Source organism: Corynebacterium sp. HMSC074C01, assembly GCF_001814605.1.
GTDB lineage: Bacteria > Actinomycetota > Actinomycetes > Mycobacteriales > Mycobacteriaceae > Corynebacterium.
This window is the reverse complement of the sequence record NZ_KV817301.1, coordinates 1-228080: the sequence shown is the minus strand read 5'-3', so window position 1 is coordinate 228080 and position 228080 is coordinate 1. Positions and strand designations below refer to the sequence as shown.

General features: G+C 60.4%; 206 protein-coding genes, 2 tRNA genes, 2 pseudogenes and 1 CRISPR repeat array (1 of these 211 running past the window's edge). Of the genes and pseudogenes, 119 read left to right on the top strand and 91 right to left on the bottom strand.

Annotated elements, in window-relative coordinates; translation table 11 throughout:
* Both HMPREF2978_RS12550 and HMPREF2978_RS12545 read right to left on the bottom strand, forming a co-directional pair.
* Positions 1–542, bottom strand: partial view of a trypsin-like serine protease gene (locus HMPREF2978_RS12550; RefSeq protein ID WP_070745828.1) — the 5' portion only. 352 nt of this gene lie to the left of the window's left edge; the window shows 542 of its 894 coding nt (coding positions 1–542); its start codon is at positions 540–542; its stop codon lies off the left edge, out of view.
* Positions 543–625: 83 nt separating this feature from the next.
* On the bottom strand, positions 626–988 hold the full coding sequence (locus tag HMPREF2978_RS12545; RefSeq protein WP_070745806.1) for a chorismate mutase: 363 nt from the start codon (positions 986–988) through the stop codon (positions 626–628).
* A 122-nt stretch (positions 989–1110) separates the two neighbouring features.
* Between HMPREF2978_RS12545 and pcrA the strand changes: the two genes are divergently transcribed.
* Positions 1111–3636, top strand: a complete 2526-nt coding sequence (gene pcrA / locus HMPREF2978_RS12540; protein ID WP_070745804.1) for a DNA helicase PcrA — start codon at positions 1111–1113, stop codon at positions 3634–3636.
* Between the two features lie 4 nt (positions 3637–3640).
* Here the strand turns inward: pcrA and HMPREF2978_RS12535 are convergent, their stop codons facing one another.
* The 5 genes from HMPREF2978_RS12535 to HMPREF2978_RS12515 form a co-directional block, all read right to left on the bottom strand.
* Positions 3641–4396, bottom strand: coding sequence for a M23 family metallopeptidase (locus HMPREF2978_RS12535; protein ID WP_070447274.1), 756 nt, complete (start codon positions 4394–4396; stop codon positions 3641–3643).
* 418 nt (positions 4397–4814) lie between these two features.
* Positions 4815–7505 (bottom strand): FtsX-like permease family protein, encoded by a 2691-nt coding sequence (locus HMPREF2978_RS12530; protein ID WP_070745802.1) that lies wholly within the window; start codon positions 7503–7505, stop codon positions 4815–4817.
* 1 nt (position 7506) lies between these two features.
* Positions 7507–8223, bottom strand: coding sequence for an ABC transporter ATP-binding protein (locus HMPREF2978_RS12525; RefSeq protein ID WP_070745800.1), 717 nt, complete (start codon positions 8221–8223; stop codon positions 7507–7509).
* The gene (locus HMPREF2978_RS12520; RefSeq protein ID WP_070745798.1) at positions 8220–8768 is read right to left on the bottom strand and encodes a helix-turn-helix transcriptional regulator; all 549 of its coding nucleotides are present in this window, start codon (positions 8766–8768) and stop codon (positions 8220–8222) included. The genes HMPREF2978_RS12525 and HMPREF2978_RS12520 overlap by 4 nt, the downstream gene beginning before the upstream one ends.
* Positions 8769–9012: 244 nt before the next feature.
* Entirely contained in the window at positions 9013–9765 is a 753-nt protein-coding gene (locus tag HMPREF2978_RS12515; protein WP_070529531.1) for a M23 family metallopeptidase, read from the bottom strand.
* Positions 9766–10213: 448 nt separating this feature from the next.
* On the opposite strand from HMPREF2978_RS12515, the gene HMPREF2978_RS12510 reads away from it, so the two are divergent.
* Genes HMPREF2978_RS12510 through purH form a run of 3 tightly spaced genes read left to right on the top strand, consistent with a single transcriptional unit; the run spans position 10214 to position 14133 of the window.
* Positions 10214–11914 (top strand): cell division protein PerM, encoded by a 1701-nt coding sequence (locus tag HMPREF2978_RS12510; protein ID WP_246818787.1) that lies wholly within the window; start codon positions 10214–10216, stop codon positions 11912–11914.
* Positions 11915–11955: 41 nt separating this feature from the next.
* Entirely contained in the window at positions 11956–12561 is a 606-nt protein-coding gene (purN, locus tag HMPREF2978_RS12505; RefSeq protein WP_070745794.1) for a phosphoribosylglycinamide formyltransferase, read from the top strand.
* Between the two features lie 39 nt (positions 12562–12600).
* Positions 12601–14133: a bifunctional phosphoribosylaminoimidazolecarboxamide formyltransferase/IMP cyclohydrolase gene (gene purH, locus HMPREF2978_RS12500; RefSeq protein ID WP_070745792.1), complete on the top strand. Its 1533-nt coding sequence runs from the start codon at positions 12601–12603 to the stop codon at positions 14131–14133.
* Between the two features lie 228 nt (positions 14134–14361).
* Here purH and HMPREF2978_RS12495 read toward each other — a convergent pair whose 3' ends face one another.
* Positions 14362–15243: a flagellar basal body-associated FliL family protein gene (locus HMPREF2978_RS12495; RefSeq protein WP_070529370.1), complete on the bottom strand. Its 882-nt coding sequence runs from the start codon at positions 15241–15243 to the stop codon at positions 14362–14364.
* Between the two features lie 269 nt (positions 15244–15512).
* Between HMPREF2978_RS12495 and HMPREF2978_RS12490 the strand changes: the two genes are divergently transcribed.
* Positions 15513–16427, top strand: coding sequence for a hypothetical protein (locus HMPREF2978_RS12490; protein WP_070745790.1), 915 nt, complete (start codon positions 15513–15515; stop codon positions 16425–16427).
* A gap of 17 nt (positions 16428–16444) precedes the next feature.
* Complete coding sequence (locus tag HMPREF2978_RS12485; RefSeq protein ID WP_246818786.1) at positions 16445–17386, top strand: serine hydrolase; 942 nt, start codon at positions 16445–16447, stop codon at positions 17384–17386.
* Between the two features lie 23 nt (positions 17387–17409).
* On the opposite strand, the gene HMPREF2978_RS12480 is transcribed toward HMPREF2978_RS12485, so the two are convergent.
* On the bottom strand, positions 17410–18078 hold the full coding sequence (locus tag HMPREF2978_RS12480; RefSeq protein ID WP_070529364.1) for a hypothetical protein: 669 nt from the start codon (positions 18076–18078) through the stop codon (positions 17410–17412).
* A gap of 144 nt (positions 18079–18222) precedes the next feature.
* Between HMPREF2978_RS12480 and HMPREF2978_RS12475 the strand changes: the two genes are divergently transcribed.
* Positions 18223–19545 carry a serine/threonine protein kinase gene (locus HMPREF2978_RS12475; RefSeq protein WP_070745787.1) on the top strand — a complete coding sequence of 441 codons (1323 nt, stop codon included), beginning with the start codon at positions 18223–18225 and terminating at the stop codon, positions 19543–19545.
* Positions 19546–19679: 134 nt separating this feature from the next.
* Positions 19680–20360 (top strand): DNA-binding response regulator, encoded by a 681-nt coding sequence (locus HMPREF2978_RS12470; protein ID WP_246818785.1) that lies wholly within the window; start codon positions 19680–19682, stop codon positions 20358–20360.
* A gap of 17 nt (positions 20361–20377) precedes the next feature.
* Here HMPREF2978_RS12470 and HMPREF2978_RS12465 read toward each other — a convergent pair whose 3' ends face one another.
* The 6 genes from HMPREF2978_RS12465 to rpmB all read right to left on the bottom strand — a co-directional run bounded on the left by HMPREF2978_RS12465 (position 20378) and on the right by rpmB (position 23201).
* The gene (locus tag HMPREF2978_RS12465; RefSeq protein WP_070529358.1) at positions 20378–21094 is read right to left on the bottom strand and encodes a TetR/AcrR family transcriptional regulator; all 717 of its coding nucleotides are present in this window, start codon (positions 21092–21094) and stop codon (positions 20378–20380) included.
* Positions 21095–21182: 88 nt separating this feature from the next.
* Positions 21183–21977, bottom strand: a complete 795-nt coding sequence (locus tag HMPREF2978_RS12460; protein ID WP_070745786.1) for a hypothetical protein — start codon at positions 21975–21977, stop codon at positions 21183–21185.
* Between the two features lie 241 nt (positions 21978–22218).
* On the bottom strand, positions 22219–22473 hold the full coding sequence (gene rpsR / locus HMPREF2978_RS12455) for a 30S ribosomal protein S18 (protein ID WP_010187626.1): 255 nt from the start codon (positions 22471–22473) through the stop codon (positions 22219–22221).
* A gap of 15 nt (positions 22474–22488) precedes the next feature.
* Positions 22489–22794, bottom strand: a complete 306-nt coding sequence (rpsN, locus tag HMPREF2978_RS12450) for a 30S ribosomal protein S14 (protein WP_010187625.1) — start codon at positions 22792–22794, stop codon at positions 22489–22491.
* 3 nt (positions 22795–22797) lie between these two features.
* The gene (gene rpmG / locus HMPREF2978_RS12445) at positions 22798–22962 is read right to left on the bottom strand and encodes a 50S ribosomal protein L33 (protein ID WP_010187624.1); all 165 of its coding nucleotides are present in this window, start codon (positions 22960–22962) and stop codon (positions 22798–22800) included.
* Between the two features lie 2 nt (positions 22963–22964).
* Positions 22965–23201: a 50S ribosomal protein L28 gene (gene rpmB / locus HMPREF2978_RS12440; RefSeq protein WP_005279911.1), complete on the bottom strand. Its 237-nt coding sequence runs from the start codon at positions 23199–23201 to the stop codon at positions 22965–22967.
* 538 nt (positions 23202–23739) lie between these two features.
* Between rpmB and HMPREF2978_RS12435 the strand changes: the two genes are divergently transcribed.
* The 7 genes from HMPREF2978_RS12435 to HMPREF2978_RS12930 all read left to right on the top strand — a co-directional run bounded on the left by HMPREF2978_RS12435 (position 23740) and on the right by HMPREF2978_RS12930 (position 29306).
* Positions 23740–24009 (top strand): type B 50S ribosomal protein L31, encoded by a 270-nt coding sequence (locus tag HMPREF2978_RS12435; RefSeq protein WP_070520710.1) that lies wholly within the window; start codon positions 23740–23742, stop codon positions 24007–24009.
* 15 nt (positions 24010–24024) lie between these two features.
* Entirely contained in the window at positions 24025–24198 is a 174-nt protein-coding gene (gene rpmF / locus HMPREF2978_RS12430; protein ID WP_010187615.1) for a 50S ribosomal protein L32, read from the top strand.
* A gap of 258 nt (positions 24199–24456) precedes the next feature.
* A complete protein-coding gene (locus HMPREF2978_RS12425; protein ID WP_070529354.1) occupies positions 24457–25155 on the top strand; it encodes a response regulator transcription factor in 699 nt (232 codons plus the stop codon).
* A 158-nt stretch (positions 25156–25313) separates the two neighbouring features.
* Positions 25314–26762, top strand: coding sequence for a sensor histidine kinase (locus tag HMPREF2978_RS12420; protein WP_246818784.1), 1449 nt, complete (start codon positions 25314–25316; stop codon positions 26760–26762).
* A 132-nt stretch (positions 26763–26894) separates the two neighbouring features.
* On the top strand, positions 26895–28340 hold the full coding sequence (locus HMPREF2978_RS12415; RefSeq protein WP_246818783.1) for a trypsin-like peptidase domain-containing protein: 1446 nt from the start codon (positions 26895–26897) through the stop codon (positions 28338–28340).
* 109 nt (positions 28341–28449) lie between these two features.
* Entirely contained in the window at positions 28450–29043 is a 594-nt protein-coding gene (locus tag HMPREF2978_RS12410; protein ID WP_010187605.1) for a MogA/MoaB family molybdenum cofactor biosynthesis protein, read from the top strand.
* Entirely contained in the window at positions 29043–29306 is a 264-nt protein-coding gene (locus HMPREF2978_RS12930; protein WP_070529347.1) for a hypothetical protein, read from the top strand. Before HMPREF2978_RS12410 ends, HMPREF2978_RS12930 begins: the two co-directional genes overlap by 1 nt.
* An 87-nt stretch (positions 29307–29393) precedes the next feature.
* Here the strand turns inward: HMPREF2978_RS12930 and mscL are convergent, their stop codons facing one another.
* The 3 genes from mscL to HMPREF2978_RS12395 form a co-directional block, all read right to left on the bottom strand.
* Positions 29394–29822, bottom strand: coding sequence for a large conductance mechanosensitive channel protein MscL (mscL, locus tag HMPREF2978_RS12405; protein ID WP_070529345.1), 429 nt, complete (start codon positions 29820–29822; stop codon positions 29394–29396).
* 377 nt (positions 29823–30199) lie between these two features.
* The gene (locus tag HMPREF2978_RS12400; protein ID WP_070529343.1) at positions 30200–30844 is read right to left on the bottom strand and encodes an SAF domain-containing protein; all 645 of its coding nucleotides are present in this window, start codon (positions 30842–30844) and stop codon (positions 30200–30202) included.
* A 55-nt stretch (positions 30845–30899) separates the two neighbouring features.
* Complete coding sequence (locus HMPREF2978_RS12395) at positions 30900–31466, bottom strand: 5-formyltetrahydrofolate cyclo-ligase (protein WP_070745782.1); 567 nt, start codon at positions 31464–31466, stop codon at positions 30900–30902.
* 70 nt (positions 31467–31536) lie between these two features.
* Here HMPREF2978_RS12395 and HMPREF2978_RS12390 point away from each other — a divergent pair, with 70 nt between their 5' ends.
* From HMPREF2978_RS12390 to glpR, 4 genes are all read left to right on the top strand, one after another.
* Entirely contained in the window at positions 31537–32466 is a 930-nt protein-coding gene (locus tag HMPREF2978_RS12390; RefSeq protein ID WP_070745780.1) for a UTP--glucose-1-phosphate uridylyltransferase, read from the top strand.
* Positions 32467–32554: 88 nt separating this feature from the next.
* Positions 32555–33847, top strand: coding sequence for a molybdotransferase-like divisome protein Glp (glp, locus tag HMPREF2978_RS12385; protein WP_070745778.1), 1293 nt, complete (start codon positions 32555–32557; stop codon positions 33845–33847).
* A gap of 18 nt (positions 33848–33865) precedes the next feature.
* Positions 33866–34582, top strand: coding sequence for a GNAT family N-acetyltransferase (locus HMPREF2978_RS12380; protein ID WP_070745776.1), 717 nt, complete (start codon positions 33866–33868; stop codon positions 34580–34582).
* A gap of 182 nt (positions 34583–34764) precedes the next feature.
* Entirely contained in the window at positions 34765–35994 is a 1230-nt protein-coding gene (gene glpR / locus HMPREF2978_RS12375) for a divisome protein SepX/GlpR (RefSeq protein ID WP_070745774.1), read from the top strand.
* Between the two features lie 40 nt (positions 35995–36034).
* Here glpR and HMPREF2978_RS12370 read toward each other — a convergent pair whose 3' ends face one another.
* Positions 36035–36652 (bottom strand): DNA-3-methyladenine glycosylase I, encoded by a 618-nt coding sequence (locus HMPREF2978_RS12370; RefSeq protein WP_083299026.1) that lies wholly within the window; start codon positions 36650–36652, stop codon positions 36035–36037.
* Between the two features lie 24 nt (positions 36653–36676).
* The gene (locus HMPREF2978_RS12365) at positions 36677–37180 is read right to left on the bottom strand and encodes a methylated-DNA--[protein]-cysteine S-methyltransferase (RefSeq protein ID WP_070745772.1); all 504 of its coding nucleotides are present in this window, start codon (positions 37178–37180) and stop codon (positions 36677–36679) included.
* Positions 37181–37234: 54 nt separating this feature from the next.
* Here HMPREF2978_RS12365 and HMPREF2978_RS12360 point away from each other — a divergent pair, with 54 nt between their 5' ends.
* Positions 37235–37648: a DoxX family protein gene (locus HMPREF2978_RS12360; protein WP_010187578.1), complete on the top strand. Its 414-nt coding sequence runs from the start codon at positions 37235–37237 to the stop codon at positions 37646–37648.
* Positions 37635–38324: a zf-HC2 domain-containing protein gene (locus HMPREF2978_RS12355; RefSeq protein WP_070745770.1), complete on the top strand. Its 690-nt coding sequence runs from the start codon at positions 37635–37637 to the stop codon at positions 38322–38324. Before HMPREF2978_RS12360 ends, HMPREF2978_RS12355 begins: the two co-directional genes overlap by 14 nt.
* On the opposite strand, the gene HMPREF2978_RS12350 is transcribed toward HMPREF2978_RS12355, so the two are convergent.
* Complete coding sequence (locus HMPREF2978_RS12350) at positions 38321–39934, bottom strand: dolichyl-phosphate-mannose--protein mannosyltransferase (protein ID WP_070745768.1); 1614 nt, start codon at positions 39932–39934, stop codon at positions 38321–38323. The two genes, HMPREF2978_RS12355 and HMPREF2978_RS12350, sit on opposite strands and share 4 nt — an antisense overlap.
* 38 nt (positions 39935–39972) lie before the next feature.
* On the opposite strand from HMPREF2978_RS12350, the gene rsmI reads away from it, so the two are divergent.
* From rsmI to HMPREF2978_RS12320, 6 genes are all read left to right on the top strand, one after another.
* Complete coding sequence (gene rsmI / locus HMPREF2978_RS12345) at positions 39973–40821, top strand: 16S rRNA (cytidine(1402)-2'-O)-methyltransferase (RefSeq protein ID WP_070529321.1); 849 nt, start codon at positions 39973–39975, stop codon at positions 40819–40821.
* 295 nt (positions 40822–41116) lie between these two features.
* Positions 41117–42958, top strand: a complete 1842-nt coding sequence (locus HMPREF2978_RS12340; protein WP_070529319.1) for a BCCT family transporter — start codon at positions 41117–41119, stop codon at positions 42956–42958.
* Positions 42959–43046: 88 nt separating this feature from the next.
* The gene (gene metG / locus HMPREF2978_RS12335; protein ID WP_070529317.1) at positions 43047–44879 is read left to right on the top strand and encodes a methionine--tRNA ligase; all 1833 of its coding nucleotides are present in this window, start codon (positions 43047–43049) and stop codon (positions 44877–44879) included.
* A 4-nt stretch (positions 44880–44883) separates the two neighbouring features.
* Positions 44884–46077 carry an MFS transporter gene (locus HMPREF2978_RS12330; RefSeq protein WP_070745766.1) on the top strand — a complete coding sequence of 398 codons (1194 nt, stop codon included), beginning with the start codon at positions 44884–44886 and terminating at the stop codon, positions 46075–46077.
* Positions 46078–46176: 99 nt separating this feature from the next.
* A complete protein-coding gene (locus tag HMPREF2978_RS12325; RefSeq protein WP_070529312.1) occupies positions 46177–46458 on the top strand; it encodes a type II toxin-antitoxin system RelE/ParE family toxin in 282 nt (93 codons plus the stop codon).
* Between the two features lie 34 nt (positions 46459–46492).
* Positions 46493–46753: a HigA family addiction module antitoxin gene (locus HMPREF2978_RS12320; protein ID WP_070520778.1), complete on the top strand. Its 261-nt coding sequence runs from the start codon at positions 46493–46495 to the stop codon at positions 46751–46753.
* 20 nt (positions 46754–46773) lie between these two features.
* On the opposite strand, the gene HMPREF2978_RS12315 is transcribed toward HMPREF2978_RS12320, so the two are convergent.
* Entirely contained in the window at positions 46774–47277 is a 504-nt protein-coding gene (locus tag HMPREF2978_RS12315) for a GNAT family N-acetyltransferase (RefSeq protein ID WP_070745765.1), read from the bottom strand.
* An 8-nt stretch (positions 47278–47285) separates the two neighbouring features.
* A complete protein-coding gene (locus HMPREF2978_RS12310) occupies positions 47286–47780 on the bottom strand; it encodes a GNAT family N-acetyltransferase (RefSeq protein ID WP_083299024.1) in 495 nt (164 codons plus the stop codon).
* Positions 47781–47804: 24 nt separating this feature from the next.
* Between HMPREF2978_RS12310 and HMPREF2978_RS12305 the strand changes: the two genes are divergently transcribed.
* The 4 genes from HMPREF2978_RS12305 to HMPREF2978_RS12290 all read left to right on the top strand — a co-directional run bounded on the left by HMPREF2978_RS12305 (position 47805) and on the right by HMPREF2978_RS12290 (position 51833).
* Complete coding sequence (locus tag HMPREF2978_RS12305) at positions 47805–48629, top strand: TatD family hydrolase (protein ID WP_070745763.1); 825 nt, start codon at positions 47805–47807, stop codon at positions 48627–48629.
* 244 nt (positions 48630–48873) lie between these two features.
* Positions 48874–50022, top strand: a complete 1149-nt coding sequence (locus HMPREF2978_RS12300) for a resuscitation-promoting factor (protein WP_070745760.1) — start codon at positions 48874–48876, stop codon at positions 50020–50022.
* Positions 50023–50055: 33 nt separating this feature from the next.
* Positions 50056–50898, top strand: coding sequence for a 16S rRNA (adenine(1518)-N(6)/adenine(1519)-N(6))-dimethyltransferase RsmA (gene rsmA, locus HMPREF2978_RS12295; RefSeq protein ID WP_070745758.1), 843 nt, complete (start codon positions 50056–50058; stop codon positions 50896–50898).
* The gene (locus HMPREF2978_RS12290) at positions 50895–51833 is read left to right on the top strand and encodes a 4-(cytidine 5'-diphospho)-2-C-methyl-D-erythritol kinase (protein ID WP_070745757.1); all 939 of its coding nucleotides are present in this window, start codon (positions 50895–50897) and stop codon (positions 51831–51833) included. Before rsmA ends, HMPREF2978_RS12290 begins: the two co-directional genes overlap by 4 nt.
* 46 nt (positions 51834–51879) lie before the next feature.
* Here the strand turns inward: HMPREF2978_RS12290 and HMPREF2978_RS12285 are convergent, their stop codons facing one another.
* The gene (locus HMPREF2978_RS12285) at positions 51880–53178 is read right to left on the bottom strand and encodes an NHL repeat-containing protein (protein WP_070745755.1); all 1299 of its coding nucleotides are present in this window, start codon (positions 53176–53178) and stop codon (positions 51880–51882) included.
* A 91-nt stretch (positions 53179–53269) separates the two neighbouring features.
* On the opposite strand from HMPREF2978_RS12285, the gene HMPREF2978_RS12280 reads away from it, so the two are divergent.
* The gene (locus tag HMPREF2978_RS12280) at positions 53270–55105 is read left to right on the top strand and encodes an ABC-F family ATP-binding cassette domain-containing protein (protein WP_070529297.1); all 1836 of its coding nucleotides are present in this window, start codon (positions 53270–53272) and stop codon (positions 55103–55105) included.
* Between the two features lie 22 nt (positions 55106–55127).
* On the opposite strand, the gene HMPREF2978_RS12275 is transcribed toward HMPREF2978_RS12280, so the two are convergent.
* Entirely contained in the window at positions 55128–56042 is a 915-nt protein-coding gene (locus HMPREF2978_RS12275) for an AEC family transporter (RefSeq protein ID WP_070745753.1), read from the bottom strand.
* 158 nt (positions 56043–56200) lie between these two features.
* Between HMPREF2978_RS12275 and HMPREF2978_RS12270 the strand changes: the two genes are divergently transcribed.
* Both HMPREF2978_RS12270 and HMPREF2978_RS12265 read left to right on the top strand, forming a co-directional pair.
* A complete protein-coding gene (locus HMPREF2978_RS12270; protein WP_246818782.1) occupies positions 56201–56791 on the top strand; it encodes a hypothetical protein in 591 nt (196 codons plus the stop codon).
* Between the two features lie 99 nt (positions 56792–56890).
* Positions 56891–57211, top strand: coding sequence for a putative quinol monooxygenase (locus HMPREF2978_RS12265; RefSeq protein WP_070529295.1), 321 nt, complete (start codon positions 56891–56893; stop codon positions 57209–57211).
* A gap of 76 nt (positions 57212–57287) precedes the next feature.
* Here HMPREF2978_RS12265 and HMPREF2978_RS13380 read toward each other — a convergent pair whose 3' ends face one another.
* Positions 57288–59129: an acyltransferase family protein gene (locus tag HMPREF2978_RS13380; protein ID WP_210398352.1), complete on the bottom strand. Its 1842-nt coding sequence runs from the start codon at positions 59127–59129 to the stop codon at positions 57288–57290.
* A gap of 898 nt (positions 59130–60027) precedes the next feature.
* On the opposite strand from HMPREF2978_RS13380, the gene HMPREF2978_RS13375 reads away from it, so the two are divergent.
* Positions 60028–60309, top strand: coding sequence for a hypothetical protein (locus tag HMPREF2978_RS13375; protein ID WP_210398350.1), 282 nt, complete (start codon positions 60028–60030; stop codon positions 60307–60309).
* A 60-nt stretch (positions 60310–60369) separates the two neighbouring features.
* Here the strand turns inward: HMPREF2978_RS13375 and HMPREF2978_RS12255 are convergent, their stop codons facing one another.
* Entirely contained in the window at positions 60370–61131 is a 762-nt protein-coding gene (locus HMPREF2978_RS12255) for an HAD-IIB family hydrolase (RefSeq protein WP_210398351.1), read from the bottom strand.
* A gap of 133 nt (positions 61132–61264) precedes the next feature.
* Between HMPREF2978_RS12255 and HMPREF2978_RS12250 the strand changes: the two genes are divergently transcribed.
* Positions 61265–62299: an enoyl-CoA hydratase/isomerase family protein gene (locus HMPREF2978_RS12250; RefSeq protein ID WP_070745746.1), complete on the top strand. Its 1035-nt coding sequence runs from the start codon at positions 61265–61267 to the stop codon at positions 62297–62299.
* 7 nt (positions 62300–62306) lie between these two features.
* Here HMPREF2978_RS12250 and HMPREF2978_RS12245 read toward each other — a convergent pair whose 3' ends face one another.
* The 3 genes from HMPREF2978_RS12245 to HMPREF2978_RS12235 are packed head-to-tail and all read right to left on the bottom strand — an operon-like array spanning position 62307 to position 65835.
* Complete coding sequence (locus HMPREF2978_RS12245) at positions 62307–63467, bottom strand: DUF6882 domain-containing protein (protein WP_070529288.1); 1161 nt, start codon at positions 63465–63467, stop codon at positions 62307–62309.
* Complete coding sequence (locus HMPREF2978_RS12240) at positions 63467–64630, bottom strand: glycosyltransferase family 4 protein (RefSeq protein WP_070529285.1); 1164 nt, start codon at positions 64628–64630, stop codon at positions 63467–63469. Before HMPREF2978_RS12240 ends, HMPREF2978_RS12245 begins: the two co-directional genes overlap by 1 nt.
* Before the next feature lie 8 nt (positions 64631–64638).
* Positions 64639–65835 carry an NAD-dependent epimerase/dehydratase family protein gene (locus HMPREF2978_RS12235; protein WP_070745744.1) on the bottom strand — a complete coding sequence of 399 codons (1197 nt, stop codon included), beginning with the start codon at positions 65833–65835 and terminating at the stop codon, positions 64639–64641.
* Positions 65836–66082: 247 nt separating this feature from the next.
* On the opposite strand from HMPREF2978_RS12235, the gene HMPREF2978_RS12230 reads away from it, so the two are divergent.
* Complete coding sequence (locus tag HMPREF2978_RS12230; RefSeq protein ID WP_070529280.1) at positions 66083–66739, top strand: hypothetical protein; 657 nt, start codon at positions 66083–66085, stop codon at positions 66737–66739.
* A 137-nt stretch (positions 66740–66876) separates the two neighbouring features.
* On the opposite strand, the gene HMPREF2978_RS12225 is transcribed toward HMPREF2978_RS12230, so the two are convergent.
* Positions 66877–67422 carry a gamma carbonic anhydrase family protein gene (locus HMPREF2978_RS12225; RefSeq protein WP_070529278.1) on the bottom strand — a complete coding sequence of 182 codons (546 nt, stop codon included), beginning with the start codon at positions 67420–67422 and terminating at the stop codon, positions 66877–66879.
* Positions 67423–67428: 6 nt separating this feature from the next.
* On the bottom strand, positions 67429–67836 hold the full coding sequence (locus HMPREF2978_RS12220) for a hypothetical protein (protein WP_083299023.1): 408 nt from the start codon (positions 67834–67836) through the stop codon (positions 67429–67431).
* A 35-nt stretch (positions 67837–67871) separates the two neighbouring features.
* On the opposite strand from HMPREF2978_RS12220, the gene HMPREF2978_RS12215 reads away from it, so the two are divergent.
* From HMPREF2978_RS12215 to HMPREF2978_RS12195, 5 genes are all read left to right on the top strand, one after another.
* Entirely contained in the window at positions 67872–68741 is an 870-nt protein-coding gene (locus HMPREF2978_RS12215; protein ID WP_070529276.1) for a patatin-like phospholipase family protein, read from the top strand.
* A gap of 126 nt (positions 68742–68867) precedes the next feature.
* Entirely contained in the window at positions 68868–70433 is a 1566-nt protein-coding gene (locus HMPREF2978_RS12210) for an aspartate-alanine antiporter-like transporter (protein WP_070529274.1), read from the top strand.
* Between the two features lie 197 nt (positions 70434–70630).
* Positions 70631–71809 carry an acetyl-CoA C-acyltransferase gene (locus HMPREF2978_RS12205; RefSeq protein WP_070529272.1) on the top strand — a complete coding sequence of 393 codons (1179 nt, stop codon included), beginning with the start codon at positions 70631–70633 and terminating at the stop codon, positions 71807–71809.
* 37 nt (positions 71810–71846) lie between these two features.
* The gene (locus HMPREF2978_RS12200; RefSeq protein WP_070529270.1) at positions 71847–72905 is read left to right on the top strand and encodes an enoyl-CoA hydratase/isomerase family protein; all 1059 of its coding nucleotides are present in this window, start codon (positions 71847–71849) and stop codon (positions 72903–72905) included.
* 40 nt (positions 72906–72945) lie between these two features.
* Positions 72946–73710 carry an enoyl-CoA hydratase gene (locus tag HMPREF2978_RS12195; protein WP_070529268.1) on the top strand — a complete coding sequence of 255 codons (765 nt, stop codon included), beginning with the start codon at positions 72946–72948 and terminating at the stop codon, positions 73708–73710.
* A 191-nt stretch (positions 73711–73901) separates the two neighbouring features.
* On the opposite strand, the gene HMPREF2978_RS12190 is transcribed toward HMPREF2978_RS12195, so the two are convergent.
* From HMPREF2978_RS12190 to HMPREF2978_RS12180, 3 genes are all read right to left on the bottom strand, one after another.
* Positions 73902–74402, bottom strand: coding sequence for a MarR family winged helix-turn-helix transcriptional regulator (locus HMPREF2978_RS12190; protein ID WP_070529265.1), 501 nt, complete (start codon positions 74400–74402; stop codon positions 73902–73904).
* Between the two features lie 185 nt (positions 74403–74587).
* Entirely contained in the window at positions 74588–76318 is a 1731-nt protein-coding gene (locus tag HMPREF2978_RS12185) for an AMP-binding protein (protein ID WP_070529262.1), read from the bottom strand.
* Positions 76319–76477: 159 nt separating this feature from the next.
* The gene (locus HMPREF2978_RS12180; RefSeq protein WP_070529258.1) at positions 76478–77038 is read right to left on the bottom strand and encodes a TetR/AcrR family transcriptional regulator; all 561 of its coding nucleotides are present in this window, start codon (positions 77036–77038) and stop codon (positions 76478–76480) included.
* Positions 77039–77267: 229 nt separating this feature from the next.
* Between HMPREF2978_RS12180 and HMPREF2978_RS12175 the strand changes: the two genes are divergently transcribed.
* Both HMPREF2978_RS12175 and HMPREF2978_RS12170 read left to right on the top strand, forming a co-directional pair.
* Positions 77268–78476, top strand: a complete 1209-nt coding sequence (locus tag HMPREF2978_RS12175; protein WP_070529255.1) for an acyl-CoA dehydrogenase family protein — start codon at positions 77268–77270, stop codon at positions 78474–78476.
* A 39-nt stretch (positions 78477–78515) separates the two neighbouring features.
* Positions 78516–79265 carry an SDR family NAD(P)-dependent oxidoreductase gene (locus HMPREF2978_RS12170; protein ID WP_070745743.1) on the top strand — a complete coding sequence of 250 codons (750 nt, stop codon included), beginning with the start codon at positions 78516–78518 and terminating at the stop codon, positions 79263–79265.
* Between the two features lie 72 nt (positions 79266–79337).
* Here HMPREF2978_RS12170 and HMPREF2978_RS12165 read toward each other — a convergent pair whose 3' ends face one another.
* Together HMPREF2978_RS12165 and HMPREF2978_RS12160 are read right to left on the bottom strand one after the other, a co-directional pair.
* Entirely contained in the window at positions 79338–80471 is a 1134-nt protein-coding gene (locus HMPREF2978_RS12165; RefSeq protein ID WP_070529249.1) for an acetoin utilization protein AcuC, read from the bottom strand.
* Positions 80468–83107: a GNAT family N-acetyltransferase gene (locus tag HMPREF2978_RS12160; RefSeq protein WP_070745741.1), complete on the bottom strand. Its 2640-nt coding sequence runs from the start codon at positions 83105–83107 to the stop codon at positions 80468–80470. The genes HMPREF2978_RS12165 and HMPREF2978_RS12160 overlap by 4 nt, the downstream gene beginning before the upstream one ends.
* 232 nt (positions 83108–83339) lie before the next feature.
* Here HMPREF2978_RS12160 and HMPREF2978_RS12155 point away from each other — a divergent pair, with 232 nt between their 5' ends.
* Complete coding sequence (locus HMPREF2978_RS12155; protein WP_070745738.1) at positions 83340–84854, top strand: CoA-acylating methylmalonate-semialdehyde dehydrogenase; 1515 nt, start codon at positions 83340–83342, stop codon at positions 84852–84854.
* Positions 84855–84866: 12 nt separating this feature from the next.
* Positions 84867–85754 carry a 3-hydroxyisobutyrate dehydrogenase gene (gene mmsB, locus HMPREF2978_RS12150; protein WP_070745737.1) on the top strand — a complete coding sequence of 296 codons (888 nt, stop codon included), beginning with the start codon at positions 84867–84869 and terminating at the stop codon, positions 85752–85754.
* Between the two features lie 19 nt (positions 85755–85773).
* Here mmsB and HMPREF2978_RS12145 read toward each other — a convergent pair whose 3' ends face one another.
* Entirely contained in the window at positions 85774–86355 is a 582-nt protein-coding gene (locus HMPREF2978_RS12145) for a TetR/AcrR family transcriptional regulator (protein ID WP_070745734.1), read from the bottom strand.
* Between the two features lie 75 nt (positions 86356–86430).
* Between HMPREF2978_RS12145 and HMPREF2978_RS12140 the strand changes: the two genes are divergently transcribed.
* Entirely contained in the window at positions 86431–87930 is a 1500-nt protein-coding gene (locus HMPREF2978_RS12140; protein ID WP_070745731.1) for a GntP family permease, read from the top strand.
* Here the strand turns inward: HMPREF2978_RS12140 and HMPREF2978_RS12135 are convergent.
* The 4 genes from HMPREF2978_RS12135 to pth (HMPREF2978_RS12120) form a co-directional block, all read right to left on the bottom strand.
* Complete coding sequence (locus HMPREF2978_RS12135; protein WP_070745728.1) at positions 87927–88937, bottom strand: CaiB/BaiF CoA transferase family protein; 1011 nt, start codon at positions 88935–88937, stop codon at positions 87927–87929. The two genes, HMPREF2978_RS12140 and HMPREF2978_RS12135, sit on opposite strands and share 4 nt — an antisense overlap.
* Before the next feature lie 75 nt (positions 88938–89012).
* Positions 89013–90644: a peptide chain release factor 3 gene (locus HMPREF2978_RS12130; protein ID WP_070745726.1), complete on the bottom strand. Its 1632-nt coding sequence runs from the start codon at positions 90642–90644 to the stop codon at positions 89013–89015.
* A gap of 24 nt (positions 90645–90668) precedes the next feature.
* Complete coding sequence (locus HMPREF2978_RS12125) at positions 90669–91526, bottom strand: SDR family NAD(P)-dependent oxidoreductase (protein ID WP_070529235.1); 858 nt, start codon at positions 91524–91526, stop codon at positions 90669–90671.
* 41 nt (positions 91527–91567) lie between these two features.
* Complete coding sequence (pth, locus tag HMPREF2978_RS12120) at positions 91568–92245, bottom strand: aminoacyl-tRNA hydrolase (protein WP_070529233.1); 678 nt, start codon at positions 92243–92245, stop codon at positions 91568–91570.
* A gap of 39 nt (positions 92246–92284) precedes the next feature.
* On the opposite strand from pth (HMPREF2978_RS12120), the gene HMPREF2978_RS12115 reads away from it, so the two are divergent.
* Both HMPREF2978_RS12115 and HMPREF2978_RS12110 read left to right on the top strand, forming a co-directional pair.
* Complete coding sequence (locus HMPREF2978_RS12115) at positions 92285–93268, top strand: nitronate monooxygenase (RefSeq protein WP_070745724.1); 984 nt, start codon at positions 92285–92287, stop codon at positions 93266–93268.
* A 64-nt stretch (positions 93269–93332) separates the two neighbouring features.
* Entirely contained in the window at positions 93333–94787 is a 1455-nt protein-coding gene (locus HMPREF2978_RS12110; protein WP_070529231.1) for a glyceraldehyde-3-phosphate dehydrogenase, read from the top strand.
* A gap of 177 nt (positions 94788–94964) precedes the next feature.
* On the opposite strand, the gene HMPREF2978_RS12105 is transcribed toward HMPREF2978_RS12110, so the two are convergent.
* From HMPREF2978_RS12105 to HMPREF2978_RS12050, 12 genes are all read right to left on the bottom strand, one after another.
* The gene (locus tag HMPREF2978_RS12105) at positions 94965–96497 is read right to left on the bottom strand and encodes an ABC-2 family transporter permease (RefSeq protein ID WP_070515894.1); all 1533 of its coding nucleotides are present in this window, start codon (positions 96495–96497) and stop codon (positions 94965–94967) included.
* Positions 96490–97233, bottom strand: a complete 744-nt coding sequence (locus HMPREF2978_RS12100; RefSeq protein WP_070515892.1) for an ATP-binding cassette domain-containing protein — start codon at positions 97231–97233, stop codon at positions 96490–96492. Before HMPREF2978_RS12100 ends, HMPREF2978_RS12105 begins: the two co-directional genes overlap by 8 nt.
* Positions 97234–97319: 86 nt before the next feature.
* Entirely contained in the window at positions 97320–97991 is a 672-nt protein-coding gene (locus HMPREF2978_RS12095) for a response regulator (protein WP_070515891.1), read from the bottom strand.
* Positions 97972–99177 carry a sensor histidine kinase gene (locus HMPREF2978_RS12090; RefSeq protein ID WP_070529228.1) on the bottom strand — a complete coding sequence of 402 codons (1206 nt, stop codon included), beginning with the start codon at positions 99175–99177 and terminating at the stop codon, positions 97972–97974. The genes HMPREF2978_RS12095 and HMPREF2978_RS12090 overlap by 20 nt, the downstream gene beginning before the upstream one ends.
* Positions 99178–99207: 30 nt before the next feature.
* Positions 99208–100107, bottom strand: coding sequence for a polyphosphate kinase 2 (gene ppk2, locus HMPREF2978_RS12085; RefSeq protein WP_070745722.1), 900 nt, complete (start codon positions 100105–100107; stop codon positions 99208–99210).
* Between the two features lie 75 nt (positions 100108–100182).
* Positions 100183–100647, bottom strand: a complete 465-nt coding sequence (locus HMPREF2978_RS12080; protein ID WP_246818779.1) for a PepSY domain-containing protein — start codon at positions 100645–100647, stop codon at positions 100183–100185.
* Between the two features lie 95 nt (positions 100648–100742).
* Entirely contained in the window at positions 100743–101621 is an 879-nt protein-coding gene (locus HMPREF2978_RS12075; RefSeq protein WP_070529224.1) for a fumarylacetoacetate hydrolase family protein, read from the bottom strand.
* Between the two features lie 5 nt (positions 101622–101626).
* Complete coding sequence (gene pth / locus HMPREF2978_RS12070) at positions 101627–102166, bottom strand: aminoacyl-tRNA hydrolase (protein ID WP_143342291.1); 540 nt, start codon at positions 102164–102166, stop codon at positions 101627–101629.
* Positions 102167–102266: 100 nt separating this feature from the next.
* A complete protein-coding gene (locus tag HMPREF2978_RS12065; protein WP_070529222.1) occupies positions 102267–102923 on the bottom strand; it encodes a 50S ribosomal protein L25/general stress protein Ctc in 657 nt (218 codons plus the stop codon).
* A 209-nt stretch (positions 102924–103132) separates the two neighbouring features.
* On the bottom strand, positions 103133–104107 hold the full coding sequence (locus HMPREF2978_RS12060) for a ribose-phosphate diphosphokinase (RefSeq protein WP_070529220.1): 975 nt from the start codon (positions 104105–104107) through the stop codon (positions 103133–103135).
* A 24-nt stretch (positions 104108–104131) separates the two neighbouring features.
* On the bottom strand, positions 104132–105595 hold the full coding sequence (gene glmU / locus HMPREF2978_RS12055) for a bifunctional UDP-N-acetylglucosamine diphosphorylase/glucosamine-1-phosphate N-acetyltransferase GlmU (protein ID WP_070529218.1): 1464 nt from the start codon (positions 105593–105595) through the stop codon (positions 104132–104134).
* 64 nt (positions 105596–105659) lie between these two features.
* A complete protein-coding gene (locus tag HMPREF2978_RS12050; protein ID WP_070745719.1) occupies positions 105660–106919 on the bottom strand; it encodes an MFS transporter in 1260 nt (419 codons plus the stop codon).
* 70 nt (positions 106920–106989) lie between these two features.
* Between HMPREF2978_RS12050 and HMPREF2978_RS12045 the strand changes: the two genes are divergently transcribed.
* The gene (locus HMPREF2978_RS12045) at positions 106990–108624 is read left to right on the top strand and encodes a multicopper oxidase family protein (protein WP_070745717.1); all 1635 of its coding nucleotides are present in this window, start codon (positions 106990–106992) and stop codon (positions 108622–108624) included.
* Here the strand turns inward: HMPREF2978_RS12045 and HMPREF2978_RS13495 are convergent.
* Positions 108621–109784, bottom strand: a complete 1164-nt coding sequence (locus tag HMPREF2978_RS13495) for a GIY-YIG nuclease family protein (protein ID WP_246818778.1) — start codon at positions 109782–109784, stop codon at positions 108621–108623. The genes HMPREF2978_RS12045 and HMPREF2978_RS13495 overlap by 4 nt on opposite strands.
* 105 nt (positions 109785–109889) lie before the next feature.
* Between HMPREF2978_RS13495 and HMPREF2978_RS12030 the strand changes: the two genes are divergently transcribed.
* The 12 genes from HMPREF2978_RS12030 to HMPREF2978_RS11975 all read left to right on the top strand — a co-directional run bounded on the left by HMPREF2978_RS12030 (position 109890) and on the right by HMPREF2978_RS11975 (position 127849).
* Entirely contained in the window at positions 109890–112700 is a 2811-nt protein-coding gene (locus HMPREF2978_RS12030; protein ID WP_070529513.1) for a CRISPR-associated helicase/endonuclease Cas3, read from the top strand.
* Between the two features lie 100 nt (positions 112701–112800).
* Positions 112801–114546 carry a type I-E CRISPR-associated protein Cse1/CasA gene (casA, locus tag HMPREF2978_RS12025; RefSeq protein ID WP_070529212.1) on the top strand — a complete coding sequence of 582 codons (1746 nt, stop codon included), beginning with the start codon at positions 112801–112803 and terminating at the stop codon, positions 114544–114546.
* A complete protein-coding gene (gene casB, locus HMPREF2978_RS12020) occupies positions 114539–115207 on the top strand; it encodes a type I-E CRISPR-associated protein Cse2/CasB (protein ID WP_070529210.1) in 669 nt (222 codons plus the stop codon). The genes casA and casB overlap by 8 nt, the downstream gene beginning before the upstream one ends.
* A gap of 32 nt (positions 115208–115239) precedes the next feature.
* Positions 115240–116394: a type I-E CRISPR-associated protein Cas7/Cse4/CasC gene (gene cas7e, locus HMPREF2978_RS12015; RefSeq protein ID WP_070745714.1), complete on the top strand. Its 1155-nt coding sequence runs from the start codon at positions 115240–115242 to the stop codon at positions 116392–116394.
* A 16-nt stretch (positions 116395–116410) separates the two neighbouring features.
* Positions 116411–117127, top strand: a complete 717-nt coding sequence (gene cas5e / locus HMPREF2978_RS12010) for a type I-E CRISPR-associated protein Cas5/CasD (protein WP_070529204.1) — start codon at positions 116411–116413, stop codon at positions 117125–117127.
* Complete coding sequence (cas6e, locus tag HMPREF2978_RS12005; protein WP_070529201.1) at positions 117124–117816, top strand: type I-E CRISPR-associated protein Cas6/Cse3/CasE; 693 nt, start codon at positions 117124–117126, stop codon at positions 117814–117816. Before cas5e ends, cas6e begins: the two co-directional genes overlap by 4 nt.
* A complete protein-coding gene (gene cas1e, locus HMPREF2978_RS12000) occupies positions 117816–118754 on the top strand; it encodes a type I-E CRISPR-associated endonuclease Cas1e (RefSeq protein WP_070529197.1) in 939 nt (312 codons plus the stop codon). The genes cas6e and cas1e overlap by 1 nt, the downstream gene beginning before the upstream one ends.
* The gene (gene cas2e, locus HMPREF2978_RS12925) at positions 118751–119107 is read left to right on the top strand and encodes a type I-E CRISPR-associated endoribonuclease Cas2e (RefSeq protein ID WP_083299022.1); all 357 of its coding nucleotides are present in this window, start codon (positions 118751–118753) and stop codon (positions 119105–119107) included. The genes cas1e and cas2e overlap by 4 nt, the downstream gene beginning before the upstream one ends.
* A gap of 86 nt (positions 119108–119193) precedes the next feature.
* A CRISPR array of direct repeats spans positions 119194–121909; the repeat unit is 28 nt; unit sequence GTGCTCCCCGCGTAAGCGGGGATGAGCC.
* 208 nt (positions 121910–122117) lie between these two features.
* Positions 122118–122858, top strand: coding sequence for a trimeric intracellular cation channel family protein (locus HMPREF2978_RS11995; RefSeq protein ID WP_210383662.1), 741 nt, complete (start codon positions 122118–122120; stop codon positions 122856–122858).
* 249 nt (positions 122859–123107) lie between these two features.
* Positions 123108–123716, top strand: a complete 609-nt coding sequence (locus HMPREF2978_RS11985) for a TetR/AcrR family transcriptional regulator (RefSeq protein ID WP_070529191.1) — start codon at positions 123108–123110, stop codon at positions 123714–123716.
* 12 nt (positions 123717–123728) lie between these two features.
* Complete coding sequence (gene mfd, locus HMPREF2978_RS11980) at positions 123729–127367, top strand: transcription-repair coupling factor (protein ID WP_070529189.1); 3639 nt, start codon at positions 123729–123731, stop codon at positions 127365–127367.
* Complete coding sequence (locus tag HMPREF2978_RS11975; RefSeq protein WP_070529180.1) at positions 127367–127849, top strand: hypothetical protein; 483 nt, start codon at positions 127367–127369, stop codon at positions 127847–127849. Before mfd ends, HMPREF2978_RS11975 begins: the two co-directional genes overlap by 1 nt.
* Here HMPREF2978_RS11975 and HMPREF2978_RS11970 read toward each other — a convergent pair.
* Positions 127846–129333, bottom strand: coding sequence for an amino acid permease (locus HMPREF2978_RS11970; RefSeq protein WP_070745712.1), 1488 nt, complete (start codon positions 129331–129333; stop codon positions 127846–127848). The two genes, HMPREF2978_RS11975 and HMPREF2978_RS11970, sit on opposite strands and share 4 nt — an antisense overlap.
* Positions 129334–129414: 81 nt before the next feature.
* Here HMPREF2978_RS11970 and HMPREF2978_RS11965 point away from each other — a divergent pair, with 81 nt between their 5' ends.
* Positions 129415–130032 carry a MazG nucleotide pyrophosphohydrolase domain-containing protein gene (locus tag HMPREF2978_RS11965; protein WP_070745709.1) on the top strand — a complete coding sequence of 206 codons (618 nt, stop codon included), beginning with the start codon at positions 129415–129417 and terminating at the stop codon, positions 130030–130032.
* Here HMPREF2978_RS11965 and HMPREF2978_RS11960 read toward each other — a convergent pair.
* Entirely contained in the window at positions 130029–130451 is a 423-nt protein-coding gene (locus tag HMPREF2978_RS11960; protein WP_070745707.1) for a hypothetical protein, read from the bottom strand. The two genes, HMPREF2978_RS11965 and HMPREF2978_RS11960, sit on opposite strands and share 4 nt — an antisense overlap.
* A 237-nt stretch (positions 130452–130688) precedes the next feature.
* Between HMPREF2978_RS11960 and HMPREF2978_RS11955 the strand changes: the two genes are divergently transcribed.
* The 9 genes from HMPREF2978_RS11955 (at position 130689) to HMPREF2978_RS11915 (ending at position 139741) form a co-directional block, all read left to right on the top strand.
* Positions 130689–131480, top strand: coding sequence for a lysozyme family protein (locus HMPREF2978_RS11955; protein WP_070745705.1), 792 nt, complete (start codon positions 130689–130691; stop codon positions 131478–131480).
* A 142-nt stretch (positions 131481–131622) separates the two neighbouring features.
* Positions 131623–132900 (top strand): phosphopyruvate hydratase, encoded by a 1278-nt coding sequence (gene eno, locus HMPREF2978_RS11950; protein ID WP_070529165.1) that lies wholly within the window; start codon positions 131623–131625, stop codon positions 132898–132900.
* A gap of 236 nt (positions 132901–133136) precedes the next feature.
* Positions 133137–133640, top strand: a complete 504-nt coding sequence (locus tag HMPREF2978_RS11945) for a septum formation initiator family protein (RefSeq protein ID WP_070745703.1) — start codon at positions 133137–133139, stop codon at positions 133638–133640.
* Positions 133641–133674: 34 nt separating this feature from the next.
* Positions 133675–134223 carry a DUF501 domain-containing protein gene (locus tag HMPREF2978_RS11940; protein WP_070745701.1) on the top strand — a complete coding sequence of 183 codons (549 nt, stop codon included), beginning with the start codon at positions 133675–133677 and terminating at the stop codon, positions 134221–134223.
* A 16-nt stretch (positions 134224–134239) separates the two neighbouring features.
* Positions 134240–135202: a Ppx/GppA phosphatase family protein gene (locus HMPREF2978_RS11935; protein WP_070745699.1), complete on the top strand. Its 963-nt coding sequence runs from the start codon at positions 134240–134242 to the stop codon at positions 135200–135202.
* Between the two features lie 78 nt (positions 135203–135280).
* A tRNA-Leu gene (locus HMPREF2978_RS11930) sits at positions 135281–135357 on the top strand.
* Positions 135358–135582: 225 nt separating this feature from the next.
* Positions 135583–136383, top strand: coding sequence for a Bax inhibitor-1/YccA family protein (locus HMPREF2978_RS11925; RefSeq protein WP_070745697.1), 801 nt, complete (start codon positions 135583–135585; stop codon positions 136381–136383).
* Between the two features lie 839 nt (positions 136384–137222).
* Positions 137223–137894 (top strand): DUF3558 family protein, encoded by a 672-nt coding sequence (locus HMPREF2978_RS12920; protein ID WP_083316545.1) that lies wholly within the window; start codon positions 137223–137225, stop codon positions 137892–137894.
* A 407-nt stretch (positions 137895–138301) separates the two neighbouring features.
* Complete coding sequence (locus HMPREF2978_RS11915) at positions 138302–139741, top strand: hypothetical protein (protein WP_246818777.1); 1440 nt, start codon at positions 138302–138304, stop codon at positions 139739–139741.
* Between the two features lie 90 nt (positions 139742–139831).
* On the opposite strand, the gene HMPREF2978_RS11910 is transcribed toward HMPREF2978_RS11915, so the two are convergent.
* The 3 genes from HMPREF2978_RS11910 to HMPREF2978_RS11900 all read right to left on the bottom strand — a co-directional run bounded on the left by HMPREF2978_RS11910 (position 139832) and on the right by HMPREF2978_RS11900 (position 141266).
* Complete coding sequence (locus HMPREF2978_RS11910; protein ID WP_070745693.1) at positions 139832–140086, bottom strand: hypothetical protein; 255 nt, start codon at positions 140084–140086, stop codon at positions 139832–139834.
* 49 nt (positions 140087–140135) lie between these two features.
* Complete coding sequence (greA, locus tag HMPREF2978_RS11905) at positions 140136–140657, bottom strand: transcription elongation factor GreA (protein ID WP_010187368.1); 522 nt, start codon at positions 140655–140657, stop codon at positions 140136–140138.
* A 117-nt stretch (positions 140658–140774) separates the two neighbouring features.
* Positions 140775–141266, bottom strand: coding sequence for a DUF4307 domain-containing protein (locus tag HMPREF2978_RS11900; RefSeq protein ID WP_070529142.1), 492 nt, complete (start codon positions 141264–141266; stop codon positions 140775–140777).
* Between the two features lie 92 nt (positions 141267–141358).
* Between HMPREF2978_RS11900 and mca the strand changes: the two genes are divergently transcribed.
* The 3 genes from mca to HMPREF2978_RS11885 are packed head-to-tail and all read left to right on the top strand — an operon-like array spanning position 141359 to position 143338.
* Positions 141359–142249 carry a mycothiol conjugate amidase Mca gene (gene mca / locus HMPREF2978_RS11895; RefSeq protein WP_070529140.1) on the top strand — a complete coding sequence of 297 codons (891 nt, stop codon included), beginning with the start codon at positions 141359–141361 and terminating at the stop codon, positions 142247–142249.
* A gap of 3 nt (positions 142250–142252) precedes the next feature.
* Positions 142253–142546, top strand: coding sequence for a hypothetical protein (locus HMPREF2978_RS11890; RefSeq protein WP_010187365.1), 294 nt, complete (start codon positions 142253–142255; stop codon positions 142544–142546).
* Positions 142547–142567: 21 nt separating this feature from the next.
* A complete protein-coding gene (locus tag HMPREF2978_RS11885) occupies positions 142568–143338 on the top strand; it encodes an isoprenyl transferase (protein WP_070745691.1) in 771 nt (256 codons plus the stop codon).
* Between the two features lie 14 nt (positions 143339–143352).
* Here HMPREF2978_RS11885 and coaA read toward each other — a convergent pair whose 3' ends face one another.
* Complete coding sequence (coaA, locus tag HMPREF2978_RS11880) at positions 143353–144279, bottom strand: type I pantothenate kinase (RefSeq protein WP_010187363.1); 927 nt, start codon at positions 144277–144279, stop codon at positions 143353–143355.
* A gap of 196 nt (positions 144280–144475) precedes the next feature.
* On the opposite strand from coaA, the gene glyA reads away from it, so the two are divergent.
* The gene (gene glyA, locus HMPREF2978_RS11875; protein WP_070745689.1) at positions 144476–145777 is read left to right on the top strand and encodes a serine hydroxymethyltransferase; all 1302 of its coding nucleotides are present in this window, start codon (positions 144476–144478) and stop codon (positions 145775–145777) included.
* Here the strand turns inward: glyA and HMPREF2978_RS11870 are convergent.
* Positions 145774–146094, bottom strand: coding sequence for a DUF5997 family protein (locus tag HMPREF2978_RS11870; protein ID WP_210383661.1), 321 nt, complete (start codon positions 146092–146094; stop codon positions 145774–145776). The genes glyA and HMPREF2978_RS11870 overlap by 4 nt on opposite strands.
* A gap of 98 nt (positions 146095–146192) precedes the next feature.
* Here HMPREF2978_RS11870 and HMPREF2978_RS11865 point away from each other — a divergent pair, with 98 nt between their 5' ends.
* From HMPREF2978_RS11865 to HMPREF2978_RS11850, 4 genes are all read left to right on the top strand, one after another.
* Positions 146193–146894 carry a LysR family transcriptional regulator substrate-binding protein gene (locus HMPREF2978_RS11865; protein ID WP_070529121.1) on the top strand — a complete coding sequence of 234 codons (702 nt, stop codon included), beginning with the start codon at positions 146193–146195 and terminating at the stop codon, positions 146892–146894.
* A 135-nt stretch (positions 146895–147029) separates the two neighbouring features.
* Positions 147030–147650 (top strand): LGFP repeat-containing protein, encoded by a 621-nt coding sequence (locus HMPREF2978_RS11860; protein WP_246818776.1) that lies wholly within the window; start codon positions 147030–147032, stop codon positions 147648–147650.
* 328 nt (positions 147651–147978) lie between these two features.
* Positions 147979–149337: a PhoH family protein gene (locus HMPREF2978_RS11855; protein ID WP_070529116.1), complete on the top strand. Its 1359-nt coding sequence runs from the start codon at positions 147979–147981 to the stop codon at positions 149335–149337.
* 71 nt (positions 149338–149408) lie between these two features.
* Complete coding sequence (locus HMPREF2978_RS11850) at positions 149409–149984, top strand: GNAT family N-acetyltransferase (protein ID WP_010187346.1); 576 nt, start codon at positions 149409–149411, stop codon at positions 149982–149984.
* A 200-nt stretch (positions 149985–150184) separates the two neighbouring features.
* On the opposite strand, the gene HMPREF2978_RS11845 is transcribed toward HMPREF2978_RS11850, so the two are convergent.
* From HMPREF2978_RS11845 to glpX, 4 genes are all read right to left on the bottom strand, one after another.
* Complete coding sequence (locus HMPREF2978_RS11845; RefSeq protein ID WP_070529113.1) at positions 150185–151759, bottom strand: MDR family MFS transporter; 1575 nt, start codon at positions 151757–151759, stop codon at positions 150185–150187.
* The gene (locus HMPREF2978_RS11840; protein WP_070745686.1) at positions 151753–152376 is read right to left on the bottom strand and encodes a TetR/AcrR family transcriptional regulator; all 624 of its coding nucleotides are present in this window, start codon (positions 152374–152376) and stop codon (positions 151753–151755) included. Before HMPREF2978_RS11840 ends, HMPREF2978_RS11845 begins: the two co-directional genes overlap by 7 nt.
* A 378-nt stretch (positions 152377–152754) precedes the next feature.
* Entirely contained in the window at positions 152755–154155 is a 1401-nt protein-coding gene (locus tag HMPREF2978_RS11835; RefSeq protein WP_070529108.1) for a class II fumarate hydratase, read from the bottom strand.
* Between the two features lie 98 nt (positions 154156–154253).
* Entirely contained in the window at positions 154254–155273 is a 1020-nt protein-coding gene (gene glpX, locus HMPREF2978_RS11830) for a class II fructose-bisphosphatase (protein WP_010187336.1), read from the bottom strand.
* A gap of 200 nt (positions 155274–155473) precedes the next feature.
* Between glpX and HMPREF2978_RS11825 the strand changes: the two genes are divergently transcribed.
* Positions 155474–156064, top strand: a complete 591-nt coding sequence (locus tag HMPREF2978_RS11825) for a DUF4245 domain-containing protein (protein ID WP_070529106.1) — start codon at positions 155474–155476, stop codon at positions 156062–156064.
* Between the two features lie 10 nt (positions 156065–156074).
* Here the strand turns inward: HMPREF2978_RS11825 and HMPREF2978_RS11820 are convergent, their stop codons facing one another.
* The 3 genes from HMPREF2978_RS11820 to xseA are packed head-to-tail and all read right to left on the bottom strand — an operon-like array spanning position 156075 to position 158017.
* On the bottom strand, positions 156075–156431 hold the full coding sequence (locus HMPREF2978_RS11820; protein WP_070529104.1) for a hypothetical protein: 357 nt from the start codon (positions 156429–156431) through the stop codon (positions 156075–156077).
* Positions 156432–156719, bottom strand: coding sequence for an exodeoxyribonuclease VII small subunit (locus HMPREF2978_RS11815; protein WP_010187330.1), 288 nt, complete (start codon positions 156717–156719; stop codon positions 156432–156434). It abuts the gene before it with no gap.
* Between the two features lie 56 nt (positions 156720–156775).
* Entirely contained in the window at positions 156776–158017 is a 1242-nt protein-coding gene (gene xseA, locus HMPREF2978_RS11810) for an exodeoxyribonuclease VII large subunit (RefSeq protein WP_070529101.1), read from the bottom strand.
* Positions 158018–158170: 153 nt separating this feature from the next.
* On the opposite strand from xseA, the gene HMPREF2978_RS11805 reads away from it, so the two are divergent.
* Complete coding sequence (locus HMPREF2978_RS11805; RefSeq protein ID WP_201828430.1) at positions 158171–159130, top strand: 4-hydroxy-3-methylbut-2-enyl diphosphate reductase; 960 nt, start codon at positions 158171–158173, stop codon at positions 159128–159130.
* On the opposite strand, the gene HMPREF2978_RS11800 is transcribed toward HMPREF2978_RS11805, so the two are convergent.
* The 3 genes from HMPREF2978_RS11800 to HMPREF2978_RS11790 are packed head-to-tail and all read right to left on the bottom strand — an operon-like array spanning position 159127 to position 162506.
* On the bottom strand, positions 159127–159870 hold the full coding sequence (locus HMPREF2978_RS11800; protein ID WP_246818775.1) for a DUF6542 domain-containing protein: 744 nt from the start codon (positions 159868–159870) through the stop codon (positions 159127–159129). The genes HMPREF2978_RS11805 and HMPREF2978_RS11800 overlap by 4 nt on opposite strands.
* A 35-nt stretch (positions 159871–159905) precedes the next feature.
* Positions 159906–160976: a DNA recombination protein RmuC gene (locus HMPREF2978_RS11795; RefSeq protein ID WP_070529507.1), complete on the bottom strand. Its 1071-nt coding sequence runs from the start codon at positions 160974–160976 to the stop codon at positions 159906–159908.
* A gap of 36 nt (positions 160977–161012) precedes the next feature.
* Positions 161013–162506 (bottom strand): AI-2E family transporter, encoded by a 1494-nt coding sequence (locus HMPREF2978_RS11790; RefSeq protein WP_070529092.1) that lies wholly within the window; start codon positions 162504–162506, stop codon positions 161013–161015.
* A gap of 47 nt (positions 162507–162553) precedes the next feature.
* Between HMPREF2978_RS11790 and ychF the strand changes: the two genes are divergently transcribed.
* The 4 genes and pseudogenes from ychF to HMPREF2978_RS11775 all read left to right on the top strand — a co-directional run bounded on the left by ychF (position 162554) and on the right by HMPREF2978_RS11775 (position 166226).
* Positions 162554–163639 (top strand): redox-regulated ATPase YchF, encoded by a 1086-nt coding sequence (ychF, locus tag HMPREF2978_RS11785; protein ID WP_010187319.1) that lies wholly within the window; start codon positions 162554–162556, stop codon positions 163637–163639.
* A 30-nt stretch (positions 163640–163669) separates the two neighbouring features.
* Positions 163670–164884 (top strand): amidohydrolase, encoded by a 1215-nt coding sequence (locus tag HMPREF2978_RS11780; RefSeq protein WP_070529088.1) that lies wholly within the window; start codon positions 163670–163672, stop codon positions 164882–164884.
* A gap of 119 nt (positions 164885–165003) precedes the next feature.
* Positions 165004–165087, top strand: a pseudogene (locus tag HMPREF2978_RS13490) (peptidase C56); the annotation flags it as partial.
* Between the two features lie 227 nt (positions 165088–165314).
* Complete coding sequence (locus HMPREF2978_RS11775; protein WP_070529085.1) at positions 165315–166226, top strand: cation diffusion facilitator family transporter; 912 nt, start codon at positions 165315–165317, stop codon at positions 166224–166226.
* Here HMPREF2978_RS11775 and HMPREF2978_RS11770 read toward each other — a convergent pair.
* Positions 166212–167174, bottom strand: coding sequence for a winged helix DNA-binding domain-containing protein (locus tag HMPREF2978_RS11770; protein WP_070745684.1), 963 nt, complete (start codon positions 167172–167174; stop codon positions 166212–166214). The two genes, HMPREF2978_RS11775 and HMPREF2978_RS11770, sit on opposite strands and share 15 nt — an antisense overlap.
* Before the next feature lie 11 nt (positions 167175–167185).
* A complete protein-coding gene (locus tag HMPREF2978_RS11765) occupies positions 167186–168733 on the bottom strand; it encodes a succinic semialdehyde dehydrogenase (RefSeq protein ID WP_070745682.1) in 1548 nt (515 codons plus the stop codon).
* A 90-nt stretch (positions 168734–168823) separates the two neighbouring features.
* Here HMPREF2978_RS11765 and HMPREF2978_RS11760 point away from each other — a divergent pair, with 90 nt between their 5' ends.
* From HMPREF2978_RS11760 to HMPREF2978_RS11745, 4 genes are all read left to right on the top strand, one after another.
* On the top strand, positions 168824–169996 hold the full coding sequence (locus HMPREF2978_RS11760; protein WP_070745679.1) for an alanine racemase: 1173 nt from the start codon (positions 168824–168826) through the stop codon (positions 169994–169996).
* Positions 169993–171276, top strand: a complete 1284-nt coding sequence (locus HMPREF2978_RS11755; protein ID WP_070530501.1) for a D-arabinono-1,4-lactone oxidase — start codon at positions 169993–169995, stop codon at positions 171274–171276. Before HMPREF2978_RS11760 ends, HMPREF2978_RS11755 begins: the two co-directional genes overlap by 4 nt.
* Positions 171277–171377: 101 nt before the next feature.
* Complete coding sequence (locus tag HMPREF2978_RS11750; RefSeq protein ID WP_070745676.1) at positions 171378–172568, top strand: MFS transporter; 1191 nt, start codon at positions 171378–171380, stop codon at positions 172566–172568.
* Positions 172569–172835: 267 nt separating this feature from the next.
* A complete protein-coding gene (locus tag HMPREF2978_RS11745; protein WP_070745674.1) occupies positions 172836–174116 on the top strand; it encodes an HNH endonuclease signature motif containing protein in 1281 nt (426 codons plus the stop codon).
* 220 nt (positions 174117–174336) lie between these two features.
* Here HMPREF2978_RS11745 and HMPREF2978_RS11740 read toward each other — a convergent pair whose 3' ends face one another.
* Both HMPREF2978_RS11740 and HMPREF2978_RS11735 read right to left on the bottom strand, forming a co-directional pair.
* Complete coding sequence (locus HMPREF2978_RS11740) at positions 174337–175707, bottom strand: dicarboxylate/amino acid:cation symporter (protein ID WP_070597044.1); 1371 nt, start codon at positions 175705–175707, stop codon at positions 174337–174339.
* Positions 175708–175824: 117 nt separating this feature from the next.
* On the bottom strand, positions 175825–176895 hold the full coding sequence (locus tag HMPREF2978_RS11735) for a lipoate--protein ligase family protein (protein WP_070529063.1): 1071 nt from the start codon (positions 176893–176895) through the stop codon (positions 175825–175827).
* Between the two features lie 86 nt (positions 176896–176981).
* Here HMPREF2978_RS11735 and fdnG point away from each other — a divergent pair, with 86 nt between their 5' ends.
* From fdnG to nrfD, 3 genes are read left to right on the top strand one after another with little or no spacing between them, the layout of a single operon-like run.
* Positions 176982–180254, top strand: a complete 3273-nt coding sequence (gene fdnG, locus HMPREF2978_RS11725) for a formate dehydrogenase-N subunit alpha (protein WP_232770869.1) — start codon at positions 176982–176984, stop codon at positions 180252–180254.
* 9 nt (positions 180255–180263) lie between these two features.
* On the top strand, positions 180264–181307 hold the full coding sequence (locus tag HMPREF2978_RS11720; protein WP_070524873.1) for a 4Fe-4S dicluster domain-containing protein: 1044 nt from the start codon (positions 180264–180266) through the stop codon (positions 181305–181307).
* A complete protein-coding gene (gene nrfD / locus HMPREF2978_RS11715; protein ID WP_070524875.1) occupies positions 181304–182398 on the top strand; it encodes an NrfD/PsrC family molybdoenzyme membrane anchor subunit in 1095 nt (364 codons plus the stop codon). Before HMPREF2978_RS11720 ends, nrfD begins: the two co-directional genes overlap by 4 nt.
* Here nrfD and selD read toward each other — a convergent pair.
* Complete coding sequence (gene selD / locus HMPREF2978_RS11710) at positions 182388–183365, bottom strand: selenide, water dikinase SelD (protein ID WP_070524877.1); 978 nt, start codon at positions 183363–183365, stop codon at positions 182388–182390. The two genes, nrfD and selD, sit on opposite strands and share 11 nt — an antisense overlap.
* Positions 183366–183400: 35 nt before the next feature.
* Here selD and HMPREF2978_RS11705 point away from each other — a divergent pair.
* The 3 genes from HMPREF2978_RS11705 to selB all read left to right on the top strand — a co-directional run bounded on the left by HMPREF2978_RS11705 (position 183401) and on the right by selB (position 186594).
* Positions 183401–183495, top strand: a tRNA-Sec gene (locus HMPREF2978_RS11705).
* Between the two features lie 24 nt (positions 183496–183519).
* Complete coding sequence (gene selA / locus HMPREF2978_RS11700; protein WP_198531058.1) at positions 183520–184803, top strand: L-seryl-tRNA(Sec) selenium transferase; 1284 nt, start codon at positions 183520–183522, stop codon at positions 184801–184803.
* On the top strand, positions 184804–186594 hold the full coding sequence (selB, locus tag HMPREF2978_RS11695) for a selenocysteine-specific translation elongation factor (protein WP_070529050.1): 1791 nt from the start codon (positions 184804–184806) through the stop codon (positions 186592–186594).
* Between the two features lie 46 nt (positions 186595–186640).
* On the opposite strand, the gene HMPREF2978_RS11690 is transcribed toward selB, so the two are convergent.
* Positions 186641–187489: a hypothetical protein gene (locus tag HMPREF2978_RS11690; protein WP_070745672.1), complete on the bottom strand. Its 849-nt coding sequence runs from the start codon at positions 187487–187489 to the stop codon at positions 186641–186643.
* Positions 187490–187643: 154 nt separating this feature from the next.
* Here HMPREF2978_RS11690 and HMPREF2978_RS11685 point away from each other — a divergent pair, with 154 nt between their 5' ends.
* Both HMPREF2978_RS11685 and zupT read left to right on the top strand, forming a co-directional pair.
* Complete coding sequence (locus HMPREF2978_RS11685; protein WP_070745670.1) at positions 187644–189581, top strand: BCCT family transporter; 1938 nt, start codon at positions 187644–187646, stop codon at positions 189579–189581.
* A gap of 9 nt (positions 189582–189590) precedes the next feature.
* Positions 189591–190387, top strand: a pseudogene (gene zupT, locus HMPREF2978_RS11680) (zinc transporter ZupT).
* Here zupT and HMPREF2978_RS11675 read toward each other — a convergent pair.
* The 3 genes from HMPREF2978_RS11675 to HMPREF2978_RS11665 are packed head-to-tail and all read right to left on the bottom strand — an operon-like array spanning position 190380 to position 192598.
* Entirely contained in the window at positions 190380–191300 is a 921-nt protein-coding gene (locus HMPREF2978_RS11675) for a DUF808 domain-containing protein (RefSeq protein WP_070745668.1), read from the bottom strand. The pseudogene zupT and the gene HMPREF2978_RS11675 sit on opposite strands and share 8 nt — an antisense overlap.
* A gap of 42 nt (positions 191301–191342) precedes the next feature.
* The gene (locus tag HMPREF2978_RS11670; protein ID WP_070529033.1) at positions 191343–191879 is read right to left on the bottom strand and encodes a ribonuclease FAU-1 family protein; all 537 of its coding nucleotides are present in this window, start codon (positions 191877–191879) and stop codon (positions 191343–191345) included.
* Complete coding sequence (locus HMPREF2978_RS11665) at positions 191879–192598, bottom strand: Rv1157c family protein (protein WP_070745667.1); 720 nt, start codon at positions 192596–192598, stop codon at positions 191879–191881. The genes HMPREF2978_RS11670 and HMPREF2978_RS11665 overlap by 1 nt, the downstream gene beginning before the upstream one ends.
* A 272-nt stretch (positions 192599–192870) precedes the next feature.
* Between HMPREF2978_RS11665 and typA the strand changes: the two genes are divergently transcribed.
* The 8 genes from typA (at position 192871) to HMPREF2978_RS11625 (ending at position 200643) form a co-directional block, all read left to right on the top strand.
* Positions 192871–194781 (top strand): translational GTPase TypA, encoded by a 1911-nt coding sequence (gene typA / locus HMPREF2978_RS11660; protein ID WP_070529025.1) that lies wholly within the window; start codon positions 192871–192873, stop codon positions 194779–194781.
* A gap of 71 nt (positions 194782–194852) precedes the next feature.
* On the top strand, positions 194853–196454 hold the full coding sequence (locus tag HMPREF2978_RS11655; RefSeq protein WP_070745665.1) for an ABC transporter family substrate-binding protein: 1602 nt from the start codon (positions 194853–194855) through the stop codon (positions 196452–196454).
* Positions 196447–197313 carry a PIG-L family deacetylase gene (locus HMPREF2978_RS11650; RefSeq protein WP_070745663.1) on the top strand — a complete coding sequence of 289 codons (867 nt, stop codon included), beginning with the start codon at positions 196447–196449 and terminating at the stop codon, positions 197311–197313. The genes HMPREF2978_RS11655 and HMPREF2978_RS11650 overlap by 8 nt, the downstream gene beginning before the upstream one ends.
* On the top strand, positions 197310–197702 hold the full coding sequence (locus HMPREF2978_RS11645; protein WP_070745661.1) for a hypothetical protein: 393 nt from the start codon (positions 197310–197312) through the stop codon (positions 197700–197702). Before HMPREF2978_RS11650 ends, HMPREF2978_RS11645 begins: the two co-directional genes overlap by 4 nt.
* 50 nt (positions 197703–197752) lie before the next feature.
* Entirely contained in the window at positions 197753–198076 is a 324-nt protein-coding gene (fdxA, locus tag HMPREF2978_RS11640; RefSeq protein WP_005327491.1) for a ferredoxin, read from the top strand.
* 3 nt (positions 198077–198079) lie between these two features.
* Complete coding sequence (gene dapC, locus HMPREF2978_RS11635; protein WP_070529002.1) at positions 198080–199165, top strand: succinyldiaminopimelate transaminase; 1086 nt, start codon at positions 198080–198082, stop codon at positions 199163–199165.
* Between the two features lie 48 nt (positions 199166–199213).
* Positions 199214–199972: a pseudouridine synthase gene (locus HMPREF2978_RS11630; protein ID WP_210398349.1), complete on the top strand. Its 759-nt coding sequence runs from the start codon at positions 199214–199216 to the stop codon at positions 199970–199972.
* 107 nt (positions 199973–200079) lie between these two features.
* On the top strand, positions 200080–200643 hold the full coding sequence (locus HMPREF2978_RS11625) for a GtrA family protein (protein ID WP_070528995.1): 564 nt from the start codon (positions 200080–200082) through the stop codon (positions 200641–200643).
* Between the two features lie 197 nt (positions 200644–200840).
* Here the strand turns inward: HMPREF2978_RS11625 and HMPREF2978_RS11620 are convergent, their stop codons facing one another.
* The 6 genes from HMPREF2978_RS11620 to HMPREF2978_RS11595 all read right to left on the bottom strand — a co-directional run bounded on the left by HMPREF2978_RS11620 (position 200841) and on the right by HMPREF2978_RS11595 (position 207161).
* Positions 200841–201323, bottom strand: a complete 483-nt coding sequence (locus HMPREF2978_RS11620; protein ID WP_070745657.1) for a hypothetical protein — start codon at positions 201321–201323, stop codon at positions 200841–200843.
* Positions 201316–201525: a helix-turn-helix transcriptional regulator gene (locus HMPREF2978_RS13370; RefSeq protein ID WP_070528987.1), complete on the bottom strand. Its 210-nt coding sequence runs from the start codon at positions 201523–201525 to the stop codon at positions 201316–201318. Before HMPREF2978_RS13370 ends, HMPREF2978_RS11620 begins: the two co-directional genes overlap by 8 nt.
* Positions 201526–201594: 69 nt before the next feature.
* Complete coding sequence (locus HMPREF2978_RS11610) at positions 201595–202440, bottom strand: type IV toxin-antitoxin system AbiEi family antitoxin domain-containing protein (RefSeq protein WP_070745821.1); 846 nt, start codon at positions 202438–202440, stop codon at positions 201595–201597.
* A 779-nt stretch (positions 202441–203219) separates the two neighbouring features.
* On the bottom strand, positions 203220–204650 hold the full coding sequence (locus HMPREF2978_RS11605) for an amino acid permease (RefSeq protein WP_070528984.1): 1431 nt from the start codon (positions 204648–204650) through the stop codon (positions 203220–203222).
* A 162-nt stretch (positions 204651–204812) separates the two neighbouring features.
* Positions 204813–205784 carry a 2,3,4,5-tetrahydropyridine-2,6-dicarboxylate N-succinyltransferase gene (gene dapD, locus HMPREF2978_RS11600; RefSeq protein ID WP_070528981.1) on the bottom strand — a complete coding sequence of 324 codons (972 nt, stop codon included), beginning with the start codon at positions 205782–205784 and terminating at the stop codon, positions 204813–204815.
* Between the two features lie 18 nt (positions 205785–205802).
* Positions 205803–207161 carry an amino acid permease gene (locus tag HMPREF2978_RS11595; protein WP_070745655.1) on the bottom strand — a complete coding sequence of 453 codons (1359 nt, stop codon included), beginning with the start codon at positions 207159–207161 and terminating at the stop codon, positions 205803–205805.
* Positions 207162–207252: 91 nt separating this feature from the next.
* Between HMPREF2978_RS11595 and dapE the strand changes: the two genes are divergently transcribed.
* The 7 genes from dapE (at position 207253) to HMPREF2978_RS11560 (ending at position 212179) form a co-directional block, all read left to right on the top strand.
* Positions 207253–208341 carry a succinyl-diaminopimelate desuccinylase gene (gene dapE / locus HMPREF2978_RS11590; RefSeq protein ID WP_070528975.1) on the top strand — a complete coding sequence of 363 codons (1089 nt, stop codon included), beginning with the start codon at positions 207253–207255 and terminating at the stop codon, positions 208339–208341.
* 7 nt (positions 208342–208348) lie between these two features.
* The gene (locus HMPREF2978_RS11585; protein ID WP_070528970.1) at positions 208349–209119 is read left to right on the top strand and encodes an LOG family protein; all 771 of its coding nucleotides are present in this window, start codon (positions 208349–208351) and stop codon (positions 209117–209119) included.
* 26 nt (positions 209120–209145) lie between these two features.
* Complete coding sequence (folP, locus tag HMPREF2978_RS11580; protein WP_210383659.1) at positions 209146–209958, top strand: dihydropteroate synthase; 813 nt, start codon at positions 209146–209148, stop codon at positions 209956–209958.
* A gap of 3 nt (positions 209959–209961) precedes the next feature.
* Positions 209962–210699, top strand: a complete 738-nt coding sequence (locus HMPREF2978_RS11575) for a glucosyl-3-phosphoglycerate synthase (RefSeq protein WP_070528964.1) — start codon at positions 209962–209964, stop codon at positions 210697–210699.
* 3 nt (positions 210700–210702) lie between these two features.
* Positions 210703–210987, top strand: a complete 285-nt coding sequence (locus tag HMPREF2978_RS11570) for a DivIVA domain-containing protein (protein WP_070745654.1) — start codon at positions 210703–210705, stop codon at positions 210985–210987.
* Positions 210988–211117: 130 nt separating this feature from the next.
* On the top strand, positions 211118–211285 hold the full coding sequence (locus HMPREF2978_RS11565; protein ID WP_010187237.1) for a DUF3117 domain-containing protein: 168 nt from the start codon (positions 211118–211120) through the stop codon (positions 211283–211285).
* A gap of 9 nt (positions 211286–211294) precedes the next feature.
* A complete protein-coding gene (locus HMPREF2978_RS11560; RefSeq protein ID WP_070528954.1) occupies positions 211295–212179 on the top strand; it encodes a methyltransferase domain-containing protein in 885 nt (294 codons plus the stop codon).
* 564 nt (positions 212180–212743) lie between these two features.
* Here the strand turns inward: HMPREF2978_RS11560 and HMPREF2978_RS11555 are convergent.
* Positions 212744–214201 (bottom strand): GH32 C-terminal domain-containing protein, encoded by a 1458-nt coding sequence (locus HMPREF2978_RS11555; RefSeq protein WP_070745653.1) that lies wholly within the window; start codon positions 214199–214201, stop codon positions 212744–212746.
* An 11-nt stretch (positions 214202–214212) separates the two neighbouring features.
* Positions 214213–215367, bottom strand: a complete 1155-nt coding sequence (gene glgA / locus HMPREF2978_RS11550; protein WP_070528948.1) for a glycogen synthase — start codon at positions 215365–215367, stop codon at positions 214213–214215.
* A 165-nt stretch (positions 215368–215532) separates the two neighbouring features.
* On the opposite strand from glgA, the gene glgC reads away from it, so the two are divergent.
* The gene (glgC, locus tag HMPREF2978_RS11545; protein ID WP_070745651.1) at positions 215533–216750 is read left to right on the top strand and encodes a glucose-1-phosphate adenylyltransferase; all 1218 of its coding nucleotides are present in this window, start codon (positions 215533–215535) and stop codon (positions 216748–216750) included.
* Between the two features lie 81 nt (positions 216751–216831).
* Here the strand turns inward: glgC and HMPREF2978_RS11540 are convergent, their stop codons facing one another.
* The gene (locus tag HMPREF2978_RS11540; RefSeq protein WP_070745649.1) at positions 216832–217479 is read right to left on the bottom strand and encodes an O-methyltransferase; all 648 of its coding nucleotides are present in this window, start codon (positions 217477–217479) and stop codon (positions 216832–216834) included.
* Between the two features lie 163 nt (positions 217480–217642).
* Between HMPREF2978_RS11540 and sigE the strand changes: the two genes are divergently transcribed.
* The 3 genes from sigE to HMPREF2978_RS11525 all read left to right on the top strand — a co-directional run bounded on the left by sigE (position 217643) and on the right by HMPREF2978_RS11525 (position 219506).
* The gene (gene sigE / locus HMPREF2978_RS11535) at positions 217643–218308 is read left to right on the top strand and encodes an RNA polymerase sigma factor SigE (protein WP_070528939.1); all 666 of its coding nucleotides are present in this window, start codon (positions 217643–217645) and stop codon (positions 218306–218308) included.
* A gap of 95 nt (positions 218309–218403) precedes the next feature.
* Positions 218404–218850 carry an anti-sigma factor family protein gene (locus HMPREF2978_RS11530; protein ID WP_070528935.1) on the top strand — a complete coding sequence of 149 codons (447 nt, stop codon included), beginning with the start codon at positions 218404–218406 and terminating at the stop codon, positions 218848–218850.
* 68 nt (positions 218851–218918) lie between these two features.
* A complete protein-coding gene (locus HMPREF2978_RS11525) occupies positions 218919–219506 on the top strand; it encodes a twin-arginine translocase TatA/TatE family subunit (RefSeq protein WP_070528931.1) in 588 nt (195 codons plus the stop codon).
* A gap of 6 nt (positions 219507–219512) precedes the next feature.
* Here the strand turns inward: HMPREF2978_RS11525 and HMPREF2978_RS11520 are convergent, their stop codons facing one another.
* Positions 219513–220652, bottom strand: a complete 1140-nt coding sequence (locus HMPREF2978_RS11520) for an Mrp/NBP35 family ATP-binding protein (RefSeq protein WP_210383652.1) — start codon at positions 220650–220652, stop codon at positions 219513–219515.
* Positions 220653–220811: 159 nt separating this feature from the next.
* Between HMPREF2978_RS11520 and HMPREF2978_RS11515 the strand changes: the two genes are divergently transcribed.
* Together HMPREF2978_RS11515 and HMPREF2978_RS11510 are read left to right on the top strand one after the other, a co-directional pair.
* The gene (locus HMPREF2978_RS11515; protein ID WP_070528927.1) at positions 220812–221588 is read left to right on the top strand and encodes a hypothetical protein; all 777 of its coding nucleotides are present in this window, start codon (positions 220812–220814) and stop codon (positions 221586–221588) included.
* A gap of 389 nt (positions 221589–221977) precedes the next feature.
* Positions 221978–228080 (top strand): G5 domain-containing protein (locus tag HMPREF2978_RS11510; protein ID WP_083316543.1); only part of this gene is annotated, 6103 nt, incomplete at its 3' end.

Sequence of the window (228080 nt, the reverse complement as noted above, 5' to 3'; positions counted from 1 at the left end):
GAGACTTCGATAAGCGCGATGTCGGCCGAGTTAATCCTGTCCGTATTGGTATTACGGGCCTCTAGCACCATTTCGCCGATCTTCACGTTGTCTCCAGCGCGATCCTTGTAGAAAAAGGTGTCGCCCTTGTCCCCGCAGTGGCCGGCGGTGAGGATAAAGAGGCGCTCGCCGTCGCCCACGAAATGACCAGCGGAGCATCGTCCGCTGCTATCTGCGTTGTAAATTGCGACCCCCGGAGTGAGAACACCAGCTGTCATGAAGTACTCAGCTGCTTCCGGCTGGGCCAGATCCACGCGGGGATCGGGGCGTTCAGCTTGAGGGATTTCGGTGGTGTTATCCCAAAGAGAGTTACTATCGAGGACCTCTTCCGAGCCTTGATCCGTTCCGGAATCCTGCCTGGGGTCAGTATCGCCGACGGCTGGAAGATTCAGCGTCGTGGTGGAAATGGAGGCCACAGTAGAAGAGGAACCGCTGCAGGCGGTCAACACGAAGGCGGAGGTAGCTGCGGCGAGAGTTGCAGCGAGACGAGAGAAAAAGCGCATGAAGAGAGAGTAGCTCACTGCATGCCTGGGCGCGTGTGCGTTGGGGACTAGTCCGTGAGGTGCTCCCTGGGCCGAGTTGGCACTCAGCCGAGCTTTCCGCGTCCCAAACGCAGCAGGGCAGAAGCGATGGCGGGGCCTTCCTCACCGAGCTCGTCACGGAATTCATTGAGGATGGCGATTTCGCGGGTGTGCACCAAACGGGTGCCGCCCGAGCTCATGCGTGTCTTGCCAATCGTGCGGGAAATATCGGTGCGGCGCTTAATAGCGTCGAGGATAACGCGGTCGAGGCGGTTGATTTCTTCGCGGTAGCGCTGAATCTCGGCGTCACTCAGCGGATCATCGGTGCCCGAAGGCATGCGAATGTCGAGCCCATTGTCCACGACATTGGGGTCTTGGTGCTCAGGGCTCAAGCCTGAATCTGCGGTGCCAGAGTGTGAAGCGCTCATGCCTTCAGATTGTGCCACCCTGCTAAGACAAACGGGAATCATGAGCTTAAGACGTTGGGATTCGCCGATAAGAAGTGGTGTAGGAGGCAATGTCCGGTGGTGCTAGTAGGTTGGAGAGCATTATGAATAACACATCTCCGTTTAGGCCTCGTTCTTCTTCTGATCCTTCCGCTGACGCCACCGCTGGTGGCTTATTTCCCACGCCCGGGCATCACGCGGATGCCCCTTCCGGTCAGGGCTCTGATCCGTTGTTGGAAGGATTAAATCCACAACAAGAAGAGGCCGTGGCACATTCGGGCTCGCCGCTGCTCATCGTGGCCGGCGCGGGCTCGGGAAAGACCGCGGTGTTGACCCGTCGCATTGCGTACCTTATGCGCGAGCGCGGGGTCGCCCCGTGGCAGATCCTCGCCATCACCTTTACTAACAAGGCAGCCGCGGAGATGAAGGAGCGCGTCGGCCAGCTTGTCGGCCCCGTGGCTGAGCGGATGTGGGTGTCAACCTTCCACTCCATCTGCGTGCGCATCTTGCGCAACAACGCCCAGCTGGTGCCCGGGTTGAACACGAACTTCACCATTTATGACGGCGATGATGCGCGCCGGCTGCTCACCATGATTGCCAAAGACATGCAGCTGGATCTGAAGAAGTATTCGGCGCGTGTTTTGGCTAACCAGATCTCGAACCGGAAGAACGAGCTCATCTCTCCGGATCAGGCCCGGGCGGAGGCGGAGCGGACGAAGAATCCTTTCGAACTCACCGTGGCGAGCGTGTACGAGGAGTATCAGCGCCGCCTGCGCGCGGCAAATGCGGTGGACTTCGATGACCTCATCGGGGAAGTGGTGCGCATCTTTAACCAGCACCCGCAGGTGGTGGAGTTTTATCGCCGCCGCTTTAAGCACGTGCTTATCGACGAATACCAGGACACCAACCACGCGCAGTACGCGCTTGTTTCGGCCTTGGTAGGCAGGGGCGAGCTGCCACCGGATGCTCCGGAGCTTTGTGTGGTGGGTGATTCTGATCAGTCGATTTATGCCTTCCGCGGCGCCACCATCAGGAATATTCAGGAGTTCGAGCGGGACTACCCGCAGGCGCACACGATTCTGCTTGAGCAAAACTACCGTTCGACGCAGACCATTCTGAACGCGGCGAATGCGGTGATTGCGAAGAATGAGGGTCGCCGCGAGAAGAATCTGTGGACTGCCCACGGCCAAGGCGAAAAGATCGTTGGATACGTGGCGGATAACGAGCACGACGAGGCGCGGTATATCGCCTCAGAAATTGATTCCCTGGCGGATAAAGGCACGGCCTATTCCGATATTGCGGTGATGTACCGCACCAATAACGCTTCCCGCGCGTTGGAGGATATTTTCGTGCGCTCGGGAATCCCCTACAAGGTGGTTGGAGGCACGCGCTTTTACGAGCGACGCGAGATCCGGGACATGGTGGCCTACCTGCGCATCATGGATAATCCGGATGACACGGTGAGCCTGCGCCGCATCATCAACGTGCCTAAGCGCGCTATAGGTGACAAGGCACAGGCACAGATCGCCTTGCACGCGGAGAACCTTGGTGTGAGCTTTGGGGCTGCTCTCCGCGATGCGGCAGCGGGCAAGGTCGCCGGGCTTGGCACACGAGCAGTGAATGCCGTAAGCAAATTCAACGAGATGATGGAGGGCGTGCGCGCGCAGATTCCGGGCATGGTCAATGAGGTGACGAGCCAACCGGATTTGGGGGAGTTGCTCAACGCGCTTCTTGACGCCACCGGTTACCGCGCGGAGCTTGAAAACTCCAATGACCCGCAGGATGGGGCACGCCTCGACAACCTCAACGAGTTGGTGTCGGTGGCGCGCGAGTTCAGCTCTGAGGCGGCCAATGAGATGGCCTTCTTGGGTGCAGACGCAGAGGAGGCCCCGGAGCTCTCGGAAGGTGAAGCTGCGCCGGGCTCGCTTCAAGCCTTCCTTGAAAAGGTCTCGCTGGTGGCAGATGCGGACCAGATTCCGGATCATGAGTCCGGAGTAGTCACGCTGATGACCCTGCACACCGCGAAGGGCCTGGAGTTCCCAGTTGTCTTCCTCACCGGCTGGGAGGATGGCCAATTCCCGCACATGCGCTCCCTGGGGGACCCGAAGGAGCTCAGTGAGGAGCGCCGCCTTGCCTACGTGGGTATTACGCGCGCTAGGGAACAGCTCTACCTCACGCGCGCGATTCTCCGCTCGTCCTGGGGTAACCCGGTGACGAACCCGGCCAGCCGCTTCCTCGCCGAGGTCCCGGAAGACCTCATCGACTGGCGCCGTGAAGAACCAGACAGCTCGCTGTCCGGCGCGTGGGGCGGAGATGATTCCTACCAATACGGACGAACCTTCGGCTCAGATAGCGGGTTCTTCCGTTCCCGTGGCGGCGGCTATGGATCGCGGAGCGCTGCGTCTTCCCCTTCGCAGCGCTCGCGCAAACCAGCTTCGGCGACATCAATGCCGAAGAATAACCATCTCAATTTAGTTGTGGGGGACCGTGTCAACCACGCAAAATACGGGCTAGGCACGGTCATCGAAGCCTCCGGTACCGGCGCGCGGGCGACAGTCACCGTGGACTTCGGCTCAGCGGGCAAGGTCCGCCTCATGCTCATCGGTGGTGTGCCGATGGAAAAGCTTTAAAGCTTTAGATGAGGATGCCGCGCTCGCTGAACCAATCCACCGGATCAACGGCCGCGCCGCCGCCCGGGTGCACTTCGAAGTGCAGGTGTGGGCCGGTGGAGTGGCCCTCGTTGCCAATGACGGAGATCTGGTCGCCGGCCGTGACTCGGTCACCGACGTTGACCAAGAGCTGATCACTGGGCATGTGGCCGTAGACTGTGATAGTGCCGTCGTCGTGCTGGATGCGGATCCAGTTGCCGAAGCCCTGGGCTGCGCCGGAGGAGATGACCTCTCCATCCATGACGGCGTAGATGGGCGTGCCAACTGGGTTCGCTACATCGATGCCGTTGTGGAAGGAACCCCACCGCGGGCCAAAGCCAGAGGTGAAAGTACCGGAGGTCGGAAAGACCACGGTATTACCGTTGGCATCCTGGCCGCGCGTAGGGGTGAGACCGGAGTGATCGCCCTGTGGGGCGAAGGCCTCGGCGAGACCAGGAATGCTGGAGGGATCGAGGACGATATCGAATCCGTCCTGTGTGGAGTTGATTTCCGGGGTGGAGGCCCCGTTGAGGGCTCCGGCCGTGGAAACGATTAGCCCGGAAAATGCTTTGAAGAGGTCGGCCTTGGAGTCTTCCTTGACTTCGATGTCGCCGGCGGTTGGGCCCTGGGAGGACCCGTCGGAGACATCCACGCTTGCTGCCGGTTCGGCGGCGAACGCTGGGGCCGTCACGGTAGCGGTGGTGACCGCCACGGCGGCGAGTGCGCTGAGCGTGCGCTTCATAACTTCACGTCCTTAAGTCCTGCTGTGGCTCGCTTCCGCCGACGAAGGCGGCAGGAAGCCTGTGAGCGATAGGGCGCGGCCATAACAGCCGCGATGCGCCTTGAAGCCTGCGACACGCCGGCGTGGTTGCGTCTGCGTGCTGAGGCTTTGTGGCAACGAGATACAAACTATCCCGAGCTATCGCCCTGCGCAATCTCTAAAAATGCAGGTAAATACAGGAATTGTTCGAAAACCCATCGAACAGCCCAGCGTGTTACACATGTGAAAGAAGTGAAAATTGTTACAGGGGTAAAGTAGAGGTTTAAAGAATGGGGGTAGGTTATGGGGGTGTGAAAAGCGCAGCGCCCTCGGCCAATCATTCAGCCGAGAGCGCTGGGGAGGAGAGCACTGTGAAGTGCAGGTACTAGGTCAGAAGGGATTAAGTCAGCGAACGTGATTCACTGCGATCCCGTGCGGTAAGCGGAGCCGTCTTATCGCTGCGATTCACAGCAGCCGCTAGTGCTGCGGCCAGGAGAGGCACGATAAGCACGGCGAGGAATTGCCACCAATCTGGGGTGAAATAGTCCTGCAGGCGCAGACCATAGGGCGGCGTCGAGTAGGCGTATCCGGAGCTATCGGCAAAGAAGTACGTGCCGAGATGGCCGGCAATCACGCCGAAGAGCATGCTTGCAGTGGCCAGCATCCAGGTCTGCCACGCCGCTACCTTGGACATCAGCGAAGGGTGGGCGCCGATGGATTGCAGCACGGTGCTTTCCTGGCGCATGCTGCTAGCGGCGTTGGCAATGATGAGCGCCAGCACGATGAGGCAGACAATCCCCATTCCGAGGCCTAGGTAGTAGCGGAAGCTCTCGGGAGTAGAGACTGCGAAGTTTAGCGAGTATTGCGATTGCGAGGCGCTCGCTGTCAGGTCTTGCAGCTCCTCACGCTCTGACTCGCTCGGTGGCTCGTCGAAAGCGAGGGCTTGGCCCACGTAGAAGGGCTCCATGTTTAGCTTTTCTGCTGCCTGCTGGCTAATCAAGACCACGTCGCGGGCCGCGGTGGGTAGTGCCTCCACAACTGGCAGATCCGACTCCTGTGTCCCGCTCGGTTCTTGGCTGTCAATGCGGCTATAGGACTTTAGAGTCACCGTGCCGTGCGTGCTATCGCCGACGTGGCTGCTGTGGGGAAGCACGATGCCCCCGGCGTCCAATGTCTGCGCCGCTGCGCGGCGATCTTCCTCCGAGTCGAACTGCCACAGCTCAAGCTGGGAAGAATCCGTTTGAATCATCCTGCTTTGATAGATCAACGGGTTATAAGGAAATGACGTCATCAGCTCGTGGGCGCATTCTTGGCGAGCCTCCTCGGACTCATCGGTGCGTCGCCCCTGATTATCCACAAAGACTGCCTTCTCAACTGGTTTGCTGAGATCGACCTGTTCACACTGGTAATCAAACTCGGTACTGAGCTCATAGAAGGTGCCTTCCTCCGGAAGGCTGTAGGACGTCGTCCACGAGGGGAAAGCATAGAAGGGATACGTGCGGGCAGAGGTGGTCTGCAGGACGGCCTCTACCGCGGCGCGTTCTTCCGGAGTGGACACCTGCGATGGTTGCTCAAACGTCGTCTCCTCAATCAGTGCAGAAGTAGGCGGCATGACGAGCTTTTCTTCGGCAGTGGTCTTTGCGCTATCCGTCATGATGCCTACGCCAAACAGGGTGGTCACGAAGGTGACTGAGACGAGAGCGATGGACGTCGGCAAGGCATGCATGCTGCGCCGGGTCAGGCCCCGTCCGGCCAGGCGAAGCGAGAGAGGGCCCCGGCGAGACAGCAGGGAGCACAAGAAGACCAAGGCCGGGGCTGAGGCGGCAACCGCGATGACTCCGAAGAGAGCCAGCACCGTAGGGATGTACTTTCCCCAGGGAGTGAAGCTGAATAACACGAGCAGAAGCAGGAATGCGGGGCCGACGGCCATCCACCGCCGGAAGCGCAAGAGGCGGTCGGGTGCGGCGCCCTGGATCGCCGTGGCTAAAGCACCACGTTGCGCCAACCACGCAGGAACGATGGAGACAATGACACAGCCTGCCACCGCCACGAGCCAGGCGAGGCCAATAGCTAGGAAGGGCGGGTGGGCAGCAAAGTCCGGGTAGCGGGCTGTCCACCACACCCACGAAGCCGTGAGGCCAACAACCACGCCGATAGTGGCGCCGATGAGCCCCATTAGCAGGCCATAAGCCATCACCGCGAACATGATGTGGCGCGGCAATGCACCCTGGCTCGACATCAGCGCGTACAGGCGGGTATTGCGTCCAGTGGCCAGCGTGAAGACGGGGGCGAGAAGGAAAAGGATGAGCAATCCGGCGATGGCATAGAGGCCGACGAAGAAGAGCACGAAAAGAATGCTGCTCAAGGTCCCGCCAATGGAATCAGGCTCAGAATCGGGCCGGTCCGTATCTCGCAGTTCCGGTGCCCAGATTTCCAGCCCAGCTTCACGGGCACGGTCGGCATCCTCCTTGGTCAGCGGTGTATCACCCACGATGGCCCAGGAGGTGTGTATCTGAGAGGACGGGTCGCTGAGGGCGTCATTGAGGGTGGGGGAGGTGACGAAGTCATAGTTTTCGGGAGCAATGGCCGCGACTGTGGCTTGGTGGTCACCGCTGAGGGCGTTGGTGCGCACCGTGATGACGTCTCCAACGGAGGCGTCGATCTTGTGTGCTGTAGAGCGCGATAGAACTGCCTGGTTGGGGCCAAGATTGAACTTGTCGACGGCCTCCTGCGCCGGCTCCGGCGGATTCTCTGCGTCGAACTGATCTACCCAGGAGTTGGTTGACTTCCCATTATGGATTAGTGACGTGCTAGAAAAAGTGGTGACTGGGCTGACGCTGAGGCCCGAAGGAAGCACCTCGGCAGCCAAGCGCGGTACGTCTTCGTTGCTAATGCCCGGGCCGCTGACCTGCAGGGCTCGCTCGGGTGAGCTCAAGGCCGCGGAGAGCCGACCGGAGGAATTATCAAAGAGGGCCATTCCAACCACGAGGGCCACTGGCAGCGCGATGAGCATGACAGCGGCCAGCGTGCGCCACGGGTGGCGCCACAGGTCGCGCCGCGTTGGGCGGGTGGCAGCATTAATGCCTGACATGCTAACGCACCTCCTCGCCGGTCAGGCGTCCGTCACGAACCATGACGACACGGTCGGCCCAGCCCGCGAAACGTGGCTCGTGGGTAACCAAAATGCCGGAGGCGCCGGCGTCGATACGCGCGCGTAGAACCTTCATGATCTCCTCACCCGTCGAGGTATCCAAGGCTCCGGTAGGTTCATCGGCGAGCAGTACCTTACGCGGGCCGATGAGCGCGCGGGCAATGGCCACGCGCTGGGCTTGGCCGCCGGAGATTTCCTCCGGGAAGCGGTCGATGGTGCCGTCGAGACCGACCTCATTGAGTGCTTGCTCAGCAGCTTCGCGGCATTGCGCAGGCGAGAGTCCGTCTAGCTCAAGAGGGAGGGACACATTCTCTCCGACGGTGAGGGAAGACACTAGGTTGAAGTGCTGAAATACCAAACCAAGGTGTCGGCGGCGAGCGATAGCTGCCTTGGCCTTGGAGAGCTGGGAGGCATCGGCGCCGTCGAGAAGCACGCGTCCTGATGTTGGTGGTTGGAGCAGACCTGCGACGTTGAGCAGCGTGGATTTGCCGGAGCCGGAGGGGCCCATAACGGCGACCAACTCGCCCGGTTGCAGCTGCAGGTTGACCGAATCCAGCGCAGTGACCTGGCGGGCGCCGCTACCGAAGACGCAGGTGATGTTCTCAAGTTCGAGCGGGAAAGGAATGTTCTGGGTCGTGGGCGCAGAGTCGGGGGTCATCGGGTTTCCTCCTCGGTGGCGGTGGTGGCTGGGTTGGACAGGGACTCCACGCGGTCGAGCCAGCGTGAGAGGGATTCCAGGTCGAAGATTTGGCGCTCGACGGCCAAGCGCTGGGCGCTGCGTTCTGCGGGGAGTTCCGAGGCTTGGCGGTTGAGCTCACGAAGTTGGCGGACGGTGGCAAAGCGCTGGGCGTCAAGGACGGCGATGACGTCGATATCGGAGCGTCGCGCCGCAAGTGACACTTTGAGTACGAGCTCATCGCGCTCGATGGCGTCGTTGTGCAAGGTGGACATCCACCACTGCGAGAGTTCCTCACGGCCTGCGTTGGTGATGGCATAGCTGGTGGCGCGGCGCCCGGTGGGGCCGGTGAGCTCGCCGTCAGTGGCGATGAGTCCATCGCGTTCCAAGCGGCTTAAGGTTTGGGCGACTTGGCCCATGTTGAGCGGCCAGAGGTTATCAAAGGTTTCAGCAAAGCGGGTTTTGATGTGGCTGGCCGTGGCGGGCTCTTCACTCAGCAGAGCAAGCACGGAGTGTTTGACGGACATGGTCACCTCCTGTTCGGAGGGTAAGAGGAGGATACAATCGGTACATACCCGGTAAGTTACCGGGTAACCTTTGGGGTGGTCAAGAGTTTTCGGGAAGGAGAATCGTCTTTACCCCCGTCCGTTGCCCCTCTGTAGGAGGCGTGATGGAGCGCGGCCGAACGCGGGGTGGGGGGATACGCAAAAGGCGGCACAGAGCAAATGTGCTCTATGCCGCCTAAAAGTTTTCGGAAGGCTAGGTTGTGGCTTAGGAAATGTTGACGCCGCGCTCTGCAAGCCACGGAATCGGGTCAACTGCGCCCTCACCGGTGGGGTGGATTTCAAAGTGCAGGTGGGAGCCGGTGGAGAAGCCCAAGGAGCCCATGCCAGCGATCTTCTGGCCAGCGTGAACGCGCTCGCCCACAGCGACGTCGAGGGTCTGCATGTGGCCGTAGACGCTCATAGAACCGTCATCGTGCTTGATGCGGATCCACTGGCCGTAGCCAGAAGCAGGGCCGGAATCGATGACGGTGCCGTCCATGACGGAGAGGATTGGGGTGCCCACAGCATTGGCGATGTCGATGCCGGAGTGGAAGGAGCCCCAGCGGGGGCCGAAGCCCGAGGTGAAAGTACCTTCTGCCGGGCGGGCGACGGACGGTGCACGGTTGGCTTCGTCAGCGGCGGCGCGCGCATCGGCTGCCTGAATGGCCTTGTCGAGCTGGGTAGCCAGGTCGGCGACCGGCTTGGTCTCAGCGATGGAGAGGATCTGTGGTGCGGCATCCTCGACGGCGGCCTGTGCGTCCTTGAGCGGATCGGTATCTGCCTGCAAGGTGTAGTCGATGGACTGCGCCTTGGTCTCACCAGTGCCAGCGGATTGAATGGTGCCGGCTGCTGCACCGCCAACACCTGCGGTAGATACGGCGCCTGCGGCGACGGTCATTACCGCCAAACGCCCCTTTGCAGTCTGCGAGGTGGTGATCTTGCGGTGGCGACCTGCGCTTCGCTGAGTCTTGCTTCGCATGAACTCTACTTCCATCCTAATTCACTATCGTCCAGCCAGAACAATCGTTACGTCTAAACCTGGTTGGTTATCCGATTGTGACCTTCCTGTTACCAACGAGATGTAACAGTAGCGTCTCGGCGAGAGCGGAGCAACCCGCATTGCGGTTTTTCTTTTTGATACGTCGACAGATGTGCTTGTTCTGATGCGGTAGCTGATTCCTGTGAATGAAGTGAATCTCTGGCGGTGCTTAAGATCTCCGGTAGCGGAGTGCGCGTGGGTAGTTCTCATCAGCGGATGCAGCTAAGGATAAAGCTGATAAGGAGTATCCGTTCGGGGGTGTGCCCGACCTTTTAAATCAGACCTCGTCGCGCCACCCCCGGTGGGGGAGGTGCGCGTGGCAAAGTGGACGCCAATGAATAAGAACACGAGTCCCCAGTCCAGGTCGTCTGCTCGTCCACGCGCGCACGTGCGTGGACGCGGTGATGGCGCTGAGCACTCTGAGCGAGGGCACCGACGGGATCGCCGGGATCCGGCGCAGCGTATTAAAGGAATCGAGTCTGACAAGGCACGTGCCCGCCGCGCACAGGCCCCAACGACGCTGCGCGGGCGCATTCGCCGCATGCTCATCGTCGTCGGTGTTCCGCACCTCGTTGTTGTCCTCAGCATCCTGGTGGTTGCCATCGCAGCGCTTCTTCTCACCAGCTCCCCGTCGGCGTGGCTAAACACCATCGTCGGGGAGGCCTGGATGGTGTTCAATCTTGCGCCTATCCGCGCTGGCGGAATTGATCTGGGTTTCATCCCGGCCCTCCCCGCGCTGCTCTTGGCCTGGTTGGTCGGCCGCCGCGTGCGCGAGGCGGTGAAGGATAAGGTGAGCATCAACGACCTGCTTGTCTTGAGTGCCTGCGTGCTGGTGGTGCCACTCGTCCTGACTTTCATTGCGTGGTTGATGTTGTGGGATGCCGGGAAGGTCTATGACGTTTCTCCTCCGGAGCTCTATCGCGTTCTTCCCCGCATGCTCCTGCTGCATGCGGTTGCCCTTATTGGCGGAATGGGCCCGCGCCTGTGGAAGGCCTTGGCAAAGCGCAGCGGCGTTCCGCACGTGTTCGTCGATGCCGCCCGCATCGGCCTGAGCTACCTCGGGTACCTGGTTGCAGCTGGGCTTATTCTCGTGGTGGTTCTGTGGGGATTCGGCTGGTCGCGCCAGTCCGAAATACTTGCCAGCTATCCGGTGCTCAATGCGCTGGGAACAATCGGCCTGTTTCTGGTGAGTATTTTCTACCTTCCCAACGCCGCGGTGGCAGCCGGCGCAGTGCTGAGCGGCTCGGAGATGCACATTGGTGAGGGAACCAGTGTGAGCCTCTTTAGCGGCCATGTAGTTCCACTTCCTCCGATACCTTTGGCCGCCGCGGTTCCGCCTTCCATTAGCCCTTGGTTCGCGGTGCTGTTGGTGATTCCAGCAATCGCAGCCGTGGCGGCATTTGCTCGGCGCCGCGCCCTGGTGTCTTTCCAGGTCGTGCTCGTTGCAACCATCACGGTGGCAGTGACCGCCCTCGTGGCGATCTACGGTGTTTCTGGCACGTTGGGAGTGTACGGGTACACAGGACCTGAGGTGTGGACCGCGGTAGGCTTGAGCTCCCTGTGGTGCCTTGTCGTGGGATGTGCCTTTGCCGCTGCACAGGCAGTGACGGCGTGGCGTGCGCGCCGCGCCACCGCCCCGGTTGCTGAGCCGGAAGAATCGGCTGCAGCCGAGGGCGATGAGGAGGCCACTGAAGACTCCACCAGCGCGGCTCAGGAAGAACACGAGCAGGAGCAGGCAGCGCTTGGCGACGACACCGGTGCCGAGACAGCCGCCGACGCCGATACTGAAACTGACACCGAGACTGACACCGACGCAGAGGCTCAGGTCGATACTGACGCCGACGATGAAGCTGATGCCGAAGCGGAGGCTGATACGGAGGAAGCCGATTTTGAAGTCGAGGGTGACGCTGAATCGGAGGCTGTGCCAAAGGCTGATGTGCGTGATGCAGAAATCGTGGAGACGAGCGATGTTGACGTCGACACCCAAGCTGAAGTCGAGGCCGAAGCAGTAGCGGATGAGGACGGCGATGCGGAGTATGCTCCAGACACAGAGGAGAGCGAAGAGCCCGAAGGCTCCAATAAAGAGTGAAAATTCTCCGGTTCGCGGCGGTAGCGGCTAGGCTGTAGCGCGTGACTACACCGCATCAGCCCGTTGCTACTGCCCGCCTCAACGTTGTGGTTCTGGTTTCTGGAACCGGCTCTTTATTGCAGGCCATCTTGGATGGCCAGGATGAGCACTACAGCGTCGTGAAAGTCATCGCGGACGTGCCCTGCCAAGGCATTGAGCGTGCACAGGCGGCGGGAATCGCCACCGAGGTTGTAGAGATGGGTGCTGACCGCACCGAATGGAATAAGCGTCTGGTTGCTGCAGTGGATACTGCGCAACCAGGCGTTGTTGTTTCAGCAGGGTTTATGAAGATCCTGGGGAAGGATTTTCTGGATCGCTTCGAAGGTCGCACCATCAATACTCATCCTGCGCTCTTGCCTGCCTTCAAAGGCGCGCATGGCGTGCGCGATGCGCTGGCTTATGGCGCCAAGGTCACAGGCTCTACTGTCCATTTCGTTGATGCTGGTGTCGATACCGGCTCCATCATTGCCCAGGAACCCGTCCGGGTCCTGCCAGAGGATGATGAGGCCAGCTTGCATGAGCGTATCAAAGTGGTCGAAAGAGAACTTATCGTCAAAGTTCTCCGCGCGATGCGCGTGGAGGGCGAGACGCTCAGCATTCAGCTCTAACTATCTCATTACCGCAAGGAAGGCTTAAGTCCCCGTACCATGAGCGAAGATCCTAAGAACATCAAGCGCGCACTCATCAGCGTGTACGACAAGACCGGTTTGGAGGACCTTGCCCGGTCCCTGGATAAGGCCGGCGTGGAGATCGTTTCCACCGGTTCCACCGCGAAGAAGATCGCGGACTTGGGCATTGAGGTCACGCCCGTCGAGAAGCTCACTGGCTTCCCGGAGTGCCTCGAAGGCCGTGTGAAGACCCTGCACCCGCGCGTGCACGCAGGAATCCTCGCGGATACCCGCAAGGAGGACCACCTGAAGCAGTTGGAGGAGCTGGAGGTAGAGCCCTTCCAGCTCGTCGTGGTTAACCTGTACCCCTTCCGCGAGACTGTGGCTTCCGGCGCAGACTTTGATGGCTGCGTGGAGCAGATCGATATCGGCGGACCGTCCATGGTGCGTGCGGCTGCCAAGAACCACCCGTCTGTTGCTGTGGTCGTGGATCCAGCCCGCTACGGCGATGTGGCTGACGCTGTGGCCAACGGCGGCTTCACCTTGGAAGAGCGTCGTGGCCTCGCCCGCGATGCTTTCCTGCACACCGCTGATTACGACGCCGCGGTGTCCGCATGGTTCGTCGAGCAGCTCAGCGAGGGCGAGGTGACCACCCCGCTCCGCTACGGCGAGAACTCCCACCAGTCCGCGACCGTGACCCGCATCGGCACCACTGGTTTGGCCAATGCGAAGCAGTTCAACGGCAAGGAGATGAGCTACAACAACTACCAGGATGCGGACGCCGCTTGGCGCGCCGCCTGGGATCACGAGCGCCCGTGCGTGGCCATCATCAAGCACGCCAACCCGTGCGGCATCGCGGTGTCTGAGGAGTCGATTGCTGCTGCTCACCGCGCGGCCCACGCCTGCGACCCGATGTCTGCCTTTGGCGGAGTCATCGCTGTGAACCGCGAGGTCACCGTGGAGATGGCCGAGCAGGTCAAGGAGATTTTCACCGAGGTTATTGTGGCTCCGTCCTACGAGGAAGGCGCCATCGAGGTTCTCAAGGCCAAGAAGAACCTGCGCGTGCTGCAGGCAGAGCATGAAGCGCCTAAGGAGGAAGTTAAGTTTATCTCCGGTGGCATGCTCACCCAAGAGCCGGATACCTACCAGGCAGAGGGCGATAACCCGGCCAACTGGACGCTGGCTGCCGGTGAAGCACTGAACGAGTCTGACTTGGCGCAGCTCGAATTCGCCTGGCGCTCCGTGCGCGCGGTGAAGTCCAACGCCATCCTGCTGGCCAAGGACAACGCCACCGTGGGTGTCGGCATGGGTCAGGTCAACCGCGTCGATTCCGCCAAGCTCGCGGTGGAGCGCGCTAACACGCTGGCCGACGGCGCCAACCGCACCGAAGGTTCCTTCGCTGCTTCCGATGCTTTCTTCCCGTTTGCCGATGGCCTTGAGGTTCTCCTCGAAGCCGGCGTGAAGGCCGTGGTGCAGCCAGGTGGCTCCATCCGCGATGAGGAAGTCATCGAGGCCGCCAAGAAGGCCGGGGTGACGATGTACTTCACCGGTACTCGCCACTTCTTCCACTAGAGCGTAAATGTGGCGCTGCCGTGTGCAGCGCACTGCCGCCGTCTTCATTCGCGCGCGTCACTGCGTGGGAACGGGAGGCGGCTTTCGCATACATGGGAGCTGTCCCTAGAGGAAAACTACTGCCCTAAACGACGAAGTTATGCGCCGCCAACGCGGCGAGTTCAGGCGGCTATAACTTTGGCAACTCGGGCAGCTTCGGCACCACTGCGTTTAGGCCCGCCGGGGGCGCTACTGCGCGTGGAGGGAAGCCACCGCGAAGCCAGTGTTGTCCGCGGGATTGCCGTTGGCGTCCTTATACGTAAAAGTAAAGCGCAGGTCCTGGTGGTCTGCGATGTTGATGGGCATCTCGAGGGCTTCCTCTGCCGGGACCTCGAAGGAGGCCAACTCAGTACCGTCAGCACCGTTGACGGTAACGGTGGCGCTGGCAACATCGGTATTTTCCCGGTCATCGCTGAAACCAAAGACCGCGTTGAGTTGGCTATGGCCTTCGGCCAGCTGTACATCAGCGATGTTGGTGCTGCCGGAGCGCGAGACATAGGAATCCGGGAAGAAAGTGCGGGCAATGACCACGCCGTCTGCTTCCAGATCGGTATCGATACGGCCGCTGGTGGCAAGAGGAGTTCCCGGAAGCGTAGCTGTTGAGGTCGGTTCGGAGGAAGCACCGGTGTGGTTGGCGTCGGAAGATTCGCGTCCCCAGATAAACCATGCACCGACGCCGAGAATGACCGCCAGGATGACGAGTAGAGCAATCAGCGCGGCGATGGCACCGCTGAAACGACCTTTGCCCTTCGGCGGTTCTGGAGCGGTGTACGTGGTGGGTTGAGGCGGACTCGGCGGAGTTGGAGCACTCCCGCCGAAAGGCTGCGAGCTGGGGCCAGCAGATTGCCCACCAAACGGTGGAGTGTTGCCGAACCCGCCCGGAGAACTGCTCGGGCCGGAGTGTTGTGGCCCAGACGGGCTGGGTGGGCCGGACGGAGCACCGAAACTTCCGCTTGAGCCGTTAGCACCGCCGGGGGTGCCGGGGCGGCCAAACCCGGGAGCAGGAGAACCGAAGCCGGAGGAACCGGAATTGTGTGGCGGAGTGCCCGAAGGGCCGGTAGGAAACGTCATGGCTGGGAGAATAACAACCTTTCCGTGCGCAGGGGAGATAGAGCATTGAGATACCTCTAATAATCTAAACCCTTTACCGCTGTCCGCGCGCAGAGATGCAAACTCGGGGGAATCCTCCCCACCAGAATCGAAAAAGTCGTGGAAACACGGCGTCGTGACTGAAGAACGATGCACGAACCTCACCGCAACCGTAGTACCTGTGCAAAGATAAGAAAGATAGAAAACGCCTATAGGGCATACCCAGAACGTCTAGATCTACGGAGGCTTCGGTGACTGATTCAGATCGCAACCATGGATTCGGCGCGCAGCACCCGCAGGGAAATAGCGGCCAGCCGCAGCCTTCCCGTAAAGATACCCACCCGGAAACCGCGGATTTTGAAGCGCCGCCGACGCAACAGCGCCCCCTGCCGCCCCAGAGCTACCCGCAGAACACGGGAAACAATCAGAATTATGCGCAATCCGGAGAACGCAATTACTCGAACCCCTTTGTCGCCCCCGGCGCATCGGGCCAGTACGGCCAACAACAGCAGTTCCAGACGCAGCAATTCTCGTCCCAGCAAATACCGCAGGACGGTAGCGGACAGTATAACCAGCAGCCAACAGGGTACCCCGCTGGCTATTCTCAGGAGGGTGGCGGAAGCGGCAGCTCTTCTAACTCTGGCAAATTTGTGCTTATCGCCGTGCTGATCCTGGCGGTCGTCCTCGTTATGGCTGCGCTGGCCTACATCTTTTTCTTCAAACATGCCGACTCAAATTCCCAAGCCGGCTCGCCCCTGACCACCGCGCAACTCACCGAGCAGAACGAGAGCGCACAGGAAGAAGAGTCGAACGCGGAGAGCTCTGAAAAGACGACAGAGCAGCCCACGACGACCTCGCAGTCACCAAAGCGCCCCGAGCACCCTGACTTGCCTGAGGGGGCGATTCCGGCAAACGACGCCGCACGCAACAACGAACCGGGCGGCAACTTCAACAGCGTCTACCGTGGAACTGTGGTGACGACGGAGTCCTTTGCCAACGTTGTGCGCGATGAGTACGTCAAGCACTACGTGGAAACCCACGAGTTTGATGCCACCATTAAGGCTTTCAGCCCAGTTACCAAGATCACCTACACCATGGATTGCTCCGATAACGGTGAATTTGTCACCTGTACCGGCGGCAACAACGCGGTTGTGCTCATTCTCTAATGCTTAGGCGGTCAACAATGAAACAGGTAGCACAGCGACGTCACAGCCCTGCACAGCCGCGGCGCCGGAGGGCAGTACTAGCAGCGCTGGTGGGGATCGCGGGGGCGTCGCTAAGCGCCTGCACCATTGGTGATGTCTCCACACCTGAGCCCAGCGCTCCGGCGAGCAGCCCACAGCCCACGCTGCCTGATTCCGGGGCAGAGGTATCTGATGGACCCGCCGCTGACTCAGCCCTTGACAAGGAACCAACCGTGATTAAAGCTACCGACCTTCAGGAAGCCGTCGACGCCATCGCCGCAGACAACCCCGGTACCGGAATCGCGGTGGCCGGCTCAGGAACCGTCGCAGCGGCCGGCAACACCGGCCCGCTGCCTGCGTGGTCCACCGTGAAAGTCCCGTTGGCCATCGCCGCCGAACGCGCCGGGGTGGCGGACCCAGATACTGTATCCCGGGCAATCACGTATTCCGATAACGCCGCGGCGGATTCTCTCTGGGAGGCCCTCGGTGGGGGAGAACAGGCCGCACAAGCCACCCAGGCCATCATTGGCACAACCACGGTCCCCGCTACGCCACCGCGCCCCGGTTTCAGCGCCTTCGGTCAAACCCAGTGGTCGGTGTCCGAGCAGGCAGAATTCATCGCAGCGCTGGGGTGCCAAGAAGGCGCGGATCCAATCCTTGCAGCCATGGGGCAGCCGGATCCCGCGCAGAACTATGGTCTCCGGACTTTAGAGGGCGCGGTGATGAAAGGCGGCTGGGGGCCGGCCGAGGACGGCTCCTATGAAGCCCGCCAGATGGGATTAATCACCCTAGGCGGGCACACGGTGGCGGTGGCGATCTATGCCGCAGCGCCTTCCGGCGATTATGGCGAAGCACAGCAGATGCTGAGCCGTGTGGTCACACAGCTGGCCACCGCAGAGGTCGAGTGGCCCGATGCGGGATGCCAGCAGGGGGCAGTTTAAGAAGCACGAGCGATGTTAAGGCGCTAGCGCGGCCAGTAATCCTCGAATTCGCCGGCCTCGCCGTCGATGTCATAGTCCGTGCCGCGGATGTTCAGCACGGAGCCGGTGTCTTTCCTGCTGGTTGGATCAAGAATCGTGGCGCTGAAGGAATCACCTTCACCACGCGCCGGGCCAAAGGCAGCGCCGCTGGACCAGACACCGCGGTAGAAGAGGGAGTCCTGTTTCTCACAGACCACAATGTGTGAATCGGGATCGGTGCCATGCGCGGCGAAGATCATATCCTCACCCTGTTGGCAGCGTGCCTCAGGATAATCGGACCAACCGGCAGCAGTGAGCCCCTCTGGGACGTCGGCAGCCCCGGTGCTCACTGATGTTTCTGGAGCCTGCTCGCTCGGTGCTTCTGTCTCGTCTGCTTTTCCATCTTTCTGTGCAGGAGAGTCCTCCGGGGTGGTTGCCTCCTCCTGCGGGGCTGTCTGCTCTGAGGTGTCGCTGGTGCTGGACGTTTGTTGGCTGGTGGAGCGGACGTCGTACCAGATCACGAGGCCTGCAATCACCAGCGCAATGAGAATTGCGATCGCGCAGATGAACGGAACGAGGTTGCGTTGTTCCGATTGGGGCTGTCGAGACTGACCCGACACCGGTGTAGGGGTCTTATGCTCGTGATAGTTAGTGCTAAATCCTGGGGTCGTCATAGGGTCCTTGGAAAACAGTAGAGAACAACACGTAGCATAACCGGCCTTGCAATACCGGACGGAACCGCGCTTAAGTACCCTCCATTTGGGGGCGATGGGACATGGCAACATCATGCTGCCCAGTGCATATGGTCCAATGGGGCAGTGACTAATTCCTACTTCGTGCAATGGCTGACCCAGCAGAAGCGCTACACCAACGTGTACCTGCTGGGTGAAGGCGGCATGGGGCAGGTCTTTCATGCCACGGATCCGGACCTTTCCCGTGAGCTCGCCGTCAAGGTGCTGTTGGATGATGTCCGTGATGAAGCTTCTCGCGCCCGTTTCCATAATGAAATGAAGGCGCTCACCAAGATCGGCAGCCACCCAGGGGTAGTTCAGTTTTATTCCAAGGAGTCCACCCCGCGCGGAGATGACGTGATGGTCATGGCCTTCATCGATGGCAAAACCCTGGGGCATGCTATCCGTGAGCGGGCCCACCAAGGCCGGGGTTTTAGCGTGGCTGAGGTTGTGTATTACCTCAAACCAATTGCCTCGGCGCTGGATTATATGCACCATGAGTTGCATCCCGGGTGGGTGCATCGGGACATCAAGCCCGCTAATATTCTGCTGCGCAAGAACCCCGGCAGCTTGCCACCGGCTGTGCTAAGTGACTTCGGAATCAGCATTGAGGAAGGCCAATCTCGCCTGACCAAAATCGGTCACATTGTGGGTACTGAGAAATACTTGGCCCCGGAGAACAACGGCAATGCTTATGGCGATGATGATATGTCGGCGCGCGCGGACGACTACTCCTTGGCGCTCATCGCCTTCGAGATGCTCACTCTTCATCACCTCAAGGACACGATGCCGCGCAGCGAGTGGGAAGGGCAGCGGCGCATCCCGGATCTGTCTAGTGATGCCTTCGCCGAATTCCTGGCAGGGGACACAAGCCGAGTGGTATCGCAAGTACAGACCGTACTGAATAAAGCGCTCAACAGCGTGCCCATGCAGCGCTATGCGCGGGCCCAGGACTTCATCGCCGCGCTTGGCGACGTCTCCCAGTCCCACCCCGCCCAGCGTGCATCGGCCCCCGCCGCCGATGCTCCGCGTATCGCGCCCACGCCGCAGCCTTCGCCACGGCCGGAGCAGCCGCGAAATGCCGGAAGCGCCGGGCAGCCGAGCCAGTTTGGCCAACATTCTCAAGCTTCCCAACGCTGGCAGGAACCCTCCGCGTCCTTCGGGTCCGTGGAGCGGGCAAGGCCCACTGGCTTCGTCGCCCCCTCGAATCCGATCGCGTCCCCGGGGACTGTCTCACCCTCTACACCGGTTACGCCGGCGATGCCGGGGTCCACCGTGCAACGCCGCTCCACGCCGCAGCGAGCAAACCACAGGCCGCCTGCGAAGGACAATTCAAACGCCCTCATCATTACGGTGACCGTCGTTGTCATCATTCTCATCTTCGTGGTGACGTGGGCTATCGTGGCCTAGCGCCAGCGGGGTGGGGGAGTAACTTAGCGAGCGGAACTAAAGTGAGTGCCGTTACACTGAAAGACACTGTTTGAAGGCACCTCGCCGGGATGGATGGCGATGTGCGCACGTTTCCCAGCCCTCCGGAGGTGTCTATGAGCCAGCAACAGCCACTCCCACCGCAGAATGCTCCTCAGGGGCCGCGGCTGCGCATTGATGATTTGATCGGCGGCGTGATGGTTATGTCCCCAGGCCAAGAAATCATTGTCGGCCGCGCCGGTGACTTCCGGGTCGGCGAGGAGGACCTCAGCCTGCACCGCCAGCTCTTTCAGCTGTGGTACGGCGGGCAGGGCTGGATGATTTGCAACGTGGGCAGCCATATCCCACTGCGCATCGAGCTGCGCGGTGTCACGGGGTTTTCGCGCATCGACTTGGGCCCGCGCTCAGTAGCGGCCGTACCACCGGGGCCGTCGCGGATTACCTTTGAGACCCCCGAATGCCCCTATGAGCTGTACATCGACGTGGAAAACAGCAACTACTCGCGCCGTACAAAGCGCGAGCAGGATGTCGATGAGGAGCGCACGCGCACCCGCCACGTTCCCAATGATGAGCAAGAAGAGTTGCTGCGCCTGCTAGCCAGCTACCTCAAGAAGCCGGGCTCCACCGATGCTGATATCCCTTCGGTCCGCGAGATCGCCGAGGAGCTGGGGTGGACGGAAAAGAAGACGAATCACAAGATGGATCGCCTAGTGGACAGCCTCCGAGCAGACGGTGAAAAGGCGTATAAGCCCTATAAGACCTTCCTCGCGCACTATGCCATCCGGCACGGCCGCTAAGACATCTGGCACAGCCGCTAGCGGGTCGACTTCTTCCGATCTGCCGCGGCCGCGGCGGCGGAGGAAATAGAGTCGTTGCGGTTCTTGAGCAGCTCCAACGTGGTCGCTTCGGCGTCCTCAGGCGGGGTGGCGCCGAGGACTGCGAGGGCGGCGTCGGCAAGCATGGCAGACTGCTCCGGCACGCGCTGCGAAGCATCAAATGGTGCGTTGCCATCGTTGGGGCGCATCTCGATGACGGAAAGCGCGATGTGGAAGGGCAGCTCGAGGCGCGGATCATCCTCTCCCACAATCTCCGCGGCAGCAGTGCGGAAATGCTCCTTCAAGCGGTCACGCTGGTCGTGATACTCGCCGAATTCCGGAGAGTTTGCCACCGGCAGTTGATACAGGCGGCCTACATTCCACGCCGAGGTCAACAGCAGGCGGGACTCTGCGGCTACGAGAGACCACAAGCGTTGTGCCGGCGCAGCGTCTGAGGCAGCGAGCTCATCCGCGAGTTCCAGCGAAGGCTCGATGGTGGAATTGAGCAGAGTGAGGAAGATATCCGTCTTCGAAGGAAAGTGGTAGTACAGCGAGGCCTGCCGAATGCCGACGGCATCGGCAATCTGGTGCGTGGAGGTTGTAGCAAAGCCCTGGGTGGTGAAGAGCTCGGATGAAGCATCCAGGATTTCCTCGCGCGCGGTGTTTCCCCGGCGGCGTGGGCTATTCTTCCGTGGCCTGCCAACGCTCCCTGCCATGAGGCGGACTCCCTTCGATAAAATTCATGTAATAACTGACGGCAAGTCAGTAATCCTACACCCTGCCGCGAACGGCGATCGTTAACGCTTAGCTTTCGATACAGCTAACCACACTACCGTGCCTAGTCACGATGGATTCGATAGCAGCAGAGACAGTGCGGCACGCCGAACCGTAGGCGGTACGGTCCAAAGGCGGCAAATCAGCCAGCACAACGCTGTGCTGATCGACGCCCTCGTACCACCGACCCAACTCTAGGGCGATGCCCGTGCCCCAAGCTAAGCTCAGCCCCTCCGCTTCGGCGGAGCTAAGAAGCTCACGCTCGACGCCAATGGCGAGGCGGTCTGGAGTGGGGCGGGGTGCTGGCGCCGCCCAGCGGGCGATGGCAGACACCGGTGCGAGCAGGGAGAGACGAATGGACACGTCGGCAGAGCGGTCGGGGAGACCGTCGACGAGTTTCAGCGGTGCCGGCCGCTGAGACACTGCCTCGGTATAGAGCTCCTCCTCGCCGCCCGTGCCTAAGGGAAGGCCGGCATCCGCACGCGTCGATGCTAGGTCTTGCACCGCACCACAGGATAGGCCGGCTTCAGTGATGATCTGCTCCAGCTGTTCGTCCGTGCCCAGCCACGTGATGGGGAGCGAAGGGAGAAGATCGCCGCGGGCAGCGGCGCCGGTGAGCCGCACGGGACTTGCCAGACCGGGAGAGCGGACAATATCGGTGACTACGCGAGAAAACCAGGCAGCGAGCTCAACTCCATCTCCGCGGTGGGCCGTGGCGTTGCGCAGCAGGTCCTGTGCCTCCTCCAGCAGACCACGGGCATGGGCAGGGGAGTGGCAATGGGTGGCGAGTTCACTGAGATCGGTGAGGGATTCGTGCAGTGGCATAAGGTCCTTGTTTCCCTTTCCATCAGGGGCGTTCTAGCCCTTCAATCTATCACTCTGGACGGGCGCACTGAACATGACAGGGTGGATACGGGCGCACAAGGTTGCTGGTAGGAAAACGAAAGCCGCCGCCTACCTTCCCCTTTTTAGCAGGGGAGGTAGGCGGCGGCTAAAAGCTCTTTTGTCCTGTCCTAGTGTGTCACGAGTACAGCGGCAAAAGTGCGCTGTTGAAACCAGCTAGTGTTTAGCGGGACGTGAACGGCAGGAGAGCCATTTCGCGTGCGTTCTTGACGGCAGTAGCAACCTGGCGCTGCTGCTGCGGGGTCAGACCGGTGACGCGACGGGAGCGGATCTTGCCGCGGTCGGAGATGAACAGACGCAGGGTCTTGATCTCCTTGTAGTCAACCTTCTCAATGCCCTCGGCCTTGAGCGGGTTCTTCTTCGGGCGGCGGGTCTGCTCCATACGGAACTTCTTGTGATTATTACGCTTGACAGCCATTGTATGGGTACCCCTTTACCAGCTGGACTTGCGAACGCCCGGCAGCTCACCACGGTGAGCCATGCCGCGCATACGGACACGGGACAGACCGAACTTGCGGAGGTAACCGCGCGGACGTCCATCAGCGGAGTCGCGGTTACGGACGCGGACGCGGGCGGCGTCGCGCGGCTGACGGTTCAGCTCGAACTGCGCCTCGAGGCGCTCTTCGTCCGGGGTGTTCGGGTTCTTGATGATTGCCTTGAGCTCAGCGCGACGCTCCGCGTAGCGGGCGACGATTTCCTTGCGCTGCTCGTTCTTGGCGATCTTTGACTTCTTAGCCATAAATTATCGCTCCTCGCGGAATTCGACGTGCTTGCGGACGATCGGATCGAACTTCTTCAAGGTGATGCGATCCGGGTTGTTGCGCTTGTTCTTACGGGTCACGTAGGTGTAGCCGGTGCCCGCAGTGGACTTCAGTTTGATGATTGGACGGATGTCATTACGTGCCATCTTTAGATCTTCTCCCCACGTGCGCGAATCTTGGCCACGACGGACTCGATGCCGTCGCGGTCGATGATCTTCATGCCCTTGGTGGAAACATTCAGGGTGATGGTACGGCCCTCAGAGGGCAGGTAGTACCGACGACGCTGCACGTTGGGGTTCCAACGGCGCGAAGTGCGGCGGTGCGAGTGCGAGACCTGCTTGCCGAATTCCGGCTTGCGGCCCGTTACCTGGCAAATAGCCGACATGGGTCTTCTTTCTCCTAGCCGCCCACATCGAAAGCGACTAACGGAGTGCCTATTCCGCGGTGAGGCGCGGCGCTCGAAAAGTGAGGTTGAGCAGGAGGCATATATCCGTTGAACACCAGTTGATGAGGGCGTAAAACGATTACTTTGACAACAGCAAGGGGAAATCTTACATGCCACGGACTGTAGAACCTAATCACCGTTGAATTATCGTCGGGCTTTGGCGCTTATTATTTGTGTCTCGCCCACGGCTCTCCCGTGGTGAAGCTGCAGGCGGGGGCGTTGGAGGCGGGTTTCCGCGCCTAACTCTGTGGGCTGCGTCCTGCGGCGATTTCGATTTTAATGCCGCTGGCCTGTAGGATATTTCGAGTTGTCGGCGCGAGCCGCACAATTTTGTAAGTATAGAGACCCAACTCGGGCACGATCCTTTCACGCTCCCAAAAGCCATCGAGCGCCGTCATCGCGGCGATGCTCGGTGGTATGAAAAGGGAAGCGTCGCGGAAGGAACCGACCCGTAGTTCAACCCTGAGGGAATCGACATATGAAGAAAGATATCCACCCGGATTACCACCCGGTGGTCTTTAAGGACGCCGGTACCGGCCACTCCTTCCTGACCAAGTCCACCGCTACCTCCGAGCGCACCGTTGAGTGGGAAGACGGCAACGAGTACCCGCTCATCGTCGTTGACGTGACCGCTGAGTCCCACCCGTTCTGGACTGGTGCGCAGCGCGTTATGGATACCGCTGGCCGTGTTGAGAAGTTCAACCAGCGCTTCGGTGCAATGGCTCGCCGCAAGAAGAAGAACGCGTAAGGAGGATAGAAGAAGATGGCAACTCCTAAGTTTAAGAAGTCCCGCGCGAACACTCACTCTCGCCGTTCCCAGTGGAAGGCTGACAATGTCGCCCTCCAGGAAGTCACCATCGACGGCCAGACCGTGCGCATTCCGCGCCGCCTGGTTAAGGCTGCCAAGCTCGGCCTGGTAGACGTCGAGCAGTTCTAAGGTCTGAGGCGCTTTCAGCGTTGAGGTCTTAGGGCCGCCACTGTTGCCCCGCGAATTCGCTTTTCTGCGTGAATTCGCGGGGATTTTTGTTATCCGTGAAAATTTTTCGTTTTGTTGTCGTGTCCACTGGTTGTGCAGCGTAGGCCAATTGTTTGGCGCGCGTGTAGACCATTGTGGTGCTTAAAGGGTGAATATTAGGGGGGCGACAGGCTGGGTTCTACTTCGAGAATTCAACCCCGATAGGACATAATTGAGACTATGAAGATTCTTGTCGTCGATGACGAGCAGGCTGTACGCGAATCGCTCCGCCGCTCTCTGAAGTTTAATGGCTACGAGGTCATATTGGCCGCTGATGGCGTACAGGCTGTCGAAATGGTGCACAGCGAGCACCCAGAGCTTCTCATCCTCGATGTGATGATGCCGAACATGGATGGTCTGGAGGTCTGTCGCACCCTGCGCAGCGAAGGTTGGGACCGCCCCATTTTGGTATTGACGGCTCGCGACGGAGTGTCTGACCGCGTTGCAGGTCTAGACGCCGGCGCCGATGACTATCTGCCCAAGCCCTTCGCTCTGGAAGAGTTGCTAGCCCGCGTGCGTTCCTTGGTCCGCCGCGCCGCTGCGGAGTCGATTGCAAAGAAGCAGCCGGTTGAAACCCAGTTGAGCTTTGAGGACCTCAAGCTCGATGCCGATACGCGTGAGGTGACCCGCGGCGAGCGTCAGATTTCTCTGACCCGTACTGAGTTTGCCCTGCTGCGCCTGCTCATGGAGAACCCCCGCAAGGTGCTCTCCCGCAATACCATCTTGGAAGAGGTATGGGGCTATGATTTCCCGACCTCCGGCAACGCTCTTGAGGTCTACATCGGTTACCTCCGTAAGAAGACGGAAGAAAATGGCGAGCCGCGTCTTATTCACACCGTGCGTGGCGTTGGCTACGTCATGAGGGAGGCTATCGCGTGATTCTGCGGAGGCCCGCGCCTGACGCGGTGCCTTCTGAAGCCCTAGATACTACTGCGTGGCTGGGCCTCTCAGGCCGTCGCGGCTGGGCTTCGCGGGTGCCGCTTCGGTGGCGCCTTTCTCTAGTTACCGGTGTCGTTGTCGCCGTTGCGGTAGCAGTAATGACTTTTGTGACCTACTGGTTGGTTGCAGCGTCGATGACGGCGAGCGTCGATAGGCAGATCATGCAGCAAGCGGATGTGCTGATGCAGCAAGCTCAGGACCCGGCCTTTGTAGAGAATATCGATCAAGAGATCGCGACATTTAAGCTCTATAACCCCTCGACTCGGGTCTCCGTCTCTCCGCCTGCAGTTGCGTTTTCTTACGGTGATGCACTGCCCGTGGGTGGTGACTTCAAGTCGGATGGGGACAGGATGGAAAGCTCCATCCGCACTTTGGGTGGTGAGCGCGTACTGGCTAAGTATCAAGAAGGCGGTGCGACGGTAGTCCTAGCTAAGGACTTGGGGCCTACCGAAGACATCGTCTCCGCAGTAGGCTCGGCCCTGCTCATCATCGTGGCCTTTGGCGTTTTGCTGTCCGTCTTCGCCGGCATGGTGGTGTCCAAGACTGGCATGGAGCCCATCGCTCGCTTGAAGCGCGCGGTTGATTATGTGACGCAAACCAATGATCTGCGCCCGATTGCGGTCGAGAGCAACGACGAGATGTCGCAGCTGACGGTGTCCTTCAACCGAATGCTGTCCGCACTCCAACACGCGCGCGTGCAGCAATCACAATTCGTGGCCGATGCCGGCCATGAGCTGAAAACACCGCTGACGTCCATGCGAACCAACATTGAGCTCCTCATGATGCTGAATAAGTCCGGTGGCGGCTTTGGCATCAGTGAGGAGGACCGGCGTGGTTTGGAAGAGGATGTGATGGCTCAGATGTCCGAGCTGTCGACTTTGATTGGTGACCTCGTGGATTTGGCGCGTGAAGATGCCACCGAAAAGGAACCCGAGCCGGTGGAGCTGCACGAGGTTTTGGAGCATTCCCTCAACCGAGCTAAGCGTCGCCGCCCGGACGTCGACTTCCGTGTGCGGTTTATCCCGTGGGTCCTTGACGGGGATCCGTTTGCCTTGGGCCGCGCCACGCTCAATCTCATGGACAATGCCGCGAAGTGGTCTCCAGCGACGGGCACCGTGCGCGTATCGATGAAGCAGGTGGCCCAAGATAAGGTGCGCCTGCGCGTGGATGACTCCGGCCCCGGTATTGCCCCGGAGGAACGAGACAAGGTCTTTGAGCGCTTCTACCGTTCCGCGGAAGCCCGGGCGATGCCGGGATTCGGGTTGGGGTTGGCCATCGTGAAATCCGTGCTCGAGCGGCACAACGGAGCCATCACCATCAAGGAATCTGCAGATGGGGGAACGCGCATGGAAGTCATCCTGCCGGGACATCCTACCGAGGGCGATGCCATGGTGGACGGCCTGGAAGAGCAGCCGAATGAGTTTCAGTTCGATTCGACCGCTGCGCAACAAGCGACGGGACAGGCACAGGAGACTTCCGGAGAACATTCGGGGAACCACAATGACCGCGGCAGAATCTTTGCCGAGCGGTGGTTCAATCAAGGTTAACGTGCGATGGATCACCCCAGCTCAGTGCACACAGGAAACGTCCAGCTTTTCCTAGCACACTGGCAGAGCAGAGACAGATGCGCACCAGCTTGAAAGAGCACACTACCTGACATGAATATGAGGAATTCGAACATGGATAGTCCCATGGATAACCCGCAGAACTCTGATGGGCGGGGACAGGCGCAACAGCGCGGCGAGGTATTTTCGGCGGGAAGCGAATCGAATGGTTGGAATCAACCGCGCACCAACTCGTGGGAGTCTGGCGGGCAGGCACCTTATGGGGGCCAGCCAGGGCAGGGGAGCCGACCTTCATTTGGTGCTCAGCCCTCCCAGGCTTCTTACGGCGCGCAAGCGCCTTATAGCGGAGCGAGCTACGGCTTCGGCCAACCCAATCAGAGCAGCCCGCAGTCGCAGAATCCAACGCAGCCTTATGCAGGACAACAAGGTGCGGGCGTGCACGGCGTGCAGCCGGGCCCCGATCAGAAGAATAAGCGCAAGATAGGTCTGGGCACTGCGCTGGCAATGATGCTCGTCGCAGCCGTTGGTGCTGGCGGTGTCACCGGTGCGGTTGTCGGCGCAGCGGGCAAGGATAAGTCTTCCACTTCGACCGTCAACGAAGTATTGGAACGTCAGCCGGTGGCAAATAGCACCGGCCAAGAGCCAGCTGATGGTTCTGTGGAGGACGTGGCGTCGAAGGTTCTCCCAGCGGTGGTCTCCATTTACTCCATAACTCGCTCGGGCGGTGCCGAGGGCTCCGGGTCCATCATTTCCCCGGATGGCTATGTGCTGACCAATCACCACGTGGTTGCCGGTGCAGACCAAGGAGGGCGTCTGGAAGTGACAATGAATGACGGCTCGCGTCATAGCGCTACATTCATTGCGTCGGATGCGACGACGGACGTAGGCGTCATCAAGATTGATGATGTCAATGACCTGCCCTATCTCCAGTTTGGTGATTCGGACGCTACCGCAGTGGGGCAAGAAGTAGTCGCCGTTGGTTCCCCGCTGGGGCTGAACGCAACGGTGACGTCGGGAATTGTGTCAGCCAAGAACCGCCCTGTTCGTGCCTCGCAGGAAGGTGGGGAGTCCTCGTTGATCGACGCCATTCAGACCGACGCAGCCGTAAACCCCGGTAATTCCGGCGGCCCCTTGGTGGACATGGAGGGCAACATCATTGGCATGAACTCGATGATCGCCTCGCTGTCGAGTGGCTCGAGTTCCGAAGGCGGTTCCATTGGCTTGGGATTCGCAATTCCTTCGAACTTTGCTAAGCGCATGGCCGATGAGCTCATTAATAACGGCAGGGTCAAGCACCCCACCTTGGGTGTTAAGGTTCGCGCGCAGAGCGAGACCCAAGGTGCAGAGATTGTCGACGTGGAACCTGATAGCCCAGCTGATAAGGCAGGACTGAAGTCCGGTGACGTGGTCACCCGCGTTAATGAGCGCCTCATTGAAAGCTCCGATGCCCTGATCGCGGCAACACGTTCCCAGGAGTTTGGTGCAACCGTCACCCTTGAGGTGAAGAGTCGCGATAGTGAAGATGCGAGAAAGGTAGAGGTAACGCTGGCAAGCGAGTAAGTTTACAAATACTTGGGCGGTGCGCCAGCGCCGCGTGAGCCTCGCACCCAGACACCTTTTCAAGAAACTACTTCCGGAAGATTCCGTCCCACCTTTAAGGAGAACCTCCGTGGCAGACAACACCGACGCAACCGAGCTGTTGGGGCGCGATGCCTCACGCGAACTCGATGACGTTACCGAACCCGATGACGCCTTCCTCATTGCCAGCGAACAAGAACAAAGCGTTCAAGCGCCACGCCGCGCGCTCGTTGTGATCGTCACCGATCACCCGGATGAGGCGGCCCAGGACACATCGCGCTTGGCTGGTGAACTGCTGGCTGAAGCCGAGTTCACCGTTGACGGCGCAGTGATTGTCCGCTCCAAGAAGTCCAAGATCCGGCAGGCTATCGAGACCGGCGTGGTCGGGGGAGTCGACTTGGTGCTCACGATTGGCGGCACGGGAGTCGGCCCGCGTGATAAGACTCCGGAGGCAACCCGCGCAGTGCTGGACCAAATGGTTCCGGGCGTAGCGCAAGCGTTGCGCTCTTCCGGCCAGGCTTGTGGCGCGGTGGATGCGTGCACCTCCCGCGGTATTTCGGGAGTGTCTGGGTCAACGGTCATCGTTAACGTCGCGTCGTCCCGCGCGGCGGTGCGCGATGGCATGGCCACTTTGACGCCGCTGGTGCACCACCTCGTTGATCAGCTGCAGAAATCCAGCGTCTAATGGCCGAACCCACGCCACGCTCCTCGCGTCCGCGCCGTCGTCGAGCTCAGCGTCCGTCGACCGCTGAGAATTACGATCGCAGTTTCGATGTCCCCAGCGGGCCGGTACCCCATGCTGCTTCCGCTGTTGCGGGTAGCGACGAACTGCGCACCGTGAATTTCGACGGGGACACACAGGTGCCCGGAGGCGACGGTGACGATGATGTCACCGGTGAGGCTTTCTACCGCGAGAATATGCCGCCGCACTTTGGTACTACGCAGTAGCGCGTCGAGGGCCTAGAGCGCATAAGGAAATCCCGCAGAGCTTCAGCATTGTGCAGGCTCTGCGGGATTGCAGGTTTTGCTTGTGAATTAGAAGCTGGAACCTGGCTTCTCAGTGGTGGTGCCACCGTTCTCAGCAGCGAGCAGGTCGCGGATCTCAGCGAGCAGCTGCTCGGCGGTCGGAGCCGGCTCCTCCGGGTCAACACCCTGGCGGCGCTTAGTGCGCTCGGTGACGGCGTTGAGCGGAGCGACAATGACGAAGTAGATGACGGCGGCGACGATCAGGAAGTTGATGAGTGCCGTGATGACCGCACCAAAGTCAAGGAAGGTCTCGGGATTGTCGGTAATCGCGAAGCCCAGGCCACCGAAGTCCGGGGAACCGAAGGAGTTGATCAGCGGCTGGATGAGGTGGTCCGTGATGGAGGTGACGATTGCGGTGAATGCAGCACCGATGATGACGGCCACGGCTAGCTCGATGACGTTGCCGCGCAAGATGAAATCTTTAAAGCCCTTAAGCATGGGAATATGTCCTTTTCTGCGGAGTAATTGCTTCTTCGGTAGCGCGCGGCTGCGTCGCAGTGCGCGCGGTGAGTGCTCTAACGCTGTTCAGGGAGGTGGCACCTAGCACGTTTATAACCTGAAGGAGCCCGATTGAGAGAGAGTCTTGAAGCATAGGAGTGCTTCCTCGGGAAGAAACATCGGGGGAAACTTGCGGGGAATAGAAAAGACCACTGTTGAGCGCTCACAGCATGCGTTGCCACGACGTTGTGAGACAGGAAAGACACACAAACATTAGCGCCTGAGTGGATGCGCCCATACTAGGCAGAGATTGTTGGTGGTGGCAACATCCCGCGGCACCATTGATGCGCAAACGCGGCGATCTTCACAGTGTCATCTTAATTGTGGGCACGGTCGCCCACGATGACGACCGTGAGCGGTTGCGCAAGGGAAGCGGCAGCGACGTCCTCGGCCGCCTCGGCGGGGAGGGCAACGAGCAACGATTGGGTGCGTGCATCATCTCCGCCTGTTCCCACCGACACGACGCGAGCGCCACGGGCAATAGTCGTTCCGCGTGCGGGGGCGGTACCGTCGGGCTCATCCTCGACCGTGCCGACGATATTGACCGTATCTCCATGGTGGAGATTAAGAGAAATCTCCGGCTCAGCCAGCGTAAGCGGGATGAGGTGGCCGTTGTCCATACCGAAATCTGCGACGAGATCTGAGCTGAGTAGACGAGTTGTGGTCAAGATTTCGCCAGCGCTCGCGGCCGCTACCAGCACGCGTCCCACGGCATCCTCTGGGTTATTTCCCAACGCCGTGGCGGGAAGAGCGGAGGAGGGGACGCGGGCCACGGAGACATCGCCAAGCGCTAGCGTCTCCCCGGCCGCCACGTCCCGGGCCATGACCACGACGTGGGGCTGCTCACGCGTGGAAGCGAGCGCACTGGCTGCGGCGGTCACGAGCAGGACAGCTGCGATAACGCGGCGCAGGAGCACACTGCGGCGATGTCCCGGGGTGCGCAGAACATGTAGAAAATCCATACCTTCTTAGACTGCGCGTGGCGCCGCGTGGTTCCCGGGCGGGGCCCGAAAGCGATTAAAGCCAGCGCATCCCGCGCTCGGTGAGGACGCCATCGACTGGGCGGTCGTGCTCATCGAAGGGGACATCGCGGACCTCGCTGGAATGCACCAAGGCAACGACAGGCGGGCGTCCAGTGGGGAGGGGAGTGAGCGCGCGGTCGTAGTACCCCGCTCCCTTGCCCAAGCGCATGCCAGATTCGCTCACTGCCATCGCGGGCGCGAGGATGAGATCAAGTCGCGCCAAGACATTGCTACTGTGGCGTTGCCCGACGGGCTCTGCAATTCCTAATGCCCCCGGGCGCATGGCCTCTGGCCCGCCATACAGCGTCCATAAAAGCTCACCGTTTTTGCCGGAAATGGGCAGGTAGACCTCCTTGCAAAGCGCTGCCACGGTCTCTACGAAGTTGGGCCCGCCGGGCTCTGTGCCCAGGGGGTGGTAGGCGGCAATCCGCATCGCGGGAGTAAGTAACTCACCCACACCGGCGCACCACGCAGCATTGTCATCAGCGCGCTGCTCGGCGGTTCGCGCGCGCCGGGCGTTTAGGAGTGAGGATCTTAAGGCGTCCTTGGGGGAGGTCGTCATGGGCTTTAATCATAGCGGGCTGGCGTAGCGCAGCACGGGAGCATGGTGGCCGCATTGTAAAGTGGAACTTATGGCTATTGCACACGAGGATTCCCATACCGGGATCGCCACGGTCGTTGTCCCCGCTGCTGGCATGGGCACCCGCTTTTTGCCAGCCACCAAGACCGTACCGAAGGAGCTGCTCCCCGTCGTTGATACGCCGGGTATTGAGCTTATTGCGGAAGAGGCCGCTTCCGTGGGCGCCCAGCGCCTCGCGGTGATTACCGCACCGAACAAACAAGAAGTGATGCGGCACTTCGAGGAGTTTCCTGATCTAGTTGAAACCCTTGACGCCCGCGGCAAAGACGAGCAGGTGGCCAAGGTCAAGCGCGCTGCTCAGTTGATTCACCCAATTTCCGTAGAGCAGGAAAAGCCGCTGGGCCTGGGGCACGCGGTGGGCTTGGCGGAATCTGTGCTGGAGGATGACGAAGAATTCTTCGCCGTCATGCTCCCGGATGATATTGTCCTGCCGGCCACCGTCATGGGGGAGATGGCCCGCGTTCGTGCAGCGCTGGGTGGTAGCGTGCTGTGCGCCTTCGAGGTATCGCGCGAAGAGACCTATAACTACGGCGTCTTCGATGTCGAGGACACCAACGCGCCGGGCGTGAAGAAGGTTGTGGGCATGGTGGAGAAGCCGGATCCGGAAGATGCGCCTTCGAACCTCGTGGCCACTGGGCGCTATCTGCTCGACAGGAAGATTTTTGATGCCCTTCGCCGCATCAAGCCAGGCAAGGGCGGGGAGCTGCAGCTGACCGACGCCATTGAGCTCCTCATTAAGGAAGGCCACCCCGTTCACGTCGTAGTCCACCAAGGCAAGCGTCACGACTTGGGCAACCCGGGCGGCTACATCCCAGCCAACGTTGACTTTGGTCTGCGCAATGAGAAGTACGGCCCCGCGCTCTACAAGGCAATCAAGAAGATTGTGGAGGACTACGAAGAAGAAAAAGGGCTGAAGGCCTAAGCCTTCACACGCCTAGCGCGCTAAGCTCTACTCCAGTAACTTCCACCCCTTTAGACCCCACATCCCCCAGAGTAAAGGCAGGCGGTACATGCGTTCGGTCGATGACCAGATGGCGTTCATTCTTGATGCAGCGATGACTCCCGAGCCGGTACGCATCGCCATCGCGAATGCCCTAGGTCTCAAGTGCGCGGAGGAGGTGCAGGCAAACCAGCCGCTCCCGGGGTTTCCGCAAGCAGCCATTGATGGCTATGCCGTGCGTGCCGTGGACGTCGGGGGAGAAAAAGCTCTCAAGGCACGCTCGCGCCACGACTCCGAGGATGCTGATGCTCCTGCCTCGGAGACTGAAATTGAGCGCTCGCTTCCGGTGGTAGGGGAGGTTCCGGCAGGCTCGCGCCAGCCTTTGCGTTTGCAGCCCAAGCAAGCGGTGCGCGTCTACACGGGTGCGCCGTTGCCGACGCTTGCCGACGCCGTCCTTCCCCTCGAATGGACGGACCGCGGCCGCAAGCGTGTGACCTCGCACCGCCCGGTGCGTTCGGGCGACTTCGTGCGCCGCGTGGGCGATGACATTCAGCCCGGGGATGTTGCCGTGTCTTCCGGAACCATCTTGGGCCCCGCACAAATTGGCCTGCTCGCGGCAGTGGGACGCTCAAAGGTGTTGGCGTATCCGCGTCCACGCGTGACCATCGTGTCCTATGGTAAGGAGCTTGTCGACGTCGACCGTGAACCCGGCCTGGGTCAAGTCTTCGACGTGAACTCTTATTCGCTTGCGGCGGCCGCGAAGGAGGCCGGCGCCGATGTGCATCGCGTCGGTATCGCAGCCGGCGAGCCGCGCCGCATGCGGGAGGCCTTGGAAACCTATCTGGCGCGCAGCGAGGTGCTGGTGATCTCCGGCGCCGTGGGTGGCGCAGGTTCGGAAGAAATCCGTGAGGTCCTCGATGAGTTGGGAGATGTGGATACCTCACGCGTAGCGATGCACCCAGGCTCGGTCCAGGGCTTTGGTCTGTTGGGGGAGGAGCGCATCCCGACCTTCCTGTTGCCCTCGAACCCGGTATCCGCGTTGGTGATCTTCGAGGTCTTTGTGCGCCCGCTGATCCGGCTCTCCCTGGGCAAGCGCAGCGGCCAACGCCGCGTGGTGCGTGCACGCGTGCTTAACCACATGGAATCCCGCCCGGGGCGCCGTGGTTATATTCGTGCCCGGCTGATGCGGGATGCAGACACCTCCGACTACCTGGTGGAAGGACTGGGCGGCGCGGCTGGCGCGCCGGCGCATTTGCTCGCCGGACTATCCGAGGCCAACGCGATGATTCGCATCCCGGAGGAAGTGACAGAGATCCGCCCCGGGGACGTGGTGGACGTCCTGTTCCTGACCCAACGCAGCTAGCTGGCCACCGCCGACATCATGCTTGATCCTTTCGGTACCGCCGCGGGGCGCTTTTCTACTCCCGCCAGCGGCGAGGTCAACCCCGGCCACCCTGGATGGCCAGAAGCTACGCCTGCGGTTCAGTTGCGAGCGTCTCGCGTCTTCCCGCGCGGGGCGACGGTGCGCCTGCGCCCCCTGTTGCGCCGGGACGGTGAGTCGTGGCGGCGGCAGCGCATCGAGGATAAGGATTTCCTTAAACCTGTGGAGCCGACTCTGCCGACGTCGTGGGATGCGGCACATTCGCAGTCGGCATGGTGGAATCACCTGATGTTTTTGCGTGATTCAGCCCGCGCTGGAACTGTGGTGCCGCTCGTTATCGACGTCGATGGTCAGTTCCGCGGGCAGTTGACCTTAGGGAATATTCAGCATGGTGGGGTCAGCGAGTGCTGGATTGGCTATTGGGTTCATTCCGCGGTGCACGGAGCTGGCGTGGCTACTGCCGCCTGCGCTCTCGGCGTGGACCATGCTTTTTACCGTGTAGGGTTGCATCGTGTGACAGCCACCTATCTGCCGGAGAATCCTGCTTCAGGCAAGGTACTGCACAGCAACGGGTTTCGGGATGAAGGCTTCCTGCGTCGCAACCTGCATATCGACGGCGCGTGGAGGGACCACCACTTCTTGGCACTGAATCGTGAGGATTTTGCTTCCGGGGCGGTGGAGCGCTTGCGCGCGACGGGCCGCCTCAGCGGTGCTTAGCCGATGCTGAGACAGCAGATATTCCAGCAGATATTTTAGGTCAACTACCTCTGCTTTCACTTAAGTAACAACCTTGTAATTTATGGTCTCGTTGATGCCCACAGGCTGGGGTTGGGCGGCTAGAGTAGGGGCCTAGTTATATTCCCTTTTTTCGTCGACCCCTGAAAGTGGGACACAGCCGCATGATGACTGCCGTGCCGATCATTCTCGTAATCGTGTTGTGGCTCTTCATCCTCGCCCCGTTGCTTTTGCGTTCGCAACGCCCGATGAGCCATACAGGTGAGGCCTTTGAAGAGACCCGCGTGCTCTTCGAAGGCGATTCCGGCTCCGTGCCGGGCCGTCCTAAGCCGCGCTTGAGCAAGGAAGATGTCCGCCTGAGTTCCCAGGCAGGGGCGGAGGCTGATGCTGAGGAGGCAGGCTACGAGTTGGTCGAGGCCGAAGGCGTCAGTGAGGATTCTCAATCCGGCCGCGCTGCGGCTGATGCTGCTGAGCAGCCAGATGTCGCCGACACGATTGACGGCGAAGTTCTCGAGGCTGAAGATGCGGAAGAGGATTTCGAGCTAGCAGCGGAACCTGAGCATGATACCGAAAATGAGCACGACCTCGATAATGATATTGAGAGCGTTGAAGCGAACGCAGCTGAGGTTTTCACGGCTCCGGCCAACGCTAGCGTCGCAGAAGATGCTTACAGCTTGGATGACTCCTATACCTCTCCGGTCGATTTGATGTACCCGGGTGCTATTGACTCTGTGGACCAGACTCCGGAGGACACCATCGCCGAGGAGGCAGACGGCGCTTATGATGCTCTGGAGCAGGAAGAAACCACGGCGGTTGAGGGCGAGAGCATTGATGTCGCAGATACGAACTCCGCTGAGGACGCTGAAAACAACGGCAGCGATACCGAGCTCTCCGCGGAAGAGCTTGCCTTTGCGCAGCGCCGTCTTGGCCGCGGCGGCTGGGATCCGGTGAAGGAGAAGGAGGCTTCGGCCACGCGGTACCAGCGCCGCCAGCGCACGCTCATCGGCCTAGCCGTGGCGGTGGTCGCAACGGTATGCCTGGGCATCGTCGTGGGCGGTTGGACCTGGTGGTTGGCGGGCATCGCTGGTGTTGTGACCACGGTCTACCTGGTGGCGCTGCGCGCCCAGGTGCGCCGCGAGCAGGAGCTACTTCGTCGCCGAGTCTACCACTTGCGCCGTGCGCGCTTGGGTGTGCGCAACGCGGAGAACCCTGCTGAGTCACTGCCGCCGAACCTGCGCCGCCCGGGCGCGCTCATCTTGGAAATCGATGATGAAAGCCCGGACTTTGATTACCTTCCGGTGTACTCAGAGGATGATTCCGACGGCGGTTTCGATGGGCCGCATCCTTCCCCGCGCCAGCGGCGTGATGACCTCGCGGCACGGCGAGTCGGTTAAGCAGCACGTGAATGTGCCTTTCGTTCAAGCGCGCTGAGCGCTAGGCCGACCACACTCCCGAACTACCGCGGCGATGCGAGCCCATAAGGTGGGCGTCGACCATCCCGATGGCCGTCATGAGTGAAAAGCAGGTCACTGGGCCGACGAACTTGAACCCAGCCTTCTTCAAAGCCTTGGACATGTCCAAGGCTTCTTTTGTGTATTTCGGGATGTCCTCTTCGCTTTCTGGCGCAATCGTTTCTGCCGGCAAGAAGCTCCAAATGAATTCATCCAGCCCGCCTTGCTCGCGCAGGGCCAGCGTGGCCTTGGCGTTGGCGAGCACCGCGTTGATCTTAAGGCGGTTGCGGATAATTTCTGGATTGTTCATGAGGCGTTCGACTTCTTCCTCGCCAAAGCTGGCCAGAAGGTCAGCATCAAAGCCGACGAAAGCAGCGCGGAAGGCTTCGCGTTTGCGCAACACGAGCTCCCAGCTCAGCCCGGCCTGGAAGCCTTCCAGACAGAGCCGTTCCAACAGAGCGGATTCCTCATGGACGGGCATGCCCCATTCGGTGTCGTAATACTCCTTGAGCAGTGGAGAAGTCATTGCCCACGCGGGGCGGCCAAGGCCCGCAGAGTCATATACAAGTTTCGTATCGTTTGCCATGTGTGTAGTAGTCATGCCTTTTTAGACTGCAAGATCTAGCTATTGGTTCCCTGCTTCGTGCTCCAGCAGTAGCCGTTTTGCGGCCACACCCCCGCGATAGGAGCCTAGGCCGCCGCTGGCTGGCACGACGCGATGGCACGGCACCACAATGGGAAGCGGGTTGCTGGCACAGGCGCTACCCGCGGCACGGGCAGCTTGAGCGCTACCGGCGGCGGTGGCAAGAGCCGAATAGGTCCAACGTTCGCCGAAGGGGATGTCGCGAAGCGCGCGTTGTGCTCGGTCGTGGAAGGTTTCAGGAGAAGGAGGGACGTCGAGAAGCAGCTCGAAGTCTCGCCGCGTGCCGGCGAAGTATTCGGTGATCTGTTGGGTGGCCGCGACAAGAACTTTAACGCTCGGCCAGGTGCTATCTGAGCGATCGGTGAGGCGTCGCAGGCCGCTGAGATTTGGGGATTCGTCAGGGAAATACACCTGCGATAAACCTCGCGCGGAGCCCACGAGAGTGAGGCGGCCGAGGGGAGAGTCCAGTGAGGTCCACACGTGCATGCTGGGCGGGAGTCCTTTCGGAGAGAGGTGGCTATCCAGGGTAGTCTATGAACCATGAATAGACCCGCCGTACGCGATGCCGCGCTCCTGATCTTCCGCGCGGTACTGGGAGTCATCTTCGTGGCGCACGGTGTAGACAAGATGTTTTTTAGCGGAATGGATGAAATAACCGGGCAGTTTTCCGCACTTGGTGTCCCGCAGCCGCATACCTCGGCGTACTTGGCTGCTTTCGCGGAAATGCTGGGAGGGGCGGCGCTGGTCGTAGGCCTGCTCACCACCTTTGTCGCGGGTGCTTTGGCTCTCCTGATGGCCTGCGCATTGTATTTCGTGCACATGGGCAATGGCCTTTTTGCAGCCGATGGTGGCGTCGAGTATCCGCTGGTTCTCATCGTGTCGTTGCTCATGATTGTCGTCTTTGGCTCCGGCCGGGCCAGTGTGGATGGGGTGTTGAGCCGTGCTGACGCATGAGCAGGTGCAGGCGGCGATTTCCGCACAGCTCGATGGGGAAGCTCCGCAGCTCTCACCGGACGTCATTGAAGCGCACGTGTCGGGATGCCCCGAGTGCGCGGCTTTCCGAGATAAGGCGGCAGCCCTAACACACTCGTTGAGCCTCGTGGAACCGGCTGGCGTTCCGCCGCAAGACCTGTCTGAGGTCATCCTTGCCGGCGTGGAGCCGGAATGGCAGCGCGCTTCCAGCACGCGGCAGGCGTCGCTGACGTTGGCGCGAGTATCCCTGGGGGTGTTGGCTCTGGCGTTTTTGGTGTGGGCGGTCGTGGTCGTCGTTAGTGCCTCAGGCTTGACCACCTTATCGAGCGAAGGAACCCTCGCGGAAGGGGCTGACCCAGGGCGCGCACACCTGCTGATGGAGGCTGCGGCGCTGCGTTTCGGTTTAGCAAGTGGCTTGGCTTTTGCGGCATGGCGCCCAGCCTCGGCCCCTGGATTGCTGCCGGTAGCTTGTACGATGTTCGCGTTCCTGTGCGGCTTTACCATGCGCGATTTTGCCCTGGGCAGCGTCGCTGCGGGGCAGGTTTATATCCTCATCGGCACGGGCCTGGCCACCGTCAGCTTGGGCTGGGCTTGGGCAGCGGACCGGGGGTTCCTGCTGCGGGACGTTTATCGGACGCTATCTGCTAGCCCGCGTTAGGTCCACGACGGCAGCCACATCATGGAGTTGTACCACGAATCAGGGATGAGGTAGCCATAAAGAATCGGGGAGAAGTAGGCGAACATCGCCACCACGAGTGCGGCGTAGCACACGGTGAGGAAGGTGCCCAACGGCATCGCGGAACCAAAGAGTCCTGTGAGCCAGCGCCATTGCAGAACACGGCCGCGCCCAATCATTTGCCCCAAGGTCAGAGATATCAGCACGATGACAAACGGGATGAAAGCTGTGGCATAGAAGAAGTACATCTGGCGGTCGAAAACGGCCAGCCAAGGCAGGAATCCCGCCGCTGCACCCACGAGCGGGATGAGGAAGGCGCGGTTGCGGCGAACGAGCAGGGACCACAAGCCCCACAGCACTGCCGGGATGACCAGCCACCAGATGGCGGGAGTGCCAAAGAGGTACAGCATCTTGCGGCAGGAGCCGCCGTCCCCGCAGGAGATGTCCGTGGAGGAGTAATAAAGGATGGGGCGTGCAGCCACCAGCCAAGCCCAGGGCTTGGAATCCCACGGATGGCTGTGGCCGCCCGAGGTGGTCAAGGAGGCGTGAAACTCCAGCACGGAGGAGTGATAGTAGAACCAGCCTGCTAGGGACTCGGGGAGGTGGAGCAACCAAGAGCCCTCTTCAATAGTGCCGTCTACCTTAGCGTGGCGGTAAACAGCGGTTTCATCAGCGAACCACGCACGCCAGGACCAGGCGTACAGTGCCACTGGAACCGCAACGATGGAGGCGAGGGCCGCTGGTGTATCGCGTACCAGCGTGCCCACGATGTAGCGGCGCACGCCATAGAGGCGGCGCAGCGCGAGGTCCGAGAAAACGCTCATCAGGCCGAAGAACATGATGTAGTACAGGCCGGACCACTTGACCGACAGCGTCAGCCCCAAGAAAACGCCGGCTGCAAAACGCCACCACCGGAACCCAAAGCGGGGCCCGAAGTCGGAGTCACCCATCGTTCCCGACACGAAGGCAGTGTGGAGGCGCTCACGCATCTGCTGGTGATCCCGCGCCAAAGCCCACGCGGTGGCAACCACAAAGAAGACTTGGAAGATGTCGAGCATTCCGAATTTGGAGGCTACAAGCAGCACACCATCGCACACAGCGAGCAGGCCAGCCAGAAACCCCACCTGCCACGAACCAGACAGGCGGCGGGCCAGCGCCATGGTGAGCATTACTGTGCCCACACCAAAAAGTGCGGCCATGGCCCGCCATCCCAGTGGGGTATAGCCGAAAAGCGCTTCTGATATCGCAATGATCTGCTTGGCCAGTGGTGGGTGCACGACCAAGCCGTAGCCTGGGTTGGACTCAATACCGCCGAGGAAGAGGTTATGCCAGCTAGTGACCATGTCCCAGGCCTGCGGCACGTAGTGCTTCTCGTCGAAGACGGGTGTGCCTTCAGAAACCGGAGCAGCCAAACCAATGAATCGTGTGAGTAAAGCCAGTACCGCGATGATCGCGGTGCTGATCGTGTCGGCCCGGGTCCAGGTGTAGGGCCGAGGGGCAGGCGGTGCCGGCCGGGTATGCGCGCCACGCGCGGCGGATAGGCGCGTGCGCTTGCGGCGGCCAGATCGATCTGTAGGGGTTGCGATACTCACCCGGAAGAGTCTAGCTTGCGTGTGCCATGCTGGTGAGTATGAGTCTTCAGCTTGATCCCTTGCCCCGCGGTGTCATCCTTGCCGCTACGCCGCTGGGAAATCCCGGTGATGCTTCCGCCCGACTAATGCAGGCTTTGGGCCACGCAGATGTGATTGCCGCGGAAGACACTCGCCGTGTCCGCAATCTGGCCCAGGCGCTAGGAGTAGAAATCCGCGGCAAGGTGGTCTCCAACTTCGACCACAACGAAGAGGAACGCTCGCGCACGTTAGTCGCCGCTGCCCGGACGGGAACCGTGCTTGTCGTGTCGGACGCCGGCATGCCGCTGGTTTCTGATCCGGGGCACTCCATCGTGACCGCCGCTGTGGAGGCGGGTGTGCCCGTGACGTGTTTCCCGGGTCCTTCGGCGGTACCGACCGCCCTCGCGCTTTCGGGGTTGGGGGTGGGGCATTTCCTCTTCGATGCCTTCCCGCCGCGCAAGCCCGGCCCGCGCAAGGCGTGGCTGGAGTCCTTGGTGGGGGAGCAGCGCGCTATTGCTTTCTTCGAGTCCCCACACCGCTTGGCGCAGACGCTTGGCGACGCCTCCGAAATCCTCGGCGCCGACCGTCGCGCTGCCGTCTGCCGCGAGCTGACGAAGACATATGAGGAGATTAAGCGCGGTTGCTTGGGCGAGCTTGCCGAATGGGCGCAAGAGAATGCGCGGGGTGAAATCACCGTAGTCATCGAGGGCGGTGATGCCGCACCCGTGTCGTTGGAGACCCTCGTGGAGCAGGTCCGCGCAGAGGTTGAACGCGGCGTGCGTGCCAAGGATGCCTGCAAGCAGGCCGCCGCGGGAACGGCGTGGTCTAATCGTGAGCTTTATGATGCCTACCTTGCTGCCCGCGGCTGAGCACTATCACTAGCGTCTGGTGATAGAGGTCTCTTTTAGGGCAATCGTTATGGCATCGTTATGTGTCTTGAAAGCTGGCATGGCTGTGGAACGGCTGGGAAAACGTTGGATTGTGTGGACACGCTGCATAGTTGCTGCACAGAGCGGTGCGAAAAGGGGTGCTCGTTGCAGTGGGATTAAAGGGCAACCCCACCAACATTGCTGACGTCGAATCTCTGCAACTGGGGCGCTGTGCAGCCTTTTTGTTTCCATTAGGGTTTGACTAGTTGATGAGACAGCACCAAGGTCGGTAGGTATGACAGACTCGACAAATTCAGACAATGTGAAGGACACGGAGGTGTCTTCGGCTGCTTCCCAAGGACAGAGCTCGCCGGCTGCGGTGGAGGAATACCGCACTGTCGACGAGCGCCTCGAGGCATCTTCAGCCACGAGCCAGCTCCAGGACATGCTCACCAACAAGGCGTTCGATCCTGCGGCTGAACCTGCACCAGTTGAAGAACAAGAAAACGACGAGTACGGGCCCGGTGGCATCGATTCGCCGATCGACTGGACCATCGTGGGAATCGCCGGCCTGCTCGTTGCCGCCTTTGTGGCATGGGGCTTGGCCGCTCCGGAGAGCTTTGCCTCTTTCTCCAGCAATGCTCTGAGCTTCGTGGTGAATAACTTTGGTTGGGCCTATGTCCTCTTCGGAACAATCTTCGTTGTTTTTGTCATCTGCATTGCTGCCTCTAAGTTCGGCACCATCCGCTTGGGCAAGATAAATGAAGAACCGGAATTCTCCACGGTCTCTTGGATTGCGATGATGTTCGCTGCCGGCATGGGCATCGGCCTGATGTTCTACGGCGCTTCCGAGCCGCTCAACTATTTTAAGAACGGCGTTCCGGGCCATGGTGAGAATGAGGTAGGAACCTCAATGGCCACGGCCATGTTCCACTGGACCCTGCACCCGTGGGCCGTGTACGCCATCGTGGGCCTCGCCATCGCTTATTCCACCTTCCGTATTGGTCGCAAGCAGCTGCTGAGCCAGGCTTTCGTGCCGCTCATTGGCCAGCGCGCTGCGGACGGTGCCGTGGGCAAGATCATTGACATCTTGGCCATCTTTGCCACTGTTTTTGGCACGGCTTGTTCGTTGGGTCTGGGTGCCATGCAGATTCAGGCAGGCCTGCAGGCCTCCGGAATCATTGAGAACCCCACGCAGAACGTCGTCATCGGCATTGTTCTCGTACTGACCTTGGCCTTTATTCTGTCGGCCATGTCGGGTGTGGGCAAGGGTATTCAGTACCTGTCCAACACCAACATGGTTTTGGCCGCTCTGCTGGCTATCTTCGTGTTCATCTTTGGTCCTACAGTCTCTATCCTGAACCAGATTCCGGGTTCCATTGGTAACTACCTGGCGAACTTCACCGAGATGATTGCTCGTACCGCTGAGTCCGATAACGGAACTGCCGGCGAGTGGCTGTCGACGTGGACGATTTTCTACTGGGCTTGGTGGGTTTCCTGGTCGCCGTTCGTGGGTATGTTCCTCGCCCGCATCTCCCGTGGCCGTTCCGTCCGCGAGTTCTGCGTTGGCGTGCTTCTCGTCCCGGCGGGTGTCTCCACTGTGTGGTTCGCCATCTTCGGCGGTACCGCTATCCACATGGAGCAGAAGGGTAACTCCATCTCCGGTGAGTCTGCCGAGCAGGAGCTATTCAATCTTCTGCAGAGCCTGCCTGGTGGTTTCATTGCGGGCATCGTTGCCGCCCTGCTGCTGGCTACGTTCTTTATTACGTCGGCCGACTCGGCGTCGACAGTCATGGGCTCGATGTCCCAGTCCGGTGCAACCACCGCGAAGCCGTGGCTATCCGCGGCGTGGGGTGTGCTCACCGCAGCCGTCGGCCTGACCCTGCTTCTGTCGAGTGAGGATTCCCTGTCGAACCTGCAGAACGTCACCATTGTGGCGGCGCTGCCATTCCTCTTCATCCTCATCGGGCTCATGTTCGCTATTTTCAAGGACTTGAGCAACGATGTGATTTACCGCGAGTATCGCGAGTCCCAGGCCTTCCAGCGCAAGCTGGCGCGTGAGCGTCGCCTGCACCGCGAGTTCCAGCGCGAGCAGGCCTACAAGGCCCGCCGTCGCCAGCACAGCCACAAGCACTAGTTAGCATCTAGCTCTGGTGCGCGAGCATTTCTCTGATACACCCCCTCACTGCATTGCCGGTGAGGGGGTGTTCGATAGAGTAGAGGCCATGACTGAGACAGTTGTCGTTAATGTTGCTTGGCCCTATGCCAACGGACCCCGCCACATCGGACACGTGGCGGGTTTCGGCGTTCCTTCCGATGTGTTCGCCCGCTTCCAGCGAATGCGCGGTAACGACGTCCTCATGGTTTCCGGTACCGACGAGCACGGCACCCCGCTGCTGGTACAAGCGGACAAGGAAGGCGTGACGGTTCGTGAATTGGCGGATCGCTACAACCGTCAGATTGTCACTGATCTGGCTGGTCTCGGCCTGTCTTATGATCTCTTTACCCGCACCACCACCCGCAACCACTACGCGGTGGTGCAGGAGCTGTTCAAGGGCCTGTACGAGAACGGCTACATGATTAAGGAGACCACTCAGGGCGCAATCTCGCCGTCCACAGGGCGCACTTTGCCCGACCGCTACATCGAGGGCACCTGCCCGCTGTGTGGCGCCGATGGCGCGCGCGGTGACCAGTGCGATAACTGCGGCAACCAACTCGATCCGGTGGATCTCATCAACCCGGTATCCAAGATCAACGGCGAAACCCCGAAGTTCATCGATACAGAGCACTTCCTGCTGGACCTTCCTGCGGTCAAGGATGTCCTCGAAGAGTGGCTGAAGACGCGCGAGGACTGGCGTCCCAACGTTCTCAAGTTCTCCCTCAACCTGCTGGAGGATATGCGCCCACGCACCATGACCCGCGATATCGACTGGGGCATTCCCATTCCGGTCGAAGGCTGGGAGGATAACGGCGCGAAGAAGCTCTACGTATGGTTCGATGCGGTGATTGGTTACCTGTCTTCCTCCATCGAGTGGGCCCACCGCACCGGTAACCCGGATGCGTGGAAAGACTACTGGCAGAACCCGCAGGCGCGCCACTACTACTTCCAGGGCAAGGACAACATCACCTTCCACTCCCAGATCTGGCCGGCTGAGCTTTTGGGTTACGCGGGCAAGGGCTCCAAGGGCGGTGAGCTGCACACCTATGGTGATCTCAACCTGCCGACGGAAATCGTGTCCTCGGAGTACCTGACCATGTCCGGTTCCAAGTTCTCCTCCTCCAAGGGCGTTGTTATCTACGTCAAGGACTTCCTGGAGGAGTTTGGGCCGGATGCGCTGCGCTACTTCATCGCCGTGGCTGGCCCGGAGAACAACGACACCGACTTCACCTGGGACGAGTTCGTGCGCCGCATCAACAACGAGCTCGCTAACGGCTGGGGCAACCTGGTCAACCGCACCGTGTCGATGGCCCACAAGAACTTCGGCGAGGTCCCGGCTCCTGCAGCGTTGGAGCAGGCGGATAAGGATATTCTTTCCCTCGCAGAGGAAACCTTCGCTACCGCCGCGGAATTCCTCGAACAGTCCAAGTTCAAGCAGGCCATGACGGCCATCATGCACGTCGTCGGCGAGGCCAATGCTTATGTCGCGGCGATGGAGCCGTGGAAGCTGGCCAAGGATGAGACCCAGCGGGAGCGTCTGGCCACCGTGCTGTGGACCGCGCTGCAGGTGGTCTCCGATTGCAACGTGATGCTCACGCCGTTCCTGCCCTTTACCGCGCAGAAGGTGCACGAAACTCTGGGCCGTGAGGGCGTGTGGGCCGCACAGCCGCGAGTCGAAGAGGTGGTGGATGATATGCCGGTCGAGCTCGTTGGTGTAGACCTCCCGCCGGAAAACCACCCGTACCCGATCATCACCGGTGACTACTCCGCGCAGCAGGCTGCGTGGAAGCGTTTCGACATTACGCCGGGCACCGCGCTGCAGAAGCCGAAGCCACTGGTGGCTAAGCTTGACCCGGAGCTCGGTGAGACCGGCCCGGAGTGGGCCCCGGTTCAGAAGTAAAGGCGTGGGCTCGGCGTTTCGGCGCTCGCTTGCGCCCTTCCTGCTCTTTTCCGTTGTTTGCCTCACCGCGCTGAACCTGCGATCCGGTATCGCTTCGGTGGCACCGGTGCTGGGCCAGATCCAGAATTTCTTTGGGATTAGTTCTGGACAGGCAGGTTTGTTGACCGCGCTTCCTGGCCTGTGTTTTGCTGCCATGGGGTTGGCCGCCGTACCCATTGCTCGGCGGGTTGGGCTGAGCCGTACCTTGGCCGGCGGTACGCTGGCCTTGGCGGTGGGGCTGGCACTGCGGCCGTGGGTCGATAGTTTCCCCCTCTTTGTGGCACTGACCTTGTGCGTTGTCGCCGGCATCGCATTGGCGAACGTGCTGCTTCCCGCATGGATCAAGCAGCATGGTTCAGGCCGCGCACTGGTGGCATTGATGACCACCTACACCACGATGCTGGGTGTTTCCAGCGCTCTCGGCCCCCTGTCCGCGGTGACGCAGAGTACGTGGCAAGGTGCTCTGTGGATCTGGTGCCTGCCGGCCGTCGCACAGCTGGTGGCCTGGATAGTGGTCCTTCCGCAGGCTGGCAAGGATGTCGCTCACGGCACGATTGCCGGTGCGGGCGTGCAGCGCCCCATGTACACCTCGCCCACGGCGGTGGCCATGCTCTTTTTCTTTGGGCTGCAATCTACGATGGCCTATGTCCAGATGGGGTGGCTGCCGCGCATGCTGGTGGAGAAGGGCGTGAGCGAAAATACCGCCAGTGTGGCACTTGCTGTCATCGGTTTCTTCAACATTGTCGGCGGCGTGGTCATGCCGTGGCTTATCTCGCGACTGGACCGTCTTGCCCCCGTGCCCGTGGTGCTGGCGCTGTGCACGTGCGCCGGGTGGGGTGGAGTGCTCGTGGCTGCCGACGCCGCCCCGTTGGCCTGGGCCTCTTTGATGGGGATCGGTGGCATGTGCTTCCCGTTGGCGCTCGCTTTGCTCACCGCGCGCACGCGAAGTGCGCTGACGACCGCGCGCCTGTCTGGCTTTGTTCAGCCTGGTGGCTACGTCTTGGCGGGCCTCGTGCCGCTGTCCGTGGGAGTGGTGCGGGACGCCACCGGCAATTGGACCGCTGTGCTCATTGGTCTTATGGTGCTTAGCTTCTGCATGCTGGTCGCGGGCCTGCGTGCGACGACGCGTGTCTACATTGACGACGAGCTTGCTGCATAGCTGGTTCTCGATAGTTGCGGTAGTTTTGTATTACAGCGTTAGGTAGAATTAACGTCTCACGTTATTGACGCGTTGCGTTATGGGGGGTATGGTGCGTTTATGATTCAGTCGTTCGCGGATAGGACCACTGAGCGTCTATGGAATCGAGAGAGGGTGCTCTCGATTGATTCACGTATTCACTCGGTAGCCCTCCGCAAGCTGAGGCAATTGGGCTATGTGCAGAGGCTTGATGAGCTTCGGATTCCTCCGGGAAATAGGCTCGAAGCTTTGAAGGGCGATCGGCGGGGTCAATATAGTATTCGTATCAATGACCAATGGCGGATCTGCTTCCGGTGGACCGCTTTAGGGCCAGAGGAGGTTGAAATCGTTGACTACCACTAACAAGCTCCCCCCGGTACACCCAGGTGAAATCCTTATGGAAGATTTTCTCAAGGACATGGGGATTACCCAACACAAACTCGCTGTTTCGATAGGGGTCCCGCCTCGGCGTATTAACGAAATCGTCCACGGAAAGCGGGCTATTACTGCCGATACGGCTCTTCGCCTCGCCAAGTACTTTGGGATGTCCCCACAGTTCTGGCTGGGGCTGCAGACTCACTACGACTTGGATGTCGCAGAAGACAAAATTCTTGCTGAGTTGGACGATATTGTGCCGCTTCAAGCTGCGTCGGCTTAGTTAGTGGCCAGTAAGCCGCTTTAGGAGCGGTCGAAGTCGCGCTGCAGGTGCACCAGACCGAGGCGCACGCCGTCCTTGGTGTGGATATTGGGCATGCGGCCGGTCTCCACGAAGCCAAACTTCTTGTGCAGGGCGATGGAGGACTCGTTGGTGTCCACGATGTAGGTAATCATCGTCTCCACGTAGTCATTTTCCTTCGCGTGATCCATGAGCGTGTCCATGAGCTCGCTGCCCACGCCCTTGCCCCGTGCGGACTCCGCAATATAAATGGAGTCCTCCGCTGTGCCGTAGTAGATAGCCGGGGTGACAAACTGGAAGTAGGCGGCCCAGCCAACGATCTCATCGTCATCGACGGCGACATAGACCGGATAGCCTTCCTTGTCCATCTGCGCCAGCCACTTTTCGCGGTCTTCTACGGATTCTTGCCAAGTCACCAGGTTGGTGGCTGGTTTCGCGGCGGAGGCGGAGTTGTAGATGGCGGCGATTGCGGAGGCGTCGGCAAGCTCTGCGGGACGGACGTGCATGATGTTCCTTAAACCATGAGTTGCAAGTGGGTGAGGTCTATCCAGCGCCCAGCTTTGCGGCTGACTTCTTTTAACGTTCCTACAGTGGCAAAGCCGAACTTTTCATGCAACTTGATGGATGCGGCGTTGTCCGCCACGATGAGCGCCAGCAGCGTATGGACCTGCTCCGACTCACGGGCATGCTGAACGACAGCACCGAGCAAGCGCGTGCCTACCCCGCGGCCGTGGGCGGTGGGATCAACGTAGATTGTTGTCTCGTAGCAGCCCAGCCACACCTTAGGATCGCGGTAGGGACGGTAGAGTGCCCAGCCTAAGTACGTGCCGTCGTCAGCGAAGGCCACGAAACAGGGACAATTGTCGCGGCGTAGTTGATGAAGGTACTCGGTGCGTTCCTCCACGGTGGCGGGTTCGCTGCGAAAAATGAAGTGGGTCTCTCGGATGGCCCAATTCAGGGTGGCGGTCATCGCGGGGACGTCGGCGTCCGTCGCTTCACGGATAATCATGCGCGCAAGACTACACTCACAGCCATGTCTAAGAAGAAGCCACGCCCCACGCCCGTTCCCGCCGAAGGTTTGAGCCAGCTTATCGACGCCCACACGCACCTCGCCTCCTGCCGTGATGCTGATGCCGACCTCGTTGAGCGCGCTCGTGCTGCTGGTGTTGAGCGCATCGTCACCGTGGGTGACGGCCTAGCGGAGGCAGAGAAGGCTTTGGCCGCGGCGCAGGAATTCGACAACGTGTATGCCGCGTGTGCGATTCACCCGACAAAGGCTCATGAACTCGATGAGGCCGCCCGTGTGCGCCTGAGCGAGATGGCGGCGGACCCACGCTGCGTGGCTATTGGTGAAACGGGCCTGGATACCTATTGGATTCACCACGAGCCGGAAACCACCGCGCCCCTCGAGGTGCAGGAAGAGGCTCTTCGTTGGCACGCTGAGTTGGCAGCGAAGGTGGGGAAGACGCTCATGATCCACAACCGTGAGGCCGATGAGGATCTCATGCGTGTGTTGGGGGAGTGCTCTGAAGTACCGAAGGTGATGCTGCACTGTTTCTCCTCACCACTTGATGTGGCCAAGGAAGCCCTTGAGCGCGGATATATTCTGTCCTTTGCCGGCAACGTGACGTTTAAGCGTAACGAAGAGATGCGCCAGGCCGCAGCGCTTGCCCCAGCCGGCCAGCTGCTTATTGAGACGGATGCGCCGTACATGACACCGGAGCCTTTCCGCGGTGCACGCAACGAACCTTCCCTTATCGGGCACACGTATCGCTGCGTGGCCCAGGCGCGTGGCCAGGAAGTAGAGGACTTGGCTGCGGAGGTTGCTGATACCTTCGCGCAGGTCTTCGGGGTGTGATGATCTTCACTAAGTGCAAATCCGCTGCTCATGGGTGGCGCGCGTGCTTGTTGTGACAAGTGTGTTGCTAGTGGTCGTGGCGTGTAAATGCGTCTCGAATGTTTAGTTCTGTTACCGTATCGTTATTCAAAGTTAGTCCGGCCTTGATGTTGCCGGCCGGCGCGCCTGCAGCGCGCCATGACAGGTGCCGAGGGTGGGAATCCACCTTTCGGGCACGAAGCATCGCAGAGACGAGTAAAGGTTTATGTCCCCGAAGAAGCAGATCAAGCGAATCAATAACTCCCGCTCCCTGCCGCTGCGCATGGCCACTGGCGGTGTGCTCGGCACCCTTGCCGTGGGCGGTGTTGTTGCCGTTGGTGCCCAGAAGGACATCACGCTCGACGTCAACGGTGAGACCACCGAGCTCGCTACCTTCGCTGGCGATGTCAACGCCGCTCTCGAGGCTGCGGGCGTCAACGTTGGGGGAGAAGACGTTGTTTACCCCGCGCTGTCAGAGCAGGTTTCCGACGGTGATTCGATCACCGTTCGTACCGCTAAGCCGGTTGCGGTGACCATCGATGGTGTTGAAAAGCAGCTTTCCTCCACTGCTCTCACGGTCTCTGACCTGTTGGGCGGCCTCGATGGTATCGTCCCGGGAGCTGCCATCACTTCCGGCTCCAAGACCGTGAAGGAGGATGAAACGGTGACTGAGGGCATGAACCTTGAGGTTACGTCCCCGAAGATCATCAAGCTTTCTGACGGTGGTTCCGTCTCCTACGCCAGCGTTGCAGCTAAAACCGTGGAAGACGTATTGGAAGCCCGCGGGATCACCGTGGACAAGGATGACCGCGTGTCCCCAGCCTTGGATACCCCGGTCAAGGCCGGTACGGCCATCACCGTGGACCGCGTGGAGATCTCCGAGGAAGAAAAGACGGAGGACTTCGACGCACCCGCTAACTTTGTCGATGATCCCGAGCTGGAAGAGGGAACCGAGGAAGTTCGCGAGGAAGGCACCCCAGGTTCGCGCACCGTGACCCGCAAGATTGTGAAGGTCAACGGTAAGGAAGAGTCCAACGAGATCATCAAGGAAGACGTCCGCAATGAGGCCGTCGCCGCAGTGATCGCGCGCGGCACCAAGCCCAAGTCCACCGCCCCGGCCGTTGCTGAGGGCTCCGTGTGGGATGCCCTCGCGCAGTGTGAGGCCACCGGTAACTGGTCCATCAATACCGGCAACGGTTTCTCCGGTGGTCTGCAGTTCACCCCGTCGACCTGGGCTGCTTTTGGCGGAACCGAGTACGCCCCGCAGGCATGGCAGGCTTCCCGCGAGCAGCAGATTGCCGTGGCCCAGAAGGTTCAGGCCGCGCAGGGCTGGGGTGCATGGCCCGCCTGCACCTCGAAGCTTGGCCTGCGCTAAAGCTCCCGAGCCGCGCGTATTAGTCTGGATGACATGACACAACCCCACCTGCTGGGCCCGGTGGAAATCCGCGAGCTCGCCGCTGAGCTCGACGTGACGCCGACAAAGAAGCTGGGCCAGAACTTTCTCCATGACCCCAACACCATCCGGCGCATTGTTGCCGCTGCGGACCTGAGCCCGGAGGATCGCGTGGTGGAAGTCGGCCCTGGTCTGGGTTCGCTGACCTTGGGACTGTTGGGGGACGTCGAGCACGTCACGGCAGTCGAGATTGACCCGCGCCTGGCCGGCAAACTTCCGGATACCGTGGCCGCGCGGGCAGCTGATTACGCTGACCGCCTCACTGTCGTGGAGAAGGATGCGCTCGCCGTCGAGGCAGAGGAGCTGGGGGAGCCGACCGCCTTGGTGGCCAACCTGCCCTATAACGTGGCGGTGCCGGTGCTGCTCCACCTGTTGGAGGTCTACCCATCGATTCGCCGTGTCCTGGTCATGGTGCAGCTGGAGGTGGCGGAGCGTCTCGCCGCCGCGCCGGGCAGCAAGGTCTATGGCATTCCTAGTGTGAAAGCATCCTTTTATGGCCCCGTCCGCCAGGCCGGGACAATTGGCAAGAACGTGTTTTGGCCGGCACCCAAGATCGAGTCAGGGCTGGTGCGTATCGACTGCACCCGCCCCTTCGACGAGGCACTACGCCCGCGTCTGTTCGCGCTGATCGATGCCGCCTTTGCCCAACGGCGCAAGACTCTTCGCGCCGCCTTGGCAGGCTTTTATGGTTCCGCCGCGGCAGCCGAGGAAGCGTTACGCGCGGCGGACATCGATCCGCGCCTGCGCGGCGAGAAGCTGGGCGTGGAGGACTTCGTCCGATTGGCGGCAGTCTCATGAGCAAGCCAGTAAACGACTCCCCGCAGCTCTGGCAGGCGCGCGCCCACGCCAAGGTCAACCTGCACTTGGGCGTGGGTGAAGCTCGCGCGGATGGTTTCCATGAGCTAGCCACCGTCTTCCAGTCTCTCGATGTGCACGATCGCGTGAGCTACCGCTGGGGCGAGGGAAGCACCGTGGTAGTCACCGGCAACCACGCGACGGGCGTTCCGGCATCAACCGAGAACCTGGCGTGGCGCGCGGTGGAGCTGGTGGCGCAGAACCTTATGCTGCCGGCTGCTGGAACGCTCACGATGGAAAAGAACATCCCGGCCGCCGGCGGAATGGCGGGCGGCTCTGCCGATGCCGCCGCGGCCCTGTTGTTGGCCAACCAGGCTCTAAGCAAGGAGTTTGGCCGCGAGCCTCTCAGCATGGAGAAGCTCTACGAACTCGCCGCGGAGCTAGGCTCCGACGTGCCTTTTACTCTGATGGGGGGCACGGCCTTGGGCCGCGGGCGCGGAGAGCTCTTGACGCCGATGCTTTCACGCGGGCGCTATATCTGGGCAATCATCACCAATGCGGAGGGTTTGTCCACGCCCTCTGTTTTCCACAAGTTGGACGAATTGCGCGCTGCCGGCCGTGGAAGCACACCGTACTTGGACACGGAAGCCTTGGGTCAAGCCCTCGTGGGCGGCAACCCCCGCGAGCTCGCTGCGGTGATGCACAACGACCTCCAGCCGGCAGCCCTCTCGCTACGCCCGGACCTGCGCAAGATTCTTGATACTGGTGAGGCTGCCGGTGCACTTAAGGGGATTGTCTCAGGCTCGGGGCCAACCTGCGCCTTCCTCTGCGAAGATGAGGAGACCGCCCAGGAAGTGGTGGCCCAGGTCTGCGCTGATAACCGCGGTACTCGCGGATTGGTGACCCGCGGGCCAGCCACCGGCGCAACGCTGGTCTAACACCAAACACTGGTCTAGCGCCCGCGTTGCACTTTGGCGGCGGTTCTTAGAGGACGGCCATCTCCACGGGCTTGAAGTCGAGCTTGTAGCGCTGTGGTTCCTGGTCACCAAGGAGGTCAAGAACTACCAGTTCCTGCTTGTTGGCATCGGTGACATAGGCATAGCCGTTTGCCGCCTTCAGGATCGGTCCCGGCTGTTGCCACTCCTCGTTTTCCTTCCACTGGGAGATAGCGTCAATCTTCTTGGTTACCTCGCCGGATTCCGGGTCGATGACGTTGAGCTTGCCGTCTGTCGTGAGCACCAGTGCCTCGCCCAGGGGGCCGCGGGCCAACGAGCGGAACCAATAGGACTCGCCGAGCTCGACCTTCTTGGCGGAGTAGTCTTCCGTATTGATCAAGGTCACCGAAGTCGGACGCTCGAATTCAGCATCCTTATCGGTCTTGTTATCCGCCAGGATGATGTCGGATTCCTCCGAGCCTGCGGAGTTGCCGGAGCGCTGGTAGCCGCCCTTTCCGGCATAAGCGGAGACATCGATCTTGTGGAAGTCGGTGCCGTCGAAGACGACGGGCCCGTCTTCGCAGCCGAAGAAGAGACTGCCATTGCCGGCGGCGGCTTCGCCGTGGACACCGGGGCACTCAGTGGTTTCCGCAAGGAGCTTGCCGGAGGGGTCTAGGTGCTGAATGGTGTGGCGTTCGTCTTCGGTACCCTTCGTGGTGACTACGGAGCCGTCTTTCAGCGGGACGGCTACTCCGTGGTGGGCGGCACCTGTCTCGATGGTGTTGACGGGTGCGGCGTCTTCTTTGCCGATGTCCTCGGTTTTGTAGATCTTTGCCACGCCGTCGCCGTCGGAGAAAAGCGCGGTAAAGCCGTCGTGGTGAACCACGTGGCCGGCGTGAGGTGCGTCGATGGAAGCGTCCCCAAGCTGAGGCTGTGCCGCGTAATAGTGCTTGTGGTCTCCGTGCGGCTTCGTGATGCGCCCGGTGTCGAAGGTGAGGAAGCTGTCACCTTTGGTCACCATGATGTGGCGGTTATCGCCGGCATCGCTAAGCCGGAGAAATGCTTTCAGTTCTTCGTTGTCGATGACCTCACCGGTCTCGCCGTCGAGAGTGGTGAGACCATTCTTGTGCGATAGGAGGATGCGGGGAGGTAGTTCGGCTACCTCAGTCTCACCAGCAGAAGCTTCGAAACCGTCATGGCTGTGCCCCTCGCCGTGCTCGGCATGCGCGTTGCTAGCTTCAGCGCTGGAGGGCGGTGAAGCTTCTTCGCTGTCAGGGGAGGAACAAGAGGTAATGGTGAGAATGGTGGCGGATAGTGCGGCGCACAAGGCGAGACGTTCTTTTTTCATAGTGCGCCACAGTATTGGAAGTGAAAATCAATAGCAATAAAGGTAATGGTGCGGGGGTAACCGTGCTGAAGCACTAAGATGAACTCTCGATATGGCGAACCTCATTAACCTCGAAAACGTAACCAAGTCCTTCGGGCTCAAGACCCTACTGAATGGGGTCTCCCTCGGCGTTCAAACCGGTGATCGCATCGGTATCGTCGGCGTCAACGGCGGCGGCAAAACTACACTGCTGGAAGTTCTCACCGGCATCGAATCCCCGGACTCGGGCCGTGTATCCCACAATTCGGATTTGCGCATGGCAGTGGTGACCCAACGCTTTGAGCTGGAGGAGTCCCTCACCATCGCCCAGGTCATCATCGAACCACTGGGCTTGGAAACCTTCGAGTGGGCTTCTAATGCCAAGGTGCGCGATGTCCTCGGCGGCCTCGGCATCGTTGACCTAGGGCTAGACACCCCTGTGGGATCGCTCTCTGGTGGTGAACGGCGCCGCGTCAACCTGGCTGCCGCACTCGTTCAAGACCTCGACATCGTGGTGCTCGATGAGCCGACCAACCACCTTGACGTCGAAGGCGTGCAGTGGCTAGCCAGCCACCTGCTTTCGCGCAAGCTGGCGGTCGTCGTCGTCACGCACGACCGCTGGTTCCTCGACACCGTTGCCACCACTACTTGGGAGGTGCACGACGGTGTCGTCGACGCCTATGAGGGTGGCTACAACGACTGGACCTTTGCCCGCGCCGAGCGCGCGCGCCAAGCCGATGCCATCGAGCAGCGCCGGCAGAACCTGGCGCGAAAGGAGCTGGCCTGGCTGCGCCGCGGGGCACCGGCACGTACCTCGAAGCCGCGCTACCGCATTGAGGCGGCTGAGGCGCTCATCGCGGATGTTCCTGCGCCGCGCGACAAGGTTGAGCTCATGGCCTTTTCTAAGCAGCGCCAGGGACGAGTTGTCATTGAGCTTGAGGATGCAAAGGTCACCACCCCGGATGGTCGCACACTGGTGGATCACCTCACCTGGCGGTTGGCGCCGGGCGAGCGTATCGGTCTCGTCGGCGTTAACGGTTCGGGCAAGACCACGCTGCTGCGCGCCCTTGCTGGGGAATCAGAGCTTGCCGCGGGCAAGCGCATCGAGGGCAAGACCGTGCGCCTGGGCTGGTTGCGCCAAGAACTCGATGACCTGGATCCACAGCGCCGGCTTCTCGATGCCGTGGAGGACGTCGCCACCTACGTCCATTTGGGAAAGAAAGAGCTCTCCGCCTCGCAGCTGGCGGAGCGCCTGGGCTTTTCCGCGAAACGGCAGCGCACGCCGGTTGGCGATCTCTCCGGTGGTGAACGCCGTCGCCTGCAGCTGACCCGCGTGCTCATGGCAGAGCCGAATGTTCTGCTTCTCGACGAGCCCACGAACGACCTCGACATCGATACCCTCCAGGAGCTGGAGTCTCTTCTCGACTCGTGGCCCGGCACCTTGGTGGTCATTTCGCACGATCGCTACCTCATCGAGCGCATCGCTGATAACACCTATGCGCTGTTCGGGGATGGCAAGCTCACCAACCTGCCGGGTGGCATTGAGGAATACTTGCGTCGCCGTCAGGAGATGGAAGCCGCCACTGCCCGCGGCGTTCTCGACTTAGGAGAAGCCTCCAAGGACGCCGACGAGAAGAGCGCGGAAGCCGTCCCGGCCAAGCGTTTGAGCTCCCAGGAGGAGCGCGAGCTGACCAAGAAGATGAATGCGTTGGAGCGCAAGATGAGCAAGCTCGACGACAAGACTGCGAAGCTGAATGAAAAGATGGCACAAGCCGCGGAGAAGATGTCCTCTGGCGAGGGGGACAGTGGTGAGCTAGCGAAGCTCGACTCCGAGCTCAAGGCCGTTGCCGCCGAGCGTGAAGAACTTGAGATGGAATGGCTGGAGCTGGGGGAGAAGCTCGAAGGCTAGTGCTTGAGGACTAGGCCCAGCCCTACCCAAAGAAGCCAGTGATAGCCAGCATGGCCGGCAGGGAGAGGAAGGTGGTGAGGAAGACCGTATCGCGCGCCACCGTTTCTCCCGACTGGTAGGTCGCGGCATAGTTGTAGACGTTCTGTGCGGTCGGAAGCGCCGACAAGATAAGCGCTGCGTAGAGCTCGTTGCCGCTCAGTCCCAAGGCTAGTCCTGCCGCCAAGGCGATGGCCGGCATGGCAATGAGCTTGAGCACCGTGGCGGTAATCGTCGGCAGGCGGTCATTGGCCAACAACCCTTTACCGGTGAGAGAGGCTCCGAAACTCATGAGGATCATCGGAATGGAAGCCCCACCGAGGATCTCAAGGGGCGCCATGATGACGTCGGGGACCTGCCAGCCAGCCGCAGAAACGATGAAGCCGGCGATGGCCGCTATGACGACAGGCGCCGTAAGCCCGGAAACCACGGAGCTGGTAATCGAACGCAGGCTTGTTCCCTGTGCGTTGAGGCCGGCGATGATGAAGGGGGAGAGTACCGCCATCTGGAGTACGAGTGCTGGCACCACAAAAGTGGCATCACCGATCACATAGGTGGCAATCGGCAGTCCAATGTTGACGGAGTTGTAATAGCTCGCCGCTGCCGCTCCGGCCATCGTTTCTGCCCCGCTTCGCCGGAAGAACAGTGCGCTGAGCAACCCATACAATGCCATCGTGGTGACTGAAGCAATCGCGATGACAGCGACAACGGGAGAGGTGAAGGCAGAAGTATCTGAGGTGGCCACGCTGGAAAAAATCAGCGCTGGGGTGGCTGCCCAGAATGCTGTACGGTTGAATTGCAGTCGGGCTTCACCCTTGCCAATAACGCCTCGGTGAGCCAAGAAGAAGCCCACGCCGATAACCACAAAAATGATGGCGAAGCCGGTTAAGACGTCCAGCAACAGTGATCAACCTTTCGAATAATCGTTAAAGCTAGCCTCCGGTCATTCTTTCATGTCGGGGTACTAACCCCAGCAGCGGATAACAAAGTGGTATCGAAAATCCCATAGAGCCGGGCAGACCTTCACTGCGCTCGCCGTTGTATGGCACGGTGGAAGGCATGAATTCTTTCCGTCGTGTTTCCCGCCTGTCCGCTACCGCAGCCGTGGCAGCATCCCTTAGCGCCGCTTTGTCGGTGTCTGCGGCCCAGGCCGCCCCGGCTAACTTTTCCTCCGCACAGCCGCAGGAACTGAACCAGTTGTCCTCCCAGGCTGCTGAGCAGATCAACTCTTTTGAAATCGAGCTGCCCGCGCAGGCTTATGACTTGGCCAAGCAGTACAACGTCCAGCTGCCAGGTTTCATCAAAAAGCCGACCCCGGCCGTGGCGAATGAGCTCGTTGGTGCAACCCACGCCCACCTGCTGAAGCAGGGCCACCACGAGGATGCCAACGCCAAGAACATTGCTCAGGAGTGGGCAAACCAGGCCGCGGCCGGCAAGGTCACCTTCCACGGCAATGTTGGCGATGGCCTGACCCACCTGGAGGAGGGCAGCGGTAACATTTACAAGCTCACTGAGCAGGAAGCTAAGGATCGCGTGAACTGGCTTAACCGCGACGTGCCCGTGACCAAGGCCGATGGCACTGGCTTCGGCGTCGCCCAGGCTTTTGATGGCACCCACGTCTATGTTGCGGAGTACTTCTTCAATAAGTAAAGCTCCGAGCGGCACATTGAAAGTCGCCCTTGAGCAAGGCCCTGCCGCTTTAGGCAGGGCCTTCTGCATGTTTTCCCGCAGAGGGTTACAGTGGGCCCCATGATTCTGATCAACGTACAGTTCCACGTTAAGCCCGAGTACGCCGATACCTTCTTGGAAGAGATTGATTGGTACACCAAGGCCTGCCAGGCAGAGCCCGGCTGCATCGACTTCAAGTGGTTCCGCGATCCGGAAGACAAGCAGCGCTTCCTGCTCCTTGAGTCCTACAAGGACGGCACTGACGTCGACCACGTCAACACCGAGCACTTCAAGCGCTCCTGTGAGGAGCTGCCGAAGTACCTGGTGGAGACCCCGGACATCATCAATACTTCCATTCCAGGTAAGACGGCATGGGATAAGATGGCTGAATTCTCGGTCTAGAGCACATGCTTAGACAAAAGCCGCCCAGCAGAAGCTGGGCGGCTTTCCTGATCCTCAGGCTCGAAGTTCGATTTACTTAGCTGGAGCAGACTGTGTTGAGGCTTTTCTCCTCGTCTGCGTACTGCTCGAGGGCATCGTACAGAGCGTCCGCGTAGAGGTGTGCACCTTCGGGTAACGGGTGGACGCCGTCGTCGTAAAGCATGGCAGGATTTTCCTGTGCTACTCCGCACCAGTCTGCGATATAGACGTTGTCGTGCGTCGTTGCGGCCTCGATGATTTCGGCGCGCGCCGGCCCCATCCAATCGCGCTCACCGTAAGGCAACACGAGTACCAGTGTGCGCTCGGAGCCGACGATATCGATGAGCTCGTCCATTTGGCGCTCGAATGTAGCTCCGTTGGTGCCCAAGCCCACAAATACGGTGGAGCGCAACTGGCCGGAATCCTTCAACCCCTGAACCACCGGCAGGGCTGCCGAATAGTGGCGGGAGATGGCAGCGTCGATACTGATACCCGGGAAACGCTCATTAAGTGCTTCGGAGGCGGCGAGCATGACAGAATCGCCGATTGCGCTGATCTCGTTGCCGGTGGGTATCGCGCGCTTTTCCTTCGGTTTTGTAGTCTCCGCGGGCTGTGCCGGAGCGGAACTTGCAGCCTGCTCGTTGGACTGTGCCATGCGCTCAAGCTCGCGCTCTAGTTCGCTCTTATCCTCCGAGGTCACCAGAGCATAGCCCACACCGAGCAGAGATAGCACGACGATGACGGGGACTGCAGGCCACAGTGCCTTGCCAAAGCCAGCCTTAATTTCCTCCATGCTGGGGCGGGCCGCCCAATAGGCATGCCACGTGGGGCGGAATCCGGCGCGGCGGAAGGGGTTTTCTACAAATTGGTAGGTCACCTCTGCCAACAAGCAGCTCAGCGGCAGGCAAAGGAGACCCAGGAGCCACGAAGGGGCGTCGGACAGCGCGTGGACAATCATGACCACCGGCCAGTGCCAGAGGTACAAAGAGAAGGAACGCTGTCCCAGCCAGCGCATCACACGGGTGCGGAAAATCCAGGTGAGGGGGCCGGTTTCACGCACCACTCCCCAAATCATCGCCGCGCCGAGCACGCTGGTGAGGGCCAAACCACCGCGGTAGGTGAATTCGCGGTCCGCGCCCATCCACACCAGTTGGGCAAGGTAGGCAACGAGTGCGAGGGCGCCAAGGGCGCCAGCGAGAATGCCCTTGTTTGCTGCTGGCCAGGAGTCGGCGTCGACATCCTTTTCGGTGGAGGTCAAAAGCAGGGACAACATTGCGCCAATGAGGAGACCGAAGGCGTGGGTATCGGTTCCGTAGTACACGCGGGTGGGATCCTCGCCTGGGGTGAAGATGAGCGCCATCGCGACGGCTGAAGCGATCGCAAGGATCAGCGATACCGCGATGGGCAGGCGCTTGGGCTTGCGGCGGGAAATGGCGAAGACGCCAAACATCAGCAGAGGCCAAATCAGATAGAACTGTTCCTCGACGGCCAAGGACCAATAGTGCGCGAAAACCTGCACTTCATTTGGCGCAAAGTAAGTTTGGCTGGTGGCGATTTGGGTCCAGTTGTTGACAAAGAAGAAGGTGCCCAAGAATTGCTGGCGGATGCCTACTGCTAGGTCGCCGCCGATGAGGGCCACAATCGCAGTACATATCGAAAGGACCACGAGTGCGGCAGGGAGAATGCGCCGGAAGCGGCGGATCCAGAAATCCTTGAGGCTGATGCGCCCAGTCGCGTTGAATTCACGGACCAGCAGCGAGGTAATGAGGAAGCCGGAAAGGACAAAGAACATGTCCACGCCGAGGTAACCGCCGGGGAGAATGTCCCCGAAGAAGTGATAGATCACCACGGCAAGCACCGCGAGACCACGCAGACCATCCAGGCCCGGTACTTGACGCAGCCGGGCGCGTCGACGGCGCGGTGTGGTTGCAGGTGCAGTTGTAGCCGGGGCAGCTGTGCTGCTGGCGGACGCACTGGCAGCGGCGGGGGCTGTGGAGGGAGCCGCAGTGGCAGTCGCAGTGGCGGGCGTGGCGCTTGCCTTTGTAGCGTCTACCGCTGCCGCGGTTGCAGCTGCCGGAGCCGCGGCAGCAGCAGTGGATTCCTTCGCTACCGGCCGCTTTTCTGAACGGCGCTTTTCTTGTTTTTCTTGTTTTGTGCTCAGTACCCCGACGGACTGTGAGCGACGAGCCAGAGCCCGCGAAATCTCATTCTCTGGCCTGGCCGTCTCTGTTTTCTTCTTTTTCTTTTCAGGTTCTTTGGCTTGCTCAGGTACTTTGTCATTCTTGGCCTCAGCGCGCTGGGCTTTCTGGCGTTCTTCGCCCTGTGCAGGATTCTTTGTAGGTTGGGCAGCCTTTTCTTTTTGTGCAGCCGGTGCCGGAGCCGGGGCAGGTGCCTGCGCTTTGGCAGCTGTAGGAGACTTTGACGCAGCGGGCTGGGCGCTTGGTGTGGCGGCCGGATTCTTGCCGGCACGGCTGGTCTCCGAGACCTTGTTTCCCGGGGAAGGAGTCTTGTCCTGCTGCTCAGAACTTGTTTTCTGCGGGGCAGCCTGCTGGGGCGCCGGGCGGCGAGGGACGGTGCGTCGTGGGCCGCGGCGGCCAGTCGAAGCTACGTCGGCCTCCTCGCGGGCTTTGACTAGTTTGGCCTTCTTCACCGCCGAAGCCTTGGGAAGGGCGCTCGGTGACAAGTCTAAGGTGAAGTCTTCCGCTGGCCGTGGGCGCACGCGGCTAGGCCGCGCGGCCGGGCGCTGAGTGCTGGGCCGCTGAGTTCTGGGCGCAGCGCTTTTATCCGAGGTGGTGGGCTTGCTGGGAGTAGTCGACTTTCCAGGCTTCGTGGTGTCAGTAGGTGCGGTGGATGGAGAAGCCGACGTGCGCTTGGCAGCCGGAGTGGACTTAGCAGTCGCAGCAGAGCCTTTAGATGCAGTAGTCGAAATTGAAGAAGGCTTCTGGGAAACGGAAGGGGAGTCCGGAGTGGGACTCGATGTGGATGATTCGCCCTTTGCCAAGCGTGACACCATCGACCGCAAAAATTTCTTCACTTCACACTCCGCAGGTAGACACCGTGGTTCGGGTACTGAGGCTTAGTAACCCGAGTAATCCTACTCTGTGCGCGTGGCTAGTCGGGCAACGAGTCAGGGGAGCGTGTTAGGTGCGCAAAAGCTGGCGAAGCACGGTGCTGACGCCGTTGTCAGTATTGGGAGGGGCAATGATGTCCGCTAGGTCCTTCAGCTGCGGATGCGCGTTCTCCATCGCGACGGCTGTCCCGGCAGCGCGTAGCATTTCGAGATCATTGAGGTAGTCGCCGAAGGCCACGGTGGCGGTGATGGGAACGTTGGCAAGTTCAGCGAGCTTGACCAAGGCTGCACCCTTATCCACGCCGCGAGCCATGACATCGAGCCAGACCTTGCCTGATACCGCCACGTTATCCTCCGGGACAGCGCGCACGATGGGCTCGTAGATGTGTGCCTCTGAACCGGATTCGCAGAAGATGGCGATCTTGATGATGTTGCTATCGGGGACGGCGTCTAGGTCATCGACCCACGTGACCGCCTTGTAGTACTTGGAGATCTCTGCGCGCGCTGCATCGGATGCATCCTGCGCGACGTAGGCGGTTTCCGGGGCGCACAGCACCACGGTGTGTTCCACCTCCAAGGCCGCTGAGGCCTCGCACGCTGAGTGCACGGTCGTTTCCGAGAGCGGGAATGTCGCAATGATGTCGCCACCACGCATGACTACCGAGCCATTTTCAGCAATGAAGGTCTCGCCTTGCGGGAACATCTCCTTGAGCGTTGCCAGTTGGCGCCCTGAGGCCGGAACTAGCTCGCAGCCGCGGTGAGCGGCAAGCTCTTGTAGCTCCGCGAAGTCCGCTGGTAGTTGGCCGTGGGCATCGAGGAGCGTGCCGTCCATGTCAAGAGCAACAAGTTGTGGGAGCAAGAAAGTCACACCAATCTAAACGGGTTGGGCTAAAAGCAGAAACCATGTCCAAGGTAGCGCCAAAAATAGGTGGCTGAAACATTTGTGATATGGAACACTGGTGCGCATGACTATGACTGATCCAGTACTCGTTTCCGTCCGCAACCGTACCGGAGTCCTTGAACTCAATCGACCGAAAGCTCTGAACTCTTTGAACCCAGAGATGATTGACATCATCCGCCGCTCCCTCGAAGCGTGGGCGCAGGATGATGAGATTGAGCAAGTCCTGATTCATTCCAATAACCCCAAAGCTTTTTGCGCCGGTGGCGATGTGCGCCACGCCCGTGAGGGAATCGCGGAAGGCAAGCTGGAGGAAGTCGATGCCTTCTTCGCCAGCGAGTACCTCACCAACGGTGATATCGCCGAGTTCCCGAAGCCCTATATCGCCGTCATCGACGGCGTCGTCATGGGCGGTGGATTGGGCATTTCCCTGCATGGTTCGCACCGCGTGGTGACGGAGAAGGCCTTCGCTTCGATGCCGGAGATGAATATCGGATACGTCACGGACGTCGGAGTGGCCTATGCGGCCCAGCGCATGGTGGGCACCCGCGGTGTAGCCTCGCCGGGTTTGGCAAAGTTCTGGGGGCTGAGCGGTTACCGCATGTATGCCGCGGACATGCTGTGGACGGGTGTCGCGACCCACGTTGTTAAGGATGCCGCCGAGCTGATTGAGGCAGCTATCGAGCGGGGCATCGACGCCGCACTGGAAGATCTAGCTTTGCCTGCACCACAACAGCCGGCGCCGCTGGAGCAGGTAGCCAAAGACCTGGAGGAAACCTTCGCGCTGCCGACGTGGGAGGAGATTTCCGCGGAGCTCGATAAGCGCCCGAACATTTCCGGCGAAGTACGCCGCCTCATGGCCGCCGCCTGCCCAGCCGCCATCATCGCGGCCAATGAGCTCTATGAGGCGGAAGCCGCTGTCGACGATATCCGTGAGGCGCTCCTGCTAGAACTCAAACTGGGCATGCACATGTACCGACGCCCCGACTTTTCCGAGGGCGTGCGCGCGGTGCTGGTGGACAAGACCCAGGATGCTGCGTTTGACCCGGCGACCACCGAGGAGGTTGACGCCGAAGAATTCCGCGCAGTGCTGAACTCCTAGTCAGGGCTTATAGGCCGCGTGCCCGCTGATAGGCGGCGCGCGCCCGGTGTTCATCCACTCCTGCCGGCACGGCAACGTTGAGGGTGGCCTGTGTGGCGGCCGGAGTTGGTGCGGGCAGGTGGAAGGCAGGGGCATCGGTCAGCGCCAATCCCTGGCGGCCATCGGGCAGCTGCACAGGCAGCAGGGTCCACAGCCCCAGGATCGGCATGGCTAGCTGCGGCAGGCGCGCCGAGCGCGCTTCGGGGATCGACACCCGGGCGCGGATCAGCTCGGGAAGCGCATTGTCATAGCCGAAGCGGCGCAGGTTCGCCGCTGCTTGAGCGGACATGGAGCTAGATAGCTCGTCCGCCCACGCCCACGTGAACGTGTCCGTGGAAGCGTCGAGAGTAGCAATGAGATGGGCGGGAACCGTGAGCGAACCATGATCAGAGTTCACCACGGTGCGAGACGTTCCAGGGTCGAGGTCCGCAGACAGGTTGGGGAAGCGGGCCTCCAAAAAGAAATTGTGCTCGGTGGCAATATAATGGGCATCCGCCAACACATCGCGTGCGCTGAGCCCGGCCCGGCCCGAAGGGTGGGGAAGGGCCGCGATCCGAGTGCCGTGGAAGCGTGCGAGGCCTTCTGCCGCCGCTGGGTCCACGCCCAAGTAAGAAGCGAGCTCAGAGGTAGCACGGCGCTCGTCGACGCCCCCTGCAACATCCCCCGAGCGTTCGAGTCCGGCCAAGATGCTGACACGGGGATCTGGGTGGAGCTCCGTAAAGTCGACGGCGACGAGTGCTTCGCCCTCGCCCTGCGGGACGCGGAGAACAGGGCGGTCGCCCACCAACCGCCGCGCTAAGCCGCGGAGCAGGGCGGAATCGGGCTGTGGTCCGTGGAACTGAGGCTGGGGCGCTTGTTCCGCCAAACCCGTGGCCCAGTGCAGCTGCCCATCCTGGATGGTGGCTAGACGTAGTCCATCGAAGTCATAGCTCCCTGAATCAGTACTAATGCGCACCACCGCGCGCTGGTCTTGGTCTGGCTGCGCTGATTGTTGGGCTTCGGGCGCGGGGTCAGCAGGCGCAAAGTTCAGTTCGACGTCGCGCACGTCGCCCAATCGGGAGGCAAACGTGGCGTCGATGCCGGCTTGGATAAAAGCGCCTGCGGAGTACAGGTTCTGGGCGGAATCCATTAGTGCTCCTTGACTTCGTTCTCTTCCCTGCGGAAGGGGTGCTCGATAGCCTCCTCATAGGCGTGGAGGAGGGCTTGGGTGGATTCTACCCAGGAATACTTTTCAGCCTCGCGGCGGGCGGCAGCGCCCATTGTCTCCCGGCGGGCAGGGTCTTCGAGGAGTCCGAGCGTGGCGCGGGCCCAAGCCTCATCATCGGCGTCGGGAGCGATGAGGTGCCCGGTCACGCCTTCCTCAATGACGAAGGGAATACCACCGGCATTCGTGCCGACGACCGGCACGCCCGAGGCGAAGGACTCGAGTGCTACCAGCCCCAAAGTCTCCGTGGCGGAGGGGAAGAGGAAGACATCTCCCACGGCGAAGGCAGCGGCGAGCTCCTCGCCAGACAGGTATCCGGTGAACACTGTGTGTGCAGGATCGAAGCTAGCCTTGAGCTCCTCCAAGGCGGGGCCATCGCCGACGATGGCCAGGCGGGCGTCGCTAAGCTGTGCCCGAACCAGCTGCATCACGTGGTCGAGGCGCTCCAAGTCCTTTTCTTTGGATACTCGGCCGATATAGGTCACCAGCGGGGCCTCCGGGTTACCGTCGGTCAGGCGCTCGCGCATCTGCGCCGTGGCGCGGTCAGGGTGATAGGTCTGCGTATCCACAGCCTTGGGCCACAGCTGCACGTTTCGGATCCCCATCTTCCGAGCCTTTTCCACCATGGGGCCAGAGGTACACAGGTTCACCGCTGCCTGGTTGTGTAGATACTTCAGAGCGGCCTCAGTCAGCGGGCGGGTCCACCCGATGCCCAGCGCATCGACGTATTCAGGCACGTTGGTGTGAAAGCTGGCCACCAGCGGCACGGCATCGCGCTGCGCGGCAAAGACGCCGAGAGCCGCTGTCCAAATGGGGTTGACCGCGTGGATGACATCGGGATCGAAATCCCGGATTTCCTTGAAGAACTTCCACGAGGGCAAGCCGAATTTGATCTCCGGGTAGACCCATAGCGACAAACTGGGAATGCGGGTGACCTCGAAGCCGGCGTAGGTTGCAGGGCCCTTGCCCGTGGCAAAAATCTGTACCTCGTGGCCCATCGCGGCCAGCTGGTCCAGCGTGCGCGTCAGGCGCGTGACCACGCCGTCGATCTTGGGGAGAAAGACCTCGGTAACGATTGCGATGCGCACGGTGGGACTTAAACCTCCGTGGAAGGAACGCCGGCGTGCTGCTGTCGCGTCCACAAGGATTGCGCCGGAATCTTGGAACGGTCAGCGCGGTCGGCGTACTTGCGAGCGACCTCCTCCACCTCATGGAGCAACCCTTCCGACAAGGTGGTCGGCTCCAGACCAAGCTCGAGGAAGGTGTCGTTGGTGACGTGCAGCTCATTCTCCGCGGATTCCTTGCGCGGGTTCGGCACGTAGGCCACCTGTGCGCCAGAGATCTTCGCAACCAATTCCGCTAAGTCACGCACGCGGTGGGTCTCCGTCATCTGGTTGATGATTTTGACGCGCTCACCGCGCGCCGGCGGGTTCTGCAAAGCTAGCTCGATACAGCGCACCATGTCACGGATGTGGATAAACGCACGGGTCTGGCCGCCGGTGCCGTGCACGGTCAGCGGGTAGCCAATGCCGGCCTGGATGAGGAAGCGGTTGAGCACCGTGCCGTAGTCGCCGTCATAGTCAAAGCGGTTGATGAGGCGCTCATCCTTCTGAGTCTGCTCCGTGTGAGTGCCCCAGATGATGCCCTGGTGCAGATCGGTGATGCGCAGCTCATCGTTCTTGGCGTAGTAGGCAAACAGGTGCTGGTCCAGCACTTTCGTCATGTGGTAGACCGAGCCCGGGTTGGAGGGGTAGAGGATTTGCTGCTTGACGACGCCATTCTCTCCCGCATCCACCTGCACATCTAGGTAGCCCTCCGGGATTTTCATGCCGGCTGTGCCGTAACCGTAGACACCCATGGTGCCCAGGTGCGCAACGTGGATATCTTGCTCAGATTCTACGATGGCGGCGAGCAGGTTGTGGGTGGCGTTGATGTTGTTATCCACCGTGTAGCGCTTGGTGCGCGAATTCTTCATGGAGTAGGGGGCGGCGCGCTGCTCAGCGAAGTGCACCACGGCATCCGGGCGCTCAGTGCTGAGGAACTCGAGCAGGCCGTCGTAGTCCTGGGCCACGTCGAGGTTGTGGAAGCCAATGGTCTTGCCGGAGACCTCGGTCCACGCGGCCAGGCGCTCCTCAATGGAGGCGATAGGTGTTAAAGATTCTGCGCCCAACTCCTCATCGATGGCGCGCCGGGAGAGGTTATCCACGATGATGACCTCATGGTCTTGGTCGGAGAGATAGAGGGAAGCGGGCCAACCGCAGAAGCCGTCTCCGCCGAGAATCGCTACCTTCATTTTTTATCTCTCCACATCACTGTCGGGGCATGAGTTAGGGTGCCGCCGACGATGGGGGAGACACCCGTCGCGGCGGCAAGCACTTTTCAATACCTTACCGTTGACAGCCCTCACATGAGGGCCCTTAACGGTAAACAGTGAGTGAATGTTTCCTCGGTCTGCACCACTAGAACAAAGCATGGTGCAGAGCACAGGAGGCTCGGTGTCCAGAGTAAGTTCTGCAAACGCGCCCTGTACACTGGCGCGCATGCTTGAAGCCGTGCTCAATGCCTTTGCCGATTCCGTCAATGCCTTATTGATCGGAATCTTGGTGGCTATCGGCATCATGCTTCCGCGGGGCAGCTACCGCAAGATTGCGGCCCTCGTCATCGTTGGGGACTGGTTCGGAGTGCTCACCGCGGCCGCCGTGGTGATGTTCATCTTCGTCGGTATCCAGGACAAGGTCGCCGCGGCCTTGGAATCGCCTCTGCTGGGGTGGGGGCTGGTTGTCATCGGCTTGGGGCTGGGCCTTTTAGCTTGGCGCTCCAAGGGTGAACCCAACGATATGGTGCAGAAGCTCCTCGGCCCGCTGCGCACTCCTTCGGCTAAGACCGTTGTGGTGGGCTATGCCATGGGCGTTATCCAGTCCTTGACCTCCGTGCCCTTCTTCTATGGCCTGATGCACCTAGCGGCTGGGGACTTTAGCAATACCGTTAAGTATGGTGGCCTCTTTTTCTACGCCACGTTTGCGCTCTCATTGCCGACAGTGTGCGGATTGTTCATCGCCCTTGTGCGGGCGAAACCACAGTCCTGGGCCGGACGTGCCTTCGCGTGGGCGCGGGAGAACTCCACCACCGTGGCATTGTGGAGCGGCTACGGCGTGGCAGCCTTCCTTGTGGTCATGGGCCTTGTGTCCCTGCTCTAGTGCTGTAGCCCTGAATGAAGCGATTGTGGCTTCGCTCGCGGCCCTAGTTCGCGGAGGTGGAACTGCCGTTGTTGCCAAAACTTTTGAACTCGCGGCACGATCTGGCCGGATCTTTGTCAACAACGGCAGTTGCGGGACTAGTCGTAGAGGACTTCGTCGAGGGGGAGGGCGTCGCTAAGCAGCGCCTGATTTTTAGCAATCTCGACGTAGCGCGCGGCGTGCGGGATGAAGGCGGCGGATTCCTCCTGGCTCAGCTCGCGCCGCACCTTGGCTGGAACCCCGGCGGCTAGGGCGCCGGCGGGAATGTCCTGGCCTTCGAGCACCACCGCGCCGGCGGCGATGAGAGAGCCAGGGCCCACGGTGGAGCCCGAAAGCAGGGTGGCTTTCATTCCGACTAGCGTGCCCGCGCCCACTCGCGTGCCGTGGAGCATGGCCATGTGGCCCACGGTGACGTCATCCTCCAGCACACAAGGCTCGGTGGCTTCAACGTGGATGACGCAGTTGTCCTGGATATTGGCGCGCGCCCCAAGACGGATGGAACCAACGTCCCCGCGCAGCACGGAGCCATAAAACACGGAGGAATCCGGGCCGATGGTGACGTCACCGATGATGGTGGCGTTTGGTGCGATCCAGGCGCTGCGGTGGATGCGGGGCGTGCGCCCTTGGAAGGGAAGGATGAGCATGGCAGGCTAGCTTTCTTCAGGGGTAGTTTCGATGGAGACCGCAAGCGACTCGGAGACCTCATAATCGCCGGGGTCGGCGTGAAGCTGGGCCAGCGTGTCCCGTTCCGCAGGGGATAGCGGGATGGCCCAGCCCCGCTTGGGATCATGGACCGGACGCTGTGCCTTCGTCGTGGGGGAGAGGTGCACTGTGGTCTTAGAGCCACTTAAGCGCGCGGGCTCGCCGGAGCGCGCCACCTCACTGAGTACTTGTGCGCCGGCTGGGGAGGTAACCAAGATGATGAGGCTGCCGGCCGTGTGGACGGACAGGTGATCTACAGAGATCTCGACGGCGTGGGGATCCGGGGAAGCTAAGCGGACGGTGGAGGAGCCACCGAGCTTATCGACGATATCCTTTACCGCAGAAAACAAACTCATGGCGCGATCCTAGCGCGGGGGTACCATCGTGCAGTGTGATTGACGCGAAAGATACAGCACTCGTCATTGAAGGCGGCGGTATGCGCAATTCCTATACTGCCGCGTGCATCGTCAAACTCTTAAAGGAGGAGGTGGAATTCGGCTGGGTCGGAGGCGTTTCCGCGGGCTCCTCGCACACCGTGAACTTCCTTTCCCGCGATGTGGTTCGCTCCGAGGAATCCTTCGTGGACTTTGCCAAGAACCCCAGCTTCGGCGGCCTGGGCTCACTGTTGCGCGGTAGCGGCTACTTCAATGCGGAGTTCATCTACGAGAAGGCTGCGGACCAGGACATGCCCTTTGACTGGGAAGCCTTTGACGCTAACCCGGCGCAGGTGTGCATTTCCGCCGCGCGCGCCGATACCGGGGAAAGCGTGTACTGGGGGCGTGAAGACATAAAGACCCAAGAGGACCTGATGGTGCGCGTCCGGGCCTCTTCGACGTTGCCGCTGATCATGCCGATGCGCGTTATCGATGGTGTGCCTTATGTCGACGGTGCCATGGGCGAGTCCGGTGGCATTCTCATCGAGCAGGCGGAGAAGGCCGGGTTTGAGAAGTTCTTATTCCTCGGCTCGAAACCGCGCGGCTACGTGCGCCCTGAGGTGGGGCGGCCGGCGGCGCTGCGGCGGGTTTTCCGCAAATACCCGGCTGTGGCAGAGGCGATGATTGCGCGCCCGCCACGCTACAACGCCTCCAAGGACCGGCTTTTGGAGCTGGAAAAGGAAGGGCGAGCTCAGCTCTTCTTCCCGGAGGATATGCAGGTGGCTTCGACCGAGCGCTCGGTGACTAAGCTTCGCGCCAACTATGAAGCCGGGCGCGCGCAGACTTATGCGGAATGGCCGGCATGGAAGGAATTCCTCGGTAGCTAGCTCGCCAACACGGTGGGTGCGTACTTAGCTCACCTTGATGCCTAGGACGTGAGACCAAGCACCCTTGGCGCAGAAAAGCGCTCTTGGACGTGGTGTTTTGCTCTTGCTTTCCTACAATGACGTTTCGTGTTGGCTCTATTTGATGGAAATATTTGGCTGAGCATTTTCTTTGTTGCCTTGCTCGGCACGTTGTTTGGCATGATCCCCTTCGGCCCGTTGCGCTTCGGCGCGGCCGGTACTTTGTTCGTGGGCTTGGCCATCGGCGCCTTTATCGATCTCGATGGCACGATTTTGAGCAGCCTACAAGAGATGGGCCTTGGCCTCTTCATCTATATGCAAGGCTTGTCTGCCGGTGAACGCTTCTTCAAAGGATTCTCTGAGCAGTTAAAACATATGATCACTGCCGCTATCGCGGTGGTGGGTGCTGCTGCAGTGGCGCTTCTCGCGGGCGGATGGCTGGGCCTGTCGCCGTTGCTTTCCGTGGGTGTATTCTCCGGTGCGACGACCTCGACGGCGTCGCTTGCGGTTGCCCAACAACAGACCGGCGAGGAACTGCCCGCCGTGGGTTATTCCTTGGGCTACCCGGTGGGCGTAGCCGTTGCCATTCTGCTCGTGGCTTTCCTGCTCAAGCAGTCCTGGCCGGGTTCTAAGGACAAAGACAATTCTGCAGAAGAAGTTTTCCGCTCCCGCACCATTCGGGTGACCAAGGACATCACCTACGAGGAGCTCGTGGAGCGCTTCGAGGACCAATTTGTCATCGCCACGATTCGCCGCGGGAATACCCGCACCGTGGCGGGAGACCATCCAGAGATTCGCAAGGGAGACATCCTGCGCGTGCTCGTGACGAAGGCTAAGCGGCATGAGATTACCGCCGCTTTGGGTAAGCGTCAGCCCCAAGTGCCCTTCGTGGACAAGCGCTTGGTCATTGAAAACGTGGTGGTCTCGAACACCGACATCGCCGGTCGAACCGTGGAAGAGCTCAACCTTTTCCAGCGCTATGGCGGCCGCATTATCCACGTGGAGCGCGGCGATGAGGAGTTCCTCGCCAGCTTCGATACGCACCTCGATGCCGGTGACCGCGTGACGGTGATTGTGGATCAGGACCGTATGGGCGATATTCGCGATTACTTCGGTGACTCGGTTCAGGGCTACTCGCAGCTGAACTGGATCGCCGTGGGTGGCGGCCTGTTCTTGGGCTACCTCATTGCGCTCATCGTGGTGCCGTTGCCGGGTGGCACGTCCTTTGAGCTGGGCTTCGCGCTGGGGCCGCTGATTACCGGACTTGTCCTTGGTGCTCTCCACCGCACTCGCCGCGTGCCGTGGAAGGTCCCGGCCTCTATCAACATGGCTCTTCAGCAGTGGGGTCTAGTCATCTTCTTGGCGTCGGTGGGCCTCGCCTCAAGTGAGGCTTTCCAGTCCACGGCCTTCTCCTGGATGGGCTTGAAGTCCATGATCTTGGCCGCCATCATTACCGTGGTTGCCGTCGCTATCTTCGCTGTTGCCAACAGGTTCCTCGGCCAGTCGGAGACCCGCACCGCCGGCGGTATCTCAGGAATCTTTGGCCAGCCAGCAGTGGTCAACTACGCCACGGGAATGAGCACGGATTCGCGCATCATGACCGGCTATGCGGCCACCATTGTGGTGGCGCAGATAGTCAAAATTGTGGTCATTCCGCTGATGCTCACGATTTAAATAGTGCGGATTGCAGCTGCGTAGGGACTAGACGGCGCTCTACGCAGTTTGTTCTTTTATAGCTTTATTCTCGCTTCAAACAGTTCCATTGTGTAGTGTTCCGGCATTTTGTGAGCTTAGCTAGGGCCAAAAGGTAGCGCGGCGCACAATCCATCGGTACGATTCAGGATAACTTCGTACAGTTTGGAGAGCGAGATATGGATATCGTCATTGTGGGCGCTGCGCGCACGCCTTTCGGCAAGTTGCTTGGTTCCCTTGCGCCCTTGTCCGCGACGCAGCTTGGCTCCCATGCCATTGCCGCTGCACTCGCGCAGGCACAAGTGAGCCCGGACGACGTTGACGCTGTGATTTGTGGTCAAGTCCTGCAGGCAGGCGTGGGACAAAACCCTACGAAGCAGGCGGCGCTCGGGGCAGGAATTTCTCCGAATGCGCACACCGCGACGGTCAACAAAGTGTGTCTTTCTGGACTGACCGCGATTATTGACGCCTCCCGGCTTCTACGCTCCGGCGAAGCCACAGTGGTGGTGGCTGGGGGAATGGAGTCGATGTCGAATGCTCCTCACTTGCTTTCGCAGTCACGTAGGGGCAAGAAGTTTGGGTCTGTTGAGCTGCTCGATCACATGGATCACGATGGCCTGCGAGCGGCCGATCTTGGGATTTCCATGGGTTCGTTGTCGGAGAAATATGCAGAACGCTACCCGGTGACCCGTGACGAACAAGACCGCTGCGCCGCGCTGTCACACCAGCGCGCTCTGCAGGCGATCGAGGAGGGAGCCTTCGACAAGGAAATCGCTCCTATCACGGTGACGATCCGGCGCAACGAGAGCACCGTCTCGTGTGATGAAGGCATCCGGGAAGGGGTCACGGGAGAAACTTTGGCCGGGCTGCGTCCGGCCTTTGAGAGTGAGGGAAGCATTACTGCCGGAAATTCCTCACCCATCACTGATGGAGCGGCAGCTGTCGTCCTCACCACACGTGAGTACGCGGAAAAGGAAGGATTGCCGGTCATGGCGGTCCTACGCGCGCCAGGGCAGGTAGCCGGACCGGATTCTTCCTTGCAGGAACAACCCGCTCGGGCTCTCCTCGCAGCCCTTGAGCGCCAAGGCTGGGGTATTGCTGATCTCGATCACATTGAGATCAATGAGGCTTTCGCCGCAGTGGTGGTTCATTCGGCCAATGTCCTTGGAATCAATCCCGATGACGTGAACCCGCAGGGCGGTGCGATTGCCCTGGGACATCCCATTGGTGCATCCGGTGCTCGACTTGTAGCTCATGCGGCGCATCGCCTTGCGAGTGGCCAGGCCCATCGCGCGGGTGTCACTTTGTGCGGCGGCGGTGGCCAGGGTGAAGCTCTGTTGCTTGAAGCTCCGCACTAGAACGCGCCCGATTGTTCATAAAGAGGAGGAATAAACGATGACGAACGAAATTATCCACGACATCCGCGGCCACGCTGGTGTTCTTACACTAAACCGGCCCAAGGCTATTAACGCGCTAAACCAGACAATGATTGATGAGATGACGGCAGTTTTGAAGGACTGGCAGGACGATGACCGCGTCAAGCTCGTTATCCTCCGGGGCGCTGGTGAACGTGGGCTGTGTGCTGGTGGCGACGTCGCGGCTTTGTACCACGATGCCCTGGAGGGCGGCACGGCAGGTGCCCATTTTTGGAAGACGGAATATGAACTGAACTATTTAATCTCCACCTATTCAAAGCCCTATGTGGCGCTCATGGAAGGCATTGTGTTGGGCGGCGGAATTGGTGTCTCAGCACACGCCTCACACCGCATTGTTTGCGAGGATTCGCGCATCGGAATGCCGGAGGTTGGGATTGGGTATTCGCCCGATGCCGGTGGGTCCTATCTTCTGTCCCGGGCTGCGGATCGTCTTGGCCGGCACTTGGCGTATACCGCGATCCACGTGGGGGCCGCGGAGGCGATCGATACCGGCTTTGCGGACTACTTCGTGCCTAAGGACAAGCTCGATGCTCTCGTTGAGCAGCTGGTGGAGACGGGCAACCCAGCCGATATTGAGAAGTTCACTGAGTCAGTGGGCCCAGGCTTCGGTAAGGACCGCGCCGAAATGGTGGACGTCTACGCGGCAGACACCGCTGAAGAGACCCTTGCCCGCTTGCAAGAATATGCAGCAGCAGGCGGCGACGGGCATTGGGCAGCGAAGGCCGCCAAGCGGATGAGCTTGAATTCCCCGCTGGGCATTCGCGTCACCGAGGAATCCTTGAATCGCAATGCGTCGATGAGCTTCGCGGAGACCTTGACCCAGGAGTTCTGGATGTCCGTGAACATGCAAAAACACAAGGAATTTGTGGAGGGAATTCGCTCGCAAATCGTCGATAAGGACCGCAATCCCTCCTGGGAATATGAGTCCATTGGCGCCGTCCCCGACGAGGTGGTGGCATCTGTCCTCGAACCCATCGAGGGCTGCGTGGAAGCCCCAGAATTCAACGATCACCACTGACTAAGTACTAATCAAGAACCACAGGAAGGACACTATTACCATGGCAATTCTTAGCGAAAAGCGCGACCGCGTCGCTCTCATCACGCTCAATCGTCCGGAGGCGCTTAATGCCCTGAACAACGACACAATGCTTGAAGTTACCCAGGCAGTTCAGGAATTCGACGCCGATGCAGAAGTCGGGGCAATCGTCATCACCGGTTCAGAGAAAGCGTTTGCGGCTGGTGCAGATATCAAGGAAATGTCCTCGAAGTCGGCGACAGAGATGTACACCGCGGATTGGTTCGCAGGCTGGGACGTCCTCACACGAGCCCGCACGCCGATCATCGCCGCAGTGAACGGATACGCGCTCGGTGGAGGTTGCGAGCTGGCCATGATGTGTGACTTCATCATCGCTGGCGACAAGGCCAAGTTTGGCCAGCCGGAAGTCAACTTGGGAGTCACACCAGGCATGGGAGGCTCCCAGCGACTGACCCGAGCTATCGGAAAGGCGAAGGCCATGGAGATGTGCCTGACTGGCCGCATGATGGCAGCCGAGGAAGCAGAACGCTCCGGCTTGGTAGCCCGCGTGGTTCCTGCGGGTGAGCTCCTTGACTCGGCGCTGGAGACGGCAAAGCTCATTGCCTCGAAGTCCTTCGTGGCAACGTCTCAAATCAAAGAACAGGTCAATGCGGTAGATGAGCTCTCTCTATCTCAGGGCATCCAGTTCGAACGCCGTACCTTCCACGCTTTGTTCTCTTCTCATGATCAGAAGGAAGGCATGGCAGCCTTTGTAGAGAAGCGCGACCCGGAGTTTAAACACTCCTAAACCTTAACCGCGAGTTAGCCATTGGGGATTAGCTCCCGGACGAGGGAGCCCCACGCTTTAAACTGCCCTAGTTGCCAAAGATCTGGCCAGATCTTGAAGGCGGAAGCACAGGAATTGGCAGCTAGGGCAGTTTCTATTTTGGTTTCTTCGGCCGCACGTGCGCGAGGGCACGCTTCTTAAAGAACTGATGGCTACTGGGCGCCGGAATCCTCGACATCTTCGCCGGCTGCGCGACGTATGCGGTTGGCAGCAGCAATGATGCGGTCTTGCTCGCCAGTAGAAAGCGCAACGGAATCAAAATAGCGATCGAGGGCAGGTCCCGCCGCCGAGGCCAACACGATGCCTTGGTCGGTGACCGTGACCAAGGTCGAGCGTCTGTCTTTTGGATCGCTGACCCGCTCGATAAGTTCGTCCTTCTCAAGTTTGCGCACCGTGTGAGTGAGTGAAGCCGGCGGAAGCTGAAGCCGAGCGCTGATTTTAGACATGGGCATGCTTCCCGCGCGTGACCACATGAGCACAGCGAGGACCTCAAACTGGTTGTAGCTCACCCCATAAGGAGCCAGCACATCTTCGGCGCCATTACGCAAAATGTGTGCGGCACGTTCGAAGGAGGATACTGTGGCGAGGCCACGAGCAGAGCGCGCGGAATAACGCTTCGCCCACTGGCGGCGTGCTTCAGCAATGATATCCATGAGCGGAAAGAACCTCCTTGCGGTACGTGAGATAACTATAAATGAGAGCTTCGCTGTTCTAAGAACCCGACCATAGGCATCGCGGATAGGGTCCCAGGCGGGGAAAGCTACCGGAGGATTTTGGCGTCGCAGATGCAAAAGCCCCAGCAGTGGGCTGGGGCCTGCGTTGCTGAAGGGCGGTGGGGTTAACCCTTTAGAGTTGGAAAGTCGGAATCAGCGTATTCCGTCGATGCCTTCGTCTCGCCGCCGTCAGCGGAGTGGATCTCGGTTTCGCGCTTGCGCAGATCTACACGGCGGATCTTGCCGGAGACGGTCTTTGGAAGCTCATAGAACTCGAGGCGGCGGATGCGCTTGTAGGGTGCCAACCCATCGCGGCAGTGCTTAAGGATGGACTCGGCGGTCTCCGCTGTCGGTTCGTACCCGCCGGCGAGAGCGACGTAGGCCTTTGGCACGGCGAGGCGGATTGGATCTGGGGAGGGAACCACCGCTACCTCGGCGACTGCCGGGTGCTCAATGACAACGGATTCTAGTTCGAAAGGGGAGAGGCGGTAGTCGGAGGCTTTGAAAACATCGTCCGCGCGACCAATGTAGAAAATGTAGCCGTCCTCATCGCGTTCCGCAGTATCTCCCGTGTGGTAGTAACCATCGCGGAAGACTTCCGCGTTCTTGTCTGGGTCATTGAAATAACCCACAGTCAGGCCGACTGGGCGGGGATCGAGCTTCAAGCAGATTTCTCCGGTATCCCCAATCTCGTCAGTAGCGGGATCCTTGAGCACGACTTCCCAGCCTGGCAGTGGGCGCCCCATTGAACCTGGCTTCACTTTTTGCTCTGGGGTATTGGCAATCTGCAGTGTCGTCTCCGTCTGTCCGAAGCCATCGCGAACGTTTGTGTTCCAAGCCTTGCTGATGGTGCTGATGAGCTCAGGGTTGAGCGGTTCGCCAGCCGCAACCAGCTTCTTCGGTGGGGTCTTCATACGGCCCAGGTCTGCTTGGACAAGCATGCGCCAGACCGTTGGCGGCGCGCAGAAGCTGGTGACGCCTTCTTCTTCCATCTTGTCCATGAGCGCAGCGGCGTCGAAGCGCGCATAGTTGTATAGGAAGATGGTGGCCCCGGCGATCCACGGCGCGAAGAAGTTTGACCATGCGTGCTTGGCCCAGCCGGGGGCGGCGACGTTGAGGTGGACGTCGCCAGGCGCCAAGCCAATCCAGTACATCGTGGTCAGGTGACCCACTGGATAGGACGTGTGAGTGTGTTCGACGAGTTTCGCCTTCGACGTAGTGCCGGAAGTGAAATACAGTAGGAGGGTCTCATCAGCCTTGGTTTCCTGCTTCGGCGTGTACTCTTCCGAGCCAGTAAAAGAATCCGAATAGCGCAGGGTGGGGTGCGTTGTCTGTGCATCTGGTTCATCACCGACCTGGATCAGAGTGAAGTCACCGCTGACGTCTTGGAATTTAGCGGCGTCCTCGGCATTGGCCACGACCCAGGAAATATTGGCTCGGTCGGTGCGGTCCTGCAGATCGGCCGCGCCGAGCATTGCGGTCGCCGGGTTAAGAACGAAGCCTGCCTTGATGCAGGCCAGCATGCACTCCCACAGCTCTACTTGATTGTTGAGCATGAGCATGACGCGATCGCCGCGCTGGACCCCCTGGGCCTCCAGCCAGTTAGCCAATTGTGCCGAGCGGGCTGACATCTCAGCAAAGGTACGGCGGGTGCTGCTGCCATCTGTCTCACAGATGACGAGAGCCTCGCGGTTCTTTGAATCCTCCGCAGTGGCGAGGTGATCGAACCAATCAAGTGCGAAGTTGAAGTGCTCGAAGCGCGGCCACTCGAAGTTGCTGCGGGCTGCTTCATAATCAGTCTGATAAGAAACCAGCAGGTCGCGGGCTGCTTGGAATTGTTCGGTCACCGTGGTCATTGGTTCTCCTCTAGCTCGTGCTCAAATGGGGAAGGACGGCGCAATGGCTATGGCCCGTGTCCCAAACCGTTCGTCTCTGTGACGTGGGTCGCAGCCTACTTTACTTCGAGTTCGAAGTAATGGCTAGAGATTTTCCGAACTACCTTTGAAAGATGCAGGTTAGCGTAGCGAAATTCCGTGGAGAATGAGCTGGCCAAGGGTGTGATAAGCCTCTGCTGGGGCTAGGGTGTCTGAGTAAAAGCCCTGCTGAATATCACTCATTGAGCGCTGGATAAGGCGGGAGACAAAGTCGGTGTACTCGGCGGTGAATTCCCCAGCTTCGACGCCTTGACTAAGTAACTTGTGGATGGTCTCAGTGGCTCTCTTAGTGTTGAAGCTATACACCTCCTGAGCGGCGGGTTCAGAGGCGAGGTCGCGCATGAACTCAGGGCTCGCGGGTTCCAGAGCAATGGTCATCGAGGAGAAGTAATTCTCAAGAGCTTGGGCGTATGTGGGTGCTGTTGTGACTGCGGTGCGACGGGTGATTTCTTTGAAGAAGCTGACTAGTACGCGGCGAATGATCGCGTCTCTGGATGGGCCTAATGCGTACATGGTCGATTTTGAGCATTGGTAGCGCTTCGTTGCGCCGTCGATGGTGAAGGATTCGAAACCCTCGGCCAGAAAGTCCTGCAAGAGGGCATTGAACAGCTCGCGTTGTCGTGGTGTGAGTGGTTGGGTCATGAGTCTTTCTGTCTCTGGGGGATCCTGGCTTTGCGGGGTCTTTGCGTGCGTTCTCCCCAGTCTGTTGCGTACAACGATCATAGAACATGACACGTGAGAGTACGGAACGATGTATATTCGTACTCATTCAATGTGAAGAGCCCATTGATACTTGAGTCCAAGAGTTTGTATGTGGCCTGGAGAAAGCCCATGCAGCGACCTTAAGCCCCAGCTAGAAAGGTAGAAAACTATGCCGCCGATTCTTAGTTCGCAACACCCCAGCGGGAAACATTTGGAGAGCATTAAGTACCCCCACGCTGATATTTTCGCGGTGGCAGATCGTCTCGTCCCAGAGGAACAGGTGCGTTTGGCAGAGATCCACGAGTTCTTGCAGACGGAGATTCGCCCTGTCGTAGGCGAATACTGGGACCGTGAGGAGCTGCCATTCGATCTTCTTCCTCGCATGGCGGAGATGGGTCTGGGCGAAATTGAACTCACTGATACCTCGCGTCTCTACCGAGGACTGGTGTACGCGGAAGTAACCCGCGCGGATGTGTCCTTGTCTGCTCTGGTGGGCATTCACAATGAGTTGGTCCTCGGACTCATCGACAAGCTGGGCTCGCCAGAGCAAAAGGGCACCTGGCTAGCAGGTTTGCGTCAATTCTCCAAGGTGGGTTGCTTTGCATTGACCGAACCGGAGCATGGCTCCGATATCGCCGGCGGCCTTGCCACCACAGCAGAGCGCACCGCTGAAGGCTGGCTCATCAACGGCGCGAAACGTTGGATTGGGGCCGGTACCTTCGCCGACTTTGCCATCACCTTCGCCCGGGATAAAGCAGACAACGAGATTAAGGCCTTTATCGTTGAACTCGACCGCGAGGGCGTGACGCGCAAGAAGATTTCGCGCAAGATGGGCCTGCGCATCATGCAGAATGCGGACCTTAAGTTCGACAACGTCCTCATCCCACACGAGAACCTGATTCCGGGTGCGGAATCCTTTGCCAACGTCAATGACTTCCTGTGTTATTCGCGCGCCTGGGTGGGCTGGCAGGGAGCCGGCTTGCAACTAGGCATCTTCGACAAGGCCCGCGAGTACGCGGTCAAGCGCCAGCAGTTTGGCAGGCCAATCGCCAAATTCCAGTTGGTCCAGGAGCAGCTTTCCCGCATCCTCGGCAACGCCACCGCGTCACTCGCCATGATGGCGCAGCTGGCAGAGGTTCAAGAACAAGGAAAGCTGGAAATGCCCTTTGCCGCCTTGGCAAAGGCAACCACCACCCGCCTGGCGCGCGAATCCGCCGCAGCGGGCCGCAACATCGGCGGAGGAAACGGCATCCTGACCGAATACGACTTGTCGAAGATGATGGATGATGCCGAGATTCTCTTCACCTACGAGGGAACCTACGACATCAACTCGCTCATCGTCGGCCGCGCTGTCACCGGCGTTTCCGCTTTCGTTTAAACAGCCCTGTCTATCACGGTGACTAAAGGAGAAAACATCATGAACCTGCACGAAGCATCCGCCGTTGTTACCGGCGGTGCATCCGGCCTCGGGGCCGCAACGGCCGCAGCACTCGCGGAGCACGGAGCCACGGTCACCGTGCTCGATCTGTCCGTCCCGGAGGAGAAACACAACGGAATCAACTACACAGCGGTCGACGTCACCGATGCAGCCGCAGTACGCGAAGCGGTTCTCGCCGCATCCGAGCAAAAGCCTTTGCGCGTGGCGGTGAATTGCGCAGGTATCTGCCCTTCAGCACGCATCTTCGGGCGAAAAGGCCCCCACGACCCGGAGCTGTTTTCTAAGACGATCAACGTTAACCTCATGGGGACCTTCCACGTCATGACCGCAGCCGCCGAGGCGATGGCCCAGGCAGAACCACTCGACGAAGACGGCCAGCGCGGAGTCATCATCAACACCGCTTCCGTCGCGGCCTTTGAAGGTCAGGTTGGCCAGGCGGCCTACGCGGCGTCGAAGGGCGCGGTGGCTGCCCTGTCGATTACCGGAGCACGGGATCTCGCCTCGTTGGGTATCCGCGTCAATGCCATCGCGCCGGGCGTCGTAGCTACCCCGATGATGGAACAGATCACTCCGGAGTTCCGCGAACAGCTCGAGGCCACCGTGCCTTTCCCCGCAAGGCTGGCAAAGCCGGAGGAATTCGCCGCCCTAGCTGTGTCCATTACCGAGAACCCCTATATCAATGGCGAAACGATTCGCTTGGATGGTGCGCTGCGTATGCCGCCAAGCTAAGGGCCTCATCACAAGAATCAGCCCTAAGACACCCATCACGCGCGTATTGTCGACGCCCCTCCGATACGGGGCCTAGCCATAAGCCGGCAGGCCCCAATAGGGAAAGACTGCGCGCGTAGTCTGCACCAGCGCTGCGTGCGGCTTTTCAGCCATGACCTTGGTGGGATCGAAGCCGCCAATGGCGGCGCACGCACCTTCATCACCCAAGGTAGATGAGCCCTCCCAGCCGTTCGGCATCCGTTCCGAAGCTGAGAGCTCAACGTCGGCGACTGCGGCCAGCACCTGGGTCCACGCGCGGGCAACGGCGTCGACGTGATATCCGCCGCCGCCAAGCGCGACCCATCGCCCATCCGCAAACTGTTGCGCCCACACCGCCACTGAGCGATAAGCCCGCGCCATCGCGTCGATGGTGAGTTCCAGATCCGCGAGGGGATCGGAACGGTGCGGGTCCGCACCGTGTTGGGAAATGATGAAGTCGGGGCGGAATTTCTTGAGGAGCGGCGGGACGACCGCGTGGATGACCTGCAGCCACGCCTCGTCACTCACCCCGCGGGGCAGGGCCACGTTAACCGCGGTCCCTTCCGCGCCTTGACCACCAATCTCGTGTGCATAGCCAGTCCCGGGGAAGAGATAGAGTCCCGATTCGTGTACCGAGATGGTGAGCACATTGGGGTCATTCCAAAAAATCTTTTCGACGCCGTCACCGTGGTGGGCATCCAAGTCCAAGTACAGCACGCGTTGGGCGCCATTTGCCTTAAGCCAACGGATGGCAATCGCAGCATCGTTGTACATGCAAAACCCTGACATGGAGTCGGCGAAGGCGTGGTGCAATCCGCCGGAAAGGTTAACGGCGCGCTGCGCACGGCCCTCCCACACAGCGCGCGCGGCCGCTAGGGTGCCGCCGGCGATGCGCGCGGCGATCGTCGATAAGCCGTGGCTAATTGGGTTGTCTTCAGTGCCCAAGCCAAAGTGAGTGGAAGGTACCTCGGCGCGGGTGGCGGCGATGTAATCAGGACTGTGAACGAGCTCCAAGTGGGAGGTATTCAACGGGGCGGGACATTCGATGTCGAATTCTTCCAGCACACCAAAGTGTTTCGCCAGTGACAGTGCTGCGGCGACTCGGTCCGGCCCCATCGGATGCCCAGGGCCCAGCGAATAGCGGTGCATCTCCTCGGAGGCAAAAAGAAGAGGCTTCGTCTGGTTCATGACAAGGACCTCGCGAGAGGATCGCGGACATCACCGAGCGGTGCGATGCGCATTCGAGCCCCCACCACAACAGTGTGCGATACCCCGGCGATGACGGGGGAAAGCTCAATATCGACGAGTGCAGCGATGTCGTCCTTGAGCTGTGCCAGCTGCATCATGACCTCTTCGACACGGTGTAGTTTGGCAGCTTTGGTGCCGCGGTAACCAGCAAGAAGGGGAGACGCCTTGAGGCAGCTGAGCATGTCGAGTGCATCGGTGCGACGAAGCGGGGGCACGCGCCACTCGACGTCTCCCAAAAGATCCGAGGGTAGACCGGAGAAACCGGCGGATATCATAGGCCCAACAACAGGATCTTCGATGGCACGCACAGTGAGAGATGCGCCAGCTGTGACCATGCGTTGAACAACTGGGATGAGAATGGCCGGATCCTCGCCCAAGTGGAGATCTCGCGTGAGCTGGGTGATGGTGGTCCACGCGCGCACCATGGAATCTTCGTCATGGATGCTTCGCACGACGGTGGGCAGCTCCGAGCGGCCTCGCACCATTTGCGAGCTGCACTTGAGGGCGACATCCCAGCCATAATCGCGGCCGGCCGCGATGGCTTCGTCGAGGGTGCGCACCGGGGCCCAAGGGACGATTTCTATGCCATAAGCCTTGAGAATTCGCGCGCACTCCTCGTCGGTGGCCCAGCGTCCCGTGGGGGAATCAGTCAGAACCTCCGCGACCACACCGCGCGCTTCTGCAAGGCCCGTGCTGTTGGCGAACTCATCGGAAGGATTGGGGCGTGCTAGGGCGCGGCGGCGTTCATTATCGATGATGGTGGCCAGAGCCTCAATGGCGTCGGCGTAGGTGCCAAACACGGGAAGTTGGCCGGGTGCCTCTGGGCCCTCGGCGGTGCGGAAATCGGGGATATCAAAACCCACGAAGCTGGCGATGAGTGGGGTATCCGTCGTCGTTGCCGCCAACTGGGACAGATTTACGTAGGCCTCCTTGAGGATGAACTCACCAACTTCCACGACGGCGCACAGCACCGCGTCGATACCCGGATCTTCTAGGGCGCGCCGGGCCTGTTCCGTGATGGCGGGGGCGGGGTCATCGACGACGGTGGTGGCGTGCGGGCGCAGTCCGAAGCGCCAGGCTGCCTGTTCCATCTGCGCGGTAAGGCCGGAGGAATTCGACATCACTGCGATGCGACGGCCCTGCGGAACGGGTTGGCGCGCGAGGAGCTGGGCGATGTCGAGCATGGCATCGCGGCGGGTGACCACCATTGCCCCGGTGCAGCGAATGATCTCGTCGAGCGCAGCCGGGCTCGCCGCCGATAGTCCCTCCACCGCGTAGTGGCGGGCCGACTTCAGAGCCCGGGAGGGCAAGAAAACGACGACGTGCTTGTCCAGCGCTAGGCGGCGCAGAACCCGGAAGAATTTGCGCGGGTTACCAATCGAGTCGAGGGAGAGCAAACAAATTCGGGTGTTCTCATCTTGGCTCCAGAATTGCATGACGTCATTGCCTGTGACGTCAGCGAAGGAACCTGCGGCAATGAAATTGCTTAGGCCGCATCCGAGCTGCAGTGCATGGGACAGAGCTAGCGTCGCCACACCCGCAGACTGAGTAAACAGGCCCACCTGTCCCGCACGCGGCATGGGAGCCGGGCTGGCGTTGAGCCTCACTGCCGCGTCTGTGTTGATAAGGCCTAGCGCAGCTGGGCCAAGGGCTCGCAGGCCGTAGTCCCTAGCCGCGAGCACGATGTCGCGAGCCTGGTCGGGGGAGAGGTTGGGATTTTGGCTGCGGGAGATGAGGACTAGTCCTTTGGCACCGGCAGCGGCAGCAGCCTGCATAGCTTCCGCGCCGCCGTGGCCTTGGAACTCGATGACGACGAGATCCACAGGCTCATCGAGGGCGTTGAGCTCCTCCACGCCGTGAAGGTGGCGCAATGTACCGGCGAAGTTGGCGCTAGCTAGCTGCTTGCTGGACAGCGTTCCGACTACCGCCACGGAGCGTGGGTTGAGTAAACGGTGGATCGAGTTCGCTTCTGCACGCAGCTCGCGGCGCTCCATGACATCGCGGGAGTTCTCATTCGGCGCGATTCTGAAATCCACCCGGATGAAACCATCCTCGAGTTCCGGCTTCGCGGAATAGCCAGCGCGTACGAAAACCTGTACCATCCTGCGGTTCTGCGTCAGCATCTCCGCGAAGAAGCGCTCCACTTTTCCTTCGCGTCCAATTTCTGCGAGGTGCTCGAGCAGGATATTCGCCACGCCTTTTCCGTGGTGGGAATCTTGGACAAGGAAGGAGACATCGCCCACCCGCGAGGGTAGGAACTGTTCGACAATGGAGTATCCGGCAACGGCCACGATGTTGCCGCGTTCCACCATGACGAGGGTGACTTTGTCATAGCCATCCGTGTGGAGCCAGCGGTCTAGGTCATCGTCGGTTAGCGCGGGGTGCGTGCCGAAGAAGCGCAAGTACTTTGATTGATCCGAGACGCGGTCGTAGAAGGCGCGGATGGCGTCGCGGTCGGCGGGTGTGATGGGGCGCAGCGTGGCGATGTCGCCGTCGTTGAGGATGACATCGGCTTCCCAATTCTGCGGCTCGGGGCCGGTGTGCGCGGTAGCCGTGGGCTGCTCCATGTGGTCCATGCCATCACCTTAGCCAACGCTACGTTGAGCTCAGGACAGGTGAACGGCATTCACCCCACCGGGCCTTGGGGAGGGTATTCACAAAAGCGCTGGACATTACGTGTATGGCAAATCACTGCAGGGGGTGAATCGTGTTCTGTATCTCACTTTCTATGGCGGGCGATTGCTATCCAACGTTAGTGTGTGACCCAAGCCATACAGGGAGCCGGAGGTTCCAGGAAGGAGAAGCGCCATGCGCACTGTTTATCACTACGTCAACGGAGAAACGTTTGAAGGGACGTCGGGCAATACCCAGCCCGTACTGAATCCTTCGACCGGCAAGGAGCAGGCCGCGGTCGCCTTGGCGAACAAGGCCGACGTGGACAGCGTCATTGCGGAATCCGCTAAGGCTCAGCCGGGTTGGGCGGCGCTGAACCCGCAGAAGCGCATCCGCATCATCATGGAGTGGATCCGCCTCATCCATGCCAACATGGATGAGCTGGCCACCCAGCTCTCCCTCGAGCACGGCAAGACTTTCCCGGATGCCAAGGGCGATGTGCTGCGCGGCGTCGACGTGCTGGAGTTTGCCCTCGGTGCGCCGCACCAGCTCAAGGGCGAGTACTCCTCGGAGGTTGGCACCGGCATCGATACCTACTCGCTGCGCCAGCCGCTCGGCGTGGTAGCGGGAATCACTCCATTCAATTTTCCGGCCATGATTCCGTTGTGGAAGGCCGGCCCGGCCCTGGCGGCGGGCAATGCCTTCGTGCTCAAGCCCTCCGAGCGTGACCCCTCCGTGCCGGTTCGCCTGGCGGAGCTCTTCATTGAGGCCGGCGGCCCCGCCGGTGTTCTCAACGTTGTGCACGGCGGCAAAGAAGCCGTCGATGCCATCCTTGATTCCGAGACGATCAAGGCCGTGGGCTTCGTTGGTTCCACGCCGATTGCGCAGTACATCTACGAGCGCTGCGCGGCCACGGGCAAGCGCGCCCAGTGCTTCGGTGGCGCAAAGAACCACGCCATTGTGCTTCCCGACGCCGACATCGACGCCACCGCCGACGCCATCGTGGGCGCTGCCTTCGGCTCCGCCGGTGAGCGTTGTATGGCACTGTCCGTCGTGGTTCCGGTGGGACAGGAGACGGCAGACCGCCTGCGCGATGCCATCCTGGCAAAGATTCCGGAGCTCAAGGTGGGCCACTGCCTCGACCCAGAGGCCGACTATGGCCCATTGGTCACCGCAGAGGCGCGCGACCGTGTCCACCGACTCATCGCCGAAGGCGTGGAAGCAGGCGCAACATTGCTTACCGACGGCCGCAAGTTGGACATGTCTGACAAGACTTTCAACGAGGATTCCCTTGCTGATGGCTTCTATTCCGGTCCGAGCTTCTTCGACAACGTCACCGCAGACATGTCCGTCTACAGCGAGGAGATCTTCGGCCCCGTGCTGGTCATGGTCCGTGCCGAAACTCTGGAAGAGGCCGTTTCTTACCCGAATGACCATATGTACGGCAACGGCGTCGCCATCTTCACCCAGAACGGTGGCGCGGCCCGCGACTTCTGCAAGAACGTCCAGGTCGGCATGGTGGGCGTCAACGTTCCAATTCCGGTGCCGATTGCCTACCACACCTTCGGCGGCTGGAAGGCCTCTGGTTTCGGTGACCTCAACCAGCACGGTCCGGATTCCTTCCGCTTCTACACCAAGACTAAGACCGTCACCTCGCGCTGGCCGAGCGATGAGTCCGCAGGTCCCCAGTTCACCATGCCGGTCATGTAAGGAGAGAACGCAATGACGACTATCGCTTTTATTGGATTAGGCAATATGGGCGGCCCGATGGCCGCCAACCTGGCAAAAGCCGGGCACGAGGTTCGTGGCTTCGATGTCGTGGAAGAGGCCCGGGACCGTGCCGCCGAGCAAGGGATCACCATCATCGAAACTGCGGAAGAAGCCGCGCAGGGCGCCGAGGTAGTGTTTACCAGCTTGCCTAACGGTGGGCTGGTCAAGCAGGTGCTCGAATCGGTCCTCGCAGCAAACGAGGACGCGAAGACCTACGTTGATGTCTCCACCATCGCGGTCGCGGAAGCTCGCGAGCTCGCGGACACGGTGAATAAGGCCGGTTCCGCCTTCCTTGATGCACCGGTCTCCGGTGGCATCGCCGGTGCCGCCGCGGGAACGCTTGCCTTCATGGTCGGCGGCACAGCCGAAGACTTTGCGAAGGTCAAACCGCTGCTCGACATCATGGGTAAGTCCGTCACCCACTGCGGTGACATCGGCAACGGCCAAGCAGTCAAGGCATGCAACAACATGATCCTTGCGGTCCAGCAAATCGTCTTGGCTGAAGCCCTCGTCCTCGGCGAGCGCTTGGGCCTAGACCACCAAGCCTTCTACGATGTCGTTTCCAACGCCACCGGGAACTCGTGGTCGCTGTCCGTCAACGCCCCAGTCCCGGATATCGTGCCGAGCTCGCCGGCCAACAATGACTTTAAACCCGGCTTCGCCTCTGCCCTTATGCTTAAGGATCTCAAGCTGGCCATGGCCGCGGCCGAAGATACCAAGACAGACACTGTTCTGGGCCGGATTGCGGAAGAACAGTACGCTTCCTTCGTGGACGAGGGGAACGGCGGACTTGATTTCTCCGCCATCATCTCCGAGGTCCGTTCCAAGGGCGAATCCTAAGACCAGAAGCGCCTGAAAACTAGGGTGCTTGGTCCCCGTCGAGGATGCCTTGCAACAGCGGGGCATAGTACTCGATGAGTTCCTCGGTTGAGAAGGCCGCGAACTCGGTATCACCGAAGCGCCGCATGAAGGACAAGCCCATGAGTAGGGCCAGCGCGGATTGGGCTCGCAGCTCCGGCGAAGGTGAGTGGCGTCCGGATTCCTCACGAATCCGCGAGGCCAAGACCTCCAGCAAGTCGGATTTAATTCTCTTACCAATGGCTCCGAGCGTCTGATAGTCCCCGCTCGCGACCGAAATCGTACGGGCCATCGAGTATGGGGCGTTATGCGGCGCGGTGAGGGTCTCCACCACCGCGGTGCGGCCTAGCTCGCTGAAAGGGCCGGCAAAGAGCGCCGCCGAGGAAGCGGTGAAATCCACCGTGGCCTCAAAAAGCCCTTCCTTGTTGTGGAAGTGCTTCACGATCAGTGCGACGGACACTTCCGCTTTTTCGGCGATGTCCTTCATCGACACCTGGGAGAAGGACCGCTCACTGAATAGCTCGCGTGAGCACTCGAGAATCCTCTCCCGCGTCGAAGCTGCTTTCTCCTCCATAGAGGACATGGTACCGGTGCCGCATGCGCAGGAAGGGCGATTCGTCCTCTTGCCTCAGATGACCAAGACTGTGAGGTAGAAACAATGGTTATCTCATTCATCGGGGTGATTCTCTCCCTGATTTTCCTCGTCGTGATGGCCTATCGCGGGCACTCCGTGGTGGTCGTCGCTCCCTTCGCAGCGCTGATCGCGGTGCTCTTTTCCGGCGAGCCTATCCTGGCCACCTATACCCAGATCTTTATGCCGGCAGCCGGAAACTTCGTGACCAAGTATTTCCCGCTCTTCCTCTTCGGGGCAATCTTTGGGTACCTGATGACATCCACGGGGCTGGCCCGCTACCTAGCGCGCGGGATTACCGCGCTATTCGGGCCTAAGCGAGCGATGTTCTCGACGGTCGTCGCCACCGCATTGCTTACCTATGGCGGTGTGTCCGCGTGGGTTGTGGCTTTTACCATCGTGCCCATCGCGACCGCTTTGTTCAAGGAGTCCGGGATCCCCAAACGGCTCATGCCTGGTGCGATTGCCTTGGGAACCATCACATTCGCGCTGGCCGGGCTCCCAGGTTCGCCGCAGATTCACAATGCCATCCCTACCAGTTACTTCGGAACCAACGTCTACGCGGCGCCGCTCTTCGGCCTCATTTCTTCCGCCCTCATGCTGGCGGCGGGAACCGCGTGGCTCGAATACCGCGTGCGAACCCTCCGCGCGAAAGGTGAGACGTTTGAGCCGCTCGATGCCGACGGGAAGGTCATCGAAACACCCGAGGGAATCGGCGACAGCGGGGAAGAAGCAAGTGTAGAAATCGGTGGTGAATCCTTCGACACCAACTCCGGTGGCCGGGTGGCCACTCACGCCAGAGCTGAAACCGAGCCTTCTGTCCAGGTGCAGGGTTTGCTGGGTCTGGCGCCCATCGCTGTTGTCATCGCGGTCAACTTCGCCATGGTCTACGGGGTGTCGAAAGTGCTGGACACCTCCTATTTAGCCGAGGAGAAATACGGCGAGACCAACCTCGATGCGCTGTTGGGCATCTGGTCACCGACGGTTGCTCTGGCCTGCGCGGTGTTCGTCATCGTGGCGATGTTCCCCAAGCGTGCCGCCGAGTCCATTAAGGAGTTCTCCGATGGTGCCAAGAACGCAATCCTTCCGTGCCTCACCACGGCCTCGGAGGTTGGCTATGGCGCGGTGATTGCCGCACTGGCTGTCTTTAGCGTGGTCAAAAGCAACATGATGGGAATCTCCGATAACGCCTTGGTGGTTTCCACGGTGTCCACCGCCGTCATCTCCGGCATCACAGGTTCCTCCTCAGGTGGTCTGTCTATCACGATGCAGACCCTGGGTGATCAGCTCGCCCAGCTAGCGACGGAACAGGGCATCAGTCTTGAGCTGATGCACCGCGTGACCGCGATGGCCTCGGTATCTTTCGACTCCATGCCGCATAACGGCGCGGTGCTTACCATGCTGATTGTCTGCGGCATGACGCATCGCCTGTCCTATAAGGATGTTGCCGTGGTGACCATCATCATTCCGCTGGTAACGCTGGCGTTGATGCTCGGCGTCAACGCACTCATCCCCGGCCTGAGCTAGAGAAAGCGCGGGGCCGCGCTAGGCTCCGTGTGGCCCGCGCCTTCCACATAGGTTTCTCGCGCGGCAAGATGCGGGTGCGCCAGAACGTCCTCGGGGGAGACGACCTCCGTGACACAGGCATCGCTGCCGCGGAAGATATCGATCCATTCCGCTTGTGTCTTTTGCGCGAAGCGCTGCGCGATGATCTCCTTCATGGCCGGCCAGGCATCGCGGTCATTTTGCTCGTAGCCGCTTAGTTCCTGTTCAAGCCCCAGGCCTTTCACCATGAGCGTATAAAACTGCGGTTCGATGGCGCCGGCGGCCATCCACTGGCCGTCGGCCGTGCGGTACACGCTATAGAACGGGGCACCACCGTCCAAGAGGTTGGTGCCGCGTTCCTGCCATTGGCCTTCGGCACGGAAGGCATGGAGCATAGCGGTGAGGTTGGCCGCGCCGTCAACAATCGCGGTATCCACCACGCAACCACGGCCGGTGTTCTTCGCCTGCAGGACGCCCGCGAGAAGTCCGGTCACCAAATACATCGAGCCGCCGCCGAAGTCCCCGAGAAAGTTGACCGGCGGAACGGGAGCACCATCGCTGCCCGCGATGGAGTGCAGCGCACCGGAGACCGCGATGTAGTTGATGTCGTGGCCGGCAGTGTGGGCGAGCGCGCCGGATTGACCCCAGCCGGTGATGCGCCCGTAGACCAGTGCCGGGTTAATCGCCTGCGCCTCCTCTGGGCCTAAACCAAGGCGCTCAGCTACGCCGGGGCGGAATCCTTCGATGAGGATGTCCGTTGTGACGAGGCGCTCGCGCAGCTTTTCGACGTCCACCGGGTCCTTAAGGTCCGCCTCCAGAACCTCTTGCCCGCGGTAAAGGATGCTGTGCGGGACTACGGCGGGAGGGTTTCCTGGGCGGACCACGCGGGTAACACTAGCGCCCATGTCCGCAAGCATCATCGCAGCGAAGGGGCCGGGGCCGATGCCTCCGAGGAAAAGGACTGAAATGCCGGTGAGAGGAGAGCTCATGGTGACCTACCTAAGGGTGTACGGATTTCTGGCCAATCGTACCGTGAGGTGGGTCACCCGACAAGGGCGCGAAAACTAGTCCGCCACGAGTGTTTCGATGGTCAGTTCCGGGTGCTCCTTCTCAATGAAGGCCAGCTTCCACTTATCACCAAACAGAGCGATGAGTTCGCCATCGGTGCGGGTGAAGATCTCCACGCCGCGCTGACGGCCCAGCTCGGGCGCAGACTCGGCGTCCGTGCGCCGCGCCACCGAGTAGGGGATGGGCTCGGTGATGGTCTCCACGTTGTATTCGACCTCCATGCGAGCCTGCATGACCTCGAACTGCATGGGGCCCACCGCGGCCATGACCGGGGCGGCATCGCCACGCGTATCGTTGCGCAGAATCTGGACCACGCCTTCCGCAGCCAGCTGGTCCAAGCCCTTGCGGAAGGCTTTGTAATCGCCCAAAGACTTCGCGCGCAGGATGCGGAAAGCCTCAGGCGCGAACTGCGGCATGGGCTGGAACTGTACCTTCTTGCCCGTGTAAATCGTGTCACCCGGTGCCAAGGAACCGGCATTGATCAAGCCCACAATGTCACCCGGGTAAGCCGTATCCACGGTGTCACGCGTGCGGCCAAAGACCGTCAGGGCGTACTTAGTGGAGAAGCTGCGCCCAGACTGTGCGTGGTTGACCTGCATGCCGCGCTCAAACTCACCCGAGACCACGCGCATGAAGGCCAAGTTATCGCGGTGCTTGCGGTCCATGCCCGCCTGCACCTTGAAGATGACGCCCGCGAAGTCATCGGTGACCTCACGTACCTCATCGATGGCGGAGGTAGCGGCCTCGATGGCCTGCGGATCCGACTCACGCGAGCGCGGAGCCGGGGCGATGGCGCACAGCGTATCCAGAATCTGGTGCACGCCGAAGTTCAGCATCGCGGAGGCGAAGATGAGCGGGGAAGTCACGCACTGCTCGAAGAGCTCTTGGTCGTGCAGGGCGCCGTCGGCTGCCAGCAGCTCTGCTTCCTCCACAGCCGTCTCCCAGGCGTCCTCTTCCTTCGCGGCTGCATCCTCAGGCGCGTAGTGCTCCTCCGGGGCGATGGTGGAACCACCGGCGGTGCGCAGGAAGTGCACGTACTCGTCGGCCTCGCCGTCATCGTTGATGTGGGCCAAGCCGCGGAAGTCGCCGGCAATACCCACCGGCCAGTACAGCGGGGTGGGCTGCAGCTGGATTTCGTTGACGATTTCGTCGACAAGCTCCAGCGGCTCCCGGCCCACGCGGTCCCACTTGTTGATCACCGTGATGATAGGCAGGCCGCGGGCCTTACACACTCGAAACAGCTTGAGGGTCTGGGGCTCGAGGCCCTTGGCGGCGTCGATAAGCATGACGGCGGCGTCCACCGCCGTGAGCACGCGGTAGGTATCCTCCGAAAAGTCCGCGTGGCCCGGGGTGTCCACCAAGTTGATCATGTAGGGCTCGCCCTCGTGACCCTCGGGCGCGTACTCGAACTGCAGGGCCGAGGAGGCCACGGAAATGCCGCGCTCCTTCTCCATCTCCATCCAGTCAGAGACCGTGGACTTGCGGTTGCCCTTGCCATGCACCGCGCCAGCTTCGTTGATGACGTGCGCATGCAGCGCCAGCGCCTCCGTTAGCGTGGACTTACCAGCATCCGGGTGGGCGATGACGGCGAATGTGCGGCGGCGGGAAGCTTCGGAGGCAATACTCATGCGGGCTAGTTTAGCCGCTGGCTGCTACCACTCCACATTGAGCTGGCGGCCCAGATCATCAAAGACGCGCCGGGCCACGGAGAGCTTCTTCGCAATCGGCCGCTGCAGGCCTGGCTTGCGCTTCTGGTTGTAGTACTCGCCGGATTCGAAATGGATGCCTGGGGTGCCGCTGAGGAAGTAGGCCAAGTTCTCCCCGCCCTTGTCCGCCTTGCCTAAGACGTATTGAGCCGCAGTGGTCGAATAGAGCTTGCTTGTCCTACTCGTTGAGTTATGCCCGAAGCCAGTATTCAAAATGCCCGGGTGGAAGGCCACGGAGGTCAGACCATGCGAGTCGAGGTAGCAGGTCAGAAGAATATCGCCCAACTTGGCGTTGCCGTAAGCGCGCTCCGCGGTGAATTTTTCAAAGGTGTTTGGGTCACCGGGATCGAAAGCGGAATACAGGACGTTGGCCAAAGAGGCGGTCTGCACCACGGTGGCATCGCTGGCCCGCAGGGTATCGCGCAATAAAGAGGTCAGAAGAAAAGGCGCCACAACGTTGATCTGCCACGTGCGCTCGAAGCCATCGGCGGTGGCGAAGGGGCCGTCGAACATGCCGCCGGCGTTATTGCCCAAGGCATCGATCTGCGAGTACTGGCTTAGCTCTTCCGCGAGACGGCGAACTTGGCCCAAAGACTCGTAGTTGGCCACGTGAAAGGCCGCACCAATTTCTTCGGCTACGGCCTGCGTCTTTTCCGGGTTCCGGCCCACGAGCACGAGCGAATCCTGCGGGCGGCGCTGGTGAAGGATGCGGGCAGCGGCCGCGCCCACCCCGCTCGAAGCACCGGTAATGACAATTGTTCGAGGGTCATGACTAGAAGGCAGGTTCTTGCTCGCGCGGCTCATACTTGGACAGTGTAGGGCGTTGAGCGCCGCTGCGCCGGGGTTTATTTCGCCCGGGAATGGATCTCCTGCTGGGCCTTGCTGAGTCCCTCTGTCACGATGAGGCGGGCGGCCTCGGCGGCGGTGGCGATGGTGGAATCGAGCTCAGCGCTGGCGTCGACAGGCGCGAGCACCCAGTCCGGGATGGAGCCACCCTTGGGCGGGCGCCCGATACCCACGCGCACACGCAGGTAATCGCGCGTGCCCAAGCGCTCGCTCAGCGACTTCAAGCCGTTATGGCCATTCTCGTTGCCGCCCTTTTTAATGCGCACCTTGCCGGCGGGTAGGTCGAGCTCGTCATGGATGACGATGATGTTTTCTGCCGCAACCCCCAGCTGCGCGGCCAAGGGTGCGATGGGATCGCCGGAGAGATTCATGTAGGTGTGTGAACGCAAAGCCACGACCTTCGTGCCCCCGAGCTCGAGCTGTGCGGCGCTGAGCTGGTGCCCGGTGACGGGTTCAAGCATGTCGCCAGCTTCGGCGAGGAGATCATCCACCGCCATGTACCCCACATTGTGACGGGTCGCGGCGTATTTCGCGCCGGGATTGCCTAAGCCTACGATGAGCCACTTAGCGCTTAAATCGGCTGGACTTAGTCCAGGGTTGACTGCCTTTTTCGTCTTCTTCGGCGCAGCCTCAGCGCTGCCAAAGAGGCGGGTGAAAAAGTCACGGATGGCGGACACAACAACTCCCTTGATGGATTTTCTTTAGGCTGGGGGACCATGAGTCAACTTCTTGAGGCTATCCCCTGTCCCGTCCTCCCTGCCCCGATGGCCGGTGGGCCCACCACGCCTGAACTGGTTGCCGCCGCTGAGTCCGCCGGTTCTTTTGGCGCGCTGGGCCTGGGGAGCTCTTCAGTAGACGCCGCGCGGGAGGCCATCGCTGCGTGTGCGGGCACGCGATTCGGGGTCAATATCTTTCACCCGCAGCGCGCGCTGACTGAAACGGAGCTCGCAGCTGCACGGTCCCTCGCCGCGGAAGAGGACGCCGTGCTTGGCGACGTCCCCCTAAACTTCGGCTGGCAGGACAAGCTCGACGCAGCGCTGGAGGGTGGGGCAGCGGTGCTCTGGTCGATGTTCGGCGTCTTTAACGAGGAAGAAGTCGCGCGCATCCATGCCGCTGGGGCAGAGGCGTGGACCACGGTCACCACCCCCGAGGAGGCGCAGACTGCCACCGCGCGAGGCGTCGATGTGTTGTGCGTGCAGGGGCCTGAGGCCGGCGGGCACCGCGGAGTGTGGGACCCGAGTGCGGAACCCGACCAACGCCCGCTTAAAGAACTTGTCGCGGCGGTCCATCAGGTCACGGACCTTCCGCTCATTGCCGCGGGTGGGCTGCGAACTCGGGAGGATGTCGCCGAGGCCCTGGCGTGGCCGGGGGTAGAGGCAGTCAACTGTGGCTCTGCCTTCTTGCTGTCCGAAGAAGCCGGAACGAGTGAGCACAACCGTGACCTTCTGCGCCGTGGCGGCAGGACGGTGTCGACCCGCGCGTTCTCCGGGCGCTACGCCCGCGGGCTGGAGACCGCCTACACACGGGCACACCCGGACCTGCCTTTGGTCTACCCCTATCTCAACGCGTTGCTGAAACCGCGTCGTGCGCAGCTCGACGCCGACGTGGACTATTGCCTCGTAGGTGTCGATGTAATGAAACTTCGCGGGGGTAGTGTGGCGGAGATCCTCGCTCAACTACACCCAAACGGGCATGAATAAGGGTTAATATTTACGGATGGACATAGTTTTACACCCTTTTTGACGAGTAAAGGATACAAAGCACGTGACTTCGAACGCGCACATTGGGCACGAGGATTGGAACGAGCGCCTGGAGCTGGCCCAAGAGATGATCCCGCTCATCCACCAGCTGCACCGCAATAACAACGTTGTCACCTCTATCTACGGCCGCCTGCTCATCGGTGTGACCGATATCGACATCATCAAGGCACACCGCTACGCCCGCCGCATCGCTGAGCGTGAGCTTTCCACCGCAGAGACCCTGCCCATCCTCAAGGAACTGTGCTCGATGAACCTGGGCACCGCTTCCATCGACTTGGGCCGCCTGGCCACTGGCTTCCAGGAGTCCGGCTCCGATAACCTGCGCAACTACCTCGAGGAGACCCTCGTGGATCTCGTCGGCGCTGCTGTGGATAAGGAATCCACCGACGTCGTCCTCTACGGATTCGGTCGCATCGGCCGTCTGCTAGCCCGCATCCTCATCGCCCGCGAGGCTGCTTACGGCGGCGTGCGCCTGCGCGCCATCGTCGTGCGCAAGAAGGGTGACATGGACATCTTCAAGCGCGCCTCCCTCTTGCGCCGCGACTCCGTCCACGGTGCCTTCAACGGCACCATCGCCGTCGACGAGGAGAACGAGGTCATCTGGGCCAACGGCACCAAGATTCAGATGATTTACGCTAACGACCCGGCGGAGATCGACTACACCCAGTACGGCATCGACAACGCCATCGTCGTGGACAACACCGGTGTGTGGCGCGACCGCGAGGGCCTGTCCCAGCACCTGCAGTCCAAGGGCGTGGCTCGCGTGCTGCTCACCGCTCCGGGCAAGGGCGACCTGAAGAACATCGTCTACGGCATCAACCACGGTGACATCGAGGATTCCGACCAGATTCTCTCCGCCGCATCCTGCACCACCAACGGCATCACCCCGGTGCTCAAGGTTATCAACGACCGCTACGGCGTGGTTCACGGCCACGTGGAGACCGCGCACTCCTTCACCAATGACCAGAACCTCATTGATAACTTCCACAAGGGTGACCGCCGCGGCCGCGCAGCCGGCCTGAACATGGTGCTCACGGAGACCGGTGCAGCCAAGGCCGTGTCCAAGGCTCTGCCGGAGTTTGAGGGCAAGCTCACCGGTAACGCCATCCGCGTTCCCACCCCGGACGTTTCCATGGCCGTGCTCAACCTCGAGCTGGAGAAGGAAGCTGACCGCGACGAGGTCAACGACTTCCTGCGCAACGTCTCCCTGCATTCCGACCTGCGCCAGCAGATCTCCTACATCGCCTCCCCGGAGGTTGTGTCTTCTGACTTCGTGGGCTCTACCCACGCTGGTGTCGTCGATGGCCTCGCCACCATCTCCTCCGGCAAGCACCTCGTGCTCTACGTGTGGTACGACAACGAGTTCGGCTACTCCAACCAGGTCATCCGCATCGTCGAGGAAATCGCCGGCGCTCGCCCGGTGGTCTACCCGAAGCGCGTTGATGTTTCTGAGCTCTAAACGCTAAAACACTGCTACCGCCCGTGCTGCATGGCGCGGGCGGTAGTGCTGTTTTAGGGTCCTGCCCGGCTTGCGACCTAGCATTGCCAGGATGCTTCACGCCCACAACTGCCCGATCTGCCAAAAGTAGGGGCCGAGATCGAAAAATCTAGACTGTTTTCGTCAGATTGGTCAGTTTTAGCGGGAAGACAGCGCTCGAGTATGGAGTAAATGTCGTGCGCGCAATGTCGCGGCCACCCCGAGCACTGCGGCCAACACCACAGCGACGGCATAGCGCAAAGGTGAGTGCGCAACCAAAGGCCAGGCGGGGAAGGCGAGTACCCACAGACCGGTATCAGCCAAGACATCGCCGCCCAAGGTGACGGAGACAATCGTCCCTATGATTGTGAGAGCGATAGCGCTCACAGTGCCGAAGCGAATCACCAGAATGAGTGATACAGCTGCGATGACATAGCCCACCCCAACCGCAAGGGGCAAAGCGGAAAACTGTGCAGCGCCATCACCACCTGCGAGCGCACTGGCCAGGTATGCGGCAGCGCATACCGCCAGGATGACACACAGGAACCAGAGGAGAATCCCGGATGTGCCGAACCGTGTTTCCATATGGACCAACGGCCATGAATCAGCTACACGGGGCCAAACGAGGACCGGCAAGATACCTGCGCCGACCGGAAGCAGAAAGTAGTGAAAGAAACCTTCGACGTAGTTAGCGGGATATTGCAGGGCGACAAAGCCTAGCGCCAGAATGCTGAGCATCAAGCAAGAGAACACCGCTGGGCTAAAAGCTGCACGGTGGAGTCCTAGCAACGTGGACCACAGCGAGGACTGTGCCGCCGCACGGGGGTGGCTCGTTGGCTGCCATACTTGGGCTTCTTCCATGGTGGTATTAGCAACGTCGGCATCAGTCTGGGCCGTTGTGGAACGCGCGAAACGGTGTCGCAGCGAGAACATTGGCCGGTATCGTCGCGGCGTGTAGACCGCGGCTAATGCTCCGAGAACGGCGAGGATGACGCACAATATGAAAGCCGGTAGTGGACTGCTGGTGAGAAGTGGGTCGTGTGGTTCAAGAGGCACCGAGTTCTGGTGAATACGCAATGCGCGCAGAAGCAATCGTTGCGGCCATGCTGGGGGAAAGGCCCACCACCTGCCTGATTCGACAGTGCACGGAAGGATGCTGATTATTTGCCATAGGGCCGCGGCTACCAGCGTTAAGCCGAAGCCCAGTCGGCGGGCACAGGCGGCGGAAAGCCCGGCAATGCCAAGCGCGCCAAGGAAGGAGTAGAGCCCAGCTACGAGGATAAGCTCATGATTCTCCCGCCCCTGGGCAGCGACAACGAACCAAGAAACACCAAAGTTCAGAATATGGAAGACCGCAAGGCTGACAATGACAACGATAAAGCGGGCAGCATTCTCGAGACGCGGGTTGAGGTTTCTCCATTGCGTTCCGCCGCTGCGAGTGATGGTCTCGCGGCGTTCTGGAATGGCAGCGAACAGCCCAGTAAGAGGGGAATACATGCCGGTAACAAACAAGGATTGCCAAGCCAAGACGCCCGTGGCATCAGTGCGTGCTGAGGCCATTGAGGAGAAAATGATTGTCATGATGACCAGCGGTAGCGCCAGCAAAGGCAACCACTGTAAGGCGCTTCCACGGCTGCGCAGTAGTTCTGCTGAAAGGTAACTCGGGCGAGGGGCAGTAGTGTGCTTAGGCACGTGACTCTCCTTCCCGGTTGGTAGGCGCTTGGGAGGGGTGGCTCGGTGAGGTAAGTCGGAAGAATTCTTCCTCCAACTGACCACGTGGAGCTAGTTCCTGCAAGGAACCGGAATAGCGAATCGTGCCCTCGGCCAAGACGGTGATGTCATGGGCAAGGTGCAGTACCTCTCCAAGCTGGTGGGAGCTGACGATAACGGTGTGCCCAGCCGCGGCTAGTTGTTGTAGTAGCTCTCGCAATTCCATGATTCCTTGGGGATCGAGGCCATTCTGGGGCTCATCAAGAACAAGAACCTCTGGATCGCCGAGGAGAGCTTGCGCTAACGCTAGGCGGGCCTTCATACCAGTGGAAAAGGATTTCGCCTTCTTGGAGCCAACGCCGCTGAGCCCAGCGATGGAGAGAACCCGGTCAATCTCAGAGTCGGGAAGCCCCAGAAGTCGAGCGTGAACGCGAAGATTCGCCGCGGCAGACAGATGACCATAAAAGGCTGGCCCGTTCACTGAGGCACCAATGCGGCGAAGCACATTGCGGTTCCAAGGTTGGCCCGCCACGCTGATGGAGCCCGAGTCAGGAGGCAGGAGGCCTAAGAGGATGGAGAAGATTGTTGATTTTCCTGCCCCGTTGCGCCCGAGGAGCGCATGCACGCGGCCAGGGGAGATGTGGAAGGAAACATCATCGAGGACTCGTTGCCGACCGAAAGATTTCGAGATGTGCTCAAAAGAGATATCGCAATTCATAGAATGCAGTATCGCCGGGGCGCATCATGAAGGAATCCGCCTGCATGATGGTCTTCAGCGAGCAGACCTCCTACCGTGGTAGGAGCTTAGGCAACCCCAGCACGCTGCGCTAAGAGAACGAGGGCCACTCGGTCACGTGCGGCGAGTTTAGACATGAGCGCGGAGACGTGAGTTTTCACCGTGGTTTCTGCGATGACCATGTCGGCGGCTATCTCCGCATTTGTAGCACCACGCGCGATGAGTGAAAGCACTTCCATCTCGCGGCGCGTTACGAGGCTGAGTCCTTGGCGTTCCTGGGCGCTGAGGGTATCGCGTGTCAGCGCTGAGCGATAAGCCTCTAGCACTGGGCCGGTTACCTCGGCGGCCAGTACCGATTCTCCTTGCGCCACGTTGCGTACGGCGGTCACAAGAACCTCTGGGTCGGCATCCTTCAGCAGGAAACCGTGGGCGCCAGCGGAGATGGATCGCGCCACGAGCTCTTCATCATTGAATGTGGTGAGCATGATGATGCGGCACTCGGGCTTTCGCTCGAGTATGGCCTGAGCCGCTGCAATGCCGTCCATACCGGGCATGCGAATGTCGAGGATCGCCACATCAATGTGGTGGCTCAGCGCTGCTGTCACGGCGTCCGCCCCCGTGGCAGCGGTTGCCGCGACCTCGATGTCTTCTTGCGCAGTGAGGATGGTAGCCAGTGCTGAGAGCAGCATTGCTTGATCATCGGCCAATAAGACGCGGATTCTAGAGCTGCTGGGTTGCATCCTTGGTCTCCTTCATCGGTATCTGTGCGTGCAAGGAAAAGGAATGAGCATCGCCGGAATAGTCGAGGCGACCGCCGAGCGAACGGGCTCGTTCCGAAACTCCGACTAAGCCCACGCCGCTGCCCGCGACGTTGCTTGGCGTGGGATGAGGATTGATGGAGGTGAGGGTGAGCGTGGCGGCGTCATCAAGTACAAGCTCAACGAAGACGTGCGTGCCGACGCCCTGATGGCGCAGCGCATTCGTCAATCCTTCCGTGATAATGCGCACCAGAGCCATCTGCACCAACGATGGCACGGCGTATTCAGTCGGGAGGTTGGCGTCCACCTTTAGCCCTGCAGCGCGGAAGCCTTCGAGGATCCCTTCGATGTGCTCAAGTTGTTGAGCAGGCTCTAGAGTCGTGGGGCCGGGTGAGCGCAAGGCAGCGACTATGCCGCGAACCTCGCCCAAGGCGGTATCCGCATTATCGCGGATCGAAAGAAGTGCTTCTTCAGCCGCGCCGGAGTCCGCAGTCGCTGCAACGATGCCTGCATTAGCCTGAACCTTAATCAGGGTGAGGGAATGGGCAAGGACATCGTGAAGTTCCCGTGCAATGAGGAGGCGTTCTTCTTCTTGTGCCTGGTGGAAGCGCTCGCGGGCCAGTACTTCTCGTTGGCGATCACGGTCGAAATAGCGGGCAGCAATAAAGTATGTGCTTCCCAGTACTGCCCAGTGAGCCACAACCATAGCGAGGAAGTGGGTGTCCACCTCATAGCGGAGAAGATAGGACTCAGCATCGATCCGCCACATGAAGGGGGAGATGAAGGTACCGATCACGGTGATGAACAGAACCACCCGCGGAATCAGCCTCTGGGTGATGTACCGCGAGGTGGTGTACACGGCCATCGGGGCGGTTAATGCCCAAGGCGGCAAGCCGTTATTGGCAGGAAGCTGGATCATCCACGTGACTGCCCAGGCTGAAAGAAGAACTAAAAAGCCTGCCGCGCTTAGGGCTGGCTTCGAGCGCCACACAAGGAAGAACGGTATGAATAGCAGCGACAAGAGAGATTGGATAACCTCTACTGTTCCGGCAGAGGAAAACGCCAATGCACAATAAAAGGCCGCTACGAGCCCCGCGACTCCTGCGAGCAGCGCGTCTCCCAAACGCACCGAGGACAGGAAGGCGCGCGCGGTGCGGGAAAAGCTCATAGACGGCCATGGTAGTACATGCAGAAAGTACTACTTCTTCTTTTTGTCCTTCTTGGACTTCTTTTTCTTGCCCTGCTTCTTGCCGTCGCCGTTGACCTTGGCACGCTCCAAATCGGCGGCGACATCCGGGACGTAGGCAAACTCATTGCGCGGCGGGCGTACGTATTCGGCCTCGAGCTCGGGGCGATCTGGAATCTCAGGGACATCCTGCTCTACGTGCTGGTACGGAACCATCTTGAGGATGTGGTTGATCACGTTGATGCGCGAGCGCTTCTTGTCCTCGGATTCCACGGTGTACCACGGGGAGGACGGGGTATCGGTGTGGACGAACATTTCATCCTTGGCACGTGAGTAGTCTTCCCAACGGGTAATGGACTGCAAGTCCATGGGGGAGAGCTTCCAGCGGCGCAGCGGATCGTTGCGGCGGGACTTAAAGCGTGCGAGCTGCTCCTCATCAGAAACGGAGAACCAGTACTTAAGAAGGATGACGCCATCCTCGATGAGCATGTGCTCCAGCAGCGGAGCCTGGTGGAGGAAGCGCACGTATTCTTGCTGGGAACAGAAGCCCATGACACGCTCCACGCCGGCGCGGTTGTACCAGGAACGGTCGAAGATGACGATCTCGCCGGCGGTGGGCAGCTTCTCAATGTAGCGCTGGAAATACCACTGGCCCGCCTCACGGTCGGTGGGCTTCGGCAGCGCCTCGATGCGGCAGGTACGCGGGTTCAGGGATTGCGTAATGCGCTTGATGGCGGAACCCTTGCCGGCGGCGTCGCGGCCCTCCATGATGATGACCACGCGGGCGCCGGTCTCAACGACCCACTGCTGCATCTCGACGAGCTCTGCTTGGAGGCGCTTGAGCTCGTCCTCATAGGCTTGCTTGTCTAGCTTCGGCGGCTTGGTGGCAGACTTCTTAGACTGTGAACTCATACCTCTAAATTTACCGCTTAGCTGGGTAAATACCTAACCGCGAGAGTTAGGTAGGCGGGGCGAATTGGCAGGTATTTAGTCAACCTCGTGTTGCGTCACCGCGCCGCTGGCGGCGTCGACGTCGAGTTCATGTTCCTGGCCATTAGCCTTGAATTCAATCTCCCAGTGTGGGCCCTTGCCGTCGTCACCATCGTCGTAGTCGACCTCTTTTTCTGTGACGGTCTGGGCATCAACACCGGCGTGGGATAAAGCTTTCTCGAATGCTTCATCACCGGTGAGCTTCCCAGAATTCTCTGCATTTCCGGCGTCCCTGGCAGCAGCCGTGGCTGCAGGCTGTTGGGCGTCGTCATCGCGGTCATCGTCGTCATCATCATCGCCCTGGTCCGCGCCAGTTGCAACGGCTGTTTCCGTCACGGTTTCCACAGTCGCGGGAGTCGGCGTCGGGGCGGGATCGGCCTCTTTATCCGAAGAACAGGCAACCAGCGCGGTACTGGTGCAGAGTGCAAGGCCGGCGGCGGTGAAGCGGGAACGAAGAGTCATTGAGGCTCATCCTTCTTGGTCGGTCGGGCACGTGTGGTGCCCCACCCTAACGAAGCCTGTCAGGTTTCGCTGAAGATCCTGGATGCGGCTGAATATTAACGGCCGTGACAGGTACAGCCTTCGCCGCAGCCCCCGGCAGCGGGCGGTTCGCCGAAGCGCGTGGTGTTCTCAATTGCCCCGAGCCCTTCGATGCTGATGCGGGTGCGGGAGCCGTCGCCAAGCAGTGCTTCCTCACCGCGCGCGAAGCCCACGCCTTCCGGGGTGCCGGTGGCAATAACATCGCCTGGATTCAGGGGGTAGAGGGAGGAACAGAAGGCGATGAGCTCGGCCACGGAGAAGATGAGGTCATCGGTGTTATCGTCCTGTCGGACTTCACCATCGACGGTCGTGACCAGTCGCGCGGCCTTGCCCGGGGCCCATTCATCAGCGGTGGTTAACCATGGCCCGAAGCCGGCGGTGCGGTAGAAGGATTTGCCGGCGTGGAACTGCGTGGTGGCACGCTGATAATCGCGCAAAGTGTAGTCATTCATGATGGCATAGCCAGCCACGTGCCCGAGTGCCTCCGCTACCGGAATGCGGTGCGCACGGCGCCCAATGACCACGGCGAGCTCTCCTTCATAGTCCAGCTTCTTCGTGGCATAGTCCGGCACATAGACATCGTCGAAGGGCCCGGTCAGAGCCTCCGGGAACTTGATGAAGAGCGTGGGCTGTGTAGGCAGCTCGCGGCCCATCTCACGGGCATGCTTGGCGTAGTTAACGCCGACACAGATGATCTTTCCTGGGTTAGGGATGACGGGGGCGAGATCGGCATCGTCGAAAACCACGGGCTCACCGGAGAGCTGCGCAGCTTTGTGCCAATCGGGGCTGGCGAGCAGTTCTCCTACGTCCTCATAATCCAGCTCGGTGCCCACGTTGGGGCCGTCAATACGGATAGCGCAGGTGCCAAAACTGGTGCGGAGGGTAGCGAGTTTCATGGCAGTTAGTCTAGCGCGCGAAGAATCTCATCGACCGCGTCGGCGCACATGATGGGGACCTCCTGTGCCTCCTGCTTGTTCCATGTTTTAAGCACAAATGCGGCTGGGTCCATGCGCCCGGGCGGGCGGCCGATGCCGACTGAAAGGCGCTGGTAGTCCTTGGTGCCCAGAGATTTCGTGGTGGAGCGCAGCCCGTTATGGCCGTGGTCTCCGCCGCCTAAGCGCCGCTTGATGGTGGCGAAATCAAGCTCAAGTTCATCGTGCACCACGATGATGTGATCAGCGGGCACAGAGAAATATTGAGCGAGGGCTTTGATGGGTCCGCCCGACAGGTTCATGAAGCTGCGCGGCTTGGCGACGATCATCTTGGTGTCCCCGCGCCGCGCTTCGGCGATATCGGTGTTCGTCTTCTTGTGAACTGAGAAGGAAGCAAACAGCTCGCGGGCTAGCTCATCAGCCACGTCAAAGCCGATGTTGTGGCGGGTACCAGCGTACTTCGGTCCGGGGTTTCCTAGACCAACGACGAGAAAGGGAGAAGAAGTCACGCTGCTAATTCTAAACAGCGTAGGGGCGAAAAACGGCGAACCGCGCCCGTCCCCAGAAAGCTGGGGGCAGGCGCGGTGCGTTAGATAGGTGAGGGGAAGTTTACTCCTCGTCCTTCTTCTCCTCGGAAGCGGACTCGTCGGCGGACTCGGCGCCAGCCTCAGCGCCACCTTCCTCAGCAGCCTCAGCGGCAGCCTCGACGTCCTCATCAACCTCCGGCTCGGAGATGGAGACGATGACGGTGTCTTCCTCGGCAGCAAGGGTGGTGCCCTCCGGCAGGGAAACCTCGCCGGCGGTGACCACGGTGCCGTCCTCGAGGCCCTCGATGGACACGACGATCTCTTCCGGAATGTTGAGCACGTCTGCCTCGACGAGGAGGACGTCGGCATCCTGGATGGACATGAGGCCCGGAGCCGGCTCGCCCTCGAGGACAACCGGAACCTCGACCTCAACCTTCTCGCCGCGCTTAATGGAGAGCAGGTCGATGTGGTCGATGTTGAAGGTCAGGACGTTCTGGTCAATGTGCTTGACCATGACCAGGTGCTGCTCGCCCTCGAGCTCCAGCTCGAACACGGCGTTGACGCCGTGGTTACGGACCAGTGCGGTCATCTCCAGGCGGTCAACGGCGAAGTGCAGGACGTCGACGGCGTGGCCGTAGACGACGCCCGGGATCTTGCCTGCAGCGCGCAGACGGCGAGCGAAGCCCTTGCCGAACTCGGAACGGACTTCAGCCTTCAATACGGGGCGCTCAGAAGCCATAAGTAAATCTCCTTAAAGTATCGTTGTGCGGCAAGGGCTGTTGTAGGACCATGTAGATACGACAAAAGCCTGCCGATGGACGTCTTGGACGAGTCATCGCAGGCTTAATACAAGATTCACTGCTTAACTTGTGCTATCGCGTCGATAACGGATTTCTCCCTCGCCGAGACGCACAAAATTTTAGCAGCAGCGTTGTCGCAGAATCAAATCTAGTGAGTCTCAAATAGCGTGGTCACAGAACCGTTCTCGAAAATCTCGTGGATGGTGCGAGCCAGCAGCGGGGCGATGGACAGGACCGTGAGGTTGTCCCAGCCCTCGGTGGACTGCGGCAGGGTATCGGTGGTGATGACCTCGACAGCACCGCATTCGGACAGGCGCTCGCGGGCTGGGTCGGAGAAGACACCGTGGGTACACGCAATAACCACGGACTTGGCGCCGGCTTCCTTGAGCACTCGGACTGCGCCTGCGATGGTGCCGCCGGTATCAATCATGTCATCGAGCAGGATGCAGTCCTTGCCCTCGACGTCACCGACGACGCGGTTGGACACCGTCTTGTTGGCCTCGGTGGTTGAGCGGGTCTTGTGGACGAAGGAGAGTGGGGCGTCACCAAGCTCGTGTGCCCACTTCTCAGCCACCTTCACGCGGCCAGCATCGGGGGAGACCACAGCCAAATTGTCCATCGGGTACTTGGACTTGATGTAGTCCGTCAGGATCGGCATGGCGTGCATGTGGTCGACCGGGCCATCGAAGAAGCCCTGAATCTGGTCGGTGTGCAGATCTACGGACACGATGCGGTCGGCGCCGGCAGCAGCCAGCAGGTCTGCCACCAGGCGGGCAGAAATAGGCTCGCGGCCGAGGTGCTTCTTGTCCTGGCGTGCGTATGGGTAGAAGGGCAGGATGGCGGTGATGCGCTTGGCGGAGCCGCGCTTGAGCGCATCAATCATGATGAGCTGCTCCACCAGCCACTTGTTGAGCGGCTGGGTGTGGGACTGCATCACGAAGCAGTCGGCACCACGGACGGACTCCTCGAAGCGAATGAAGATCTCACCGTTGGCGAAATCGCGGGCGGTGGTCGGAACCAGATCAGTCTTGAGCTCCTTGGCCACAGCCTCAGCCAACGCCGGGTGAGCACGCCCGGTGAAGAGCATCATGTTCTTGCTGCTGCCGGTAACCTTGCCAGTCATCAGTAGATATCCCTTTACTTGTCGTTAGTTAGTGGTCTGGTCGTCAGCCTCGGTGTCCTGTGCCTTGCCGGCGGCTTCCGCTGCCGGCGTGCCCGGACGCTTCTTTTGCACCCAACCTTCGATGTTGCGCTGCTTGCCGCCGGAGACCGCGAGCGCTCCCGCGGGAACGTCGTCCTTAATTACTGTACCCGCACCAGAGTATGCGCCATCACCGACGGTGACGGGAGCGATAAACATGGTGTCCGAGCCGGTGCGCACGTGGCTGCCGATGGTGGTGTGGTGCTTGTTGACGCCGTCGTAGTTGACGAAGACGGAGGAAGCACCAATGTTGGAGTAATCACCCACGGTGGCATCACCGATATACGTCAGGTGAGGCACCTTGGTGCCGCGGCCGATCTGTGCCTTCTTTGCCTCGACGAAGCCGCCCAGCTTGCCTTCTTCACCCACGATGACGCCGGGGCGGATGTAGGTAAACGGGCCAATCTGCGCGTTGCTGCCAATGACGGAGTCGAAGCCGTGCGTGCGCACCACATGTGCACCTTCACCAACCTGCATGTTGGTCAGGGTGGTGTCGGGGCCAACCTCGGCGCCATCGGCGATGGTCGTGGCACCCCACAGCTGGGTGTTGGGGTGAATGGTGACGTCCTGGCCAATTGTCACGTTGACGCCGATCCAGGTGGTATCGGGATCAACGATGGTGGCGCCGCCGCGCATGGCTTCCTCGACCATGCGGCGGTTGAGAAGGCGGCCGGCTGCGGCCAATTGCACGCGGTCGTTGACACCGGAGAGCTCATCCGGATCGGCAGCGACGTGCGCGCCGACGCGGTGTCCAGCCTCGCGGGCAATCTCCAAAACATCGGTGATGTAGAGCTCACCCTGGGCGTTATCGGAGTTGAGCTTCGTCAGGGCGTCGCGAAGCACGGCACCGTCGAATGCAAAGACACCGGAGTTGACCTCGTGCACCGTGCGCTGCTCCTCGGAGGCGTCCTTCTGCTCCACGATGGCGGTGACGGATCCATCCTCGGCGCGCAGCACGCGGCCGTAACCGGTGGGATCCTCCAGCGTCATGGACAGCACGGTCACGGCGTTAGCTTCGTCGGTGTGAGCCTCCTGCAGCTGGCGCAAAGTCTCCGGGCGTAGAAGTGGAACGTCACCGTTAGTCACGATGACGGTGCCGTTAAAGTCCGGCAGAGCGCTCAAGCCACACTGCACGGCGTGGCCGGTACCGTTCTGCTCCTCCTGAACGGCCTGGGATACTGCGCAATCCAGTTCTTCGGCGATAGCATCGACAGCAGGGGAGACCTGATCACGCTGGTGGCCCACGACGACCACGAGGTGCTCCGGGTTTAGACCAGCGGCTGCGTGGAGGGCGTGGCCGAGAAGTGACCTCCCGCCAATCTCATGCAACGTCTTTTGGGTTGAGGATTTCATGCGGGTACCTGCGCCTGCTGCCAGGACAATGGCGGCGCAGTCAGCTACTTCAGCCACGAGTGTGTGCTTCTCCTGTGATTGGGGGTCAGGACTTACTGTGTTTCATCATAACGCGTGCTGCCTACTTCCCGTGTGACACTTCCGGGAGCGCTCGGGCACGCCATGCGCCAATCAGACCGATGCACGCTAAGAACAGAATGGCTGCCGAGGGGCCCGCGAGTGCAATGACGGCGGAGATGCCGCCGACGACGAGGAGGATGACGCCCATCATGGTGTTTGCGGCCCCGACGTAGCGGGTGCGCTTATCCTCACCAGCCATGTCCACCACATAAGTCTTGCGCGCCACGCGAATTGCGGCGTGCGCCAGGTTGACCAAGAAGAAGCCGAGGGGAAGGGACCACATGCTCACCGCTGTCGGCGCCCACGCGGCACAGGCCACGGTGGCCAGCAAGATGATCGCCGCGGCACCCGCAGCCCAGGACATAACCAAGCGGGAGGACTTATCCGACAACACACCGGAAACCCGGCCGCCGACGAGACTGGCCAAACCCGATGCCAGGACGAAGCCGCCGAGCCCACTGAGTGCCTGCGAGCCGATACTCTGCGAAAGCACCACGATGAAAGAAGTGGACAGGGCAGACACCAACAGCAGGGCGCGGACGTTGACGAAGCCACGGAAGCGGGCATCCTGGGTATACAGCTGCCAGGTATCTGTCCACCAGCTGCGGTTCATGCCCTTCTGCCCGGAGTGCTCTGGTACCGGCTCCTCGATTGTGCGGAAGACCGCTGCCGCCAGGAACCACGTGGCTGCGCCGATAGCGAGCATCACTGCTAAACCCCAGCGCGGGAGCTCACCGAGAAGGGCGAGGATGCCACCGGTAATCAAGGTGACCGCGCCGCCGAGCTGTGTAGCACGACCAGTCACCACTCCGCGGTGGCCCTTGGAGATGGTGCGGCCTTGCACGTCCTTTCCGGTCAGCGAACACAGCGCGCGCAGCACGGCAAGCGCGGCAAGCGCGAGGCAGATGATGAGGCCGAGAAGGGGGCCGTCAACAAGCACGGCGGCTGCTGCGATAATCGTTGCGCACAGACCCTGTCCCACCGAGCCCAGCACCCACAGGCGTTTGCGTGCTGGATGGGACACCACCCATGGGGTGAGTGCCGCCTGCGGGAGCATGGAGCCGGACTCACGCAAGGGGACCAGCAGGCCAGTGAAGAAACTTGGGACCCCGGCTACGCTAAACAGCCAGGGTAGAACCGTCTTACCGGAGAGCAATTGATCGCCCACGCCCTGCAGGCCATTCGACCACACGAAGCGGCGGGCATTGGCGGACTCGTTGGAGGGTGAGGAGTCTTGGGAAGATGCAGAACGCGAAGCCATGACTGTGATCTTAAGCCCGGCTCGGCCTTATCCGGGCCTTAAGGTTCACCTGATCTCTATCCTGGGAGGCATGTCTATCTCCGCTCGCCCTATAGTGTCTCGCCGTATGTTCGTCCAAGGTTCCGTGCTGACTCTTGCCGGTGCCGCCGTGATGGGATTGAGCGCCTGCTCCACCTCGGGGTCGAAGAATCAGCCGGAGCCACTGGGCTACGACAGCGAGCCGCGAGCCCTGCCTATCCCGCCCGTGGAGGAAGGAGAGGTCGTCGACGGCACACGCGTATTCAAACTCACCGCTCAAGACGGCTACTCGGAGATCCTCCCCGGCAACGACCGCACGCGGACGTGGGGCTTCAACGGCGCCTTCTTAGGCCCCACACTGCGTGCTCGGCGCGGTGAGAAAGTCCGCGCGGAGATCACCAACGACCTCATCGAGATGACTACGGTGCACTGGCATGGCATGAAACTGCCGGCCTATTCGGATGGCGGCCCGCACTCGCCGATTGAGGTGGGCAAGACCTGGAAACCCGAGTGGGAGATCATTCAGCCCGCGGCCACGCTGTGGTACCACCCGCACCCGCACATGGCCACGGCCACGCATGCCTACCGCGGGCTGGCGGGCATGTTCCTCATCGACGATGACGTGGCCGATGGGCTGGACCTGCCGCAGGACTACGGTGTGGATGATATCCCGGTAGTCATCATGGATGCCAAGTTCACCGAAGACGGTCAGATTGACGAAAAGAGCGATAACACACTGGGGCTTCTGGGCACCACGCCTCTGGTCAACGGCATCACGAATGCGCGCTTCGACGCCACCACGCGCCGGGTCCGCCTGCGCCTGCTCAACGGCGCCTCCATGCGCTTCTACACCCTGGAGCTCAGCAACGGCCCCTTCCACGTCATCGCCACGGACACGGGGCTTCTCGACGCCCCCGTAGAAGTCGACTCCCTCTTCCTCGGCCCCGGCGAGCGCGCCGAAATCATCGTGGATTTGGAGCCCGGCGAGGAGGTGCAGCTGCGCTCGGTGCCGCGCAAGGATAACTTTGGGGTGCCCAAGGACAAGGATGCGGCCGACTTCGGCTTCCAAGATTCCTTCGACCTGCTCACCATTTCCGGGCCGGAAGAGTCCGCACCGGAGCCACCGGCTCTGCCTGCAACGCTTGACTCCGCCGCGGCGAAGATCCCGTCCACGGAGGGCCTTGAAGAGCGTGAGTTCGTGCTCAACACCTTCATGATCAACGGTGAGCAGATGGACATGGCCCGGGTGGATACCGTCATCGATCACGACGCCCCGGAGATCTGGACCGTGACCAATGAGAACTCTGATTGGCCGCACAACTTCCACATCCACAACGCCCGCTTCAAGGTTCTGGAGTGGGACGGCGATGAGAAGATGAATGTGTTCAATTCTGGGTGGAAGGACATTGTGAACCTTCCGCCGAAGGCCACCGCGCGCCTGCTCGTGGAGTTCGGTCACTTCCCGGATAAGACCATTCCGTACATGTACCACTGCCACATGCTGCTGCATGAGGACGAGGGAATGATGGGGCAGTACGTCATGGTCAACAAGGGCGAGAAGCCCGACGTGCGCGTCAAACCCGCCGCGCTCGTCTTCGACCAAACCGCCGCCACGCACTCCGCACACGCGGGCCAGGTGGTGGACTCCTCCCGCAGCCCCTATGCGACGCCGGAGGCGCAGGGCTAACCCTTCACGATGCTCTCGTAGGCACGGCCCGCTAGCGCCGAGCTGTGCCAGCGGCGGAAGAGGTTGGACGGGCGGTTGCGCATCAAGGTGACCGCGAATTTGCGGGCGTCAGAGATGACCTCTGGTCCAAGGGCTTTGAAGGTTTCCTCTAATTGGCCGATGGGGTAGTAATAGGCCTCTGTTGACGTGACGTTGTAATCATGGGAAGCGACGAAGTGGTAGGGGGATTTGCTAAACCAAATGGCGTCTGAATCTGCTTTCCAGTCACCGCCCTCGCGTGGAAGAAGGTTAAAGAATCCAGTGCCGAGGTTGTAGCCGTCAAGAAAACCTGGATCTAAGTCAGATGGATCGGTGATGACACTGCTGCGCGGGAAAACAAGAAACTCAAGTATCCCGGTGTTGAGGGTGGCGTAGCGGCCACCTGCGGTCGAAGGGTAGTCAGACAGCGTCCAATAGGTTCTCTCAGTTTCCGGAGCGACGGGGATTATGTGCTCGAGAGCGAAGGCGATGTCCTTGATGACTGCTTGGGCGACCTCAGGAGGTGCGTTGTTCTCCAGCTTTGTAGGGCCTGAAGCTTCGGCGGCCCGTACAAAAGCTGCGCGGTCAGATGGTGAGGGTTCCCAATCTCCAAGAATCCAATGCTTCTGTTCCGTCACGGTAACGACTAAATCCAGTGGACTTGGGCCTTCTGAGGCCAGAACACCGCTGCGATTCCTGAGTAAGACTCCGGCATCGAGTTGGTACTGGATCATTTGTTTTTCAAGGATGTCTAGCTCTAAAGGTGGTGCGGGCGCAAAGGAGAGTGCTACGACATCGCCCCAGGATTCGTGATGGTTGGAGCCATGGGTATGGTCTCTGAACCGCTTGACGACGTCGATGGATTGGCCCACGTATTTGGTGCCATCGTCGAACTCGATGACGTAAATCCCGCATCGCTCATCTGCGGGGAAAATGGGGCCAATGGGTGTGTTGGAGTCGAGCTCCAAGCGCTTGAAATCAAGGGGAGAGGCCATGATGACAAGGTAGACGATGCCTGGGTCCAGCGTCCGCAGATTGGGCGTTCCGGATAAAAGAAAGCCCCGCTGACGCGGGGAAGTGATGGTGTTAAGCATCAGCAAGGGCTCATCCCAGCAGAGCAGGGAAGTAAAATCGCCCTTCATGAAGCCTACATTGCGATTGCCAAAGAACAATCTTCAGAAAGCATTGAATTTGCTAATGCTAAAGGTGCTATGCTCGTCTTAAACGACTTCTCGTGGAGGATGGCCATGGAAAAGACCGCTGGACGGGGGCCGAGTTCAAGTTTAATTCAGGCTCGGACACGTGATTTTTGTCTTAGGGCTGATGGCTGGGCACGCGAACGTAGTCCGCAAGCTCAAAGTCTGTGGGCGAAGTCCGGTGATGGTACAGATTTCTTGACGCTGCCACAGCATATGGTGGACTCGGCGTGTGCTGCTTCTTTCTTGTATAACTCTTGGTTGGCAGCCTCTGTGAAGCGTTATCTCTCAGAAGAGCTGGGAGTTGATGAGTCTGGGGTTGAGGCGCTGTATGTGTGGCTTGCTGGAGTCCACGATGTGGGAAAGGCGGTGCGCACGTTTCAGCGCCTACTTTTGGACAGTGATAAAGCGTATCTCGTGCATGCTGTCTCAGATGCTGGTTTAGACATCGACCTCAGCGTTGATGAGGCTAACTTCGATAAGCTTCCCCATGGCGTCGCATCAGGTGAAATCCTCTCGCAATGGTTATGCGCGCGAGGTGTTCGTCTCCCAAAAGCTAACGCATTGGCGGCAGTGGTTAACGCACACCACGGCATCGCGAATAAACCCTCGAGGCAGGTGCGCGAACTTATTGAGGATTACCCCGAGCCATGGAAGCGCGTGCACAAAGAATTACTCGACGCGATGGCGGATCTCTGCGGTGCTGACTCAGTACTCGAGAAAGTCTGTGGGGGCAGCAAGCTGCATCAGAGCGTTGCGGAAATCCTCACTGGGCTCGTAGTGATGGCGGACTGGGTAGCTTCTAACGAACACGCATTCACGCTCCACGTGAGTGGAACGCAGCTTGAACGAGTGGAAGCAGCTGCCGCAGCTATTGACGTAACGATGCCTTGGGAACCTGAAGAAGGGGACTGGCAGGATATCGATGCTCACTTTCGGCGGTCGTTTGATTGGCCGGAGGAGTACTGTGCTCGGCCGGTGCAGCGTGCTGTCGTAGAAGCAGTGCAACAGGTGGAGAGACCAACGCTTGTTGTTATTGAGGCCGAAACTGGAGTTGGAAAGACCGAGGCGGCCCTGGCTACCGCGGAGATCCTAGGTGCTGGCAGCGGCGCACAGGGGATCTTTTTCGCGGCGCCGACAATGGCAACAGCCAATGGGTTGTTGGAGCGCACGATCGAATGGGCCTCGAACAACAGTATTGACTCGGTAAGGAGTATGTACCTTGCTCACTCCAAGAACGTGCTCTCGGAGCCGTACCAACAGCTGAAATTCTCACAAATCGGCAGGGACTCCGGGGACGGCGGCGGAGTGGTTGCGTCCCAATGGATGTCGGGACGTCGATTGGGGCTGCTCTCCAATTTTGTTGTGGGCACCGTGGACCAAGTTCTGATGATGGCGTTACAGCAGCGTTTCCACATGCTGCGGCACGTGGGGCTGGCAGGAAAAGTTATCATCTTCGATGAGGTGCACTCCTTTGATGTTTACACCAGCGACTACCTCCAAAGAACCATCGAGTGGCTCGGCTACTACGGTGCCAGCGTCATTCTCATGTCAGCGACGCTTCCGCCAGACAAACGACGTTCACTGGTGCAGGCATACTCCCGTGCTCCCTGGCCGGATGAGGAACCTACTGGGTATCCACTGCTTACACTCGCAACACGGGATTCCGTGAAGTTTCACTCGGTGCCGCCAACGCCGACGAACTTAGAAGCGCGCATCGAGTACCTAGACGATGAAGTAGAAAAGCTCGTCACATTTGCGGATCAGTACCTTGACGACGGTGGCTGCGCGCTCATTATTTGCAATACGATCGCCCGCGCACAAGAGGCATACCGAGTGTTGGAAGGTACATATGGTAACGATGTCCAGCTACATCATGCTGGTTTCGTTGCGTGGGAACGTGTAGCGAAGGAAGATGCCCTGCGCGAGGAACTTGGACCAGATTCTCACCGGGGAAGTGGACGTCCACAGCGCAAGATTGTGGTGGCAACCCAAGTTGCCGAGCAAAGTCTCGATATTGACGCTGATGTTCTTGTCACGGATATCGCCCCGATGGATCTCATTATTCAGCGTATTGGACGCTTACATCGCCATACGCGACCAGCCACCGATCGGCCGGAAAAGCTACAACAGCCACAAGTGATGATTCGCGGGATCCTCAAGCACGAACCTGTCCCTGAGTTTGATTCGGGAGCCGAGTCTATCTACGGCCAAAACTTGCTTCTATCGACGTACGCGATGCTTCCAGAAGTCTTTCACCGCCCCGACGATATCGAGAGACTTGTCCGAGCAGCCTATGACAAGAACTTCACGCCGCCGGTGGCATGGGACGAGGTATGGGAGAAAGCTCAGGAGCAAAATCTGTTTGCTGAAGATAGCGCGCACTCGAAATCGTCGACGTTCCGACTGCCTAGCCCTCGGAGACGAACCAGCTATGATGCTCTTTTCTCGCAACTCATCAGTGATAACGCAGCATCGGGAGATGAACGCGGAGCTGCTCAAGTACGAGATGCTGAACCTTCGGTGGAAGTCATTCCAATTAGGAGTACCGAATACGGGTATCAGCCGTGGGGCTTTGAGGAAGAAGTGCTTGATGGCACCGAACTGTCCTACAACGTTGCGTTCCATTTGGCTTCGAGCACAGTTCGCCTTCCAACCCGAATGACTAGGTGGGAATCTGATTTTGAGGCAGTCGTCAGCGCTTTGGAAGAAGCTACGCCTGCACAATGGCGATCGCACTTCCTTCTGAGGGGACAACTGGCGTTGCCTCTGAACGAAACTGACACCGCACAACTTGGGCGGTTTACCGTGATTTATTCCTCCGAGCTGGGTATCGAAATTCTTAGCGATGGGAGAGAGTGAATGTCCGGCGTCCTTTGTACTCTGAGGGCGCCTCCTCTAAGAGACCCCTCTACAACAATCAACAATCCACAACAAGACAAAGAAAGGAGGAGAAAGAAGAATGACTGAAACCTCAACGTTTAACCTTCTCGACGAGCCATGGATCAAGTGCATGGATGGCACCAACCAGCCTGTAAGCCTGAGCATCCGCGATATCTTTTCTGGCCGCGGTGACGCTTACAAAGTCGTTGGTGACTCCCCAACCCAGGATTACGCGGTGCTACGTGTGTTACTGGCCATTTTTTGGCGGGCGCATGCCCTAGATCTTGTAGAAAGCTACGCGGGTAATAATTGGGAAGACTTTGATTGGCCGGAATGGTTCGATGATCTGCGTGATCAGCTTGTAAACGAGAAGCGCGATGACGTGGTCCTTGACTACCTTGATGGCTTTAAAGATCGGTTCGATCTTCTTTCACCAATTGCGCCCTTCATGCAAGTCGCGGATTTGCATACGAAGTCAGGAGCCGCAAAACCTGTATCCTTCATCGTTCCGGAAGCTGCTGACGATTTCTTCACCATGCGTACAGCAGAAGGGCGAGAGTCTCTAGCGCTCGATGAGGCTGCTAGATGGCTTATCCATGCGCAGGCATTCGATTACTCCGGAATTAAGTCGGGTGCGGAAGGAGATCCCCGCGTTAAAGGCGGACGAGGCTACCCCATTGGAACTGGTTGGACCGGACGCACTGGCGGCACAATTGTCCTAGGGGCAGGTGGGATTCTTGAAACCCTGATTCTCAACACTCCTCCATCGGCAGTCTTGGATTCCCAGGAAGGAGGACCAGTAAGCGCGGATACTCCCGTTTGGGAACGCGAACCTGATACTGCAACGCAGCGACCGGGATCAAGCGATGACATAGGAGCGGTCCCACACGGTGCGGTTGATCTCGCAACCTGGCAGGCACGGCGTATTCGCCTGTTCATTGAAGGCGGCCGTGCGGTCCAAGTACTCGTGTCCAATGGTGACCGTATCCCAGATGCAGGTAAGAACGTCATGGGCGATCCCATGACCCCTTACCGCTACAGTCCGAATCAATCGAAGAAAGGCACCGACGCCTACTACGCTCGCCCATACGACCCGACTCGGACAATGTGGCGTGCACTCGATGCATTGATCGCGTTGGAGGATGACCTCGGATTCGATAACGGTAAGAATAAGGCTCCTAAGCGACCTAGAAATCTCTCCAACCTGGCAGAGCTTGAGGCTGACGGGTACTTGGACAAGAACCTCCTTGATTTAGCTTTGGTGTCGATGGAATATGGCCCACAGGAATCGTCTGTAGCCTCGACATTCATCGCTACGATCGGTTTGCCACTGGTCGTTTTGCGTGCTGATGATACGGGTCGGAAGGTGCGCAATGCAGTTCGCACCTCTGCTGAGAAAACTGGTAAAGCAGCCATCAGCCTCGGCTGGTTTGCAGGTCAGTTGCTCGTTGCCGCTGGCGGTGACTATGAATTCGGTAGCAGTACTGCTGACCGCTTCTATGCTCGTCTTGAACCGCTCTTCCTGACATGGATGACAGGCTTGAGCTCTGATAACGCTGAAACACGGCAGGGTGATTGGCAAGAACAGGTCCGCGAACAGGTGCTTGGTGATGCCCGCGAACTTCTTCGTGGTGCTGGAACTAAGGCCATCGTTGGTAGGGAAGTCGACGCCGGAGACACCGGCAAGGGACGAATAGTTTCAGCCGGCTCGCTTTACCGTCAACTGCATCGAAGGCTGGACAAGGACCTCCCATTGACGGTTTCTCGCACAACCCCAGGCACAGTTGCCTCTGGAAAACAACACGAGGATGACTCCGATGACTAACACTCCAACTAGCACTGACTGTCCGAGCACCTCGGCAGGGCCAACCTTGCGCCCAGCAGTAGCTCGGACTGCGAATGACCTACAGTTCGCCATCTTGCGCTCACCAAACCGCGCACAAAGTGCGCAAGCTCGTGCAACGCTTGCGAATCTTCGCAAGTATGCTTCCGTTCCCCTCAATGACCAGCCTCTAGCGCTAGAGGAAGTTCTACTGAGCCTTCACCTGCCTCTCAGCGAAAGGGAGCTTGGCAGAGGAAATGCCCCCTCAGTGTCGGAGCTTGCAGCATTTCATGCTCTCGTCATGTTTGGCATTCACATGCAAAGCGCGACGACTGACGCCCACGTTGAAGGCCAAAGCTTTGCTCGCGCATGCGGCCGTTTCTTCGCACAGAGCGAATCACAGTCCACAAAGCCCCGCTTCGATGCCATGCTCGTTTCACGTGATGAAGCCTCCCGATTGATCCATATCCGCTCGCTCATCACACTGCTTCGCGGCGCAAAAATTGGCTTTGACTATGGGCAATTTGCACAAGACCTCAGAACTCTCAACGCTCGTACTTCCACGCAAGTCGATCAGAATCGTCGACAGGGAGTTCTCTTGAGATGGGGACGTGACTTTGCCACTGGCGCTTTTACTAAAAGCACGAAATCCACTGAATCCTAAACAACACTCTTCAACCGAAAGGAAAGTTCACCATGTCATTGGTTATTGACATCCACGCACTGCAAACCCTGCCGCCATCCCTTATCAACCGCGACGATACGGGTGCACCTAAGTCCGCTATTTTTGGTGGAGTTCCGCGCCAGCGGGTGTCCTCCCAGTCCTGGAAGCGCGCAATCCGTAGCTACTTTGAAAAGAATGTTGATCCTGAGTCTGTGGGGGACCGCTCGAAGCGCCTGCCGGAGAAGATCGCCAAGCTGGTTGAGGAACATGAAGGCTGGGATTCCGAGCGCGCAATCAAGCAGGTTAGTGACCTCTTCAAGGTCGCAGGAATTTCGACCGAAGTTGATAACAAGCGGATCAAGGAACTAGAAAAGTCCGAGGTCGAGGATAAAGAGGAACTTATTAAGGAAGCCCGGTATCCACGTACCAAGTACCTCATTTTCTTGAGCCCGCAGCAGATTGACCGCGCAGTCCGAGCAATCGTCGCTGCAGACGGAGAGAAGATCAAAAAGGCTGAGGCGAAGGAAATTCTCGATACCAAGCACTCGGTTGATATGGCGATGTTTGGTCGCATGATTGCTGATGACGCTGCCTTTAACGTCGATGCCGCAGTGCAGGTTGCTCATGCTCTGGGTATTCACGATAGCGCTCCGGAATTCGACTACTTTACTGCTGTCGACGATCTTGCTGAAGCAGGTGAGGAAACAGGTGCTGGAATGATCGGCACCGTACAAATGATGTCCTCCACCTTGTACCGGTTTGCCACAGTAAACGTAGCGGGCCTTACGGAGAATCTCGACTCTGAGGAGAACGCGAAGCAAGCTGCGGTTCAGTTTGTCGATGCTTTCATCAAGTCCATGCCTACCGGAAAAATCAACACCTTTGCCAACCACACGCTGCCTGAGCTGGTCTATGTCACCGCGCGTGATACCCGCCCAGTGAGCCTCGTGACGGCGTTCGAGGAGCCGGTCCAAGCCACCGACGACAAGAATTTGCGCATCGCTGGTGCCGAAGCTCTGGCAAGAGAAGAAAAGGAATTCGAGGAGAACTACGGTCTGAAGCCGCTGGCTGCATTCGTGGTTGGCGTAAGCGAAGCGCGAGCACCGTTCGCTGACATTGCTGAGACCGTTACTCTGCCCGAGCTTTCGGAGCGTCTCACCACCGTGTTGGATTCCTCCCAGTCCTAGTGAAGGGAGTCATCTCATGACATCGAGCTTGTTACTGTTACTCAAAGCCCCGTTGCAGTCGTGGGGAAACGAATCGCGCTACGCCACGCGAACAACGTCTCAAATTCCATCGAAATCCGGAGTGCTCGGCATGCTCGCCGCTGCGGAAGGTCGCCGGCGAACCGACGGCATTGAGGATCTTGCGCGTCTGACGTTCGCTGTGCGAGTCGACCAGTCTGGAAGTCTGCTGCGTGATTACCAGACGGCGCAGGATTGGCAGCGCAATCCTAATGCGCCTGCAAAACTGATAACCCGGTATTTCTTGTCCGATGCTGCGTTTGTTGCTGCGATCGAATCTGAAGACCGTGGATTGCTTGAAGGTTTGGCGGAGGCACTACACAAGCCGGCATTTCCGATTTTCTTGGGACGACGGTCATGTCCGGCACCGCCAAATTTGGTGCAGGGAATTGACGATAAACCTGCGGTTGAGTCGCTTCAAGCGCACTCTACGTGGCATGCCACAAAGGAGTGCATGAAGACCTGTGGAGAGAAGGTAGCCCTGCCGATTTATCGCGATGCAAAGCCAGGTGAACTCGGGGAGTCGTTGCAAGACGTGCCCGTGTCGTTTGATCCGAGGCGCCGAAAGTACTCCTGGCGCACGGTTGTTCAACGTGAGAGCGCCATGGTTGATAATCCCTTGGATGCATCGCAGCTGCGGCCGGACCCATTCATGGAAGCGGTGATGAACGCGTGACCACGCTAACCAAGATCCTGATCAACCCTCAGTTGCGTCAAGGGCGGAAGCTTCTTACGAATCCACATGCCATGCATGCGGCAGTTAGTGCAGCTTTTCCGCCGGACATCGATACCGATGAAGCACGGTTGCTATGGCGGATTGATCGAAATAGTCACGAAAATGCTCTTTACATTGTTGGCCCCGAGAAACCGACGGCGTCTGGAATTGTAGAGCAGGCTGGCTACGACACACGGCCCGCCCAGTCCCTTGATTACACCCGCCTGCTGGGTTCCTTGCAGAAGGGGCAGCGCTGGAGGTTTGAGCTGCTTGCAAACCCAACCTATTCTCAGTCCAACGACGGAAAACGCGGCAAAGTTAAAGCTCACGTTTCAGTAGATCACCAGCTTGAGTGGCTCTATTCTCGGGCGGAAAAGGCTGGTTTTGCGTTGGCTCCGCGCGCCAATGACACCGTGCCTGCGGAAGAACGAGCACGTTGGTCGGTAGAAGATGAAACAGCCATCGTGGAGAGGCGGACCCTTGATTTCCGCAAAGGTGGGAACCGACGCCACATCCGTATTGTAACGGCCCGCTATCGTGGCACCCTGGAGGTCACAGATTCTGCGCTGCTCCGCTCCACTCTTACTCACGGCATAGGTCGTGCTCGTGGTTATGGTTGTGGTTTGATGACGTTGGCGGCAGTTTCTTAATGGCTACGCCACATGAGGTCCCTATCGCACGCCAGGCCTTGGCGCGCGTAGGGGACCGGATCAGTTTTCTTTACGCTGAACGCTGTGTAGTGAATCGTGATGGCAATTCGCTCACCATAATGGACCAACGGGGCATCGCTCATCTTCCAGCTACCCAAATCGCAGCTCTTCTTTTGGGGCCGGGGACAAAGATTACGTATGCTGCGATGGCCCTGCTTGGCGACGCTGGCGTAAGCACCGTCTGGGTAGGAGAGCGCGGTGTGCGGTACTACGCGCACGGCCGGCCGCCAGCAAAATCAAGCCGCATGGCAGAAATCCAAGCGGAGGTAGTCACTCACCAACGAAAGAGATTGGATTGTGCGCGCCGCATGTACTCGATGCGGTTTCCTGGCGAAGATGTGTCAAGTCTGACTATGGCACAACTACGTGGTCGGGAAGGCGCGAGGATGAAGAAAGTGTACGAAGCGGAATCGAAACGGACCGGAGTTTATTGGAATCGTCGATCCTATGATCCGAATGACTTCGATTCATCGGATCCAATCAACCAGGCGCTTACCGCTGCGAGCGCAGCGCTCTATGGAGTAGCACATGCTGTTATCGCTGCACTAGGTTTCGTCCCGGCGCTAGGCGTTATTCACACGGGAACCGATCGATCCTTTGTTTATGACATCGCAGATCTATATAAGGCAGAAATTTCAATCCCGGCTGCATTCGACACCGTTGCTGCTGCCAAGGGAAGTCCATCGACGGAAGTCCGTCGGCATGTTCGCGATTATGTTGTTTCGCACAGGCTGATGCCTCGCATGGTAAAAGACTTGAAATCGTTGTTCGATATCCCTGATGACGAACTTGTGAGTGATGTTGAACTTATGTTGTGGAGTGAACTCGAGGTTATTGCCTCAGGCGTGAACTGGTCTGAAGAGGAGACACTTTCATGATCGTTCTCGTCGTTACAGCGTGCCCGGCTGGGCTCCGAGGTGATCTTTCCAAATGGTTGATTGAATTAACTCCTGGAGTGTTTGTAGGTCGTCCTTCAGCAAGAATTCGTGATTTGTTGTGGGAGCGAACAGTTGAACTATGTAAGGACGGAAGAGCGTTATTGGTTTATTCGGCAGCTAATGAACAAGGACTCGAGTTTAAGACTCACCGGCACCATTGGCAGCCAACAGACTTTGATGGAGTCACGCTCATGGTTCGTCCCTCTCCTGAACGGAAGACTGTGCAGAGCAGAACTGGATGGTCGCAGGCACGGCAGGTCCGGTCTGCATATCGTAAACAGAAGGGGAAGTAGAAAGAACTGGGCACAGCCTATCTCTTGCTGCTGAGAAGTCGTATGTAAACTGAGCTTACGGCTCGTTAATGCGCTGTTCAGCAAGGGTGCTCCCCGCGTAAGCGGGGATGAGCCCCGTACTATCCCATTGCTCAGCTCACCGGGCCAGTGCTCCCCGCGTAAGCGGGGATGAGCCCGATCCATCGCACCCGACATCGCCTCAATCGAGGTGCTCCCCGCGTAAGCGGGGATGAGCCTTCCGTTTGGGCAACAATCAGATCGCCCATTTTGTGCTCCCCGCGTAAGCGGGGATGAGCCCTTGTGGACGCGGGCGACATACGCCTGGGCAACGTGCTCCCCGCGTAAGCGGGGATGAGCCGCAGCACGACCCATCAACTTCAGAACACGGTCAGTGCTCCCCGCGTAAGCGGGGATGAGCCCGTGTTGTCGAGGGTGTTGGCGACTTTGTCTGCGTGCTCCCCGCGTAAGCGGGGATGAGCCCCTCCTCAACCGCGAAAATGCCGGTCGTACGGAGTGCTCCCCGCGTAAGCGGGGATGAGCCCTTCTCGAACATTGGGAATCGTTTCTCGTCGATGTGCTCCCCGCGTAAGCGGGGATGAGCCGACTTTTGAGCTCCTGGTGGGGTGGTTGCCGTGGTGCTCCCCGCGTAAGCGGGGATGAGCCGTACCAGTAAGCTCCGCACTCTTCATACGACGAGTGCTCCCCGCGTAAGCGGGGATGAGCCGTACCACCAGCAGTGGATGGATGAGGCACAACGGTGCTCCCCGCGTAAGCGGGGATGAGCCGTCCTACTGGCCGCCAAACGAGGCGCCCAGCCTGTGCTCCCCGCGTAAGCGGGGATGAGCCCCCGTGTGGGGTGACTCGCGGAAAATCCGGGTAGTGCTCCCCGCGTAAGCGGGGATGAGCCCGGTAACTTTGCCGGCGTTGGGGTCGATCCAGTGTGCTCCCCGCGTAAGCGGGGATGAGCCGTCCGCCGGGCCGGACAGCTCCGTCACCGGCCCGTGCTCCCCGCGTAAGCGGGGATGAGCCCATGACGCCCCGCCGCCGCTAGTCGACCGTATCGTGCTCCCCGCGTAAGCGGGGATGAGCCCCGTACTACCCCATTGCTCAGCTAACGGGCCCGGTGCTCCCCGCGTAAGCGGGGATGAGCCCCGGCCGACGGGTGCCCGCGAGCGGTTCATTCCGTGCTCCCCGCGTAAGCGGGGATGAGCCCCGTGGTAGACATCCACTGCTCCCCGTTGCCTAGTGCTCCCCGCGTAAGCGGGGATGAGCCCACGCGGCCACACTTCGAGCAATGATGTTGCGAGTGCTCCCCGCGTAAGCGGGGATGAGCCGCCTATCTACGCAATCAAGGACGGCACCGTCATGTGCTCCCCGCGTAAGCGGGGATGAGCCGATGTACGCGAAGACCAATGTGATCACCCACAAGTGCTCCCCGCGTAAGCGGGGATGAGCCCATCTCACTAACCGAGTTAATGCCCCGCTTTGCGTGCTCCCCGCGTAAGCGGGGATGAGCCCCATCCACCTTCAACGACTGCGAATAGGTATCCGTGCTCCCCGCGTAAGCGGGGATGAGCCCAACATCGAAACGACCATACGAGTAGAACGCCAGTGCTCCCCGCGTAAGCGGGGATGAGCCCCTCGGCGTGGATGCGGACATCAACGAGGTATCGTGCTCCCCGCGTAAGCGGGGATGAGCCCACGCCAAGGCGCTTCATCTCCTCACCAGTCAAGTGCTCCCCGCGTAAGCGGGGATGAGCCCGTGCCATGCTTAGCCTGCATCGCCAGGCCCTTGTGCTCCCCGCGTAAGCGGGGATGAGCCGACCTCGGCACTGTAGTCGCCGAAGGCGGACGTGTGCTCCCCGCGTAAGCGGGGATGAGCCCGGGACGCAGTCGTTCGCGGCGGGGCGCTGCTCGTGCTCCCCGCGTAAGCGGGGATGAGCCGCCGGGGGGCACGTACATCACATTCCCAGACGCGTGCTCCCCGCGTAAGCGGGGATGAGCCGTGGCCGGGCGAGGCCCAGCCCGCGCAAGAGGCGTGCTCCCCGCGTAAGCGGGGATGAGCCCGATTACCGATGTTCGAGAAGTTGCCTGTGAGCGTGCTCCCCGCGTAAGCGGGGATGAGCCGGCGACTCTCAACCTGGTTGAGGAGCGCGGAAAGTGCTCCCCGCGTAAGCGGGGATGAGCCCAGGTTCGGCGTGGGTCTGATATTTCCCGCGTCGTGCTCCCCGCGTAAGCGGGGATGAGCCCCAACAGACCGCGCCACTATAACGAGTTTCCGCAGTGCTCCCCGCGTAAGCGGGGATGAGCCGGGCTGGGGGTCGCCGGGTAGCCAGAGCCATGCGTGCTCCCCGCGTAAGCGGGGATGAGCCCGGTCCAGCAAGCTGAGCACCAAAGCGTGAGGCGTGCTCCCCGCGTAAGCGGGGATGAGCCCGTGGGGCCCGGCGATATGCCGCATCATGGAATGTGCTCCCCGCGTAAGCGGGGATGAGCCCGGGATAGCACCAGGGCTAGCCGTGTTCTCCTCGTGCTCCCCGCGTAGGCGGGGATGAGCCGAAAGCTCTGGAAGACCTCGGCCGTTCCGGGTGGCGCTCCCCGCGTAAGCGGGGATGAGCCCCTGTCCAAGGTTGACGGAAGCCTAGGCCCGGTAGTGCTCCCCGCGTAAGCGGGGATGAGCCCCAGCTCCTCAAGCAGAACGTCACCGTCCAGATCGTGCTCCCCGCGTAAGCGGGGATGAGCCCTCCGGTATCCACTGGTTCGGTGTATTTGGAGCGGTGCTCCCCGCGTAAGTAGGTATGAATCGGACACGCGGGAGTTAGCCCCATCGAACAACCCTTATTGCCTACTTGTGTGGCCGAGAACTTGCTATCGTCCTTCGAGGGGTTCTTACTTCGGGCCGCTTTGCTTGGTTGCAGTCGGTGCGTGAACCGCTTCATTTACCCGTGCGGCGATGAAACTGGATGGAGTCGAGGATTAAAAGTGATGTGATCAGCTAAGGTCAGTATCTGTGATTCAGGACGTCGACCCGCTCATCCATTCCCTGTACCAGGTCTTTGACCTCATCGGTGTGGTGCTCAACGGCATCATTGGTGGCACGATTGCACGCCGTAGGGAATTCGACATTATCGGTTTCGTCTTTCTGGCGCTCTTTTCAGCGCTGGCGGGCGGCATGATTCGTGACATGCTGATCGCCAGCGGTCCGGCAGCGGCTATCTCTGATCCGCTGTATCTCACGCTGGCGTGTGTGGGCGCGCTCATTGCTTTTTTGACGGACCTGAAGGGCAAGGCCTGGGAAATCTTCCTCGAGCACGCGGATGCTGTCATCTTGGGTGTGTGGTGCACGACTGGATGTGTGAAGGCGCTGACCCATGGAATGCCGTTTATCGCCTGCGTATTCTTGGGAGTCTTGACCGCAGTGGGTGGCGGAATGGTGCGCGATGTTGCTTCCGGCCAGATTCCCTCGGTCTTTGGGGGAAGCCCGCTCTACGCCGTGCCGGCGGTGCTTACAGGAATCGTGATGGCATCCTTCGCGCACTTCGACAAGTTTGCCCTTGGTATGGTCATCTCGCCCTTCGTGGGCTTTGGCCTAGCGGTTATGGCGTATTGGCGCGGGTGGGTGCTTCCGCGCGCTGGTATTGCTCCCTTGAACTACACCGCGGCGCAGGTGGCGTCGATTGCGCGGAAAGCTGAAATTAGGGGATTTAGGCGCGGTCGTAAGAAAAGAAAACAAACACCGCCAAGCGCTGAATAATTGCAGTCCAGGCGGTGTTTGTGCTTGCTTCCCCACCAGGACTCGAACCTAGAATGACGGTACCAAAAACCGTAGTGTTGCCGATTACACCATGGGGAAACTGCGCACATATTATGAGCGCTGGAGGACATATTACATGACAGGTGTGGGCCAAACCTAAACAGGTGCCCGAGACTTTCGGGCGCGTGGTTAACGGCCGACTTTTAGCTGGTGCGGGCCATGTCCAGTGGGGGAGATACAGTAGAAGACATGGTTCGACAAAGGATGACCGGGCGTGAGCGCCGTGAGCAGTTGATCTCCATAGGACGTGCAGCCTTCGCAGAACGCGGCTTCGATGGCGCCAGCGTGGAGGACATTGCAGCACGCGCTGGTGTGTCCAAGCCGGTGGTCTATGAGCACTTCGGCGGCAAGGAAGGCCTCTATGCCGTCGTCATTGACCGCGAGCTCGTGGCTTTGGAAAAGGTCGTGACGGAATCGCTGCAGACGGGTTCTTGGCGCGAGCGCATCGAGCAGGGGGTCGTCGCCCTGCTGACCTATGTGGAGGAGGAGACCGATGGTTTCCTAATCCTCGTGCGTGACTCCAAGCCAGGGGCGGAGCGTAGCTTCTCCACGTTGTTGAATACGGCGGTAAATCAGATTGCGCATATCCTCGGTGAGGCCTTCGAACACCGTGGTCTCGACCCCGAGCTGTCGGTGCTCTACGGCCAAGCGCTCGTCGGCATTGTGGCCACCACTGCGCAGTGGTGGTTGGACGTGCGCGAGCCCTCGCGGGAGACCGTCGCAGCGCACATCGTCAACTTGTGCTGGAATGGTCTTTCCGGCATGGAAGCAGCACCGAAGTTGAAGGGAGCTAAGTAGGTGGCAACGCCGATGCTGGGCGGGCTGCTCAAGGTAGCCGCCTCAGATCCAAAACTTAAAGGCCTCGCCTCCCAAGTGGGGGAAGCCTCATTGCACATTACTGGCATTGACCAGGCGCGCCCGTGGGCCATCGGCACGCTGGCGCACCATGCGCCGGTGCTGGTGGTGACTGCCTCCGGGCGTGAGGCGGAGGATCTCACTGCGGAGCTGACGGCCATGCTGGGGGATAAGGTCGCTTATTTCCCGGCATGGGAGACGCTTCCGCATGAGAGGCTGTCGCCGGCGGCGGATATCGTCGGCAAGCGCGCGCGTGTGCTTGACCTGGTGGGGGCGGGCAAAGCCCAGGTCGTGGTGACCTCTGCCCGCGGGTACTGCCAGCCCATCCTGAGCAAGGTGGAGGGTCGCGCGCCCATCTTCCTGAAGGAAGAAGATGAGCACGAGCTTTCTCATATCCTGTCGGAGCTGGAGTTTCGCGCTTATAAGCACGTGGATATGGTGGCTAAGCGCGGTGAGTATGCCACGCGCGGCGGCATTCTCGATGTTTTCCCCACCACCTCTGATTACCCGGTGCGCGTCGAGTTTTGGGGTGATGAGATTACGGATATCCGTCAGTTTTCTGTGGCGGACCAGCGCGCAATCCCGGAGATCGAGGTCGGCGAGGTCGCTATCTATCCCGCCCGCGAGCTGCCGATCACCAATGAGGTAGCCGCACGCGCCCGCGAGCTGGCGCAGAAGTTTGGGGGCAACGCAGCGCTGGCAGAGCTTCTGACCAAGGTAGGGGAGCACATCCCGGCTGAAGGTATGGAAGCTGTGCTGGCCGTGCTTGCCGCCGAGCCCTTCGTCACCCTCCCCGAACTCCTTGCCCCGGGTACGCACGTGCTGCTTGTGGCGCCGGAGAAGATCCGCACCCGCATTGCGGATCTGGAATCCACCGATGCGGAGTTCTTGGCTGCTGGCTGGGAGGCCGCCGCGATGGGCGCGGATGGTCCGTTGGCGGCCGAGGGCCTGGATACCTCGGCGTCGAGTTATCGCTCCTATGAGTCCTTGGAGGCGACGTGCCGGAATATCGAGGCCCCGCTGTGGACTTTTGCGCCGCCGGGGATGTTTGCGGCGGCTGAATCGGAGACTCTGCCGCTGGACTTTGAGCCCGGACCTACCCCGCGCGGTGATATTCCAGAGATCGATGCCATGATGGCGCAGCTTCTGGCGCACACCACGGCCGGCGGGCGTGCCGCCTTTATTGCCCCTGCACAGGGCGCGATTAAGCGCATGGTGGAGCGCTTCGCGGAAAAGGGGATTCCCACGAAGGTGGCCACACCTGGCTGGGAGCCGAGCCCCGGCGAAGTCACTCTTTACCAGGCCTTGTCCCATGCTGGTCTGGTGTTCCCGAAGGTACGCAAGCTCAAGGACGCTGAAGCGCTGCCGCTGGTCGTCATCACGGAAACTGACCTGACGGGTAACCGTGTGGGCGATATTGCGGGGGCGAAGCGTCGCCCAGCAAAGCGCCGTAACCGCGTGGATCCTCTCGCACTCAAGCAGGGTGACTACGTGGTGCATGAGACTCATGGCATCGGCAAGTTCCTCAAGATGGCCGAGCGCACCGTTCAATCCGGTGACGAGACTTCGCGCCGCGAGTACATCGTGCTGGAGTATGCGGCGTCCAAGCGCGGCCAACCGGCCGACCAGCTGTGGGTGCCCATGGACTCGCTAGATTTGCTGAGCAAGTACACCGGCGGTGAGGCGCCGACGCTGTCCAAGATGGGCGGCTCGGACTGGAAGAACACCAAGAAGAAGGCTCGCGCCGCGGTGCGCGAGATCGCCGGTGAGCTGGTGGAACTCTATGCCAAGCGCCAGGCCGCACCCGGTCACCAGTTTGGCCCCGACACCCCGTGGCAGGCCGAGATGGAGGATAATTTCCCCTTCGTCGAGACCGAGGACCAAATGCTGGCCATCGACGCCGTCAAACAGGATATGGAATCCACGGTGCCGATGGACCGCGTGGTCGTCGGCGATGTGGGCTATGGCAAGACCGAGGTTGCGGTGCGCGCAGCCTTCAAGGCCGTACAGGACGGCAAGCAGGTCGCGGTCCTCGTGCCCACCACTTTGCTGGCCCAGCAGCACACCGATACTTTCCGCGAACGCATGCAGGGATTCCCGGTGGATATCGAGGTGCTTTCGCGCTTTACCTCGACCAAGGAATCCAAGGAGATTCTGGCTGGTTTGGCGGATGGTTCCGTGGACATCGTCATCGGTACCCACCGTTTGTTGCAGACTGGCGTGCAGTGGAAGAACCTGGGCCTCATCGTGGTGGATGAGGAGCAGCGTTTCGGTGTGGAGCACAAGGAGCACATCAAGGCACTGAAGGCCAGCGTGGACGTGCTCACCATGTCCGCGACGCCGATTCCGCGCACCTTGGAGATGTCCATGGCGGGCATCCGCGAGATGTCCACCATCCTGACCCCGCCGGAGGACCGTCACCCGGTCCTGACCTATGTGGGTGCGTATGAGGATAAGCAAGTGGCCGCGGCCATCCGCCGTGAGCTGCTGCGCGACGGCCAGGTCTTCTTCATTCACAACAAAGTCGCTGACATCGAGAAGAAGGCCCGCGAACTGCGGGACCTAGTGCCGGAGGCGCGCATCGTCGTCGCGCACGGCCAGATGAACGAGGACGTGCTTGAGCGCACCGTCCAGGGTTTCTGGGACCGCGAATTCGACGTCCTGGTGTGTACCACCATCGTGGAAACCGGCCTGGATATTGCTAATGCGAATACCCTCATCGTGGAGAACGCCCACCACATGGGCCTGTCCCAGCTGCACCAGCTGCGTGGGCGCGTGGGCCGCTCCCGCGAGCGCGGCTATGCCTACTTCCTGTACCCGAAGGGCGCCACGCTGACGGAAACCTCCTATGACCGCCTGGCCACCATCGCCCAGAACAACGATCTGGGTGCGGGTATGGCCGTGGCCATGAAGGACCTTGAGATGCGCGGTGCTGGCAACGTGCTGGGTGCTGAGCAATCGGGCCACATCGCCGGTGTGGGCTTTGACCTCTACGTGCGTCTTGTCGGTGAGGCAGTGGAGACCTTCAAGGCGCTCGCGCGTGGTGAGACCCCCGTGGTCACGGACGAAGGGCCAAAGGAAATCCGCATCGACCTGCCGGTGGATGCTCATATCCCGGAGTCCTACATCAACTCCGAACGCCTCCGCCTGGAGGTTTACCGCAAGCTCGCAGCTTCCAAGGAGAATGCGGATCTGGCACACGTGGTGGAGGAAATGCAGGACCGCTATGGCCCTGTTCCGGAGCCGGTGGAGCGTCTTCTCGCAGTGGCCCGCCTGCGCCACCAGGCCCGCCGGGCCGGGGTCAGCGATATTACGGTGCAGGGCACGCGCATTAAGGTCCACCCGGTGGAATTGGCGGATTCGAAACAGGTACGCCTCAAGCGCCTCTTCCCGGGCTCGAATTACCGCGCGGCGGCCAAGGCCATCCAGCTCAACTTCCCCAAGGCTGGCCGCAATGTCACTGACCCCAAGCTGCGAGACATTGAACTCCTGCAGTGGATGGCGGATTTCTTGGCGTCGATGTTCGAACTCGAGCGCGTCGACGTCAGCGGTGCTAAGACTAAAAAGAACGTCATTAGCGTAGGAGAAAAATAATGGACGCCTCGAACAACCACATTGGGCCTAGTAGAGCTAATCCCCGAATCATCATGATGGTGGTGTGGATGTTCGCGGCGTTGTTCAGTATCCCCGTCTCCCTGGTTATCAAGTTCAGCGGTGAGAACGGTGGCTGGCTCACCTTCATTTTGGTGATGTTTGGGATCTTCCTGGTTGGCTTTTGGGTGTTTCTCGGGTTGCTCCCGCTGTTCATCCGCAGTGATTACGCAAGCCGCTTGGAGTGGGCATGGGCATCGATGGCCCTAGCGTTCATCGGCTTTATCGTGGGCAACGCCAACCTGCCGGACTTTGGGGACATCGGACCAGCCACCGTGCCGACGTGGTGGTTTGGCAACGAGGAAGCGGCCTCTATTACTGGTGGCATCTTCCTCGTCGTCAGCGCCATTGGTCATGTGCTGTGGCTAGTGAGCTGCATCGCGTATGCGGTGTTATCGCACCGCTCGGCGCCCGAGGCCTTCTAGAGCACCAACCGGCCGGTGCCCAAGCCCCACACCGCGGCCACCGCGCCGATAATCACCAGAGCAACCACGAACCACTCAAAAGTGTTGAACACGCGTTCCTTCTTGTACAGGCGGGTGGCCACGTAAGGAATCATGCTGGGGACCACGGCCAGTGCGCCAAGCAGCACGTAGACTGGGTCGGCGGCGTAAATGAGCCAGAGGGAATAAATGAAGGCGACGAGCCCGATGAAGAGATGGCGCCGGTTCTCGCGACGGCTCACCTCTGGGCCCGAGATGTCGAAACGCACCCCGGCATGCGGGTGCGTTAGTCCCTTGCCGCGCACGGCCAAAAGAACCAGGTACAGCGAGGAGAAGATGTAGGGCAGCAGGTACATGATGGTGGCCAGCTGCACCATGGCGTTGTAAGAGGTCTCGTTGAGGAAAAAGACGATGACGAAGAGCTGAATCGTCAGCGTGGAAATCAGCTGCGCTACCCACGGCGCGCCGGCGATGTTCACGGTGCCGATCTTGCGGGGGAGAAGACCATCGACGGCCATCATGACGATCGGCTCCGCGCACAGCATCTGCCAGGACACGTAGGCGCCGAGCACGGAAAGGCACAGGCCGAGGGAGATGAGCGCGCCACCCCATTCACCCACGGCGGCGGTGAGCACGGAGGCCATCGAGTTATCCGGCAGTGCTGCAAGCTCTTCCTGTGTGAGTACGCCGAAGCTCAGCGTGGACACGGAGACCAGCAGTGCCAAAACGCTGATGAAGCCGATGACGGTGGCGCGACCGACGTCGGAACGGGTGCGCGCCTGCTTCGAATACACGGATGCGCCCTCCACGCCGATGAAGACCCACACGGTAAAGAGCATGATGCCCTGGACCTGTTCGAAGAGGGACTTGTCGGAAGCCTTGCCCCAGATATCCAGGGTGAACTTATCCCAGCTAAAGCCTACGAAAGCGAGGATGACGATGAAGGCCAGGATGGGCACAATCTTGGCGACGGACGTCACCATGTTCATGATGGCTGCTTGCTTAATACCGCGGGCAAGCACGGCAAAAATACCCCAGGACAGCAACGACACCGCAATGGCGGAAACCCAGCGGTGGTCGGCGTCAAAGAAAGGGACGTAGTGGCCGATGGTGTTGAAAAACAGGGTGGCGTAGCCCACCTGCGCCATCACGGAGCCGAGCCAGTAGCCCCAACCAGAGGTAAAGCCGATGAAATCACCCAAGCCGGCACGGACATAGGAGTACACGCCGGAGTCGAGGTGTGGCTTGCGGTGAGCCAGGATCTGGAAAACGAAGGCGACAGAGAGCATGCCCACGCCAGCAATGAGCCAGCCGATGAGCATGGCGCCGGGGCCGGCCACGGAGGCGATGTTCTGCGGTAGAGAGAAGATTCCGGCGCCCACCGTGGAACCGATGATGAGCGCGACGAGCGTCCACAGCGTCACGGAGTGCGTGCGCGGCGATTCGGTGAGATTGGAAGTGGTCATTGGTTAAAAATACCCCTTTAGGCGGGCTTTTGTGCAACTGCAGCGAAAGTTCATGGAGGCTGGGACCTATACTCGTTGCTTATGACTGTCCTGTTGTTAGATCCGCGCTGGCCCACCCTAATACCCATGGAGGCCGTTGGAAAGCTGCAGGGACCTGTTGTTTTCACTGATGAAGTACCTGTGAACGTTCGCTGGGACTTTGATCAGTTATTGTGCGGTGAGGATCCTGCAGGCCACGGTGTTGTGGTGAGCACAGATCCTTCCCATCCGCAGGTGCGTGCGCTTATCGACGCCCACGCGGAGCTCATCCTTGCCCCCTCCTTGGAGGAGCCGATGTGGCAGGCTCGCGAGGTGATGACGCGTGCTCGGCGCATTGGGGAGTGGGAGCGCGATCAAACCCACGAGACTCTGCTGCCGTATTTGGAGGAAGAGTCCGCGGAGTTTGCCGAGGCTGTGCGGGAGCACGCTTCAGATGCTGAGCTGCTGAAGGAATTGGGCGATGTCTTCCTGCAGATCCTCTTCCACGCCGAAATCGCGGCACGCCGTGGAGCCTTCAACCTTGATGATGTTGCGATGTCTTTCGTCAACAAAATGCGCTCCCGCGCGCCCTACCTTTTTGATGGCTCAGAGGACATCGTGGGGGTAGAGGAGCAGGAGCGCCTGTGGGCCGAAGGTAAGGCCCGAGAAAAGAAGGACTAGCCCTTCTGGATCATGGAGGACAGCAGGGGAGCATAGTCAGCGATCTTGGAGGATAGACCCGTGCCGCCGGTGGCGATGGTGTCTTCCTTGACAATCTTGCACTCGAGGGCGCGGTCAGCGGTCTGGCCGGCGTACTTCACAGCGGCGAAAGCCAGCGGGCCGAGCTCCTTGGAGTTGCCCAGTGCAGTGAGGTTCTTCGAAAGCTGGTTGCGGGTGCTGTCCGGAGTTAGGAGCTCGCCTTCGGTGCTGCGATCGATAAGCGTGAGGGTGCTGCGCAGGGTGTTGCAGTCAGCCGACTGGATGCCCTGGGAAAGGAAGCCGCCCAGTTCAGTGAGGGAAGCGGCAGAGGCGGTGGCGGGTGCGATGGCACCTAGGGCGACGACGGTAGAAGTAGTGGCGAGGATACGACGGATGGGCATGGAACTCCTTAAATAAGGGAAAGCACGTTTCTGGAACGGACGGTGGTAGAACGTGGAGCACCAGCGGGGCCTCGGCTCTCTGTTCAAGGCTGGAGTGTAGCGCAGAATGTTACGCATGGGAACATTGTGACATAACTTCTGCTTCGCACCTTCCTAGGATTGGTCTATGCAGTCGCCTCGTTGCACCCTCTGTGTCGCTCGACCCCCTTCCTGCAACGGGCTGTAGTATTCACCTTTATGACGCAGGGGCTTAGGAGGATCGGGGGCTGTGGCCTTGGCATTGTCTTGGCTATCATTCTGATCATTTCCCTGGTGGCCTGGAGCCTTTCCTTCCTAGATAGGCCATCCCCGTTCCGGCAGCTTTCCCCCGTCCCAGAGGATCTACCTCCCGTGGGTGGGGCAGAAGTGCCCAATATTGATGTCGAAGGTCCGGGGCGCACGGCGGATAAATTGACGTGGTGGTCCGACCAGCTTGCTGATGCCACCAGCATCCCCGATCAGGCCTTGCGGGCCTATGGCAATGCGGAGTTGATTGCGCGGGAGTCCTGGCCGAACTGTAATTTGCGCTGGAATACCCTTGCGGGGATCGGCTGGGTTGAAAGCCGTCACGGGACCTATAACGGCAATCTCTTTCACCGTTCTTCACTCGATGAGAACGGCTACCCCGACCCACCCATCGTGGGTATACCTCTCGATGGTACGAATAACACCACCATGGTTCCGGATAGTGACGGAGGCGTGATTGACGGCGATACCGAGTTTGATCGCGCCGTCGGGCCGATGCAGTTTATCGCTTCTTCTTGGGAGCATTTAGGTCGGGATGCCAGTGGCGATGGTGTGGCTGATCCCAACCAGATCGACGATGCTGCGCTAGGTGCCGCCGCATTGTTGTGTTTTGGAGATAGGGACCTTTCCACGCCGGAAGGCTGGCGCTCAGCCGTTCTCAACTACAACCAATCAGAGGACTACCTGCGTAAAGTGGCGGCAGCGGCGAACTCCTACGCCATTGAACAGCCTGCGACGTCCTAGTCCCTTCCTAGATCTTTGTCACGTTGTCCGTTTAAGCCCGACACGTTCCGAAGTTTTCTGGAACAATTGGCTGCAGGTGGTTTGGGAGCACCTCCCAGAACACAAACCAAGATCAATTTGGCTCTATAGGAGTGAAAGCAGCATGGCTGACATCATCCACGTAATGGCACGCGAAATTCTTGATTCCCGCGGCAACCCCACCGTTGAGGCTGAAGTCTTCCTCGACGATGGCGCACGCGGTGTCGCCGGCGTTCCGTCTGGCGCTTCCACCGGTGTTCACGAGGCTCACGAGTTGCGCGACGGTGGTGACCGCTACTTGGGCAAGGGCGTTCTTAAGGCCGTTGAGAACGTCAACGAAGAGATCGCTGATGAACTTGCCGGCTTCGAGGCCGATGACCAGCGCCTCATCGACCAGGCCCTGATCAAGCTGGACGGCACTGAGAACAAGTCCCGCCTTGGCGCCAACGCCATCCTGGGCGTTTCCATCGCAGCCGCTAAGGCCGCTGCCGAGTCCGCTGGCCTGCCGCTCTACCGTTACGTCGGTGGCCCGAACGCTCATGTCCTGCCCGTTCCGATGATGAACATTGTTAACGGTGGTGCCCACGCTGACTCTGGCGTTGACGTTCAAGAGTTCATGATTGCGCCGATCGGTGCGGAGTCCTTCTCCGAGGCGCTGCGTATCGGCGCAGAGGTCTACCACGCACTGAAGTCCGTTATTAAGTCCAAGGGCCTGTCCACCGGCCTCGGTGACGAGGGCGGCTTCGCTCCGGAGGCTGAGTCCACCAAGGCTGCTCTGGATCTCATCATTGAGGCCATCAAGAAGGCAGGCTTCGAGCCGGGCAAGGACGTCGCTCTGGCGCTCGACGTTGCTTCCTCCGAGTTCTTCAAGGACGGCAAGTACCACTTCGAGGGCGGCGAGCACACTGCTGAGGAGATGGCCAAGGTCTACGAGGAGCTCGTTGCTAAGTACCCGATCGTGTCCATTGAGGACCCGCTGCAGGAGGATGATTGGGAGGGCTACACCAAGCTCACCGCGGCTATCGGTGACAAGGTTCAGATCGTCGGCGATGACTTCTTCGTCACCAACCCGGCCCGCCTCCAGGAGGGCATCGACAAGAAGGCTGCCAACGCTCTGCTGGTCAAGGTCAACCAGATTGGTACCCTGACCGAGACCTTTGACGCCGTCGAGCTGGCTCACCGCAACGGTTACCGCACCATGATGTCCCACCGCTCCGGTGAGACCGAGGACACCACCATTGCTGACCTCGCAGTTGCCCTGAACTGTGGCCAGATCAAGACCGGTGCTCCGGCCCGCTCTGAGCGCGTGGCCAAGTACAATCAGCTGCTGCGTATTGAGCAGGAGCTGGGCGATGCCGCTGTTTACGCCGGCCGCTCCGCATTCCCGCGCTTCCAGGGTTAAGTTCGCCCGCTAGCTTCTAGTGGCAGTCTTCTCGGACTGCTCGCTGAGTTAGCTCTAATTCAGAAGGTGTCACAGGAAACTGTGGCACCTTTTGCGTTGGGAGGCCAGCCGTAGAGGTCAACCTGACGCAGCGCACGTGCCGGAACGGACTCTGAACTTCTGTGACACGTGTTATTTCTGAGACACGACGCGCGCCGCACGGCACTGGGGCCGGTCCGGGATACAATGGCTTCCCGATGGCACGCACTATTTCTCCCCGCACGAAGCGCCGGAACACCGTTCCGGTGCACACGCGTGCCCGCGATGCGCAGCGCGCCAAGCGGAAGAAGACCCCGGTCCAGCCCAAAGGCCTGGACATTCTGGGCGTCGGCGTGATTATTGCCGTTGTTCTCGTAGTTTTGCTATCCATTGCTGTTCCGCTGCGCAACTATTACCACGGCCAATCAGAAATTACTCGCCTAGAAAGCTCTATTGCTGCCAAGCAGGCCCACAAGGATGATCTCCTCACCGAGATTGATAAATACAACTCGGAGGAGTACGTCAAGCAAGAGGCGCGTCGCCGCTTCGGTGTCATGGATGAAGGCGAGATGGCCTTTCGTGTCATGGATCCGCGCATGGACTCCGGTGACACGGTGACCTCAGAGCGTCGTGAAGAAGCCGATGACCGCGAGTGGTACACGGTTTTGTGGGATTCGGTATCGGAAGAAGCCGAAAACCTACCGGAAACACCTGCTGAATAGGACTCATCCATATCTCCATGTCACAATGGTTCCTATGACCGTGACCGATGCTGATCTTGAAGTCGTCCGCGAACAGTTGGGCCGCACCCCGCGCGGCGTCGTGGACATTGCTTACCGCACTCCGGACGGAGCCCCGGCGGTGATTAAGACCGCGCCTAAGCTTCCCGACGGCACCCCGTTTCCCACCCTTTATTACCTCACCGACCCGCGCTTGACCGCCGAAGCATCGCGCCTTGAGGTTGCCCATGTCATGAAATGGATGGAGCAGCGCCTTGCAGAGGATGAGGACCTGCAGAAGGATTACCAAGCCGCGCATGAACACTACCTGACAACCCGCAACGCCATGGAAGACCTCGGTACTGACTTTTCCGGTGGTGGCATGCCTGAGCGCGTGAAGTGCCTTCACGTTCTCATCGCTTATGCCCTGGCGGAGGGGCCGGGCCGTGTACGTTTCGGCACCGAAGCCGTAGCGATGGCCGCAGAACACGGTAAACTTCGAGGAAGTGCCATCCCAGAGGATTGGCCCACCGTGGGGGACTTGGGCATTGATATGGCCCAGTTCGATTTTTCTAACGCCGGTTAAGAGAAAGGCTAGCCTTATGACACGCGTCGCTGCTGTCGACTGCGGAACCAACTCCATCCGTCTGCTTATCAGTGAGATTCAGGAAGATGGAAAGATCCGCGATATCTCCCGCACGATGGAGATTGTTCGTCTCGGGCAGGGCGTCGACGCCACCGGCGAGTTTGAACCAGAGGCCCTTGCACGGACCCGCGCGGCGCTTGAGGACTACGTCAAGCAGATGAAGTTTGAGAAGGTCGAGCGCGTACGGATGGTGGCCACCTCAGCCACCCGCGATGCAAAGAATCACCGCGAGTTCTTTGACATGACTGAAGAACTGCTCGGTCAAGTTCAGCCTGGTGCTCGTGCGGAGGTTATTTCCGGCGAAGAGGAAGCGCTGCTGTCCTTTACCGGCGCGGTGGGGGACCTGCATTCTGAGGAGGGCCCGTACTGCGTTATCGATTTGGGTGGTGGTTCGACGGAGTTCGTCGTTGGCACCATCGACGGTGAGATTCTCGGCTCCCACTCGGCACAAATGGGCTGTGTGCGACTTACTGAGCGCATCATGCGCAATGATCCACCCACCGAAGCAGAAATTGAGATCGCTACGGATTACGTGGCTGAGCGCATGGCTGAAGTTGAGAAGATCGTTCCTATCGATAAAGCCCTGACCTTCGTTGGCTGCGCCGGTACGTTTACGACTCTGTCGGCACTGGCCCAAGGGATGGAACGCTACGATGCCGATTCCATTCATGGCTCCGAGCTGCGTTTCGACGCTCTACGGGTGCTCACCCGACAGATGATCGGTCTGCCTTCGGATGTTCGCGCTCTCAATCCCGTTATCCACCCGGGACGCGCGGATGTCATCGGCGGTGGATGCGTGGCAGTCGAGGGCATCATGACGATGATTGAACGCAATAGTGAGGCGCGTTCCTTCTTCATCAGTGAGAAGGACATCCTCGATGGCATCATTACTGGCCTTGCAGCAAAACTAGCGAGCTAAGGCCTGGAGGTTGCGCAGAAGCCGACCCTATTTTCAGCTCATGACTATCCGTGCCCTAAGATAAGTGGGCACGGTTTGGCCCCCATAGCCCAATCGGCAGAGGCAGTCGACTTAAAATCGATTCAGTGTGGGTTCGAGTCCCACTGGGGGCACCACTGGGGTGCCATGACCAGCGGAAACGCTGGTTTAATCAACCAGTCGTTGCGGGTGAGGGGCACTGCTTGACGACGAGTCCCTATTAAACGGGGATAATTTTGCGAATTTTGAGATTTTTGGGAACTTCCTAGCAATGGGGAGCGTTGATCCTAGTGAAATGAAAGACAAGGCGGCCCCGAGTGGCCGCATTTTAGAGAACGACTGTGAAAGGAATCGGGATTCGCGTGCGTTCTAGCAACCCCGTCATGAGTTCCCTCTCGTCCAGCCAAAGCCAGACCCAGGTCAACCCCTACGGTCAGAGCGACAATCCGTTTAACCAGGGAAACCGTAGCGCCGATCGTCCGCTGACGGTTGATGATGTCGTGACCAAGACTGGTATTACTCTTGGCGTCATTATTGTTATGGCCGTGCTCAACTTTGCCATCGGCGAGTTGGTTAACCCGGGCATTGCGATGATCCTGACCCTGGTTGGTGCGTTAGGCGGTTTCATTACTGTCCTCGTCTCAACGTTTGGAAAGAAGTTTGGCTCTGCTGCGGTGACGTTGATCTACGCCGTGTTTGAGGGCCTTTTCGTGGGCGGATTCTCGCTCATGTTCGCCGGCGTTTCCCTCGGTAACTCCGATGGCATGGCGCTCATTGGGCAGGCCATCATGGGCACTGTAGGTGTGTTTATCGGCATGCTGATGGTCTACAAGACCGGTGCGGTCAAGGTCACCCCGAAGTTCAACAAGATCATGTTTGGCCTTATTGCTGGTGTGGCAGTGTTGGCGCTGGGTAACATGCTGGGTGCTATTTTCTTCGGTTTCAATCCGCTGCGTGACGGCGGCATGCTCGCCATCATCTTCTCCCTTGTCTGCATCGTCTTGGCCTCGCTGTCCTTCATGACGGACTTCGACCAAGCTGATCGACTTATCCGTCAGGGCGCTCCGGCTCAGTACGCCTGGGGTATCGCTCTTGGTCTGGCTGTGACCTTGGTCTGGCTCTACACCGAGATTCTTCGTCTGCTGAGCTACTTCAGGGACTAATTGGTCTCATAGCGCTGTTGCGAACCGGCGGCCGACATCACAAACTTTGGTGATGTCGGCCGTCGGTTTCTTTTGTGAGCGGAGAACCTCCTATTGGACACAGCGCAGGCTATAGGCGGAGCGTACTTCTGTCACCTCAGGGCTAAACCGTCGGAGCTAGCCAGTAGTTAGCACGAATGTTCCTGGAGTCCCACGCGTGATTGTGTATCAATTCCGGTCGGTGAGATAGTCATCTTCCCCGCGCGACGTGGATGAGCACACACTTAGTTATGCTTGTGAAGCCAAAGGTTCTCTTGATGGTTATGGGCAAAATGTTCGATTTATGGAAGGTTGAAAGCCGGAAGTCGGGGGGACGAGTGGGTCACTGCTAGTCCTTCGGTATTGATGTGACTGCTGCTAAGCCGCAGTAATGCGTTGCTATGCCGTTGTCATTCTCTTGCAGGTCGGCTGAACTAGCTGGGCTTTTAAGTGGAGCTTGAGGTGTTGTCGAGTGGGATCATGTGAGGTGGTTGGCTTTCTGCTTTTCTACTGGAAAACGACACCCGGAAGTTAACAGTGTTGTAATTAGGGGACCCCCATTTGGTTATAATCGGCAGCTCGGTCACATGTAGCTCCCTGCCGGCATCCAAGTTTCTTGCAGGCTACGACCAGCGATTATTTATAAAAGTGCTATTAATGGCGTCTAATAATTGACCTGTCTGGAAATATTGCGTGAAGCTTATTTGGGTCTGACGCGACATCTTGATAGTTCTCGTGCATTCTGGTCGCAGAAGCCGCTCGAAGCTATCAGCTTCAGTGAGGGGCTTCTGACAGTCAGGAAAGTTGGTTGAAGGGAAACCATGAAGCGAATCGGGGGCCTAGTGCTGGTGGCGGTTTGTATCGGGGTGCTGTCAAACTGCGCATCTCCGCTAGGTCTAGGTGCTCGCGACCATGGTGATAATCCGGGGGACTTTCACAATTTTCCTGGCGATAGCACCGGCGGTGGCTCAGGGGACTCGGGGGTCGCTGATGCCACCGCCACGAGGTCGCGAGAGGCTCAGGCTTCACGCGACGAGCCTCGTGCGGGAGGTGGGGTTCTGCCGCCATTTGGTGAATTTGATCGTACGGCGCCTGGATTTCAAGTGTTTGATCCATGTACTGAGATACCCGATGAATCTCTATCTGACCTGAGGCTGCAAATGACTTCGGAACCGGAAAGAGAGACAGGGTACAGAAGTTGTTTCTTCTCCAAAGACCTAGGCAACGGCAGAGAAGCTGCCATAGCTCTTGGGGCTCAGCATGAGGAAATGGAGAGCATTCGCGCACTATATCCCACGCCTTTTTTGCCGATGGATAAAGCGGGGGAAGAAATCTACACCGTAGAGGACACATTCATGAAGGGCACTACTTGCACTTCTTATGTTGAAACCACTCGTGGTGTCGTTTCGGTTGCATGGACGGAACTGACATCAGGGGTTTCTATGGCGGAAAAATGTGAACAGTCAAGAAAACTACTATTGGAACTGGTTTGAATAAAGGGGCTCGGGAAATGATCATCAATCAGAACGCATTGGCATTAGAAGTATCTCGCATATCGGAACTGGGAAAGAGACTTCGGCATGCTTCAAGTGGCGTGCATAGTCCTCTAGATGGAGGCTTCTCCACGGTTACCGGCCTAAGTGAAGTTGGTGCAATTCACCAGCGCGTGCTGGCTACGGATCCGGGGTCGGCGCGTAATTCTTTGGAGGGGTTTAGGGGACAGGTATCTTGGCTCGGGGAGGCACTTCAAACTGAATTAGCAAGCTTCGAATCGCAAGACGAACTCACCAGCCGGGGGCTGGATGTCGCTGATGCTGGCGGGGGAGGCGGGGCGTCGTCGATGCCGATAGTGTCACAACCAGACCCGGGCTACAGTCCGTTTGGGTTTACTGTTCCAATCGTGGATCCCGGCGCATCCATTATGGGCCTGGCATCGAATTTGTTCAGCACTCGCTTCTGGGACGTTTCGGAAGCCAACGCACGGTGGGGAGCACTGAGTGGGGAAGTCGCCGATATCGTCGCTGGACTTGAGCACTCAGCCGCATCCTTGGAATCGGAGAATGACAGCGAAGCTACTACTCGTGCGGCCCACAAGATTCGTGAGGTCGCGCAGGCAGGAACACACTTCATCGCTAATGCAAATGTTATGCAGCAGAAGCTATTTGGCTTCCAAGCGCAGCTAGTGAACGTTCAACCCGAAGCCATTGCCCTGGCATTCGAGGTGGCCGCGATTCCAGATCCTGTTGCACGCGCAGCCGCTGAAAAAGCAGCATTGACCTATATGCAGGGTGTTCTGCAGCAGCAAGTGATTTCGGCTATGCCGTATCAGCATGCACTCATGGATGCGGCACCACCCAGTGGCGGTGGGGATACAAGCACTCATTTTGGGGCCGTCGCGGGCGACGGAAACCGGTACAACACAGATGGGGTTGCCTGGCCCCAAAAGATTGCTGAAGCAATACAGAGTGGCGCTGTGGGGCCTGGGTCTTTTGACGTCGCAAACGGCCAGATCCAAGGGCTTGGTGGCGTCGGGATGGGCGCTGAGGACATCGCGAAGTTTCATGGAGAATTGCAGAACCGTGGGCGCGATATTCTTAGCGACCTTGGCTTTGGTGAGGCGCTGGCGCCCATCGATGCAGCCGGGGTAAACACGTCGGCCGCTAGTGCGGGAGTCGGGGCTCTTAACCCGGTTCACGGCACGATGACAGGAGCCACGACTGCCCCGGGCGGTGCGCCCTATGCGGCAGGTGGTCTCAACGGATTGGGATCAGTCGGTCTCGCTGATGGACGTGGCAACCAGCTTCCCGGAGGAATTGCGGGACTCAATGGTCGTTTGCCGGAGGCATCAGCGAATCCAACCACATCTGCAGCGGGCTTGGGCGGCTTGAATTCTTCCTTCGGCGGGCCGCAGACCGGAACGCATCCGGTACTCGGTGGCCTTCCAGGGGCCGTAACAGGGGCTGGTCAGCAGAGGGAGGGGCGGGCGTCGCTAAGCGGCAGTGGCCTCCTAGGCGGTAGTGCAGGCAGTGGTGCGGTTGGTGTGGGTGGCATGGGCGGCGTGGCCGGTCCTGGTGGCGCTGGTGCCGGTGGCAGCGCCGGTGGTGTCGTGGGCGCTGCCGGCGGAGCGCACGGCGCGAAGTCGGGTGTTAGCAATGCCCGTGGTGCAGGGATGCGCATGATGCCCCTGATGGGCGGAATGGCACGCGGGAGCGATGGTGAGCGTCGGATCAAATCCGTCACGACGCAGGTGGAGCGCGACCCCAACCGCCGTGACCTGCTCGGCGAAGCGCCTGCGGTGCTGCCGGGAGTCATTGGGGATTGGGCCCGCGAAGAAAACTAGGGGCATGTGGTTGAGGGTGATTGCCCTCAAATGCTAAAAGCGGCACCCGATTATTCGGGGCGCCGCTTTCGCTTCAAGTTACCGCAGAGTCTACTGCTGAACCGGGGCAGTGGTGTATCCGGCCGGAGCAACCTCGGTGCCAGCAACTCCACTCTCAGCAACCTCGGTCTCAGCCGCTGCTTCGGAGGATGCGGCAGCACCAGAGCCAGGGGCCTCACCAGTGAAGGTGGCGCCAGTGTCAACCTTCTCAGTGGAATCCTGCTCGCTCGGCGGGTGGCAAGCGGCGAGGGTGAGGCCAGCGGAGAAAACCAAACCAGCGGCGGCGAAACGAGTGAACTTCTTCATGGGGATAAAACTCTTTCTCAGAAAAACGGTGACCTAAGAGCAGTATAAATTAGGACTTGCGCGGAGTTGCGGCCTTTGCGGAATCATAAGGCGCAGCGGAGACTACGGTCACCGACAAGGTCTTGCCGTTCGGCGCGGTGTACTCGCGGGTCTCGCCTTCGGCAGCGCCCAGAAGGGCAGCGCCCAGCGGGGACTGCTCAGAGTAGGTTTCGAGATCCTTATTGTCGGAAGCAGCAGCGCGGGTACCAATGAGGAAGGTCTCGCGGTCCTCCTCGTCACCGTTGTAGTAAACGTGGACAACCGAACCGATGTGGGCAACGCCCTCCTGGACGGCGGTGCGCTCGGTGGTGGAGTTAGCCAGAACCTCGGAGATCTGCTTGATGCGGGCCTCTTCCTGGTCCTGCATCTCGCGGGCGGCGTCGTAACCCGCGTTCTCCTTAAGGTCACCCTCCTCGCGGCGCTCATTAATTTCCGCGGCGACGACCGGGCGGTGGTCGATCAGGGCCTGCAGCTCGGCCTCGAGCTTGGCCTTGGTTTCCGGGGTGATGTATTGCTTCTGCTGCTCAGCCATAGTGCAACCTTCCGTATACGGTTTCTAATGATCACTTTTATTTCTCAAAGAACGGGCGTAAAAGTGCAGGTGGCGCAGCCCATTCAGAACGCTCAACATACTAGCACAGCTGGGCTTTTAGTTGTCGGTTGCCTCACCCGCTGTATCCATAGTGTTGGTATCGAGATAAGAAGGAATATTTCCAGAACAGCCGTAGACGCCACCGGCGACAGCCGGGTGATTGGTGGGGATGTCCACTGCGACGCGCTGGGCAGACTCGCCGCCGGCCGGCACAGCAAATTCGCGGCGGCCGACCTCCGCTTTGGAGTAGTCAAAAGCCTGCACGATGCAATAAGCAGGTTCTTCAACGCGGTTGCGCGTGATGTCTACCCAAATGCGCATGGAGTCATCGGAGAGAATCTCGTGGGTGACATAGGATATATCTGCGTTGACCTTCTGCTGGCCGCGGAAGTACTGGACGCCAAAGATGATGGCCGCGACGAGCATCCCCAAAAACGCCAATACCAGTGCCCGGTTGGTCCACGAGCCTCCCTTGAGCGGAGAGCTGTTCGTGGAGCCGTAGCGAGACTGCGAACGTGAGGAGCGAGAAGCAGGTTGGGCGTCAGACATGAGTTTGATTCTATCCAACGGTCGCCGCGAAGTTAGTATCCACTAGACTGGGCGTCTGTTTAAAGAAGCAATGTAGGGAGATGTAGCACCCAGTGAGTACGAAGCGCCTTTTGGCTATTCACGCGCACCCTGACGACGAATCCTCGAAGGGTGCGGCGACAACCGCGAAGTATGCTGCGGAAGGGGCAGAGGTCCTCGTCGTCACCTGCACCGGTGGTGAGCGTGGGGATATTATCAACCCAGCCATGGACCGCCCTGGTGTCCTTGAGAACATGGGCAGTATTCGTCGAGAGGAAATGGCGGAAGCGGCCGCGGCTTTGGGCGTGCAACACCGCTGGCTTGGGCACGTGGACTCGGGCCTTCCCGGAAACCCACTCGCACCTAATATTAAGGACCTGCTTCCTGAGGGCTGCTTTGCTCTCAAGGAAGATGATGAGGTAGCCCAAGAGCTGGTGGAGATTATCCGTGAGTTCCGCCCTCACGTCATCATTACTTATGACGAGAACGGCGGCTACCCGCACCCGGATCATCTCATGGTCTATCGGGCGTCTATGTTGGCGTGGGAAAAAGCGGGCGATGCCGCGTACCACCCAGAATTGGGGGAGCCGTGGGAGCCGCTGAAGCTTTATTACACGCACGGCTTTGTGTATCAAAGGATGAAGATTTTCCACGACCTCCTTGTGGAAGAGGGAAAGGTGAGCCCGTATGAGCCAATGCTCGCGCGGTGGGATACCGCCTTCGGTGACATCATGGCGCGAGTGACCACGCAGGTAGAGTGCGCGGACTACTTCCAAAACCGTGAGGACGCTCTCCGCGCTCACGCCACCCAAATTGATCCGGCCGGTGCCTTTCTTGCGACGCCGGTGTCCGTGCAACAGGAGCATTGGCCCACGGAGGAATTTGAGTTGGCTAAGACCCGCGTTTCGACGGCGCTGCCGGAGGATGATTTATTTGCGGGAATCCCGGAAGTAGGGGAGTCTTAAATCATGAACGCTTTGTACTTCGCGGCGCATGACGTCGCCCTGCTCGCCCAGGGGAGCCAAAGCGGGCCGGTAGGACCAGAGTTCGGTAAGGCCTCGCCTATCGGTTTGCTCATCCTTGCCCTGATGGGCGTTGCCGTCCTTTTCGCAGGCTGGAATTTTCACCGCCGTTACTCGCGTTTCCGTCGCCGCACCATGTTCGCCCAGGATCACGGCATTGATCCTTTCGACGATGAGGCGGTCGATGCGGCAATGAAGGAAGCCGGCATCCTCGATAACAGTAAGAAGTCCATCTTTTAACGCAGAGGACGTTTCCCCACCGTGAAGTTCCTAAGCCAGCTCCTATACCCCCTGTATGAGGCGCGTTTAACGCGTGAGATTAAGAACAAACCGCAGCCGCGCCACGTGGCAATCATGGCGGATGGCAATCGCCGCTGGGCGCGCGAGGCGGGCTTTACGGATATTAGCCACGGTCACCGCCAGGGGGCACGGAAAATTAGTGAGATGATCTCTTGGTGCCAAGGCACCGACATTGAGGTCGTCACTATTTACCTGTTGTCGACGGAAAATTTGAAGCGCAGCGAGCAGGAAGTGCAGCTGCTCTTTGACATCATTTCCGATGTTGTCACGCACCTCTCCCAGGGGAACCTGGATTGCCAAATTCGTCTCGTGGGGCACCTGGATCTGCTTCCTGAACAAGTTACCGCCAAAATGCAGTGCGCTGCTGAAGCCACGGAGGATCATCAGGGCGTCATCGTTAACATCGCGGTGGGCTACGGTGGGCGTCAAGAAATCGTCGACGCCGTGCAGAGCCTCATTCGCAGCGAAGCCGAAAAGGGATTGAGCGCGGAGGAAATAGCGGAGAACGTGACGGCGGAGGCCATCACGGGCAACCTCTACACCAAAGGTTTGCCGGATCCCGATCTTGTGATCCGCACCTCCGGCGAACAGCGCCTTTCCGGCTTCCTTCTGTGGCAAGCTGCTTATTCAGAGATTTGGTTTACCGATACCTATTGGCCTGCTTTCCGCCGGGTAGATTTCCTACGCGCCTTGCGCGATTATTCTCAGCGCTCGCGCCGCTTCGGACGCTAATTTCAGTTCGCTGGCTACAGCTTGCGCATCCGCACCCGATCTACCAAGTGGTGTGAGCCTTTGCGCAGAACCAAGGAAGCACGCACCCGGGTGGGCAAAATATTCTCGATGAGGTTGGGCAGGTTGATGGACTGCCAGATTTCACGGGCCTGCACGTAGGCTTCCTCATCCGTCATGTCCGCGAAGGAGGCGAAGTGCGCACCTGGCTCGCGGAAAGCCGTGTGCCGGAGCTTGAGGAAGCGGTCAATGTACCACTTCTCAATGTCGTCGACTCGGGCGTCCACATAAACAGAGAAGTCGAACAGGTCGGAGACCATGAGGGTCGGGCCGGTTTGCAGCACGTTGAGGCCCTCCAAGATGAGGATGTCCGGCTGCCGGACTTCCTGGAATTCCCCGGGGACGATGTCATAGGACACGTGCGAATAGAGCGGGGCCGTGACTAGAGGTTTGCCAGACTTAACGTCGGTAACAAAACGCATCAGCGCGCGGCGGTCATAGGACTCCGGGTAGCCCTTGCGCTGCATTAGACCGTGTTCTTTGAGGTAGGCGGTGGGGTAGAGGAAGCCGTCCGTGGTCACCAAGTCGACCTTCGGGTGGGATTCCCAGCGCTCAAGGAGCACTTGGAGCAGGCGTGCTGTCGTGGATTTGCCCACGGCAACAGAGCCGGCGACGCCGATGACGAAGGGCACGTGCGTCGGCGGATTACCTAAGAAGGCTTCGGTGGCCGCGGTGAGTTTTTGCCGGGCCTCCACCTGCATATGAATGAGACGCGAAAGAGGGAGGTAAACCTCTGCTACCTCGGTGAGGTCGATGCGGTCACCGATGCCGCGGAGTTTTTCCACCTCGTTTGCCGTGAGCACCTGTGGCATGGATTTACGCAGGGCACGCCACGTATCACGGTCAAAATCGAGGTACGGGCTCGCATCGGTCATTCGCGCCATGCCGACTATTGTCGCACTGCATCAGGCGCCTAGTGCAATTGCCCCGAATGAAAAGATTCCTAGAGGCCCCCGCGCGGGGGATGCGGGCGTTAGGATGTAGAACTAGCTTCGGCGATTTTTAAAGCCGGTGGTGTTGTGCTGCGAGCGGGCACTGCTGGCGATCTTGACCATCTTTAGGAAGGGACACCACGCTTTCATGACGACTACGAACAATTCAGACGTGCGCTACCAGGAGATGCGCGATCTTGACCCCGAGGTCTTCGATGCTATCTCCGGTGAGATTGCTCGTCAGCGCGATACCCTCGAGATGATTGCTTCGGAGAACTTCGTCCCCCGCGCGGTTCTGCAGGCACAGGGCTCTGTTCTCACCAACAAGTACGCAGAGGGCTACCCGGGACGCCGCTACTACGGCGGCTGCGAGCACGTCGACGTCGTGGAGGACCTGGCACGCGATCGCGCCAAGGCGCTGTTTGGCGCCGATTTTGCCAACGTCCAGCCGCACTCCGGTGCGCAGGCCAACGCTGCTGTGCTGGCCTCGCTGATCCAGCCAGGTGACAAGATCATGGGCCTGTCCTTGGCGCATGGCGGTCACCTGACCCACGGTATGAAGCTGAACTTCTCCGGCAAGCTTTACGACGTTGCCGCGTACGAGGTTGACCCGGAAACCATGCGCCTCGACATGGATAAGGTGCGCGAGCAGGCTCTGGCTGAGAAGCCGCAGGTAATCATTGCAGGTTGGTCCGCCTACCCGCGCACCATTGACTTTGAGGACTTCCGCTCCATCGCTGATGAGGTCGGCGCCTACCTGTGGACGGATATGGCGCACTTCGCAGGCCTCGTGGCCGCCGGTCTGCACCCTTCACCGGTGCCGCACTCCGATGTTGTGTCCTCCACCGTGCACAAGACGCTTGGTGGCCCGCGCTCCGGAATTATCTTGGCCAAGCAGGACTTTGCCAAGAAGATCAACTCCAACGTCTTCCCGGGGCAGCAGGGTGGTCCGCTCATGCACGTCATCGCGGCAAAGGCTATCGCCCTCAAGATTGCGGCCACCGAGGAGTTCAAGGAGCGCCAGGAACGCACCCTGGAAGGTGCTCGCATTCTGGCTGAGCGCCTGACCGCTGAGGATTGCACCAAGGCAGGTGTCGAAGTCCTCACCGGCGGCACCGACGTGCACCTCGTCCTGGCGGACCTGCGCAACTCCGAGCTCGATGGCCAGCAGGCGGAGGACCTTCTCCACGAGGTCGGCATCACCGTGAACCGCAATGCGGTTCCGAATGATCCGCGCCCGCCGATGGTCACCTCCGGCCTGCGCATCGGTACCCCGGCCTTGGCTACCCGCGGCCTCGACGCGGCGGCCTTCACCGAGGTAGCCGATGTCATCGGTACCGCACTGGCAAACGGCAAGAACGCGGACGTCGCCAAGCTGCGCGCCCGCGTGGAGAAGGTCGCCGCGGACTTCCCGCTCTACGACGGCCTCGAAGACTGGAAGTTGGTCTAAGCTTCCGAACGCTCCTCAGCGTGAGCTTTCCGGGCGGCCTCGAGCCACTCGGGCATTGCGCTGAGGAGTTCTTTAATTTCCGCGGTGGTGAGAGGGCGGTCCATCTCGTTCTTCTTCAGCGCGGTCACGGAGATCCCCAGCTTCTGTGCCACCACTGGGCGCGGATGCGGGCCTTCTCGGCGCAGGTTAGCGAGCCATTCCGGCGGATTCTCCTGCAAGTCGCGCAGTTGCGCGTGGGTTACTGCGTTGGCTTGAAACTCCTCCGGGGTGGCCGGCAGGTAGATGCCCAGCTTCTTGGCCGCGGTTTGCGCGCGCATGGCGGTACCGGAAGGCTGCTGGGTTTCGGTGGTCGGGGTTTCATTATTTGGGGTATCAGTCACGCTCACCACGCTAGCAGCACCGTAGTATGAGGTGCATGCTCCGCCTTGTCTTTTCCACTGGTACAGAACCCGGTAAGTGGTTTCGCCGCTACCGTGACTCGCATTCTCCCGAGTCCCTGGTGACCGTCGACGCCGATGATGCGATGGCGGTTCTTCTCGCGCATGAGGCAGACCTCGCGCTGACCCGCCTGCCAGATTCGCGGGTTGATGACAGCTTCCATGTGGTCCGTCTTTATGAGGAGGCGCCTGGTATTGCGGTGCCGAAAGACTCGGTCTACGCGGAGGTGGGGGAGGACATTTCACCAGAGGACGTCGCCGAAGAGATCGTGAACTACCGGATTGCGCAGGACGGCAGCGTCGACGTTCCCGCGCTGCGCACCGCCCTCCAGATTGTGGCAGCCAACGTGGGCGTGGCCATCGCACCTCGCCCCCTGCTGAAGGTGCTGAGCAAGAAGCAGGTAGTCGCACTTGGGCTGGAGGACCCTTCCGTTGCGCGCACGGAGATCGCTTTGGTGTGGCGCCGGGCTGACGATGGCGACGAGATTCAGGACTTCGTCGGGGTGGCCAAGGGAAGGACGCGGAATTCCTCCCGCAACACTGCTGAGAAGCGCAGTGCGCGCGATAAAGCAAAGGCTAAGCAAGAACGCAGAAGGGCCCAAGGAAAGTCTCAAAAGGGCTCGATTTTCAAACCGTTACCGAAAAGATATAAGGGTTCTCAACAGCGGAAACGTAGATAAAGAAACCTCTTTGTTGTCAAATCATAGGCTGGATGGTGGCAAGACGTGCTGGCTATGCCTACGGTGGGCTTCGTTCTCAACAAAAGTACTTAGAACAGTGCTCAACTAGAAGAGAAAGGCCTAAGAATGAAGAAGATGACTCGTCGTTTCGCTGCTGGTATCGCCGCCGCCACCCTGTCCCTAGGCGTCGTTGCTTGCTCGGATGCTGAGGATGCCGCTAAGGAGGCTGGCGACGCCGCACAGTCCGCCGCGTCCGACGCTACCGATGCTGCCGGCTCTGCCGCTCAGGACGCCAAGGATTCCATGAAGGACTCCGAGTCCGCGGATCCTTCCGATGCTGAGGGTGCTGACTCCTCTGAATCAGACTCCGCTGACTCTGAGGCTGGCGCCGAGGGTGACAAGGAGAGCGTATCCACCGCCAATGGTGATGTAGAGGTCCCTGCTGACTTCGCTCAGGCCATCAAGGAGAAGGCTGCTGAGTGGGGCGACCCGGAGTCCATCGAGACCACCGACAAGGGCAGCGTTGCGACCTTTGCCAAGGACAAGCTGCTGGCATTCGCTGAGGGTGAAGGCACCCAGCCGATTATTGGCAAGATCGCCGAGACCTGGACCGAGGAAGGCGGCCTTGAGAGCAAGGTTGGCCTGCCGACTGCCCCGGAGCAGGCCGAGGGCAACGGTTGGGTACAGGAGTTCACCAACGGCACTATCTCCTGGCTGCAGGGTGAGTCCGGCGAGTACGAGGCCACGATCAACTAAAGACTCAGAGCTATAAAGCGGGAATAGTCACCCGTTGAGCTTTTAAGACAGGCTCCGCACTGATAGAACGGTGCGGAGCCTGTTTCTGTTTTCCATGGTCACGGCTTCGCTAAAAACGGCTCCCAACTCGTGGGAATGGTGTGACTGCGGTGAATGCCGTTTTAATACTGTTCATCTTGCACCCATGTAATTTCAACCTTCACTCTCTAGCGTGGACGGTGTCCGGAGGTTAAGTGCAGTCTCCGGGCAGTCCGACAATCACCAGCTTCACCATGCCCTCCCAGGTCGATGAGTTGGGGCGGGCATAACAAGGGAGAACCCTGCCGCTATGACCAATCCTTCCGTCCTGACCGAGCAGCCGCACGAGGCCGCTGTGGCAACCAAGACCTATGTCATCGATACCTCCGTCCTTCTCTCCGACCCCTGGGCGTTGCGTAAATTCGCAGAGCACGATGTGGTGCTGCCCATCGTCGTTATCTCTGAGTTGGAAGGAAAACGTCATCACCCGGAGCTTGGCTGGTTCGCCCGCCAAGCTCTTCGCTTTTTGGAGGACCTCCGCGCCACTTATGAAGCTCTAGACCAACCGCTGCCCGTCAATGCCGCGGGCGGAACACTGCGCGTGGAGCTTAACCACCAGGACCAATCCCTGCTGCCGGTAGCCTTCCGTGGGCCGGAGGGGGACCACCGAATCCTCGCGTGCGCGCTCAACCTCCAGCACGAGGGGAAGGACACCGTTCTGGTGACCAAGGACGTTCCGCTACGTGTCAAGGCTGGCGCTGTGGGCCTGCAGGCCGATGAGTACCATGCACAGGACGTTGTGCTCACCGGCTACACCGGCATGGCCACCGTGCCCACCAGTTCCGAGGTCATCGATAAACTCTACGGGGAGGGCGAGGTGCTTATCGACGGCTCCGTGACCACCGCCGGCACCCGCGTCGAAGACCTGCCGGTGCACTGTGGCGTGACGCTGCAGGCAGGCGGGCAGTCAGCACTGGGACGCATGACGCCTGAGGGCACCGTGCGGTTGGTGCGCGGGGATACCAACGTCTTCGGCCTGCAAGGCCGTTCCGCCGAGCAGCGCGTTGCGTTGGATCTCTTAGTAGATCCTTCCGTGGGCATCATGTCCATCGGCGGCCGAGCGGGCACGGGTAAGTCCGCGCTGGCGTTGTGTGCTGGCTTGGAAGCAGTGCTGGAACGTGGCGAGCACCGCCGCATCGTGGTGTTCCGCCCGATGTATGCGGTGGGCGGGCAGTCCTTGGGGTACCTGCCAGGCTCTGAGAGCGAGAAGATGAACCCATGGGCGCAGGCCGTGTATGACACCCTGGAAGGCTTGGTATCCGACAACGTCATGGAGGAAGTCCAAGACCGCGGCCTCTTGGAAGTTCTCCCGCTGACCCATATCCGCGGCCGCAGCTTGCATGATTCCTTTGTCATCGTCGACGAGGCCCAGTCGCTCGAGCGCAATGTGCTGCTGACTGTCCTGTCGCGGTTGGGCCGCGGCTCCCGTGTGGTGCTCACGCATGATGTTGCCCAGCGCGATAACTTGCGCGTTGGTCGCCACGATGGTGTGCAGGCAGTCATTGAGAAACTCAAGGGGCATGAGCTCTTTGCGCATGTGACCCTGCAGCGCTCTGAGCGCTCTGCCATTGCAGAGCTCGTCACCGATTTGTTGGAGGGTGAGAATTAACGCGTTCGCGAATGGCGATCTGCCTGCTCTCAGCTTGGCATTAACGCAGTGCGCTCAGTAATAATTGTTCCATGAGCGACAACGCGAAAGACAAGAAGAAGGATTTCCGCATCCGGCCCTTCAACGCTGCGGACTATCCGCAAATGCGGGAAATCTATGAGCAGGGCCTTAACACTGGTCACGCCACCTACGAGACCCGCTCGTTGACCTTCGAGGAATTTAAGAACGTCAAGATTATGTCGTCCGTCTTCGTCGCTGTTGAGGAAGACGATGACTCGAAGGTTCTCGGTTGGGTCTGCGCTGCGCAGGCGTCCACTCGGACCGTGTTCCACGGAGTGGTGGAGGATTCCATCTACCTGAGCAAGGAAGCCCAGGGCAGGGGTATCGGTGGTGCTTTGCTGGATCAGCTCATCGAGGTCTGCCGTGACCTGCACAAGTGGGCCATCCATTCGTGGATTTTCCCGGAGAACGAAGGTTCCGCTGGTCTCCACAAGTCCCGCGGCTTCGTCAAGGTGGGTACCTACTCGCACATGGCAAAGATGACTTATGGTGAGCTAGCCGGCCAGTGGCGCGATACCGATGTCTATGAGCTGCTCCTTCCGAAGCCGGAAGAGAAGAAGGCAGAAGCCAACCAGAAGAGAAAGTAATTATCCCGCGTTATGAGTGGTCCGGAGGCACTGCGACCAGTGTGGGCATCATTGCCGGCCTGCTGGCCACTTATCGGTGTGGCCGCGCAGGTGGCGCGCCAGCTAGGAATCCTGCGCTAGGCACTGTGTTACGAGAAAATCCTCGCTACGTGAGTATTCGTAGCGAGGATTTCTTGTTGCTGAGACCTTGGGGGAGTGCTCTAATCGATGGTCTCCTTGAGGTGCTCCTCCCGTATCGGCAGGATGAGCAGGAGAGCGATGATGGCCATCGGGACCATAAGCAGGATGACTGGGGTGAGTCCGTCGTTGTAGGCATTGAGGATAACGTCGCGGATTGGGTCAGGAAGCTGTGCCACCATCGACGGGGTCAGGCTAGAGGAACCGCCGCCCTCGGCGCTGAACTTTTCCGCAAAGGGTGCACCGGCATTGCCCATGGAGGCAATAGCAGCCGGCATATTGGCAGCCAACTCATCCTTCATGTTGTGGATGAACAGCGAGCCCACCAAGGACGCACCCATGGCGGAACCAATCTGGCGGAAAAAGTTGTTAGCCGCCGTTGCGGTACCCACCAGCGCCACGGGGAAAGAGTTCTGAACGATGAGAACGAGCACCTGCATGACGAAGCCGAGGCCGATGCCGAAGACGAGGAACTCGGCTCCAAGCTGAGTCAGGGAGGTGTCCACAGTCAGCTTCGACATCCAGAACAGAGCGCCTGCCGTAATTGCGAGGCCAATGATGGGGTAGCGCTTGTAGTGGCCGGTGCGGGCGATGACGAACCCAACGGTGGTGGAAGTACCGATCATGCCGAGCATCATCGGGATCATCATGAGACCCGCCTTGGTCGGCGTTAGGGTGTGCACCATCTGCAGGTAAGTCGGCATGTAGCCCAGCACGCCGAACATAGCCAAGCCCAGCACCATGCCAGCTGCCGTCGTGAGAACCATGTTGCGGTTCTTAAACAGCAGCACTGGGATCAGGGGTTCCTTGGCCCGCTTCTCGACGAAGACCGTGATGACAGCACCAATCACAACGATCACGGCCAAGGTCAGAATGATGGGATCCGACCACTCATACTGGGTGCCGCCCCAGGTGGTCATGAGGATGAGCGAGGCGGTAGTGATAGCGATGAAGGTGGCTCCCAAGGCATCAAACTTGCGCAGATCAGTATCGCCGACGCGCAGGTGCAGAACGAGCACGCACACAGTCATGGCGAGCAGACCAATGGGAATATTCATCCACAGGCCCCAGCGCCAGCCTGGACCATCAGTGAACCAGCCGCCAAGGACTGGGCCGAGGACGGAGGACAGGCCGAAAACGCCGCCCATGATGCCCATGAACTTGCCGCGCTCACGTGCCGTGGTGACCTCCGCGATGATGGACTGGGAGGAGATCATCATGAATCCGGCGCCGAAGCCTTGAATGGCACGGCCGATGATGAGCAGGTTCATAGAATTGGCGAAGCCGCCCACGGTGGAGCCGATGACGAAGGTGGCAATACCTCCGATGTAGAGCCACTTGCGGCCCATCATGTCACCGAGCTTGCCGGAGATAGGCATAGCAATGGTCATGGTGACCAGGAAGGCGGAGATAACCCAGCTCATGTGGTCGACACCACCGAGCTCGCCGACGATGGTGGGGAGGGCGGAGGCGAAAATCATTTGCCCCAAAGAGCTCATCAACATGGTGAGCACAAGGGCAGAGAAGACGAGGGCAAGGTTGTTTTCCGGCTTGCCGTTGTCAGTGTGGGCCACTGACGGTTTCGCGGTAGCTACCATGAAAGTCCTTTCGAATAGTTGTTGATGAGTGTGAGTGCGGAATCAAAGCGCTGCTCAAAGGGGATAGCGCAGCTGAAGTCTGGCGAGGAGGTGGCCAACCAAAAAGCCTCACGGATGGTGGCAGCAATGAGGAGTGCCTCCGTGTGCGGGGAGACATCCGGCATGGTCTTTAGCGTTGGTTCCTTCTCCAGCCGCTGGGTGAGAAGCTCAAGGACTTCGTTGGATTTGGCACGCTTTCTGCTTAAGGACGCCGCCGCTGCGTCCGCATCGCGGGAGATACGGCGGCGTCGCTCAGCAATGTCCCTATTGGCGTGCTGCCCAATGAGGTGTTCCTTGATGAGGTCTACGGCCAGCTTGAAGAGGTTCTCCGTGGGAGTTTCGAGCAGGTAGCTCTTCTGCTCCTGGGAGAACTCTTGGCTGGGGTTGCCCAAGACGGCTGAGTCCTTGGAATCGAAATAGTTAAAGAAGGTGCGCCGAGAAATCCCGGCCTTCTCACAAATCTCCTCCACCGTAACTGCAGCAAAGCCGTGCTCGTCTACCAAGAGGGTGGCAGCATCCTCTATGCGTAGGCGAGTTTTCAGGCGTTTTTGCTCGCGTAATGACAGTTCTTCTTGCACGGAGTGCAATGCTACACCCAGTGCAAGTTTGCACCAAGTGCAAAGCTGGTGATTCTCATGATGGTGGGACGATTTTTATGGCGCGGCGCACAGGAAAGGAGATAAGAACAGCAATCCGACCTTCGCGCCCACCGGCAGCGTGGGCTGTGGCTGGTTAAGGCTCGCCGTGAGCGCGGAGGGCGTGAAGTGATGGCTAGGAAAGAAACTCTCAAGCCCAAAACTGCCCTAGTTGACGAAGTTATTGCCAGATCTTGAGGCTATAACTTTGGCAGATCGGGCAGTTTGGCTACCCCGCCCTGTTGTTGGCCCAGCGGGGTGGATGGGAAAACGGCGAAGCCGCCCTCCCGAAGGAGAGCGGCGGCGTGGACGAAAGCGAGCTTAGAAGTTGTCGCGGTCGCGGTTGGTCATGGTGAGAACGTTGAGGCGCTCATCGAGCTCCTCCTCGGTGAGGTTCTCGCCGTCGACGAAGCCGAGGTCGATGACTGCCTCGCGGACAGTAATCTTCTCGTGCAGAGCGTGCTTAGCTGCCTTGGCGGCGTTCTCGTAGCCAATCTTGGAGTTCAGCGGGGTCACGATGGAGGTGGAGGACTCCGCAAACTTCTTCATGCGCTCCTCGTTGGCCTCGATGCCGTCAACGCACTTCTCAGCGAAGACGCGGGAAACATTGGCCAGCAGGCGGGAGGACTCGAGAACATTGCGGGCCATCATCGGGATGTAAACGTTGAGCTCGAAGTGGCCGTTGGAGCCGCCGAAAGCAACAGCAGCGTCGTTGCCGATGACCTGGCTGACCACCATGGTGGCGGCCTCGCTCAGAACCGGGTTGACCTTACCCGGCATGATGGAGGAGCCCGGCTGCAGATCCGGGAGGTGGATCTCCGCAAGGCCGGTCAGCGGGCCGGAGCCCATCATGCGAATGTCGTTGGCAATCTTGTTGAGGGAGATAGCCACGGTGCGCATGGCGCCGGAGAACTCAACGAGAGCATCGCGTGCAGCCTGAGCCTCGAAGTGGTTCTTGGCCTCGGAGAGCTGATCGATGCCGGTGAGCTTCTTGAGCTCCTCGGTGACCTTGCCGCCAAATTCAGCGTCGGTGTTCAGGCCGGTACCGGTAGCGGTGCCGCCGATAGCCAGTTCACCCAAGCGCGGCAGGGTAGCTTCGACGCGCTCAATACCAAGCTCGATTTGGCGAGCGTAGCCGCCAAACTCCTGGCCCAGGGTGACCGGGGTGGCGTCCATCAGGTGGGTACGGCCGGACTTGACCACATCAGCGAATTCCTTGGCCTTGGCCAGCAGGGAATCGTGCAGGACCTTGAGGCCCGGAATGAGGTCATTAACGGCAGCTTCGGTTGCCGCAACGTGGGTTGCAGTGGGGAAGGTGTCGTTGGAGGACTGGCCCATGTTCACGTGGTCATTCGGGTGAATCTCCACGCCGTTCTTGTGGGCGATGGAAGCGATGACCTCGTTGGTGTTCATGTTGGAGGAGGTACCGGAGCCGGTCTGGAAGACGTCAATCGGGAAAGCATCGTTGTGCTTGCCCTCCGCAATCTCGGTGGCGGCAGCGATGATGGCGTCAGCCTTCTCTGCATCCAGCTTGCCGGAGTCCTTGTTCACCTGAGCGCAGGCAGCCTTGAGTAGGCCGAGAGCGCGAATCTGAGCATCTTCGAGACCGCGGCCGGAGATCGGGAAGTTCTCCACAGCGCGCTGGGTCTGGGCACGCCACAGGGCGTCGACCGGAACCTTAACTTCGCCCATGGTGTCGTGTTCGATGCGGTATTCAGTCATGAAGTCACCTTTTCTGTGAGATGAGATTTGAGGGGTTCGCTATGTGTGCCGTGGCACGGCATTGACCGCTACCGTAGCACTCTTCGTAGGAAAGCGGACTAGCTTTCCTTATCGTGGGGGTTGGTGTAGTCCACCACGGAGTATTCCTGCAGCTTAGCCAGCTTATGGATGGAGTCGACGTAGCGGATGGTGCCGGACTTGGAGCGCATGACCAGAGAGCGGGTGGTGGCACCGTTCGGGCGATAAGAGACACCGCGGAGCATATCGCCATTGGTCACGCCGGTAGCGGCGAAGTAGCAGTTCTCAGAGGAGACCAAGTCGTTGGTGGTGAGGACGCGGTCGAGGTCGTGGCCAGCCTTGCGAGCCTTCTCGGCTTCCTCCTCATCTTTGGGCCACAGCTTGCCCTGAATTTCTCCGCCCATGCACTTCATGGCGCAGGCGGTGATGATGCCCTCTGGGGTGCCGCCGATGCCCATCATGATGTCGATGGAGTTGCTGTCCTGACAGGTGGCGATGGCGCCTGCGACGTCACCGTCCATGATGAGGCGAACCTTGGCACCGGCCTCGCGGATCTGACGGATGAGGTCATCGTGGCGCGGACGGTCGAGAACGACGACGGTCAGGTCAGCTGGCTTGATGCCCTTGGCCTTAGCCACCGACTTCACGTTCCATTCGACCGACTCGTTGAGGTCGATGGCACCGACTGCCTCGGGGCCGACAGCAATCTTCTTCATGTAGAAGACAGCGGACGGGTCGTACATCGTGCCGCGCTCGGCAGCAGCGATGACAGAAATAGCGTTCGGGCGGCCTTCAGCCATCAGACGGGTGCCGTCAACCGGGTCGACGGCGATGTCCATCTCGGCGCCCTGGCCGGTGCCGACCTTCTCGCCGTTGAACAGCATGGGGGCTTCATCCTTCTCGCCCTCGCCGATGACGACGACGCCGTTCATCTCGACGGAGTTGATGAGCTTGCGCATAGCATCCACCGCGGCGCCGTCACCCTCATTCTTCTGTCCACGGCCAACCCAGCGACCCGAGGCGAGCGCTGCCGCCTCGGTGACACGCACCAGCTCCATGGCTAGGTTGCGGTCGGGGATATAAGACGTGTTATCAGACATGTGTGATTAGTCCCTTTCTTTTCAGGTGGCTCGGCCCGGGTGGGGGACAACCCGGAATACAAATTCCATTCTTCCACTTTTCCCGCGCATCCAAGCCCGAATGCCTCCCCCAGAAGTGGGAATCGGGGGTAGGTGCCGTCAAAAGGGCAGGTCGGAGGTCGCTGTCGCGTGTGGCGGAGGCGGCGTGACATACTGGGCGGGTGGCATCTGAAGATAAACCAAAGATTTTTGAGGACGCGCGCGATATCACCTTGACGGTGGGCGTCATCCTCATCATGATGTTCCTCGCGGTCGGGGCAACGGGATTGTGCTCCATCAATCCGGAGAAGTCGGGGCCCGTGCAAAACGTGGATGCCGCTACCTTCCTGGAAATGGAAGCGCGCGGCAGTGGGGCCGTCATTAGGGAGCCGGTCATGCCGGAGGGCTGGCAGCCCACCGCGGCTCGGCGCAAGCAGATGGGCGGCGAATCCGCTGCCGTGGTGAGCTGGCTGACCACCAATGAAGGCTATGTCGAGTCGGCGCAGACGCAGGTAGCGCTTAGCGATGTCCCCGCGGCTTATGACTCCAACTATCGTGCTAACTCTGAGCGGCGTGAGGTAGCGGGTCAGGACGTGGAAATCTTAAGCAGCGATGACAAAGACGTGCGCCCGCTGTGGATTACCGACTTGGGTGATGCCCGCCTCGTCCTCACCGGCTCCGCCTCCGACGCCGACTATGAAGCAGCCCTGACCGCATTCACTGAGGCCGAGCCACTCCAGATCGCTGAGGATGGAAGCGTCATCAGCGAGTAAGCTCCGCTGCTTAGCGGAAGGTTACGCTCTGCAGCGTGGTTCCGTCCCATTCCACCTCGACCGAATCTCCAGCGGCGCTAGTGAGGGACTCTGGATCGAGGCCGCTCAGACGCGTCTTGCCGAGGTATACATCCACCTTCTCATGGAGGGACTTGCCGGGGAAGACGGCGATCTCGCTGAGCCTATTCTCGCTAAAGCGCAGAACAATGGAGCCGGAGAAGTAACTGATCTCTTCGCCATTCGCGGTGTGCGGGGGGCCGAAGAATTCTTCGGCGAGCTGGCGCGAATCACCAAAGACCATGGACCCTGCTCCGCCTGACTTGGAGACGAAGTCCACGCGATTTCCCGGGTAGCCGTAAATCTTCATTTAGTCTTCTCCTGCTTCTTCGTTGTGTGCTGCACTATCGGTGCCCTCTGCGTTCTTTCGGAGAGCCTCCTCTACGCGCTTCGAAGCGCCGTCGAGATGCGCCTCGCAGGCCTTAGCTAGGGCCTCGCCGCGCTCCCAGTACTTGAGGGATTCATCCAGTCCCATCTGTCCTAGCTCGAGGATTTTCACTGTTTCAATGAGCTCATCACGAGCCTGCTCATAGCTCAGCTCTTCCACCGGCGGGAACGCGTCCTGGCCGGGCTGGCCGGCGCCAATCGTGTCAGTCATGAGGTGAAGTATCTTCTTTCTCTTGTATGATTCGTTTTACCTATTAGGTGTTCTGTTTAATCTGCGGCCTGAGAAGCCATTGCAGCAGCGGTGATCGAGCCATCGCCCACACGTATGCGCAGTTGCGAACCCGGTGGTGATTGCGTGTAGCTCGTGACGACCTCCGGACCGCTGCCATCGCGCGGAAGGACCTGCACGATGGCATAGCCGCGTTCGAGGGTGGCCGAGGGGCCTAAGGCGGAGACCCGAGCACGCAACGAGGCTACCTGGTTAGTTTCGCGGTCCAGCTGGTGGCTCATCACCCGGCGGATCAGCGCGAGATTTCGCTCCAGCTCCTCGCGGCGTGCGTTGATCGGCACCATCGGATCTGCAAGAACCGGGCGGGAGCGGATGTTTTCGAGTCCGCGGCGCTCCCGGTCCACCCAGCCGCGCAGCGCTGCCGCCATGCGCGAGCGTGCTTCGGAGATCAGCGCGTATTCCTCGGCGGCGGAGGGCACGACACGCTTGGCCGCATCGGTGGGGGTGGCGGCGCGGAGATCTGCGACATCATCAAGCACCGGGTGATCCGGTTCGTGGCCGATGGCGGAAACGACAGGAGTGCGAGCCTCCGCTACGGCGCGCTGGAGTGCCTCCTCGGAGAAGGGGAGGAGATCCTCCACTGAACCGCCGCCGCGAGCGATGATGATGACATCGACTTCTGGGTCCGCGTCGAGAGTCCGCAGGGCGTCAATCACCTGGGTAACAGCCGTGGCTCCCTGCACCGCAGTATTGATGACGTTGAACTGGACCGCCGGCCAGCGGTCCTGTGCCACAGACAGGACATCGCGCTCGGCGTGGGAGCCGCGACCGGTGATGAGGCCGATCTTCTTGGGCAGGTAGGGAAGCGGAAACTTGCGCGAGGGATCGCACAGGCCCTCCTGGCGCAGCTTCTGGCGCAGCATTTCCACCCGAGCGAGGAGATCACCGATGCCGACGTGACGGATCTCGGTCACCCACAGGGAGAAGCTTCCGCGCCCAGCGTAGAAGGCAGGCTTGCCGTACACCACGACGCGGTCGCCATCTTTGAGCGGTGAGGGAGCATTGCGGATGAGCGAGGTGTTGCACGTCAACTGAACAGACTTTTCCTGCTCGACGTCACGCAGCGTGATGTAGGAGAGTTTCCACGTCGGCTTCATGTTCAGCTGGGTAATTTGCCCCTCCACCCAGAGGAAGCCGAGGCGTTCGATCCAGCCTTTGACTTGGTCATTGACCTTGCCGACTGGCCACGGAGTCTCCGCGGAATTGGCCGGTTGGTTCACGCGCAGTCCTTTCTCTTGAGCGGTCTTCTCGTTGGGGTCTGTTCTGAACAGTGTATGGCTCAGTCTAGGAGGCGTGCCGGACATCCGGTGTCACCGCCAAGCCGGTTGGGCGGGAACTACAGTATGTCTGCGACTTTCGATACTGTGGGTGCCATGACTGAAACTGCAAAGAAGGTGCTCCTGGCGGCTCCCCGCGGCTACTGTGCCGGCGTGGACCGTGCTGTTGAGACAGTGGAGAAGGCGTTGGAGAAGTACGGCGCCCCTATCTACGTGCGCAAGCAGATTGTGCACAACCGGTTCGTTGTTGAATCCCTGGCTAAGCGTGGTGTCATCTTTGTGGAGGAGGCTTCCGAAGCCCCCGAAGGCGCTCACCTCGTGTTCTCTGCACACGGCATCGCGCCGAGCGTGCGCAAGGAGGCACAAGAGCGCAAGCAGCTCACGCTCGATGCCACCTGCCCGCTGGTGACCAAGGTTCACAAGGAAGCTCAGCGCTTTGAGCGCGATGGCTACCAGATCCTCCTTGTCGGCCACGAGGGGCACGAAGAGGTCGAAGGCACCGCCGGTGAGGCCCCAGACGTCACCCACCTCGTGGATGGCCTGGAGGGCGTCGACAAGCTGCCCGATTTTCTGCATGAGGAAAAGCTCATCTGGCTGTCCCAGACCACGTTGTCGGTGGATGAAACCATCCAGATCGTCAACAAGCTGCGCGAGCGCTTCCCGCACTTGGAGAACCCGCCATCAGATGACATTTGCTACGCCACGCAGAATCGCCAGGAGTCGGTTAAGGCCATTGCGCCGAAGTGCGATCTCATGATCGTTGTGGGCTCCGAGAACTCCTCGAACTCCAAGCGCCTCGTCGAGGTTGCTTTGGAGGCGGGCTCTAAGACCTCACACCTAGTGGACTTTGCCTCGGAGATCGACGAAGCCTGGCTCGAAGGCGTAAACACCGTTGGCGTGACCTGTGGTGCGTCCGTGCCTGAGCTGCTCGTCCGTGAAGTGCTGGAGTTCCTCGATGAGCGCGGCTACAACGATGTTGAGCAGGTGACCACCTCTACGGAGACCATTACCTTCTCCCTGCCGCGCGAACTGCGTCCGGCACGTACGGCGCGTTAATCCTCGTCGTAGAGATTTTCTTCCAGCGGCTGGGAGGTCCGCTGGGAGCGCTCCCGCGCACGCCGCGCATTCTCCGCTGATTCGGCTGCAGCGCGGCGGAAATCTTCCCGCTCATCCGCATCGGGGGAAGCCTGTCGGCGCTTCGCGCGTTCTTCAGCTTGAATCCGGCGACGTTCTTCACGGTCGCGCTCACGGACTCGGCCTGAGCCCGTGGCCTCACGGGCAAGGAGTTCTGCTACGGACAGGCGCTCGGAGCGGCTCCGGCGATCGGACGCAACTTCGGCGCGGCGCTTTTCTTGGGCTTCCGCCTCAAGGTCCTTCGCGTGGCTATCGCTGCGCCACAGGCGCAGAACTGCAAGTAGCGCGCAAGCCACAACCGTGACGATGAGCACGGGGAAATGCTGCAACAGTGGGAAAGCCGTGGTGAGAATCGCAGTCTTGGAAAAGGGCGAGGCCCCTTCCGGCAATCCAGCGGTGGAGTTGATGAACCCGCCAACCACGGTTCCTAATGCGTACAGCAGCGGCAGGGAAATTACCGTCATGTAGAGGCCGCGAGTTTCCACCAACCAGGTGACAGACAGCGAGCCGAGTCCAAAAATCAGGGCGAAGGGCAGCCCCACGCTGCCCAGAATGCCTGAGACCGCCAAGGCCACAAGCGTAACGACGAGCGCGACGAGGAGTGCTCGGCTAAGCGGCATCCCGCGGCGGGGAGGGCGGCGACGATTTTTGGCTACAGACACGCCCAGAAAGCTTACCGGGCTTGGTGACCAAAACGTTATTCATTCTGGGCGCGCCGCGGCCAAGACCCGACGCTGCGCGGTTCCACCGGAAGGCGGTCGACGCGGGCTGGAACATCGAGATCCTTGAGCCGCCGCGCGGTAACCCCGACGCGAGAATTCAAACTGGCCAAGCTTGCGTTATAGGCTTCCACCGCGCGTTCGAGTCCGCGGCCCACCTTGTCGTAGTGTTCGTTAAGAGTGTTCAAGCGCGTATAAAGCTCGCGACCCAAACGCTGGACTTCGCGGGCCTTATCGGAGATTTCCTCGTGCTGCCAGCTCACCGCGACGGTGCGCAAGAGGGCAAAGAGGGTGCTTGGGGTGGCGATGACGACGTTGCGCTCGAAGCCGAACTCCAGCAATTCGGCGTCGATAGACAGGGCAGCGTCAACGAAAGTGTCGGCAGGGACAAAGAGAACCACAAACTGTGGGGTGGGGGAGAAAGCCTCGATATAGTCCTTGGAGGCCAATGCCTGCACGTGAGAACGCATGAGGTGAGCATGGCGCCGGAGATACCCTGCCCGCTCCTCTGGGTCCTCGGTCTCCATTGCGTCGAGGTAGGCACTGAGAGGAACCTTTGCGTCCACGACAATGCTGCGCCCTCCGGCCAAGTGAATGACCAGATCGGGGCGTACCAGCGATCCGTTGATGCGGGCGCTGACTTGGGAATCAAAGTCGACGTGTTTGCGCATGCCGCCGAGTTCAACGACGCGCTCTAATTGCACTTCGCCCCACCGTCCGCGGACATTGGGGGAGCGCAGCGCGCCGACCAGCTTGTCCGTGCGATCCGACAGGCGTGTTGAGGTACGAGTTACCGCTTGGACTTGGCTGCTGAGTGCTGCGAGTGAGGTCGCTCGATCTTCCTCGATTTCCTGGAGCTGTAGTCCGAGACGGTCCATGGCCTTCTCCAGCGGAGCGAGCTCTGCTTGGCGGCGCTGGGACTCTTGCAGGGCGCGATGCTCCTCTGAAGGCTGGGCGGATTGCGCTGAATAGGCGCGGGCTAGCCAGCCCAATGCGGCCCCAATGATGAGGCCGAGGAATAGGAGCACTACGGGGAGGGAAGACGTCATGCCTGTCATCATGGCATGCGCCCCGGACGTGAAGGGTTAGTCCTTATCCTTTGACTGCAACATCTGTTCGAGAGCGTTAATTGCGCGCTTGATCCCCGCTCGTGCTCCTCCATCGCGCTCACTGAAGCCCGCGTCAACGTCGACATTCGCGTCGATCTTTTGGTCCAGAGGGCTCGTACCGTTGTGGGCGACGTCTTCGGCTGCACCTTCGGGTGCGGCGTGGTCGGGGATGGACAGCCATTGTTCGCGCTTTCGGTCGCCCTGCTGTTGCGTATAGCGCCCGATGAGGAAACCAGCGACGGTCGAAAACTCCAAGTCTTCGGCAGTTCTCTCGCCCGACTGGAGCATCATCATGTCCTGGAAATAGCGGTAGACCACCGCGATGGTCGCTGCGGCTGGGACGGCGAGGAAACCACCGATGAGGCCGAAGAGTGCGGAACCTACGGTCACGGAAATCAACACGATAACTGGGTGCAGGTTCATGGCCTTCGACTGCAGCCACGGGGAAAGCACGTTGCCCTCGAGCTGCTGAACTAATAGGACCAAGCCAAGAACGAGCAGTGCTTTGGTAAGGCCCAAGGAGACCAGTGCGATGGTCACGGATAGGGCGCCGGCCACGATCGCGCCGACAAAGGGGATGAATCCGGCGATGAACGTGATGATGGCCAACGCCATGGCCAAAGGCACACCGATGAGTGCCAGGCCGAGGCCGATAAAGACAGCATCAACGGCGGAGACGACAGCTTGTGCCCGTACGAAACCACCCAACGTGCTCCACACGCGGGTCAACAGCTCAGTGAGGTGCCAGCCGGTCCGGCGGCCCGTGGCCTGGCGCAGCCACGGCAAGAAGTTGTGGCCGTCCTTAAGGAAGAAGAAGGTCAGCACCACGATGATGAAGAGCGTGACCACGATGGAAGTCGCCGTGCCAATGCCGGTGAATACGGAGCCCGCGATGGATCCTGCTTGGCGCTGTAGCCACAGGGCGATTTCATCGATGTAGCCGCCGATCTCATCCGCGTCGAGGTTGAGCGGCGGGCCCTGTGCCCATAGCTGCAAGCGCTGAATGCCCTCTACCGTCTGCAGATACAGTGTCTGGGACTGCCGCGCGAAGTCCGGTGCGATGAACATAAAAAGAGCGCCCACCGCAGTAAAAGACACCAGAATGGTCACTGCCGCAGCGAGAGCTGAGGGCAGTCCCTTGCGCCGCATGGCGCTCGCAATGGGGGCAAGCACAGTGCAAATAATCAGCGCTATGAGAACGGGCAGGATGCCGCGCCAAAAGTTGCCCAGCATGCGGAAGGAGGCATACAGGAATATCCCGATGATGGTCAGGCGGAGTGCCCACAGCGATGCGGACTTGATGACCTCGCCGACGACCACGGAGCGATCCACCTGGTTGCCGGGCGGGTGCGGAGAGACAGCGTTCAGCGAAGCAGCATCGACGGAGTCATCGAAACGCCCGCCGAGCGCTGCCTCCGCGGCGGCGAACTCAGAGGAAGAGGCGTTGGGGGATGGCTGATCAGAACTCACCCCACCATCTTGCCTCAAAAGATTCGGGGTGCGTTAGGATTGGCCCCGTGAGTCTTACACTTGGAATCGTCGGCCTGCCCAACGTGGGCAAGTCCACTTTGTTTAATGCCCTGACCCGTTCTGACATCTTGGCGGCGAATTACCCGTTTGCCACCATTGAGCCCAATGTCGGTCTCGTTGAGCTTCCCGATTCCCGCCTGAACCGCCTTGCGGAAATCTTCAGCTCCGAGCGCATCCTGCCGGCCACCGTGTCCTTCGTGGATATCGCCGGCATTGTGGAAGGCGCTTCCAAGGGCGAAGGCATGGGTAACGCCTTCCTCGCCAACATCCGTGAAGCTGACGCCATCTGCCAGGTGGTTCGTGCCTTCGCTGATGAAAACGTGATCCACGTCGACGGTGAGGTCAACCCGGCGCACGACATCTCCGTTATTAATACTGAGCTCATCCTCGCGGACCTCCAGACCATTGAGAAGGCCCTGCCGCGCTTGGAAAAGGAAGCCCGCAAGAACAAGGACTTGGCAGAGACCGTGGAGGAGACCAAGAAGGCCCAGGCCATCTTGGAGGATGACCGGACCCTCTTCGCTGCTTCCAAGAACAACGAGATCGACCTCGCGCTTCTGCGCGAGCTGCACCTCATGACCGCGAAACCCTTCCTCTACGTCTTCAACTCGGATGAGGCCGTGCTCACCGATGACGCCAAGAAGGAGGAGCTGCGCCAGCTCGTCGCCCCTGCGGAATGCGTCTTCCTCGATGCCCAGACCGAAACCGACCTCCTGGAGCTCGACGAGGCGGAGGCCCTGGAGCTGCTCGAGTCGGTAGGCCAGGAGGAGCCCGGCTTGGCGACGTTGGCCAAGGCCGGCTTCGCCACTCTCGGCCTGCAGACCTACCTGACTGCCGGCCCGAAGGAGGCCCGCGCGTGGACCATTAAGCAAGGCTCTGCAGCACCGCAAGCAGCCGGCGTTATCCACACCGACTTTGAGAAGAAGTTCATCAAGGCCGAAATCGTCTCCTTCGATGACTTGGACGCCGCCGGCTCCATGGCGGAAGCCCGCAATGCTGGCAAGGTGCGCCAAGAGGGCAAGGAGTACATCATGCAGGACGGCGACGTCTGCGATTTCAAGATCGGCGGCTAACCGTGCGCTCATAGCGCGTAGGCTGTGGGCATGAGTATTGCCCACATCCTAGATCGCGCAGCAGAGGCCACGCAGTGGCAAGAAGCCCTCTACAAGGATTTGCACCAGCATCCTGAGCTCAGCATGGAGGAGGAGCGCACCCGCGGCGTTATCGCGGATAAGCTCCGGGAGTTTCCTGGAGTTGAGGTGCTGGAATTCGGCGGGGGAGTCGTCGGCATCCTCCGAAACGGCGAAGGCTCGACGGTCCTAGAGCGCGCCGATTTCGACGGCTTGCCCATCACCGAGGACACCGGCTTGGACTACTCCGCTACGGGCGAGGCAATGCATGCCTGTGGTCACGATGCCCACGTGGCCGGGTTACTCGGCGCCACCGAGGCGCTGGCCAAGGCGACCGATGCGTGGTCCGGTACATTCGTCGCCCTTTTCCAGCCGGGCGAGGAAACCGCGGAGGGCGCGCAGTCCATGGTGGATGCAGGGCTCACCGATAAAGTCCCCACGCCTGATGTGGCCTTTGGCCAGCACATCTTCATTGATAAGAACGCCCCAGCCGGCAGCGTACTGATTGCGCCCGGCCCAGTCTTGTCTACAGCGACCTCACTCACGGTCACCGTTTATGGTCACGGTTCCCACGGCTCGATGCCGCACCTCAGCGTCGATCCTGTGGTGCTGGCCAGCTCCATCGTTCTGCGGCTGCAAACAATTGTCTCCCGTGAGGTCGATCCGCACCAGTTCGCCGTGTTGACCGTTGGGGCACTGCAGGCGGGCTCGAAGGCAAACATCATCCCGGACTCGGCGACCCTGCGCATCAACATCCGTGCTTATGATGAGGATGTCAGGGCTCAAATCGTTGAGGCGATTCACCGCATTGTGAAGGCAGAGTGCCGGGCAGCGATGTCCCCGCGCGAGCCAGAGTTTGCGCAGAGTGATAATTACCCCCTCACCGTCAACGATGAAGACGTGACTGAAAAGGTGCGCGCGCAGCTTATCGACGTCCTCGGCAGCGACAATGTTCTCGACATGGAGCCGTGGACGGCGTCCGAAGATTTCTCACGCATCCCCGATGCCTTTGGCGCTCCCTATTGTTTCTGGGGCTTCGGCGGGCGTACCGATGGCGCATCAATTCCCAACCACAACTCGCGATTTGCTCCGGAGCTGCAGCCGACGCTCACCACGGCGACGCAGGCTCTCATCGCCGCTGCTTACGCCTATCTGGGTAATCAGCGTAAGGATGTCCTTAAGGAGTAGCTGGGAACATGGGGCGGTCGACATGCTGCCCGCGCACCCAACTCGAAAGCGTTCGGGTGTAGCGACGTGGTAGGCGAGTTCTCTCCGCTGGAGGCAGTCAAGAAGGCAGGCGCTGCCTGGGTCTGGTTTCCTCCCGTACCCCGGACGATCTCCCAGCCTTCAACGCTAAGTTGGTTGAGGAATTCGCAGAGGGCCAGCACTAAACCTTATGTTTAGTAAAGCCGCGGGTGCGCAACCCGCGGCTTTTGCGTCTTGCTTCCGCTGTAAGGCCTCTATAATGTTAGATATTCCTGAAGGGGAGTAGTTCCCTCGGATACTTTCCGAGATGCCTGGTCGACATACTGGCTTTTCCGCCCGGCCAGCCAGCGTTTGCACAGCCTGCGGCGTGAACGAGACCTTCGGTCCGCACCCGAACCGAAGGAGTTTTCACTTGTCTTCTCTTAGCTCAGAGCAACTGCTGCTCGAGCGCTTTATGAAGCTCTCTATCGCCACCGCAGTGGCCACGATTGCGCTCAAGGTCATCGCTTCCGCGGTGACGGGATCGGTGGGCTTTCTTTCCGACGCCCTCGAATCCGGCGTTAACCTCGTCGCCGCCGTTGTGGGGTTTGTGGCTATCAAAATTGCGGCAAAGCCGGCCGATGCGAACCATCAGTTCGGTCACGGCAAGGCCGAGTATGTGTCCGCGCTGGTCGAGGGTGTGATGATTTTCGTCGCTGCAGCGATGATTATCTACATGGCCATTCGCCGTTTTCTGGATCCGCAGCCGCTGGAGCAGCCTGGGCTTGGCCTCCTGCTGTCGCTTGTGGCTTCCTTGCTTAACCTGGGCGTGGGCCTTCTGCTTGTGCGCGCGGGCAGGCAGCATCGTTCGGCCACCTTGCAGGCGGATGGAAAGCACCTGCTTACCGACGTTTGGACGTCCGTCGGCGTCCTCCTTGGCATCGGCGCGGTCAGCCTCACGGATTGGTTGTGGCTCGACCCAGCCATCGCGTTTGCCGTGGGCCTCAATATTTTGTGGACGGGCTACAAGCTGCTCAAAGAATCACTGAGCTCCCTGTTGTCGGAGTCCCTGCCTAAGGAAGAGCACGCCCAGCTGGACGCGCTTCTCAATGAGCTGGAGGACCACCACCAGGTCTCCTTCACCTCACGCCGCACGGTCGCGGCAGGGCGCCAGCGCCTTGTTTACCTCACCATGGATGTTCCCGGCGAGTGGACGGTACTGCACTCGCACACAATCGCCGACCGCATCGAAGACGCCATCGATGAGCTTTTTCCCGGTGCGGAAGTGTTTATCCATGTCGAGCCCGAAGGAACGGTTCATCGCCGCATCCTACGGATGCCGTAGGCTGGCCACGCCGCGTCCGCCTTCCATGACCCACGGCCAACTGAGGCCATTTCGAGTGAGGACGTTTGCTCGGATCTCATCGGGCACGATCCAATCCTTGTTGGCATAGCCCAGCAGGTATTCGTCGAAGGCAGGGAGTTCGAGCCGGATTTTTAAGGCACCGTCGATTTCGCTCGCGGTGACATCCTCCTGCCAGCCCGCCATCCACAGTCTCTGCCCATCATGGTTAACGGTCGTGGCCTCCGTGCTCGCAAGAGCCTTGGCGGCCTGGGACTTGCTGAGCTTGGACCATGTTTGGAGGTCGGCTACGGACACGGGGCCATGGCCTTCGACATAGCGCTGGGCCAGCTCAGTAAGCGGTTCCTCCGGCTCGCGCTGGACGGTAGGTAGCGCATCGACATGGAGGAAGGTCTCTTGGTTGCCAGCTTTTGGGCCCTGGACTAGGTCACCTGCCCCGCCGAAGGCACGCAATAAGTGGGAGCCGCGACCATCTGTGGGATCCACGCCTGTCTCGGCGAAAAGCTCGTAGACCTCCGCGCGAGTGAGAGGCTCGGTGGTTGCGCCATGTAGTGCTTCCGAAGCTGCTGCCACCATGTCCTCGCTGAGCCCCAAGCTCGGTCGCCGGGATTTCTGGCTGGAGGCCACGCGCGGATAGAGCAAGCGGGACATCCAACGGACGTCGGCAGCCGGCATGAAGTGCAGCGTGCCGCGCTGTGGCCAACAGCGCACCACGCGATACCTTTTTATCTCCTCCACAACCTTGTCTTCGTCACACCCGGCGCGCAGGGAGAGTGCACGAACGCCGGCATCGTAGGTCTGACCCTGCAGGGCGAGGAGATGCTCAGCGACGTCCAGCGCCGAGGCGAGCGATGGCCTCGCGGCCGATGGGGCGAGGCCTTGAGCAATGAGCCGGCGGGCTAGAAGCTCGTCGCGGTTAAGTTCCTTCATGGCTGTCTAGATTAGAGCCGGAAGGTCTTCATCAGCTGCATGCCCGTCGATACCAGCTGGCGGAAGCGTTCCGGCGAGATGTACTCCGACGGCGCAAGCGGGTGCAGGCGCTGCTCGGCCACGGTTCGCTCGTTGGCCCACAGTCGCATGCCGGTAATGCCGTGGCGGTGATTGAGGCCAGACTCCTTGACGCCTCCACCGGGGGTGGCGATGGAGCCATAGGCGGCGGCGAAGCCTTCGTTGATGTTGACCATGCCGGCCTCCAGCTGGGAGGCAACCTTCCACGCGCGGCGGGAGTTTCCGGACCACACGGAGGCAGAAAGACCGTAGGTGGTCTCATTGGCGCGCTGGATGGCCTCGGCATCAGAGCTCACCGCATACACCGCCAGTACTGGGCCGAAGGTTTCGGTGGCATAGAGATCCATCTCTGGGGTCACGCCGGTCAGCACGGTGGGCTCGTAGAAGAAGGGGCCGAGGTCCGGTCGAGCCTTTCCGCCGTAGACCACGGTGGCTCCCTTGGACACGGCGTCTTCGACGTGGGCTTGAACGGCATCGAGCTGGCGTTGCGAGGTCAGCGAGCCGATGGTGGCAGCATCGGAGAATGCCGCCCCGAGCACTTGCTGGTCCAGTGCATTTGTGAGTTCTGCGAGGAACTCCTCAAAGACGCTCTCGTGGACATAGGCGCGCTCGGCGGACATGCAGAGCTGCCCGGAGGAAGAGAATGCGGTGCGCACGGTACCTTGGGCGGTGGACTTAAGGGGGGCGTCGTCAAGCACCAGCATCGGGTTCTTGCCGCCCAGCTCCAGCATGGTGGGGATGAGGCGCCCCGCAGCCTGGGTAGCGATGGACTTACCGGCCTTGGTGGAACCGGTAAAGGAGAGCCCATCCACCAGCGGAACCAGGGCATCACCCACCTCCGCCCCGCGGCCGGGAACCAGCTGCCAAGCGGCCTCCGGAAGGCCCGCCTCAATGGCTAGGCGTCGCAGTAGAATCGCTGTCAGCGTGGTCTGAGAATCCGGCTTGTGGACCACGGCATTACCAGCAGAAAGGGCCGCCAGAACATCGCCCACACCGAGGGACAGAGGATAGTTCCACGGAGAGATAAGTCCCACCACGCCCAGCGGGTAGTGCTGGGTGCGCGTTTTAGTCAGCACGGGAAGCGCGCCGGGGTGGCGGTCGTTTCCGAAAGCCTTGCGGATGTTGACGGCGTAGAAGCGCGCACAGTTATACAGATCCATCAGCTCGTCATAAGCATGGGAGCGGGATTTGCCGTTCTCGGCTTGGATGAGGTCGAGAATGAGCTCCTCGTTCTCGTGGACGAGGTCGTGCAGGCGCAGCAGGATGGCGGCGCGGTCACCTTGGCCAACGCCGGTACGCGCATAGGTGACTGTCTTCTCGACGTCCCCGGCGGTGGCGACGGGGAAGCTAAAGAGCTCCTCACCGCTAAATGGCGCGTGGGCCTGGTGCTGCTCACCCGTGCCGCGCACATCGCGGGCGGGGTCCGTGTCCAAGAAATTGAGCACTCGCTGGGGCAGACAGGTCTGAGTGAAGGTCTTCATGCGGTCTATTGTCCCAAAAATATGTGATGGCGCTATGAGTCTTTCGAGATTTGTCTCACAAACTAAACTAGTTGTGGTTAGGATGACGCTATGCCAATCCTCGTGACCACTCCACAGGCCCAGGTACGCGCGGCCGTTGAGCCGCTCGTCAGATCAGGAGAAAGCCCAGCGCCCGTGGGCGTTATTGACCTCGCCGCGTTTGACTACAACGCTGCGCAGATGCCGACTCGTGCCGGAGGACTGCCGATCCGCGTGGCCTCGAAGTCAATACGCAGCGTGGCGGCACTTCGCCGTGCCCTCGAGCATGAGGGATACCGGGGTATCCTCGCGTATTCCGTTCCAGAGGCGCTGCATCTGGTGGGAGAGGGCTTCCGTGACATCGTGGTGGCCTACCCGAGCGTCAATCGGAAGGCTCTGCGTGAGCTCGCAGCGGATGACACTGCGTGCGAGGCCATCACCATCATGGTGGATAGTGCTGAGCTCCTAGACCTGCTTGAGGGTTCCCTGCGCGTGGCCATTGACATAGACTGCACCCTCCATTTGCCGGGTGCGGTTATCGGCCCGCGGCGCTCGCCCGTGCGCACACCGGAACAGGTCTCAGCGCTAGCCCATGAGATTCTTCGCCGCGGGCACCGGCTTGTCGGACTCATGGCCTATGAAGGGCAGGTGGCCTCCGTCGCGGATGGCCTGCCAGGTCCGGTGGGGGCGGTCAAGCGCTGGTTGCGTTCGAAGTCCATGGCTGACCTTGCCCCGCGGCGCCGAGCCTGCGTGGCGGCCGCGCGGGAGGTGGCGGACATCGAATTCGTCAACGGCGGTGGCACGGGCAGCCTCCAGGAATCCGCGGCCGAGGGAACTTTGACCGAGCTGGCCGCTGGCTCCGGCTTCTATACGCCAGCGATCTTCGATGATTTCACTGGCATTAACCACAAGGCGGCCGCGTTCTTCGTCTGCCAAGTATCCCGTGTGCCCGCGCCGGGCTGGGCCACGGTCAACTCCGGCGGCTGGATCGCCTCCGGCCCTCCCGCGAAGGATCGCGTCCCCGTACCGGTGTGGCCGGCGGGCCTTAGCTACTCCAGCACGGAGGGTGCCGGTGAGGTACAGACTCCGCTGCGCGGGGCTGACCTGAGCGTCGAGGACCTGGTGTGGTTCCGCCACGCCAAGGCGGGGGAGATGACAGAAAACGTCGACCGCCTCCTCGCCGTCGGGCACGACGGCGTTGATGTATGGGACACCTATAGAGGACAAGGATGGACACTCCGATGACAACCACATTTAGCAATTGGGCAGGTTCGGTTGCTGCGAAACCGCAGGAGTTTGTACAGCCCTCCCGCATAGACGAGATCCCCGGAATTATTAGCCGCTCCCGCAGCGTGCGTGCGGTGGGCGCCGGCCACTCCTTCACTCCCATCGCGGCAGGGGAGGAGACGATGCTCAACCTAGACCACGTGAGTGGGCTGGTGAGCGTCGATAAGCAGCGCAAACGCGTCCGGTTCCTGGCCGGCACTCGCTTGCGGGATGTGCCTAGGCTCCTGCGCCCGTTTGGGCTTGCCCTGGCTAACCAGGGCGATGTGGACCCGCAATCGCTGGCGGGTGCGATTTCGACCTCGACCCACGGCACCGGCATCAATTACACGGGATTTGCGGGGACGGTCACTGGGCTGACGCTTATCGACGCCGACGGCAACACCCGCACCTATTCCATCGACGAGGACCCGGAGCTCCTGCGCCTCGTAGTCGTCAGCGTGGGCGCGCTCGGCGTGGTCGTCGAAGTTGAAATGCAGTGCGTGGATGCCTTCGACCTGCTGGCTGAGGAGTCTGGCATTGACTTCGATGAGCTGATGGATAATTGGGAGGAGCTCTCCCGCAGCGTCGATCACTTCGAGTCCTATTGGTTCCCGCATACCGACCGCGCCATGGTCAAGGCCAACACGCGCCTCGAACCGAATGGGGAGCGCCGCTCACGGCTTAAGCAGCTTATCGACGACGAGCTCATCGGCAACGGCGCCTTTGCCGCCGCCTTGGCGTTGGGGCGCCTGATTCCGGGAACGATTCCGACCCTTAATAAGTTCGCCACCTCGGTCATTTCTCATAATCGCTACCGTTCCGCCGCCCACGACGTGTTTGTCAGCCCGCGCCGGGTTCGTTTCCACGAGATGGAGTACGCCGTGCCGCTTGCCGACGGCCCCGCCACCGTCCGCGAAATCCGTCGCTTCATCGATGAACAGGACTGGCGCATCGGATTCCCGATGGAGCTGCGCACGACGGCCGCGGATGACGTTGCTCTCTCGACGGCATCTGGCCGTGAGTCGATGTACATTGCATTCCACATTCCGCGTGCGTTGAATCCGCAGGACTACATGCCGAAGCTGGAACCCATTTTCCGCGCGGCCGGTGGGCGCCCGCACTGGGGGAAGATGAACTCCCTGTCCCGGAACGACTTTGCTCAACTTTATACAAGATTTGATGAGTTCTGTGAGCTGCGTGAAGAGATGGATCCGGAGTGGAAGTTTGGTTCATCCTACCTGCGAAAACTGTTCGGGTAGGGGCGTCGTCAAGCGCCGTGCAACCCGTGAATTGGATTCGAAAGTATCTCTGATCTTTGGTAGCGTGTGGAAGTCTTAATTCCATAACGCTATCGAAGAAGGTGTCTCAAACGTCCTCTGAATCCCAGTCCCTCATTACGCCGACATTCGTGTTTGCGTGGTTGGTAAATTTCGCCCAGTTCACGGTCTTCTATCTGCTTGTGACCATCATGGCGCTCTATGCCGTGGAGCAGTTTCAGGCTTCGGATACGGCGGGCGGGTTTGCGTCCAGTGCCTTTGTGGTGGGGGCGACAATTGCTCGTCTCTTCTCCGGTTACATCGTTGACGCGGCTGGGCGAAAACGCTCGTTGGTGGCCTCGCTTATTGTGGTGGCTGTAGCCATGGCGCTGTACATGCCAGCGCACTCGTTGCCGATGCTTTTTGCCGTCCGTATTTTGCACGGCTTCGGTTATGCGGTGGCCTCGACTGCTGTGATGGCAGTGGCGCAATCGGTGATTCCGGACCACCGTCGTGCCGAGGGGACCGGCTACTTCGCCTTGGGGACGACCCTAGCCACTGCCTTTGGTCCAGCGGCTGGTTTGGCGATTGTCCACCAAGCTGGCTATAACATCGTGTTTATGGTGGCGCTGACGCTTACGGTAGTGGCCTTGGGGTTGGGACTCGTCGTCAAGGCACCGGCGCAGGAGCGTCGAAGCGTCTCCTTTTCCTTGGGAAATATCGTGCACCCAGCGGTGGCGCCTTTTGGCGTCTTTATCCTTTTGGTTGGCGTCGCGTACACGGGCATCATTACGTTTCTTAACGGCTACTCCTCCCATGCAGGCTTGGAGAAGGGCGCTAGCTACTTCTTCCTGGCCTATGCGGTGGTGAGCCTCATTCTGCGCTTTGTGCTGGGCAAGCTGCAAGATCGTCGCGGTGACAACATCATCATCTATTCCTCGCTCGTCTTCTTTATTGCTGGCTTGGTAGTCCTTGCTCTGGCTGCAGCTGATTGGCAGATCATTGCTGCGGGTGCCTTGGTGGGCTTTGGTTACGGCTCAATTCTTCCGGCGGGCCAGGCTATCGCCGTGCGCCTGGTGCCGATGCACGAAATGGGTGCGGGGATCTCGACCTTCTTCTTGCTGCTAGACCTAGGTATTGGCTTTGGTCCGATTCTGCTGGGGCAGATCATCTCCGCGGCGGGTTACTCCGTCATGTACTGGATGTTGGCTGCCTTGATGCTGGTGGCCTCGGTGGTCTACTTCTTCGTTCACGGGCGCAAGGACATCGCGCGCGGTGATGTGCGGTACGAATAAATTACTCACTGGCGTCGCGCTTTCCGACGCCCAGTAGATCCCCATGCCCCACGTGCTACCAACAACGCGCGTGGGGCATTATTCGTTTTGTGCCAGTCACCGCTACTGATTAAGGATCGAACGGCCTAGCTAACCCGTGGTGGCTACCCCCGTTTGTAGTAACGACTTGACGTGAATTTACTACTGGCTATAGCCATGTGCGGTGAGGGTTGGTAGAATCATTGTTAGAACATTTCTTCTAACTCATGTTTCTCGGGGGAGACATTCATGACCACCGCCACGCACCCTTCAACCTCCTCTTCTTTCTTCTTCTCAACAACGAATCCGAATAATCCACACGCAATGGCCCGCGCGGCAGCCCGCCGCGCTATCTACAACACCTGGGTTGCTGCTATGCCCAGTCTGCAGGCTGATATCAACACCACCGCTTTAAGCTTGGTGGCTGCCTGGTCACTGCCCGAAGGTCATATCAAAGCAGGTCTGCGTGCTATCCACCGGCTTGATAGCCTGCCGAAAGTCAAACACCTGCAAGACACCCACTGCCTGCTGGACATCGAGTTCTTGATTGCTATTGACCAACCCATGTCAGCACTAGCCGGCTTGACTGCTGAAACCCTGGATTTTATCGACACCATCCTGGCCGACTTCTTCACCCCCACTAAGGCGAATCAGGCTTTTCCTACCCGTAGCCAAATCAGGCGTAAAGTCCGCGATATTTGTAAAACCCTGGATGACTCCATTGCTTTTCGTGATACCCGCCCCAAAGACACCTACCGCTTTTCTTCTAATGGCACCTCTGCGTGGCTGGAACTCCAGGTTGGGGAAGATACCGGCATTAAACTCGATGCCTTCATCCACCAAACCGCTGCCAAGCACGACCTGACGATTCCGGATGCTGTCAAGAAACTGCTGTCCGGTGAGATTGAGCCTCCAGCTGCTGTGGTGCTACACACCTATCAGGCCTGCGATATTGAGAATGCCCCAACCTTTATTGAAGGCTTCGGCTGGCGGCAAGAGCCCATGCCGCATGATAAAACCCGGGATCTAACCGGCGATGTAGCCGAAGCAGACGGCTACCAACCGGGCCTGATTATGCGCAAACATGTCGAAGGCCGCGACGGGACCTGCCGGGTCGGCGGGTGTGAGAAACCAGCCTTTCTTACCCAGCTTGACCACCGGCACAACTGGGCTGAAGGCGGGCCAACACATCCGAAAAACCTGGCATGTTTATGCCAAGGACACCACAACATGAAAACCGATGGCACCTTAAAGTACCTGCTGGACCCCTACAGTGGGGATGTTATCTGGCTTTTCGCTGACGGTACCTGGACTATCAACGAAGCAGAAGGCCCCCTGGCACCAAAACAGAAACGGTGGGCGCAAACAGTCGCCCAACACATCACCGCCACCAGGAAACGTGTGCGCGAAGAAGCCCAACACCTCAAACAAGAACTCGACGACTACGCACAACAACAAGCCAAAACCAAAGCCAACACCGAAGCCGAAACCCAGACCAACACCGACAACGGCGAGGACATCCCCTTCTAAACCCCGTCGATTCAAACGACGACGATAACGAAGAACAGGGGCCTAGCCCTCGTCGAATCAAACGACGACACCACTCCAAACAACCGAAAGGACAAGAAACCAAGAACACACCCACCGTCGAAAAGAACGACGGGTAAAGCCCTTCGCCTGGGGCAGAAATACCAAAGCCTTCCTACACGGCTCTTGCGTGTTAGGAAGGCTTGGGGAGGGGCAGGAAGAGTTATGCAGTCGTGTTGACCGGCTGTGTCTCGGGCTCGTCTGCGTCTTGGTCCTCGTTCATTATGTGTGAGACTCCGTTACCAGCAGCATCCCAGACGGCTTCGTCTTGAATGCCGGCGCGCTTGGCCACGATGGTGGCACACAGTGATTGGCCGGTGACGTTGACGGCGGTGCGTCCCATATCAATGATGGGTTCGATGGCCAGCAACAGACCCACGCCGGCGAGCGGAAGGCCCAACGTGGAGAGCGTCAGCGTCAGCATGACGGTAGCGCCGGTCGTGCCGGCGGTTGCTGCGGAACCAATGACGGAAACGAAGATGATGAGCAGGTACTGGGTGAAGGAGAGATCAACGCCGTAGAACTGTGCAATGAAGATGGCGGCGATGGCCGGGTAGACGGAAGCGCAGCCGTCCATCTTCGTGGTAGCGCCCAGCGGAATGGCGAAGGAGGCGTATTCGCGGGGTACGCCCATGGCCTTTTCCGTAAAGCGCTGGGTAACTGGCATGACGCCCATGGAGGAACGGGTGACGAAGCCAAGGGAAAAGACGGGCCAGACTCGCTTGTAGAAGCCAACTACCGGGATCCGGTTGAATGCGAGCACGGCGGGGTAGACCACGAAAATTACAAGTGCAAGGCCCACATACATCGCGAGGACGAACTTGCCCAAGGAGCTAAGCGCGTCCCAACCATAGGTGGCCACGGCTTTGCCGATGAGGGCGGCGGTGCCAATCGGGGCAAGGCGGATGATCCACCAGAGGACCACCTGGATGACCTTGAGGAAAGATTCGGTGAAGTGCAGGAAGGGATCGGCCGCCTTGCCAGCCTTGACCGCGGCGATGCCCAGCACAAGGGAAATGACAAGGAGCTGAAGGGCACCGAAGCTGAGGGAGATTTCATCTTCGCTCAGCGAAGCGGTGAGACCGAAGAAGTTGGCGGGGACAAGTTGCTGGAGGAAAGCGGTCCAGGAGCCGATGTGGGATGGGTCGGCGGCGGTGGAAGCATCGACAGTTGTGCCTACGCCCGGCTTCATCACGAGGGCGACGAGAATGCCAGCCAAGACGGAGAAGAAGGCCGTAATGGCAAACCAGACCAGAGTAGAGATCGCCAGCGAGGCGGCGTTAGCCACCTTGCGCAGGTTGGCAACCGAGGTGACGACAGCCGCGAAGATGAGCGGCGGGACCATCACCTTGAGTAATTGGACGTACGCGCCGCCGACGCCGGACAGGGTATCGGAGAGCCACTCGGACTCCATGCCGGAGGCGATGAAGCCGAGAATAAGGCCGATGATGAGACCGGCGATAACTTGGGCGCCAAAGCCGGTGGCCCACGAGGGCAGCGTGCGTGAGGATGCACGAGAGGAAGTGTCTGACACGAGATTTTCCTTCTAGACAGTGTTGTATAGAAATGGACCATTTAGTTCGGTACGATCATACCGATCGGTTCACTTGAACTTATAACACCGTACGCTGCCCAGAAATTCCCCCGCAAATTATGGGATACGCTTGGTCCATTCATCGTTGAGGAATTTGGTGTCGACGAGGTGGCGGGCGGCGGCGAGGGAGTCGTCGGAAAGCTCGGCGTCGATGGCGCCATAGCGGGTGGCGAACTCGCGCGCCATGGTCTCGATGATCTCCTCGCGGGGCACGCCAGTCTGGCGGCGGAGCGGGTCGACGCGCTTCTTTGCGCTGGCAAGACCCTTGGACGAGACCTTGACCTTGCCGATGCGCAAGACCTCCATCATCTTGTCCGCATCGATGTCATAGCTCATCGTGGTGTGATGCAGTACCGCGCCCTTACGGCGCTTCTGGGCGGCGCCGCCAATCTTGCCGCCGTCCGAGGTGATGTCATTAATCGGCACGTACCATGCATTGACGCCAAGCTTGTTCAGCGCCGCGAGCACCCACTGGTCCAGGTATTCGTAGCTGGCCTCGTAGGAATAGCCGGCCACGAGCGACTCCGGGGCGTACAGGGAATAGGTCACGCAATTGCCACCCTCCATGAACATCGCGCCACCGCCGGAGATTCGGCGCACCGGAACAATGCCGTGCTTGTCGACGCCCTCCTGATCCAGCTCATTGGCATAGGACTGGTAGGAACCGAATACGACGGCACGATCTTCCCATTCCCAAAATCGGAGCGTGGGCCCGCGCTTTCCTTCAGCAACTTCGTTGAGGAGAACCTCGTCAAGTGCGACATTTACGGGCGTGGGGAGAACACCTGGGCGCAGGATCTCCCAGTGGTGGTCGGTGAAATCGGTGCCACCAGACAGCGCGCGCTTAACGGTGACGGCAAGGTGGTGGGTGTCAAAGCCATGGAGAGCTACGGGTGAATCGATTCGTGCAAGGGCTGCATCGAGGCGGGACTGGATCTCTTCTGTCGAGGTGGCGGTGGTGGTGCCGACCAAGGCGGGGGCTAGTGCCTCATAGGCCTCCTCAGGCTCGAGGAAGAAGTCGCCGGAAACCTTCGCGGCAGTGACGGTGTTGTCGGTGTCTAAATCGAGGTCAACGACGAGCAACTTGCCGCCGGGGACCTTGAGCTCAAAGTGCTTAGTGTGGTTCATAGTTGTCAGCGTACTCAGCGGTGCTGTTCGGAGAGGCGGGGTAGTGGCAGCTGGAAAACGCTGGGGCAAGCAAGTAGGTTTAAGGTATGTCACGTTTTAGCCCACTGAACTGGCCCGTCGTGCGCCAGATCCGGAACAAGGATGCCTTCGGTCGCGATGTGTCTACGCAGTCGGCTAAGAGCGAAGATCTGCGCGGACGCACCGTAGACGCGGACCGCGTGGTGCAATCGGTGTGCCCCTATTGCGCGGTGGGCTGTTCCCAGCGCGTCTATGTCAAGGATGACAAGGTCATCCAAATCGAGGGCGATCCGGACTCCCCAATTTCCCGCGGGCGTCTGTGTCCTAAGGGCTCGGCCTCTGAGCAGCTCATTAACTCCTCGACTCGCATCACCACGATCAAGTACCGAGCACCCTACGCCACCGAATGGCAGGAGCTCGATGAAGAGACCGCGATGAACATGATCGCGGACCGCTTCGTGGAATCGCGCGCAAGGCACTGGGAGGACGTCGATAAGCAGGGGCGTCCCCTTAACCGCACGATGGGTATCGCTGGGCTGGGCGGTGCGACGCTGGATAATGAGGAGAACTACCTCATCAAGAAGCTGTTTACTGCCACCGGCGCCATTCAGGTGGAAAACCAGGCGCGCATATGACACTCCGCCACCGTTCCTAGTCTAGGAACTTCGTTTGGCCGCGGCGGCGCAACCCAACCGCTGCAGGATATGGCGAATGCGGACTGCATCGTCATCGAGGGTTCTAACATGGCGGAATGCCACCCAGTTGGTTTCCAATGGGTCGTTGAAGCCAAGAAGCGCGGCGCGCGCATTATTCACGTTGATCCGCGTTATACGCGTACGTCTGCCTTTGCGAACCGTCACATCGGTATTCGCGGTGGCACCGACGTGGTGTTGCTCGGCGCGATTATCAAGTACGTGCTGGATAATGACCTGTATTTCCACGATTATGTGGTGAATTACACCAACGCGGCGTCGATAATTTCGCCGGGCTTTAAGGACACCGAGGATTTGGAGGGCCTGTTCTCTGGATACGACGCAGAGAAGGGCAAATATGTCACGGACTCGTGGCAATATGTCCAAAAGCCCGAGGGCTCCTCGTGGAACGTGGAGAAGGACATGACGCTGGAGGACCCGAACACGGTCTTCCAGATTCTCAAGCGCCACTACTCGCGCTACACCCCGGAGATGGTGGAGGAGACCTGCGGTATTTCGCCGGAGGACTTCTACTACTTGGCGGATTCCATTGCGCAGAATTCCAACCCGGAGCGCACGACGTGCTTCGCCTACGCGCTGGGCTTTACCCAGCACACTTTGGGTGCACAGTTCATCCGCACCGCGGCAATCCTGCAGCTGCTCATGGGTAACGTGGGCCGCCCCGGTTCCGGCATCATGGCGCTACGCGGGCATGCTTCGATTCAGGGTTCGACGGATATCCCGACCCTGTTCAACTCGCTTCCGGGCTACCTGCCCATGCCGCATGTGGACCAGGAAACCTGGGCGGATTACCTGGATTCTTTCCGCGCGGCGGACCAGAAGGGCTTCTGGCAATTGGGCGAGAACTACGCGGTCTCGCTCATGAAGTCCTACTGGGGCGATGCTGCTACCAAGGAGAACGACTGGGGCTTTAACCTCATGCCGCGCCTCTCTGGAGCACACTCGACCTATGAGACCTTGCTGGCCATGCTGCGCCATGAGGTAGAGGGCTACTTTGTCTTCGGTCAGAATCCGGCGGTGGCGCAGTCCAACGGTGGTATGCAGCGCCGCGGTCTCGCTTCCCTGAAGTGGCTGGTGGTACGCGACTTCCAAGAGATTGAGACCGCAAGCTTCTGGAAGGATTCGCCGGAGATTAAGAACGGCGAGCTGAAGACTGAGGACATTGCTACTGAGGTCTTCCTCATGCCGGCAGCTACCCACGTGGAGAAGTCCGGAACTTTTACCCAGACTCAGCGCATGGTCCAGTGGCGTTTCCAAGCGGTTCCGCCGCCTGGGCAAGCGCGCAGTGAGGCGTGGTTCTTCTACCAGCTGGGCAAGAAGATTAGGGAGCGCCTCGCGGATTCGACTGATCCGCGCGACCTGCCAATCAAGTCCGTAACTTGGGACTACACCGAAGATGAGCACGGCGATCCGAGCTCGGATGAGATTTTGCGGGAGATCAACGGTTACTATCTCGACGGCCCGAAGAAGGGGCAGCTCTTGCCTGCCTTTACAGAAATGCGTACCGATGGCTCCACCTCCGGCGGTTGCTGGATTTACACCGGTGTGTACAAGGACGGCATCAACCATGCCGCGAAGAAGGTTCCGGGTTCGGAGCAAAACGAGGTTGCTCTCGACTGGGGTTGGGTCTGGCCGGCCAATCGCCGCATCTTGTACAACCGTGCTTCCGCAAAGCCGGATGGAACTCCGTGGTCGGAGCGCAAGAAGTACATCTGGTGGGATGAAGAGCAAGGAAAGTGGGTTGGCGATGACGTGCCCGACTTCCCGTTGACGAAGCGCCCGGACTACGTGGCACCTGTCGACGCCATTGGCCCTGATGCCCTCGATGGCGACGATCCGTTTATCATGCAGGCCGACGGCCTAGGCTGGCTGTTCGCGCCGAAGGGATTGTCTGACGGCCCGCTGCCGACTCACTACGAGCCGCAAGAATCACCGGTACACAATGCGCTGTACAAGCAGCAGCAGTCGCCGACGCGTCTGACAATTAAGCGCGAAGACAACCTCTCCCGCCCGGAGCCGGGGGAGCGCGGTGCTGATGTTTTCCCGTTCGTCTTCTCCACCTATCGCCTGACGGAGATGTATACCTCGGGTGCGATGTCACGCCGCCTGCCTTATTTGGCGGAGCTGCAGCCGGGACTCTTCTGCGAGGTGGACAAGGAGCTGGCCGCCAAGCGTGGATTGGTCAACGGTGAGTGGGCCACCATCGTGTCCCCACGCGGTGTCATCGAGGCACAGGTTCTGGTAACGGACCGCATGGAGATGCTTACTATCAATGGTGAGGACTTCCACCAGATCGGTCTGCCGTATCACTACGGAGAATCGGAGACCACCGAGGTAGCCGGCGATGGCGCCAACGACCTGTTGGGCCTGACCCTGGAACCAAACGTATTCATCCAGAATTCCAAGGTGGGCGCGTGCGATATCCAGCCGGGCCGCCGCCCGCGTGGCGAGGCACGTCTTCAGCTCTTGCACGAGTACCAAGAACGAGCACACCTCACCGTGGACTCCGGCAACCGGATCCTGGATGTTGACGATGCCTTCAGCACTGAGAAAGCAGCTACCGAGGACAACACGGGTGATGATGCGACTGCTGGAAACGTCGCCGACTATGAAGGCAAAGAAAGCTAAGGAGGACCAATGGCTAATCTTTTGACCGAAAAGGCTGATAAGCACGGCTATGAGTCCTATCAGCGCATGGCTTTCTTTACGGATACCTCGATTTGCATTGGCTGCAAGGCCTGCGAGGTGGCGTGTAAAGAGTGGAACCGAAACCCGGTTGAGGGGTACGCGGTCACCGGTGACTCTTATGACAACACTGGTTCGCTGGGCGCCAATACTTGGCGCCACGTGGCCTTCATTGAGCAAAGCAACGAGCGTATTCAACAGGCTCGCGAGGAGGGACGGAAACTTGTTTCGCTAGGCATGCCCAAAGCTTCCGCCCCAAGCATGACCCCGGATACCGATGATTTCCGGTGGTTGATGTCCTCCGACGTGTGCAAGCATTGCACCAACGCTGGATGCTTGGACGTGTGCCCGACAGGCGCGCTGTTCCGTTCCGAATTCGGCACCGTCGTGGTCCAAGATGATGTGTGCAATGGTTGCGGGACATGCGTGGCCGGTTGTCCGTTCGGCGTGATTGAGCGCCGCGATGACGGCGGCGTGACGCTGAAGGCGGATAAAACGGCCACCGTGGACTACCAGGTTCCGGACCACGCGGGCGTAAACGTGTTGGCAAAGCTGAAGCAACTCAAGCCGCAGGGCCCCGACCATACACCGGGACAGGCCATGCCCATTAAGAATCTGGGCGTGGCCCAGAAATGCACCATGTGCTATGACCGCCTGAAAATTGGTGAGCAGCCTGCCTGCGCCAAGACCTGCCCGACGGACTCCATCCAATTCGGCCCCTACGAGGAGATGCTTGCCGCAGCGCGGGAGCGCGTGCGCGTCCTCCACGAGCAAGGGCTGACGGAGGCTCGTCTCTACGGAGCAAACTCGCAAGATGGTGTTGGGGGAACGGGATCAATCTTCTTGTTGCTCGACTCTCCTGAGGTTTATGGGCTGCCGCCGGATCCGCGCGTGCCCACGGCGGATTTGCCGCAGATGTACAAGACCGCAGCGAAAGCTATCGGAGGAATGGCGCTGGCTGTGGCCGGGGCATTCATGTTGGGAGGCCGCAAGTGAGCGAGTTTGATGAGTACCGCCCGCCGCAGGAGCCTAGGCGCAGGCGTGGCGGCGGCAAGAAGCGCCGGCGTGGACGAGTCGGAGCCGGCGCACAGGATGGTTCCAAAGAAGAGCGCATGGCCGAGGACTTCGAGTTCTCCTCGTATTACGGCAAGCCAGTAGTCAAGGCCCCGCCGTGGGAGTGGCCCATCGGCGGCTATTTCTTCCTCGGCGGCGTGGCCGGCGGTTCTGCGATGTTGGCCGCCGGTGCCCAGGCCACTGGGAACGCACCGCTGAAACGCTCGACGCGGTTGACGGCTTTCTCCGCGGCGTCGGTAGGTTCGGTCTTTTTGGTGCTGGACCTCGGCCGCCCAGAGCGCCTGCTCAACATGTTCCGCGTCTTCAAGGTGACCTCGCCGATGTCCATCGGCTCGTGGATCCTGGGCAGCTTCGCTTCCGCCGCGGCCCTGCCCGCGGTCGTGGAAGCGGACGAGCTGGTCGGTGGTGTGCTGCCGGAGCCGCTTCGCCGCCTCCTCAATAAGGCCGCGGGCCCAGCAGGCGCTGTCGCCGGCGTGCTTGGCGGACCGCTGGCGGGTTACACCGCGGTGCTGTTGGCCAACACATCAAACCCGACGTGGAATGACGCGAAGAAGCACCTGCCCTATGTGTTCGTGTCCTCGGCCTCGGCAGCGGCGTCGGGTGCTGTCATGGTCTTTACCCCGGTGGAGAATGCGGGCGCGGCACGAGCGCTCGGTATTACTGCCGCAGCGGCCGATCTGGCCGCGACCCGTGTCATGGAAGCGAACATGGAGCCTGAGCCTCTTCGCCCGCTGCACGAAGGCACGCCCGGGAAACTCATGAAGGCCTCTGAGGCGCTCATCGCCGCGGGTGGGGTGGGAACCGTAATCGCGTCGGCGACAAAGTCGCGCGCGGTGTCGGTGGTATCCGGCGTGGCGCTCATGGCGGGATCCGCGTGCACGCGCTTTGGCGTGCTCAACGCTGGGCTGGAGGCGGTGAAGGATCCGTCGACAAGCATTGGCCCCCAAAAGCGGCGCGCTGAAGCCCGCCGCAGGGCAGAGGGCCTCAGCCATTCGACGGTGACTAGCGGATAGAAATCCGTGCATCGCCCGGCACAGTCCGGCCAATGACTGGGTAGCCGGGAACCTCGCCGATGACGAGGAGTCCACCGGATGTTTGGGCATCGGCGAGGAAAATCAAGTCTTCCTCGCTCAAATCTGTGTCGAGGTGGGGGCGCACCCAATCCAGATTGCGGCGCGAGCCACCCGGGATGAAGCCATCCGCCAAGGCATCCTTGGCACCTTCAATCGCAGGAACAGCTGAGAAGTCCAGCTCTGCGCCTATACCGGAGGCGCGGCACATCTTGTAGAGATGGCCCAGAAGACCAAAGCCGGTGACATCGGTTGCCGCGCGCACCCCGGCCGCCACGGCTGCCGCAGAGGCATCCCGATTAAGCGCGGTCATGGAGTCCACCGCGGCCTGGGAGACCTCACCGGTGGTTTTGTGCTTGTTATTGAGGATGCCCACGCCAATCGGCTTGGTCAGCGTGATGGGAAGTCCAGCTTCGGCGGCGTCGTTGCGCAGGATTTTATCCGGGTGGACGATACCCGTGGCTGCCAAACCATAGGTGGGTTCCGGTGCGGTGATGGAGTGGCCGCCGGTAATGGAGATGCCGGCCTGAGATGCCACGTCCATGCCGCCGCGCAGAACCTCGCGCAAAATGTCGAGACCAAGCACCTCGCGTGGCCAGCCAACCAGGTTGATGGCGGTGATGGGGGTGCCGCCCATGGCGTAGACGTCGGAAAGCGCATTGGCAGCAGCCACGCGGCCCCAGTCATAAGGGTCATTGAGCATCGGCGTGAAGAAATCCGCGGTAGAGATGACCGCCAGGCCGTTGGGGATGCGCACGGCGGAGGCATCGTCGCCGTCGTCAAGCCCGACCAGCACGTTGGGGTCCGCGGTGCCCACGAGGCCCTCCACAGCAGACTCGAGTTCTCCCGGGGGAATCTTGCAGGCGCAACCGCCACCGGCGGCAAAGGACGTAAGTTTAATGTCAGTCATAAGTCCTACTTTAGCCCCGTGTAAGGTGAGCAGACGGAGGCGTACGTGTCCTGGTGGGCGCCCCGGTCTTCAAAACCGGTGAGGCCGAGCATCTCGGTCTGGCAGGTTCGATTCCTGTCCGTCTCCGCCATGTGCGCAGCTAGGAGGAACTTTGATGACTGACCCCCGCCGCTTTATCCCGAAGATGGATGAGATCCTCCAGTACCCGGCGGTGCAGGATGCCCACCACCGCCTGGCGCCGCACTCGGTGCGCGGGATCATCGACGCCGTGCTTGCCGACGCCCGCTCCGGCTCCCTCGCCCCCTCCCAGATTGAGGAGGAGCTGGCCACCAGGCTCGATGCTGTGCAGCCATATTCCTTGCGCCACGTCATCAACGCCACTGGCGTCATCATCCACACGAACTTGGGCAGGGCTCCTTTACCGCCGGCAGCGGTAGATGCGCTAGTGTCCGCGGCATCGTATACGGACGTTGAGATGGATCTGGACAGCGGCCTGCGCTCACGAGATAGGGGCCGCGCGGCCGTTGATGCGGTATTGGCTGCATGCCCCGGCGCGGAGGATGCGCTGATAGTGAACAACGGTGCCTCCGCGCTGCTGTTGGCTACGGCGGCCTTGGCCCCTGGCAAGGAAGTCATCATCTCCCGCGGTGAGCTCATCGAGATTGGCGCGGGATTCCGCTTGCCCGAGCTCATCGAGTCCACGGCCACCCGCTTGCGCGAGGTCGGCGCTACGAACCGCACTCACCTGGCGGACTATGAGCGGGCGATGGGGGAGGACACGGGAGCCATCTTGAAGGTGCATCCCTCCAACTTCCTGATCAGTGGGTTCACTTCTTCGGTATCGGTTGCTGAGCTTCGTGCGCTCACCGACTTGCCGCTCATCGTGGATATCGGTTCGGGGTTGCTTAGACCAGATGACGCGCTGCCGGCAGAACCCTCCGCCAGCGAGGCTCTTCGCGATGGCGCCGACGTTGTCCTCTTTTCAGGGGATAAGCTGCTCGGCGGCCCGCAGGCCGGGGTGCTCGTCGGTGCAAAGGAAGCGATTACTGCGTGCAAGAAAGATCCGTTGGCGCGGGCGGTGCGCATCGATAAGCTACGGCTCAACGCGCTCGAGGCCTCTCTGTCCACGCCCTCCAACGCCGTGCAGGACGCGCTCCACATTGATCCGCAGCGCCACCGCGAGCGCACGGAGAAGGTGGCAGCGGCAGTTGGCGGTGAGGTCGTCGAACACGCCGGACGCGTCGGCGGTGGCGGGGCACCCGAGGTGCCGCTACCGGGGTGGGCCGTGGCGTTGCCAGAGGAGTTGGCACGGCCGTTGCGGTTGGGTGAGCCTCCTGTGGTGGCGCGCGTGAATCAGGGGCGCTGCCTGGTGGATGTGCGGTGTGTGCCGGAGGCACAGGATGCCGAGCTCATCGCGGCATTGCGGGCGGTGATCTAGGTGTATGTAGTGGCCACTGCGGGGCACGTGGATCACGGCAAGTCGAGCCTGGTCAAGGCGCTGACGGGGATGGAACCGGACCGCTGGGAGGAAGAAAAGCGGCGCGGATTGACCATCGATTTAGGATTTGTGTGGACGAGGCTGGGCTCGGGCGCGGACGTCGCATTTGTCGATGTGCCGGGGCACGAGAAGTTCTTGGGCAACATGCTGGCCGGGGTGGGGCCGGCATCGGTGGTTCTCTTTGTGGTGGCGGCCGATGAAGGCTGGCAGGCGCAGTCCACCGATCATCGTGACGCGTTGCGTGCCCTGGGAATCGAGCACGGCGTGGTGGCGCTGACTCGTGCTGATAGGGCTGATACTGCCCGCCGGGCAGAGGTAGCCGCGCAGGTCAAAGCAGAACTGGCTGGAACAGCGCTTGCCGACGCTCCCGTAGTCGAAGTCTCGGCGAAGACCGGCGAGGGCGTGGAGAAGCTGCGTGCCGAACTGGACCGGGTTCTCGCCGGTATGCCCACGTCGGATCCGCAGGCGCGCGTGCGGTTGTGGGTGGATCGCGCCTTCAGCGTGAAGGGCGCTGGAACCGTGGTGACGGGAACGCTGGCGGCCGGGACGGTTTCGGTAGGCGATGGCCTTGAGCTCAGTGGGCAACGCGTCACGGTGCGTGGGGTGCACAGTGAGAACAAGGCAGTGGACAGCGCTGCACCCGTCACGCGCGTGGCGCTCAACTTGCGCGGGGTGGCTGCGGACCAGGTTCATCGCGGAGATGCTTTGCTTAGCCCTGGGTGCTGGCGTGTGCTCGACACCGTGGATGTGCGGCGAACGTTCGGTACTGACATGAGCGAGCTTCCGCAGAACCTCGTGGTGCACATCGGCACCGCGGGAGTGGGCGCGCGGCTGCGGCCTTTAAGAGGTGAGTTCGCGCGGTTGACTCTGGAAAGCCCGTTACCGCTTACTTTGCTCGATAGGTTTGTGGTGCGCAGTCCGGGCGGGCGGCACGTCGTGGCCGGTTTAGAAGTGGTGGATGTGCACCCAGCTGAATTAAATAGGCGCGGTGATGCCAAGAAGCGCGCTGTTGAGCTAGAAGCTTTAGAAGCAACGAACCCGGCCCAGTGGCTCAAGCGCTGTGGCTACGCGGAGCTGCGTGGTCTTGTGCGCGACGGCTTTTCTGTGGCAGAGAAGCCGGCGGGAGTCATTGAGTTCCGCGACTGGTGGATCGCCGCCAGTCAGGTCACTGCGTGGAAAGGGGCTTTGATTCAGGCTGTGGAAGCCCATGCCGAGGCGAATCCGCTCTCCCCGGGGCTGACGAAGGCAGCGGCCATGGATGCACTGGGACTGACCGAGCCGGCCTTGTTAGGCCTAGCGGTAGCAGCTGCCAAGCTCGAGACAGTTGATGGCGTGCTGCGCATGCCCGGGCAGACCGTCGACCTCGGCCCCGCGGAGAGGGGAGTGGCGGAGCTCGAGCGGCGACTGCGCGAGGACCCCTTTGCTGCCCCGGAAGCGGAAGACCTCAAAGAGCTGGGACTGGGACCGAAAGAGCTGGCCGCTGCTGAACGCGCCGGTCGCCTGCTCCGGCTGGCCAACGGTGTGGTGCTTCTGCCTTCAGCTCCGCGCGAGGCACTCGCCGTGGTCTCACAGTTGGAACAGCCCTTCACCCTCTCGGAGGCGCGCAAGGTACTTGGAACGACGCGCCGGGTTGCCATCCCGGTGCTGGAGCACCTCGACGCCACGGGGGCGACGCGCCTAGTCGACGGAAAGCGATTCGTGCGCGCGGCAGGGGCAAAGGAACCAAAGTAACGGCACCATTTGTGGCCGGATTTCGGAGAAATCCCAGGTCAGTGTATTAGGTTAAGCGCATAAGGTGCCAGTTAAAGGTGTCTTTGGGGGACGCGAAGGCGCGTGGACCGGCCGGCAGCGGTGAGGCAAGGGGATCGGCCGGGGCAGTGAACTCCCAATCGGCATTGGGGTTGAGCACTGGCGGGATAGCAGGCTTGTTCGGGTCGATCGGCAACGGCGGGACTGCGGGGGCGAAGAGCTCGGCGGGGTCTATCGGAAGGTCCACTGCGATGCGGCCCGCGGCAGCATAAGCACGGGCGGCAAGGGAGGCACCGGATTGGGTGGCGGCCGCGAACGCGGCGGCCAGCGCTGGGGCATCGGAGAGCCCCGCGCACGGACCGAGGACGAGGTTGTCGTGGGTGGCGAGGACGGTGTCGTCGAGAAGCACGAGCGTCACGAAGAACTGTTCCGTGCCCATCGTGCGGAGCTGATATGCGGTGAGCTCGCCTTCCGCGACGCGAACAAGCGCGCCCTGTCCGCCGTTGAGCAGCGCGGTACCCGCCGGTTGGTTGTTGGCGGGAACCATCCACGGGTCGAGCCCCAAGGCGAGGGCGATCTCCACCTCACCGTCGACAATGTCGACGGTGGCATGCGTCGCCGGGTTCATCGCCGCCGTGCGCAGTCGATTCAGGGCGGGATACTCTGCGGACTCCTCGCCATCGAGTGAACCCAAGAAACCGAAAGCTGAATGTACGCGCCAGCCCCCGGTGGTGGGGTCGGGGAGCAAGGAAACGTCGACGAGCGCAGGCTCCTGCGCCAACCCAGGGATGCTCAACGCGGTGGAGAAGTTCACGTGCTCAAGAACCGCGACGTGCTCGACACCAAAATAAGAAGGAGCTAGCGGATACAGCGCCATAGTTGCGTCAGTCACCTCGTGGGTCAGATGGGAATCGACGGACTTGTCTCAAGCTTACGCAGGAGCCGGATCTCCGATACGGTCGATAGAAGACTTAAACAACAACATATCGAATAAGGAGTGAAGACCCATCACGGCTGATTCTCGTAGTTCGGTGAACAATACCGATCAGAGCAAGAAGCGTACGCGCGAGGCTAAGCGGATTCTTAAAGATATTATCTATCCGCACAACATCCATCCCGCCTTGGTTCCGGGCGTGTCCATCGAAGACCAAAAGGTGAAGTATGGGGTGGACAAACCCATTTTGATCGTCGTGGGCGGACTCATTGTGGCATTCGTTGCCTGGGGCGTCATCGCGCCCGAGCAGGTTTTCACTGCCTCCTCCGCGGCCTTGGATTGGGTCATGCGCAACCTGGGATGGATCTTTACCACGCTGGCAACATTCCTTATGTTCTTGCTCCTCATCCTCGCTTTTTCCAAATACGGAAAAATTCCCTTGGGCGTGGATGGAGAGAAGCCGGAGTTCTCTACTGTGAGCTGGGCAGCGATGCTCTTTGGAGCCGGCATCGGCATCGGAATTATCTTCTTCGGCCCCTTTGAGCCGCTGAGCTACTACCTGTCACCCCGGCCCGGCGCTTATGAGGCCGCCAGCGATGAAGCCGTCATGGGTGCGATGGCTCAAGCAGCGATGCACTGGGGAATCAATGCGTGGGCAATCTATGCCATCGTCGGACTGTGTGTGGCCTACGTGTCCTACCGCCGCGGGCGAGTGCCGTTGATGAGTTCTATCCTCATGCCGCTTTTTGGCAACCGCGAGACGGACTCCATGCCCGCGCGCATCATCGACGGGCTAGCAATCATCGCCACACTTTTTGGCACCGCGGCAACGCTCGGTATTGGAGCTTTGCAGATCAGTCGCGGCGTGGAAATCGTCAGCGGCTGGTCAACCACGGGCAACACGGCGGCGCTGGTCATCATCATAGTGCTGTCCATCGGCACGATCTTCTCCGCGGTCTCGGGTGTATCGAAAGGAATCCGCTGGCTATCCAACATCAACCTTGTCTTGGCGCTCGGGCTCGCGGTCTTCTTCTTTGTCGTGGGGCCCACCGCCTTCCTGGCCAACATGCTGCCCGCCGTCATCATTGAGTACCTCGATGAGATGCCGAGCATGCTCTCCGCCAACATGGGACAAGGCGAAGAGATGGTGTCGTTCCTGTCCTCGTGGACCACGTTCTACTGGGCCTGGTGGGTGTCCTGGGCGCCCTTCGTTGGCGTGTTCGTGGCCAAGATCTCGCGCGGGCGTACCATCCGCCAGTACATTGTGGGCGTCTTGCTTATTCCTTCCGCCATCATCGTGTGTGCTTTCACCATCCTGGGCGGAACGACAATCTGGCTGCAGCGTCGCGACGGAGATATTGCTCCCGATGGGACGATTGATTCCATGCCGCCTGCAGAAGATATCTTCTTCACCGTTCTGGATCACCTGCCGGGGTCGCAGATCATGGCGCCGCTCGTGCTCGTCATGCTCATCGTCTTCTTCATCACCACGGCGGATTCCGCGTCCATCGTGAATTCACAGCTCACGCAACGCGGCAACCCTAAGCCGAAGCCCGGGGTCACCATCTTCTGGGTCATGTGTATGGCGGGAATCGCCGTAGTGATTCTTCTCGCGGGCGGCCGCAATGCCCTGCAAGGCCTGCAGAACCTTATTACCGTGACGGCTCTGCCTTTCGCGGTCATCATTGTGCTCATGTGCATCGCGCTGATTCGAGAATTGCGGCACGACCCCGCGGCCATCCGTACCTTTTACGAGGATCAGGCAATTTCCAACGCCGTCATCCATGGCGTGCGCGAGCACGGCGATAACTTCGCGCTAACCATTGAGCCGACTGCGGTTGACTCCGATTACGCCACCGGTGCGGAGTTCGATTCCACCGCAGCGGAAGTCACCGAATGGTACGCACGCACGGATGAAGAAGGCCACGCGGTGGGCTATGACTATGAAACCGGCGAATACACTGACGATGATCCAACCGTGAAGGATGGCGAGTCACTGGTGCTACCCCCAGAGGAGAACTCCGACAAGCTATAGTTTCCCACTATGGACTTAGCCACCATTGCCTTCGCTTTCAGCCTCGTGCTGCTGTCTGGCTTGTCGACGTCTATCGGTGGCGCCCTAGCCGTCGGCAAGCGCGAGCCCGGCCCGAAGTTCATGGCGGCTGCCCTGGGTTTGTCCGCGGGCGTGATGCTCTACGTCTCCTTCATGGAAATCCTGCCGGAGGCCCTGAAGAAGCTAGAGAGCACTCTCGGGGACGAGGCGCGCGCCACCTGGACGATGATGGGGGCCTTCTTCGCGGGCATTGCGATTATCGCCATCATTGACCGCCTCGTGCCGGAGGAGATCAACCCGCACGAGCCGGCCACCACTGAGGAAGAAGCACGCCGCAAGAGGCTGATGAAGACCGGCATGTTCACTGCCTTCGCGCTGGCCATCCACAATTTCCCCGAGGGCTTCGCCACGTTCCTCTCGGGCCTGGAAGCCCCAGAGATTGCTATTCCCGTTGCCGTAGCTATTGCCATCCACAACACCCCGAGGGCATTGCGGTGGCGGTACCCCTGCGCAGCGCAACGGGGTCACGCAAGAAAGCCTTCTGGTGGGCCACGCTATCGGGCTTGGCCGAGCCCCTCGGCGCTCTCATCGGCTTCGCGCTGCTGATGCCGTTTATCGGGCCGATGACTTTCGGCATCAGCTTCGCCGTCATCGCCGGCATCATGGTGTTCATCTCCCTCGATGAGCTCTTGCCCACGGCGGAGGAGACCGGCGAACACCACTGTGCCATCTACGGCCTTATCGCCGGTATGGCGGTCATGGCAGTGTCGCTCGCGATGTTTATTTAACGCGCTCCGCGGTGGCCTTGACCGCCATGATGATGGTGACGATAACGGCGCCCAAAATAAAGCCGCACAACATGGACAAACCGGTGTCCGCCAACCAGGCGAGGACGCCGTTGTTGATGCTCTCGGTCACGTGGTGGATAAAGCCATAAGGCTGCTCGGCGCCGAATTCGCTCAGGCCCTTGACCACGATGTGGCCGCCGACCCACAGCATGGCGGCGGTACCGATGATGCCGATGATATTGAGCACAATGGGCATGCCCTTCACCAACGCGGTGCCCAGGGCAGAGTCACCATCGTGGCGCTTGAGCAGGGCCACGCCGATGTCATCCATTTTGACTAGCAGTCCAACGGCGCCGTAGACGCCCAAGGTGAGGAGGACACCAACGGTGACCAAGGCGCCCAGGCGCAGCCAGAATGGTTGGTCGATGACCTCGTTAAGGGAAATCACCATAATTTCGGCTGAGAGGATAAGGTCCGTGGTGATAGCGGACTTGACCAGGGAGTCCTCGGCATCGGGGCCCTTTTCTTCCACGGTCTGTTCGTCCTTCTCACCGCGGTGGAGGACAGCATGGAAGATCTTCTCTGCGCCCTCGAAGCACAGGTAAGCACCACCGCACATGAGGATGGGGGTGAGCGCCCAGGGCGCGATCCACGACAGGATGAGCGCGATCGGCAGGATGATGACGAGCTTGTTGATCAGCGAGCCCTTGGTGATACGCCAAATCATCGGCAGCTCACGCTGCGGCTTGACGCCCTGGACATATTGGGGCGTGACGGCGGCATCATCGACAACGACTCCGGCGGCTTTCACCGAAGTCTTTCCGGCCAAAGCTGCCACGTCGTCGACGCTGGAGGCAGCGGAGCGGGCGATCAGGGCGACGTCGTCAAGCAGGGCATAGAGGCCACCGGCCATGGCTCACATCCTTTAAGATAGGGGAGAAGTACTCACCCTAGGTTACTCGGCAGGAACGAGCTCCACATTTTCTGCCCAAGTAAGGTCCATGCCCAGCGTACGCAGCCAATTCATGGCGTCATCGCCGTAGCGCGTAATGCCTTCGACGGCGGTCAGGGTTCGCTCCATGGCGCGCTCAGCTTCCTCGGCACTGATGAGGCCGTTGGAGGTGGCGGCGGCTAGCTCGTCGATGTCGAGTACATCGACCGGCTCGCCGGAGGTGGAGACCAAGTCGACGTAGAGATCGCGGGTGGTCCACACGTCCCCGTCAATGTCGATATCGGCAACGTCGATGTAGAAGTCCTGGTGCACATCCACACCCTCGCGGAAGTGGAAGATGTTGGCGCGCAGGCCAAGGTCCGGCAGCAGCCAAGACTCGAGGTAGCCGAAGCGCGGGTGGTTAGCACCGCGGGCCATGTAGAGGCCAAAGTCGGTGACCCGGTAGGTGTCTACCTCGCGCTGGAAACCTTTCGGGTCGACATTGATGTTGTCGGCGGTATTGAAGGTCTCTTGCTTGACTGGGTGCAGGTCAGTGCTCATTAGTTCACCTCGAGGTAAGCCGCGGTAGGTGGGAAGGAACACGAGGATTCAGCAGTGTTGACCGCACCAGAGAGGACCGCCACGACGGTGCCCTTGCCAGTCGTTGCACGGCCCGAGACCGTGGTGGGTCCATCGGTGTTGATGCCGTTGTTGAACAGGGGAGTGGTGCCGAACTGGAAGGTGTCCAAGTTGAACCACTGGACGTGCATGGCGCCCTGCTCTTCAGCGGCGGTCGGGGTACCCAGCGCGGTGAAGAGGAAGACGGTTTCGCCTTCGCCTGCACCTGGGGCCGGCATGTCGGTCGGGCCGGGCACGGCGATAGCGGAGCCAACCGAATCGCCCTGCCCGCCGATGCACTGCGCGGAGACCGTGGGCCAGTAGAACTGGCGGAAGCCGGGGTTATTTCCTTCCGGCATGGCTACGCCGCCCTCGCCGCCTTCACCGGCGGTGAAATTAAGTGCGGTGAGGATGGCGCTGCGGGCCTCCTGCGGGATCCATGGCTGTGCCGCGAAAGCGCGAACACGCTCCTGTGTCTCCGGGGTGGGACGGCCGAGGCTGTCCAGCGGGCTACTGCTCTGTGGGATGTTCACCAGCGAGGAGAGGTCGGGGGCGCCGGCATGCGCGGGCGTGATGCTGAGTAGGCCCATCATCACGGCAGCAGTAAGTCCGGCGACGCCACGACGGGCGGAGCGGGAAGAGTGCTGTTCGGAAAAGGCCATGGAAAATCCTTGTGTGTGGGTGGGGGACGTGACGGCAGAAACTAATTCACATGCGCCACAATAGTATCTGCTGCCACAATATTCACTTTTTTGATGTAGTCAACTCTAAACAGAGGTCTACTGTGCGGTATGTCGGCTGTTGATACCATTCTGTTACATCCCGCAGCGCTCTGCGGGATGGTACGCGCGATGCTGCACATGAAAGGGCTAGAGAGTATATTTAAGGGCCGTTCATACCGCTAACGCATCATGCTTTAAGGAGCACCCCACACGTGAGTAATACTGAGTTCCGTAACGTAGCCATCGTCGCGCACGTTGACCACGGTAAAACCACCCTCGTCAACGGCATGCTGGAGCAGTCCGGCGCTTTCGGCGACCATGGCGAACACTCGGATCGCGTCATGGACTCCAACGATCAGGAGCGCGAGCGCGGCATCACCATTCTGGCGAAAAATACCGCCATCCACCGCAAGGGCCTGGGTAAGGACGGCGGGGATCTCATCATCAACGTCATCGACACCCCGGGCCACGCCGACTTCGGTGGCGAGGTCGAGCGCGGTATCTCGATGGTTGACGGCGTTGTGCTGCTTGTCGACGCCTCCGAAGGCCCCCTCCCGCAGACCCGCTTCGTGCTCACCAAGGCTCTGGAGGCGAAGCTGCCGGTCATCATTTGCGTGAATAAGACCGACCGCCCCGACGCCCGCATCGATGAGGTCGTCACCGAGGCCCAGGACCTGCTTCTGGAAATCGCTGCCGGCTTGGAGGATGAGGAAGCAGCCGCTGCCGCCGAGGAGCTCTTGGATCTGCCGGTTCTCTACGCTTCCGGCCGCGAGGGCAAGGCCTCCACGGAGAACCCGGGCAACGGTAATGTCCCGAACGCCGATGACCTGCAGGCGCTTTTTGACGTCATCTATGACGTCCTCCCCGAGCCCTCCGCCAAGGTCGACGCTCCTCTGCAGGCGCACGTGACCAACCTCGACTCCGATGACTTCCTCGGCCGTATCGCTCTGCTGCGCATCTACTCCGGCACCATCAAGAAGGGCCAGCAGGTGGCCTGGATGCACTATGACGAGGAAGGGGAGATGCACACCAAGACCGTCAAGGTGGCGGAGCTCCTGCGCACCGTCGGCTTCCAGCGTCAGCCGGATACCGAGGCTATCGCCGGTGACATCGTTGCCATCTCCGGTATCTCCGACATCATGATTGGTGACACCATCGCGGACGTCGAGCACCCAGAGCCGCTGCCGCGCATCAAGGTCGATGAGCCAGCCATCTCCATGACCATTGGTGTCAACACCTCCCCGATGGCAGGCCAGGGCGGCGGCGATAAGCTCACCGCCCGCATGGTCAAGGCCCGCCTGGACCAGGAGCTCATCGGTAACGTCTCCATCAAGGTGCTGCCGACTGAGCGCCCGGATGCTTGGGAGGTTCAGGGCCGCGGCGAGATGGCCCTGTCTGTGCTCATTGAGAACATGCGCCGCGAGGGCTTCGAGTTGACCGTCGGCAAGCCGCAGGTGGTTACCCAGGTCATCGATGGCAAGACCATGGAGCCCTACGAGATGCTCACCATCGATTCCCCGTCTGAGCACCAGGGTGCCATCACCCAGCTGCTGGCCACCCGCAAGGGCCAAATGCAGTCCATGGACGTCCGCGAGGGCGACTGGGTCCGCATGGTCTTCCGCATCCCGGCCCGCGGCCTCATCGGTTTCCGTACCCAGTTCCTGACGGAGACCCGCGGCTCCGGCATCGCGAACTCCATCTCCGACGGCCTCGACGTCTGGGCCGGCGACATCAAGGCTCGCCCGACCGGCTCGCTCGTGGCCGACCGTTCCGGCCAGATCACCGCCTACGCTCTGCAGCAGCTGGCGGACCGCGGTGACTTCTTCGTGGAACCGGGCATGGAGGCCTACGAGGGCATGGTTGTCGGCGCCAACAACCGTGATGAGGATATGGATATCAACATCACCAAGGAAAAGAAGCTGACCAACATGCGCTCCGCCACCGCGGATGCCACCGTGACCTTGGCCAAGGCCAAGACCCTGTCCCTCGATGAGGCGCTGGAGTTCTGTGGCACCGACGAGTGCGTCGAGGTCGGCCCGAAGGTCCTGCGCGTGCGCAAGGTTGAGCTTTCTGCCACCGATCGCAAGCGCGCGGCCGCACGCGCTAAGCAGCTCAACAAGTAGCTCGCTAAGCGGCGCCCCTCGCGCCGCTACAGTGGTGGGGAAAGTTTTTTAGAACGTAAAGGTTGTGTGGAGTGAACCGTTTCCTGCCCCGGCTCAGCGTTATCCTCGCAGCCGCTCTGCTGACGGCCTGCCAGGCTAACCCTGGCCCGCCGCCGGTGGTGGACGAGGATGATCGCAGCGCCACTCCAACGAATTCCAGCACGACGTCCCCGCCACCTGAAGCAGCACCCGAAGAAGACCTTCTGCCGAAGCGCAGCACCGTGTCCATCGGGGTCGACCCGCTGCGCGGCGGGCTCAATCCGCACCTGGTGGCAAACAATTCCGAGCTGGTTAACCAGATTGCGGAGCTAGTGCTGCCCTCTGCGTTCCACGGCACCGAGATGGACACGGATGTCCTGGAATCTGCCGAGGAGATCGAAGCCCCCGAAGGCGTTGCGATGCGTGTGCGCTATACCATCGCCGCGCCAGCCCAATGGTCTGATGGCACGCCGATCAGCGGTTCCGACTTTAACTATTTGTGGTCCCAGATAATGCGCACCCCGGGGACTAAGAATATTTCTGGCTATCGGGCGATCTCGGCTGTGCGGACCTCCGGCAATGGGCGGGTGGTGACCGTGGACTTCGACCACCGCGTCGAAGGCTGGCACAAACTTTTTGCCCATCTGATGCCCTCCCACCTTCTAGAAGACAGGGATTTCGCTTCAGTGCTGGCCGACGGGATCCCCGCCTCCGCTGGGCGCTACCTCGTGGAAAGCATGGACCGCGGGCGAGGAATCATCACTCTCAACCGCAATGACCGCTTCTGGGGAGAGGATCCCGCGAATATTGACGTCATCCAGCTGCGCGCGGTTCGCGATACCGCGCAGGCGGTGAATATGCTGCGCTCGCGCCAGATCGGTTTTGCTGATTTCACCCCGCAACAGACCACCCTGGAGAACTTGAGCCTGCTCAGCAATGTCAATACCGGTGTGGTGACACGGCAACGCCAGCTCCGCTTGGAAATGTCTGCCGCGGAGGGCGCTCTCAACGACCAGCCCCAGCGCCGTGCGTTAGCCTCGCTTCTGGATACCGACCAGATAGCCCGCTTGGCCACCGGCCGCGCCTCGGAGCTGGAGCCCGGACACAATCCCTTCGACAGCAACTCGGAGCTTGCCCCGCTGCGGGAGCGGGCAGGACGCAAGCCCGTGCGCATCGGTGTGGATCCCCAGAACCCTACTGCCTTGGCTGCAGCCACCACCATCGTGGACGTGCTGCAGGCCAAGGCCATCGACGCGGAGGTCGTCACCGAACGCCTGACCACCATTACCTCCGACCTGCTTCCGGCGGGCAAGGTGGATGCCGTGGTGGCGTGGGATGAGAACGGAAACGACGCGATGAGCTTGGCCAATTACTTCGTGTGCGCAACGCCGACGCGCCCAGCGGCAACGCTGTCGGGATTCTGCCCAGACAATTCCGCGGAAACCGCCCTTGGCATCCTCTCCGGTGAGCTGGATTCCGAGGCCGCCGAAGAACGGGTAGGGCACCTTAACAGGGAAGAAGTGCTCTTCGTCCCGCTGCTCAATGAGGTGCGAGTCCATGCTTTGGGCAAGGGTATTGTTGGCCCCGGACAAAGCATTAAGGACTGGGATTCCGGTCTGATTAGCGCACCGCAGTGGAGGAAAGACGATGATTAAGGATCTCACGGGCTACCGCGTCGTGGCTGTTCACGCTCACCCGGATGATGAGGTGCTCTTTACCGGTGGCACGCTGGCGGATTTGTCCGCGCGCGGTGCTGAGGTCACCGTGATTACCGCGACGCTGGGAGAGGAGGGCGAAATCATCGGTGAGCCCTACCAAGGCCTCGCGGAAACAGATCAGCTGGGAGGGTTCCGCGCCTGGGAACTCAAGCACGCGCTCGATGCTTTAGGAATCGAGGGCATCCAGCTGGGCGGTTTTGGGCACTTCCGTGATTCCGGGATGGAAGGCTCGCCTGCTCATGAGAATCCGCGGGCCCTGGTCAACCGTGTGGATGAGGCCGCAGATTTGTTGCGCGGCCACCTAGAACAGCTGCGTCCCCACGCGGTGCTGGCCTATGGACCGGACGGCGGCTACGGGCACCCCGACCACATCGCGGTGCACAAGGCCGTGCATGCGGCTGCCGAGCCGGAGCAGCGTATCTGGTGGGCGGTCTTTGAGCGTGCCGCGCACTATCGCGGCCTCGAGGCTGTCATGCCTCCGGAGGGCTGGAGCTTGCCGGATAAGGCGTACTTGGACAACTTCACCAACGCCGGCTGCGATGTGACCTACGAGCTCAGCGACGCGGCACTTGCTGCCAAGCGCGCCGCGATGCTGGCCCACGCCACGCAGATCTGGCTTGCCGACGGCTCCCTCACCACCGTCAACCCCCACGCCGCCCAAGCGGGACTCACGGAACCCGCGCGAGTTCCCGCCGCCTATGCCTTGTCCAACCTGCTCACCATGCCGCTGCTGCGCCAGGAGTTCTACCAGCTTGGCCAGGGGGAGCCGCAGGAAACATTGCTGGGGGAGAAATGACCGAGCGCGCCATTCGCACTGATTTCTCCCGTGGCGAGCAAATAGGTGGCCTGGTGTGGCTCGTCTTAGGCGCACTCTGCTCATTGACACTCGAGGTGGTCTATCTCACCGCGCGCCTGCCGTGGCCCGGCGAATCCGGGATGGCCTTTCCCATCACCATCCTCATCGCCTTCTGGTTCAACGGGGTGTTGACCCGCACAGCGCGTCTGTGGAGTGAGAATCCCTACATCGCAGGTACGCCAGGGCTGGCCTGGGTGGGAGGATTTCTCGCGTTCATGCTGGGAGCCGCCATGGGGGATAGCAGCCTGCTGGCCAATAATATTCTCAGCCTGCTGCTGTTCGCCGCGGGAATCGCGGGTAGCGTTTGGCCATTTTTCGCCTCGGAGTAGCATACTGTTAGTCGTAGAAAACCCGTGACACACAGGAGTTTAAACACCTTATGACTTACACCATCGCGCAGCCTTGCGTCGACGTGATGGACCGCGGCTGCGTTGAAGAGTGCCCGGTCGACTGCATCTACGAGGGCAAGCGCATGCTCTACATCCACCCGGACGAGTGCGTGGACTGCGGCGCCTGTGAGCCGGCGTGCCCGGTGGAGGCCATCTTCTACGAAGATGATGTCCCGGATGAATGGTTGGATTACAACGACGCCAACGCTGCCTTCTTCGATGATCTCGGCTCCCCGGGTGGCGCAGCAGCTCTCGGCCCGCAGGACTTTGACGTCCCGATGATTGCTGCACTCCCGCCTCAGAACCAGGAGTAGACCATGAGCCGCACGCCGCTTGGACACACACTCCCGGATTTTCCGTGGAACTCGCTTGCTGACGCCAAGAAGAAAGCACAGGCGCACCCGGACGGGATCGTTGACCTATCGGTGGGCAACCCCGTCGATCCGGTTGCCCCTGGCGTGCAGCTAGCGCTGTCCGCAGCGGCCGAGGCTCCCGGTTACCCGCAGACTCAGGGCACCCCGGAGTTGCGTGAGGCCATCGCGAAGGCGCTTGAGCGCCGTTACAACATGAACGTGGACGCGGTGCTGCCGGTCATCGGCACCAAGGAGGCCATCGCCTGGCTGCCCACTTTGCTGGGCATGCGCGGGGAAACCGTGGCTTTCCCGACGGTTGCTTATCCCACCTATGAAGTCGGTGCGCTCCTGGCCGGTGCCAAGCCCTTGCGCGCCGACGAGGATTTCCAGGATGCCTCGCTGGTGTTCATCAACTCGCCGTCGAATCCGACGGGCCGGGTGCTGGGCGTCGAGAAGCTGCGTGAGATCGTCGCCTGGGCGCGCGAGAATAACGCCATCGTGGCCTCGGATGAGTGCTACATGGGCTTGGGCTGGGATGATGAGAACCTGCCGGTGTCCATTCTGGATCCGCGCGTGACCGATGGCGACAGCACCGGGCTCATCGCCATGCATTCGCTCTCCAAGAGTGCGAACATGGCCTCCTACCGCGCCGGTTTCTTCGCGGGCGATGCCCAGCTCATCGCGGAGCTGCTGGAGCTACGCAAGCACGCAGGGCTCATCGTTCCAGGCCCCATTCAGGCGGCCATGGTCGCCGCGCTTGACGACGACCCCTCCGAAGCCCTCCAGCGCCAACGCTACGCCGCGCGCCGTGTGGATCTCATGCGGGCGCTGACTGGCGCGGGCTTTAGGATCGAGCACTCCGAGGCTGGGCTCTACCTGTGGGCAACGCGCGGTGAGAACTGCCGCGAGACCGTTGACTGGCTGGCCGAGCGTGGCATCCTCGTTGCCCCCGGTGATTTCTATGGCCCGGCGGGCGAGCAGTTCGTGCGCATTGGCCTCAACGGTACGGACGAGCGCATCGCGGCGGCGGTGGCGCGCTTGGCTGAGTAAGTGGCCTTTCGCCCGCCGGCGCGGGAGGGGATTAGCCCGCGTAAGGTGATGCTCACTGGCATCGTGCCCGCCTCACCTACCTATTGGGCAGGTGAGGCGGGCGATTCCGCGTTTTCGCCCGGTACTCGCTTAGAACCGGGCACTGTGCTTCCCGGCCCAACGCTGGCATGGTATCACCCTTCGGTGCCGTCCGAAGAGCCTATTCCCTTTGACTATCGGGTGGTGTATGAGGATGGGGACCTGATAGTCGTCGATAAGCCGCATTTCTTGCCCACGACGTCGAATGGGCGCATCGTCCGCGAGACCCTGCAGACGCGGCTGCGCGTGGATTACGGGGAGGACTCCATCGTGCCGCTGCACAGGCTGGACCGGTTGACGTCGGGCCTGGTGCTGTGCTCGCGCAACCCCCGCACGCGCGCTGCGTATCAGCAACTCTTTCAGGAGCGTGCGGTGGTGAAGCACTACCGGGCTCAGGTGGTCGTGCCCTTCTCCTTCGACGGCACGGTGCGGCTGGGCATGCGACGGGTGCGTGGTGAGCGTCAGGTCCGCGTGGATCCTTCCGGCACGCCTACGGTGACTCGGGTGCGCGCTCGGGGGGCGGTCGCCGATGTCTGGCCACTGACCGGCCATACCCACCAGATTCGCGTGGTGCTCAACCACCTGGGACATCCGATTGTGGGGGATGATACTTATCCCGTGGATCGAGGCTTGGATCTTTATGATTTCTCCACGCCGCTGCTGCTTTCCCATGTCGCTTTGAGTTTTAGCGATCCAGTTGCCGGCCGCAAACGGGAGTTTCAGCTGTGAGATTGGGCGCTATTGCGGTGTGCGTTTTAGTTTGCGCTGAATGAGGGACTAAACTCAAACGAAGTTTTATTCATTATAATTGAGCATTTTGTACGAAGGGCGTGTCCATGGCGGATCTGAGCTTTGCTCGCTTTGCCTCGAATTTTGGCCAGTTCATTAAGTTCGGTCTGGTTGGCGGTTCGGGCGCGTTGGTCAATATTGCAGTTTCAATCCTGGCCGCAAAGTGTGGATTGTCCTGGTTCGGCGCTACGCCGCATGACGCGATGTTCAACCTCTTCGGCACCCAGTTTCACGTGCGCTGGTTCATGCTTTTTTCCACCATCGCCTTCCTCGTTGCGAATACGTGGAATTACCAGCTCAACCGCATGTGGACTTTTAAATCCGTTAGCAAAGTCTCGTGGTTGCGGGGTTTCTTCCCGTTCCTCATTACGGGCATTGGCGCGTATTTGGTGACCCTCGCGGTGCAGTACCTGCTGATGAATCCGACCTCGCCGCTGCAGCTGCCGCCCGATATTTTCGATGACTCGACGGGCTTCCGCACGATGTATTACTGGGCCAATGCCATTTCGATCGTGGTGGCGATGCCGATCAACTTCATCTTCAACAAGCTGTGGACCTTCCGTTCGACGCCCAAGGCGCCGGTCGTGGTCCATGAGACCGAGCCGGCCTAATATCGGACCTTCGCCCCGCCCCTCCCTTCGCGCTCACCAGCGTCGACCGGTGGGGTCTTTTCGCTGATGCGGTGAGCGCGAAGGGAGAGCGTCGACAAGCCCTGCACCCTTCGCGCTCACTGGCGCCCGCAAACAGCAAAGCCCGCCGTCCGCGGTGAGCGCGAAGGGCGGGGGGATGCGACGGAAGGGAGAGCTGCCTAGTCGTCGAGTTCGGCGTCCAGGCGCTCTTGGTCGCGGCGGTGCTGAAGGCGGCGGATGAATGGGGCGAGGACTAGGACAGTGATAGCGCCAACTGCGGTGCCGGCTAGATAGGCGGTGGGGTTGTGGCCGTCGGCTGGCGCATAGGCGTTATAAGCGACTCCCGTGAAAATCGCAATTACCGGTATGAAGTAAACGGCCATTGCAGCCCAGTTGCGGCCAGCAAGTGGGGTAGCGACGCGTTTGCGTAGCCATGCTGTGCCGATGGCATTGCCGATGACAGACGGCGCGATGGCGAGGAAGCAGAGCATGCTCATTTGACCAGGAAGGACCCAGGCAAGGATGGCTGCTGCGACGAGTTCGAGGAACATCGTCGGGGAAGCACTGATGGCGAGGGCCTTGTAGCAAGTTTCGCGTTCGAATTCGTCGTGGGAGGCGCGATCAATTTCGCGGAGCGTGTAGTTGGCAATGGCGTTAATCATGTTGTTCATCTCCAAAGATTTCTTCGACGGGCTTTCCTAGTTCACGGCAAATATCGAGAGCTAGGTACACAGATGGGGAGTAGTTGCCGCGCTCGATATTGGCAATTGTTTGGCGGGACACGCCCGCCCGTTCAGCGAGGTCAGCTTGAGACATCTCGAGCCACCGACGCCATTTGCGGACCATATTCTGGTGCTCGGCCATGTGGTCTCCTTTACGGTGTGTCGTTCTTACATGCCTGAGTGTAAAGAAAACTTGTCATGAAGGCAAGGGTTACATGCAAACATGCCATTCCCAGAAGGGCTGCATCACCACAGCCGGCAGCTTCGGTTTACGCCCTTTGAGCTGTTCAAGTGTGGTTTTGATGAGAAGTACGGCATCGTCGAGGTGGTAGCGGATATCGTCGGCAGTAAAGCGCAAAACCGTATATCCATGAGCCACCGCGGCGTTCTGCTTCGAGCGGTCTGCTTGAAAGGCACGACTATTTTTGTGGTGCTCCCAGCCGTCGACCTCGACGATGAGCTTGCCCATCTTCAGGTCAAAGCGGTAGTTCGCAATGAGCGCGTTGTGCTCGGGAAAGATCCCGTCCGCTCGTAGCCTTCGGCTCAGCTGGCGCTCCGGCACGCTGTCCGCGCCGATGGGCGTGTGACGAATAGTCTCCTTCAAACGCCGGGGAATTCGACGCATTCTCCGCTGGTCTTTGCTCAAGCGCTCAGGCCCAGTCTTGCCTCGATAGTGTTCTTCCAGCAGCTGCCCGCAAGCAGATGCTAAACGACGAGCAGCCCACAGCACCTGGACCACAGGCAGGTCATTCACCTTGGTTGTAGCCGAAAGCCGTGAATGCGTCACCCGAAAGTTCTTCCCTTTGAGCGTGCGCGGCCCCTCGGCTTCCAGCGGGAACGTCAACTTCCGCCCCAAGTGAATTTCCCGCGCGGTCTTACCCGTGAAATGTATTCGACTCAGCCCGTGAGCTAGGGCGCGTGCCACGGCCAGCGGCGACCACTCATCGCTGTAAATTCCCCGGTGCACACGAAAGAGTTTTCCCGCGCGGAGCTTCCGCCTGATTGCCTCCTTGCTCAGTCCCATCTCACGGAGCTCCGCGGTTGTCCATGCCTTCATGAAGCTCAAGGTATGCATTGCTTCACGACGCGTCGATAGTCAACTACCTACCTGTGGATAACTCGGGTTCGAAGTCCAGTTTTCCGGGGGTTATGTTGACGTGTCGCTAATTTTCCTGCGGCATTCATCTTCATTATCTCTTGGTTAGCCCCATTGGGGACTCCGCCAAGTAGCAAATAGCGCAGCCTGGCTGCTCGACCCGGCCCACGCCCTTCGTACGGGTGCTGGCCCCACCCTTCGCGGCCACCGGAATCGATTCTGTGCCCTTAAAGCATTCGCTGGTGAGCGCGAAGGGCGGGTGGTGATGTGGCGGGGTGGAGAGAACCGCTGCCTGGACCCTACCCCTGGCGCTCACCGGGATCGCTGATTAGCTGCTAGAGCGTTCGGCGGTGATCGCGAAGGGTGGAGCTGGGTTGGAAACTACATCGGAGCCGGGAATTGCATCGAGCACCGTTCGCGCTCACCGAGTGCCCATTGCCGACGCCCCACGTCCCAGCCGTGAGCGTGAAGGGAAGAGGCGGAGGGGAAGAGGCGCCGCTCGGGTCCACCTACCTTTGCGGTCACGGTGGCAGGCGCCTGTCATTGCCCGCCCATTGTTGGTGATCGCGAAGGGCGCTTGTCGGGGTGACGGCTCACGCGGTATGCCCTTGCCGGCCACCGAGAGCGGAGAAACGGCGCTACATCGTGTGCTGGTGAGCGCGAAGGGGGGTGGAGTGACAGCGAGGAAGGGGCGCGGTTGCGAGAAGAGGCGCGGAGGCGAGCAGGGCGGCGAGGAGCGGCTAGCGGGTTTTGAGTTCCTCTGCGGTAGGTAAGGGCAGCCGGGCTGTAGGGGAGATGCCGCGGGCCTTGGCATTGATGACGCCGGCGATGGCTAGCACAGCGAACATGGTGGCGGCGGAGAAGAGCTGGATGCGGGCGGAGGCGTCGGTAAGCATGAGTACCGCAATAGCTGCAAAGAGTGCCAGGGCGAACCACGTGAGGTAAGGGTAGGCCCACATGCGCACCGGCAGCGGGTGGATGGCCTCGAGCTGCGGGCGCAGGCGCAACTGGCTCACCGCGATGAAGACCCACACGATGAGCAGCGAGGCTCCAGCGGCGTTGAGCATGAAGGACAGCAGCCACCCGGTATCTGCATAGTTGAGAACAACCATCACCGCGGAAAGAATGACAGACAACGCGATGGCCGCAGTCGGGACGCCGCGGCTGTCTGTCGACGCGAAGAGCTTGGGGGCTTCACCGCGGCTAGCCAGCGAGTGCATCATGCGGGAGGAAGCATAGATCTGCGCGTTGAAAGCAGAGAGCAGCGCGAGGACGATGACCACTTCCATAATGGCCGCAGCGCCTGGGATTCCGGCGCGGTCCAAGACCATGGTGAACGGCGACTCGGCGGCAGATTGCGCGGAGCCGAGCGAAGAATAGGGCAGGAGGAAGGTGATAACGAGGACAGAGCCCAGGTAGAACACCGAAATGCGGGTAATGGTTGTGCGTACCGCGTTGACGAGGGATTTCTCGGGGTCCTCGGATTCCGCCGCGGCGATGGCGACAACCTCGATGCCGCCGAAGGCGAAGGCCACGGCGAGCAGGCCGGCGGCCACGCCGCCAAGGCCGTTGGGCATGAAACCGTCGGCAAGGAAGACTGACGTGCCGATGAAGGTGTGGCCGGGGAGCAGACCGAAGATGAGCAGCGCACCGATGACAAGGAAAGCAATGATGACGGCGACCTTGATGAAGGCGAACCAGTACTCAAACTCACCAAATAAACGCACGCGCAGGAGGTTGATGGTGCCGAAGAGTGCCACGCAGACGGCCGCGGGGATCCACGGCGGGCAGTCGAACCATGCGCCGATGAAACCAGCAGCGCCCGTAATTTCCGCGCCGAGGACGGCGACGGTGGCAAGCCAATAAATCCAGCCCTGCGTAAAGCCTGCCCAGCGGCCAATGCCGTGCTCGGCGTATTCGGAAAAGGAGCCGGATGCGGGGATTACCGTGCCCATCTCACCGAGCATCTGCATGACCAAGATGGCAAGGAAACCCGCGATGAGGTAGGCCAAGAGGACCGCGGGGCCAGCGGCAGAAATGCCAACGCCGGTGCCTAAGAAAAGGCCTGCGCCAATGGTGGAGCCCAGCCCCATCATGGTCAGGTGGCGGACTTTCAAGCCGCTGCCGAGTGAGCTAGGTGAGGAATCGTTTTGAGCAGTCACCTTTAGCATTGTAGGCAGCCGCGAGCGGTAAGTGGGCATAAGGGGAGAATTGGTAGGGCGGGGCGAGGCCCCGTAGCGGCGCGTGCCCGGGGACAGGAAGCATGCGCCTCGGAGGCTTAGGCCACGATCGCAAAAGGCCCCCGCAGAAACAGGGGCCTCAGGCAGCAGCGTTTAGTTCTTGTGCAGATCCTCGTTGAGAGCCACAGCCTCAGACTTCCACTCCACGGCCTCGACGGCGCCGGTCACGGAGTTGCGGCGCAGCAGCACGCCGGAGACACCGGAGAGCTTAGAGCCTTTGACGGTCTCGCCCTCGGACAGGTCCAGTGCCTGAGCAATCTTGCCAAAGACCGCGATCTTGGTGCCGGCGGTGACGTAGAGGCCGGCTTCGACGACGGAGTCGTCGCCAAGCGAAATGCCCACGCCCGAGTTTGCGCCGAGCAGGCAGCGCTCACCGATGGAGATGACCTCCTTGCCGCCGCCAGAGAGGGTGCCCATGATGGAGGCGCCGCCGCCGATATCGGAGCCATCGCCCACGACGACGCCTGCGGAGATGCGGCCTTCGACCATGGAGGCGCCCAGGGTGCCGGCGTTGAAGTTGACGAATCCCTCGTGCATCACGGTCGTGCCCTCCGCGAGGTGGGCGCCGAGACGAACGCGGTCGGCGTCGCCAATGCGCACACCCGATGGGACAACGTAGTCCACCATGCGCGGGAACTTATCGACGGAGTAGACCACGACCGGGCCGCGGGAGGCGAGGCGGCCGCGGACCATCTGGAAATCAGCAACCGCGCAGGGGCCGTAGTTGGTCCACACTACGTTGGCCAGCTTGCCGAAGATCCCGTCCACATTCAGGCCGTGAGGCTTGACTGCGCGGTGGGAGAGTAGGTGCAGGCGCAGGTACGCGTCGTACGTGTCGGCGGGTGCCTCGTCAAGGTCCTTGATGGAGGTCTCCACCGCAATGCGGGCGACGCCGCGCTCCTCGTCGGGGCCAACCAGGTCAGCGAACTGCTGCGGAACCTCCTCCAAGCGTTCGGTGCCGCTGGCTTCTACAGAGATATCGGTGTGAACTGCGGGGAACCAGACGTCCAGGACGGTGCCGTCGTGGGTAATGGTTGCCAGGCCGCGTGCGGATGCTGAAGTCATAGGCTCACACCCTAGCAGCTACGCCTCGGTCGTGCGCCGTGAGTTACCCGGTAGTAGGTGGAAGATCACAACTAGGGCCACGGTCAGGATGAGGACGGCGAGGACTTGGTTGCGGGCGGAGGCGTCGAAAAGCATGAGAATTGTAAGACCCACCAGCGCCAGGGCAGTGACCCAAGGCAGCCACGGGAAGCCCGGAACACGCAGCGTGGTGAGTTCGCCGTTGGCCTTCATCTGAGGGTGCAGCTTGATGTAGGAGGCCACGATGAAACACCAGATGACCAGCAGGCAGCCGCCCACCGCGTTGAAGAGGAAGGCCAGAAGCCCCGGCGGGTTCCAGTACTGCAGCACCACCGACGCAAAGGCGAAGATGATGGAGAGCACCACCGCGTAAATGGGGGAGCCGGAGGCGTTGGTCTTGAGGAAGACGTGGTGTGCGCTGTGGTCCTTGGCCATGTCGTAGACCAAGCGGGAGGTGGCGTAAATCTGCGCATTGAAGGCGGACAGCAGCGCCAAGGCGATGATGGCTTCCATGAATCCGGCGGCGAAGGGGATCTTCGCGGCGGCGAGGACCAGCGTGAAGGGCGAGTCCGCCGCGACATCGGCGTCCTGGATGGAGCTAAAAGGCAAAGCCATGGTGATGACCAAAATGGAGCCGATGTAGAAGACCATGATGCGCACGATGATGGCGCGCACGGCAGTGGCCACGTTGTGGGCTGGGTCTTCGGATTCTGCCGCAGCAATGGTGACCAGCTCGATGCCACCGAAAGCGAAAGCCACGGCGAGCAAACCGGCGGCAAAACCAGGGCCGCCGTTGGGGAGGAAGTTCTCTGTGAAGTTGTGGCCTGCCACGGAGAGGTCCATGCCCGGCAGGATACCCAGTGCCATGAGCACGCCGACGCCCAGGAAGGCCACAATCGTGGCGACCTTGATGATGGCGAACCAGAACTCGAATTCGCCGAAGCCACCCACGGCGGCAAAGTTGACCACGGCGAAAAAGACCACGGCGACTAACGCGGGAATCCAGGGGTCCACCCCGAACCAGTTGGAGACAATCGCCGCGGCACCGGTTATCTCCGCGCCCATCACCATGACCAGCATGAACCAGTAAATCCAGCCCAATGTAAACCTGGCCCAGGGCCCGAAGGCCTGGCCCGCATAGGTAGAGAAAGCACCCAACGAAGGCCGGGCGGCGGCCATCTCGCCGAGCATCCACATCACCAAGGCGATGAGCGCACCAGCCACCGCATAGGAAATAAGGACGGAGGTGCCGGATACCTGGATGCCCAGGCCGACGCCTAGGAAGAGGCCCGCCCCCACCGCGGAGCCGAGGCCCATCATGGTGAGGTGGCGGGTTTTGAGTTGAGTGGCCGCAGCCATAGGGAAATCACCTTCAACGCTGTTGATTGTTTGCAACGGGAAGTACTTTACGCAATGCACTAAGCAACCGGGGGCGCTAGCATGGCGGGTTGTGACTTTAAATCTCTTCTCCGATCCCATTGAGCTGACCAAGGCCCTGGTGGATATCCCTAGCCCTTCGCACCACGAGCAAGCGATCGCCGATGCGGTCGAAGAGGCCCTGCGTGGTCTGGACCAGAGCAAAGTAGAGGTGGAACGCTACGGCAACACCGTGTGTGCCCGGACGAACCGGGGCCTTGAAAGCCGCGTGGTCCTCGCCGGTCATATCGATACCGTGCCCCTGGCCGATAACGTGCCCCACACCATGTCGGAGGACGGCAGCATCATGTATGGCTGCGGCACCGTGGACATGAAGTCCGGTATGGCCGTCTACCTCAACGCTTTTGCGCAGCTGTACAACTCCGATGAGCTCAAGCACGATCTCACGGTCATCGCCTATGAGGGCGAGGAGGTCGCCACCGAATTCAACGGCCTGGGCCACCTGCAGAAGGATCACCCGGAGTGGCTGCAGGGAGACCTTGCTCTGCTGGGTGAGCCCTCGGGCGCCATGATCGAGGCAGGCTGCCAAGGTACCATCCGCGTGCGCGTTACTGCCCACGGCACCCGTGCGCACTCAGCCCGCGCCTGGCTCGGCTCCAACGCGGCGCACACCTTGGCGCCGGTGATGCTCAACGTGGCCAACTACCAGCCCCGCGACATCGAGATTGACGGCTGCACCTACAAGGAAGGCCTCAACATCGTCCACCTCGAATCCGGCGTGGCCACCAATACCATCCCGGATGAGGCCTGGATGTTCGTCAACTTCCGCTTCGCCCCCGACCGCAGCACCGAGGAGGCGATGGCGCACCTGATGGAGGTCCTCGGCGAGCACGAGAACATCACCGTGGAGGTCGATGACATCGCCGGTGCCGCCCTGCCCGGTTTGGGCCAGCCAGCGGCACGTGCGCTTGTCGACGCCGTCGGCGGCAACGTCCGCGCCAAGTATGGTTGGACCGATGTGGCCCGTTTCTCCGAGATGGGTACCCCAGCCGTCAACTTCGGCGCTGGTGATCCGGGTTTTGCCCACAAGAAGGACGAGCAAGTACCCGTCACCCAGATCACCGAAGTCTCGACCGCACTCTTGAACTACCTGAAGGGATAAGACCACCATGACGCCTGAGCAACTGCGTACTCTGCGCGGACCTCTTCTCGTGCGCACTGCTGGAGAGCAGTCCTCCACTTTTGATCAGCGCCTGCTTCAGTCCGGCGCGGATCATGAGTGGCAGCACGCCGATCCCTGGCGCGTTCTGCGTATCCAGGGTGAGTTCGTGGACGGCTTCGACGCCCTGGCCAAGCTGCCCAAGGCCGTGACCGTTTTCGGCTCTGCCCGCACCCCGGAGGATGACCCGAATTATCAGTTGGGCGTGGCTTTGGGCCGCCGCCTCGTGGAGGCCAAGTACGCCGTCATCACCGGCGGTGGCCCCGGCATCATGGAGGCGGCCAACCGCGGCGCGCACGAGGCTGGAGGGCTGTCTGTAGGTCTGGGCATCGAGCTTCCGCACGAGCAGGGCCTGAACCCCTACGTAGATCTGGGGCTTAACTTCCGCTACTTCTTCGCCCGCAAGACCATGTTCCTCAAATACTCGCAGGCCTTCATCTGCCTGCCCGGCGGCATGGGCACCATGGATGAGTTCTTCGAGGTCATGTGCATGGTCCAAACCGGCAAGGTGACCAACTATCCCATCGTGCTCATGGGCACCGAATACTGGTCCGGCCTGGTGGAGTGGATGAAGAAGACCTTGGCTGAGGGCGGGTTCATCAGCCCCGAGGACCTTGATCTCTTCCTGGTCACCGACGATATCGACGAAGCCATCGCCCACATTCTGGCCGCGCACAAGGTCATGTCGGACAAGCGCCTGCGGGAGCAGGAGGGCAAGTGACCCAAGCGCACAACCTCGCGCGGGTCATGGCAATCGTCAACCGCACGCCGGACTCCTTCTACGACAAGGGCGCCACCTTCGAGCTCAACCCCGCAATCCAGCGTGCTGAGCAGGCGCTTGACGACGGCGCCTCCATCATCGACATCGGCGGCGTCAAGGCCGGCCCGGGTCAGCATGTCGACACCGCCGAGGAAATCGAGCGCGTCGTGCCCACCATTGCGGAGCTGCACCGCCGCCGCCCTGACGCGCTGATCTCCGTGGACACGTGGCGCGCCGAGGTCGCAGAGGCGGCCATCGCCGCTGGTGCCGGTCTGGTCAACGACACGTGGGCCGGCTGGAACCCCGAGCTCATCGAGGTGGCTGGCCACCACAAGGTGGGCTACGTGTGTTCGCACACCGGTGGCGTGACTCCGCGCACCCGACCACATCGTGTGCATTTCGACGACGTCGTCGCCGACGTCATCACCGAGACCACGCGGCTAGCCGAGCGCGCCGCCGACCTCGGCTGCCCAGAGGAGCTGACGTTCATCGACCCTACGCACGACTTCGGCAAGAACACTTTTCACGGCTTGGAGTTGTTGCGGCGCATCGATGAGATCGTGGCAACGGGCTGGCCGGTGCTCATGGCCTTGTCGAATAAGGACTTTGTGGGCGAGACCCTCGACCGAGCCGTCGACCAGCGCGTCGCGGGCACGTTGGCGGCGACGGCATGGTCGGCGGCACGGGGCGTGGCGGCTTTTCGTGTCCATGAGGTGGCCCCGACTCTCGACGTCATCCGTATGACCGCCGCTATCCAGGGGCACATGGCGCCCTTGGCGACGACCCGGGGGCTTGCCTAAGCCATGTCAGTCAACGTTTCCGTAGTCATCCCTGCGCTGAATGAGGAGCGCACCGTCGCCCACGTGGTGTGTGCCTGCCTGGCGGATGAACCTTTAGAAGTCATCGTCATCGATGCGGACTCGAGCGATGGGACTGCGGCGCGGGCCGCCGCGGCCGGCGCCCGGGTGTGCAATTGGCGCGACGTGGTGGAGGAGCCGCCGCAGCCTGGCAAAGGCGAGTCCTTATGGCGCGGGGTGGCCGCGGCCCGGGGAGAGGTCGTCGTGTTCATCGACGCGGACCTAGAATCCGCCGCGCCCGGGATGGTCACCGCACTCAGTGAGCCCTTCGTAGATCCGCACGTGCAGCTGGTCAAGGCGCGCTATGCACGCAGCCTGAACGGTCAGCCCACCGGTGGCGGGCGGGTCACGGAGCTGAGCGCCAAGCCGCTGCTGCGCATGTTCTTCCCTGAGCTCGCGCACATCGATCAGCCTTTGGGAGGGGAATATGCGATTCGCCGCGACGCGGCTTTAGACTTGCCCTTCGTTGCGGGTTATGGGGTGGAAGCGGGGCTGCTGATAGACGTCGCCAAGCGCTATGGCCCCTTTGCTATCGCCGAGGTGGACCTGGGTACCCGTACCCACCGCAACCGCCCGCTGGAGGAGCTAGCCCCCATGGCCGATGTGGTCTCGCGCACCATTCTCTCCCGCGCGGGCGTGGCTGGACCCGTTCCCCAACGGCCGCCGCTGCTGGGTAAGATTTAGCGCATGTTGTCCTGGATTCTGCTGATCGTTGTCCTCATCGCTCTCGTGATCATTGGCACCTGGGCGTGGGGAAGCCTCGTGGGACGGGGGACCGTCATGGAAGCGCCCGACAAGGCTGTGAATACTAACGCGGAGAATCTGCGGGCATTCGAGGAGGGGCGCTTCGATGACCTGCGCTTTGACGTGGTTGCGCGCGGCTACCGCCAGGATCAGGTGGATGCCCTTCTCGCAGAAGTGGAGCGTCGTGCGAAGGTGGCGTCTGAGGCTTCAGCGAAACCTTCGGCATAGGCTTGGTTGGGCCGTTGCTGGAGCCCGTGATTGAGCTTACGGGCAAGCCTGCGGGAGCGGGCCTGCCGCCATCGGCTGAAAAAGGGCTAGACTAGAAGGACGTATAAAACTCAGTCGAAGGAGACGCAATATGGCAGCGATGAAGCCCCGTACCACTGGTGGAGAGATGGAAGCGGTAGAGGAGTCCCGCAAGATCGTCATGCGCATTCCTTCTGACGGGGGTGGGCGCATTGTTATTGAGCTCAGCAAAGAAGAAGCAGCGGAGCTGGGTTCACTCCTCGTAGCAGTTTCTAGCTAGTCTAGGAGCATGCTTTCACATATCGTCGATATTCTGGCCGATCCCGCCGATGGCAGCGCCCTTGAGGGCGCGGATGATTTTTCCCGCCTCGTGTCGGAGACCGGCCATTCCTATGATGTGGCCAAGCAGGGCTACGTCACTCTGGCAGCTGGTGCAGGCCTGAAACACCAAGGCGATGATGCCGCGATGGTCACCGCCCGCGAAACCTACCTGGCTATGGGGCACTTTGCGCCCTTCGTGGAGGCAGTCACCGGTGCGGTGCAGGATTCTCTGGAGAATCAGGACGCAGCTCAGCATGCTGGTCTCGATGAGGATACTGCCCCCTCGCTCTTGGAGGTCGGCGCGGGCACTGGCTACTACCTTGCGCATACGCTGGACTCGATTGAAGGTGCGCGCGGCGTGGGCCTGGATATCTCTACGCACGCGGCTAAGCACCTGGCCAAGTCACATGAGCGAGTCGGCGCCGTGGTTGCGGATGTGTGGGAGCGCCTTCCGCTGAAGGATGATTCAATTCATGCCATCTCGGTGGTCTTCGCGCCGCGTAATCCGGCGGAGTTTCAGCGCGTCCTTGCGCCGGGCGGGGAGGTTATCGTGCTGACCCCGCAGGCGGGCCACCTAGACGAGCTGCGTGAGCCTCTGGGCATTCTCGGCGTGGAAGAAGGGAAGGTTGAACGCCTCTACGCGCAGGCGGAAGGTTTCCTTGAGCAGGCAGCTGATCCGGTCGATATTTCTTTCCCCATTGTCTTGGATAAGGCTTCCATCGCCGCGCAGGTGGGTATGAGCCCCTCGGCGCGCCACATTAGCCCGGAGGAGCTGGCAGAGCGCATGGCCTCCTTGCCGCAGACGTTGACCGTGACGGCCCACGCCCGCCTGGATCGACTGCGTTCGGCCTAGCGCTTTTCGGCCTTCCCTTCAAAGACCCTTCGAAGCCTCCCTTCGAAGTCTCCCTTCGAAGCGGCCCTCTAAAGACCTTCCTCCACGTCACCCTTCGCGCTCACCGGGAGTGGGCGTGGTGGAAGTTTGTAGTCCGCGGTGAGCGCGAAGGGCGCGGGTGTTTACACCGCGGTGGACTTACGCCGCATTCTCCCTTCGCGCTCACCGGCGTTGCGTGCGGCAGCCATGCGGGGCTTTCGGTGAGCGCGAAGGGCGGGCAGGGCGACAGGGCGTAGTTTGGCACAGCCCGCTTCGGTTCTTTTAGCTCAATGCCGTTTGGGGTGCGCTTGCGTATTGGTGCGTCGGCATGTTGTTAGCATCGAGCTGCATCCTCGCCGCATTCTCCCTTCGCGCTCACTGGCGTTGCGCGCAGCAGCCATGCGGGGCTTTCGGTGAGCGCGACGGGCGGAGCGAGCGAAGAGCGGTAGGGCAAAGGACAGTGGGGGCACAGGGAAAGCGGTCGAGGCCGCACAGAAAAAGAGGCCCGGACACCCGGACCTCCCTCATTAACTTCGCCTGATGCGCTTAGGAACGCTTGGTGCCCTTGCGGCTCCACGATTGTTCAATGACAGCTTCGCCATCGGTGCTGACCTCGATGGCGGAGCAACCACCGTCGAAGTAGACGCGGGAGCTCATAGCCACCAAACCGCCGTCGACGAAGACCTCAACGCTGGCACCATCCTGAATGACGGTGAGCGTATCCGAATCTCCCTCAGCCAGCGGCGCCACCGCGGGAGCGGAGTCCTTGAAGTAGTTATCGAAGGCCTTGGACATGGAGCGGTCCAGGCTGATTTCCTCACCAGTATGGCGAATGACGGCAGCGGTATCGCCAGAGCCGTCCTTCAGCGTGACGGTCACGCTCGAACCCGTAGGTACTTCGAGCACGCCCGTCCACGACTGTGCATAATCCGAAAGCTTGACGGCATCCGGCAGTCCCTCCGCCGGGGTCTGGTACAGCACGCCACCCTGCAGCGTCACCGCGCGCGGCAGGGACAGGCTATTAGCCCAGCCCTCGGCCTCCCATGTGGGGTGCTTGGTGGCGTCGTCACCGCGGCCGTTGCCGTTGAGCAGTCCGAGGATGACTGCGCGGTCGTAGCGGCGTTCCTGCGGAATCGTTCCGGTCGTGGTGTTGGTGTTGCGCGGACGGGAGAAGTCATGGCCAAAGTCCACGCGCTGGAAGCCCTTCGCAACGGTGAACACGGTGCCATCAAGGCGGCCCACGATATAGCCGGAGACATCGCGGCCCTCGCGTTCCAAGGTCACGAAGAGAACGTCGTAAATCTCCCTATCCACCTCGTCGCGCAGGCGTACCAGACGCGGTGAAACCACCGGCGGGATGGGGGAGGTGGCCGGAACCTCGCCCTCCTCAAAGCCAGGGTCCCCCTCGAAGCTCAAGGGTCCGAGGAGCGTCCAGGATTCGCCATTGGGGCTGTCCAGGATCACCGGTACCGGGGCGTCGGAATGCCCGGTCAGCGCCAGCATGAGCCAACCATCATGGCCCTCTTCGCGGTCTTCCTTGGCCCAGTCCGGGACCACGGAGGGAGAGCGGAAGCGGTCGTAGTTGGTATGGGCGCCTACGGCTTCCCCGAAGCGGACAACGTCTGGGTCGAGAGCCGAAGGATCATCAGACACGATGCATTCATCGGCGTAGTCGGTGTAGCGCGCCAAGCGCACACTCGTACCCACCGACGTCACCGACGTGAAGTACAGGTTCAGAGCGTCCTTTCCTTCCGCCACGGACCCTGCACGCAGCGATAGCTCGCCGCCGACGGGGGCGAGGACGTCGTCGCAGTCGAGCCACGCGAAGGCCGTTTTCTCGGAGGTGGAATGGCCCCAGCGCGCAGGTTGGCCGGCATCAGGACGGTACTGGTGGAACAGGTGCCAGGTATGACCGTCCCGGACGATTCCTGCGGGGGCGTCGAGGATCCCGCTATCGGGAACGAAGTGAAGTTCTGGGCGATGGTGCGTTTCTTTATGCGTCACGGCAGTCCTTCCTACATTAACGAGCGGTAAATGTCCACGGTCTGCTGCGCGATGGTAGCCCACGAGAAGTCCTCGATGGCGCGCTGGCGGCCAGCGGAACCGAAGCGTTGTGCCAGCTCTTTATCGGCGGCGACACGGTTCACGGCGGCAGCCAGATCAGCTTCAAAGGTGGCTTCGTCATTTACGTCATAGTTGACCAAAACGCCGGTTTCGCCGTCCACAACGACCTCCGGGATGCCGCCCACATTGGAAGCCACAACCGCGGTGCCACAGGCCATCGCCTCAAGATTGACGATTCCCAGCGGCTCATAAATAGAGGGGCACACGAAAACATCCGAGCCGGAATAGACCTGCTTGATCTCCTCGCGCGAGAGCATGTCCTTGACCCAGAACACGCCGTCACGCTGAGCGCGCAGCTCCTCCACGAGGGCCTCGGTCTCTGCCGCAATCTCCGGCGTATCCGGCGCGCCAGCACAGAGCACTAGCTGAATGTCTGCATCAAAATTCTGGGCAGCCTTCAGCAGGTGCTTCACACCCTTCTGCCGGGTAATCCGGCCGACGAAGGCAACGATGGGACGCTGCTTGTCGACGCCCAACTTATCCAGCACCGCGGATTCACCCGGCTGCCAGACCTGAGTATCAATGCCGTTAAGGACTACATGCACCTTGTCTGCGTCGATGCGGGGGTAGGCATCCAGGATGGAATCTTTCATCCCAGCCGACACCGCGATGACGGCATCGGCGTATTCCATGGCATTCTTTTCCGACCACGAGGAGATCTCATAGCCACCGCCGAGTTGCTCGCGCTTCCACGGCCGGTGCGGCTCGAGGGAGTGCGCGGTAACCACGTGGGGGATGCCGTACAGGCGGCCGGCAAGGTGGCCACCCAGGCCCGTGTACCAGGTGTGGGAGTGAGCCACATCGATATCGGAGGCGGCGTTGGCCATGCGCAGACCAGTGGAAAGCGTCTGCACGGCGGCATTGGCCTCCTTCAACGCAGGATCGACGCCATGCACAAAGACGTCCTTCTCATCGCGCTCAGAACCCATGCAGTGCACAGAGACATCGATGATCTCACGCATGAAGCGTGTGAGCTCTGCAACGTGGACTCCCGCTCCGCCATAAATCTCTGGCGGATACTCCTTAGAAAATATTCCGGCTCTCATACCCGCCAGAATACGGATTATCCACAGCTCGCGCTAAACCTTGACGGAGCGTTCAGCGAGGTGGGACGTCGAGAAGCAGCGGGGGAGGTGGGAGGCCGACAATAGGGGGTAGAAACAAACGCACTTCCTCTGCGCGATGCAGAAAACGTCTATAAATTGGGTGGTGTGAGAAGCCTTCCAAATGTCCTTGCCATTGTCCTTGCCGGCGGCGAGGGAAAGCGCCTCTTTCCCCTGACGGAAGACCGCGCTAAGCCCGCCGTACCTTTCGGTGGTTCCTATCGCCTGATCGACTTTGTGCTGTCGAACCTTGTCAACGCCGGATTCCTCAAGATTGCGGTGCTGACCCAGTACAAGTCCCACTCTTTGGACCGCCACATCTCCCAAGCGTGGAACCTGTCTGGACCGACCCCGCAGTACATCGCCTCCGTGCCCGCCCAGCAGCGCCGCGGTAAGCGTTGGTACAACGGTTCGGCCGATGCGATTCTGCAGTCGCTGAATCTCATCTATGACGAGAAGCCGGATTACGTCATCGTCTTCGGCGCTGACCACGTCTACCGCATGGACCCAGCGCAGATGGTGGAGGAACACATCGCGACTGGCCTGGACTGCTCGGTGGCGGGCATCCGCGTCCCGCGTTCGGAGGCTTCTGCCTTCGGCTGCATCCAGGCGGATGGGATGGGAACGATTACGGAGTTCGTCGAGAAGCCTGCCAATCCTCCGGCGACCCCGGATGATCCGAACATGACCTATGCCTCCATGGGCAACTACGTCTTCACCACGCAGGCGCTTATCGACGCTTTGCTGGAAGACGAAAAGAATGAGGACTCCGCACACGACATGGGCGGCAACATCATTCCTTATTTTGTGGAGCGTGAGCAGGCGCATGTCTATGACTTCATGGCCAATGAGGTGCCTGGCTCCACGGAGCGAGACCACGGCTACTGGCGTGACGTCGGTACTATAGACTCCTTCTATGAGGCGCACATGGACATGATTTCTGTGCACCCGATTTTCAACCTGTACAACCGTTCGTGGCCTATCCACTCCACGGATGATTCCAACTTCCCGCCGGCGAAGTTTGTGCAGAACGGTATTGCGCAGTCCTCGATGGTGGCTCCGGGCTGCATCGTCTCCGGCGGTACGGTGCGCAACTCTGTGCTGGCTTCGGATGTGCACGTGGCGGATGGCGCGACGGTGGAAGGCTCCGTCATCCTGCCGGGCGTGCGCATTGGCCGCGGTGCGGTGGTTCGCCACGCCATTCTGGACAAGAACGTGGTGGTCAGCGACGGCGCCATCATCGGTGTGGACCGCGAGCGCGATGAGGAGCGCTTCAAGGTTTCCGAAGGCGGCGTGGTGGTCGTGGGCAAGAACGTCAAGGTTTAAGCCGCGTTATCTCAGCGCTGAAGGCGGGCGTGCGGGTGGATTGAACTCCACTCCACGCCCGCTTTTGTGGTGCTTGGCGGACTACAGCTTCGTGATGAGCGTCAGGCCCGCCCCATACGGCAGACGGGTCACGGCCGCACCCTCAAGGGAGCGAGCGAATTCGTCGGCCTCGCGCGCGGCGGCGGTGTCGCGGTCGGTGCGGGAGGGGTCGGCCACGGTGCCGTCGAGAAGCGCATTGGCCAACACCAAGGTGCCGTGTTGGTGCAGCAAAGGCCAAGCGGCCTTGAGCAGCGCGGGCATATCGAGCGCGGGGGCCTCGGCGTAGATCACCTGGTAGGTGTCATTGGCCAGGCGGCCCATGATGTCGAGCGGCCGGGACGGCAGGAAGCGGCCGCGGCTGGGGGAGTAGCCGGCCTCGCGGAAGGTTTGCTTGGCGCTGGCCTGGTGCTCGGCCTCCGGATCGATGCAGGTGAGAATTCCATTCTCCGGCATGCCGGCAAGCAGGTAGAGGCCCACGACGGATGCAGCGGGAGTAATCGCCACCGCTTGCGGGCGGGAGGTGGTGCCGGAAGAGACAGCCGCGAGCGTGCTCAGCAGCTGTCCGGTCGCCTCATCGGGGGCCGGCAGGCCATACTCCTCCGCATGGGCGCGGGCGCCGGCGAGAACCTCGGAGACCTCGCTGGTGGATTCGATGTAGGTTCGCATTGCGTCATAAGCCGTAGTAGTCACAAAAGAAAACCATAGTGAAATCCCCACGCCTGCGTGCTGAGAATCGCCCGCAACTGCCTTTGCCTGTGACTCAAGAAGCGCATGTAAGAGGAGTGACGAATTCACAGCCTGCTCACAGTATGCTGGCTGGAGTTTCGGCGCGCACTATAGAAAGATATTCGCCATGACCACACAGCAGCGCGAGTTTGAGCCCGCTCACCGTTCCACCGATTCCTCCGCCACTGGCAGCCATGATGCCAGTGCTGAAACTGAGAAGTTGACCGGAACCGCTGCTTTCGATGCCGGCCAGGCCGAGATGCCTTCGTGGGGCGAGCTCGTGGCCGAGCACGCCGATGATGTCTATCGCTTGGCTTACCGCCTTTCCGGTAACCAACACGATGCCGAAGACCTCACGCAGGAGACCTTCATGCGCGTCTTCCGCTCCTTGGATAAGTACCAAGCGGGAACCTTTGGGGGCTGGCTGCACCGCATCACCACCAACCTCTTCTTGGACATGGTCCGCCACCGTTCCAAGATCCGCATGGAGGCCCTGCCGGAGGATTATGAGCGCGTCCCCGGCACGGACATGACTCCGGAGCAGGCCTACACGGTGGCCAACCTCGATCCGGCGTTGCAGTCCGCACTGGATAACCTGGCGCCGGACTTCCGCGTGGCAGTGGTTCTCTGTGATGTCGTGGGCATGAGCTACGACGAAATCGCTGAAACTCTCGGCGTCAAGATGGGTACCGTTCGCTCCCGCATTCACCGCGGCCGCTCCCAGCTGCGCGCGGCCTTGGAAAAGGAAGCCCAGACCAACGCGGACACCCGCAGCCTGCTGCGTACGCGCTAGACTGGGCAGCGTTTGAATCTGAGACCGCGAGACGTTCGGACTTAGGCAGCATGCCTAGGCAGGGAAAACTCGCACTGAGTTGAGGTGACGTTGAGGTGAAAGAAGAAGGGCATAATGATTGCCATTCCCTGAGCCTGTCCGGGTTCTTCACCGAGGCCCAAGCAAAGGTCCGCGATAAAGCCAAGGCCCGCGCTCAGCGGGCGGACACCATTGGCCACTTGGGGCCCGAGGCAGTCGTGGCTTTCGTCGACGGCGAGATGCCACCCAAGTATGCCCACCGCGTGCGCATCCACCTCGTGCACTGCCCGGAATGCCGCGCAGAAATTCACCACCAGCGCAATGCCGCCGAGTGGGTGCGCGAATGTAGCGTGGAATCCCACGTCAAGGCGCCGGATTCACTCATGGCGAAGCTCGCGGGCATCGCCCACCAGGGCGTCGGCCCCGGGCCGGATGCGGAAGCGCCCGCGCACCAGCCACGCCAGGACTTTCTGGACAAGGTGGAGATGGTCGTGCGCGCCATCCGGCACAACCAAAGGGGATAACTCAAACCCCGAAGCCTCCCGCGCGCCCGTCACCCTGTCTCCTTCATCGAAGTAGTTAAGATAGTTTCGTGTTTTCCTCAATTGGTTGGGTCGAGATCCTTGTCATCGTGCTCCTCGGCCTCGTCATCATCGGCCCCGAGCGCCTGCCCGGCGTGATCATGGACGTGCGCGCGGCTATCTACGCGGCGCGCAAGGCCATTGCCAACGCGAAGGCGGAACTCAACGGTGAAATGAGCGGTCTCGGCGCGGAGTTCGATGATCTCCGCGTACCTCTCAGCCAGGCGGCAGAGTGGACGCGCATGGGGCCGCGCGGGGTTATCACCAAGGCGCTTTTCGACGGCGACGATTCCGCCTGGGACGATTTCAACCCGAAAAAAATGGCTGAGGACATCAAGAAGAGCACCAGCCCGTATGAGCACGATGCAGAAGTAAACAACCAGCCCGCTCACCCCCAGCAAGGGCCAGTGCAGCCATCACAGCCACAAAATCAAGGCCGGCCGACCTTTGACTATTCACAGGTCTATCCGGACCTGGGCGCTCAGCAGCCGGCGGGGGAGAATCCGGTGGGGGAGAAGGCTACTAAAACGACGCAGCCCCCGCGCGGCGGGAATGCACCCACCGGCGAGGGCAGCTCCTCCTGGGAGGACGTAACTTAAGGGCTTTTAGCTCTTGCGGGTAACACCCAAGCCGAGCTTCTTGCCCACGAGGGAATCGGAGCGCACCGCAATGGAATCCGCCACCTTGTTGATGGCTGCGGTAGCGGGGGAGTCGGGCGCAGAGATGACGATGGGGGTTCCGGCATCGCCAGCCGCACGCAGGCTCGGATCGAGCGGGATGCTCGACAGCAAAGGAACCTCGTGGCCCAGCAGGACGCTGAGGCGCTCGGCCACCACTGTGCCGCCGCCGGAGCCGAAGATATCCATGGTGGAGCCATCCGGCATGACCATCGCACCCATGTTCTCAATCACGCCGGCCACACGCTGGCGCGTTTGCTGGGAGATGGAACCGGCGCGCTCAGCCACCTCGGCCGCAGCAGCCTGCGGGGTGGTCACAATCAGCAGCTCAGCATTCGGGATGAGCTGGGCCACCGACAAGGCTACGTCGCCAGTACCCGGCGGCAGGTCCAGCAGGAGTACGTCCAAGTCGCCCCAGAAGACGTCCGCGAGGAACTGCTGCAGGGCGCGGTGGAGCATCGGTCCGCGCCAGACCACGGGCGCGTTGCCCTCCACGAACTGGCCAATGGAAATGTGCTTGATGCCGTGGGAGATGGGGGGAAGCAGCATTTCGTCGTCAAGCACTGTGGGGCCCGCCGTGGAACCCAGCAGGCTGGGCACGGAGTGGCCGTAGATATCGGCGTCCACGATGCCCACCTTGAGCCCCTTGTTGACCAAGGCTGCGGCTAGGTTCACCGTGACGGAGGACTTGCCCACGCCGCCCTTGCCGGAGGCCACCGCGAAAACGCGGGTGGTGGACTCGGGCTTGGCAAAGGGGATCTCCGGCTCGGCCTGCCCGCCGCGCAGCTTCTGCTTGAGCTCTTTACGCTGATCGTCGCTCATCGGCGTCATGGAGATGCTGATGTTGCCGACACCGTCGAGCTCCGCTACGGCCGCGCGGGTATTGGACTCGATGGTGCCCTTCATCGGGCAGCCGGCGATGGTGAGATAAAGCTCGATGTCGACGTCCGGACCATTGACGGCCACGGACTTGACCATGCCCAGCTCCGTGATGGGGCGTCCGATTTCTGGGTCATCGACGCGGGTGAGCGCGTCGCGAACGGAAGATTCAGTAATAGCGCTAGTCATAACGCGCATTAGTCTAGTCACTTGCTATCGGGGAGAGCCACACCGCCGTCTGGCCAGCGGGGTGTGTAAGATTCAGCCAGATACTGCGGCCCAGCGCTGCTGACTGAGAACCCTGAAGAACAGCGACATGTGTGCTGCATGTCCGGTTGAATAGAAAGAATGCGCCTGATTCTGATGCCCCGCCTTATTGGACGTTCCCGCACCTTCGCCCGCATTGTTGGGGTGGCCTTGGTGGGGGTTGCGGGGGCGTCGCTTAGCGCCTGCTCCGGGTATGAACCCAAGCCGGTGCCGAACCCAGTGAACTCGGCGCCGATCACCATCATGATTGATCCGACTTCCCATAAGCAGCGCGTGCTGGCGGAAATCTATCGCCAGACCTTGCGCGATGAGGGGCGCGCGGCTACCGTATCCCAGAAACATATGCTGGTGCGCCAGGGAGGGGAGCACGTCAGCGGTATAAGCACCAACGGCAACTTCTTCGTTGGCTGCACGGGTGAATTCTTAAGCGTCTACAACCCGGAGGAAGCCCGCGCGATTTCCAAGGACTACGTGGCTGTCAAGGAAGAGGGCACCAAGGACGTGGACTTTTTGGAGCGCACCCACGTCGCGCTCATGGCGTCTTTGCCCCCGGAGGTCTCCGTCGTGGAGCCTGCCGGTGCCGAAGGCTGCCCCAATTCAAAACCGGAGCTTCCGCAGAATTACGTCGTGGTCTACCAAGACGGGCTATTCAACCGCGATGAAAAGCTGGAAGTTGCCTCCATTACCAAGTTCCTCACCGCGCAGGACCTCGATGAAGTTGTCCAGGAAGTAGAAGACTCCGAGGACTTTGAGGCGACCGTACGCGCCTGGATAGAGGCCAACCTCATGCAGAACCTCAATGAGGAAGGCGACTCCAACTCTTCCGGTGGCTCGGATTTGGTCCACGAGGAGTCCTAGAAGAGACAAGCTAGGGGGCGCAGTCCTCGGCGTCTGGGGGTGGCGATACGGGACTGCATATAACGGCGATGGGCACGCCCTGCTTGGCGACGTCTCGCCGCACCGCCCCACTCCCTACGTGTGGAAACCGATCAGTATCTCACAGAGTGGTCGATTCCAGGAAATCTATAATTCCCACGCGCTTGTGTACTTATTCTTAAAGATTCCAGGTAAAACCCTGTTTTTCTTGCGGTTTTATGTATAGGAGGGTACAATTTTTAGCGTTCACCTGCCTATTTCCTGTCAATCCTTAAACGAATTTGTGAGGAAATGTCTTGAGAAGCCGCCGCGGCTTTCGGGTTTCCGCACTGTGGGGTGGGCAGGGTACCGCATTTGAAAGGACCTAAGGAATGAATGCACCACGAAGTGGCTCGGCCCGTCGGCCCTCTTCCCGTAAAGGGGTAGCAGCTCTTTCTGCTATTACACTCGCGCTGAGCGGCCTCAGCATCACCTCTTTTAACACGGTGGTTCCGGAGGCTAATGCCGCCACCCTCAGCGGCGGCATCCGCGACAAGTCCGGCGCGGTGGAGAAGGACGCCCAGAAGGCCTCCGACCTGCCGGCCGGTTCGTGTACTGTCTCAGAAAGCACTACGGAGGGCAGCCAGGCTGGTTTCAGTTGGTATACCTCTGAGCCGTCTGCGACCAGTCCCTCGAAAACCCGGTGGGGCTTGAGCGTCTCCTTTGATAACTCGAAGGACCGCACGTTCGCCGATTGGGGCTTTACCAATAACGGCAGGATGGGCGCATACCTTGATGCAGCTCAAATTCCCGCTTTGAATGCTGGTCAGACCCTTGTTGACAAGGTGGTCACGCACAAGGCCGACGAAATTCTCGGTATTACTGCTTCTGGGCCACAACGACCCCTGAATCTCAATGCGAAGCTGACCGATGCCAAAGTCAAGCAGTTCGCTGAGGCCACTGCCACGAACCCGGTACGTTATGCCTGGCAGGGCAACTATAAGCAGGACAATCCTCAAGGGCCAAGGGCCACCCAGGGAACCAACTCATCCTTTACGGCCATCGTGAACCCGTGGCCGAGCGAGAACATCGAATGTAACCCGATTACGGTGTCGTGGGAGAGCTTCGAGAAGCACGTTATCGTCCCTGGTGAGCAAACCAAGGTCGGTAAGATCAACGTTCCTGCTGTTGCGAACGGCGGCACGGATGATTCGATGTCCCGCATGGTCGTAGAGGCCTACGACGGCAATGGCAAGTTCATCGGCACCACGGACCCGGCGGCATCTGGGGGTACGCAGAACCTGCGTATCGACGAAGCCACTGGCGAGATCTTCTTCACGTGGCCTGAGTACCGCGGTACTGACCTGGCCACTGATAAGAACGTAAACTTCTCCGTTCTGGCAAAGCCACGTACCGTCGACCAGCTCCAGGCTGCTGGTGAGAACAACAATGAGTGGGGTAACACTCAAGTATTCGATAGCTCCAACTCGCTGACGCGCTACAGTAAGGCGAACGTCATCGACTCGAAGGCGTTCTCCCTGGACGACACCGAGTACCACTCCCCGAAGTACGACAAGACGGATGCGTCGATCATCTCGGGCGTTGATAGTGCTACCGGTCCGATTGCTACCGAGCCGCAGAAGGTCACCTTCACCCAGACCCCGGACCTGATCAAGGACCTGGTCAAGAAGAAGGGTGACGGCGGCTTCGAGGCTAAGGTCACTCTGGACGAGAAGTACGTCTTCGATGGCTGGTCCGTTGAGATGGACGAGGACTACAACGTCACCGTCACTGCTCCTGAGAACCCGAAGCCGGGTAGCTTTGCGCAGCCCAAAATCACTGTCGAGTACTCGAACGGCTCCACAGACGTACTCCAACTCCTCGTGGTTGTCGACCCGAACAACACCCAGGTCACAGACCTCGTGCGCCCTGGCCTATCCAAGGGCAAGCTGAACGAGGAAATTACCGCCCAGGTGGGCACCAAGTCCATCATGAAGGGCCACAAGCCGGTCCACCCGGCCAAGTTCGAGATTGATCAGTCCACTGTCCCTGAGGGATGGACCGTCACCGTCGATGACACCGGCAAGGTTACCGCGAAGGCAGATGACACAGTCACGCCGGGCAGCATCATTACCCCGAAGGTGAAGGCAACCTACCCGGACCAGACCACGGATGAGATCGAGACCCAGTTCCAGGCGATCGTGGACATCAAGATCCCGACCTACGACACAGTGACTGGTCAGCCGAATGCGAGTGTCAGCCTCACGCCTGAAATCCCGGAACGCGGTTTGAGTGGCAACACGACCGATGAGGCCCCGACGCGCTACACCTTCGAGGATGGTACTAACCAGACCACCCTTACCAGCAAGGATGGTAAGACGTGGACCGTCTTCGTGGACGAGAAAACTGGTGAGATTACGACCACGATTCCGAAGGGTGCGCAGGAAGGCGACATCCTGAATGTTCCGGTCAAGGCTCACTACAGCGATGAAGGCAAGCAGAAGCCGCAGACGGTTGTCGGCACTGTCGTTGTCATTAAGGGAGACTTGAAGGCGAACTACAACGTCCAGGTCACCGCTCCGGGGCAGGAAGTCAAGCACCAGGTAGAGGACACTCCTGACGGCTCGACCTTCTCCTTCGGAAACAAGAATGGCAAGCCGGTTCTTACCCAGGAAGTCAATGGCTGGAAATACACCATTGACCCGAAGACCGGTGAAGTTTCCTCCACCCCGCCGGCCGATGCTAAGCCAGGTGACAAGAACACCGTCACGGTAACGGTTAACGCCCCGGGTGGTCTGACGACTCAGGCACCGGTTACCACCGTGGTCAAGCTGACCAACGCCTGGGAGTCTAAGCCGGTTGTGCCGTCGCAGACGGTCTACCCGGGTGGTACGGCGACCTCGCCGATTGGCGTCGAGAAGCCTGCGGAGATCAACCTTGATGCGGACAAGCCGTTCACCATTGATCCGAATGGCAAGGGCCTGGAGGCAACGGGTGAGAACAACGAGTTCGGCAACCCGACGTACAAGATGAAGACGGCTAACGGCGACTGGATCGTTGGTCTGGATGACAAGGGCAATGTCATCTCGACCGCGCCGGAGACCGCGAAGCCGGGCGATAAGATCGATGTCCCGGTCATCGTGACCTACGAGGACGGATCGAAGGACAACACCACCGCAACGGTCAACGTCATCGACGTTCCGAAGCGCGAGGTTCCGTTCCAGGTCGAGTACAAGTACGACGACACCGTCCCTGCCGGTACCTACAAGGTTGAGACCAAGGGTAAGCCAGGCAAGGAAGAGATGAACCTTGACGGCACCTGGGAGCGCACCCAGGAGCCAAAGAACGAAGTCGTCGTTGTCGGCACCAAGCCTGCCGAGAGCGCGAAGGACGTCGAATGGACGTTCCCGATCCCGTACCCGACCGAGGTTCGCGAGAACCCGGAGCTCAAGCCTGGCGAGATGAAGGTCATTCAGGAAGGCGAGAACGGCGAGCGGAAGTATTCCGCAAAGTTCACTTCCAAGGGCGACCAGGCTTCAGTGGCTGAGGAGAAGGTTACTAAGGAGCCGCAGACCCGCATCATTGAGGTCGGCCCGGGCATCCCTGATCAAGAGCTGACCAGTAAGAAGACCCAAGAGGTTCCGTTCGAGATCGAGTACGTCTACGACGACACTCTCGAGTCCGGCAAGCAGGTTGTCGACGAAGAGGGCGTCCCGGGTGAGCAGACCATCACTTCCACCCAGAAGATCAAGGACGGCAAGCCGGACGGCGAGCCCAGCATCAACATCGAGCAGACTAAGGCCCCGAAGAAGGCCAAGATCCGCATCGGTACCAAGACCACCGGTGAGAACGTTGAGACTGTTAAGTCTGAGGTTCCGTTCGGTGTGAAGATCGAGTTCGATCCGAACTTGCCTGCCGGCACGTCTGAGGTTGTGACGGAGGGTGTTCCTGGTGAGAAGACGGTGACGGTCAAGCGCGACATCACCAATTCCAAGCCGGGTGATCCGCAGGTCACCGAGGAAATCACCAAGCAGCCTGTTGATCAGGTGATCAAGGTTGGTACGAAGCCGTCTGAGGCTTCTGAGAAGGTGACCTGGACTGCTCAGGTTCCGTTTGAGGTTGAGACTCGTCCGAATCCGGAGTTGAAGCCGGGTGAGATCAAGGTCGTCCAGAAGGGCGTGCCTGGTGAGAAGACCTACACTGCTGACTTCACCGCTAAGGGTGATCAGGCAACGGTCACGCCGGAGGAGAAGCAGACCAAGGCTCCGGTTAACCAGATCATCGAGTACGGTCCGGCGACTGAGGACACCTCTGTGGTGACTAAGGTTGAGAAGCCTGTTCCGTTTGAGACTGAGATTGTCTTTGACGACTCCCTCAAGGAGGGTGAGCAGGTCGTTGATCAGCAGGGCGAGCTGGGTACCGAGGTTGTCACCTCTACCCAGAAGATCAAGGACGGTAAGCCGGATGGCGAGCCGACCGTGACCACCGAGCAGACGAAGGCACCGAAGAACGCCAAGATCCGCGTCGGTACCAAGACCACCGGTGAGGTTAAGAAGTCGGTTGAGTCTGAGGTTCCGTTCGGTATCAAGATCGAGTTTGACCCGAACCTGCCGGCAGGTACGTCGGAGACCGTTACCGAGGGTAAGCCGGGCAAGAAGACCATCACGGTGACCCAGAAGGTCACTAATTCCCAGCCGGATGGCGAGGCCACCGTTGAGGAGAAGGTCACCGAAGAGCCGGTTGATCAGGTGATCAAAGTCGGTACGAAGCCGTCGGAGGCTTCCTCGAAGGTTGAGTGGACTTCGCAGGTTCCGTTCGAGGTTGAGACTCGTCCGAATCCGGAGTTGAAGCCGGGTGAGATCAAGGTCGTCCAGAAGGGCGTTCCGGGTGAGAAGACCTACACTGCGGACTTCACCGCCAAGGGTGACCAGGCTACGGTGACCCCGGAGGAGAAGCAGACCAAGGATCCGGTTAAGGAGATCATCGAGTACGGTCCGGCCGCTGAGGACACCACTGTGGTGACCAAGGTTGAGAAGCCGGTTCCGTTCGAGACTGAGATCGTTTTCGATGATTCTCTTGAAGAAGGGCAGCAGAAGGTTGACCAACAGGGTGAGCTTGGCACTGAGGTTGTGACTTCTACTCAGAAGATCGTGGATGGCAAGCCGTCTGGTGATCCTGAGGTGAGCACTGAGCGAACCAAGGAGCCGACCAAGCAGATCATCCGCGTGGGTACCAAGACCACAGGCAAGAACACTGAGTCCATTGAGACTGAGGTTCCGTACGAGGTGAAGGTCGTCTACGACCCGAGCCTGAAGCCGGGCGAATCCAAGGTCACTCAGGAAGGCAAGCCGGGCAAGAAGAAGGTGACGATCGAACGCGACATCGTCAACTCCAAGCCGGGTGACCCGAAGATTACTGAAGAGATCATTGAGAAGCCGGTTGAGAAGATTGTCACTGTCGGCACCAAGTCGGCTGAGGCAACCAACAAGGCAACTTGGGTTGCGCCGCTGCCGTACGACACGATCGTGCGCGTGAACCCGGAGCTGAAGCCGGGTGAGATGAAGGTTGTCCAGAAGGGTGAATACGGCGAGAAGGAATTCACCGCCGACTTCACCGCGAAGGACAACACCTCCACGGTGAACACCACCGAGAAGGTAATCAAGCAGCCGGTTGAGCAGATCATCGAGTACGGTCCGAAGATTGACGACAGCGAGGTAGTGACCAAGCTGGAGAAGTCTGTTCCGTTCGAGACTGAAATCGTCTTCGATCCGAATCTGAAGGCGGGCGAGCAGGTCGTCGATAAGCAGGGCGAGCTGGGTACTGAGGTCGTCACTTCCACTCAGAAGATCGTGGACGGTAAGCCTTCCGGCGAGCCGACCGTGACCACCGAGCGCACCAAGGAGCCGAGCAACGCGGTCATTCGTGTGGGCACCAAGGCTGACCCTGTTTCCGACAAGGTCGAATGGACTGAGAAGACCCCGTACGAGACCGAGATTCGCGTGAACCCGGACCTGCAGCCGGGTGAGACCAAGGTTGTCCAAGAAGGCACGCCTGGTGAGATCAAGCACACCGTCACGGTGACTGTTGATAACGGCGAGGTGAACAAGGAGGAGTCTTCTGAGGAAATCAGCAAGCCTTCCCCGCGCATCATCGAGGTTGGTCCGGCTGAGAACCAGACTGAGCTGACGGATAAGCACACCGAGGAGATTCCGTACGAGACCATCATTGAGTACGACCCGAACCTCGAAGCGGGCAAGGTCGAAGAGGACCAGCCTGGTGTCAATGGTGAGAAGGAAGTTTCCAAGACTTGGAAGCTTGTAAACGGTGAGCCTGTGGGCGATCCGGAGACTACCGAGACGGTGACGAAGGATAAGCAGGACCGCAAGATCCGCGTTGGCACCAAGTGCAAGTGCGAGGGCCCGAGCGAGCCAGGCAACCCGGACAACCCGGACAACCCGGACGAGCCAGGCAACCCCGATGAGCCAGGCAACCCCG

Coding starts and splice junctions, on each gene's coding strand:
- HMPREF2978_RS12545 (WP_070745806.1), bottom strand. CDS start 988: ATGAGCGCTTCACACTCTGGCACCGCAGATTCAGGCTTGAGCCCTGAG.
- pcrA (WP_070745804.1), top strand. CDS start 1,111: ATGAATAACACATCTCCGTTTAGGCCTCGTTCTTCTTCTGATCCTTCC.
- HMPREF2978_RS12535 (WP_070447274.1), bottom strand. CDS start 4,396: ATGAAGCGCACGCTCAGCGCACTCGCCGCCGTGGCGGTCACCACCGCT.
- HMPREF2978_RS12530 (WP_070745802.1), bottom strand. CDS start 7,505: ATGTCAGGCATTAATGCTGCCACCCGCCCAACGCGGCGCGACCTGTGG.
- HMPREF2978_RS12525 (WP_070745800.1), bottom strand. CDS start 8,223: ATGACCCCCGACTCTGCGCCCACGACCCAGAACATTCCTTTCCCGCTC.
- HMPREF2978_RS12520 (WP_070745798.1), bottom strand. CDS start 8,768: ATGTCCGTCAAACACTCCGTGCTTGCTCTGCTGAGTGAAGAGCCCGCC.
- HMPREF2978_RS12515 (WP_070529531.1), bottom strand. CDS start 9,765: ATGCGAAGCAAGACTCAGCGAAGCGCAGGTCGCCACCGCAAGATCACC.
- purH (WP_070745792.1), top strand. CDS start 12,601: ATGAGCGAAGATCCTAAGAACATCAAGCGCGCACTCATCAGCGTGTAC.
- HMPREF2978_RS12495 (WP_070529370.1), bottom strand. CDS start 15,243: ATGACGTTTCCTACCGGCCCTTCGGGCACTCCGCCACACAATTCCGGT.
- HMPREF2978_RS12485 (WP_246818786.1), top strand. CDS start 16,445: ATGAAACAGGTAGCACAGCGACGTCACAGCCCTGCACAGCCGCGGCGC.
- HMPREF2978_RS12480 (WP_070529364.1), bottom strand. CDS start 18,078: ATGACGACCCCAGGATTTAGCACTAACTATCACGAGCATAAGACCCCT.
- HMPREF2978_RS12470 (WP_246818785.1), top strand. CDS start 19,680: ATGAGCCAGCAACAGCCACTCCCACCGCAGAATGCTCCTCAGGGGCCG.
- HMPREF2978_RS12465 (WP_070529358.1), bottom strand. CDS start 21,094: ATGGCAGGGAGCGTTGGCAGGCCACGGAAGAATAGCCCACGCCGCCGG.
- HMPREF2978_RS12460 (WP_070745786.1), bottom strand. CDS start 21,977: ATGCCACTGCACGAATCCCTCACCGATCTCAGTGAACTCGCCACCCAT.
- rpsR (WP_010187626.1), bottom strand. CDS start 22,473: ATGGCTGTCAAGCGTAATAATCACAAGAAGTTCCGTATGGAGCAGACC.
- rpsN (WP_010187625.1), bottom strand. CDS start 22,794: ATGGCTAAGAAGTCAAAGATCGCCAAGAACGAGCAGCGCAAGGAAATC.
- rpmG (WP_010187624.1), bottom strand. CDS start 22,962: ATGGCACGTAATGACATCCGTCCAATCATCAAACTGAAGTCCACTGCG.
- rpmB (WP_005279911.1), bottom strand. CDS start 23,201: ATGTCGGCTATTTGCCAGGTAACGGGCCGCAAGCCGGAATTCGGCAAG.
- HMPREF2978_RS12435 (WP_070520710.1), top strand. CDS start 23,740: ATGAAGAAAGATATCCACCCGGATTACCACCCGGTGGTCTTTAAGGAC.
- rpmF (WP_010187615.1), top strand. CDS start 24,025: ATGGCAACTCCTAAGTTTAAGAAGTCCCGCGCGAACACTCACTCTCGC.
- HMPREF2978_RS12425 (WP_070529354.1), top strand. CDS start 24,457: ATGAAGATTCTTGTCGTCGATGACGAGCAGGCTGTACGCGAATCGCTC.
- HMPREF2978_RS12420 (WP_246818784.1), top strand. CDS start 25,314: ATGACTTTTGTGACCTACTGGTTGGTTGCAGCGTCGATGACGGCGAGC.
- HMPREF2978_RS12415 (WP_246818783.1), top strand. CDS start 26,895: ATGGATAGTCCCATGGATAACCCGCAGAACTCTGATGGGCGGGGACAG.
- HMPREF2978_RS12930 (WP_070529347.1), top strand. CDS start 29,043: ATGGCCGAACCCACGCCACGCTCCTCGCGTCCGCGCCGTCGTCGAGCT.
- mscL (WP_070529345.1), bottom strand. CDS start 29,822: ATGCTTAAGGGCTTTAAAGATTTCATCTTGCGCGGCAACGTCATCGAG.
- HMPREF2978_RS12400 (WP_070529343.1), bottom strand. CDS start 30,844: ATGGATTTTCTACATGTTCTGCGCACCCCGGGACATCGCCGCAGTGTG.
- HMPREF2978_RS12395 (WP_070745782.1), bottom strand. CDS start 31,466: ATGACGACCTCCCCCAAGGACGCCTTAAGATCCTCACTCCTAAACGCC.
- HMPREF2978_RS12390 (WP_070745780.1), top strand. CDS start 31,537: ATGGCTATTGCACACGAGGATTCCCATACCGGGATCGCCACGGTCGTT.
- glp (WP_070745778.1), top strand. CDS start 32,555: ATGCGTTCGGTCGATGACCAGATGGCGTTCATTCTTGATGCAGCGATG.
- HMPREF2978_RS12380 (WP_070745776.1), top strand. CDS start 33,866: ATGCTTGATCCTTTCGGTACCGCCGCGGGGCGCTTTTCTACTCCCGCC.
- glpR (WP_070745774.1), top strand. CDS start 34,765: ATGATGACTGCCGTGCCGATCATTCTCGTAATCGTGTTGTGGCTCTTC.
- HMPREF2978_RS12370 (WP_083299026.1), bottom strand. CDS start 36,652: ATGACTACTACACACATGGCAAACGATACGAAACTTGTATATGACTCT.
- HMPREF2978_RS12365 (WP_070745772.1), bottom strand. CDS start 37,180: ATGCACGTGTGGACCTCACTGGACTCTCCCCTCGGCCGCCTCACTCTC.
- HMPREF2978_RS12360 (WP_010187578.1), top strand. CDS start 37,235: ATGAATAGACCCGCCGTACGCGATGCCGCGCTCCTGATCTTCCGCGCG.
- rsmI (WP_070529321.1), top strand. CDS start 39,973: ATGAGTCTTCAGCTTGATCCCTTGCCCCGCGGTGTCATCCTTGCCGCT.
- HMPREF2978_RS12340 (WP_070529319.1), top strand. CDS start 41,117: ATGACAGACTCGACAAATTCAGACAATGTGAAGGACACGGAGGTGTCT.
- metG (WP_070529317.1), top strand. CDS start 43,047: ATGACTGAGACAGTTGTCGTTAATGTTGCTTGGCCCTATGCCAACGGA.
- HMPREF2978_RS12325 (WP_070529312.1), top strand. CDS start 46,177: ATGATTCAGTCGTTCGCGGATAGGACCACTGAGCGTCTATGGAATCGA.
- HMPREF2978_RS12320 (WP_070520778.1), top strand. CDS start 46,493: ATGGAAGATTTTCTCAAGGACATGGGGATTACCCAACACAAACTCGCT.
- HMPREF2978_RS12315 (WP_070745765.1), bottom strand. CDS start 47,277: ATGCACGTCCGTCCCGCAGAGCTTGCCGACGCCTCCGCAATCGCCGCC.
- HMPREF2978_RS12310 (WP_083299024.1), bottom strand. CDS start 47,780: ATGATTATCCGTGAAGCGACGGACGCCGACGTCCCCGCGATGACCGCC.
- HMPREF2978_RS12305 (WP_070745763.1), top strand. CDS start 47,805: ATGTCTAAGAAGAAGCCACGCCCCACGCCCGTTCCCGCCGAAGGTTTG.
- HMPREF2978_RS12300 (WP_070745760.1), top strand. CDS start 48,874: ATGTCCCCGAAGAAGCAGATCAAGCGAATCAATAACTCCCGCTCCCTG.
- rsmA (WP_070745758.1), top strand. CDS start 50,056: ATGACACAACCCCACCTGCTGGGCCCGGTGGAAATCCGCGAGCTCGCC.
- HMPREF2978_RS12290 (WP_070745757.1), top strand. CDS start 50,895: ATGAGCAAGCCAGTAAACGACTCCCCGCAGCTCTGGCAGGCGCGCGCC.
- HMPREF2978_RS12285 (WP_070745755.1), bottom strand. CDS start 53,178: ATGAAAAAAGAACGTCTCGCCTTGTGCGCCGCACTATCCGCCACCATT.
- HMPREF2978_RS12280 (WP_070529297.1), top strand. CDS start 53,270: ATGGCGAACCTCATTAACCTCGAAAACGTAACCAAGTCCTTCGGGCTC.
- HMPREF2978_RS12270 (WP_246818782.1), top strand. CDS start 56,201: ATGAATTCTTTCCGTCGTGTTTCCCGCCTGTCCGCTACCGCAGCCGTG.
- HMPREF2978_RS12265 (WP_070529295.1), top strand. CDS start 56,891: ATGATTCTGATCAACGTACAGTTCCACGTTAAGCCCGAGTACGCCGAT.
- HMPREF2978_RS12255 (WP_210398351.1), bottom strand. CDS start 61,131: ATGGACGGCACGCTCCTCGATGCCCACGGCCAACTACCAGCGGACTTC.
- HMPREF2978_RS12250 (WP_070745746.1), top strand. CDS start 61,265: ATGACTATGACTGATCCAGTACTCGTTTCCGTCCGCAACCGTACCGGA.
- HMPREF2978_RS12245 (WP_070529288.1), bottom strand. CDS start 63,467: ATGGATTCCGCCCAGAACCTGTACTCCGCAGGCGCTTTTATCCAAGCC.
- HMPREF2978_RS12235 (WP_070745744.1), bottom strand. CDS start 65,835: ATGAAGGTAGCGATTCTCGGCGGAGACGGCTTCTGCGGTTGGCCCGCT.
- HMPREF2978_RS12230 (WP_070529280.1), top strand. CDS start 66,083: ATGCTTGAAGCCGTGCTCAATGCCTTTGCCGATTCCGTCAATGCCTTA.
- HMPREF2978_RS12225 (WP_070529278.1), bottom strand. CDS start 67,422: ATGCTCATCCTTCCCTTCCAAGGGCGCACGCCCCGCATCCACCGCAGC.
- HMPREF2978_RS12220 (WP_083299023.1), bottom strand. CDS start 67,836: ATGAGTTTGTTTTCTGCGGTAAAGGATATCGTCGATAAGCTCGGTGGC.
- HMPREF2978_RS12205 (WP_070529272.1), top strand. CDS start 70,631: ATGGATATCGTCATTGTGGGCGCTGCGCGCACGCCTTTCGGCAAGTTG.
- HMPREF2978_RS12200 (WP_070529270.1), top strand. CDS start 71,847: ATGACGAACGAAATTATCCACGACATCCGCGGCCACGCTGGTGTTCTT.
- HMPREF2978_RS12195 (WP_070529268.1), top strand. CDS start 72,946: ATGGCAATTCTTAGCGAAAAGCGCGACCGCGTCGCTCTCATCACGCTC.
- HMPREF2978_RS12190 (WP_070529265.1), bottom strand. CDS start 74,402: ATGGATATCATTGCTGAAGCACGCCGCCAGTGGGCGAAGCGTTATTCC.
- HMPREF2978_RS12185 (WP_070529262.1), bottom strand. CDS start 76,318: ATGACCACGGTGACCGAACAATTCCAAGCAGCCCGCGACCTGCTGGTT.
- HMPREF2978_RS12180 (WP_070529258.1), bottom strand. CDS start 77,038: ATGACCCAACCACTCACACCACGACAACGCGAGCTGTTCAATGCCCTC.
- HMPREF2978_RS12175 (WP_070529255.1), top strand. CDS start 77,268: ATGCCGCCGATTCTTAGTTCGCAACACCCCAGCGGGAAACATTTGGAG.
- HMPREF2978_RS12170 (WP_070745743.1), top strand. CDS start 78,516: ATGAACCTGCACGAAGCATCCGCCGTTGTTACCGGCGGTGCATCCGGC.
- HMPREF2978_RS12165 (WP_070529249.1), bottom strand. CDS start 80,471: ATGAACCAGACGAAGCCTCTTCTTTTTGCCTCCGAGGAGATGCACCGC.
- HMPREF2978_RS12160 (WP_070745741.1), bottom strand. CDS start 83,107: ATGGACCACATGGAGCAGCCCACGGCTACCGCGCACACCGGCCCCGAG.
- HMPREF2978_RS12155 (WP_070745738.1), top strand. CDS start 83,340: ATGCGCACTGTTTATCACTACGTCAACGGAGAAACGTTTGAAGGGACG.
- mmsB (WP_070745737.1), top strand. CDS start 84,867: ATGACGACTATCGCTTTTATTGGATTAGGCAATATGGGCGGCCCGATG.
- HMPREF2978_RS12145 (WP_070745734.1), bottom strand. CDS start 86,355: ATGTCCTCTATGGAGGAGAAAGCAGCTTCGACGCGGGAGAGGATTCTC.
- HMPREF2978_RS12140 (WP_070745731.1), top strand. CDS start 86,431: ATGGTTATCTCATTCATCGGGGTGATTCTCTCCCTGATTTTCCTCGTC.
- HMPREF2978_RS12135 (WP_070745728.1), bottom strand. CDS start 88,937: ATGAGCTCTCCTCTCACCGGCATTTCAGTCCTTTTCCTCGGAGGCATC.
- HMPREF2978_RS12130 (WP_070745726.1), bottom strand. CDS start 90,644: ATGAGTATTGCCTCCGAAGCTTCCCGCCGCCGCACATTCGCCGTCATC.
- HMPREF2978_RS12125 (WP_070529235.1), bottom strand. CDS start 91,526: ATGAGCCGCGCGAGCAAGAACCTGCCTTCTAGTCATGACCCTCGAACA.
- HMPREF2978_RS12115 (WP_070745724.1), top strand. CDS start 92,285: ATGAGTCAACTTCTTGAGGCTATCCCCTGTCCCGTCCTCCCTGCCCCG.
- HMPREF2978_RS12100 (WP_070515892.1), bottom strand. CDS start 97,233: ATGAATTGCGATATCTCTTTTGAGCACATCTCGAAATCTTTCGGTCGG.
- HMPREF2978_RS12095 (WP_070515891.1), bottom strand. CDS start 97,991: ATGCAACCCAGCAGCTCTAGAATCCGCGTCTTATTGGCCGATGATCAA.
- HMPREF2978_RS12090 (WP_070529228.1), bottom strand. CDS start 99,177: ATGAGCTTTTCCCGCACCGCGCGCGCCTTCCTGTCCTCGGTGCGTTTG.
- ppk2 (WP_070745722.1), bottom strand. CDS start 100,107: ATGAGTTCACAGTCTAAGAAGTCTGCCACCAAGCCGCCGAAGCTAGAC.
- HMPREF2978_RS12080 (WP_246818779.1), bottom strand. CDS start 100,647: ATGACTCTTCGTTCCCGCTTCACCGCCGCCGGCCTTGCACTCTGCACC.
- HMPREF2978_RS12075 (WP_070529224.1), bottom strand. CDS start 101,621: ATGAAACTCGCTACCCTCCGCACCAGTTTTGGCACCTGCGCTATCCGT.
- HMPREF2978_RS12065 (WP_070529222.1), bottom strand. CDS start 102,923: ATGGCTTCTGAGCGCCCCGTATTGAAGGCTGAAGTCCGTTCCGAGTTC.
- HMPREF2978_RS12060 (WP_070529220.1), bottom strand. CDS start 104,107: ATGACTGGCAAGGTTACCGGCAGCAGCAAGAACATGATGCTCTTCACC.
- HMPREF2978_RS12050 (WP_070745719.1), bottom strand. CDS start 106,919: ATGGCTTCGCGTTCTGCATCTTCCCAAGACTCCTCACCCTCCAACGAG.
- HMPREF2978_RS12045 (WP_070745717.1), top strand. CDS start 106,990: ATGTCTATCTCCGCTCGCCCTATAGTGTCTCGCCGTATGTTCGTCCAA.
- HMPREF2978_RS13495 (WP_246818778.1), bottom strand. CDS start 109,784: ATGAAGGGCGATTTTACTTCCCTGCTCTGCTGGGATGAGCCCTTGCTG.
- HMPREF2978_RS12030 (WP_070529513.1), top strand. CDS start 109,890: ATGGAAAAGACCGCTGGACGGGGGCCGAGTTCAAGTTTAATTCAGGCT.
- casA (WP_070529212.1), top strand. CDS start 112,801: ATGACTGAAACCTCAACGTTTAACCTTCTCGACGAGCCATGGATCAAG.
- casB (WP_070529210.1), top strand. CDS start 114,539: ATGACTAACACTCCAACTAGCACTGACTGTCCGAGCACCTCGGCAGGG.
- cas7e (WP_070745714.1), top strand. CDS start 115,240: ATGTCATTGGTTATTGACATCCACGCACTGCAAACCCTGCCGCCATCC.
- cas5e (WP_070529204.1), top strand. CDS start 116,411: ATGACATCGAGCTTGTTACTGTTACTCAAAGCCCCGTTGCAGTCGTGG.
- cas1e (WP_070529197.1), top strand. CDS start 117,816: ATGGCTACGCCACATGAGGTCCCTATCGCACGCCAGGCCTTGGCGCGC.
- cas2e (WP_083299022.1), top strand. CDS start 118,751: ATGATCGTTCTCGTCGTTACAGCGTGCCCGGCTGGGCTCCGAGGTGAT.
- HMPREF2978_RS11985 (WP_070529191.1), top strand. CDS start 123,108: ATGGTTCGACAAAGGATGACCGGGCGTGAGCGCCGTGAGCAGTTGATC.
- mfd (WP_070529189.1), top strand. CDS start 123,729: ATGCTGGGCGGGCTGCTCAAGGTAGCCGCCTCAGATCCAAAACTTAAA.
- HMPREF2978_RS11975 (WP_070529180.1), top strand. CDS start 127,367: ATGGACGCCTCGAACAACCACATTGGGCCTAGTAGAGCTAATCCCCGA.
- HMPREF2978_RS11970 (WP_070745712.1), bottom strand. CDS start 129,333: ATGACCACTTCCAATCTCACCGAATCGCCGCGCACGCACTCCGTGACG.
- HMPREF2978_RS11965 (WP_070745709.1), top strand. CDS start 129,415: ATGACTGTCCTGTTGTTAGATCCGCGCTGGCCCACCCTAATACCCATG.
- HMPREF2978_RS11960 (WP_070745707.1), bottom strand. CDS start 130,451: ATGCCCATCCGTCGTATCCTCGCCACTACTTCTACCGTCGTCGCCCTA.
- HMPREF2978_RS11955 (WP_070745705.1), top strand. CDS start 130,689: ATGACGCAGGGGCTTAGGAGGATCGGGGGCTGTGGCCTTGGCATTGTC.
- eno (WP_070529165.1), top strand. CDS start 131,623: ATGGCTGACATCATCCACGTAATGGCACGCGAAATTCTTGATTCCCGC.
- HMPREF2978_RS11945 (WP_070745703.1), top strand. CDS start 133,137: ATGGCACGCACTATTTCTCCCCGCACGAAGCGCCGGAACACCGTTCCG.
- HMPREF2978_RS11940 (WP_070745701.1), top strand. CDS start 133,675: ATGACCGTGACCGATGCTGATCTTGAAGTCGTCCGCGAACAGTTGGGC.
- HMPREF2978_RS11935 (WP_070745699.1), top strand. CDS start 134,240: ATGACACGCGTCGCTGCTGTCGACTGCGGAACCAACTCCATCCGTCTG.
- HMPREF2978_RS12920 (WP_083316545.1), top strand. CDS start 137,223: ATGAAGCGAATCGGGGGCCTAGTGCTGGTGGCGGTTTGTATCGGGGTG.
- HMPREF2978_RS11910 (WP_070745693.1), bottom strand. CDS start 140,086: ATGAAGAAGTTCACTCGTTTCGCCGCCGCTGGTTTGGTTTTCTCCGCT.
- greA (WP_010187368.1), bottom strand. CDS start 140,657: ATGGCTGAGCAGCAGAAGCAATACATCACCCCGGAAACCAAGGCCAAG.
- HMPREF2978_RS11900 (WP_070529142.1), bottom strand. CDS start 141,266: ATGTCTGACGCCCAACCTGCTTCTCGCTCCTCACGTTCGCAGTCTCGC.
- HMPREF2978_RS11890 (WP_010187365.1), top strand. CDS start 142,253: ATGAACGCTTTGTACTTCGCGGCGCATGACGTCGCCCTGCTCGCCCAG.
- coaA (WP_010187363.1), bottom strand. CDS start 144,279: ATGGCGCGAATGACCGATGCGAGCCCGTACCTCGATTTTGACCGTGAT.
- glyA (WP_070745689.1), top strand. CDS start 144,476: ATGACGACTACGAACAATTCAGACGTGCGCTACCAGGAGATGCGCGAT.
- HMPREF2978_RS11870 (WP_210383661.1), bottom strand. CDS start 146,094: ATGCGCGCGCAAACCGCGGCCAAGAAGCTGGGCATCTACCTGCCGGCC.
- HMPREF2978_RS11865 (WP_070529121.1), top strand. CDS start 146,193: ATGCTCCGCCTTGTCTTTTCCACTGGTACAGAACCCGGTAAGTGGTTT.
- HMPREF2978_RS11860 (WP_246818776.1), top strand. CDS start 147,030: ATGACTCGTCGTTTCGCTGCTGGTATCGCCGCCGCCACCCTGTCCCTA.
- HMPREF2978_RS11855 (WP_070529116.1), top strand. CDS start 147,979: ATGACCAATCCTTCCGTCCTGACCGAGCAGCCGCACGAGGCCGCTGTG.
- HMPREF2978_RS11850 (WP_010187346.1), top strand. CDS start 149,409: ATGAGCGACAACGCGAAAGACAAGAAGAAGGATTTCCGCATCCGGCCC.
- HMPREF2978_RS11845 (WP_070529113.1), bottom strand. CDS start 151,759: ATGGTAGCTACCGCGAAACCGTCAGTGGCCCACACTGACAACGGCAAG.
- HMPREF2978_RS11835 (WP_070529108.1), bottom strand. CDS start 154,155: ATGACTGAATACCGCATCGAACACGACACCATGGGCGAAGTTAAGGTT.
- glpX (WP_010187336.1), bottom strand. CDS start 155,273: ATGTCTGATAACACGTCTTATATCCCCGACCGCAACCTAGCCATGGAG.
- HMPREF2978_RS11820 (WP_070529104.1), bottom strand. CDS start 156,431: ATGAAGATTTACGGCTACCCGGGAAATCGCGTGGACTTCGTCTCCAAG.
- HMPREF2978_RS11815 (WP_010187330.1), bottom strand. CDS start 156,719: ATGACTGACACGATTGGCGCCGGCCAGCCCGGCCAGGACGCGTTCCCG.
- HMPREF2978_RS11805 (WP_201828430.1), top strand. CDS start 158,171: ATGACTGAAACTGCAAAGAAGGTGCTCCTGGCGGCTCCCCGCGGCTAC.
- HMPREF2978_RS11795 (WP_070529507.1), bottom strand. CDS start 160,976: ATGACGTCTTCCCTCCCCGTAGTGCTCCTATTCCTCGGCCTCATCATT.
- HMPREF2978_RS11780 (WP_070529088.1), top strand. CDS start 163,670: ATGAGTATTGCCCACATCCTAGATCGCGCAGCAGAGGCCACGCAGTGG.
- HMPREF2978_RS11770 (WP_070745684.1), bottom strand. CDS start 167,174: ATGAAGGAACTTAACCGCGACGAGCTTCTAGCCCGCCGGCTCATTGCT.
- HMPREF2978_RS11765 (WP_070745682.1), bottom strand. CDS start 168,733: ATGAAGACCTTCACTCAGACCTGTCTGCCCCAGCGAGTGCTCAATTTC.
- HMPREF2978_RS11760 (WP_070745679.1), top strand. CDS start 168,824: ATGCCAATCCTCGTGACCACTCCACAGGCCCAGGTACGCGCGGCCGTT.
- HMPREF2978_RS11755 (WP_070530501.1), top strand. CDS start 169,993: ATGACAACCACATTTAGCAATTGGGCAGGTTCGGTTGCTGCGAAACCG.
- HMPREF2978_RS11745 (WP_070745674.1), top strand. CDS start 172,836: ATGACCACCGCCACGCACCCTTCAACCTCCTCTTCTTTCTTCTTCTCA.
- HMPREF2978_RS11735 (WP_070529063.1), bottom strand. CDS start 176,895: ATGAACCACACTAAGCACTTTGAGCTCAAGGTCCCCGGCGGCAAGTTG.
- HMPREF2978_RS11720 (WP_070524873.1), top strand. CDS start 180,264: ATGGCTAATCTTTTGACCGAAAAGGCTGATAAGCACGGCTATGAGTCC.
- selD (WP_070524877.1), bottom strand. CDS start 183,365: ATGACTGACATTAAACTTACGTCCTTTGCCGCCGGTGGCGGTTGCGCC.
- selA (WP_198531058.1), top strand. CDS start 183,520: ATGACTGACCCCCGCCGCTTTATCCCGAAGATGGATGAGATCCTCCAG.
- HMPREF2978_RS11690 (WP_070745672.1), bottom strand. CDS start 187,489: ATGGCGCTGTATCCGCTAGCTCCTTCTTATTTTGGTGTCGAGCACGTC.
- HMPREF2978_RS11675 (WP_070745668.1), bottom strand. CDS start 191,300: ATGGCCGGTGGCCTCTATGCCCTGCTTGACGACGTCGCCCTGATCGCC.
- HMPREF2978_RS11670 (WP_070529033.1), bottom strand. CDS start 191,879: ATGAGCACTGACCTGCACCCAGTCAAGCAAGAGACCTTCAATACCGCC.
- HMPREF2978_RS11665 (WP_070745667.1), bottom strand. CDS start 192,598: ATGGCCTTTTCCGAACAGCACTCTTCCCGCTCCGCCCGTCGTGGCGTC.
- HMPREF2978_RS11650 (WP_070745663.1), top strand. CDS start 196,447: ATGATTAAGGATCTCACGGGCTACCGCGTCGTGGCTGTTCACGCTCAC.
- HMPREF2978_RS11645 (WP_070745661.1), top strand. CDS start 197,310: ATGACCGAGCGCGCCATTCGCACTGATTTCTCCCGTGGCGAGCAAATA.
- fdxA (WP_005327491.1), top strand. CDS start 197,753: ATGACTTACACCATCGCGCAGCCTTGCGTCGACGTGATGGACCGCGGC.
- dapC (WP_070529002.1), top strand. CDS start 198,080: ATGAGCCGCACGCCGCTTGGACACACACTCCCGGATTTTCCGTGGAAC.
- HMPREF2978_RS11630 (WP_210398349.1), top strand. CDS start 199,214: ATGCTCACTGGCATCGTGCCCGCCTCACCTACCTATTGGGCAGGTGAG.
- HMPREF2978_RS11625 (WP_070528995.1), top strand. CDS start 200,080: ATGGCGGATCTGAGCTTTGCTCGCTTTGCCTCGAATTTTGGCCAGTTC.
- HMPREF2978_RS11620 (WP_070745657.1), bottom strand. CDS start 201,323: ATGATTAACGCCATTGCCAACTACACGCTCCGCGAAATTGATCGCGCC.
- HMPREF2978_RS13370 (WP_070528987.1), bottom strand. CDS start 201,525: ATGGCCGAGCACCAGAATATGGTCCGCAAATGGCGTCGGTGGCTCGAG.
- HMPREF2978_RS11610 (WP_070745821.1), bottom strand. CDS start 202,440: ATGAAGGCATGGACAACCGCGGAGCTCCGTGAGATGGGACTGAGCAAG.
- HMPREF2978_RS11605 (WP_070528984.1), bottom strand. CDS start 204,650: ATGCTAAAGGTGACTGCTCAAAACGATTCCTCACCTAGCTCACTCGGC.
- dapD (WP_070528981.1), bottom strand. CDS start 205,784: ATGACTTCAGCATCCGCACGCGGCCTGGCAACCATTACCCACGACGGC.
- HMPREF2978_RS11595 (WP_070745655.1), bottom strand. CDS start 207,161: ATGGCTGCGGCCACTCAACTCAAAACCCGCCACCTCACCATGATGGGC.
- HMPREF2978_RS11585 (WP_070528970.1), top strand. CDS start 208,349: ATGACGCCTGAGCAACTGCGTACTCTGCGCGGACCTCTTCTCGTGCGC.
- folP (WP_210383659.1), top strand. CDS start 209,146: ATGGCAATCGTCAACCGCACGCCGGACTCCTTCTACGACAAGGGCGCC.
- HMPREF2978_RS11575 (WP_070528964.1), top strand. CDS start 209,962: ATGTCAGTCAACGTTTCCGTAGTCATCCCTGCGCTGAATGAGGAGCGC.
- HMPREF2978_RS11570 (WP_070745654.1), top strand. CDS start 210,703: ATGTTGTCCTGGATTCTGCTGATCGTTGTCCTCATCGCTCTCGTGATC.
- HMPREF2978_RS11565 (WP_010187237.1), top strand. CDS start 211,118: ATGGCAGCGATGAAGCCCCGTACCACTGGTGGAGAGATGGAAGCGGTA.
- HMPREF2978_RS11560 (WP_070528954.1), top strand. CDS start 211,295: ATGCTTTCACATATCGTCGATATTCTGGCCGATCCCGCCGATGGCAGC.
- glgA (WP_070528948.1), bottom strand. CDS start 215,367: ATGAGAGCCGGAATATTTTCTAAGGAGTATCCGCCAGAGATTTATGGC.
- sigE (WP_070528939.1), top strand. CDS start 217,643: ATGACCACACAGCAGCGCGAGTTTGAGCCCGCTCACCGTTCCACCGAT.
- HMPREF2978_RS11520 (WP_210383652.1), bottom strand. CDS start 220,652: ATGACTAGCGCTATTACTGAATCTTCCGTTCGCGACGCGCTCACCCGC.
- HMPREF2978_RS11515 (WP_070528927.1), top strand. CDS start 220,812: ATGCGCCTGATTCTGATGCCCCGCCTTATTGGACGTTCCCGCACCTTC.